We start from the raw sequence: 230,686 nt of genomic DNA, 5'->3' as shown, positions 1-230,686 counted from the left end.
AAAAGCGGCATCGCCATCGCTGGTATCGCGGGGGACCAGCAATCGGCCCTGTTCGGCCAGATGTGCGTGGAACCCGGCCAGGCCAAGAACACGTACGGCACCGGCTGTTTCCTGTTGATGAACACGGGCAAGAAAGCCGTGAAATCCAACCACGGCCTGCTTACCACCATCGGCTGCGGTCCACGTGGCGAAGTGGCGTATGCGCTGGAAGGCGCGGTGTTCAACGGCGGCTCGACGGTGCAGTGGCTGAGGGATGAACTGAAGATCGTCAACGACTCCATGGACACCGAGTACTTCGCGACCAAGGTGAAGAACAGCAACGGCGTGTACCTGGTGCCCGCGTTCACGGGACTTGGCGCACCGTATTGGGACCCTTACGCCCGTGGCGCGCTGTTCGGCCTGACCCGGGGCGTGAAGGTCGATCACATCATCCGGGCCGCGCTGGAATCCATCGCCTACCAGACCCGCGACGTCCTCGACGCCATGCAGCAGGACGCCGCCGAACCGCTCAAGGCCCTCCGCGTGGACGGCGGCGCGGTGGCCAACAACTTCCTGATGCAGTTCCAGGCCGACATTCTGGGCACCCAGGTCGAGCGCCCGAAAATGCGCGAAACCACGGCCTTGGGCGCGGCGTATCTGGCGGGTCTTGCCATCGGCTTCTGGAGCGGGCTGGACGAGTTGAAAGACAAGGCAGTAATCGAACGCAAATTCGAACCGCAATGCGACGAGGCGGAGAAGGAAAAGCTGTACGCGGGCTGGCGCAAGGCGGTGGAGCGCACGCGGGATTGGGAGCCGCACGAAGACGCGGAGTCATAAGCCACAGCGCGATTCAACGGGTCGCCTGGTTTCACTGTAGGAGCGAATTCATTCGCGATGCTGTGGTACATCCGACAGATCTCTATCGAATGTACCGGCCGCTCGCGAATGAATTCGCTCCTACAGGTTTGATCTTTGAGATTCTTTTTCCGGCTGACAGGTAATGGCTGCCTGCGGCATCATGGGCGCTCTTGCCCGAAGGAAGAAAAATGAATCTGCCACCCCGTCAACAGCAGATCCTCGAGCTGGTCCGTGAACGCGGCTACGTCAGCATCGAAGAAATGGCCCAATTGTTCGTCGTGACCCCGCAAACCATTCGGCGCGACATCAACCAACTGGCAGAGATGAACCTTTTGCGTCGCTACCACGGTGGCGCAGCGTATGACTCCAGCATCGAAAACACCGCCTACGCCATGCGCGCGGACCAGATGCGCGACGAGAAACAGCGCATCGCCGAAGCCATCGCGGCGCAGATTCCCGATCACGCCTCGCTGTTCATCAACATCGGCACCACCACCGAATCCATCGCCCGCGCTTTGCTCAACCACAGTCACCTGAAGATCATCACCAACAACCTGCACGTGGCGTCGATCCTCAGCGGCAAGGACGACTTCGAAGTGCTGCTGGCCGGGGGCAATGTGCGCCGTGACGGCGGTGTGGTGGGTCAGGCGAGCGTTGATTTCATCACCCAGTTCAAGGTCGATTTCGCGCTGGTGGGCATCAGCGGCATCGACGAAGACGGCAGCCTGCTGGATTTCGATTATCAGGAAGTCCGCGTCTCCCAGGCGATCATCGCCAATGCGCGTCAAGTCATTCTGGCGGCGGACTCCAGCAAATTCGGCCGCAACGCCATGGTACGCCTGGGCCCGATCACCCTGATCGACTGCCTCGTCACCGACCAGCCCCCCGCGCCTGCACTGGCGCAACTGCTGACGCAGAACAAGATTCGGCTGGAAGTCGTATAAGTTTCTGATAGCCGGCGTATCGCGCTGGCTTTGGCTCCGGCGTTGGCGTTGGCGTTGGCGTTGGCGTTGGCGTTGGCTTTTGATTCTGGCCGCAGGCCGTGGGAGCTGGCTTGCCTGCGATCTGGCGCGAAGCGGCAGCGAAACATGTGATTGCGTCGTACCAGGCGCACCGCGTTTACCGAATTCACTGCCGCTTCGCAGCAGATCGCAGGCAAGCCAGCTCCCACGCCCTGCGGGCAGAATCAAAAAACAAACCGCGTTACCCCGTCCAACATCTTCAACCCAATCAAAAACAAATCGCGCTACTGCAACGGCCTGTCCGAACATGATCATGTTCGCTTTTGTTCCTTTCCCTCCCCTCCCATCAGTATTTTCAATCAATACCGAGTGGTGGCCTCGGTCTTATTGCGTTACTATTTTCGAAAATGAACGTAAATGTTCGAATTCGCCAAAATCGAACGTGACCGAATTCTCGACAGGAGGCCCCGATGGCCCACTCCGCCTTGCCCACCCCACCGCTTTCCGAGGTTTATGACATTGCCGTGATCGGCGGTGGCATCAATGGCGTCGGGATCGCAGCGGATGCATCGGGACGCGGCCTGTCAGTGTTCCTTTGCGAAAAGGATGACCTCGCCAGCCACACCTCGTCGGCCAGTAGCAAGCTGATCCACGGTGGCCTGCGCTACCTCGAACATTACGAATTCCGTCTGGTGCGTGAGGCGTTGGCCGAGCGTGAAGTGCTGCTGGAGAAGGCGCCGCACATCGTCAAGCCCATGCGTTTCGTGCTGCCCCATCGTCCGCACTTGCGTCCTGCATGGATGATCCGTGCAGGTCTGTTCCTCTATGACCACCTCGGCAAACGCGAAAAGCTGCCCGCGTCGAAAAGCCTGCGCTTCGGTGCTGGCAGCCCGCTCAACGCCACTATCACCCGTGGTTTCGAATACTCGGATTGCTGGGTAGATGACGCCCGTCTCGTGGTGCTCAATGCGATGGCGGCACGGGAAAAAGGCGCGCACATTCACACCCAGACCCGCTGCCTCAGTGCTCGACGCAGCAACGGCCTGTGGCACCTGAACATGGAACGCGCCGATGGCAGCCTTTTCTCCATTCGTGCCAGGGCGTTGGTGAACGCGGCCGGCCCATGGGTCGCCAAGTTCATTCGCGAAGATTTGAAGCTGGAGTCGCAATATGGCATTCGCCTGATCCAAGGCAGCCATTTGATCGTGCCGAAACTGTACGAAGGCGAAAACGCGTTCATCCTGCAGAACGAGGATCAGCGCATCGTCTTCGCGATTCCGTATCTGGAGCGGTTCACCATCATTGGCACCACCGATCGCGAATACACCGGTGACCCGGCCAAAGTGGCGATCACCGAAGGCGAGACCGATTACCTGCTGAAGATTGTCAACGAACACTTCAAGAAGCAGCTCAGCCGCGACGACATTATCCGCACCTATTCTGGCGTGCGCCCGCTGTGCAACGACGAATCCGACAACCCCTCAGCGATCACCCGCGACTACACCCTGTCGCTGTCCGGTGGCGCGGGCGAGCCGCCGATCTTGTCGGTGTTCGGTGGGAAACTGACGACCTATCGCAAGCTGGCGGAGTCGGCGATGCAACAGCTGGCGCCGTTCTTCACCCAGATGCGTCCGAGCTGGACCGCCAAGGCGAGCCTGCCGGGTGGAGAAAACATGACCAAGCCAGCGGCCTTGGCAGCTGAGTTGCAACAACGCTGCCCTTGGCTGCCTGCAGACCTTGCCAAGCGTTGGTCGATCACCTACGGCTCACGCAGCTGGCGCATCATCGACGGCGCGCAAGGGTTGGCGGATTTGGGCGAACACCTCGGTGGTGGCCTTTACAGCCGCGAGGTGGATTATCTGTGCAGCCAAGAATGGGCGACGAAAGCTGACGACATCCTGTGGCGTCGGACCAAGCTCGGCCTGTTCACCACGGCGGAAGAACAGCAGAACGTGCAGGCGTACCTCGATAAAGTCGCCCGGAGCAAAGGGGCCATCGAGGCCGCTTGATTTCCCGGCGACACACCGGATCGACTGACACCCCTCGGCCTCTCTGTGGGAGCGAATTCATTCGCGAATGATCCGACAGGCGATGCATCGTCATCGTCAGTAACCTCTTTCGCGAATGAATTCGCTCCCACAGACTGCGAGCGTTTTGCCTGATTCATCCACACAGGCATTCGGTTTTCCGAACACCCCTCTCTCGCCTATTCGGCATTCCGTACGATTCATCCTCCCTCTATCGCAACAATAAAATAAAATCCCTTTAATTTCAGTGAGTTAAAACATGTCACATGCTTGGCATGACTCATGCTCTACACTCAATCACGATTGCTCCGATGTAGCGTGCCGCCTGAATTGGGCCGCCGTTGTAGCGTTCTGAAACCGATAGGGCCGACCCAACACGGACCCATAAGAAAAACAAAGTCGAGGAGAAACAGATGCGTATCGTTCCCCACATTCTGGGCGTTGCCATTGCTGCAGCCGCTTTGATCAGCACCCCAGTGTCCGCCGCCGAGCTGACCGGCACTCTGAAAAAAATCAACGATTCCGGCACCATCACCCTCGGTCACCGCGACTCGTCCATTCCGTTCTCGTACATCGCTGACGCTTCCGGCAAACCTGTCGGTTACTCCCACGACATTCAGCTTGCCATCGTCGAAGCGATCAAAAAAGACCTGAACAAGCCAGATCTGAACGTCAAGTACAACCTGGTCACTTCCCAGACCCGTATCCCGCTGGTTCAGAACGGCACTGTCGACGTTGAGTGTGGTTCGACCACCAACAACGCCGAGCGCGCTCAGCAAGTCGACTTCTCCGTCGGCATTTTCGAAATCGGCACCAAGCTGCTGACCAAGGTCGGTTCGCCGTACAACGACTTCGATGATCTGAAAGGCAAGAACGTCGTGACCACCGCGGGCACCACGTCCGAGCGCATTATCAAAGCGATGAACGCTGACAAGCAGATGGGCATGAACGTCATTTCCGCCAAAGACCACGGTGAGTCCTTCCAGATGCTGGAATCGGGCCGTGCCGTTGCATTCATGATGGATGACGCACTGCTGGCGGGCGAAATGGCCAAGGCCAAGAAGCCAACCGACTGGCACGTGACCGGCACCCCGCAATCCTATGAAATCTACGGTTGCATGGTTCGTAAAGACGACCCAGCGTTCAAGAAAGCCGTGGACGACGCGATTGTCGGCCTCTACAAGTCGGGCGAGATCAACAAGATCTACGACAAGTGGTTCACCCAGCCAATTCCTCCAAAAGGCCTGAACCTGAGCTTCCCGATGAGCGAAGAGCTCAAGAAGCTGATCGCCAACCCGAACGACAAGCCAGCGCCGGACAAGAAGGCTTAAGCCCTTCGCTCCGTTATCACAAAAAGATAAGCCTGATTTCCGGGGACGTAATAAGTCCCCGGAAGCCGCTGCCCTTGGCATGCGCGCATAACGATCGATCAGAGGGGAGACCCTGATGAATTACAACTGGGACTGGAGCGTATTCTTCAAGTCCACTGGCGTCGGCACCGAGACCTATCTGGACTGGTATGTATCCGGTCTGGGCTGGACCATCGGCATCTCCATCGTCGCCTGGATCATCGCGTTAATCCTGGGCTCAGTGCTCGGGGTGATGCGCACGGTGCCCAATCGCATCGTGTCTTCCATCGCCACGGTTTACGTGGAAATTTTCCGTAACGTGCCACTGCTGGTGCAGCTGTTCATCTGGTACTTCCTGGTGCCGGATCTGCTGCCTGAGAACCTGCAGGAGTGGTACAAGCAGGACCTGAACCCGACCACCTCGGCCTTTCTGAGCGTTGTCGTGTGCCTGGGTCTGTTCACCGCCGCACGGGTTTGCGAACAAGTGCGCACCGGTATCCAGGCGTTGCCTCGCGGCCAGGAATCCGCCGCGCGCGCCATGGGTTTCAAACTGCCGCAGATCTACTGGAACGTGCTGCTGCCGCAGGCTTACCGGATCATCATCCCGCCGCTCACCTCCGAATTCCTCAACGTGTTCAAGAACTCGTCGGTGGCCTCGCTGATCGGTCTGATGGAATTGCTGGCCCAGACCAAACAGACCGCCGAGTTTTCCGCGAACCTGTTCGAAGCCTTCACCCTCGCCACCTTGATCTACTTCACGCTGAACATGAGTCTGATGTTGCTCATGCGTCTGGTCGAGAAGAAAGTCGCCGTGCCGGGCCTGATCTCCGTGGGAGGTAAATAATGGACTTCTCTGGAATCATCCCCGCCATTCCAGGCATGTGGAACGGCATGGTCATGACCTTGCAGTTGATGGTCATGGGCGTGGTCGGCGGCATCATCATCGGGACCCTTCTGGCCCTGATGCGCCTGTCGTCGAGCAAACTGTTGTCGCGCATCGCCGGTGCCTACGTCAACTATTTCCGCTCGATCCCGCTGCTGCTGGTCATCACCTGGTTCTACCTGGCGGTGCCGTTCGTGCTGCGCTGGATCACCGGCCAGGACACTCCGGTCGGCGCGTTCACCTCCTGCGTCGTGGCCTTCATGATGTTCGAGGCCGCGTACTTCTGCGAAATCGTCCGTGCCGGTGTGCAGTCGATTTCCCGTGGACAGATGGGTGCCGCGCAAGCGCTGGGCATGACCTACGGCCAGATGATGCGCCTGATTATCCTGCCGCAAGCCTTCCGCAAGATGACCCCGCTGCTGCTGCAGCAGAGCATCATTCTGTTTCAGGACACCTCGCTGGTTTACACGGTCGGTCTGGTGGACTTCCTCAACTCAGCCCGTTCCAGCGGCGACATCATTGGTCGTTCCAATGAATTCCTGATCGTCGCGGGTCTGGTGTACTTCACGATCAGCTTCGTGGCCGCGCGTCTGGTCAAGCTCATGCAAAAAAGGTTAGCCGTATGATTTCCATCAAAAATATCAACAAGTGGTATGGGGACTTCCAGGTGCTGACCGATTGCAGCACTGAGGTCAAGAAAGGCGAAGTGATCGTGGTCTGCGGCCCGTCCGGTTCGGGCAAATCGACCCTGATCAAGTGCGTCAACGCGCTGGAACCGTTCCAGAAAGGCGACATCGTGGTCGATGGCACCTCCATTGCCGACCCGAAGACCAACCTGCCGAAACTGCGTTCCCGCGTGGGTATGGTGTTCCAGCACTTCGAGCTGTTCCCGCACCTGACCATCACTGAAAACCTGACCATTGCGCAGATCAAGGTCTTGGGCCGCAGCAAGGAAGAAGCCACCAAAAAAGGCCTGGCCCTGCTGGAGCGCGTCGGCTTGTCGGCTCACGCTCACAAGCACCCTGGCCAACTGTCCGGCGGCCAGCAGCAGCGCGTGGCGATTGCCCGTGCGCTGGCGATGGACCCGGTGGTCATGCTGTTCGACGAACCGACCTCCGCCCTCGACCCTGAGATGGTCAACGAAGTGCTGGACGTGATGGTACAGCTCGCCCACGAAGGCATGACCATGATGTGCGTGACCCACGAAATGGGCTTCGCCCGAAAAGTGGCCGACCGCGTGATCTTCATGGACAAGGGCCAGATCATCGAAGACTGCGTCAAGGACGAATTCTTCGGCGACGTCAGCGCCCGTTCCGAACGCGCTCAGCACTTCCTGAACAAAATCCTGCAGCACTAACCAGATCTGCCTCACGAGGGCAACGCCCCAAAAGGGCAAAAAACCACTGGCTGTCTGTGTCGCTATCAATGACACGGGCAGCTGGTCGGTCCAGGACGACTGTGATGAAATGCGATCCACCTCTTAGCGCGCCGCCATCACTTGCCGTGAAACCCCGCCTGATACGCCACCTGTTTCTGCCCCCGCTGATCATTCTGCTGATGATCGCGCTCGGCTACGTCACCTATCTGTACAGCGAAAAGAACGCCATCAAGGCCCTCGGCGAAAACGGCGAGCGGCAACTTGAGCTGCACGCCCGCACCGTCGAAAGCGAAATCAACAAATACAACTATCTGCCCAGCGTGCTGGAGCTCGAATCCAATGTCTCCGATTTGCTCAATGACCCTTCGCCGGAGCTGCGAAGCAAGGTCAATGACTACCTCGAAGGCCTGAATCGCCGCAGCCGCAGTCGCGCGATCTACGTGCTCGACACCACCGGCCGCGTGCTGGCCACCAGCAACTGGCGCGACGCCGACAGCTATCTCGGCGAAGACCTGTCGTTCCGCGCCTATTACCAGGACGCGATTCGCGGGTTGCCGGGCCGCTTCTACGGCATCGGCAGCACCACCGGGGAGCCGGGTTACTACCTCGCCCACGGGCTGGAAGAGAAAGGCAAGATCATCGGCGTGGCGGTGATCAAAGTGCGCCTTGAAGCGCTGGAAGAGCGCTGGCAACGGGCGCGTCTGGAAGCCTTCGTCAGCGATGAAAACGGCATCATCATTCTGTCCAGCGACCCGGCGCGACGACTGAAATCGGTTCGCCCGCTGACCCCGCAAATCAAGGAGCGCCTGGCCCGAAGCCTGCAATATTACTGGTGGCCCCTCAACGAGCTGGTGCCGTTGGAGCGCGAGCTGATCGCCGACGGGGTCGAGAAGTTGACCTTTCCGGCCAACGTCAGCGTGGACCACGAACACACGGTCGTCAGCTACCTCGCGCAGACCCGGGACCTGGCCGACACGCCGTGGCACTTGACGCTGCTGACTCCGCTGGAGGATTTACGGCGTGAAGCGGCCAATCAAGGCATGCTGGTGGCCGTGGCCTGCGCGCTGGCGATGTTTCTGCTAATCGCCTGGAACGAGCGGCGCAAGGTGATTTCGACCCGCCTCGCGGCTCGTGAAGCGCTGGAAGAAGCCAACAACGAACTGGAGCGTCGGATTACCGAGCGTACTGCCGACCTGCGCGCCAGCAACGAGCGCCTCAAGGGGCAGATTCGCGAGCGGCGTCAGGCCGAAGAAACCTTGCGTCAGGCCCAGGACGAATTGGTGCAGGCCGGCAAACTCGCGGCCATCGGACAGATGTCCACCAGCATCGCCCACGAACTCAATCAGCCGCTGGCCGCTTTGCGTACGTTGTCCGGCAATACGGTGCGGTTCATCGAACGCGGAGCGCTGGATACGGCGAGCACCAATCTGCGCACGATCAACGACCTGGTCGATCGCATGGGCCGCATCACCGCGAGCCTGCGCGCCTTCGCCCGACGCGGGGAAGACAAGGGCCAGGCCTCGCTGGCCAAAGCGGTGGATGCATCACTGCAGGTGCTCGGCGGACGTCTGGAAAACAGCGCGCTGGAATTGCATCAGGCCTTCGACGACGTCGAACTCGCCATCGACCAGACCCGGCTGGAGCAGATTCTGGTCAACCTGATCGGCAACGCGCTGGACGCCATGCAGGCGCAACCGCTGCCGGTGCTGTGGCTGCAAGGCGACCTGTGCGAAGGCCGCTACCGCCTGCGGGTGCGCGACAACGGCCATGGCATCGACGCCGAAGCGCGCAAGCATTTGTTCGAACCGTTTTTTACCACCAAGCCCGGCGAACAAGGGCTGGGGCTGGGCTTGACCCTCTCCGCCAGCCTCGCAGCGGCCGCCGGGGGCAGTTTGAACGCCGAAGATCCGGCCGAAGGCGGCACGATGTTTGTGTTGGTGTTGCCGTTGGTAGCGGCGTGAATGGCTCGCTTTGAGAGGGAGCCGCGTCTGTTTTTGATTCTGGGCGAAGGCCGTAGGAGCTGGCTTGCCTGCGATCTGCCAGGAACTGGCAGCAAATTCTGAAACCACGTATGACTGATACACCCTAGTTGTTTGATTTCGCTGCCGCTACGCGCCAGTTCGCAGGCAAGCCGGCTCCCACGCCCTCCGGGCAGAAGCGGTATTGAGTCACCACGTCATTGTATTGAGGACACATGCTTCGATGAGGATTTGCACATGAACACTGAACTGACCGTCCTCATCGTCGAAGATGACCCCCACGTCCTGCTCGGCTGCCAGCAGGCACTCGCACTGGAAGACATCCACAGCCAGGGCGTGGGCAGTGCCGAAGAGGCGTTGGCGATGGTCGGCGACAACTTTGCCGGGATCGTCATCAGCGACATTCGTTTGCCAGGCATTGACGGGCTGGAATTGCTCAAGCGCCTGAAAGAACGCGACCGCAGCCTGCCGGTGGTGCTGATCACCGGCCACGGCGATGTGTCGATGGCGGTCGGTGCCATGCGCGACGGTGCCTACGACTTCATGGAAAAACCCTTCTCCCCCGAGCGTCTGGTGGACGTCGCACGCCGCGCCCTGGAACACCGCGGGCTTGCGCGGGAAGTCTCATCGCTGCGTCGGCAACTGGCCGAACGCGACTCGCTGGAAGGCAAGATCATCGGTCGCTCACCGGCCATGCAGAACCTGCGCGCGCTGATCACCAACGTCGCGGACACCTCAGCCAACGTGTTGATCGAAGGTGAAACCGGCACGGGCAAGGAGCTGGTTGCTCGCTGTCTGCACGACTTCAGCCGTCGGCATTCCAATCAGTTCGTCGCGTTGAACTGCGGCGGGCTGCCAGAAAACCTGTTCGAGAGCGAGATTTTCGGCCACGAAGCCAACGCCTTCACCGGCGCAGGCAAGCGCCGCATTGGCAAGATCGAACACGCCCACAACGGCACGCTGTTTCTCGATGAAGTGGAAAGCATGCCGATCAACCTGCAGATCAAATTGCTGCGGGTGTTGCAGGAACGCACGCTGGAGCGCCTCGGTTCGAACCAGAGTGTCGCGGTGGATTGCCGGGTGATCGCGGCGACCAAATCCGACCTCAATGAGCTGAGTAGAGCCAGCCAGTTTCGCAGCGACCTGTATTACCGCCTTAACGTGGTGACCCTGGAATTGCCGCCGTTGCGTGAGCGTCGCGAAGACATCCTGCAACTGTTCGAACACTTTCTGCAGCTCTCGTCCCTGCGCTTCGACCGCGAGCCACCGCAACTGGACCCGCACACCGTTTCCGCTCTGATGAGCCACGACTGGCCGGGCAACGTGCGGGAACTGCGCAACGTCGCCGAGCGTTATGCCTTGGGGCTGCCAGCGTTCAAGAAAACCGGCGTCGCGGCCCTGAGCCAGAGCCTGGGGTTTTCCGAGGCGGTGGAAGCCTTCGAAAAAAACCTGCTCAGCGAGGCCTTGCTGCGCAGCGGCGGCAATCTCAGTCAGGCGAGCCAGGAACTGGGCATGGCCAAGACCACGCTGTTCGACAAGGTGAAGAAATACGGGTTGGGGTGACGCCATCCACGTCACGGCGGTCGGTGCTGCTACCGACCTGCACACGTCGTCTGGCCGTGCGCGGGGCCGGTACATCTGGCACATCACCTTCGCCTGAACCTTTTCGCGAATAAATTCGCTCCTACAGGTTGGCGTGGGTTGCTCAGGTTTTGAGGGCAACGCGGTCTCTCCTGTGGGAGCGAACTCATTCGCGAAGGGCCGGTACATCGGGCACATCACCTTCGCCTGAACCTTTTTCGCGAATAAATTCGCTCCCACAGGTTTACGTGGGTTGCTGATACTTGCGAGCGACGCCCGTACAAGGCATGCGTTTCCTCAGGCCCGTTCAGCCCCTATTCAACCCCTTGGCCCACCCTTTGCACTTCCCTTGAAAGGCCCGCCCGGCCGGTGTTCATGGCCATGAACCCGGTGTCCGGGGCGGCATTTCTGGGGTGAAGGCAACCTTGAACATTCTCGATCTCGATCACAGCCTGACGCAGCAGGCGCCGATCAAGGAGCGGCTGCATGACGGCCGGGCGATACGCCTGGATTTGCTGGCCTTGGGGCCGGTGTTGCGGCTGTGGTCCACGGAAACCCATTACCAACGGCTTGCCGGGCACCTGAGCCATCGTGCGCGACCGCTGGGCAATCGGCCGGAAATCTTCTTCGTCGGCTCCGGTGACTATCACCACCTGACCCCTGCCCTGCTCGCCGACGTCCCTGAGCCGATCACACTGATCCACTTCGACAATCACCCGGACTGGGTGCATTTCGCTCCCCGGCGCCACTGCGGGTCCTGGGTCAACCAGGCGCTGAAGCTGCCCAATGTCAGACGCATCATCACCCTCGGGCCGTGCAGCGACGACCTGGAAAGCCCACAGCTCAAGGGCGGCAACCTAGGAGCATTGAAGCGCGGCGATCTGCAGCTGTTTCCGTGGCGTCATCCCCCCTCGAAAGTCTGGGGCAAGATCGGCGACGGCCCCGGACATCGGCAGATCGACGGGCACTTGCACTGGCACAACCTGGCCGATGTGGACTGGCCGGTTTTCCTCGAACAGTTGGTCGCAAGCCTGCCCACCGACGCCGTGTGGATCACCATCGACAAGGACGTGCTGGCCAGCGAAGACGCTGCGACCAACTGGGATCAGGGCGGCATGCGCCTCACCCATTTGCTCGATGCCATTCGTACCCTGGCCGCGCAGACGCGGGTGTTGGGGATCGATGTCTGCGGCGAGTTCGCCCCGCCCGCGTTCAGCAATCCGCTCAAACGCTGGGAGGCAAAATCCGATCAGCCACCCGCCGAACGTTGGAGCGACGCGGACATTGCGCGTAATGCCAAGACCAATGCGGCGTTGATCGCGCTGTTCGAGGAGCTGTTTCCATGACCCCGATTGTCGTGCTGCTGACGGCGTTCTCGATCCTGCTGGACGTGATCGGCCAACTGGCGTTCAAGATCGGCCTGGATCGTCTGCCCGCGCAGGAAGGCGGGTTTCGCCTGCGCAGTTTCTGGGTGCAGATCGCGGGCGCGCCGATGCTCTGGTTCGGCGTCGGCGCGTACGTGGTCGAATTCATCACTTGGCTGTTCGTGCTGTCCCTGGCGCCGCTCAGCCTGGTGTTTCCGGCGGCGAGCCTGAGTTACGTAGGCGTGGTGCTGGGCGGGCGACTGGTCCTCGGCGAGCGGGTCAGCCGCCGTCGCTGGCTCGGCACGCTGGTCATCACGGCGGGCGTCATGTTGGTGTGCGCCACAGGCGCATGAGGTGGTCATGACACACATTCAATTCATTCCCGAACAAGCCTCTGCGATCACGTTGAGCGACCGCTCGGCGTTGAGCGTCGAGGTCAGTCACAGCATCCACCGGGTCAGCCGCACCGACTGGGCACAGCTCGACAGCGACTCGCTGGAAGGCTACGACTATTACGCGGCCATTGAAGACAGCGGGCTGCCCGGCATCGAGCCGCGCTATTTCATGATTCGCGACGGCCAGCGGTTGATCGCAGTGGCACCCGCCTATCGCGACCGCTTGAAGTTGAGTCACCTGCTGGACGGCGCGCTCGCCAGATTGCTCGGTCGTTTCTCGATACCGATCCTCGCGGTGGGTTCGCCCGTCACCGAGACCTGCTCCATCGCCTGCGCCCCGGACTGGCTGGCGCGCACGCCCGAGATGCTGCAGGTGTTGATCGACGCGCTGCATCGGCAATCACGTCTGGAAGGCGCGTGGCTGTACCTGTTCAAGGACGTGGCCGAAGAGCGCGTGACGCTGCGCAGCGCTCTGGAACATCTGGACTTCGTTCGCGTGGCGGGGATGCCGAGAACCCGGCTCCCATTACCGTTCACAGGGCTGGAAGGCTATCTCGCGAGCCTTGGCCGGGTGATGCGCAAGGGCCTGAAACGCAAGCTCAAGGCGCCGTCGAACCTGCGTATCGAGGCGCGGCAACATCAGGTTGAAGACGTGATCGAGCGCATGCTGGCGCTGTACGCCGACACGGTGGCGCGCAGTGGCGAAGACATCGAACCGCTGAGCGCCGACTATTTCCGCTCCGTACTCGCCAAGCTGGGCGAGCGCGCGACCTGCTACCTGTTCTGGTCCGACAACACGCTGATCGGCTTCAACCTGCTGTTAGGGGATGGCGCGCGACAGATCGACAAGGTCTTCGCCTCCGACGGTGCCGCCGCCCGCGAACATAACCTCTACCACCGCACTTGGCTGGCCCACGTGCAGCGCTGCATAGAGCACGGCATCCCGGCGTTCGAGGCCAGTCAGGCGGCGTATGGCGAGAAGCTGCGGCTAGGCTGCCAACTGCTGAGTAACGATCATTTCGTCCGCCACCGCCGCCTGTGGGTCACCCGCCTGTTGGGGTGGCTGGTGCGCAAGGCCGGCCTGGATCAATCGACTGTGGCAATCAGGAATACCGACGATGAGTGAGCAGACCTTGAATCAAAAACCGGCCTGGCGCTGGCTGGAAGGCCGGGCTGCGACCATCGGCCTGTGGTGCCTGTTGATCGGCACCGAGAGCGCGGCGCAAATCGCCTTGAAACTGGGGGGCGATGGACTGGCGGCGATGCCGTTCGGGCTGGACTGGCTTCGGGCGGCGCTGACCAACGTCGCCGTGCTGGCGGCAGTCGGCTGCTACGTCGGTTCGTTCCTGAGCTGGATGCTGATCCTGCGGCGCAGCAGTTTGTCACTGGCCTTCCCGCTCAGCTCGCTGGTGTTCGTGGTGGTGCTGCTGGGGTCGTGGCTGGGCCTGGGCGAAGACATCAGCGCCCTGCACTGGCTGGGCGTGTGGGTGATCATTGGCGGGATTGCGCTGTTGGCGGAGGGCGAGCAGTAACCCTCTGTAGCAACAGCGACCCCACAAACGCCATCGCCGGCGAGCCGTGCTGCTAGAGGCTTCGGCAGACGCAAATTACGGTACGACTCTGGGCTAGCTTTTGATTCTGGCCGAAGGCCGTAGGAGCTGGCTTGCCTGCGATCTGCCGGGAACCGGCAGCAAAACCTGACGCCTTCAACCTGCCTGACACACCGCACACACCGACCTTACTGCCGCTGCGCGCCAGATCGCAGGCAAGCCAGCTCCTACGGGGTGCGGTGTTTTCGCCGGACTGCTACAAAAGAAATGCATCAGGTCTTGGAATGGTCCACCAAAAACCCCAACCCATGGGACACGGGGATTTCTTTCACGCCCATCATCCGTTGCTGGTCCTTGATCTGCTTGTGGAAGGCCTTGACTTTGGTCCAGTGCATTTTCGGGCGGTAGTGGTGTTCGGCATGGTAGCCGTTGTTCATCCAGATGACGTTGTACAGCGTGCTGTACGAACTCACGCCCCAGGCGATTGGCAGGTCGGGGTTGCCGCCCAGATGCTCGTAATAGCCGTTCAGGGACGACAACGACTGCCCCAGATACCAGAACGGCAGCAACAGCAACACTGCGTGCCAGTCGTAGATCGCCAGCAGCAGGTAGGCCGCGAGGGTCACGTAGATTTCCACTTTGGCCCAGCGTGCGTCGTCAGGGTGTTTGCGCTTCATTTCTTCGTAATAGCTCTTCGGCTCGTCACGAAACGCGCTGAGGAACACATAGCGCCACAGGGGTTCAGGTTCGCCGTTGTGGCCATAGCGGTAGATCGACAGCGGGTCCACGGTGTCGCCTTTTTCGTCGGGGCGATCCGAGTTGCCCCGGTGATGGCGGTTGTGGATGTCGCGGTACATGGTCTGGGAAAACCCGATGGTCACCGACAGCAGCAGGTCGAATGCTCGGTTCATCGGCTTATGGGTGAAGTACGGGTTGTGAATCTGGTTGTGCGAGATGCTGTTGATGCTCCACGACAGGCTGACGGCGTACACCAGCGCCAGCGGCACGATGGCCCACCACGACAGGCCGTGGAAGGCCACGACCAGCCACAACACGAATGCGAAATGCGCCAGCGCCAGGGCAATCGGGACGACGTCCCAGAGTGAATACGCGAGCCAGCGGTAAACGGGACGAGCCATGAAGAACTTCCTCGAAACGGTGAGTGCTTCGGCTCATTGCAAGGGCCAGACCAACCCACCCGCTACTTGAAGTGATACGCCACGGCGACGTCCAGCTCGCCTTGATTCACGCGTCCTTGCTGGCGAACGATGCTGCTGTCGGCGGCCGATCCCACCAGGTGAATCCAGCTTGCACTGGTGATCAGCGACCAACTCGGCGCGATCGGAAACGCCACGCTTTGGGTGAAGGTCAGGTTTTGAAAACCACCGCTGGCGTTGTACGCACGAATGCCCGAGGCCCGGGATTCCGCGTCCGTCACGCCGAAAAAGGTCTGGGCCTGTTCGGCGTTGGCGTAGTGTGCAGCGAGGGTCGTGCTGCCGAAAATGCCGTGGCTCAGCGGATAATCCACCTCACCGCCGACGCGCCCCAGCACGCCGCCCTGCCCGTCGCTGCCGCCAAACGTGCGCCCGACTTCCGCAAACACCCGCCACGCGTCCGAGGGGCTGTATTCGATGAAGCCGCCCGCCTCACCCATGTCCGAGACATCCCGCAGGCCGTGCAGCGCGCCGTTGGCCGTGCGGCCTTCGACGTAGTTGACGAACGGCCCGGCGCTCCAGCCATTCGCCTTCAGCGCATCCCAGGACAAGCCCTCGTCGGAGCTGAGATTGACCCGCCCCCAGGACAGGTCCAGATAGGGAATCGGCCGGGTTTCGTAGCGCGTGCCGGTGCGGTCGTGGGGCTGATACGCAACGCCCACGCCAGCATCACCGCTCAGTGAATCGGCATGGCACACGGGGCTGAAATACGCGGCGCAGAGCAGGCCGACGGTACACAGGCGGCGTTTGAAACAGGTCGGCAGAAGGGTCATCGCAGAAGTCTCGGGGCAGCGAATATGCGCGCATCAATCCCCAGGGGCTGCTGTCAGCGCAAGCACTGATGTTGTTTGTAGCGACCTACAAAAATTGTAGCTTCACACCCCTCGCTTTTTCGTCGACACCCGCCAGCGCCCCTGCCCACCGGGCTTTCAGGCCTTTGGCACAGTCCCTGCTCTTGCCCTGTCACGAGCGACACGGCGACTCCCTCGCCTCGCTCTCTCTTTGGACAAGACAGGCAAACGCAGATGATGCATTGGCATATCGTGTGTGATTTCGACGGGACGATCACGCCGACCGACGTGATCGACAACATTCTCGAACGCTTCGCCGACCCCAGTTGGGCCGACATCGAAGACGAATGGCTCAGCGGTCGCATGGGTTCGCGTGAATGCCTCAGCCGCCAGCTCGCGCTGGTCAAAGCCTACCCCGCGCAACTGCTGGACTACTTCGACAGCGTGACCATCGACCCGGACTTCCCGACCTTCGTCGAACACGTCCTCGGCCTGGGCTTCACCCTGGACATCGTCAGTGACGGCCTCGAACAAGGCATCGCGCGGATTCTGTCCCGTCACCAGATTCCCCTGTTGCCCATCATCGCCAACGGCTTGCGGCAAGTGGACCAGAACAGCTGGCGCATCGTGTTCCCCCACGCCAGCGACGCCTGCCGGGCCGCGTCGGGCAACTGCAAATGCAAGTCCACGCCGAACGACAAACGCGTGCTGGTGATCGGCGATGGCAAGTCCGACATGTGCGTGGCCAGCACCGCTGATTTCGTCTTCGCCAAAGGCCGCCTGGCGGACCACTGCGCGCACAACGGCATCCCCCACGCGCGCTTCGAATCCTTCGCCGAACTCCCCGCGTTGCTGGCCCTGCTGCCGCACAGCCTGCCAGCGCCGGTCGCTCATCTCTCTACCGAATCCCAGGAACGCTTCCACCATGTCTGATATCCGCATCGCCACCGCCGAAGACCAGATCCTTCTGGAAAAAGAAGCCAAGTACTGCTCGTTTGGCGACACCGTTCACTACATCGACCCACCGCGCATTTTCAGCCGCTGCGAAGGTTCGTACGTCTACGACACCAGCGATCAGGCGTACCTTGATTTGCAAATGTGGTATTCGGCGGTGAACTTCGGCTACGCCAACCCGCGCCTGAACAACGCGCTGAAACAGCAGATCGACACCCTGCCGCAGATCGCCAGCCAGTACCTGCACAAGGGCAAGATCGAGCTGTCGGAGCGCATCGCTGTCGATGCCAAGAACAAGTTCGGCCTGGACGGTCGTGTGCATTTCAACGTCGGTGGTTCGCAGTCCATCGAGGACTCGTTGAAAGTCGTGCGCAACGCCAGCAACGGCAAGAGCCTGATGTTCGCCTTCGAAGGCGGCTACCACGGCCGCACCCTCGGCGCGTCGTCGATCACTTCCAGCTACCGCTATCGCCGCCGCTACGGCCACTTCGGCGAGCGTGCGCAGTTCATCCCGTTCCCGTACCACTTCCGCGGCCCGAAAGGCATGACCAAGGAAGAATACGGCAGCTATTGCGTGCAGCAGTTCGCCCGCCTGTTCGAGACCGAATACAACGGCGTGTGGGACCCGAAAGTCGGCCAGAGCGAATACGCCGCGTTTTACGTCGAGCCGATTCAGGGCACCGGCGGCTACGTGATCCCGCCGATGAACTTCTACAGCGAACTCAAGCATGTGCTCGATCAGCACGGCATCCTGATGGTGGTCGATGAAATCCAGATGGGTTTCTATCGCACCGGCAAGCTGTGGTCGATCGAACATTTCGACGTCAAACCCGACGTGATCGTGTTCGGCAAGGCGTTGACCAACGGCCTCAACCCGCTGGGCGGCATCTGGGCCCGCGAAGAATTGATTAACCCGAAAATCTTCCCGCCAGGTTCGACCCACTCCACCTTCGCATCCAACCCGCTGGGCACGGCCGTGGGTCTAGAGATGTTCAAGATGACCTCCGAAGTCGACTACGGCGCGATGGTCATGAACAAGGGCAAATACTTCCTCGAAGGTCTGCGCGACTTGCAAAAACGCTACCCGATCATCGGTGACGTCGACGGCCTGGGCCTGGCTCTGCGTGCGGAAATCTGCAAGCCGGACGGCTTCACCCCGGACAAGGCGACCCTGGATTTCATGGTGGAGGAAGGCATGAAAGGCGACATCGAGATCGACGGCAAACGCCTGGGTCTGGTGCTGGACGTGGGCGGTTACTACAAGAACGTGATCACCCTCGCGCCGTCGCTGGAAATCAGCTACCCGGAAATCGACCTGGGCATCGCCCTGCTCGACCGCCTCCTGCACCGGGCCATGAAACGATGAGCCCGACGCCCTCGCACACCGCGATCGACATGGGCGAAGGCGATGCCGGGTTCATTCTCGGCAACGGCGCCGTGGGGGTGTTGCTCATCCACGGCCTGACCGGCACCCCGACGGAGTTGCGTCGCGTGGCCCAAGGCCTGGCGGACAGGGGCTGCACGGTGTACGTGCCGACCCTGGCCGGGCACTGCGGCAGCAACGACGACCTGCAACGCACGGTCTGGACCGACTGGTATGAAAGCGCCCGACGGACCTTCGTCGGCGTGCGCCAGCGCCACGCTCAGGTGTTTGTCGGCGGGTTGTCGATGGGTGCCGTGATGTCGATGCACATGGCCGCGCAGCACCCCGGTGAAATCGCCGGGCTGCTGCTGTATTCCACGACCTTGCGCTACGACGGCTGGAACATGCCGTTCGTGGCCAAGTTCACCCATTTCTACATGATGCTGCCGTTCGGCGTGCACCTGTGCCGCTTCAACGAAAAGCCGCCCTACGGCATCAAGAATCCGCGACTGCGCGCCATCGTCGAAAAACAGATGAAGGAAGGCGAAAGCAGCAACGCGGGGCTGTTGACCATGTCCGGCATCAGCGTGCGCGAGCTGCATCGGCTGATTGCCGTGGTCAAGCGCGACATGCCCAAGGTGACCACGCCGGCACTGGTGCTGCATTCGCTAGAAGATGACATCACCAGCCGCTGGAACGCCGATTACGTGGAGCGGCGACTGGGCGGGCCGGTGGTCAAGGTGCTGCTCGACAACTGCTATCACATGATCACCGTGGACCTCGAATACCGGCAGGTCATCGACCTGAGCGCGTCGTTCATCGAAACCCGACTGCAAGGCGCTCCCCGCAAGGAAATTCCGGCGCAGGAAGCCCTCGCGAATGACGAAATGATCACCCCCGACGACCATCCACAATTGGCCTGAACCATGATCAGCACCCACGCCTTTTCCAGCATCCGGTCCATTGATCGTGACGAATGGAATGACTGTTTTCCCGGTCAGCTGGAAGACTGGGATTTTTATCTGGCGGTCGAACAGGCGGGCGTCGAGCGCTTTCACTGGCGCTACCTGGCCGTGTTCGACGGGCCGCGCTTGCTGGGTGTCGCTCCGGCGTTTTACACCTGCTACAGCCTCGACACCACGATGCAAGGGGCCAGCAAACGCATGACTGAAAAGCTCAGGCGCCTGTGGCCGGGGGTGTTCGACTTGCAACTGTACGCGGTGGGTTCGCCCGTGGCCGAACGCTGCAATGCCGGGGTCGCGAGCCATGTGCCCGAAGCGCAACGGCAGGACGTGTTCGACCGCTTGCTGCAACGGGCGCGGCACGACGCCGACACTCTGGGCATCGGCCTGCTCGCGGTGAAAGACGCGCCGCAACAGGACCATCTGTGGGCAAACACCTGCCGCAAGGCGGGTCTGCAAGTGATGCCGAGCCTGCCCAGTGCGTTGTTGCCCGTCACCTACCCGTCGCTGGACGCCTACCTCGGCTCGTTGGGCAAATCCACACGCAAGGACCTGCGTCGCACCCTGCGCGGACCGGCGCCGCAGATCGAATGGCGGCGGCAGATCGACGATGTATTGCCAGACATCATGCAGCTCTACGAAGCGACCCTGTCGCGCAGTGATCTACAATTCGAACGACTCGGCCCGGCCTATTTCACCCACATTCTCCAACAGCTCGGCGAGCGAGCGGTCTGCGTGTTGTACTGGGTCGATAACCGGCTGGTGGCGTTCAACCTGATGCTGCTGAACGAGCAACGCCTGATCGACAAGATTTTCGCCCACGACCTTGAACGCACGCGGGACCTGAACCTCTATGCACGCAGCTGGCTGGCGAATGTCGAATACTGCATCCACAATCGCATCCCGGTGTACGAAGCGGGCCAGGCCGGGTACGCGAGCAAGATCCGTTTCGGCTGCCGCTTCGAACCCAACCTGCTGTTTTTCCGCCACCGCAACCGGCTGCTGAACACCGTGCTCAAACTGATCAAGCGCGTGATCAGCCCCGACCGATCCGATCCCGCCCTCGCGGCGGCAATAAGCGACCATTGATGACTGAACTCCCGCCACGCTCCGTCCGCTCACTGTTTTCCCTCTCGCGTTGGAGCGTGCAACGCAAACTGGTCCTGGCGTTCTGGCTGGTGAGCGTGATTCCGACAATGATCGCCGCCGAATTGGCGGCCTCCACGCTGTCGCAGATTTTCGATAGCAACGTGCGCATCTGGTTGCAGGAATCGACCAAGATCGTCATCGACGAAACCACCGAAATCATGCACAACAACGCTCGCGTGGCGCAGCTGTTCCAGGCGTATGCGCGCTCGAACGTCGAGACTGGCAACCAGCGTGACAAGCTGATCGCCGACGTGGCGGACGCCATGGGCATCGACGTCGTGGCGCTGATCCGCAGCGACGATCACAAGGTCATGTTCTCCACGGCCGCCGACGACATCGTCAGCCAGATCAGCCTCGCACCCAAGGCCGTTTTGCAGACCATTCACGAAGGCGGCAGCGCCGTGGGCACCGTGGTCTCGACCTTCCATACCGTCGAGGGCGGCGTGGATTACGAGCTGGTGATCGCGACGTACCTGGACAGTAGTTTTCTCACCAGCGTGGCCGATGTGCACTCGCTGGACCTGCGCCTGTACCTGCGCAACAAGGAAGGGTTCGGCGAGATTTTTGCCACCCAGCGTTTCGAAGATCACCCGCCTCAGGTGCCCCCACAAATCGAGGACATCCTGCGCAGGACCAAGGAAGCCAGCGAGCAATCCACGCCCCGTTACAGCGGTCTGTATTCGCCCATCCTCAACGACAACGGTGAGCTGCAAGGGGTGATTTTCAGCGGCCTGTTGCGGCATTCATCGCTGGTGGGGCTGGTCAATCAGACCAATCTTTTTCTGGCGATTTTCCTGGTAGGGTCGGCGCTGTCCCTGGGCGTCGGCTCGCTGGTCTCACAACACCTCACCCGCCCATTGCGCGGCCTGCGCGAAGGCGTGAGGGCCGTCACCGCCGGGGACTACCATCGTCAGGTCGAAGTCATCGGCGGCGATGAGCTGGCCGAGTTAAGCGTGACTTTCAACCACATGACTGAGCGCCTGCGCGAACTCCAGCATCTGGAAGCGCAACTGCGCAGGCGCGACCGACTGCACACCCTCGGTGAAGTGGCGATGGGGCTGGCCCACGAAATCCGTAATCCGCTGGGCATCATCAAGACCGCCACGCAACTGCTGCACCGCCGCGCGAGCCTGCCGGAAACCGACATGCGCCACTTGGAATACGTGATTTCCGAGGTCACGCGGATCAACGACCTGATCACCGAATTCCTCGACTTCGCCAAACCGAGCGCGCCGATCCGTTCCACCCTCGCTGCCCGTGGGCTGCTGGAAGACGTGTTGGGCTTTTGCGCGCCGGAGCTGACCAACCACAACGTCATCGCGCTGATCGAAGAACAGGCCCCCGGCGCCACGGTCTACGCCGATGCCCGGCAGTTGACCCAGGCCTGTCTCAACCTGATCCTCAACGCCATTGACGCCATGCCCGACGGCGGAGAGTTGACCCTGTCCATCACCCGTGGTCAGGCTGACAGCGAACGGCCCATGACGCGCATCAGCGTGTCCGACACCGGCCAGGGCATCGATGCAGACATCATCGATCGCATCTTCAATCCGTTCGTGACCACCAAGGCGTCAGGTACGGGGCTTGGGCTGGCGAAGGTGTTTTCAATCATGGAGAACCACGATGGCCGTGTAGAGTGCCTGAGCGAACCGGGCGCGGGCGCCACGTTCAATCTGTACTTGCCCGCCGATGAAGGAGAACAGGCATGAGCCATAACGTGCTGGTGGTCGATGACGAACCCAAGCTGTGCGACCTGCTGGCGTCGGCCCTGAGCCAGAACGGCATTCAGGTGTTCACTGCCGGCAACGGCCTGCACGCCCTGACGGTGCTGGAACGCGAAGAGATCGATCTGGTGATCAGCGACTGGCGCATGCCCGGCATGGACGGCCCGCAACTGCTGGCGGAAATCAAACAGCGTTTTCCGCAGCTGCCGGTGATCGTCATGACCGCCTACAGCACGGTCAAGAATGCCGTGCAATCGATGCGTAACGGCGCCTACGACTACATCAGCAAACCCTTCGACATCGACGAGTTGGACATCACCGTTCACAAGGCCTTGCAGTTCCGGGACATCCTGCGGGACAACCAGCGGCTGCGTGCCGAGCTGGACGAACACCAGCAGATCGAGAGTCTGGTGGGCGACAGTCCGTCGTTCCGACGGGTGCTGCAAGCGGTGGACTCGGTGCGTGAAAGCAGCGCAACGATCCTGCTGACCGGCGAAAGCGGCACTGGCAAGGAAATGGTCGCACGGGCCATCCACAAACACGGCAATCGCGCGGACAAACCCTTCGTCGCAGTGAACTGCGCGGCAATCCCCGAAGGACTGCTGGAAAGCGAGATGTTCGGCCACAAAAAAGGCGCGTTCACCGGCGCTGTGTCGGACCGGATCGGACGCTTTCAACAGGCCGACAAGGGCACGCTGTTCCTCGACGAAGTGGGCGACATGCCGCTGGCGTTGCAGGCAAAAATCCTGCGCGCCTTGCAGGAACGGGTCATCGAACCGGTGGGCGATCCTCGGGAGCGCAAGGTCGATGTGCGCGTGATCGCAGCCACCAACAAGGATTTGCTCGACGCGGTGGCGCGCAAGGAGTTTCGCGAGGACTTGTACTACCGCCTCAACGTGTTTCCGATCCCCCTGCCTGCCCTGCGCGAACGGGCCGAGGACATCCCGTCACTGGCCCGGCATTTCGCCCACGTGCTGGGCGCCACGGCAGGTAAACGCATCACCGGTTTCAGCCCCGAAGCCCTGCTGGCCATGGCCAACTACACGTGGCCGGGCAACATCCGCGAACTGCAAAACTGCGTCGAACGCGCGACCATCGTGGCCTCGACGTCCACCATTGAAGAGTCGGATTTGCCGGCTTATCTGTTTGGTGCACGGCAGTCGTCTTCGTCGACCGTGAGCATTCTCAGCGAAGGCCCTGGCATTCCCAAGGACCTCGACGCCGCGCTGGCGGAAGTCGAAAAAGCCTACATCCTCGCCGCCCTCCAAGAAACCAACGGCGTCCAGGCCGCCGCCGCGCAGCTCATCGGCATCTCCGAACGCAGCTTCTGGTATCGGCTGAAGAAACTGGAGATTCATGTGGACAAGATTGTGCGCTAACAGCCTTACCGGGCCGGACACAATGCCTGTGGGAGCGAATTCATTCGCGATGCGGTTGTACGTCCGATGAAGGTGTATCGGCTGTAACGGCCCCTCGCGAGTGAATTCGCTCCCACAGATTTAGCCCTCATCTGCCTTGATCAACGCGTCGACCTCTGCGGCCACAGGCGCGGTCGCCGGCCCCCACCGTGTCACGGCAATCGCCGCTGCCGCGTTGGCCCGCAATGTCGCTTGCTCAGCCGAAAGCCCCGCTGCCAAACCTGCCAGCAACACTCCGGCATGGGCGTCACCCGCGCCGTTGGTGTCGATGGCCGTGACCGGAAAACCGCGCACATGCTGCGCATCATGGCCCTGTCGAAGCCAGCAACCTTGCGGGCCGTCACGCACGACAATCAACGCGTCCTCGTTCAGCCACTGCGCGAGTTTCTCAAGGGCATCGCCGATCCCCTCGCACCCGGTAAACCGCAGCGCCTCTTCGCAGTTGCTGGTCCACAGCGTAATCATCGGCAAGACCGCTTGCATCTCGGCGCCCTCCGGCGAGCTCACCAGCGGGCCCGGATCGAACACCACGTTCGTTCCGTTCGGCAAACCGCCCAGCCACGTCAGCAGCGTCGAGACTTTGCCCTTGTGCAGCAGGCTGTACCCGCTGACGAACACGTAGTCGTCGGGCTGCACGACAACGCTGCTCAAATCCATAGCCGACAACCCGCCCTCGGCGCCCACATAGGAGATGAACGAGCGCTCCGCCGACGGTTCGATCAGGGCGACCGAGAGGCCGGTGTCCTGATCGTCGGACACTGGCGTGGCGGCTTCTATGCCTTCCACCGCCAGCGCCTGGCGCGCCAGATCGCCAAACCGCCCGGCGCCGTGTCGTCCAAGGTAGACCGTCTGCAAGCCATTGCGACCCGCGGCCGCCATGACGTTGAAACCGCCGCCGACCTCGAATTGCGCGGAGCGGGCGAGGACGTCGCCCCCCGAGCGTGGCAATGCGTCGAGCCCCATGACCAGGTCAACAACGACCTGGCCGGTATACAGCAATCTAGCGGGCATGAGCAGCCTCTTCAGTGACAACACGGCGGTCGCGGGAACCGCCGAGGATGGCATACAGACCGCCTGCGACCACGAAGGTCACGATCCAGCCCAAGCCGTTATGGCCGAACCAGGAGTCGGACAGGAAGCCTTTGAACAAGACATTTTCCGGCGTGGTGGCGACGGTGGTGAAGCTGAAACCCAACACGATGGCCAGCGCCCAGGCGCCGACCGCACGCCATTCCACACCGCCGCTGTACCAGTAGGCGCTGCGCGGCGAGACGTCCATCAGGTCTTTCGCGGAGTAGACATGCCGATGAAGGAGATCGACCACGAAGATCCCGACCCACGCGGTGATCGGCACCGCCAGCATCGAGATGAAGGTAATGAACGGACCATAGAAGCTGTCGGCGATCAGCATGAAGTAGATCGACCCGCAGAAGATCGCCACGATGTCGACGATCACCGCGTGCACGCGTTTGATCTTCAGGCCGAGGGTCAGCGTGGTCAGGCCCGCCGAGTACACCGACAGGTTGTTCGACAGCAACAGCCCGCCGAACGCGGTGATCAGGTACGGCACCGCCATCCAGGTCGGCAGCAGCTCGCGAATGGCGATGATCGGGTCGGTGGCCGAGGCCAAGTGATCGTTGCCCACCGACAGCAGACCGCCAAGGGTGATCAGCAGCACCAGCGGAATACCCGCGCCAAACGCGGCGGACGCCACCAGCCGGGTGGCCTTGACGCTGCGATGCTGATAGCGCGACATGTCGGCGCCCGCGTTGGCCCAGCCGATGCCGGTGCCTGCGGCCATGGTGCCGACGCCGATAATCATCGCGCTGACCGGTGCAGGCGTGGCGGCGAACACGGCGTTCCAATCGATGTGCGCAATCAGGAACCCGCCCACCACGATGTTCAGCGCGCCGAAGATGTACGTTGCCCACTTTTGGATAACCAACAGCGTCGCGTGGCCCAGGCCGGAAACGGTGAGGGTCATCAGCACGAAAATCGCAATGAAGATCAGGGTCAGGACGGGCGAGTTTTTCGCTTCGACCGCCGTGCCAAACAGGATCGAACACAGCGACAGGAGCACGAACGCTGCCGTGGTGGTGTTGACCGTTTCCCAACCGAGGCGGGACATCAGCGAAACGATGGTAGGACCGATGTTGCCGCGCATACCGAAGATGGCGCGAGAGAGCGTCAGACTCGGCGCACGGCCTCGGCGACCGGCGATGGAAATCACCCCGACGACGGCAAAGGAGCCCGCAGCGCCGAGGATCGCCACGATGATGGCTTGCCCAATGGAAAGCCCGCGAAAGGCCACCAGGGTCGCGCCGAGCGGCAAACCGAGAATGCTGATGTTGGCCGCGAACCAGACCCAGAACAGTTGCAGCGGATGGCCGTTGCACTCGTTTTCCGGAACCGGCTCGATGCCGCGTGTTTCAAGCTGACCTGCGCCTTGTGCGGCGTTGGATGACGTCATGGGAAATGCTCCTGTTGCCATTTGTTCTGGTTGTGGGCAGTACGCAAAGCAAGTGACGTCCGTGTCGGATGGAGGTTATCGCGCCTTTCGCGAGGCGCAGGAACCCCCGGTCGCCTTAATATTCAAGGCGACATGTGGATCTCTCTTATTCAATTCGGCACGCGGACGTGCCCGCGTCGGTCAAGCCGCGCGCAGGGACAACAAGTGTTCGACCAGCGTGGAAAGCTCAAGCCCGTTCACCATCTGGACCTGCTCGATCAGATCGGCGGGCCAGGCGTGCATGCCGTGACACGCACCCAACATGGCCCCGAGGATCGCCGCGATGGTGTCCGTGTCGCCGCCGAGACTGGCCGCCATGCACAGCGCGTCGAAGGCCGACAGTTGGCCGGACGCAACCTGATGCGCCAACGCGAACGCGGCAATGACCGATTCCTGAGACGCCACCGAGGTGCCGATCACGTCATAAATCAGATCGGGCAGTTGTTCGTTGCTCGCTTGAGCGCAAAGCTGTTTGGCCCAGACGATGCGCGCCGAGATGCGTCCGCCCGCGATCCAGTGACCATGGCGCTCGGCCCGCTCGGCGATCCGCGCGCCGATGTCCAATGCGTCATCGAGGCCGACGCCGTTGATCCCCGCCGAGATGACGGCTGCCACAGCGGCTGCGCTGGAAATGCCAAGGGTGGTGTTGTGCGTGACCTGACAGGCTTGCACCACTGACTCGACGAACTGCTGCTCATCGGCCACGTCCGCTGCGATCCCGACCGGTGTGATGCGCATGGCCGCGCCATTGGTGGTGCCGAAGCGGCCGGCCTCTTCAGGGCTGTGGCCTGCCAGAATCATTTCGATGGCACGTTTGGTCGAAGGGCCAAGCAGGTCTTGCGAGCCCTTCGCCTGCATGACCGCTTCCCAGTCGATGAGGCTCTGGGCCAAGTCAGAAGGGCGGATCAGCCCTCCCCCGGCAATCAACAATTCAGCCACCAACACGGCCTGTTCGGTGTCATCGGTGATCGACCCGGCGACCATGTTCGGTGCGATGGGTTGGTCGGCGTCGGCCGCGGTCAGGGTGGTGATCCGGTAGAAGCGGTGCTTGATCTGCTCGCGACTCAGGGATTGCGTGGGCATGCCCAGCGCGTCTCCCAAAGCCAGGCCATAGAAGGCGGCCAGTGCGCGGTCGCGAGTGTCGATCAATGCCGTCATGTAGTCGATCCAAATGCCAGATGCAGACGAAAATGCACGGGGTCCAGAAGACTCTCGACGTGCTCCATGAAACGCTCGCGGCGGTCGAACGTGGTTCGCGTCGCCTTGAGAAATACGGTGCCCGGTTCACGCAACATCAGCGCTGCGTCATCGTTGCTCAGGGGTTCAGCGCCGATCCATTGATCGCCGCGATCCCCGACGTAACCGTGGGCGGCCATGGTCACGGTCAGCGAATCGTCGATCAGCCCGTGCTGTGGCAGGTTTTCCAGGCCATCGACGGCAGGGATCAACACCCGCTCCAGTGACACCACACTGCCGTCGCCTGCCGTGCGGCGCCGATCCAGCGCGACGAAATCCGCCGTGCCGAATCGTACGGCCAGGTCAGGCCGTTGCACCGTCACCAGCCGCAGAATCTCGGTAGTCACCTTCGCACCGGTGTCGGCCAATGCTTGGGCCCACCCGGCGCGCTGGTCCAGCGAGATTCCGTCGTAGGTCACGATGGAGCCGACGCCGGTCTGCGTCGCGATGTAGTTGCGACGCTTGAGCTCGGACAGCGCTTCACGCAGCGTGCCGCGGCTGACGTTGAACTCCTGGGCCAGCAAGTTTTCACCCGGCAGCAATTCGCCCGATCCCATTTGACCGGTTTCAATCCGGCGCGCCAGCTCATCGACTACGCGTTTTTTCTTGTCAAATCGAACCTGTCTAATCATGTACAAATTGATATCCGAAAAGGGTTGGTAGGAGCAAGCTATTTTTAGTTTGCAATCAGAGATTTGTTACATCTGTTACGTCAAGTTGCGACCGACTTTGCCTCGGCTGGATGCTTTGAAGAACCCTCTGGAACAAGGTCGCTCGCAACGACGTCAATCAGCGTAGTCGATCATTGGGCGCCGTTAACGACACTCGATTGTTCGCTGATGATCTGACGAATGGCACCGACGAAAACGTCGACCGGTTGACCACCGGACACCGCGTATTGGTCGTTGAAGACGATGGTCGGCACCGAACTGACACCACGTGAGACCCACAGCTGTTCAAGCTCCCGCACCTCGGCGGTGTATTCGTCGGACGTAAGAATGGCTTCGGCGCGTGTGCGATCCAGACCCACCTTTTGTGCGACGTCAGCCAGTATCTGGTGGGAAGACACGTTGGCGTGCTGGCTGAAATAGGCCGTGAACAGCGCTTCTTTCAGCGCGTGCTGCTTGCCTTCCCCTTCAGCCCAGTGAATCAGGCGGTGGGCATCGAAGGTGTTGTAAACGCGCCGGTCACCCTGTTTGAACACGAAGCCCAGCTCGGCACCGCGCTGACGAATGTTCTCGGCGTTGGCTTGGTATTGCTCACGGGTGGAGCCGTATTTCTGGGCGATGTGTTCGAAGATGTCCTGGCCTTCAGGCCCCATCTTCGGGTTCAGTTCGAACGGCTGGAAGTGAATCTGCGCCTGGACCTCGTCGCCCAGATGCTCCAGCGCCTGATCCAGCGCCCGCAGACCGACGATGCACCAGGGGCAGGCGACGTCGGAGATGAAATCGATTTTTAGTGGAGTACTCATGGCAGCCTCTTAGCAGCAGTTTCAAGCTACAAGTATCAAGCTTCAAGTTGATCGAAAGTGCCTACGATCCTCTTGCAGCTTGACGCTTGCAACTGCGGCTTGCCTGTCTAGAGCTGGGCGACGTGGGACGCATCCTCGCGATGCTCACGCAGATACGGCAACACCGCCGCAAGTAACGGCGCTTTGAACGCCTCCTGAAAACGGTGCGCCAGGCCAGGAATCAGCTTCAACTGACTGCCCTGAATATGCGCGGCGACATGAATGCCGTGTATCACCGGCAGCAACGGATCGGCTGTGCCATGCACCACCAGCGTCGGAACCCGCAGGCGATTCAACAGTTCGACGCGGCTCGGTTCAGCCAAGATCGCAAGAATCTGCCGCTTCACACCTTCGGGGTTGAACGCTCGGTCGTAGGAAATCGCCGCCTGCTGCAACAGCTTCTGGCGATCGTCTTTGACTTCCGGACTGCCCAGCGCCGCCAGCAAATCCGCCTGTTGCTCCAGCGCCGTTTGACGGTCTGGTGCGCCGCGACGGGCGAGCAATTGCAGCAACGCAGGGCTTGGCATCGGCAAGCCTGGTGCACCGGAGCTGGTCATGATCAGGGTCAGGCTTTCAACCCGTTTCGGCGCCATGTCGGCCAGGTGCTGAGCGATCATCCCGCCCATACTCGCGCCCAACACATGAAACCGCTGAACGTGGATCGTGTCCATCAGCCCCAAAGCGTCCTGCGCCATGTCGGTCAGTGAATACGGCGCCGACACCGGCAGGCCGATCTTGTAACGCAGGACTTCGTAGGTGAGGTTGGCGGTGGCGGGCGCCTGCACCCACGTCGACAGGCCGACGTCACGGTTGTCGTAACGAATCACCCGAAAACCTTGCTGGCACAGCGCGACGACCACCTCGTCCGGCCAGTGGATCAACTGGCCGCCGAGGCCCATGACCAGCAGCAACGCAGGGTCCGAATCGCGACCGACGCTTTGATACGCCAGGTGCACCTCATCGAGCTCGGCCACTTGCGTGGGAACGTTGACGTCGCATCGAGAGGCCGCAAAAGACGGCAAGCTGCACATGAGCGCAGCCAGGAAAAATAGAAACCGCATGAAAAACACCGAAACGCAGAACCCCAGTAGGCCGCGAGTCTGATGAAGTTTTTCAAAGCGCGCTGCCACAGTTGCGTGACATTTTGATGAAGGGGGCTGAACGGCGCTTTTTTGAGCGGCAAGGTGCAAGCTTCAAGCTTCAAGCTTCAAGCAAGAGCGGTGCGCCGTGCCCTTGATGAATCTGGCAGAGCACATAGTGCTGTGGGAGCGAATTTATTCGCGATGGGTTCGCTAGACGACACATGTGCGTCGCCTGGCCGAATTTCGCGAATGAATTCGCTCCCACAGTTAAATCCGCAGCAGCCTCACTTCTCCCGGTGCGCTCGAACCCCTGTGGGAGCGAATTTATTCGCGATGGGTTCGCTAGACGACACATGTGCGTCGCCTGGCCGATTTTTCGCGAATAGATTCGCTCTCACAGGGATTGAACTGTATCCGGAAGAACGGTTGCGGATGCCAGATCGGCGTTTAAGCCGCGTTCTGATCGACGGGGTTAACCAGCAACGCGCCCGTATCCGTGATCCACAGGTTCTCCCCAAACCGCACCTCAGCCTCGCTCAACAGCTCGCGGGCGACGCGCAGATCGCAGCGCCATGCGTCGAGGTCACTGGCCACGCCCAAGGACAGCACCTTATAGGTCGGCAGTCGGTCCAGCAGCGTAGGCAGCTGTTCAGGCGCGCGCACCAGGTCCACATGCAGGCCATTCACCGCCAGGGAAACCGCCAGCCCGAGGTTGGCTTCCAGGCCACCGAAATCGGTCGCGATGAGCTTTTTCAACGGCGAATACTGCAGGGTGTGGTAGGCGCGCTCGAACGCGTTCTTCCAGTCTTGTGGCAGCTCAAGGCTCAGAATCGGCTCGTCGATCTGCACCCATTCAACGCCTTGCCCGGCCAGACGACCGAAGAGGTCGCCGTAGATCGGTAGCAAACGGTCGAGCAATTCGAGCGTGTCGAAATTGTCGGCTTTGGCCTTGCCGAGCCACAGGTAAGTCAGCGGGCCGATGATTACCCGTTTGCCCTGCGTCTGGGCCTCTTCCACTTCATTGAGTGGTGAGTCCGAGTTGAGTTCGAAACGCTGATGCTGAGCGAATTCCGGGACCTGATCGAGGTAGCGGGCATCGCCTTTCCAATAGGCCTCAAAGGCTTTCTTCAATTCAAGACCCGCTTGAAGGGGTGCGAATTCGAGGGTATGGGCCGAGGCCATGATGACGTCTCCTACAAAAGATGGCGCCATTGTCGACACTTCATCCCACATGAGACAAACTCATTGTTTTCGTGTTGATCACAAAATTCATTCATGGAGCGCCACGGTGCTTGAGATACGCCACCTGAAAACCCTGCATGCGCTGCGCGAGGCAGACAGCCTGGTCGATGCCGCTGACCGGCTGCACCTGACGCAGTCAGCCCTTTCCCACCAGTTCAAGGAATTGGAAGAGCGCATGGGCATGCCGCTGTTCGTGCGCAAGACCAAACCGGTGCGGTTCACCAGCGCGGGCCTGCGACTGCTGCAATTGGCCGATTCGGTGCTGCCACAGCTGCGCAATGCCGAACGCGACATTTCGCGTCTGGCAGGTGGCGTAGCAGGTCGTCTGCACATGGCCATCGAATGCCACAGCTGCTTTCAATGGCTGATGCCGACGATCGACCAGTTTCGCGATGCATGGCCGGAGGTCGAACTGGACCTGGCCTCGGGTTTCGCCTTCGCCCCGTTGCCAGCGTTGGCCCGTGGCGATCTGGACTTGGTGGTGACGTCCGATCCGGTGGACCTGCCGGGCATTACCTACGTGCCGCTGTTCACCTACGAAGCCATGCTGGCGGTGGCCAATCAACACGCGCTGGCGAGCAAGCCGTTCGTGGTGCCGGAAGACCTGGCGAGCGAAACCCTGATCACCTACCCGGTGGAACGGGATCGTCTGGACATTTTCACGCGCTTTCTCGAACCGGCCGACATCGAACCGGCGCAAGTGCGCACGTCGGAGCTGACCGTCATGATGATGCAGCTTGTGGCCAGTGGCCGAGGCGTGTGTGGGATGCCGCACTGGGCGCTGCATGAATATAGCTCGCGGGGCTATGTGAAAGCCAAGCGGCTGGGTGAGAAAGGGCTGTTCGCGACGCTGTACGCGGCGATTCGCGCCGACATGCTCGACGCGCCCTACATGCGCGACTTCCTGCTGACCGCAAAAGACACGTCGTTCTCGACGCTGGATGGGGTGAGCGCGGTGAAGTGAGGCCCAGCCACGCACAGCTTTGAACTGCGGGAGCGAATTCATTCGCGAGACGGAGGTACAACCGATAAACATGTGTCGGATGTTCCTTCATTCGCGAATGAATTCGCTCCCACAGGTTTGACCTGCGTTGAGTTCCGGACACATCAGGCGATTTGAAGAGACCGGTACAACGGCAAAATCGAATCCCGGGTCAGCGGCGCGAGTTGCAGGTGATCAACACGCTCTGCATCGACCCAGACGATTTCCTCGATCTCCGCCGCAGGCACAACCGCTTGGTCAACGTCCAGCCGATACAACTGGCAGTTCACTTTAAAGCCCGGCTCATTCGCGGCCACCGCCGAAAACTCGCCCAGAAACTGCGCCTGCTCTGGCTCAACCAACAGGCCCAGCTCTTCGTTCAGTTCTCGCGCCAACGCCACGGCCGCGGTTTCACCCGCGTCGATCTTGCCACCCGGCTGCATGAACGCCTCGGTTCCGCGCTTTCGCACCAGCAACGTTCGCCCGTCCGCGCCAATCAGCAACGCCGCCGCGATGCGGATGACCTTCACAGCACCACCTCGGTTTTCAAGGCGCGGGCCTCATCGGCACGCTCCAGCGCCAGCACAATCAACCGATCAATCAGCTCCGGATAGCCCAGTCCGCTGGCCTGCCAGAGTTTCGGGTACATGCTGATAGAGGTGAAACCGGGCAGCGTGTTGACCTCGTTGATGATGATCTCCCGCGCCTCGGTGACGAAAAAATCCACCCGCGACAATCCCGCGCAGCCCAGCACACGATAGGCCTGCAACGCGACCTCTCGGACTTCATCACTCAGGTCTGACGGGAGATCGGCAGGGATCGCGATACGCGCCTGGCCGTCGTTCAAGTATTTGGTGTCGTAGGCGTAGAACTCGTCGTTGGCGACCACTTCACCGCACACGCTGACTTGCGGTTCGTGGTTGCCCAACACGGCGCATTCCACTTCACGACCGACGATACCCTGCTCGATCAGCACTTTGTTGTCGTAGTCGAAGGCGAGTTTCAACGCCGCGTCGTAGCTGGCTTGATCGGTCACTTTGCTCACGCCCACCGACGAGCCCTGGCTCGCCGGTTTGACGAACAGCGGCAAGCCCAGTTGTGCGGACACGCTGACGAAATCCACGGACTCGCCCCGGTGCAGCACGGCGAACGGCGCCACCGCGATGCCCGCGTCACGCAGCAGACGTTTGGTCACGTCTTTGTCCATGCACACCGCCGAGCCCAGCACATCAGGGCCGACGCACGGGATGTCGAGCAGTCGCAACAGGCCTTGCAGCGCGCCGTCTTCGCCCGTGCTGCCGTGGATCAGGGGGAACACCACGTCAATGCGCGGCACGTCCAGGCCGGTTTCCACCTCAACGAATTGCGGGCCTTTGGTGCCCGGTCTCAGGGACAGCAGACGCCCGGACTCGCTCAGCTTGATGTGCGCAGGGTCGTTGGCATTTTGCAGGTAGTCACGCTCGTCGAAACGCAGCCAGTGGCCCTGTTTGTCGATGCCGATCAGCGTGATGTAGTAGTTGTTGCGATCAATCGCATTGATCACGTTGCGCGCCGATTGCAACGACACTTCATGTTCGGAGGATTGCCCACCGAAAACGATGGCGACTGACTTTTTCAAAGGGGAAACTCCTGGATTTCAGGTCGCAGAGTCAAAAGCAATTTGCGCCGTTAGTCCAGCCCCGAGGGCGTTTGGTTGACGGAATGCAGACATGTAAAGCGCAGGATTGGCGCGATTCACCAGGCATTTTCAATGTGGCCGCGATTAACAGAGCCCACGCGGGTACAATGGCCCCCTTTCTCTTCTGCTGCGGCTTTTCTCATGACTGACCCCATTCGCCTTTCCAAACGCCTTATCGAGCTGGTCGGCTGCTCAAGACGCGAGGCCGAGCTGTTCATCGAAGGCGGCTGGGTGACAGTGGACGGCGTCGTCATCGACGAGCCGCAATTCAAAGTCGAAGGCCAGACCGTGGCCCTCAGCCCCGACGCCAAGGCGGTCACCCCGGAAGCGGTGACGATTCTGTTCAACGTACCCGCAGGCATGAGCCCCGAGCAGGCATTGCCGCTGATCACGCCCGACTCACTGTCGGCCGAGCACAGTTTTGGCAAGCGCCCACTCAAGGGTCACTTCCTGCGCCTGGAAGCGATCTCCACCCTGCAAGGCAACGCCAGCGGCCTGATGGTGTTCAGCCAGGACTGGAAAATCCTGCGCAAGCTCACCGACGACCGCAGCAAGATCGAGCAGGAATACGTGGTCGAAATCGACGGCGAGATGGTCGCTCACGGCCTCAACCGCCTGAACCACGGCCTGATGTACAAAGGCAAAGAGCTGCCGAAAGTCAAAGCCAGCTGGCAGAACGAAACCCGCCTGCGCTTCGCCATGAAAAACCCGCAACCCGGCGTCATCACCCAGTTGTGCGAGGCCGTAGGCCTGAAGGTCGTGTCCATTCGCCGGATTCGCGTCGGCGGCGTGTCCATCGGCAAGGTGCCCGAAGGTCAATGGCGCTACATGACCGAAAAAGAAAAGTTCTAATCCCCCCCTTTTTTGAGCGCCGCGATCCATCGCGCGCTGACACCCGATTGCTCAGGAAACACGCATCATGATGAACAACGACGTACTGCGTAGCATCCGCTACATGCTCGATATCAGCGACGCCAAGGTGGTGGACATCGCCAAGTCGGGCGGCATTGAGGTGACCAAGGCGCAGGTCATCGCCTTCACCAAGAAAGACGAAGAAGAAGGTTTCGAGCCGTGCAGCGATGAAATCATGGCGCACTTCCTCGACGGCCTGGTGTTCTTCAAACGTGGCAAGGACGAGAGCCGCCCACCGCTGCCGGTCGAGCTGCCGATGACCAACAACATCGTGCTGAAAAAGCTGCGCGTCGCCTTCGAACTCAAGGAAGAAGACATGCACGCGATCCTCAAGGCGTCGGACTTTCCGGTGTCCAAGCCGGAGCTGAGCGCGCTGTTCCGCAAGGCCGGTCACAACAACTACCGCGTGTGTGGCGACCAGTTGCTGCGCAACTTCCTGCGCGGCCTGACCCTGCGCGTTCGTGGCTGAGTCTGACGGTCATTCGATGAGCCAGTCTTACAGCGTTTCGCCCATCGGCTACGTCCGTTCCTGCTTCAAGGAAAAATTCGCCATTCCGCGCCAGCCGCAGCTTGCCCCTGCCGCTCGTGGGGTGCTGGAGTTGGTGCCGCCGTTCGATCAAGGCGATGCCGTGCAGGGGTTGGAGCAGGTCAGCCACGTCTGGCTGCTGTTTCTGTTTCACGAGGCGCTTGAAGACAAGCCTCGCTTGAAGGTCCGCCCTCCTCGCCTGGGCGGCAACCAGTCGATGGGCGTGTTCGCCACCCGAGCCACCCATCGCCCCAACGGCATCGGTCAGTCTGTGGTCAAGCTGGAGAAAGTCGAAGCCGGTCGCCTGTGGTTGTCGGGCATCGACCTGCTGGACGGCACGCCGGTGCTGGACGTCAAACCCTACGTGCCTTACGCCGACGTCATCATCGATGCGCGCAACACCATGGCCGCTGCGGCACCGGTATTGATCCCGGTGTCGTGGGACGACGACGCCTTGCTTCAGGCCCGCGAACACGGGCTGCGTCTGGCCGAGCCGTTGATTGAACTGATCGAACAATGTCTGGCCCAAGACCCCCGCCCCGCGTATCAACAGCCCACGCCCGAGAGACGTTACGGTGCGCAATTCTGGGACCTCGACGTACGCTGGCATTACCCCCAGCCGGGGCAGATTCGGGTGCTGGAAGTGGTGCTGTCAGGCAACTGACCTGCTGACAAGCGCCCACAAAAAAACCGCCTGGTCCGTGACCTCCAGGCGGTTTTTTTCAGACGCCCAAATGGCAGGCGCCTGTACTGACTCGGTCGCGGACAAATCCGCTCACACAGTCACTGTGCGAGCGGTTCATCCACGATTGGGTCGATCCTGAACCTGCTCGTTACAGCAGGCTGAAAAAGGCTTACTTCTCGACGAATGCGCGCTCAATCAGGTAATCGCCCGGCTCGCGCATGCGTGGCGAAACGGTCAGGCCGAAGCTGTTCAGCACTTCACTGGTCTCGTCGAGCATGCTCGGACTGCCGCACAGCATGGCGCGGTCATCCTGTGGGTTGATCGGTGGCAGACCGATGTCGCTGAACAGCTTGCCGCTGCGCATCAGGTCAGTCAGGCGGCCTTCGTTTTCGAACGGCTCGCGGGTCACGGTCGGGTAGTAGATCAGCTTGTCGCGCAGCGATTCGCCGAAGAATTCGTTTTGCGGCAGGTGCTCGGTGATGAACTCGCGGTAGGCGACTTCGTTCACGTAACGCACGCCGTGGCACAGGATGACCTTCTCGAAACGCTCGTAGGTTTCAGGGTCTTGAATGACGCTCATGAACGGCGCCAGACCGGTGCCGGTGCTCAGCAGGTACAAGTGTTTGCCAGGCTTGAGGTCGTCCAGCACCAGCGTGCCCGTAGGCTTTTTGCTGATGATGATCTCGTCACCTTCTTTCAGGTGTTGCAGCTGCGAGGTCAGCGGGCCGTCCGGCACTTTGATGCTGAAGAACTCCAGATGCTCTTCCCAGTTCGGGCTGGCGATGGAGTAAGCACGCATGAGCGGGCGCCCGTTTGGCTGCTGCAGACCGATCATGACGAACTGACCGTTCTCGAAGCGCAGACCAGGATCACGGGTGCACTTGAAACTGAAGAGGGTGTCGTTCCAGTGATGAACGCTGAGGACACGCTCGTGATTCATGTTGCTCATGGTACGTGGGAACTCCTGAAATTTGCCTGCGCCGATGAAAGCGCCATTGCGCGATATTCTAGTGGCAGACACAATATCTGTTAACTGGATTATCAAGATATGGGTTATCGGTTATATAGATATGCGATTCACTCTCCGTCAATTGCAAGTGTTCGTCGCCGTGGCCCAGCAGGAAAGCGTTTCCCGCGCGGCCGTGCTGTTGTCGTTATCGCAATCGGCGGCCAGCACCTCGATTACCGAACTCGAGCGGCAGTCCAGCTGCCAGCTGTTCGACCGCGCCGGTAAGCGCCTGAGCCTGAACGCCACCGGCCGACAACTGCTGCCCCAGGCGGTGGCCCTGCTCGATCAGGCCAAGGAAATCGAAGACCTGCTCAACGGCAAGTCCGGCTTCGGCTCGCTGGCCGTCGGCGCCACCCTCACCATCGGCAACTACCTGGCGACCCTGCTGATCGGCAGCTTCATGCAGCGCCATCCGGAAAGCCAGGTGAAGCTGCACGTGCAAAACACCGCCAACATCGTGCAACAGGTGGCGCATTACGAGATTGACCTGGGCCTGATCGAAGGCGATTGCAGCCACCCCGACATCGAGGTCCAGACGTGGGTCGAAGACGAACTGGTGGTGTTTTGCGCGCCACAGCACCCGCTGGCCAAACGCGGCCACGCGACGCTGGCCGAATTGACCCATGAAGCGTGGATTCTGCGGGAACAAGGTTCAGGCACGCGCCTGACCTTCGATCAATCGATGCGCCATCACCTCAACAGCCTCAACGTGCGCCTGGAGCTTGAACACACCGAAGCCATCAAACGGGCCGTGGAGTCAGGTCTGGGGATTGGCTGTATTTCCCGATTGGCGCTGCGCGACGCCTTTCGCCGGGGCAGTCTGGTCGCGGTGGAAACCCCGGAGCTGGACCTTGTGCGTCAGTTTTACTTCATCTGGCACAAGCAGAAGTATCAGACCAACGCGATTCGGGAGTTTCTGGACCTGTGCCGTGCATTCACGGCCGGGGTGCGGCGCAGCGACGAGATCGTGCTCCCGAGCATCGCTTGAAACGACGCTGGGCTCATTGAAGGCAGGCTCACCCCAGCAAAATAAGCCCCCACACCACGGCAATCATGCTCAACGCCACGAACTGCGCCGCACTGCCCATGTCCTTGGCGTTCTTGGACAGCGGGTGGCGGTCCAGAGAGATGCGGTCGATGGCGGCTTCAATGGCCGAGTTCAGCAACTCGACGATCAACGCCAGCAGGCACACGGCAATCAGGATCGCTCGCTCTCCCCGGCTGACATGAAACACGAACGACAGCGGAATCAGAATGACGTTGAGCAACACCAACTGACGGAACGCCGCTTCGCCTTTGAAGGCGGCGGTCAGGCCGTCGAGGGAATAGCCGGAAGCGTTGAGGATACGTTTGAGGCCGGTCTGGCCCTTGAATGGGGACGTCATAAAGGAAACTACTGAGCAATAAAGACGGTGGAGGCTAGTTCAGCGGCGGTCAAAAAAGTGTGAAGAGCCACCGCTGAAGAGCCAGATAAAGCGCCGAAACAGGCTTTTCAATTCGGCGAAATAGATTCCAGTTGTTGCAGCAACAACGCCGCCTGGGTGCGGGTCCGTACGTTCAACTTACGGAAGATGGCAGTCACGTGGGCTTTGATCGTCGCTTCTGACACGCTCAACTCATAGGCAATCTGCTTGTTCAACAACCCTTCGCAGACCATGGTCAGCACCCGGAATTGCTGAGGTGTCAGGCTGGCAAGGCCTTCGCTGGCAGCTTTGGCTTCCGCCGAAACACTGACGCTCTCGTTGACCTGCGCGGGCCACCAGACATCGCCATCCAGCACGGTCCGTACCGCCTGTTGAATCGTTTCGAGCGAGCTGGACTTGGGAATGAAACCGCTGGCGCCGAACTCGCGGGACTTGACCACCACGGCCGCCTCTTCCTGAGCCGAGACCATCACCACCGGCACCTGCGGGTATTGACCGCGCAGCAATACCAGCCCTGAAAAGCCATAGGCGCCCGGCATATTGAGGTCCAGAAGAACGAGGTCCCAATCGGCCTTTTCAGTCAAGCGCGCTTCCAGATCGGCGATGCTTTCGGCTTCGACCAGTCGAGCGTCCGGGCCGAGGCCCAGGGTGAGGGCTTGGTGCAAGGCACTGCGAAACAAAGGGTGGTCATCGGCGATCAGGATTTCGTAGGTCATTTCATGATCCTGTTTATAAGTGAGCGCCGACGGATTCAGCCCTCACGATGGCATCCGCAGATGCCAGCCTTCACGGTGCGTCAATCTGACGCGTGCCATGCCGTCCAAAGCAGACAGATGACGGCGTTCAGACATTCACGCGGCGCCAAGGATGCCCAGCACAGCCGGGGTGGTCAAGCCTGACGGTTTACGGCACAGTTCGCGGCCCTGCCTTGACGAGTGCCATCATGCAAAACCACGCCCTGCGAGCGGATCTGCTCATGCTCCTGACCGCGATGATCTGGGGCAGCGGCTTCGTCGCCCAGACCGCTGGCATGGATCACATCGGTCCCTACCTCTTTTCAGGGCTGCGCTTTGCCCTCGGTTCGCTCTGCCTGCTGCCACTTATAGTGCGCCGCCCCGCAACAGGGCCTCAGCCGGAACCCCTGCTGACCCGAGGCTTGCTGCAAGGCGGTATCGTGATGGGCCTCGCACTGGCGCTGGGCATCAACCTGCAACAGGTCGGCCTGCTGTTTACCAGCGTCACCAACTCGGGCTTCATCACTGGGCTGTATGTGATTGTAGTGCCCATTCTGGGCCTGTTCCTCGGGCATAAGACCGGCATCGGTACCTGGCTGGGCTGCCTGCTCGCCGTGCTGGGGATGTTTCTGCTGAGCGTGGGCGAGAACTTTCACGTCGCGTCCGGCGACTGGCTGCAACTGATTGGCGCCTTCGTCTGGGGCGGGCACGTGATTCTGGTGGGGGTGTTCGCCAGTCGCCACGACCCGGTGCGTCTGGCGTTTTTGCAGTTCGTCACCTGCTCGGTGGTGAGCCTGATCCTCGCGCTGGTTTTCGAGCCCGTCGCGCTTGACGCCATCGTCGCGGCAGCGCCTTCTGTCCTGTACGGCGGCGTGGTCGCGGTGGGGATCGGCTACACCTTGCAAGTCGTCGCGCAAAAACATGCGATTGCCTCTCACGCCGCAATCATCCTGTCGCTGGAAGCGGTATTTGCGGCCATTGCCGGGGCCTGGATTCTGGGCGAGGCCTTGCAGGTACGCGGCTATGTGGGGTGTGGATTGATGCTGGCGGGGATGTTGCTGGCGCAGCTGTGGCCGAGGAAAGCGCACAGCTGACCGCTCACTCTATAAACGCCTTCAAATAGCGGTGCGGGGCATCGTCCGGATCGATCGGCAGTTGAAACTTGGCGCCCAGGTAATGGGCGCTGAACACATCCAGATAGGCGTCCAGCACACTTGCCGCCTGCTGGTCGTCCGCCAGTTCCAGACACAGCGCCGCGACCTCAGCCGTGCAGAAGTGATCATCGCGTTTCGAGCGGCGCAGCCGGTAACGCGACATGTGTTCCGGCGCCAGACTCAACACCGGCAATTGATCCAGGTACGGACTCTTGCGAAACATTTTGCGCGCTTCCGGCCAGGTGGCGTCGAGCAGAATGAACAGCGGGCGCTTGCCGTTTTCCACCTTCACCTCGGTGACCACCCGCTCAGCCGCGACGAACTCGCCGGGGAACACGATGTACGGCTGCCATTGCGGGTCATTCAGCAGCGCGGGCAGCTTCTCGTCGATATCGGTCCGGGACCAACTAAAGGCTTCGGTGTCCTCGATCACATCAGCGATCAGCCAGCCGGTGTTGGTGGGTTTCAGCGGCTCGGTGTCATACATCAACAAACAAACCGCTGACTTGGCCTCGACCGCCGGCTTCCATCCACACAGGCAGTAACTCTCGATCACCCGACACCCGGCACATCGCGGCGCACGAGAACCTCGAGCGATGAAAGGCTTGGTGCTGCGGGCGAGGCGTTCGGCGCGCAGACGCGCAACGGCGTGGGTCATGGGACAAGGCACCCGTGCGAGGGCGTCAGGTAGCGACAAGACAGGAACACGAAGGACATCCGGGATGTAAAAAAGTCGGCGCAGTCTATCAGAGCCACCCGGTTCACTGGTGTCCGCCGAGGCGACTCACCTATACTGCTCGCCCTCGAACGCCCCCAGTCACCAGTGAACGCCCACGGCCGCTGTCGGTCCAACGACGTTCATTGCCCCAGGAGAGTCCAATGCTTCGCCTTATCGCCCCTACCCTCACGCTTTTGCTCGTCGCTCCGCTGTTCGCCAACGCGGCGTCCAAACAGGATTACGAACTGAACAAAGAGCTGGAACAAGTCGCGGCGAAAAGCAACGTCGGCAAGCCCAACGCCATCAGCGAAGACATTCTCGACGAAGGCTACACCGTTGATGGCCGCGTGCTGATCGACCACCTCAGCGTGCAAGCCGGCCAGGCTGCGCAGATGCGTGAAAACCCGGAACTGATGGGTCGCCAACTGGGCACCAGCGTCTGCCGCAACCCTGGCTATCGTCAGTTGATGGCCAAAGGCGCGATCCTGCGTTACGAATTCAAGGAATACAAAACCAACCGCCTGATCACGACCCAGCAGATCACCGCAGCCGACTGCGCCGCCAAGGCGCCCGCCAAGAAGAAATAACGCTTTCAGGACGCCGCGCGCCGTTGTTGATCTTCGGCGCGCAGTTCGGCGACCAGCGCTTGAAGGTAGTAAGAACGCCTGCCGTTTTGACTCAGACGCCTGATGCATTCCTGCTCTACGGTCGAATGGCTTCTACGCGCCGCCTCGCTCAATGACCGATACAGATCCACATCGACTTCCAGCCTGATCTCCATTTCATCCCTCCATGGGGCTGTCCATGCCATACCTTCAGCATGGGCAAACCTCGACGACTTCTCGTCGGTGCGCACTCGAACCGCTGAGCACGAACCGCCGCTATCCAGGTTGCACTGGCATTCACCTTGCCATGCCTATCAGTAAATCAGAGGCCACGCCCGAGACCCGACTGACCGACGAGTGGAAAAACATTCATGTAGTGGCGGAAGGGGGGCATTGCCAGCCTCAGTGTTCGGGCACATCATCAGGCCATCGGTTTTTACGAACAGTCACGGTTTCGTCACGCTGTCGAGGCAAAAGGGGGTTGCCTGCCGCTGTCGTTACGCTCAATGTTTTTTCTTTTCAACCAAGGACATAGACAGAATCAGTGGCGCGACCCTGTCGCCATCCAGCCTGAGCCCTATTATGGAGATGGCCAGCAGCAGCGACGCATGAAGCGTCGTGACCCTGTCTCGATGGACAGGGTCGATGATTCTGCAGAAGGAGAAAGTTTGCATGCCTTACGTACCCAATGACGTGTTGTCCCGCCACTTCCAGGACAACGGGATCGACCTGGCGAAGATCGAAGAACAACTTGACCTGGTCGCCCCCAACAGCCCGAACCTCCCGCTTTACCGCGACATGATGCTGACCGTTCTGCGCATGGCTCAGGACGATCGCAATCGCTGGAACGCCAAAATCACCCTGCAAGCCCTGCGCGAACTGGATAACGCCTTTCGCGTACTCGAACAGTTCCGAGGCCGCCGCAAGGTCACGGTCTTCGGCTCGGCACGAACCCCGGTCGAACATCCCGTCTACGGCTTGGCTCGCGAACTGGGCAAGCAGCTCGCAGCCTCCGACCTGATGGTCATCACCGGCGCCGGTGGCGGGATCATGGCCGCCGCCCACGAAGGCGCGGGGCTGGATTACAGTCTGGGCTTCAATATCACCCTGCCCTTCGAACAGCACGCCAACGCCACAGTCGATGGCACGGGCAACCTGCTGCCTTTCCACTTTTTCTTCACACGTAAGCTGTTCTTCGTCAAGGAAGCCGACGCGCTAGTCCTCTGTCCCGGTGGTTTCGGTACGCTGGACGAAGCGCTGGAAGTGCTGACCCTGATCCAGACCGGGAAAAGCCCGCTGGTGCCGATTGTCCTGCTGGACGCACCGGGGGGCACCTTCTGGGAAGGCGCTCTGAATTTCATCCGCAACGAACTCGAAGCCAACGGCTACATCCTGCCCACCGACATGAACCTGCTCAAGCTCGTGTACAGCGCAGAGGAAGCGGTGGCTGAAATCAACCAGTTCTACAGCAACTTCCATTCAAGCCGCTGGCTGAAGAACACCTTCGTCATCCGCATGCATCACGCGCTGAATGAAAACGCTCTCGATCATCTGCAGAACGCTTTTGCTGACCTGCGACTGAGCGAAGACTTCCAGCAATACGCGCATCAGGACGAACACGACGACGAGCAGTTCAGCCACCTTTCGCGGCTCGCCTTCAAATTCAATGGCCGGAATCATGGACGCTTGCGGGCATTGGTGGACTTCATCAACCTGAGCGAGAACTGGGCGAAGCCGGCACAGGCTCAACTGGCGCGTGGGCGGGAGCCGTTGAAAACCACGTGACCCTTGTTTTTTTTGACCATACGGCTTGCTAGAGTGCGTCGCCAACGAGGCAGTGTTCGCCAGCAAGCCGACTTCTACAGATGCAGGTTCACCAATCGTCGAGGCCTTTACCGCTTAACAGGCGGCCTATGAGCTCCGGCGGAAAGCCTCGATAGCTTAGAAATCGCATTTGCTGTCCCCGCTCACGCGCATCCTTGGGCAACTGCCCGCCGAACTTGCGCTGCCAGGATTCTTCCAGCTTTTCTCGCCAATCGATGCCGCATTCCCGAAGCGCCAGCTCGATGTCGGCGCGCTGCAACCCGCGCTGCCCAAGCTCTTCGCGAATACGCAAAGGACCGTATCCGGAACGGGCACGGTAGGAAACGAAACTTTCGAGATAACGGGATTCGGACAGCAGCCCCTCTTCCGTCAGACGGTCGAGAGCAGCTTCGATCAATTCAGGAGGGGCGCCGCGCTGACGCAATTTACGCGTCAGCTCGACTCGACCGTGCTCGCGACGTGCGAGCAGGTCCATTGCAGTACGCCGTACGGCGACGGGCGTATCAAGCTCTACCGACATGGCTGCTATCAGATGTCAGCGTCTTCGACTTCGGCCACATCATCTGCGGCAACGCGAGACGATTGGGCTTTGACATCCGGCGCTGCGGTCAGCAGTTTTTCACGGATTTGCTTCTCCAGGGTCGCGCCGATTTCCGGGTTGTCCTGCAGGAACTTGGCCGAGTTGGCTTTACCCTGACCAATCTTGTTGCCCTGATAGCTGTACCAGGCACCGGATTTCTCCAGCAGACCGTGCAGCACGCCCAGGTCAATGATTTCGCCGTTACGGTAAATACCCTTGCCGTACAGAATCTGGAATTCAGCCTGACGGAACGGAGGCGCCACCTTGTTCTTCACGACTTTGACGCGGGTTTCGCTACCGACCACCTCGTCGCCGTCTTTCACCGCGCCGGTACGGCGGATGTCCAGACGAACCGAAGCGTAGAACTTCAGCGCGTTACCACCGGTGGTGGTTTCCGGGCTGCCGAACATGACGCCGATCTTCATACGAATCTGGTTGATGAAGATGACGAGGCAGTTGGCGTTCTTGATGTTACCGGTGATCTTACGCAGCGCCTGAGACATCAGACGGGCTTGCAGGCCGACGTGCATGTCGCCCATTTCACCTTCGATTTCAGCCTTCGGCACCAGCGCGGCCACGGAGTCGACGACGATCACGTCGATGGCGTTGGAACGCACCAGCATGTCGGTGATTTCCAGTGCCTGTTCGCCGGTGTCCGGCTGCGAAACCAGCAGGTCGTCAACGTTGACGCCCAGTTTGCCGGCGTACTCGGGGTCGAGGGCGTGTTCGGCGTCGACGAACGCACAGGTGGCGCCCATCTTCTGAGCTTCAGCGATGACCGACAGGGTCATGGTGGTTTTACCGGAAGACTCAGGACCGTAGATTTCAACGATCCGGCCTTTTGGCAGGCCGCCGATACCCAGAGCGATATCGAGACCCAGAGAGCCGGTGGAGATAGCAGGAATAGCCTGGCGGTCGTGGTCGCCCATGCGCATCACGGCGCCTTTGCCGAACTGACGCTCGATCTGACCCAAGGCCGCAGCCAAGGCTTTCTTCTTGTTGTCGTCCATTGAAGTCCTCTCGTAATCGGTTAGGCCTGTCGGCCGATATAACTGTATAAGTGAACAGTATTATTCCACAGGGTTGCGCGCGCGCCTACCCCCGATTTGGTATTTCTCCGCGAGCGAGGCGGATCAGCCCCTCTAGAGCGGCCTTTACCGTTTGTCGGCGCACGGCATCCCGGTCTCCAGCGAACTGAAAACGCTCGGCAATCAGTTGATCGGCTGCCCCCCAACAGATCCAGACGGTGCCGACCGGCTTGTCTGGCGAGCCGCCATCGGGGCCGGCCACACCACTGACCGCCACTGAGAACTTCGCCGCGCTGTTGACTTGAGCGCCCCGCGCCATAGCCTCGACCACGTCCCGACTGACGGCACCGACTCGGCCGAACAATGCTTCAGACACGCCCAACTGCTGGGCCTTCTGACGATTGGAATACGTGACATAACCGGCTTCGAACCAGGCCGAGCTGCCGGGGATACGGGTAATGGCTTCGGCAATGCCGCCTCCGGTGCAGGATTCGGCGGTGCTGACCTGCGCCTTGGCTTCCAACAGGCCCTTACCCAAGGCAGTGGCCAATTGAGTGATTTCGTCCACAACTCTTCTCCCTAACATTCAAGCGATGGGCACACGCTACACGACCGACGTGCAGGTGCAAGGCAGAACGCGGCCTGAGTCGTGACCGCGCCTGCATGAAGCTTTATTTCGGCTCCCGTTTCTCGGAGCAGGGTTTCTTGACCGTTTCGATAACGGTCTCCCGAGGGCGGCGGCGCGCTTCGTCCAGCGTAATGAAGCGCCCGTTGGTTGAATCCCTTCCACGTTTACGTCGCATATAAAAGTCCCTTTCGATAAGCCTGCCCGGAATCGGGCAGTGACCCCGACAGCCTAGACAGCCGTTCCGCGCTTATGTCGATCCGGAAACGCGCCGTGACGAATACGCCGAACCTGCGGCCAACGAACGTGCGTGGTAACCTTGCGCCCATCGCAAAAGCAATCGGATTTGACGTCGGACCACGTAGGTGGTGTTCCCCGCGACCCCTTCCATTTGCCCAAATCTCCTAACGAATTTGCCTAAATAACTGATGAATAAAGCAATTTCCGATCTCTCTTCCCACACCCCCATGATGCAGCAGTACTGGAAGCTGAAAAATCAGCATCCGGATCAGCTGATGTTTTATCGGATGGGCGACTTCTACGAGATTTTCTACGAAGACGCCAAGAAGGCCGCCAAGCTGCTGGACATTACGCTGACCGCGCGCGGTCAGTCAGCGGGCCAGAGCATCCCCATGTGCGGCATTCCTTACCATGCGGCCGAGGGCTATTTGGCGAAGCTGGTAAAACTGGGTGAGTCGGTGGTGATCTGTGAGCAGATCGGCGACCCCGCCACCAGCAAAGGGCCGGTCGAGCGCCAGGTCGTGCGGATCATCACGCCGGGCACGGTGAGTGATGAAGCTTTGCTGGATGAGCGTCGCGATAACCTGATCGCGGCGGTATTAGGCGACGAACGCCTGTTCGGCCTTGCGGTGCTGGACATCACCAGCGGCAACTTCACCGTTCAAGAGATCAAGGGCTGGGAAAACCTGCTGGCCGAGCTCGAGCGCATCAACCCGGTGGAACTGCTGATCCCGGACGATTGGCCACAAGGTTTACCAGCCGAGAAACGCCGAGGCACGCGCCGTCGTGCGCCGTGGGATTTCGAACGGGATTCCGCGCACAAAAGCCTGTGCCAGCAGTTTTCAACCCAGGACCTCAAAGGCTTCGGCTGTGAAACCCTGACCCTGGCCATCGGCGCCGCGGGCTGCCTGTTGGGTTACGCCAAGGAAACCCAGCGCACCGCCCTGCCCCACCTGCGCAGCTTGCGTCACGAGCGCATGGACGACACGGTAATCCTCGACGGTGCCAGCCGCCGCAATCTGGAGCTGGACACCAACCTCGCCGGTGGTCGCGACAACACGTTGCAATCGGTCATGGACCGCTGCCAGACGGCCATGGCAACGCGCTTGCTGACCCGTTGGCTGAACCGGCCTTTGCGCGATCTGAAGGTGCTGCAAGCCCGTCAGGAATCCATCGGCTGTTTCCTGGAGCGCTACCGCTTCGAAAACCTGCAACCGCAGCTCAAGGAAATTGGCGACATCGAGCGGATTCTGGCGCGGATCGGCCTGCGTAACGCTCGCCCTCGCGATCTCGCACGCCTACGTGATGCTCTCGGCGCACTGCCTGAGCTGCAACTGGCGTTGGCCGAACTGGAAGCGCCGCACATTCAAGCGCTGGCGAAAACAGCCAGTACCTACCCGGAGCTGGCTGATCTGCTGCAACGGGCGATCATCGATAACCCGCCTGCGGTGATTCGCGATGGCGGCGTGCTGAAAACCGGCTACGACGGTGAACTGGACGAACTGCTGTCGCTGAGCGAAAACGCCGGACAGTTCCTGATCGATCTGGAAACCCGCGAAAAAGCCCGCACCGGTCTCGCCAACCTCAAGGTCGGCTACAACCGCGTGCACGGCTATTTCATCGAGCTGCCGAGCAAGCAGGCCGAGCAAGCGCCAGCCGATTACATCCGTCGCCAGACGCTCAAGGGCGCCGAGCGTTTCATCACGCCCGAGCTGAAAGAATTCGAAGACAAGGCCTTGTCAGCCAAGAGCCGTGCGCTTGCCCGCGAGAAGATGCTCTACGAGGCGCTGCTGGAAGACCTGATCGGCCATCTCGCGCCGCTTCAGGACACCGCCGCCGCACTGGCTGAGCTGGACGTGTTGAGCAACCTGGCCGAGCGCGCGCTGAACCTGGACCTCAACCGTCCGCGCTTCATCGACGAGCCGTGCATGCGCATCGAGCAAGGTCGTCATCCGGTGGTCGAGCAGGTGCTTTCAACGCCGTTCGTGGCCAACGACCTGGACCTCAACGACAACACCCGCATGCTGGTGATCACCGGTCCTAACATGGGCGGTAAATCCACCTACATGCGCCAGACCGCGCTGATCGTGCTGTTGGCGCACATCGGCAGTTTCGTGCCTGCGGCCAGTTGTGAGCTGTCGCTGGTGGACCGCATCTTCACCCGCATCGGCTCCAGCGATGACCTGGCCGGTGGCCGTTCGACGTTCATGGTGGAAATGAGCGAAACCGCGAACATCCTGCACAACGCCACCGACAAGAGCCTGGTGCTGATGGACGAAGTCGGTCGCGGGACCAGCACCTTTGACGGGCTTTCCCTGGCATGGGCTGCGGCAGAATGTCTCGCCCAGTTGCGGGCGTACACCTTGTTCGCCACGCACTATTTCGAGCTGACGGTGTTACCGGAAAGCGAGCCACTGGTGGCGAACGTGCACCTCAACGCGACCGAGCACAACGAGCGCATCGTGTTCCTGCACCGCGTCCTGCCCGGCCCCGCAAGCCAGAGCTATGGTCTGGCCGTGGCCCAGCTGGCGGGCGTTCCAGGCAACGTTATTACCCGTGCGAAGGAGCACTTGCAGCGTCTGGAAACCACCAGCCTGCCCCACGAGCAGCCCAAGCCAAAACCCGGTAAGGCACCTGCGCCACAGCAGGCGGACATGTTCGCCACCCTGCCGCACCCGGTGCTGGAGGAGTTGTCGAAGCTGAAAATCGATGACATGACACCGCGCCAGGCGCTCGATTTGTTATATGGACTGCAAAACCGGATCTAACGGTATTTGCAACAAGCTGTTAGAATCCCGCGCGGTTTGGGAACGGTACGGCCTTTAGCCTGGCTGTATGAAATCCGAGCCGCGTTCGATCATGGCGAACCAAGCCACGCCCCTCCTGCCCCGCAGGGTGGGCCGGACTGACTGTGTTCTGAATGGCCGGGAACGATCCCAACCGAGCAACCCTGACGTGAAGGGCTCTGCTGCCGCCGCCTGAGGAGAGAATTAGAAATGACCTTCGTCGTCACCGACAACTGCATCAAGTGCAAGTACACCGACTGCGTAGAAGTCTGTCCGGTGGACTGCTTCTACGAAGGCCCGAATTTCCTGGTGATTCACCCGGACGAGTGCATCGACTGTGCCCTCTGCGAGCCCGAATGCCCCGCCACTGCGATTTTCTCTGAAGACGAGATTCCGGCCGGCATGGAGAACTTCATCGAGCTGAACGCCGAGCTGGCAGATGTCTGGCCCAACATCACCGAGCGCAAAGACCCGCTGCCGGACGCTGAAGAGTGGGACGGCAAGCCTGGCAAGATCGCTGACCTGGAGCGCTAAGCCCCGCGCGATCCCCGAAAACGCAAAAGGCCCCTCGGGGCCTTTTTGCTGTGCGACATATGCCTGCCTTTTCGCAGGCAAAAAAAGGGGCGGTTTGACCCGCCCACATTTTTTCCGTAATCCCTTCAATCCTTTTTCATCGTCCTGATGAATCGCATCCTGCGATGTCCTTGAGCAGTCTTCCTTGACCGCCTGTACCAATCCGTCGGTACAGTTCTGATAGTAGTGATTTATTCGAACAGGGCAATACCCCGGAGTTTGCAAAAAGATTCGAGGTGGCATACACCACTAAAAATAAACAGCCGGTAAATCAGTGAGATAAACAATATCGTGCAAATGAAGGCGACTCTCACTGTCAGCTTTAAATGCAATGACTGACAGCTCGCGTAAGAAATGTCTTACAACTAAAGTTAGATATCCCCACATTCTGAAGAAAGATTAAACACGACATACACTGCTGCAAATATAATTGATTATTCATGATCACAACTTCATATCGTCACAATAAAAAAAGCCCCGAATAATCGGGGCTTTTTCGATGCCATCACGCTATTGAAGCAGACAAGACACGGGCCGAATCATTGAAACAACGATTCGCTCGACAGGCCGTTTTTCTCAAGAATCTCCCGCAGACGCTTCAAGCCTTCGACCTGAATCTGCCGTACACGCTCGCGGGTGAGACCAATCTCCAGACCAACGTCTTCCAGTGTGCTGCTCTCATGACCACGCAACCCAAAGCGGCGTACCACCACTTCGCGCTGCTTGTCGGTCAGCTCAGACAGCCACTGATCGATGCTTTGGGACAGGTCGTCGTCCTGCAGTAACTCACAGGGGTCAGTGGGCCGATCGTCCGTCAGCGTGTCGAGCAGGGTTTTGTCCGAGTCAGGCCCGAGCGAAACGTCCACAGAGGAAACCCGCTCATTGAGACCCAGCATGCGCTTGACCTCACCCACTGGCTTCTCCAGCAGGTTGGCGATTTCTTCAGGGGATGGCTCATGGTCAAGCTTCTGTGTCAGCTCACGTGCCGCACGCAAGTAAACGTTAAGCTCTTTGACCACGTGAATCGGCAGGCGGATGGTCCGCGTCTGATTCATGATGGCGCGCTCGATGGTCTGACGAATCCACCAGGTCGCGTATGTGGAGAACCGGAATCCGCGCTCCGGATCAAATTTCTCGACCGCTCGAATCAGGCCGAGGTTGCCCTCTTCGATCAGGTCCAGCAATGACAAGCCACGATTGACGTAGCGTCTGGCGATTTTGACGACCAGGCGCAGATTGCTCTCAATCATGCGTTTGCGTCCGGCCGGGTCCCCCTTCTGCGATAGACGCGCAAAGTGAACCTCTTCTTCCGGAGACAGCAACGGAGAGAAACCGATTTCATTGAGGTACAGCTGCGTGGCATCCAGTGCCCGCGTATAGTCGATGTACTTGTGTTGCTTGAGTGCTGTGGAGTTTTTGGTCTTCGCACGAACAGAAGGTGTAGCTGGCTTCTCATCCGCTGCAGAATCCAGGACGATCCCGTGCTCCATAAGGAGGACCTCGTCGTCTATGTCAAACTCCGGCACTTCTCTGTTGAGAGCCATTGTTATAGTCCTTTGGTGAGTTCGACCTCAAGCTCCAGTGGCGCCTTTTTCCTTGGCATCACGTGAGCCTGTCCCCTCTACGGCAGGAACAGGCTGACAACTGATCAACGACGTGGCAAGAATTCCAGTGGGTCTACCGGTTTACCCTGACGGCGAATCTCAAAGTGGAGTTTCACCCGGTCAGTCCCCGTGGACCCCATCTCGGCAATTGCCTGCCCTGCCTTGACCTGTTGCCCCTCCCGAACCAAAAGCCTACGGTTGTGACCGTAAGCACTGACGTAGGTATCGCTGTGTTTGATGATCACTAATTCGCCGTAGCCCCGTAATCCACTCCCGGCGTATACAACAGAACCATCAGACGCGGCCAAAACAGGCTGTCCCAAATCACCGGCGATATCAATGCCTTTATTCAAACTACCGTTTGAAGAAAATTTGCCAATCAAAACACCACTAGTTGGCCACGCCCAACCGCTCGGAGAACGCGCTCCCGCAATAACGGGCGTGTTCACTGGCGTCGTTACAGGCGTAGTTGCGGGCGCCCCATTACTCCCTGAAGTTGAATCAACAGGACGTGTAATAACGGTGGTCTTGATTGAACCCGAAGGCGAACTTGAATTGGACGTGGTGCTCCCGGACGCTGCGGCCTGAGGTACAACCACCGGCGCCGCCGCTACGACAGGTGCACTCGAATTCGAGCGCCCGTCGAAGCGAATGGTCTGGCCGACGTGGATGGTGTAAGGCTCAGGGAGGTTGTTACGGGCTGCCAATGCCTTCCAGTCCCAACCGTAACGAAAGGCAATGGAAAACAGGGTATCGCCGCGTTTGACGACGTACTGACCGGTCGTGACAGGCTGACGAACCGGCGCAGCGGGCTTGGCAGCGTTGCGGTCGACGACACGCACGCCCCCCGAAGGCGCGCTGGAGCAACCGACCAGAAGGACACTCAAAGCAATGCCAATCACCAGACGTGGAAAACTTGCTGAAAACGTACGCTGCCGAATGACTGTGAGACTCACCCGCCACTCCCTTTACTGGTGACTGAATTAAAGCTGCCTATTGTGTCTTGGTGATGACCGGCAGCCATGGGGAAACTGGTTACGAAAAACTTCACGGCGAGAGACGTCGACGGGCCAGGCCCTCATCGAAAATCGCCAGCCTGTAGACAGGTGGCGCCTCACGGAATTCATTGCAGCTGCAAAACAGCGCTTACGCCAGCGGCCCGTTGAGCAAAGGCACGAAACGGACAGCCCCCAGGACATGCCGGGAGAAGCCGTTGTCCTCACGGATGATCAGCATCAGTTGCTGCACCTCACCCGACCCCACCGGAATCACCAGACGACCGCCGGGTGCCAGTTGGTCCAGCAAGGCCTGCGGCACGTCGGTCGCCACGGCGGTGACGATGATGCCGTTATAAGGCGCGAGCGCCGGCCAGCCTTCCCAGCCATCCCCCCAACGAAACACCATATTGCGCAGATTGAGTTCGAGCAGACGTTCCTTGGCCCGATCCTGCAACACCTTGATCCGCTCGACGGAGAACACCCGCTCGACCAGTTGCGCGAGCACGGCGGTTTGATAACCAGAGCCAGTGCCGATCTCCAGCACTTTATCCAGAGGCCCGGCCGCCAACAGCAGTTCGCTCATGCGCGCCACCATGTAGGGCTGGGAAATCGTCTGGTTGTTCCCGATGGGCAGCGCCGTGTCTTCGTAGGCGCGGTGAGCCAGCGCTTCGTCAACGAACAGATGGCGAGGGGTCTTGCGAATGACATCGAGCACCTGAGTATTACTGATGCCCTCTTCGTACAGGCGCTGAATCAGGCGCTCGCGGGTTCGCTGGGAGGTAAATCCCACCCCACGGCGCAACAGATCATCTTGTTCACGGGACATCAGGCCATTCCCTCCAGCCAAGCGTTCAGGCTGTTGAAACCGTCCTGATAGGTTCGATCCAGCTGCAACGGTGTAATCGACACATACCCTTGCATGACCGCGTGAAAATCAGTGCCTGGCCCACCATCCTCGGCATCGCCGGCAGCCGCAATCCAGTAACCGGCCCGGCCACGGGGATCGACCACCCGCACGGGCGTAGCAGCGCGGGTCCGGTGGCCCAGGCGGGTCAGTTGAATGCCGCGCACATGTTCAAGTGGCAGGTTGGGAATATTCACGTTCAATACGGTACGGGGTGGAAGGTCGAGCTGCTCATGCGCTTCGACCAGAAGCCGGGCGTAGTGCGCGGCCGTTGCCAGGTTATCGACCTGGCGGGATAAAAATGAAAAGGCAAACGACGGGCGCTGCAGGAAACGGCCTTCCAGTGCTGCCGCGACAGTGCCGGAATACAGCACGTCATCGCCCAGATTGGCGCCGAGGTTGATGCCCGATACCACCATGTCCGGTTCATGCTCCAACAGGCCATGGATGCCGAGGTGAACGCAGTCGGTAGGCGTGCCATTGAGACTGATGAAGCCATTGTCCAGGCGATGAGGGTGCAGCGGGCGATCAAGGGTCAGCGAACTGCTGGCCCCACTCTTGTCTTGATCGGGCGCAATGACCGCGCACTCGGCATAGTCCGCCAGCGCTCCGTGGAGCGCAGCGAGTCCGGGTGCCGAGACCCCATCATCATTTGAAATCAGAATACGCATGAGCTGTCCGTCTGTCCTGCGGGCGCCAGATCAACCAGTTCGCGCACCAAAGCGGTGGCGAAGCATCCAGCGGGCAGGACGAATTCCAGTTGCAGAATGTCAGGCTCGGGATAATGCCACGTCAACCGCCCGATGGGCAGTCGCAGGATGCGACGTTCGTGTTCCATTCCCGCTTTTATCAACCAGTTACAAAGCGAGAACTCGCGTTGAGCGACGCTGTTTTCAAGCTCGGCGGTGGCCCCACCTGCAGGAGAATCGCCTGCGCCCCATTGCGGGCCGGTCGGGTGCAGATCGAGGATCGCCAGACGCGGGTCGCTGCACTCGGCCTCGCCCGCCGGAAAGAAACTGCGGCTGTCGGTGAACGCCAACAGGTCGCCCACCTGCGCCCGCTGCCAACTGCCATCGGCGACCCGCGCCGCCAGCACCTGATTAAACAAATAGCTGCGCGCCGTCGACAGCAGCCGCGAACGCACGTTGCGCTGTTCAGGCAGGGCCTGGCGTTCGGCATAGTGACGGGCTTCGCCGACGTTGCCGCCTTCGTAGCCAAAGCGCTGGGCACCGAAATAATTGGGGATACCGTGCTGCTTGATGGCTTCAAGCCGCTGATCAAGCAGGGACTTGTCGGCCTGCAGCTGCGTCAGGCGCAGGGTGAAACCGTTGGCCGCATGGGCCCCGCGCTGCAATTTGCGCTTGTGACGCTTGCTGTCGAGGATTTTCAGGGTGTCGTTCTCGGCCGCCGACATGTCCGGATCGGCCTTGCCCGGCAACTGGATGCTGAACCACTGACGGGTCAGCGCCTGACGGTCTTTCAACCCGGCATACGCCACAGTACGCAACGGCACACCGGCGGCTTTCGCCAATCGCCGTGCAGCCTCTTCGGTGTTCAGCCCGCGTTTTTCCACCCACAGCCACAAGTGTTCGCCATCACCCGACAGCGGGATATCCAGCACCTCATCGACCTGAAAGTCTTCGGCGGTGGCTTTGAGTACCGCAACCCCCAATGTCTCGCCATAAGCCCGAGGGCCCAAGAGTTCGAATTCAGTCATGCGGCGATCAACAGCGCAACGGCGTGAACCGCGATGCCTTCTTCACGGCCGGTGAAGCCGAGCTTTTCGGTGGTGGTCGCCTTGACATTGACCTGATCGAGTTCGACTTGAAGGTCTTCGGCAATCAGCGCGCGCATGGTGTCGATGTGCGGCGCCATTTTCGGGGCCTGAGCGACGATGGTGGCGTCGACGTTGCCGACCTTCCAGCCTTTGGCCTGCACTTGCTTGAGGACGTGACGCAGCAGCACTCGGCTGTCAGCGCCCTTGAATTGCGGGTCGGTATCGGGGAAATGCTTGCCAATGTCGCCCAGCGCTGCAGCACCCAGCAGGGCATCGCTCAACGCGTGCAACAGGACATCGCCGTCGGAATGTGCGAGCAAACCATGCTTGTGCGCAATCCGCACCCCACCCAAGGTAATGAAATCGCCTTCGGCGAAACGGTGCACATCATAGCCGTGGCCAATACGCATAAAAAAACGCCCTGAAAAAGTCAGGGCGTGATTCTACCTACTTTGTCGGACATTAGGGCGTCTGACTGGCTGATACAGAGCTTGTCAGAGACGGCATGTCTGTAGGAGCGAATTTATTCGCGATGCTGTCGTCCAGCCGATAAAGATCTGTCGGATGTACGGTTCAATCGCGAATGAATTCGCTCCCACAGAGGGGCAGCGTTTCAGCCCACCAACGCCACGGCGTGATAACGCAGGTGATCCTCGATGAAGCTGGCGATGAAGTAATAGCTGTGGTCATAACCGGGCTGCATGCGCAGTTCCACCGGGTGACCCACCGTCTTCGCCGCCTGCACCAACGCTTCGGGCTTGAGCTGATTGGCAAGGAAGTCGTCGCGATCGCCCTGATCGATCAGCAGAGGCAAGCGCTCGGCCGCGTCGGCGATCAACACGCTGGCGTCCCATTCGCGCCAGCGCGAACGGTCTTCGCCCAGATAACGAGAGAACGCTTTCTGCCCCCACGGGCAATCCATCGGGTTGGTGATGGGCGAGAACGCCGACACCGATTTGTAACGCCCCGGATTGCGCAAGGCACAGACCAGTGCGCCGTGACCGCCCATCGAATGGCCGCTGATGCTGCGTTTGTCCGAGGCCGGGAAATGCGCTTCGATCAACGTCGGTAGCTCACTGACCACGTAGTCGTACATGCGGTAGTGACGCGCCCACGGTTGCTCCGTGGCATTCAGGTAGAAACCGGCGCCCAGACCGAAGTCGTAAGCGTTGTCCGGATCACCCGGCACGTCGGCGCCGCGGGGGCTGGTGTCAGGCGCGACGATGATGATTCCAAGCTCGGCGGCGATGCGCTGGGCACCGGCCTTTTGCATGAAGTTCTCATCGGTGCAGGTCAGGCCAGACAGCCAATACACCACCGGCAGCTTGCCACCCTGCTCGGCCTGCGGCGGCAGGTAGACGGCAAACACCATGTCGCAACCCAGCACATCGGAATGATGTTTGTAACGCTTATGCCAGCCGCCGAAGCTCTTCTGGCACGAAATATTTTCCAGACCCATCGGTCGTTCCTCCCTCAGCTGCGAGCCGCAAGCCACAAGCTGCAAGTGGGGCAATGGCGCGCCTTCTTGCAGCTTGCAGCTCGAAACTTGAAGCTGCTACTTAGAAATGGATGACGGAGCGGATGCTTTTGCCTTCGTGCATCAGGTCGAACGCTTCGTTGATCTTTTCCAGGCCCATGGTGTGGGTGATGAAGGTGTCCAAGGGGATTTCACCTTTCTGGGCTTTCTCGACGTAGCTTGGCAGTTCGGTACGGCCTTTGACGCCGCCGAAAGCCGAACCGCGCCAGACGCGCCCGGTCACCAGCTGGAATGGGCGAGTGGCGATTTCCTGGCCAGCCGGTGCAACACCGATAATGATCGACTCGCCCCAACCCTTGTGGCAGCACTCCAGCGCGGCGCGCATGAGGTTGACGTTGCCGATGCACTCGAAGCTGTAATCCACGCCGCCATCGGTCAGTTCGACGATGACGTCCTGAATCGGCTTGGTATGGTCTTTCGGGTTCACGAAATCGGTGGCACCCAGTTCACGGGCGACGTCGAATTTTGAAGGGTTGATGTCGATAGCAATGATGCGCGAGGCCTTGGCCATTTTCGCGCCAATGATCGCCGCCAGACCAATGCCGCCGAGACCGAAGATGGCCACGGTTGCGCCCTCTTCCACCTTGGCCGTGTTGAGCACGGCTCCGATGCCCGTGGTCACGCCGCAACCCAGCAGGCAGACCTTTTCCAGCGGAGCTTCTTTAGGAATTTTCGCGAGGGAGACTTCTGCCACGACGGTGTATTCGGAGAACGTCGAGCAGCCCATGTAGTGGTAGACCGGCTCGCCGTTGTAGCTGAAACGGGTGGTGCCATCGGGCATCAGGCCCTTGCCTTGAGTGGCACGGACTTTCTGGCACAGGTTGGTCTTGCCGGATTTGCAGAATTTGCACTCGCGGCATTCGGCGGTGTACAGCGGGATCACATGGTCGCCGATCGCTACCGAGGTCACGCCCTCGCCAACGGCTTCAACGATGCCGCCGCCTTCGTGACCCAGAATGCACGGGAATACGCCTTCGGAGTCCGCGCCAGACAAGGTGTAAGCGTCGGTGTGGCAAACGCCGGAGGCGATGGTCCGGATCAGGACCTCGCCAGCCTTTGGCGCTTCGACGTCCACTTCAACAATTTGCAGCGGTTGATTGGGACCGAACGCAACGGCAGCACGTGACTTGATCATCATCTTCTCCAGCGAAGTAAAAACGAGCCCGGAGTGTAAAACAGTGCCGTTTGATTAATAATCCGTGGAAAAGCAAAACATTAATGCTGTACAGGGATAATTGATGTACACCAATCGTTGGGAAGGGCTGGACGAATTCGTAGCAGTGGCGGAATGCGGGCAGTTCACGGCAGCGGCAGAGCGAATGGGCGTTTCGTCTTCGCACATCAGCCGGCAGATCGCCCGGCTGGAAGAGCGGCTGCAAACCCGTCTTCTATATAGGAGTACCCGCAAGGTCGCGCTAACGGAGGCGGGCCAGACATTTCTGCACCATTGCCAGCGCTTGCAAGATGGCCGCGAGGAAGCGTTACGCGCAGTGGGCGACCTCACCAGCGAGCCCAAAGGCCTCCTGCGCATGACCTGCGCCGTGGCCTACGGCGAGCGGTTCATCGCGCCCTTGGTGACGCGGTTCATGGAGGATTACCCGCAACTGCGCGTGGACATTGAGCTGACCAACAATACGTTGGACCTGGTGCACGAAGGGATGGACCTGGCGATACGCTTGGGTCGGTTGCAAGAATCACGACTGGTCGCCACGCGGCTGGCCCCTCGACGCATGTACCTCTGCGCCTCGCCTTCTTATTTAGAACGGTATGGCCGCCCTCACAGCCTGTCGGAATTGAACCGCCATAACTGCCTTATAGGCAGCTCCGACAGTTGGCTACTGCAACAGAACGGCCGGGAATTTTCCCAGCGGGTGCAGGGAAACTGGCGCTGCAACAGTGGGCAGGCGGTGCTGGATGCGGCGTTGCAAGGGGTAGGTTTGTGTCAGTTACCCGACTATTACGTGCTCGAACACCTGAAAAGCGGCGCACTGATTTCACTGCTCGAAGCCCACCAGCCCCCCAGCACGGCTGTGTGGGGGTTGTATCCTCAGCAACGGCATTTGTCGCCCAAGGTCAGGAAGTTGGTGGATTATTTGAAGACGGGGTTGGCAGCGCGGGATGAGTACCGCCAGTGACGCGGACTGAGCCCCCCCTGTGGGAGCGTGGCGCATCAGATCCGCTTCAGCGGGAAAAATCGCCCCGCCGCTGCCGCAACCATTCCAGGTCTTCCGGGCGCGTCACCTTAATGTTGTCGGCACGGCCTTCGATCAGACGCGGCGATTGCCCCGCCCACTCTATCGCCGAGGCTTCGTCGGTGATCGAGACGTTCGACACCAGGCTGTCCGCCAGCGCCCGATGCAACGCCCCCAGTCGAAACATCTGCGGCGTATACGCCTGCCAGATCAGGCTGCGATCCACGGTTTCGGTCACGCGGCCATTGGCGTCGGCACGCTTGAGGGTGTCTTTGGCCGGGACCGCCAGCAAACCACCCACCGGGTCGTTCGCCAGTTCATTCAGCAGGTTGTCCAGGTCCGAGCGCGCAAGATTAGGCCGCGCGGCGTCATGGACCAGCACCCAGTCGTTGTCATCGGCGCCACTGGCGTGCAGATGCAACAACGCATTGAGGACTGAATCTGCCCGCTCCTTGCCGCCCGCGACCCGCTCAATCCGGGAATCCAGCGCGCAAGGCAAGGTGGGCCAATAGGGGTCGTCCGCAGCCAGACTGATCACCAGCCCCTTGAGCCGGGGGTGATCGAGAAAGCAAAGCAGGCTGTGTTCGAGAATCGTGAGGCGGCCCAGTTGCAGGTATTGCTTGGGACGGTCTGCCGCCATGCGCGCACCAACGCCCGCTGCGGGAATCACTGCCCAAAAGGCAGGAAGGGATTGAGTCATTTACAGAAACGTCACTGTGCCAACTGATAAAGAGTCTCGCCGTCCTTGACCATGCCCAGCTCATGACGGGCACGTTCTTCAACGGTTTCCAGACCCTTCTTCAACTCCAACACCTCGGCATCCAGCACACGGTTGCGCTCAAGCAAGGCATCGTTTTCGGCATGTTGATCGGCGATTTGCTGGGTCAGACTGGCCACCTGCGCGAGGCTGCCGTTACCCACCCATAGGCGGTATTGCAAGCCAGCGAGCAGCAAGAGCAGAACGAGGAACAACCAGTTGGGACTGCGCATTGTGAATATCTGTTACCCGGTGGAGAAAGACAGCAAAACCGACCATTTCAAATGCCCAAGAGCCCGGTGGTCACCGGGCTCGTGGATCAGGACGCCAGGAACACCCACCTTCCGGTGAATTCCCCTACGACGCCTGCTGCCTTTTTACCATCTTGTAATCAGCCGCGAAACTCGCCGCGACCACGGTAGACCGCTTTGGCGCCCAATTGCTCTTCGATACGCAGCAGTTGGTTGTACTTGGCGATACGGTCGGAACGGCTCAGGGAACCGGTCTTGATCTGACCTGCCGAGGTGCCCACCGCCAGATCGGCAATGGTCGAGTCTTCGGTTTCGCCTGAACGGTGCGAGATAACGGCGGTGTAACCAGCGGCCTTGGCCATCTGGATGGCTTCCAGGGTTTCGGTCAGGGTGCCGATCTGGTTGAACTTGATCAGGATCGAGTTACCAATCTTCTTCTCGATGCCTTCTTTCAGGATCTTGGTGTTAGTCACGAACAGGTCGTCGCCCACCAGCTGGATCTTGTCGCCGATCTTGTCGGTCAGGACTTTCCAGCCATCCCAATCAGACTCGTCCAGACCGTCTTCGATGGAGATGATCGGGTGCTTGCTGACCAGGTCCGCCAGGTAGTCGGCAAAACCGGCGGAGTCATACTCGCCTTCTTCGCTCAGGACGTACTTGCCATTCTTGTAGAACTCGCTCGCCGCGCAATCCAGCGCCAGGGTCACGTCGGTGCCCAGTTTGTAGCCCGCGTTTTTCACGGCTTCGGCGATGGCGTCCAAGGCTTCGGCGTTGGAGTTCAGGTTCGGTGCGAAACCGCCTTCGTCACCCACTGCAGTGTTCAGGCCACGGGCCTTCAGAACAGCTTTCAGGTGGTGGAAAATCTCGGTGCCCCAGCGCAGGCCTTCGGAGAAGGTCTTGGCGCCGACCGGCTGAACCATGAATTCCTGGATGTCGATGTTGTTATCAGCATGCTCGCCACCATTGATGATGTTCATCATTGGGACCGGCATCGAGTAGACGCCTGGCGTGCCGTTCAGGTTGGCGATGTGCGCGTACAGCGGTAGGTCCTGATCCTGGGCAGCGGCTTTCGCGGCAGCCAGCGACACAGCGAGGATCGCGTTGGCGCCTAGGCTGGCTTTGTTTTCAGTGCCGTCGAGCTTGATCATCGCGTGATCCAGGGCCTTCTGGTCAACCGGGTCCTTGCCCAGCAGCAGGTCGCGGATCGGGCCATTGATGTTGGCCACTGCTTTCAGAACGCCCTTGCCCATGTAACGGCTCTTGTCGCCATCACGCAGCTCAAGTGCTTCACGCGAGCCGGTGGAAGCACCGGACGGCGCGCAAGCACTGCCGATGATGCCGTTGTCGAGGAGCACATCTGCTTCCACGGTGGGATTGCCACGGGAGTCGAGAACTTCACGACCTTTGATGTCGACGATTTTTGCCATTGTTGTTAACACTCCAAGATTGACGAAAACGACGCAGCTGGGAAAAACGACTGGCGCCCCGGGCACTAGACAGCGGGCAGGCCCGGGATGACAGATTTTCCCGACCCGTTGGTCGGGAAAGAAACGAGCGGCACTCTACCGGAGGGCATCGTGCCGGAGAAGCGGGTTTTACGCCGTTTCAATGGCCGGGAACGCTTTGACCAGATCATCGAGCGCCTTGAGCTGGGTCAGGAACGGCTCCAGCTTATTCAAGCGCAAGGCGCACGGGCCGTCGCACTTGGCGTTGTCCGGGTCCGGATGCGCTTCAAGGAACAGGCCTGCCAGGCCCTGGCTGATACCGGCTTTGGCCAGATCGGTCACCTGAGCACGACGACCACCTGCCGAGTCCGAACGACCGCCCGGCATTTGCAGCGCGTGGGTCACGTCGAAGAACACCGGGTATTCGAACGCTTTCATGATGCCGAAGCCGAGCATGTCCACGACGAGGTTGTTATAGCCGAAGCTCGAACCGCGTTCGCACAGGATCAATTGATCGTTACCGGCTTCTTCGCACTTGGTCAGGATGTGTTTCATCTCCTGGGGCGCGAGGAACTGGGCTTTCTTGATGTTGATCACGGCACCGGTCTTCGCCATCGCCACGACCAGATCGGTCTGGCGCGACAGGAAGGCCGGCAGTTGGATAATGTCGCAGACTTCCGCCACGGTCGCCGCTTGATGCGGCTCGTGGACGTCAGTGATCACCGGCACGCCAAAGGTGCTTTTGATCTCTTCGAAAATGCGCATGCCCGCTTCGAGGCCCGGACCGCGATACGAGGTCACGGAAGACCGGTTGGCTTTGTCGAAGCTGGCCTTGAACACGTAAGGGATGCCCAGTTTCTGGGTGACCCGAACGTATTCTTCGCAGACCTGCATGGCCATGTCCCGCGACTCCAGGACATTCATGCCACCGAACAAGACCATCGGCTTGTCGTTGGCGATGTCGATGCCCTTGTTCAGGCCACCGACACGGATGATTTTCTGTGCCATGTAATGAATTCCCTATCAGGCGTTCTTCTGGTGCTGAGCGAGCGCTGCCTTGACGAAGCCACTGAACAGCGGGTGACCGTCGCGAGGCGTGGAGGTGAATTCAGGGTGGAACTGGCAAGCCACGAACCACGGGTGGTCCTTGGACTCGACCACCTCAACCAGCGCGCCATCACCCGAACGACCGGACACTTTCAGCCCGGCTTCGATCAGTTGCGGCAGCAGCTTGTTGTTCACTTCGTAACGGTGACGATGACGCTCGACGATGGTGTCGTTGGCGTAGCAATCGTGCACCAGGGAACCCGGCTCCAGCAGGCATTCCTGCGCGCCCAGACGCATGGTGCCGCCAAGGTCGGAGCTTTCGGTGCGGGTTTCGACCGCGCCGGTGGAGTCTTCCCACTCGGTGATCAGGCCGACCACAGGGTGCGGACTGGTGCGATCAAACTCCGTAGAGTTGGCGTCTTTCCAGCCCAGCACGTTACGGGCGAACTCGATGACCGCCACTTGCATGCCCAGGCAAATACCCAGGTAAGGCACCTTGTTTTCGCGGGCAAACTGAACGGCGGTGATCTTGCCTTCGACACCGCGCAGACCGAAGCCGCCCGGTACAAGAATGGCGTCCACACCTTCCAGCAGGCCAGTGCCCTGGTTCTCGATGTCTTCGGAGTCGATGTAGCGCAGGTTGACCTTGGTGCGGTTGCTGATACCTGCGTGGCTCATCGCTTCGATCAGCGACTTGTACGCGTCCAGCAGTTCCATGTACTTGCCGACCATCGCGATGGTGACTTCGTGCTCCGGGTTCAGCTTGGCATCGACGACCTTGTCCCACTCGGACAGGTCGGCGCTGTTGCATTGCAGGCCAAAACGCTCAACGACGAAATCGTCCAGACCCTGCGAGTGCAGGATGCCCGGGATCTTGTAGATGGTGTCGGCGTCTTCCAGCGCGATCACAGCGCGCTCTTCGACGTTGGTGAACTGCGCGATCTTGCGACGCGACGAAACGTCGATCGGGTGATCGGAGCGGCACACCAGCACATCAGGCTGCAGGCCAATGGAGCGCAGTTCCTTGACGGAGTGCTGAGTGGGCTTGGTCTTGGTCTCGCCAGCAGTCGCGATGTACGGCACCAGCGTCAGGTGCATCAGCATCGCGCGCTTGGCGCCGACTTCGAAACGCAACTGGCGGATCGCCTCAAGGAACGGTTGCGATTCGATGTCACCCACGGTGCCACCGATCTCGACCATGGCCACGTCGGCATCGCCGGCGCCCTTGATGATGCGACGCTTGATTTCGTCGGTGATGTGCGGGATCACCTGAATGGTCGCGCCCAGATAATCACCACGGCGCTCTTTGCGCAGGACGTGTTCGTACACACGGCCGGTGGTGAAGTTGTTGTTCTGGGTCATGGTGGTGCGAATGAAACGCTCGTAGTGACCCAGGTCCAGGTCGGTCTCGGCGCCGTCGTGGGTGACGAACACTTCACCGTGCTGGAACGGGCTCATGGTGCCCGGGTCGACGTTGATGTAGGGGTCCAGCTTGAGCATGGTGACCTTAAGTCCCCTCGCCTCCAGGATGGCCGCCAATGAAGCCGAGGCAATGCCTTTCCCCAATGAAGAAACAACACCGCCCGTGACGAAGATGTAGCGCGTCATGAAAAACCCTAGAAGTCTGCGTTAAAGCGGTCAGAGCCGCCGGGGAAAGCGAAGGAAGGCCGAAGCCCCCGATGACCTGCGTGTTTCACAGTGCATTCCTGAAATTGCTGCGTTGAAGCGACTGGCCGAAACCGGACCTGTCCATTGCTCGCCACATTTTGAGAATCGCCCAGTAAAGACTGGCTGGTAATCGGCAACTCACGTCGTTCCGAAAGGGTCGACATAAGCTGTATCAAGAAGGGAGCGTAGTCTACCGGAAACGGGCTCTCATCTCAAACTGTGGTCATTCGTCGGTGGTTGCCAGTGCAATCGCCAGTCGCCACGGGGGTCAGCGTCGAGTCCGGGAAGGTTGGCCACCGCCAGCAACTGTTCACCGCGATACAACAGCGGCAATCGGCCGCGCAAAAACACCGGCACGCCTTTTTCATTGAGCAAGCGCTTGAGGTCCCGACGCCCGCGATCCGGCACATCCAGCACTTCACCGCCCTGTCGATAGTGCACGTGCAGCCCGCCGCGAGGGATGTCGCCCAGAATGTGCAACATTCCGTTGCCCGGCAAATGAAGCGGCTGCGAGGCCGTGGACCAGTGCTGCGAACCCGCCACGTCCTTGAGCCAGATGCCCGACAACCACCAGATTCGCCCTTCTGCGCGATGCAATTGTCCGTCGGCCAGACGCCAGATCGGACGGCCATCCGGCCCTGCATCACGCAGGGAATCCCATCCCGCCCAGTGGTCACTGTCTGGAAGACGTGTCAGCGGACTCAGCCAGTAACGTAAGGCGTTTCTCTGACGTGCGGATGACAGTCCCTCAAGCGGCGCCAGCTCCAGGGATGGCACCGCCAGCCATGGCCACGGGCACGGTGTGTCGGCGAGCGCCAGATCCTGCGTCGCCAGTTCATCGAGCAAGCCTTGGGCCTCGGCCAGATGAGCGGCGCTGCGGACCATGCTCGCGGTTGCCTGGGGCCAGCGTGCGGTCAACATCGGCAACACATGATTGCGCAGGTAATTGCGGGAGAAACGGCTGTCTTTGTTGCTCGGGTCTTCGATCCAGCTCAGGCCCTCTTCCTGTGCATAACGCTCAAGCAATGCGCGGGGCTCGTCCAGAAGCGGCCGGAAGACCTGGCCTTTGCCAAGTACCCGATGGGACGGCATTGCCGCCAACCCTTTCACACCCGCTCCCCGCAGCAGACGAAACATCAGGGTTTCCGCCTGATCGTCCCTATGCTGGGCCGTGAGCAACACTTCGCCCGCCAGCAACGTCTGCTCGAACGCGGTGTATCGCGCATCGCGGGCCGCCTGTTCGAGGCTGGCGCCGGATCGGACTTGCACGTCGATGACCTGCAACGGCACGCCCAGAATCTGACACATCTGACGGCAATGTCCCGGCCACGACGCAGCAACAGCCTGCAAACCGTGATGAATGTGGATAGCGGTCAAAGGGGGGAGACGCTGATGGCGAGCAAGCTCGGCCAGCAGGTGCAGCAGGACGGTGGAATCGAGTCCACCCGAGAAGGCGATGCGCCAACCGGCTGCACCGCGCCAGGGTTCAAGGCGCGATAGCAGACGTTGGGAGAGGTCTTTTTTGAATGTGTCCGGCTTGCTCATGCTGGTGGACCCCGCGTTAGCTCACCGGACCTCAAATATGACTCCGATCAGATGCCGTAGCTCATCAGGCGGTCGTAGCGACGCGCCAACAGTTCATCCGCATTGAACTTCTTGAGCATGGCCAACTGGCTGCTCAATGCTTCGCGGATGGAAGCCGAAGCCGCCGCCGGATCACGGTGCGCGCCACCCAGTGGCTCGTTGATGACCTTGTCGACGATGCCCAGGCCTTTGAGGCGCTCAGCGGTGATGCCCATCGCTTCGGCAGCGTCTGGCGCTTTTTCGGCGGTTTTCCACAGAATCGACGCGCAGCCTTCTGGCGAAATCACTGCGTAGGTGGAGTATTGCAGCATGTTCAGCTGATCGCACACGCCAATGGCCAGTGCACCGCCCGAACCGCCCTCACCGATCACAGTCGCGATGATCGGCGTCTTCAGACGCGCCATGACACGCAGGTTCCAGGCAATCGCTTCGCTCTGGTTGCGCTCTTCAGCGTCGATGCCAGGGTAAGCGCCCGGCGTGTCGATGAAGGTCAGAATCGGCATCTTGAAGCGCTCGGCCATTTCCATCAGGCGGCACGCCTTACGGTAGCCTTCAGGACGCGGCATGCCGAAGTTGCGGCGAACTTTTTCGCGGACTTCGCGGCCTTTTTGATGACCGATCACCATGACAGGCTGGTCGTCCAGACGGGCGATGCCGCCCACGATGGCCGCGTCGTCGGAGAAGTGGCGGTCGCCGTGCAGCTCGTCGAACTCGGTGAAGATGTGTTCGATGTAGTCCAGGGTGTACGGACGACGCGGATGACGCGCCATGCGCGCGATCTGCCAACTGGTCAGGTTGCCGAAAATGCTTTCGGTGAGCGTGCTGCTCTTCTCTTGCAGTCGAGAGATTTCATCGCCGATGTTCAGCGAGTTGTCATTGCCTACCAGTCGCAGCTCTTCAATTTTGGCTTGCAGGTCAGCAATCGGCTGTTCGAAATCCAGAAAATTCGGGTTCATAGGCATCCGTCTTGGGTCGACGGCCAAGAGGCCGGCCGGTTGATCCGTAAACGCCATACCTTAAAGGATGTGGCGTGTAGGGGTCGAGGTTAAAGTGTCGAGCTTAAAAAAGTCGGGTATCAGCGTTCATCGATACTGCAGGAAGACGTTCTCTCGTCCGAACTGGTCACGCAGTGCCTGAATCAGGCTGTCTGCGGGATCGATTCGCCACGCTTCGCCGAACTGCAATAGCGCCCGGGCCTCCTGCCCGGTGTAGTCGAGCGTGATCGGACACGCTCCCCGGTGCTTCTTGCACAGGTCGCCCAGCCAGCGTAGACGATCGCCTTTCAGCGCCTCGCTGCGCACGGTCAGGCGCAAACTCTCAGCCAGACCGGTCCGCGCTTCTTCGAGACTCATCACCCGCTTGGCTCGCAAACGCAGGCCGCCGGAGAAGTCATCGGAGCTGACCTCGCCCTCCACCACAACCATCGCGTCGGTCTGCAACAGCGACTGAGCGGCCTGGAACGAGTCCGCGAACAACGACGCTTCGATGCGGCCAGAGCGGTCATCCAGGGTGATAAACCCCATCTTGTCGCCCTTTTTGTTCTTCATCACACGCAAGGCGATAATCAGACCGGCAACGGTCTGGGTGTCACGGGCAGGTTTCAGGTCAACGATTCGCTGGCGGGCGAAGCGACGAATCTCACCTTCATACTCGTCGATCGGGTGACCCGTCAGGTACAGGCCCAGGGTTTCCTTCTCACCGCGCAAACGCTCTTTGAGAGTGACCTCTTTGGCCCCGCGATGGTTCGCATAAACATCGGCATCGGGCTCGACGAACAGACCGCCAAATAGATCGGCATGGCCACTGTCGTGACTGCGCGCGGTCTGTTCGGCCGATTGAATCGCACCTTCCAGCGCGGCGAGCAACACACCGCGATTGCGGTCAATGTTGGCTTGATACTGTTTCGGGTCGTCGTAGAAAAACGGCCCCAGACGGTCCAGCGCACCGCTGCTGATCAGGCCACCCAGCGTGCGTTTGTTGACCCGTTTGAGGTCGATGCGCGCGCAGAAATCGAACAGGTCCTTGAACGGCCCGGCCTGACGCGCTTCGGTAATCGCCTCGACCGGCCCCTCGCCCACGCCTTTGATCGCGCCCAGCCCGTACACGATGCGGCCTTCGTCGTTGACGGTGAATTTGAATTCGGAGTTGTTCACGTCCGGCGCATCGAGGCGCAGTTTCATGGTCCGCACTTCCTCGATCAAGGTCACGACCTTGTCGGTGTTGTGCATGTCCGCCGAGAGCACGGCCGCCATGAACGGCGCCGGGTAATGCTTCTTCAGCCACGCCGTCTGGTACGAGACGAGCCCGTACGCAGCAGAGTGGGATTTGTTAAAACCGTAACCGGCGAATTTTTCCACCAGGTCGAAAATGTTACCGGCCAGATCCGGCTCGATATTGTTGGTCTTGCAGCCATCGATGAAGCCGCCACGCTGCTTGGCCATCTCCTCGGGCTTTTTCTTACCCATGGCCCGACGCAGCATGTCGGCCTCGCCGAGGGTGTAACCCGCCATGACCTGAGCAATCTGCATCACCTGTTCCTGATACAGGATGATGCCGTACGTTGGCAGCAGCACGGGCTTGAGCCCTTCGTACTGGTAATCGACGTGCGGGTAGGAGAGCTCGGCGCGACCGTGCTTGCGGTTGATAAAGTCGTCCACCATGCCCGACTGCAGCGGGCCCGGGCGGAACAGTGCCACCAGTGCGATAAGGTCTTCCAGGCAGTCGGGCTTGAGCTTCTTGATCAGCTCTTTCATGCCTCGGGATTCAAGCTGGAAGACCGCCGTGGTTTCGGCTTTTTGCAGCAGATCGTAGGTTGGGGCGTCATCCAGCGGGATGAAGGCGATGTCGAGCAGGTCCTCGCCGACCTTTGCGCGGTCGCGGTTGATCGTCTTCATCGCCCAGTCGATGATCGTCAGCGTTCGCAGACCCAGGAAGTCGAACTTCACCAGACCCGCGGCCTCGACATCGTCCTTGTCGTACTGGGTGACCAGGCCGCCGCCTTCTTCATCGCAATAGATAGCCGCGAAGTCGGTCAGTTTGGTTGGCGCGATGACCACACCACCGGCGTGCTTGCCGACGTTACGCACAACGCCTTCGAGCTTGCGCGCCATTTCCCAGATTTCAGCCCCTTCCTCGTCGGTCTTGAGGAAGTCGCGCAGGATTTCTTCCTGCTCATAGGCCTTTTCCAGGGTCATGCCGACTTCGAACGGAATCATCTTCGACAGGCGATCTGCGAGCCCGAAGGATTTCCCCTGAGCCCTCGCCACGTCCCGCACCACGGCTTTCGCCGCCATGGAACCGAAGGTGATGATCTGACTGACCGCGTTGCGGCCGTATTTCTCGGCCACGTATTCGATCACCCGGTCGCGACCGTCCATGCAGAAGTCGACGTCGAAGTCCGGCATCGAAACCCGTTCAGGGTTAAGGAACCGTTCGAAAAGCAGGTCATATTCCAGCGGATCGAGGTCGGTAATCTTCTGTACGTAGGCTACCAGCGAGCCGGCACCCGACCCACGGCCCGGACCGACCGGCACGCCGTTGTTCTTGGCCCACTGGATAAAATCCATAACGATCAGGAAGTAACCGGGGAACCCCATCTGGATGATGATATCCAGCTCGAAATTCAACCGGTCGACGTACTCCTGCCGCTTGGCTTCGTAGTTGGGCGTGGTTTCCCTCGGCCACAGCACGGCCAAGCGCTCTTCAAGGCCCTCGAAAGACACCTTGCGGAAATATTCATCGATGGTCAGGCCATCGGGAATCGGGAAGTTGGGCAGGAAGTGCTTGCCCAGGCGCACGTCAATGTTGCAACGCTGGGCGATTTCCACGGTGTTCTGCAGCGCGTCGGGCAGGTCGCTGAAAAGCTCGGCCATTTCTGCAGCGCTTTTGAGGTACTGCTGATCGCTGTAGTTGTGCGAGCGGCGCGGGTCGTCCAGCGCCCGGCCTTCGCCGATACACACGCGGGTTTCGTGGGCCTCGAAATCTTCCTGCTTGATGAAGCGAACATCGTTGGTCGCCACCAGCGGCACACCGTGGCGATCGGCAAGGGCGACGGCAGCGTGCAAATGCTCTTCGTCATTGACGCGGCTGGTCCGTTGAATCTCGATGTAGAAACGATCCTGAAAGACCGACACCCATTCTTTAAGCAACTCGTCGGCCTCGGCCGGGTTGCCGCCGAGCAGCGCCATGCCGATCTCACCTTCCTTGGCCGCCGACAGCGCGATCAGCCCTTCATGGGCCTCAGCGACCCACTCGCGCTCGATGATCACCACGCCGTTGCGCTGACCATGCATGAAACCGCGGGAAATCAGTTCGGTGAGATTCAGGTAGCCCTTGGGGTTCATCACCAACAGGCTCAAGCGGCTGAGGGGGGCATCCTTGTCACGACCTGCCAACCAGATATCGGCGCCGCAGATAGGCTTGATGCCAGCACCCATGGCGGCCTTGTAGAACTTGACCAGCGAGCACAGGTTGTTCTGATCGGTCACTGCCACCGCAGGCATGCTCAAGCCGGTCAACGCCTTGACCAGCGGCTTGACCCGCACCAGCCCGTCGACCAGAGAATATTCGGTGTGCATGCGCAGATGAACGAAAGAAGCCGACATGGTTGATCCTATAGCGCGCAGAAAACAAAGGCCGGATTGTACCGGCCTCTCATGAAAACATCAGCCCGCGATCAGGTGAGCGGCAGCGAGGTGAAGCCGGTGGAGATCATCATCTCCCGCGCTTCATACGCCGCACGTACCGGGGCGAAGGAGCGACGGTGGATCGGCGTCGGCCCTAACCGGGCCAGCGCTTCCAGGTGAACCGGCGTCGGGTAGCCCTTGTGGCCACCGATCCCGTACCCCGGATAGATCAGTTCCATGGCAGCCATCTCCCGGTCGCGGCTGACCTTGGCCAGGATCGACGCCGCAGCGATGGCGGGGACCTGGGCATCACCCTGAATCACCGGCGCACTGGGCACCGAGAGTTGCGGGCAACGGTTACCGTCTATCAGCGCCAGTTTCGGCGTGATCAGCAGGCCCTCGACCGCACGCTTCATGGCCAGCATGGTGGCGTGCAGAATGTTCAGCTCGTCGATTTCTTCGACTTCGGCCCGTGCGATATGCCAGCACAGCGCCTTCTCGCAGATCTCGTCGAACAGCTTTTCGCGCTTGGCTTCGGTGAGCTTTTTCGAGTCGTTAAGACCCAGGATGGGGCGATTGGGGTCAAGAATCACCGCAGCCGTTACCACAGCGCCGCACAGCGGGCCACGGCCCACCTCATCGACACCGGCGACCAGATCCTCGACCAGGTTGAAATCCAGGCCCATTTGCATTGTTCGAGCGCTCATCGTGAAGGCGACGGGCCAATCAGGTTCAGGACCGCTTCGGCGGCTTGATTGGACGCGTCGCGACGCAAGGTGCGGTGAATGGCGTCGAAGCCGGCGGTCTGCTCCGCGCCGTTGTCGAGCAACGGCAGCAGGGTGCTTGCCAGGGCATCGGCGGTCGCCGCGTCCTGCAGAAGCTCTGGAACCAGCAAACGCTGGGCCAACAGATTCGGCAGCGACACGTATGGACTCTTCACCATCCGCTTGAGTATCCAGTAGGTCAGCGGCGCCAGACGATAGGCAACCACCATCGGTCGTTTGTACAGCAGCGCTTCCAGCGTGGCGGTGCCCGATGCGATCAACACGGCATCGCAGGCAGCCAACGCAATATGGGAGCGGCCGTCGAGCAAGGTCAGCGGCAGATCCCGGCCTTGCAACAATTGTTCGATTTGCGCGCGGCGTTGAGGGCTGGCGCAGGGCAGCACGAAACGAATGTTCGGTCGCTGGGCGAGCAGCCGTTCGGCGGTGTCGAAAAACAGCGCGCCCAGTCGGCCCACCTCCCCGCCACGGCTGCCCGGCATCAACGCCACGACAGGCCCGTCACCCAGCCCCAGCTCAGCCCGAGCCGCCTGGCGATCTGCTTCAAGGGGGATGGTATCGGCGAGTGGATGGCCGACGAAACGCACCGGCACGCCCTTTTCTTCGTAAAAACGCGCTTCGAACGGCAACAACGTCAACATCAGGTCGCAGCCTTCGCGGATCTTCAGGACGCGCCTCTGCCGCCACGCCCACACGGACGGGCTGACGTAGTGCACGGTTTTGATCCCGGCCTGACGCAATTTGAGTTCGATATTGAGGGTGAAGTCCGGAGCATCGATCCCGATGAATACATCGGGTTTCTCATCGATCAAGGTCTGGATCAACAGCTTGCGACGGGCCAGCAACTCCTTGAGACGTCCAAGGACTTCCACCAGCCCCATGACCGACAGGCGCTCCATGGGGAAGTAGGACGCCATGCCCTCGGCTTCCATGAGCGGGCCGCCGACGCCGATGAACTGAGCATCAGGATGACGCGCCTTGATGGCACGCATCAGACCCGAACCCAGAATGTCGCCCGAGGCTTCCCCGGCGACCAGCGCGATCCGCAAGGCCCCCATGATTAACGGGTGATGCCGCGGGTCGAGTTCTGGATGGACTCAAGAAACAGCGCGACTTCCGGGAACTGCGCCGCCGGTTCAGCCAGCTCGACCACCGCCTGTTCGACCGTCAGCCCTTGGCGATAGACCGTCTTGTAGGCGCGACGCAGGGCATGGATCGAGTCTTCCGAGAAACCACGACGACGCATGCCTTCGAAGTTCATGCTGCGGGCTTCTGCCGGGTTGCCGAACACGGTGACGAACGCCGGGACATCCTTGCCAATCGCCGTGCCCATGCCGGAAAAGCTGTGGGCGCCGATGTGGCAATACTGATGAACCAAGGTGAAACCGGAGAGGATTGCCCAGTCAGCCACATGCACATGGCCGGCCAGCGCCGTGTTGTTGACCAGGATGCAATGGTTGCCGATGACGCTGTCATGACCGATATGCGCATAGGCCATGATCAGGTTGTTATTGCCAATCGTGGTTTCGGCGCGGTCCTGAATGGTGCCACGGTGAATCGTGACGCCTTCGCGGATCACGTTGTGGTCACCAATGACCAGACGCGTGGCTTCGCCCTTGTACTTGAGGTCAGGCGTGTCCTCACCTACCGAAGAAAACTGGTAGATGTGGTTGTGCTTACCGATGATGGTCGGACCACGCAGAATCACGTGCGGACCAATCACCGTGCCCTCGCCAATTTCCACACCGGGTCCGACGATCGACCACGGGCCGACCTCCACATTGTCGGCCAGCACGGCCGTCGGATCGATGATTGCGCGAGGGTCAATCAAACTCATAGTTTACGTTCCGCACAGATGATTTCTGCGGAGCATACCGGCTTGCCGTCTACCGACGCCTGGCATTCGAACTTCCAGATCTGGCGCTTGCAGCTCAGGAACTTGGCTTCAAGAATCAGTTGGTCGCCCGGCAGCACCGGCTGGCGGAAGCGCAGCTTGTCGGAGCCCACGAAGTAATACAGGGTGCCGTCAGCAGGCTTCACGTCAAGCATCTTGAAACCCAGGATGCCCGCGGCCTGAGCCATCGCTTCGATGATCAGCACGCCCGGCATGATTGGATGCGCAGGAAAGTGCCCATTGAAGAAGGGCTCGTTGATGCTGACATTCTTATAGGCACGAATGAGTTTATTCTCAACATCCAGCTTCACCACACGATCCACCAGCAGGAACGGGTAACGGTGGGGCAGATATTCGCGAATTTCGTTGATGTCCATCATTTCGAGAGGAAGCCTGTAGTAAAGATTGGGAGTGCGCGACGAATGCGCGGCACTCCTCTAGCAAATCAAGGAGGCAGTTTATCGGCTTTGCACACTTGATAAGAAAAAAGTATCAGCCATCAGATGACGCATTACCGCCTGAGGTCACTGCCTCGACAATCTTTTCTAGCTGCTGCAGCCGGCGGGACATGTCGTCGAGCTGGCGAATACGTGCCGCACTCTTGCGCCACTCGGCAGCGGGCTGCATCGCGGTCCCCGAAGAATAGGAACCCGGCTCGGTGATCGAACGGGTGACCATGGTCATGCCCGTGATGAAAACGCCGTCGCAAATTTCAATGTGCCCGACCAGTCCGACACCGCCGGCGAGCATACAGTGTTTGCCGATCTTCGCACTGCCGGAAATGCCAACGCAGGCCGCCATTGCCGTGTGATCGCCCACTTGAACGTTGTGCGCGATCTGAATCTGGTTATCCAGCTTCACACCGTTGCCGATGCGCGTGTCGTCCATGGCGCCGCGGTCAATGGCGGTATTCACGCCAATCTCCACGTCGTCGCCGATGGTCACGCCACCAATCTGGGCGATCTTCTGCCACACGCCTTTCTCGTTGGCGAAGCCGAAGCCCTCTCCACCCAGTACGGCACCGGACTGGATCACCACGCGCTGGCCGATCCGCACATCGTGATACAGCGTCACCCGCGGTGCCAGCCAGCCGCCTTCGCCGATGACACTGCGGGCACCGATGTAGCAATGAGCACCGAGGGTCACACCGGCAGCGATGCGTGCACCGCTTTCGATGACGACATAAGCGCCCACGCTGGCGTTCGGATCGACCACTGCGTCAGCAGCGACGATAGCGGTTGGATGAATACCGGCAGCGGCCTTCGGCTTGGGATCGAACAGGTGGGAGATTCGTGCGTACGCCAGGTAGGGGTCGGCGATCAGCAGTGCATCTCCCGCGTAACCTTCGGCATCAGCGGGCTTGAGTAGCACGGCTGCGGCGTGGGAGGTTGCGAGGAATTTTCGATACTGAGGATTGGCCAGAAAGCTGACCTGACCGGGCCCGGCCTCCTGCAAGGTGGCCAGTCCGGTGATTTGCTTGTCCGCCGGGCCACGTAGCGTGGCACCGAGGAACTCGGCCAGATGGCCGAGCGTGATAGTCACGGTCATGAATTTACTTCAGCTGGTTCATGCGCTCGATGACCTGGCGAGTGACGTCGTACTGTGGCTTGACGTCAATCACGGCACCGCGCTCGAACACCAGGTCGTAACCGCCTTTCTTGATCACTTCTTCAACAGCCGAGTCCAGCTTTGGCTTCAGTTGCTTGAGCATGTCACGGTCAGCGACGGCTTTGGCTTCGTTCAGCTCCTTGGACTGGAACTGGAAGTCACGGGCTTTCTGCTTGAAGTCCAGTTCCAGCTTCTCGCGCTCAGGCTGGGCCATCTTGTCGCCACCGGCGACCAGACGGTCCTGGATGCCTTTAGCGCTGCTTTCCAGGGCTTTGAGCTTGGTCAGTTGCGGGCCGAATTTCTTTTCAGCGTCGACTGCATACTTCTTGGCAGCATCCGACTCAAGCAGCGCCATCTGATAGTTCAGAACAGCGATCTTCATGTCTGCGAATGCCGGGCCGGCGACCAGTACGGTTGCCAGCAGTGCCAATTGGGTCAACTTACGCACGTTGTAACTCCTACAGAATCCGTTGTCGTGATCAGTGATCAGACCCTTAGAAGGTCTGACCGAGAGAGAATTGGAAGACCTGGGTTTCGGTGTTGTCGTCTGGCTTCTTGATCGGCATCGCCAGCGCGAAGCTCAATGGGCCCAGGGCGGTAACCCAGGTCACGCCGACACCGACCGAACTGGCCAGACCGGAAAGATCAGGGCCGTTACATTCAATTTTTTCCCCGCTAAGGGTGGTCTTGGCATTGTCGCAGTTCGTGTTGAACACGTTACCCACATCCCAGAAAAGCGAAGTGCGAAGCGAACGTTGATCTTTGATGAACGGCAGTGGGAACAGAATCTCGGCGCCACCGGTAATCAAGACGTTACCACCGAACGGTAGCGGATCTTGGTCCGGATCTGCCAGCGTGCCCGGTTTACCACCGTTGACTGCGCCCCGACTCGGCGTACTACGAGGACCCAAGGTGCTGTCCTTGAAGCCACGAACCGAGTTGAAACCACCCGCGTAGTAGTTCTCGTAGAACGGCAGACCGGAAGTCGAACCGTAGCCGTCACCGTAACCCAGCTCCGAGTGCAGACGCAGCGTGGTGTTGGTAGTGATCGGGTGGAACAACTGGCCACGGTAATCAAGCTTGTAGAACGACAGGTCGCTGCCCGGAATCGTGGTTTCCAGGGTCAGGCTCTGGGAATGACCACGGGTCGGCAGTGTGCCTTTGTTCAGGGTCGATTCGGACCAGCCCACGGAAGCCTTAAAGTTGGTGAAGTTGTCACCTTCTTTTTCCAGGAAGTCGAAAATCTCGTCAACGGTGTAGGTACCGGTGTTGATCTCGTCACGCTGGACCGTCAGGCCGAAGTTCAGACGCGAGGTTTCGCTGATCGGGTAGCCCATGTTGATACCGGCACCCAGGCTGTCCACCGAGTAGCTCGCCACGTCGACATCGAGGTCGTCGTAGTTGGTCTTGCGGTAGAACGCGCTGTAACCCAGGCTCACACCGTCTGGCGTGAAATACGGGTCGACGTAGCTGAAGTTGTAGCGGGTCTGGTATTCACTTTTGGTCAGGCCAATGCTGACCTTGTTACCGGTACCCAGGAAGTTGTTCTGGCTGATCGAACCACCCAGAATCAGACCCGCGCTCTGCGCGAAGCCCACACTGGCGGTGATCGAACCCGACGCCTGCTCTTCCACGGCGTAGTTCACGTCAACCTGATCGTCAGTGCCCGGCACTGCAGGGGTCTCGACGTTAACCTCTTTGAAGAAGCCCAAGCGGTCCAGACGGGTCTTGGACTGGTCGATCAGGTAAGTGGAAGCCCAACCGCCTTCCATCTGACGCATTTCACGACGCAGTACATCGTCCGCTGTCTTCGTGTTGCCACGGAAGTTGATGCGGTTCACGTAAGCCCGTTTGCCTGGATCGACGGCGAACGTGATGTCCACGGTGTGGTCTTCATCATTCGGGGTAGGCACGCCGTTAACGTTGGCGAAGGTATAGCCCTCGTTACCCAGACGACGGGTGATCAGCTCGGACGTAGTGGTCATCACCTTGCGGGAGAACACCTGACCTGGTTTGACCAGCAGCAGCGACTTCACCTGATCTTCAGGCACTTTGAGGTCACCGTTCAGCTTGACCGACTTGACGCTGTACTTCTCGCCTTCATGAATGTTGACGGTGATGTACACGCTTTTCTTGTCAGGGGTGATCGACACCTGAGTCGAGGCGATATCCATGTTGATATAGCCGCGGTCGAGGTAGTAGGAACGCAGACGCTCCAGGTCACCGGACAGCTTTTCACGGGCGTACTTGTCGTCGTTCTTGAAGAAGGACAGCCAGTTGGTGGTCTTCAGCTCGAACAGGTCGGTCAGGTCTTCTTCTTTGAAAACGGAGTTGCCGACGACGTTGATATGCTGGATCGCGGCAACGGCGCCTTCATTGATATTGATCTTCAGGCCGACGCGGTTGCGCGGCTGGGAAACGACTTCAGTGGCAACTTCTGCCGAGTAACGGCCTTGAGCCACGTACTGACGCTGCAGTTCGTTACGAACACCTTCGAGGGTCGCACGCTGGAAGATTTCGCCTTCGGCCAGACCCGATTGCTTGAGGCCTTTCATCAAGTCTTCAGTGGTGATCGCCTTGTTGCCTTCGATCTCGATGCTCGCGACCGACGGGCGCTCAACCACGGAGATGACCAGAACGTTACCGTCGCGGCCCAACTGGATGTCCTGGAAGAACCCGGTTTTGAACAACGCACGCGTGGCGTCGACCAGACGCGCGTCATCGGCCTGTTCACCCACGTTCAACGGCAACGCGCCAAAGACACTGCCAGCGGACACCCGCTGCAGGCCGTTGACACGGATATCGGAGATAGTGAAGGACTCGGCGTGAACTTCGGCGATCATCAGTACGGCAAGAACCGCAGTTAGCAGCAGACGTTTCATGAAGTCCTTTCTTATTCCAACTGGCAATAAACAAACTGCCGCAAAATGCGGCAGATTCACAATTCGGCGTAGCTTTACAGTCGTCCCAGATCGTTGACCAGTGCGAGCAACATGACTCCAACCACCAGACTTATCCCGATCTGAACCCCCCAACCCTGCACCTTTTCCGACAGTGGGCGACCACGCGCCCACTCGATCAGATAAAACAGCAAGTGCCCCCCGTCCAACACTGGAATGGGTAGCAAATTGAGAACCCCCAGGCTTATGCTCAGATAAGCAAGGAAATTCAAGAAGTCACCTACACCTGACTGGGCCGAAGCGCCCGCCACTTTAGCAATGGTTATCGGTCCGCTCAAGTTTTTTACCGAGAGCTCGCCGAACAACATTTTCCTCAGCGAATCGAGCGTCAATACGCTCATGGTCCACGTGCGCCGCGCCCCCTCTGCGACGGCGGCCACAGGCCCGTAGCTCACCTCGCGCAGCATTTCCGGTGGCCAATCAATGCCTTTTACCCCGGCGCCGAGGTAACCCGTCGCTGTCTTGCTCTCGCCACGGGCGACCAATGTGACCGGGACGTCGATTCTCGCATTGTCTCGCTCGACACTCAGCAAAATCCGGGTATCAGGACGGACACGAACCCAGTCCACAACTTGCTGCCACTCGTTGACGGGCTGGCCGTCCAGCGCCAACAGGCGGTCACCGGCTTTCAGACCAGCGGCCTGGGCCGGACCGGCAGGATCGAGCTCAGCCAGCACTGGCGGCAATGCCGGGCGCCATGGACGAATACCCAGCGAACGAATCGGGTCTGGCTCGTCAGCACCCTTGAGCCAGTTATCCAGCGCCAGCGTACGCGGAGTCTCGACGTCAGAACCCTGGTCACGGACCTTCAGGGCAATGGTCCCGCTTTCGCCAAGACGACGGACCAGCTGAAGATTCACAGCTGACCAACCGGTCGTGGCTTCGCCATCAACGGATACAATTTCCTGCCCGGAGACCAATCCGGCCTTCTCCGCGATACTACCCGCTTCGACGCCGCCGATGACCGGACGCACTTGCTGGCTACCCAGCATCGCCAGCACCCAGAAAAAGACGATGGCCAGTAAAAAGTTGGCGACCGGACCCGCGATGACAATAGCGATCCGCTGATAAACGGTCTTGCGGTTGAACGATTGGTCGACCAGCTCCGGAGGCACTTCGCCCTCCCGCTCGTCGAGCATCTTCACGTAGCCGCCCAACGGAATGGCGGCAACAACGTATTCGGTGCCCTTGCGGTCATGCCAACGCAAGAGCGGCATGCCGAAGCCGACAGAAAACCGCAGCACCTTGACACCACAACGCCGCGCCACCCAGAAGTGGCCAAATTCGTGAAAAGTCACCAGCACGCCCAGGGCAACCAGGGTGCCGACAATCATATAAAGCGCACTCATCGCTGTTCTCCGGATACCGGTTTGGCGTTGCAGGCGGGCATCAGGGGACAGCCCACCCACGTCGATGAACCCGTGTCACTTGGCCAATATGGCTTATCGGTCATTACGTTTCAGCCACTGCCCGGCCAGCGCTCGCGCCTTGGCATCGATGTCAAACACAGTTTCAAGCTCGCTCACCGCAATCACCGGTTCGAGGTTCAAGACCTCGTCGATCATACTCGCGATTTCCGGAAAGCGAATGCGCTGGTCAAGAAACGCCGCGACGGCCACTTCGTTCACCGCGTTCAGGACCGCAGGGGCGCTGTCGCCGACTTCCGCAGCTTGCCGTGCGAGACGCAAGCAAGGGAAGCGCACTTCGTCCGGCGCCTGGAAGTCCAGTCGCCCTATGCTGAAGAGATCAAGCGGTGCAACGCCCGAATCGATACGCTCCGGCCACGCCAGTGCATGAGCAATCGGCGTACGCATGTCTGGGTTGCCCAGTTGAGCCAGTACCGAGCCGTCCACGTAATCCACCATCGAATGGATCACGCTTTGAGGGTGAATCACCACTTCGATACGAGCCGGTGCAGTGTCGAACAACCAGCAGGCCTCGATCAGTTCGAGCCCTTTGTTCATCATGCTGGCGGAATCAACGGAAATTTTGCGCCCCATCGACCAGTTCGGGTGCGCGCAGGCCTGCTCGGGTGACACATGCTCCAGCTCCTGCAGCGGCGTTTCGCGAAAAGGTCCACCCGAAGCCGTCAACAAGATCCGACGCACGCCGACCGAATCCAGACCGTTGCCATAATGGCCTGGCAAACACTGAAAAATCGCGTTGTGCTCACTGTCGAGAGGCAGCAAGACGGTGCCGCTGCGCCGAACCGCCTGCATGAACAAGGCACCCGACATGACCAGCGCCTCTTTGTTGGCCAGCAGCACTTTCTTGCCCGCCTCGACCGCCGCCAATGTCGGACGCAAGCCAGCGGCACCGACAATGGCGGCCAGCACCGTGTCCACCTCGGGGTGAGCCGACACTTCGCACAGCCCCCCCTCTCCTACCAACACGCGCGTGTCGAGACCGGCAGCACGCAGATCGTCCTGCAATTGTCGCGCTGCCGCGACTGTCGGCACCACCGCGAACTGCGGGACATGACGGACGCACAGTGCAAGCAACTCCGCGAGACGGCTGAACCCGGTCAGGGCAAAGACCTTGTAGCGCGTCGGGTGTCGTGCGATGACATCGAGGGTGCTAAGCCCCACCGAGCCAGTCGCCCCGAGAACCGTGATGTGTTGGAGCCGGCTCACATCAGACCCCAGTCTTTGGCGGCCCAGAGCAACAGGGCGAACACCGGAATCGCGGCGGTCAGGCTGTCAATTCTGTCCAGCACTCCGCCATGCCCCGGCAAGAGATTACTGCTGTCCTTGACCCCGGATTTACGCTTGAACATGCTCTCGGTCAGGTCGCCCACGACGGATACCAGCACGATAATTGCGGCGCACACCAGCGAAAAAACAATCTCGGACACCTGCCAACCGCGGTTCACACCGACAATCAACGTCATCAGCAAACAGGCTGCCAGGCCGCCATACAAACCTTCCCAGCTTTTGCCCGGACTGACCTTCGGCGCCAGCTTGCGCTTGCCGAATGCCTTGCCCGAAAAATAGGCACCGATGTCGGCGCCCCACACCAGCACCATGACCGAGAGAATCAGCCAATTGCCCATCGGGGCGAGCTTGATGAGGATGAGACCTTGCCATGCCGGCAGGAGAATCAGCAGACCAATGACCAGCTTGTACGCCACGCTGGACCAGTGCTCGCTGGACTCGGGGTACGTCAGCACCAGCCACGTCGCGACCAGCCACCAGATCAATGCTGCGACCAGCACCCACGGCGCCAATCCAGGTAACAGGTACAAGAGAAACAACAGCACCGCGACCACGGCGGCATAGCCCACCCGAATCGACTGAGTTTCAAAACCCGCGAGACGGGCCCACTCCCAGGCGCCCAGTACGACCACCGCGCCGATGAACAGCGCGAAACTGCCACCTTCCAGAAGGAAAAAGCCGCACAGCGCCAAGGGCGCAAGAATCAGCGCTGTAATGATTCGTTGTTTGAGCATTAAGCACGGGCTCCAGCTTCTACCTGCTCGCTGGTTTTCCCGAAGCGGCGTTGGCGCGAAGCGAAATCGGCCAGCGCATCGCGCATGGCTTCGTGTTTGAAGTCCGGCCAGAACAGGTCGGAGAAGTACAGCTCGGCGTACGCCAGCTGCCAAAGCAAGAAATTACTGATGCGGTGTTCGCCACCGGTACGGATGCACAGGTCCGGCAATGGCAAGTCACCGGTGGCCAGGCACGTCTGCAAGAGTTCGGGCGTAATGTCGTCCGGGCGTAAATGCCCGGCCTGCACTTCACGGGCCAGACGTTGCGCCGCCTGGGCGATGTCCCACTGGCCGCCATAGTTGGCGGCGATTTGCAGGACAAAGCGAGTGTTGCCAGCGGTTTTCGCTTCTGCCTCGCGAATCGCAGCTTGAAGCTCAGGATGGAAACGTGCACGGTCACCAATGATGCGCAGACTGATACCGTTCTCGTTCAGGCGCTTGGTCTCACGACGCAACGCCGTGAAGAACAACTCCATCAGCGCGCCGACCTCCTCGGCCGGACGCTGCCAGTTTTCACTGGAGAACGCGAACAGCGTCAGCACCTCGACCTTGGCCTCGGCACACACTTCGATCACCGCACGGACAGCGTCCACGCCAGCCTTGTGACCCGCCACACCCGGCAACAGACGCTTTTTAGCCCAGCGATTGTTCCCATCCATGATGATCGCGACATGACGCGGCACCGATGACGGCACAGCCAGCTTTGTCTTTTCCATGAAAGCTTCCTGACCCTTATACGGCCATCAGGTCTTTTTCTTTCTCTTCAGTGGCTTTTGTGATCTGAGCCTCGAAGTCCTTGATCAGCTTGTCGATCTCAGCCGTGCCACGACGCTCTTCGTCTTCGCTGATTTCCTTGTCCTTGACCAGCTTTTTCAGATCGCCCAACGCGTCGCGGCGAATGTTACGCACAGCAACACGAGCATCTTCGGCCGCACTGCGCGCCTGCTTGGTGAAGCCTTTCCGTGTTTCTTCCGTCAGGGCAGGCATGGAGATCAGCAGCAGCTCACCGAGGTTGGTCGGGTTGAGGTTCAAGCCTGCACTCTGAATCGCCTTATCGACCGCCGCGAGCATGTTGCGCTCAAACGCCACGACCTGGAGGGTACGGGAATCCTTGACCGTGACGTTGGCAACACCACTCAACGGGGTATCGGTGCCGTAGTACGGAACCATCACGTTACCCAGGATGCTTGGGTGTGCCTTGCCGGTACGAATCTGGCCAAACGCATGGTTCAGGGATTCGATGGATTTCTGCATGCGCTCTTGAGCGTCTTTTTTGATTTCGTTGATCATTGTTCGCCTTCCTCGATCAAAGTTCCTTCCGCGCCGCCATGCACGATATTCAGCAGGGCGCCGGGTTTGTTCATATTAAAGACACGCAACGGCATCTTGTGGTCACGGCACAGGCAGATGGCCGTCAGGTCCATTACCCCCAGCTTGCGATCCAGCACTTCATCGTAAGTCAGATGATCGAACTTCTCGGCATGCGGGTCTTTGAATGGATCGGCAGTGTACACACCATCGACCTTGGTTGCCTTCAACACCACATCGGCGTCAATTTCAATCGCGCGCAGGCACGCTGCCGAATCGGTGGTGAAGAACGGGTTGCCAGTGCCCGCGGCGAAGATCACCACTTCTTTGGCGTTGAGGTGACGCATTGCTTTGCGGCGATCGTAGTGATCGGTCACACCCACCATGGAGATGGCCGACATCACGATGGCGGAAATATTGGCGCGCTCCAGTGCATCACGCATGGCCAAGGCGTTCATCACAGTGGCCAGCATGCCCATGTGATCACCCGTGACCCGATCCATGCCGGCCGCGCTAAGCGCCGCACCACGGAACAGGTTGCCACCACCGATGACCAGACCGACCTGAACACCGATTCCTACCAGCTGACCCACTTCAAGCGCCATGCGATCCAGCACTTTGGGGTCGATACCGAACTCTTCGGACCCCATCAGGGCCTCGCCGCTAAGCTTGAGTAGAATGCGTTTATAGCGAGCTTGATAACCACTGCCCTGCTGAGCCATTGCGAATCTCTCCTGCGGCGTTTAAAAAAAATCTGCGGCCATTTTCAGCCTGCGGTAACTCTAGGCTACTTCGTCAGGAATTCGCAGCCTCATGAGCCACGCACCCTGGAAAAATAAATTCCTTCTGCCGTTTTGACAAAGAGGCTGCGCGCGTGAGCGGGCAGCCTCTTTGGTCGACAGTTGGAGAACCGTCTTATTGCTTGCTGGCAGCTACTTGAGCAGCGACTTCTTCAGCGAAGTTGTCGACTGGCTTCTCGATGCCTTCGCCCACTTTGAAGTAGGTGAACGAAACGATTTCAGCGCCGGCTTTCTTGGCCAGTTCACCGACCTTGACTTCCGGGTTCTTGACGAACGCTTGCTCAACCAGACTGGCTTCAGCCAGGAACTTGGTGATGCGGCCCTGAACCATTTTGTCAGCGATCTCGGCAGGCTTGCCTTTGATCTTGTCTTCGTTCAGTTGCAGGAAGACGCTCTTCTCGCGCTCGATCGCTTCGGCCGAAACGTCGGAAGGCAGCAGGAACTCAGGGTTGCTGGCAGCAACGTGCATCGCGATGTCTTTGGCCAGCTCGGCGTCGCCGCCTTTCAGCGCTACAACCACACCGATTTTGTTGCCGTGCAGGTACGAGCCCAGTACATCACCTTCAACACGCGCCAGACGACGGATGTTGACGTTTTCGCCGACTTTGGCAACCAGAGCGGTACGCTCGGTTTCCTGAGCTTCGATCAGTTGCTCAACGGTCAGTTCTGGCTGGTCGAAAGCCTTGTTGACACTGACGGCGACGAAGTTTTTGAAGTCGTCTTGCAGCGCCAGGAAGTCGGTCTGCGAGTTCACTTCGATCAGGACAGCGCGCTTGCCGTTGTCCTTGATTGCGATAGCGCCTTCAGCAGCGACGTTACCTGCTTTCTTGGCTGCCTTGATTGCGCCCGAAGCACGCATATCGTCGATGGCTTTTTCGATGTCGCCGCCAGCCTTGGTCAAGGCTTTTTTGCAGTCCATCATGCCTTCGCCAGTGCGCTCGCGCAGTTCTTTGACCAACGCTGCAGTAATCTCTGCCATTTCAAAATCCTCTTGGATAGGTCTTCAACCATTCCACCCGCCATGCGGGCGTCAAATTCTTGAAAAGCCATGGTGACAGCTGCGCATGACAACTAAGTCGGTGGCAACGCCAGATGGTTTTCGAGGTGGCAAAAAGGGGGCCGAGCCCCCTTTTTGCGTACCGAGTAGACGCTAAGCGTCAGTTACTCGGCAGCAGTTGCCGCTTCTTCAGCGTAAACTTCGGTGCCGCCAGAAACATTGTTGCGACCACGGATGACAGCGTCAGCCATCGAACCCATGTACAGCTGAATGGCGCGAATGGCGTCATCGTTACCTGGGATGATGTAGTCAACGCCTTCCGGGCTGCTGTTGGTATCGACAACGCCGATGACCGGGATACCCAGCTTGTTGGCTTCGGTGATCGCGATGCGCTCGTGATCAACGTCGATCACGAACAGTGCGTCAGGCAAACCGCCCATGTCCTTGATACCACCCAGGCTGCGGTCCAGCTTTTCCAGATCGCGAGTGCGCATCAGCGCCTCTTTCTTGGTCAGCTTGGCGAAAGTACCGTCTTCAGCCTGAACTTCCAGCTCGCGCAGACGCTTGATGGAGGCACGGATGGTTTTGAAGTTGGTCAGCATGCCGCCCAACCAGCGATGGTCGACGAACGGCGAACCGCAACGTGCTGCTTCTTCAGCAACGATCTTGCCAGCGGAACGCTTGGTGCCGACGAACAGAATCTTGTTTTTGCCCTGTGCCAGACGCTCTACGAAGGTCAGTGCCTCGTTGAACATAGGCAGGGTTTTTTCAAGGTTGATGATGTGAATCTTGTTGCGCGCGCCGAAAATGTACTTACCCATTTTCGGGTTCCAGTAACGGGTTTGGTGACCGAAGTGCACACCGGCCTTCAGCATATCGCGCATGTTGACTTGGGACATGATAGTTCCTTGATAAGTCGGGTTAGGCCTCCACGTATCCCAATGACCAACCAACGGCATGTACCGAGGGCACCCAGGTCATCGTGTCGACACGTGTGTGGGTTTGGGCTTTCGGGGCGGACCCCGTAAAGCGGCGCATTTTATATCACAAAAGTCTGCATAACGGAACCCGGAATAAGATCCTGTTTTCTCGACGCTTTTGCCCGGACAGCACTGCCGTCTACCGGCCCTGCCAGCCTCTATATAAGGAAGCGATGATAACCCGCTTGGCATCGGTCTGGTAGAATCGCGTTTTTTCCGTGTTTTGCTGCGGCCCCGCCGCGCCGAGAGAGCCTTGTATGACCGTTACCATCAAAACCCCCGAAGACATCGAAAAGATGCGCGTCGCCGGTCGTCTGGCGGCAGACGTTCTGGAAATGATCGGGGCCTACGTCAAGCCCGGCGTCACCACTGACGAGCTGGACCGCATCTGCCACGACTACATCGTCAACGAGCAAAAAGCGATCCCTGCACCGCTGAACTACAAGGGTTTCCCCAAATCCATCTGCACCTCGATCAACCATGTCGTCTGCCACGGCATTCCGAACGAGAAGCCGCTGAAGGAAGGCGACGTGTTGAACATCGACGTGACCGTGATCAAAGACGGTTACCACGGCGACACCAGCAAGATGTTCCACGTTGGCAAAGTGCCAGAGTGGGCCGAGCGCCTGTCGAAGATCACCCAGGAATGCATGTATAAAGGCATCGAGCTGGTCAAACCGGGCGCGCACTTGGGCGACATCGGTGAAGTGATCCAGAAACACGCTGAAAAGAACGGTTTCTCCGTCGTAAAGGAATATTGCGGCCATGGCATCGGCAAGGTGTTTCATGAAGAACCGCAAGTGCTGCACTACGGCAAGGCGGGCACTGGCATGGAACTCAAGGAAGGCATGACCTTCACCATTGAGCCAATGATCAATCAGGGCAAGGCTGACACCCGTTTGCTGGGCGACGGCTGGACCGCCATCACCAAGGACCGCAAGCTGTCGGCGCAGTGGGAACACACCATTCTGGTCACCGCGACCGGGTATGAAATCTTCACGTTGCGCAGCGACGACACCATCGCCCGCACCTCCGCCTGATCACCCCGTGCGATATAGATAGAAGGAAAGCAGTTCGATGCCGCAGGTGGACCCAGATTTGTTCGATCGTGGCCAGTTTCAGGCCGAACTGGCGTTGAAAGCGAGCCCCATCGCCGCCTTCAAAAAGGCTATCCGTCAGGCCCGTGAGGTACTGGACGAACGCTTCAAGTCGGGCCGGGAAATCCGTCGGCTCATCGAGGACCGGGCCTGGTTCGTCGACAACATCCTGCAGCAAGCCTGGGAACAGTTCGACTGGAGCGAGGACGCCGACATTGCACTCCTCGCCGTGGGTGGCTATGGGCGCGGCGAACTGCATCCTTATTCGGACATCGACCTGCTGATCCTGCTGGACAGCGCCGATCACGAAGTCTTCCGCGATTCCATCGAGCGCTTTCTGACGCTGCTGTGGGACATTGGTCTTGAGGTTGGCCAGAGCGTGCGCTCGGTCGATGAGTGCGCCACCGAGGCCCTCGCGGACCTGACGGTGATCACCAACCTGATGGAAAGCCGCACCATTGCAGGCCCGGAGCATTTGCGCCAGCGCATGCTGGAAGTCACCAGTACGAGCGAAATGTGGCCAAGCAAAGAGTTCTTCCTGGCCAAGCGCGCCGAGCAGAAAGCCCGTCATCACAAATACTTCGACACCGAATACAACCTGGAGCCGAACGTCAAAGGTTCCCCGGGTGGCCTACGCGACATCCAGACCATTCTGTGGGTAGCCCGTCGTCAATATGGCACGCTGAATCTTCACGCCCTGGCAGACCAGGGCTTCCTGCTGGAAAGCGAACACGCGTTGCTCGCTGCCTCCCAGGAGTTTCTGTGGAAGGTACGCTACGCGTTGCACATGCTGGCGGGCCGTTCCGAAGATCGCTTGCTGTTCGATTACCAGACCAGCATCGCCCGTTTGCTGGGCTATCAGGACAATGACGCGAAACTGGCCATCGAACGCTTCATGCAGAAGTATTACCGCGTGGTCATGAGCATTGCTCAGTTGAGTGACCTGATCATTCAGCACTTCGAGGAAGTGATCCTGTCGGACGACGCCAATACCGTCACTGAGTCGATCAACTCGCGCTTCCAGTTGCATGATGGCTACATCGAAGCCACGAACCCGAATGTCTTCAAGCGCACGCCGTTCGCGATTCTGGAAATCTTCGTGTTGATGGCCCAGCGCCCGGAAATCAAGGGCGTGCGTGCCGACACCATTCGCCTGCTGCGTGAACACCGGCACCTGATCAACGACGACTTCCGCAACGATATCCGCAACACCAGCCTGTTCATCGAGCTGTTCAAATGCGAGATCGGCATCCACCGCAACCTGCGCCGGATGAACCGCTACGGCATTCTCGGTCTGTACCTGCCGGAGTTCGGCCACATCGTCGGTCAGATGCAACATGACCTGTTCCACATCTACACCGTTGATGCGCACACCCTGAACCTGATCAAGCATCTGCGTAAGCTCCAATACACGCAGGTGTCGGAGAAATTCCCGCTCGCCAGCAAGCTCATGGCCAAGTTGCCGAAACCCGAGCTGATCTACCTCGCAGGCTTGTACCACGACATCGGCAAGGGGCGCGGCGGCGACCACTCCGAGCTGGGGGCGGTGGATGCCGAAGCATTCGGCATCCGTCACCACTTGCCGAACTGGGACACCCAACTGATCGTCTGGCTGGTGCAGAACCATCTCGTGATGTCGACCACAGCCCAGCGCAAGGACCTCTCCGACCCGCAAGTCATTCACGACTTTGCGCAGTTCGTCGGCGACGAAGTGCATCTGGATTACCTCTATGTGCTGACCATCGCTGACATCAACGCCACCAACCCGACGCTCTGGAACTCGTGGCGCGCCAGTCTGTTGCGCCAGCTTTATACCGAAACCAAGCGCGCCCTCAAGCGCGGGCTGGAGAATCCGGTGGATCGCGAAGAGCAGATCCGACGTACCCAAAGCGCGGCGCTGGACATTCTCGTGCGCAACGGCACCGATCCGGACGACGTCGAGCAGCTGTGGTCGCAACTGGGCGATGACTACTTCCTGCGCCACACCGCGGGCGACGTGGCCTGGCACAGCGATGCGATTCTGCAACAACCGGCCGACGGCGGCCCGTTGGTGCTGATCAAGGAAACTACCCAGCGCGAATTCGAAGGCGGCACCCAGATATTCATTTATGCACCGGATCAACACGACTTCTTCGCGGTAACCGTGGCGGCGATGGACCAGCTGAACCTGAACATTCACGACGCCCGCGTCATCACGTCGACCAGTCAGTTCACCCTCGACACCTATATCGTGCTCGACAGCGACGGCGGCTCGATCGGTGAAAACCCTGAACGCATCAAAGCGATTCGTGAAGGTTTGACCGAGGCCCTGCGCAACCCGGACGACTATCCGACGATCATCAAACGTCGCGTGCCACGCCAGCTCAAGCATTTCGCATTCGCGCCCGTGGTGACTATTTCCAACGATGCGCAGCGACCGGTGACCGTGCTGGAGCTCAGCGCGCCAGACCGTCCGGGGTTGCTGGCACGGCTGGGCAAGATCTTTCTGGAGTTCGACCTGTCGCTGCAAAACGCCAAGATTGCAACCTTGGGCGAGCGAGTGGAGGACGTGTTCTTCCTCACCGACGAGAACAACCAGCCGCTGTCTGACCCGCAACTGTGCAGCCGTTTGCAAGATGCCATCGTCACGCAACTCAGCGTCAATCCCGAACCCACCAGCGGGTTGCGCATCAGCATCTGAATCGACACCTTTTTCTGGCTATTCAACGGCGCCCGCCCCCCAACGGACCGGCGCCCCGCTTCCTGAGACCGATTGCCCATGAACAACGCTTTGCAACAGCTCCAGCCTTACCCGTTCGAAAAGCTCCGCGCGCTGCTGGGCACCGTGACGCCGAACCCGGACAAGCGGCCAATCGCTCTGTCCATCGGCGAGCCGAAGCACACTTCGCCTGCGTTCGTTGCCAAGGCACTGGCCGACAACCTCGACCAGATGGCCGTTTACCCGACGACGGCGGGCATACCAGCCCTGCGCGAAGCCATCGCTCACTGGTGCGAACGCCGTTTCAGCGTTCCGCAGGGCTGGCTGGATGCGGGCAAGCACGTGCTACCGGTCAACGGCACCCGTGAGGCACTGTTCGCTTTCACCCAAACCGTGGTCAATCGCAGCGATGACGGGCTGGTCATCAGCCCAAACCCGTTCTATCAGATTTACGAAGGTGCTGCGTTCCTGGCCGGGGCCAAGCCGCATTACCTGCCGTGCCTGGTCGAACACGGCTTCAACCCCGACTTTGACGCCGTGCCCGCGAACATCTGGAAACGCTGCCAGATCCTGTTCCTGTGCTCGCCGGGCAACCCGACCGGTGCGCTGATTCCGGTGGACATCCTGAAAAAGCTGATCGCGCTGGCCGACGAGCACGATTTCGTGATCGCTGCCGACGAATGCTACAGCGAGCTGTATTTCGATGAAGACACCCCGCCGCCGGGCCTGCTGACCGCCTGCGCCGAACTCGGCCGCCAGGACTTCAAGCGCTGCGTCGTGTTCCACAGCCTGTCCAAGCGGTCGAACCTACCGGGCCTGCGCTCGGGCTTCGTCGCCGGTGACGCCGACATCCTCAAGGGCTTTCTGCTCTACCGCACTTACCACGGCTGCGCCATGCCGGTTCAGACCCAGCTCGCCAGCATCGCGGCCTGGAATGATGAAGAACACGTCAGGGCCAACCGCGACCTGTACCGCGAGAAGTACGATGCGGTGCTGGATATCCTCTCCCCGGTGATGGATGTGCAGCGCCCGGACGGCAGTTTCTACCTATGGCCAAACGTGGGGGGCGACGACGCGCAATTCTGCCGTGACCTGTTCGAAGCCGAACACGTGACGGTGGTGCCCGGTTCGTACCTGTCACGCGATGTGGACGGCTTCAACCCCGGCGCAGGCCGTGTGCGCATGGCGCTGGTCGCGCCCTTGGCCGAGTGCGTCGAGGCAGCCGAACGGATTCGCGAGTTCGTGACGCGCCGCTGATCGCCGAGCTGCAACGCCCTATCAAGGTCACCGGTTTCCAGGTGACCTTTTTTTTGCCTGAATTTCAGCCTCTATACATATATATATCAACTGGGGTCGGCGTATCCGGGACAATGCATGCGGGCCAGAAGCACGCTGGCTTTCACCATACTCACAAGCAAGGAGGCTTGAAATGGACTGTTTATTCAAATGCCAGCGGATAACCCGAGCAGGCACACATCACACGCCCACTGCAGCACCTCAGCGCAAAAGACGTTCGATAGGCGCGCTTTCGTCATTCTGGCCAAACGGCAGCACGCTGCGAATTGCCTTCATTGATGACGACCTGGCACCGGATCACCAACAAAAGCTGATCGATGCGATCAACGAATGGCAACCCTATGTGAACCTTCAGTTCGAGTTCATCGACGGGCGTGAAGGCCAGCCGGATCATGGCAAAGGTGATATCCGCATCACCACTGACTCAAGCATGAATTATTCGCTGATCGGCACCGCTGCGAAGGCCAATGACCCATGGGATCCGACCATGGTATTGGGCATCCAGCCTTCAGACCCCAAATTCGCCAGTACCGTCATGCATGAGTTTGGGCACGCATTGGGTGCGGAGCATGAGCATCAATATCCCGAGGCGGATATCCCGTGGGATGTACCGAAGGTGTACGCCTTCTATGAATCCAAGGGGCACTCCAAGGAAGTGGTCGACGAAAGCGTACTGGGAAAGCTGTCGGCAGAGGCGACCCTGATGCTGCCTTACGACAGGGATTCAATCATGCATTACCCGGTCGATAACGCCCTCACGCTGGGAGATTGGGAGGTGGGAAACAATGCCATCCTGAGCGAGAAGGACAAGGCGTTCATGCAGGCGGCGTATCCGAAGTGAGTGCCGCATCAGGCCTGACCAATGCCTGACCACGACAAAACCGAGTGCACAGCATCGTCGTCTGTTCCAGGGCGACGATGTCACGGAGAGGCATAGCGTCGAAGTGCCATACTCCTGGTTTACCCTGATGCCGCCAATCAAGGCATGACGTGTGTTCGCACAAAAATACCCGTCGAAACACACAAAGCCTCGCCAAGCCGCGCCCAACCGGTGTGTACGTGGCATAATCCGTCACCGTTTTTTCCAATCGTCCCAAAGAGGGGGCAAGCTCATGGCTGACAAACAGTTGCACCTGTACGGGATCAAGGCCTGCGACACCATGAAAAAGGCGCGCACCTGGCTCGATGAAAAATCGGTGAACTACGATTTCCACGACTACAAGACGCAGGGCATCGACCGTGAACACCTGACTCAGTGGTGCAACGAGCACGGCTGGCAGACGGTGTTGAATCGCGCCGGCACGACCTTTCGCAAACTGGACGACTCGCAAAAAGCGGACATCGACCAGGACAAGGCGATCGAACTGATGCTCGCTCAACCGTCGATGATCAAACGCCCGGTGCTTGATCTTGGCGACAAGACCCTGATTGGCTTCAAACCCGAACTGTACGCAGCGGCTATCGCCTGATTGAGATAGCCCCAAATTAGAGGTATCCCCATGTCCACTTCCCTGTTCAGCCTGGCCTTCGGCGTCGGCACTCAAAATCGTCAAGGCACCTGGCTGGAAGTTTTCTACGCCCTGCCTCTGCTCAACCCGTCGGCTGAAATCGTTGCCGCCGTGGCGCCAATCCTGGGTTACACCGGTGGCAATCAGGCCATCGCTTTCAACACCGATCTGGCCTCCAAGCTGGCGGATGCGCTGAAATCGGTTGACGCCGCTCAAGCTGCGCTGCTGACCCGTCTGGCCGAGAGCCACAAGCCGCTGGTCGCCACCGTGCTGGCCGAAGACGCCGCACTGACTTCCACGCCTGAGGCCTACCTCAAGCTGCACCTGCTGTCCCATCGTCTGGTCAAGCCACACGGCCTGAGCCTGGCAGGTGTGTTCCCGCTGCTGCCGAACGTGGCATGGACCAGCCAGGGCGCCATCGACCTGGGCGAATTGCCCCAGCGTCAACTGGAAGCCCGTCTGAAAGGCGAGCTGCTGGAAGTGTTCTCCGTCGACAAATTCCCTAAAATGACCGACTACGTCGTGCCGGCCGGCGTGCGCATCGCTGACACCGCACGCGTGCGTCTGGGCGCGTACATCGGCGAGGGCACCACCGTGATGCACGAAGGCTTCGTCAACTTCAACGGCGGAACCGAAGGCCCGGGCATGATCGAAGGCCGTGTGTCGGCTGGCGTATTCGTGGGCAAAGGCTCGGACCTGGGCGGCGGTTGCTCGACCATGGGCACCCTGTCGGGCGGCGGCAACATCATCATCAAGGTCGGCGAAGGCTGCCTGATCGGCGCCAACGCCGGTATCGGCATTCCGCTGGGCGACCGCAACACTGTTGAAGCCGGTCTTTACATCACCGCGGGCACCAAGGTCGCGTTGCTGGATGAGAAAAACGAGCTGGTCAAGGTCCTCAAGGCCCGTGATCTGGCCGGTCAGCCTGACCTGCTGTTCCGTCGCAACTCGCAAACCGGCGCGGTGGAATGCAAATCCCACAAGTCGGCCATCGAGCTGAACGAAGCGCTGCACGCTCACAACTGATCCACTGCCGGCGCGCCTTCATTCGTGATCCGATATGTCAGACGACACTACGCTGTCGTCTGACATACCCTTTTGCGAATGAATTCGCTCCCACAGGACAGAGAGTCAATCCCCATGTCCCTCATTTCTCCATGGCGCGCTGACTTCCCCGCTCTCGACGCCCTCGAACGGCAAGGCCAGACATACCTGGACAGCGCCGCCACCGCACAAAAGCCCCAAGCACTGATCGATGCGCTGACCCATTACTACGCCAATGGCGCGGCCAATGTGCACCGTGCCCAGCACCTCCCGGGCGCGATGGCGACTCAGGCATTCGAGGACACCCGCCGCAAGGCTGCCGAATGGCTGAACGTCGGTTCCTCTGGGCAAATCGTGTTCACCCATGGCGCCACTTCAGCATTCAACCTGTTGGCGTATGGGCTTGAGCATCTGTTTCAGCCGGGCGATGAAGTCGTCATCAGCGCGCTGGAACACCACGCCAATCTCTTGCCGTGGCAGCGGTTGGCGAAACGTCGAGACCTGAAACTGATCGTGCTGCCACTAACCGCTCAGGGCGTGATCGACCTCGACGCCGCAGCCTCGTTGATCAACAACCGTACGCGATTACTCGCCGTCAGCCAGCTCTCCAATGTGCTGGGAACCTGGCAGCCTGTGGCCGAACTGGTCGCACTGGCCAAGGCGCAGGGTGCGCTGACGGTCATCGACGGCGCTCAAGGGGTCGTGCACGGTCGTCACGATGTTGAGGCGCTGGACTGTGATTTCTACATATTTTCCAGCCACAAGCTGTACGGCCCCGACGGCGTGGGGGTGTTGTTTGGTCGCCATCACGCATTGGCGCAATTGCGACATTGGCAGTTTGGCGGCGAGATGGTGCTGCAAGCGGGCTATCAGGATGCGACGTTCCGCCCGGCACCGTTGGGGTTTGAAGCGGGTACGCCACCGATTTCCGGCATCATCGGCTTGGGCGCCACCCTCGATTATTTGAACGATGTCAATCAGGTGGCCGCGGCTGAACACGAAGCCCGTCTGCACGAACTGCTGCGCGCCGGACTGATGTTGCGCGAAGGTGTTCGGCTGGTGGGCGATCCACACGTGGCGTTGGTCAGCTTCGTGGTCGAGGGTGTGCACAACGCCGACCTCGCGCATCTGCTGACCGAGCAAGGCATCGCGGTGCGTGCAGGCCATCATTGTGCGATCCCGCTGATCAGCAGCCTTGGCCTGTCAGGCGCGATTCGCGTGTCGCTGGCGCTGTACAACGACTCCGAGGACTTGGAACGCTTCTTCAACGCACTGGATCAGGCGCTGGAGTTGTTGCGATGAACCTGCCCGAAGACGCGCAAACGGCACTGAACACCTTCAATGCCTCATTGAGTTGGGAGCAACGCGCTCGCCTGCTGATGCAATGGGGTGAGCGTCTGCCCCTACTGGCTGACGACGAGAAAACCGACGAACGCCTGGTTGATGGTTGCGAGAGCAAGGTCTGGCTGCTGGGCGAGGTGATCGACGGTCACTGGCAGTTTCGTGCGGCGAGCGATGCCCGGTTGATTCGCGGGTTGGTGGCATTGCTGCTGGCTCGGGTGAATGGGTTGTCGGCGGCCGAACTGCAGCACGTCGATTTGAACGACTGGTTCAATCAGCTGGGCTTGAGCCGCCAGCTCTCTGCTTCGCGCAGCAATGGGCTGAATGCCGTGTTGCAGAAGATGCGCCAGTTGGCGGCCTGAATACGACGCCGCCCCTATGGAAGCGAATCCATTCGCGAGAAGCGGGTTCAGGCGACAGATATCTATCGTCAGAAATGGCCTTTCGCGAATGAATTCGCTCCCACAGGGGCGGCGGCGTTGCAACAAACAGATGCCATGGGCAATCAGGACTGCGCCGCTTCCTTCGCCTTGGCCCGCTCCGATGGGCGACGCATGCCCGCCACGATTTTCTCCACTGCCTTAGTGGCCGCAACCATGCCAAACGTCGCGGTGACCATCATCACTGCGCCGAACCCGCCTGCGCAGTCGAGTTTCACGCCATCGCCCACAAAGCTCTTCTGCAAACAGATGCTACCATCGGGTTTCGGGTAGCGCAGTTGCTCGGTGGAGAACACGCACGGCACGCTGTAATGACGGGTCACGGTGCGGGAAAAGCCGTAGTCGCGGCGCAGGGTCGAACGCACTTTCGAGGCGAGCGGGTCGTTGTAGGTGCGGTTGAGGTCGCAGACCTGGATCAATGTCGGGTCGATCTGCCCGCCAGCACCGCCGGTGGTGATGATCTGAATCTTGCGACGCTTGCACCAGGCAATCAGCGCGGCCTTGGCGTTGACGCTGTCGATGCAGTCGAGCACACAGTCGATGTCGGGCGTGATGTATTCGGCCATGGTCTCGCGGGTGACGAAGTCGGCCACGGCATGGACTACGCAATCAGGGTTGATCTCGCGAATGCGGTCGGCCATGACATCGACCTTGGAACGACCAATGGTGCTGCTCAGGGCGTGGAGCTGACGATTGCTGTTGCTGACGCAGACGTCGTCCAGGTCGAACAGTGAGATCTCGCCCACGCCACAGCGGGCCATGGCTTCCGCCGCCCAGGAACCCACGCCGCCAATGCCGACCACCGCCACATGGGCCGCGCGCAAGCGCTCCAGGCCTTCAATGCCGTAAAGACGGGCGACGCCAGCAAACCGCGGATCTTCTGTGCTCATGACCAATACCCCAAAAAACCGGCGCGCATTATAGGCCGTGCGTGAAATTGGGACAGCTGTTTGGTGGGGTTGTTTGGTCTGAAAAGCGGCAATGGCCCCCTGAGTGCAACGCAATCCCGAGGGTTGAACATCAACCTGTGGGAGCGAATTCATTCGCGAAAGGTTGTGCGGACGATGCATCTCTATCGACTGCACCGACGTCTCGCGAATGAATTCGGTCCCACGGGGGCTTTCCCCACATATGACGACGAAACGCCCTACATTTTTTTCAGAATAGAACTTCAACCCTCGTCAGCTGCCAAAGCTCTCGCTGGCTGACGTCTCAGCCTCCCCCTGTTCCCCCTTTGGAACCTGAAGTCGCTATGCCATCCCGCAAATTTGGACTCAACCTGGTAGTCGTCGTGGCGATCGCCGCGCTGTTCACGGGTTTCTGGGCACTGATCAACCGCCCTGTGACCACACCCAACTGGCCTGAACACATCTCCGGATTCTCTTATTCCCCTTTCCGCCTGGGACAAAACCCACAGAAGGGCGTGTACCCGTCCGACGAAGAGATGCGTCAGGACCTAGAGTTGATGAGCAAATGGACCGACAGCATCCGCATCTATTCGGTGGACGGCCCTCAGCAGGACATTCCCAAGCTGGCCGAGGAATTTGGCCTGCGCGTGACACTGGGCATCTGGATCAGCCCCGATCTTGAACGCAACGAGCGGGAAATCAATACCGCTATTCAACTAGCCAACACCAATCGCAGTGTGGTTCGGGTCGTGGTCGGCAACGAAGCGCTGTATCGCGAGGAGATCAAACCGAAAGACCTGATGGCGATCCTCGACCGCGTGCGTGCTGCCGTGAAAGTGCCGGTGACCACCTCCGAGCAGTGGCACATCTGGGAGAAATACCCGGAGCTGGCCAAACACGTGGACCTGATCGCTGCGCACATCCTGCCGTACTGGGAATACATCCCGGTGGACAAGGCCGGGCAGTACGTTCTGGATCGCGCCCGAGAACTCAAACACATGTTCCCGAAAAAGCCACTGCTGCTGTCTGAAGTGGGCTGGCCCAGCAATGGCCACATGCGCGGCGGTGCAGACGCGAATCAGGCGGACCAGGCGATTTACCTGCGCACGCTGGTCAACAAACTGAACCGTCAGGGCTTCAAATATTTCGTCATCGAAGCGTTTGACCAGCCGTGGAAAGCCAGCGATGAAGGCTCGGTCGGTGCTTATTGGGGCGTGTACAACGCCGACCGCCAGCAGAAATTCAACTTCGAAGGCCCCGTCGTCGCGATCCCGCAATGGCGAGTGCTGGCCGTGGGCTCGGCCGTACTGGCCATGCTGGCACTGGCGCTGCTGCTGATCGACGGCTCGGCCCTGCGCCAGCGCGGTCGCACTTTCCTGACGTTCATCGCTTTCCTGTGCGGTTCGGTGCTGGTGTGGATCGGTTACGACTACAGCCAGCAATACAGCACCTGGTTCAGCCTGCTCGTAGGATTTCTCCTGGCATTGGGTGCATTCGGGGTGTTCATCGTGCTGCTGACCGAGGCCCACGAACTGGCCGAAGCGGTCTGGACCCACAAGCGCCGTCGTGAATTCCTGCCCGTCCATGCGGACAAAGCCTACAGACCGAAAGTCTCGGTGCACGTGCCCTGCTACAACGAACCGCCGGAGATGGTCAAACAGACGCTGAACGCGCTGGCCGCGCTGGACTACCCGGACTTCGAAGTGCTGTTGATCGACAACAACACCAAGGACCCGGCCGTCTGGGAGCCGGTGAAAGCTCACTGCGAAATGCTTGGCGAGCGCTTCAAGTTCTTCCACGTCGCGCCGCTGGCGGGCTTCAAGGGTGGCGCGCTGAATTACCTGATTCCTCACACCGCAAAAGACGCTGAAGTCATCGCCGTGATCGACTCGGACTACTGCGTTGACCGCAACTGGCTCAAGCACATGGTCCCGCACTTCGCCGACCCGAAAATCGCCGTGGTGCAGTCGCCTCAGGACTATCGCGACCAATACGAAAGCGCGTTCAAGAAGCTCTGCTACTCGGAATACAAAGGCTTCTTCCACATCGGCATGGTGACCCGCAACGACCGCGACGCGATCATCCAGCACGGCACCATGACCATGACTCGCCGCTCCGTGCTCGAAGAACTGGGCTGGGCCGACTGGTGCATCTGTGAAGACGCCGAACTGGGCCTGCGGGTGTTCGAAAAAGGCTATTCCGCCGCGTACGCCCACCACAGCTACGGGCAAGGCCTGATGCCGGACACGTTCATCGACTTCAAAAAGCAGCGTTTCCGCTGGGCATACGGCGCGATCCAGATCATCAAACGCCACGCCGCCAGCCTGCTGCGCGGCAAGGACACCGAATTGACCCGTGGCCAGCGCTACCACTTCCTCGCGGGCTGGTTGCCGTGGGTGGCCGACGGCATGAACATCTTCTTCACCGTCGGCGCGCTGCTGTGGTCGGCGGCAATGATCATCGTGCCGAACCGGGTCGATCCGCCCCTGCTGATCTTCGCGATCCCGCCGCTGGCCCTGTTCTTCTTCAAGGTCGGCAAGATCATCTTCCTCTACCGCCGCGCCGTAGGCGTGAACCTCAAGGATGCGTTCTACGCCGCCCTGGCGGGGCTGGCGCTGTCGCACACCATCGCCAAAGCGGTGCTCTATGGCTTCTTCACCACCAGTATTCCGTTCTTCCGCACCCCGAAAAACGCCGACAGCCATGGCCTGCTGGTGGCAATTTCCGAGGCCCGTGAAGAGCTGTTCATCATGTTGCTGCTGTGGGGCGCAGCGCTGGGCATCTGCTTGGTGCAGGGCCTTCCGAGCTATGACGTGCGCTTCTGGGTGATGATGCTGCTGGTGCAATCGCTGCCCTATCTGGCGGCGCTGATCATGGCGTTTCTGTCGTCGCTGCCCAAACCCAAGGCCCGGACGGAACCGGCCACGGCCTGAAACAATGGAGTGCTGTACTAAACGGCGGCCTTCGGGTCGCCGTTTTGCTTTAAGATACCTGCCGTTTTATCGCCCTACCTCAACTGCGCGGACCTTTCATGACAGCCCCAGCCGATCTCTCGCCCACTCTGCAACTCGCCTGCGACCTGATCCGTCGCCCATCGGTCACGCCGCTCGACGCCGATTGCCAGGCTGTGATGATGAAACGCCTGGGCGATGCCGGTTTCATGCTGGAGCCGATGCGCATCGAAGACGTCGATAACTTCTGGGCGACCCATGGCACGCAAGAGGGCCCGGTGCTGTGTTTCGCCGGCCACACCGACGTGGTGCCGACCGGTCCTGTGAAAGCGTGGCAGAACGACCCGTTCGACGCGTTGATCGATGAACACGGCATGCTTTGCGGCCGTGGCGCGGCGGACATGAAAGGCAGCCTGGCGTCGATGATCATCGCCACCGAACGTTTCGTCGCCGACCACCCCAACCACAAGGGCAAGGTTGCGTACCTGATCACCAGCGACGAAGAAGGCCCGGCGCACCACGGCACCAAAGCGGTCGTCGAACGTCTGGCGGCGCGCAAGGAGCGTCTGGACTGGTGCATTGTCGGGGAGCCGTCGAGCACTACCCTGGTGGGCGACGTAGTCAAGAATGGCCGTCGCGGCTCTCTCGGCGCCACGCTGACCGTCAAGGGCGTTCAAGGCCACGTGGCCTACCCGCATCTGGCGAAAAACCCGATTCATCTGGCCGCTCCGGCGCTGGCTGAACTGGCCGCCGAGCATTGGGACGAAGGCAATGAATTCTTCCCGCCCACCAGTTTCCAGATCTCCAACCTGAATTCGGGCACCGGCGCGACCAACGTGATTCCAGGCGACCTGACGGCGGGGTTCAACTTCCGTTTCTCCACTGAATCCACGGTCGAAGGATTGCAGAAACGCGTGGCCGACATTCTCGACAAACACGGGCTGGACTGGCACGTGGAATGGGCGCTGTCGGGCCTGCCGTTCCTCACCGAGCCGGGTGCGTTGCTCGATGCCGTTTCGTCCAGCATCAAGAGCGTCACCGGCCGTGAGACCAAGGCGTCCACCAGCGGCGGCACGTCGGACGGTCGCTTCATCGCCACCCTCGGCACGCAAGTGGTCGAACTCGGCCCGGTGAACGCCACGATCCATCAGGTCAACGAACGCATTCTGGCCAGCGATCTCGACGTGTTGACCGAGATTTACTACCAGACCCTGGTCAAGTTGCTCGCGTGATGCTGACCTGCCCGATCTGCTCTGCCCCGCTCGATGCAGCGGACAACGGTGTGGTGTGCCCGGTCGGCCATCGCTTCGACCGCGCGCGTCAGGGTTACCTGAACCTGCTGCCGGTGCAGCACAAGAACAGCCGCGACCCTGGCGACAATCAGGCGATGGTCGAGGCGCGCCGGGATTTTCTCAACGCCGGGCATTACGCTCCGGTGGCGAAGCGTCTCGCTGAGCTGGCCGCCGAACGCGCCCCCGCGCACTGGCTCGACATCGGTTGCGGCGAGGGCTATTACACCGCCCAGATCGCCACAGCCCTGCCCCATGCCGATGGTTATGCGCTGGACATCTCTCGCGAAGCGGTCAAACGCGCCTGCAAACGCGACCCGAACCTGACCTGGTTGATCGCCAGCATGGCTCGCGTGCCGTTGCCAGACGCCAGTGTTCAGTTCATCGCCAGCGTGTTCAGCCCGCTCGATTGGGACGAGGCCAAGCGTCTGCTGTCGCCCGGCGGCGGCTTGATGCGTGTAGGACCGACCAACGAACACCTGATGGAATTGCGCCAGCGGCTGTACGACGAAGTTCGCGATTACGCCGATGACAAGCACTTGGCGCTGGTGCCGGAAGGCATGGTCTTGAAACACAGTGAAACCTTGCGTTTCAAACTGACGCTGGTGGACGGTCAGGCCCGGGCTAATCTGCTGGCGATGACGCCCCACGGTTGGCGCGCCAGTGCTGAACGCCGGGCCAATGTCATCGATCAGGCCGAGCCGTTCGAGGTGACCGTGTCGATGCGCTACGATTATTTCGTTTTGCAGTGACCGGCTGACTCAATACCAGACCCGAAACACTGAACACGAAACACCGAATGAATCCGCGAATGGATTTTCCAGAACAACCCAGAGGTATCCATGCGCCAACCCGATATCGAGATTTACCTGAAAGACGCTGACGTCGATCACAAGGCCATCACCACCTGGCTGACCGCCGACATCGGCCCGTGCAGCGAATGGGTGCAGAAAGGCCAGACCTGGAAATGCACCGCCGGTGACATCCCGGTGACCTGGATCCCCAAGGCTGTAGGAAAGTGGAACAGCCTGTGTCTGGACAGCGATAAAACCCCGTGGGACGACGACATCGCCTGCGCCCGCGCCGCTTTCAAAGCCTTGAACGTCGAAGTGCGCTGCGCACCGGGCACGTGGGTCGAGGAAGAAAGCGACGAAGACGCCGACCGCTGGATTCGCATCAGTGCGGACGGTGAGGAAGAGATTACCTGGCGGACGTCGTAAGACGCCGCAAACCAGGGTCGGATGCGCCATGCGTCGTTTTGACGTGCACCTATAAACCTGTGGGAGCGAATTCATTCGCGATTGGCCGGTACATCCGCCAGATGCGTACCGGCTTCACCATCGCATCGCGAATGAATTCGCTCCCACAGGGGATTTACCCGCCCCTTCCCGCCGCCGCTTTGCCCATCCCCGCCATATCCGGCAAACTGACTGCTTCGTGGGCTTTGCCCCTCAGCGCAGAATTCGTATGACCCGCTCCCCGTTTCGCCGTCTCGTGTTCGGCACCTTGCGTCGCCTGCTGTATGTGTGGGTGCGTTCGGAGACGATCAATCAGTCGTCTTTCACCCTCAATCTGGACCGCAGCCGACCGGTGTTTTACGCGCTGCAAAACCCGTCGATGACCGATCTGGCCGTGCTCGACACCGAGTGCCGCAAGGCCGGTTTGCCGCGCCCGGTGCTGCCGGTGGCGGTCGGCGATCTGACCGAGGCCGCTGCGTTCTTTTACCTCACGCCTGAGCCCGACTGGCTGGGTCGTCAAGACAAACGCGGCGCCCCGCCGACGCTGGAGCGATTGGTCGGTGCCGTCACGCAAAACGCCACCGAAGACGCACAGATCATCCCGGTCAGCGTGTTTTGGGGGCAGTCGCCAGACAAGGAAGACAGCCCGTGGAAATTGCTGTTTGCCGACAGCTGGGCCGTGACCGGACGGTTGCGCAAGTTCATCACCATCCTGATTCTGGGCCGCAAGACCCGCGTGCAATTCTCCGCACCGATCCACGTGCGCGACCTCGTCGACGAAAACAAGGGCTACGAGCGCACCGTGCGCATGGCCCAACGTCTGTTGCGGGTGCATTTCCGCAACCTGAAAGCAGCGGTCATCGGCCCCGACATCTCTCACCGACGCAACCTGGTGAAAGGCCTGATCAACGATCCGCTGGTCAAACAGGCGATTCTCGACGAAGCCGCCCGCGAGAAAATTCCGGAAGCCAAGGCCCGGGAAAAAGCCCTGCACTACGGCAACGAAATTGCTTCGGATTACACCTACACCGCCATCCGTTTTCTGGAAGTGGTGCTGAGCTGGTTCTGGAACAAGATCTACGACGGCATCAAAGTCAGCCACATCGAAGGCGTGCAGAACGTTGCGCAGGGCAACGAGATCATTTATGTGCCCTGCCACCGCAGCCACATCGACTACCTGCTGCTGTCGTACCTGCTGTTCCGCAACGGCCTGACGCCCCCGCACATCGCAGCGGGCATCAACCTCAACATGCCGGTCATTGGCGGCCTGCTGCGACGGGGCGGGGCGTTTTTCATGCGCCGCACCTTCAAGGGTAATCCGCTGTACACCGCCGTGTTCAACGAATACCTGCACACCCTGTTCACCAAAGGCTTCCCGGTCGAATACTTCGTCGAGGGCGGCCGCTCGCGCACCGGGCGCATGCTGCAACCCAAGACCGGCATGCTCGCGATCACCCTGCGCAGCTACCTGCGCAATTCCCGTACGCCCATCGTCTTCGTGCCGGTCTACATCGGTTACGAGCGCGTGCTGGAAGGCCGCACGTACCTCGGCGAACTGCGCGGGGCAACGAAGAAAAAAGAGTCGATTTTCGACATCTTCAAAGTCATCGGGGCGCTCAAGCAGAAGTTCGGTCAGGTGTCGGTGAACTTCGGCGAGCCGATCAAGCTGGAAGAGTTCCTCAACCACGAACAGCCCGACTGGCGCACCCAGGACCTGGGGCCGGTGTTCAAGCCCGCGTGGCTGAACGCAACGACCCATTGCCTCGGTGAACGGGTCGCACGTCATCTGAACGAAGCTGCGGCGGTCAATCCGGTTAATCTGGTGGCGCTGGCCCTGCTGTCGACCAACAAGCACGCGCTGGACGACCGCGCGCTGTCCCGAGTGCTCGACCTGTACCTGACCTTGCTGCGCAGCGTGCCGTATTCGCCCCACACCACCTTGCCGGAAGGCGACGGCGCGGCATTGATCGCGCACGTCAAAGGCATGGACCTGCTGTCGGAGCAGAGCGACAGGCTCGGCAAAATCCTTTATCTGGACGAGCAAAATGCTGTCCTGATGACCTATTACCGCAACAACGTGCTGCACATCTTCGCGCTGCCCGCGCTGCTGGCGAGCTTCTTCCAGAGTTCGTCGCGCATGACCCGCGAGCAAGTGTTGCGCTACACCCGAGCGCTGTATCCGTACCTGCAATCGGAGTTGTTCATCCGTTGGTCGCTGGACGATCTGGATGACGTCATCGATCAGTGGCTGGCCGCGTTCGTCGAGCAAGGGCTGCTGCGCTTCGAGAACGACGTCTATTTGCGTCCGGCCCCTAGCTCGCGAAGTTTTGTGCTGCTGACGTTGCTGTCCCGTGCCATCGCCCAGACGCTGCAACGTTTCTACATGGCCATCGCGCTGTTGCTGAACAACGGGCAGCACACGCTGACGGCCGAAGAGCTGGAAGACCTGTGCACGATCATGGCTCAGCGCCTGTCGATCCTGCATGGCCTGAACGCCCCGGAATTCTTCGACAAGAGCCTGTTCCGCCATTTCATCCAGAGTTTGTTGGACGAGGATGTGCTGCGCAAGGACGACACCGGCAAACTGGGCTATCACGAGCTGTTGGGCGAACTGGCCGAGGGTGCCGCCAAGCGGGTTTTGCCGGCGGAAATTCGATTGTCGATTCGCCAAGTGGCACTGCACCGCGATGAAGAGGTCTTAGACGCAGGCCCGAGTGTCTGAGCCATCGCGCTCAACGTACGGCATCTGCGGGCACGCCCCCTTTGTGACATGGAGATTCACCCGATGAAACACCTGATTCTGGCCCTGGCCACCACCGTTCTGGCCGCTTGCGCCGGTCACGCACCGGACAATTTGAAAGGCACCCTCGATGGCGAGGTGTTCTACCTGCAACGCATGGCCCTGCCGCCGACCGCTACCCTGAAAGTCACGTTGCAAGACGTTTCGCTGGCTGACGCACCGGCTCAGACGCTGGCCAGCGAAAGCGGCCCGATCAAGGGACAGGTTCCTTTGCCCTTCCATCTGACCTACGATCAGCAACAGGTCAAGCCGGGCCACACCTATGCCGTGAGCGCGCGCATCGAGGTCGATGGCAAGCTGCTGCTGATCAGCACCGAACGCTATACGGTGGACCTGACGCTGGAAGAGAAACCGCGGGTCAAGATCCGTGTAAACCCGGCCAGCTAAAGGGCCTTTGCCCGATTTTCTTCACCTCCGAAAAGGACGTTACCCATGCTGCTTCGCTCCCTCTCGTTCACTGGCCTGTTCGCCGGGCTGTTGCTCTCGGCCAATGCCTTCGCGCTGTCGCTGGGTGACCTCTCGCAGTCGGACGCCACCGGTGGTCTCAAGGACGCGCTGACCCAAGGTGCGCAGATTGCCGTCAAGCAATTGGGCGTGCCGGGCGGATTCAGCAACAACAAGGACGTGCGCATCGAGCTGCCGGGCAAGCTGGGCAAAGTGGCGAGCAAGATGAAGCTGCTGGGCATGGGCAATCAGGTGGATCAGTTGGAAACCAGCATGAACCAGGCAGCCGAAGCCGCTGTGCCACAGGCCCAGGCGATTCTGGTAGATGCCGTGAAGAAAATGAGCGTGTCTGACGCCAAGGGCGTGCTGACCGGCGGCAAAGATTCGGCCACTCAGTACCTGAACAAATCCAGCCGCGATCAGATCCGCGCCAAGTTCCTGCCCATCGTCAAGCAAGCCACCGACAAAGTGGGCCTGGCGCAGCAATACAACAGCTTCGCTGGGAAGGCCGCGAGCCTCGGCGTGGTCGACGCGAAAGACTCGAACATCGAAGGCTACGTGACCGAAAAAGCCCTCGACGGCCTGTTCGACATGATCGCCAAACAGGAAGAAGGCATCCGCGCCAACCCGGCCGGTGCCGCCACCAGTCTGGCGAAGAAAGTGTTCGGCGCGCTTTAACGGGCACCCTTTCGCGAGCAACAAAAAGCCCCGACACTGCGAAGTGCCGGGGCTTTTTCATGAGCCGCGTTCAGAGATGCAGCCAAGCCATCACGCCGAGCAAGACACTGACGCCCCCTGCGCCGTACGAGACTTTCTGCAGCCACTCCTTGCGGGTCAGCAAGGTGATCGCCGCGAGGGAAATGGCCATCTGAATCGCCATCATCGCCTGCGCCCAGCGGTGGTGAGAATGCAGCACATGCTCGGATTTCTCGTCCCACTCTCGCGCCTGCTCCTCAAGGGCTTCGGCCTTGATCTTGGCCGCCTCTTTATCAGCCTTGTAACGCTGGACCTCCGCGACGTAATGCGCGGTGTCCAGACCGGGCATGTGGCTCGCCAGGTCCGCGAGGTTTTCACGGCTCGACTTGGCCTGGTAGTAATTCCACTGATTCGACGCCTCGGTCTTCTTGATCGCGGCGTTGTTCTTGTCCATCGCCGCTTCGCTTTCAGTGGAACCGGCCTGATAGCTCAACAACGCGCCGACCGTCGCCATGATCGCCGTCATGACCGCGATCTTCCCGGCAAACCGATCCCCGGTGGTGTGCGCATGCTCGACATGATGTTCATGAGGGCTGGGAACTTCGAAGGATTCGGACATGGACTTCTATCGCCTGACACGACGTTGACTCGGAGGTGCTTGAGCAGCCAGAGGCTGGCGGCGCGAATATAGGTGATATTCGTGGAGTCGAGAAGCGGAAGTGACGTTTCGTTCAGGCTGTAGAAAGGCGACGACTTATCCGCCGTCGAACCTCTCCCGAAGCGCCGCTCGATTGCGCAGCGTGAACACCCATTCGCGCCCTACTTTGGTTTTCTCGAACGCGCCGAGAATGGCCAGACCATTCAACGCGGTGGACGCGGTGTTGTACGAGCATTGGAGGTTTTCTTTGACGTTGACCGCCGTAAATTCCTTATCGATGCCGTTGAGCGCTACCTGAAGAACGGCCTTTTGTTTATCGCTGAGTTTGTCGAATAACGAGGACTGCTCAAGCCAATGATCGAAACGCAGGGCGTCGGTCAACGTTTGCCTGTAAAGGGTCAAGAACTCACCCAACGCTCGTGTGATCACGGAGCACTGGTAGTCGATGAAATACGTCAGGTCCATCTCATCGGTTTCGGTGTACAGGTAGGACTTGCCGTATTTGACCGGCGCATTGCGCAGCAGGACGCTAATCGCGATATAGCGAAACGCCGAAAAGTCGTGACGAAACAGATACCAATAGAACAAGGCTCGCGCGACACGGCCGTTGCCATCGCGAAACGGGTGTTCGTAGCCGATCGCAAAGTGCAAGGCGATGGCCTTGATCATCGGGTGCAGATACCCGACCCCATCCCTCTCGTGATGCGTAAGGTTGACCCACTGCGCCAATCGCTCCAGTCGGGCGGCCAGAGCTTGAGCAGGCGGCGGCACATGAACGGTATTGCCGTCGCCGTCTTGAACCACGACATCATCGTTCAACCGAAACTGGCCGGGCGAATAGCTGGCGTCGTCGATGCCTGATACGCCCACTTCGTGTAGGCGAGTGATCAGCGCAAGACTCAACGGCTCGCTGCGCTGTTCCCAGGCGAACTGCATCAGCTCGAAATTGCCGATGATCATCCGCTCATCCGGCGTACGGGGCTGACGGTTGCGCTTTAGCATGTCCTTGGCGACCGCCGTCGTGGTTGCGGCGCCTTCAAGCTGGCTGCTGCTGATGGCCTCGTCTTCGATCAGGTCGTTAAGCAGATAATGAAAATGCGCGTTCTCGCCGATGTGGCCGGTCATGTGCTCAAGCGCTGCCATGGTTGCATGGCGATCAACAAGGGAGACCGCCTTCTGTGCCAGAGGCGTCAGTACATAACCGGCGCTGGCGTGTAGACCGTCTTGTGCAAGGATGGGCATTTGTTGGGAAAGACGAGCCGACTTGACCATGCTCCAGCAGATGCGCGGATCAAGCCCGGCTCGCCAGCGGTGCCGCAATTGATCGAAATGAAGGTAGCGACCCTGATCGTCCAGAGGTTTATGCAGCGCCAGATATTCTGCCGGGTTTTGCCAAAAGCGATTTTCGGCCGTCTGGGCGAACAACTGTTCATGAGAAATCAGGGGAGGCGGAGACTTGAGCATTGATATCTCAATCCATTGAATTGCTGAGACAGCAGTACAGCAGCAAAGCAATCATGTCTCAACCGTTCGAAAAATTGAGACATGATTGAACGACCTCTAAACGGCCTCCCCCTTCTTCACCCTGAACCACGCCGCATACAGGGCTGGCAAGAACAGCAATGTCAGCGCGGTCGCGACGATCAACCCGCCCATGATCGCCACGGCCATCGGGCCAAAAAACACGCTGCGGGACAGGGGGATCATGGCCAGGACTGCGGCCAGTGCGGTCAGGACAATCGGGCGGAAGCGGCGGACGGTGGCTTCGATGATGGCTTGCCAACGGTCGAGCCCGGCGGCGATGTCCTGTTCGATCTGGTCCACAAGGATGACCGAGTTGCGCATGATCATTCCGGACAGCGCGATGGTGCCGAGCATGGCGACGAAGCCGAAGGGCTGGCGGAAGATCAGCAGGAACAGCGTCACACCGATCAGGCCCAGCGGGGCTGTCAGAAACACCATGAACATGCGTGAGAAACTTCTCAGCTGGATCATCAGCAAGGTCAGCACGACCACGATAAATAGCGGCACGCCCGCGTTCACCGAGTTCTGCCCTCGCGTAGAGTCTTCAACGGTGCCGCCGACGTCCAGCAAATAGCCATCCGGCAACTGGGCGCGCACGTCATCAAGCGTCGGCAGGATCTGATTGACCAGTGTGGCGGGCTGTTCCTTGCCATAGATGTCGGCGCGGATGGTCACGTTCGGCAGCCGGTTGCGGTGCCAAATCACCCCTTCCTCGAAGCCGTATTCCAGCGTAGCGACTTGCGACAAGGCGATGCTGCTGCCGTTGGCGGTGGGCACCGAGAGACTTGCCAGCCCGCCCAGATCATGACGTTCCTGTTCGGTGCCACGGAGCAGGATTTCGATCAGCTTGTCGTCCTCGCGGTACTGACTCACGCTGGAGCCGGTCAGCTGGCTTTGCAGGAAGCTCGACAGGTCGGCCGTGGTCACGCCCAACGCTCTTGCGCGGTCCTGATCGACGTTGAGGTACACGACCTTGCTCGGTTCTTCCCAATCCAGGTGCACGTTGACCACGTGAGGGTTCTCGCGCACCTTCGCGGCGACCTTACGCGCCAGCGCCCGCACTTCATCGATGTGCTCGCCGGTCACGCGGAATTGCACGGGATAGCCCACGGGCGGACCGTTTTCCAGGCGCGTGACCCGAGGACGCAACATCGGGAATTGCTCATCCAGCGTCTGAATCAGCCAGGCGCGCAGCGCTTCGCGGTCTTCGATGGTTTTGGCCAGTACGACGAACTGCGCGAAGCTGGCGGCAGGCAGTTGCTGGTCGAGCGGCAGGTAGAAACGAGGCGAGCCGGTGCCGACATACGCTACGTAATTCTCGACCCCGGCATGGGATTTGAGCATCGCTTCCAGGCGCTTGACCTGTTCAGTGGTGTTGCTCAGCGATGCCCCTTCGGCCAGTTTCAGATCGACCATCAGCTCCAGCCTTCCCGAGGCGGGAAAAAACTGCTGCGGCACGAAACGGAAGCTGAAAATCGACAGCGCGAACAAGGCAATGGTCAGCACGATGACCGTCTTGCGCCGCCGTACGCACCAACCCACCAGACCGCGTACACGCGTGTAGAACGGGGTGCCGTAGGGGTCCGGTGCGTCGGGGCCGGAGCCGTGTTTGGCCGCGTGAATTTTCGCCAGATCGGGCAACAGACGTTCGCCCAGGTACGGCACGAACACCACCGCCGCGACCCACGACGCCAACAGCGCGATAGTCACCACCTGAAAGATCGAACGGGTGTATTCACCAGTGCTCGACTGCGCTGTGGCGATTGGCAGGAAACCCGCGGCGGTGATCAGCGTACCGGTGAGCATCGGGAACGCGGTGCTGGTCCAGGCGAAACTCGCGGCCTTGAGCCGGTCGTAACCCTGCTCCATTTTGATCGCCATCATTTCCACGGCGATGATCGCGTCGTCCACCAGCAAGCCCAACGCCAGCACCAGTGCGCCGAGGGAAATCTTGTGCAGGCCGATGCCGAGGTAATACATCGTGGCGAAGGTCATCGCCAGCACCACCGGAATCGCCAGCGCCACCACCATGCCGGTGCGCACGCCAAGGGAAAAGAAGCTCACCAGCAACACGATGCCCAAAGCTTCGGCGAGGACCTGCACGAATTCGCCAACGCTGGTTTTCACGGCAGCGGGCTGATCGGACACCTTGCTCAACGCCATGCCCGCCGGGAGGTTGTTCTGCAAGCGAGCGAACTCGGTTTCCAGCGCGCGTCCCAGAACGAGGATGTCACCGCCGTCCTTCATGGCCACTGCGAGGCCAATCGCGTTCTGCCCCATAAAGCGCATTTCGGGCGCGGGCGGATCATTGAAGCCACGGCGCACGTCGGCCAGATCGTTGATGCGGAACGTGCGATCACCGACGCGAATCGGAAAGTTGCGGATTTCATCGACGGTCTGGAAACGCCCGGTCACGCGCAACTGAATGCGCTCGCTCGGCGTCTCGAAAAAGCTCGCGGCCACGACTGCGTTCTGGGCTTCCAGCGCCTGTTGCACGGCTTGCAGCGGCAGGCCGAGGGTGGCGAGTTTGACGTTGGACAGCTCGATCCAGATCTTCTCGTCCTGCAAGCCGATCAGCTCGACCTTGCCCACATCCTTGACCCGTTGCAGCTGAATCTGAATGCGGTCGGCGTAGTCCTTGAGCACGGCGTAGTCGAAACCTTCCCCGGTCAGCGCGTAAATGTTGCCGAAGGTGGTGCCGAATTCATCGTTGAAGAACGGGCCTTGGGTGCCCGGCGGCAGCGTGGCGCGGATGTCGCCGATCTTCTTACGGATCTGATACCACAGCTCCGGGAGCTTGGCCGAGACGAGGGAATCCCGCGCCATGAACGTGACTTGGGACTCGCCGGGCCGCGAGAACGAGACGATGCGCTCATAGTCGCCAGTTTCCATCAGTTTCTTTTCGATGCGGTCGGTGACCTGGCGCGCCACTTCCTCAGCACTGGCGCCGGGCCACAGCGTGCGAATGACCATGGCCTTGAAGGTGAACGGAGGGTCTTCGCTTTGTCCCAGTTTGGTGTAGGACAACGCACCGACGACAGCCAGAAGAATCATGAGGTATAGGACCATCTGCCGATTGCGCAGGGCCCATTCGGAAAGGTTGAAACGCATCCGTGCTTACTCCTTCGCCGCCAGTTTCACCGCACGGTTGCTGCGATCGACCGGGCGAACCTGTTCGCCGTCGTGCAGCACATGAACGCCCGCCGCCACCACCCAGTCGCTGGCTTCGAGGCCGCCGAGTACCGGGACCGACTCCTGACCGTAGGCGCCGACCTGCACCGGGGTTCGTTTGAGGGTGTTGTCGCTTTGCAGACGCCAGACGTAGGTTTGCCCCTGCTCGGCAGTCAGCGCCGACAACGGCACGGACAGCGGCACGTTGTGTTCGGACGCAATGAACACTCGGGCGCTTTGCCCCAGTTCAGCCGGGACCTTGCCACCGGCGAAGGCGATGCGCGCCGCGAAGGTACGGGATTTCGGATCAGCCGCCGGCGACAGCTCGCGAATACGACCGGGGAAACGCTGTTCCCGTTGCGTCCACAGCTCGACCGATACCGGGTCGCCAATCTTGAACCGGCCGTAGTTCTGCTCCGGCAGGCTGATCGAGACTTCCCGCTCGCCATCGGCAGCAAGGGTGAACACGGTTTGCCCGGCGGCCACCACCTGACCGACTTCCACCAGTCGTTTGGCGACGACGCCGTCCTGAGACGCACGAAGCACGGCGTAGCTGGTCTGATTGTCGGCAACCGTAAATTCGGCCTTGAGCTGTCGGAGGCGAGCATCACCGGCGCGGTACAGGTTTTCGGCGTTGTCGAATTGGGACTTGCTGACCATCTGCCGGTCCATCAATGTCTTGTAACGGTCACGTTCCGAGCGGACCATCTGCACGTTCGCCTCGGCGGCAGCGACTTGTGCCCGCGTGGCATCCAGTTGCAGGCGCACGTCCTGAGCATCAAGTTCAGCGAGGGGCTGATTGGCCTTGACCCGCTCACCCTCTTCCACGAGGCGCTTACTGACTTTGCCGGGGATACGGAAAGCCAGATCGGGCTCGAAACGGGCGCGGACTTCGCCGGGATAGCTGTCCATGGATTGGGACGAGGGCTGCGGTTGCACTACCATGGCGGGACGCACGGTGGCAGTAACGGAGACTTCCCGACCGCAGCCCGCGAGGAGCGACACCAGACTGATGGGCACAGCAAGGAACAAGGCATCGCGAAACATGGTGTGGCACCTTGGCAAGAGGGAGCTTTGAATAATTGTACTGGCGAGTATATTAAGAATTACCGAACTGAACAGTCCACTAATCAAACGAATATGCCTGAAAACTATTTAAGCGATTCCCCTTCGACCGCCGGTCCCGGCCGTCCAAAAGACCTGGTCAAACGCAAGGCGATCCTTGATGCGGCCAAGGACCTGTTCGTGCGCAACGGTTATGCGAGTACCAGCATGGACGCCGTCGCGGCGGAGGCCGGGGTTTCCAAGCTGACGGTCTACAGCCATTTCACCGACAAAGAGACGCTGTTTTCGGCAGCGGTGGTGGCCCGCTGCGAGGAACAGTTGCCTGAACTGTTCGTGGATGTCGCACAAAATGCGCCGGTGGAGAAAGTGTTGCTGGGTATTGCGAGAGGCTTTCACACCCTCATCAACAGCCCGGAATCCATCGAACTGCACCGTTTGATGATCGCCCTCGGCACGCAGGATACGACGCTATCAGCGGTGTTTTTCGAAGCCGGTCCGCAACGAATCCTTCAGGAAATGGAGCGTTTTCTGACGCGGGTTAATGACACCGACGGCTTGCATTTCGATTCGCCTGCGAGCGCGGCAGGGCACTTTTTGAGTTTGATCAAGGGCGTGTGCAATTTCCGGTTGCTGATCGGGAACGGCGGCGTGCCGGATGAGCAGACGAGCGAGCAGCATGTGCAGGAAGTGGTGGCGTTGTTTTTGAGGGCGTACAGAGCCTGAGTATTCAGTCACACCACCGAAGGCAGGCCTTGCGTGGATATCTGTGGGAGCGAATTCATTCGCGAATGGTCCGTCCGGTCGATAGAGATCCATCGCCTGAACAACCGCTTCGCGGATGAATTCGCTCCCACAGGTTCGAGGGCGAATTCACGTTCAGCAGCGCCCCTCGCCCATCAGGGCTTCAGCGCCTTCTTCGGATAAACGTCATACCGGCTGGATTTGCCATCCAGGGCATACCCCGGCTTGGCGCCTTCGATGCACGGGGCTTTGCGCGGGCGTTTGACCACCACGCGGTGGGTCGCCAAGGCCAGCGCCGCTTCAAGCAGGGCCGGGGCGTCCATGTCGTCGCCCACCAACGGGCGGAACAGGCGCATTTCTTTCTTCACCAATGCCGTTTTTTCGCGATGGGGAAACATCGGGTCGAGGTAGATCACCTGCGGCGGTTCACCTTCCCAATGGCGCATCAGCTCGATCGAATTGCCCGTCAGCAAACGCATCTGGCCAATGATCGCGCCCACGTCGAGGTCCTGAGCGCCCCGCGCCAAACCATCCTCCAGCAGCGCGGCAATGATCGGTTGGCGCTCAATCAGGCTCATTTCACAACCCAGGCTGGCCAGCACGAACGCGTCCTTGCCTAACCCCGCCGTGGCGTCCAGCACCCGAGGACGGACACCCGGCTGAACGCCGACGGCCTTGGCGATCATCTGCCCGCTGCCGCCACCGAACAGGCGCCGGTGGGCCGCTTTGCCCTCAACAAAATCCACTCGCACAGGCCCCGGCGCATCGTCGCCCAGCTGTTGCAATTGCAGGCCGTCATCGTTCAATTGCAGGGCAAAATCCGCTTGGGTGTCCTCCAGCGGCAGGCCCAGACGCGTGGCCCATTGTTGCGCTTTTTCCCGGGCTTCGGCCGTCATGGCTTCAACGCGAATGCGGCTGCCCGCTTGCTGCTCAGTCATCTCTTCAACACGCTCAAATTTTCTTAATGATTGGCAACATCTGCCGATAACGAAAGTATCCGGCATTTTGCCAGACCCACGGCATGTACTGAGCGCTTATGTCAGACATTCAGCAAACATCCTCGATAGGTTATTTGACGTACGCAGGCGACTACAGCGTACGCAATACCGAAACCCTGAGCGGCGTCACGCAGCTCTGGCAGGATGCCTTTGCCCGTGCGATGGCGCAGCAGGTCGATGACAACGCCGCCGCGCCTTCCGAGTACCCCGCCGTTGCTGCTGCGACGGACAGCATGACCGGCGAACCTGTTGCGGGCGCCAGAACGTTGGGCAAAATCGTCGAGCAGCGCGAATGCCCAGTCGTAGACACAGAAATTGCCCCGCCTGAGCCGCTGTTTCTGCCAATCGCCGAATTCGAATGGGACCTTGCCAAACGACCAGTGCCGTTCAGCGCCAGCGAAATGATCGAACAGCAGCGCAATCTGGAAATCGACAGCAACTGGGTTCGCCCGACGGTGCTGAATCCTTACGACGACAGCGTCGAGCCGGGGCCTGGTCCTCAGCCGCGCCCTCTGTTCCTGCCGATCGCCGAGTTCGAATGGGATCTGGCCGACAAGCCTGCCACGCCGTACAGCGCCGAAGAGATGACCGAACAGCAGCGTAACCTGGAATTCGATAACGGCTGGGCCCGTCCGATCGTGCTGCAGAATCTGCGGATTGCTGCATAACAAGCGCGCTCCTACACACCATGCGTCATCCTCCTACCGACACACCCGCCACCGTCCCATGTCCACGTGAAAATGATTCTGGTGGGCCGCGTTGTAATCCGGTCCCAGCACGGTGTTGAACTGCTGACAGGCATTGTCCCTGACCAGCCTCAGAAATCTCCCGTTATCGCCCTCGCCTTTCCAGTCCTTGAGCACGGAAATCCGCCTGCCGTCTGCCAGACGAAACCCTGCGATGTCCAGCGCATTGGCCGACGCGTGCTGACTCAGGCGCCCCTCGCTGCGGTTGTAGACGTTGCGGCAGGCGAAGCTGCCGAGGTGATCGATCTGCGTGACCTTTTGTCCGAACACCGCTTGGGCAGCGGGCTGCAGGCGATGGATGTCGAACAGCGCGTAGGCGACGGCCAACGGGCAGCTCGAAAGAAAACTGCTGCTCAACGCCACGTCTCCGCCTTGAATGCGCAAGGTATTGCTCAGCGGGCATTTAGCGTCGGCGGCGCTGTCTGCCTGATGGGCATAGCGCAGGGTGGAGGTTTGCAAAGCCTGATCGCACAGGGCCGGGTCATCCTGCAAACGCCAGAGTTTGAAGGGGGTGAGCAGGTTCGGTTGTTCCCGCACGTCCAGCGGCGCCCACGGGTTCCAGCGCCCAGGGACAGGCAACCAACCGCGCCACACCGAGAGCCCGATGCCGAGGCACATCAGGAGGGATAACAGGAAAAGGGTCGAGCCGCGCATGGGCGAGGTTTCCGCAGTGAGGACAATGGCATCCCCCTAACTGACCTCACAGCAAGCCGAGTTGCTGCACCTCTGGCCCACGCTCCAGCGTTGGCAATTCAGGCAGGCCTGGCAGCAATGTCAGCAATTGCTCATGGAAACGTCTGGCAAGGTCGGGCGCCTGGATGTTATCTGGCGTGTGCAAAAAGACGTAAGGCGTACGCCCTTCCTCAATCCAGGCCGCGACTTTCAGCGCCCACTGCTCGACAAAAGGCTCGTTCGCTTCCAGTTCTGGACGCCCGATGAAACGTACTTGGGGGAATAACGTGAGTGCAGCCGGGCGTACGGGCACCTTGGGTTTCTTCGACTGCGCATGCAGCACGGCCGGGTCTTGGGACACGCAACTGAACAACGGTCGCGAGTCCAGACAGATGCGCTCGACGCCCCGGTCGAGCAACAGACGATTGAGCATGCGCTCACCTTCACCCTTGTCGAAGAACCCTATGTTGCGCACTTCCACTGCCAAGGCGCGGCCTTCCAAGGCGTCGATAAACGTCGCCAGCTCGCCGAGGCGATGGGGTGAAAAGGTCGCAGGGAGCTGCAGCCACAGGGGTTGGACGCGTTCACCCAGCGGGGCCATTAGCTTCAGGAAGTCTTGCGCGGCAGTCAGGTGTTCGCGCAGGTCGCCCGCGTGGCTGATGTCACCGGGAAACTTGGCAGTGAATCGAAAATGCTCAGGCAAGACCTGCGCCCAGCGTTCGACAGTGGTGTCTTTGGGACGGGCGTAAAACGTGGTGTTGCCTTCGACGGCATTAAAGACCTGAGCGTAGAGTTCAAGCAGATCGGAGGTGCGGGCATCTTGCGGGTACAACGACTGACGCCAGGCGCTTTCGCTCCAGGACGGGCAACCGATGAAATAAGGGGGCGTGGCGACGTTCAAACGTGCAGATCGAGGCCCGAGACTTCGAGGTCCCAATCGACGAACGTTGAAGTCGTCAGGTAGCTGCTCAGGGCACTGGCCACCCGGCGACTCATGGCGCGCGGGAAGATGATGTCCTGTTGGCGTGCCGGCACATTGGCCGTGCCGCCGGTTTGACGGCGAGCGGTCTGCGGAACGACTTCTTCAACGTCGTCGATGATCACCTCTTCGGAGGCGTTATCGATCGTCGCAGCGCCTTTGCGGGGCTTGCGCTTTATGGGGTACGAACGTTGTGAAGGACCGTTAATCCGCATCGATGCTTACTCGGCGTCTTGTAGTGGCAATTTAATCTCACGAACGCGCTTAAGCAAACTCGCGAACGATAACTAGACCACAGTTATTGCCGAATGTTTAAAACCGCCGGGCAGAAATGATCGCTTTGTCGCCGAACGGTAGTGAATGCTGTGACTTGGGTCTCAATTGTGGCGTGTTGATATCGATTGATCACGCCTGTAATAGCGCGGCTTGCTGGCGATGGAGCCGTAGCGGCTGTACCTCCGTCTCGCGAATGAATTCGCTCCTACAGGGTTCAGATGGATCAACGCGCCTTGGGGGTGGCCACTTTGTCCCGCAGGTAAACGGGCTGTGCGTCGTCCGCGACAATGGCTTCGCCACGATGCCAGGCGAAGGTGCCAAGGGTCAGCAGGTCTTGGGCGTGGGGCAGTAAAGTGGCGTCCTGATCGGAGAGGTTGACAGCGATGCGCTCGGCGTAGCCCCACCCGGTGCCCGCTCCGAACCACTCCCCCGAAGCGTCGATGGGCAATGCGGCACGCTCAGGAGGCATCACCGCTTCCTCACCCAGCAGACGCATTTCCCCGGCCGTTTCGCGGTAGCAGCCCCAATACACTTCATCCATCCGCGCATCGATGGCCGCTGCCACCTGAGTCACCCCGCGCTCACGAAAGGCGCGTTGCGCCAAGGTGGCGAGGTTGGAAACCGGCAACACCGGGCGCTCCAGGCCGAACGCCAATCCTTGTACCACGCCAATGGCGATGCGCACGCCAGTGAACGCGCCGGGACCACGACCGAACGCAATGGCGTCCAGTGCGGACAGGCCAATGCCCGCCTCGGCCAGCAGGTCCTTGATCATGGGCAGGAGTTTCTGCGCATGCAGGCGCGGGATCACCTCGTAGTGAGTCAGCACTTTGCCGTTATGCAGCAAAGCGACTGAGCAGGCTTCAGTGGCGGTGTCCAGGGCCAGCAAGGTCGTCATCGGGGTGTCCGTGGTTGAGCGAATGAAGGGGTGCACAAAGCGTTACAAAAAATGAGGCAGCATTATAAACAACAACGGCCCGCAAGCGGGCCGTTGTTCACTGCGCTAATGAAGGATCAGCCCAGCGCTGCGTTCACCTTGCCAGTGATGTCTTCCACGGAGCCGACGCCCGCGATGCTGCTGAACTTCGGCGTGCCATCTTTGGCTTCGAGTTGCTTGTAGAACTCGACCAGAGGCTCGGTCTGCGCGTGATAGACCGACAGGCGATGGCGAACGGTCTCTTCGACGTCGTCTTTGCGCTGAACGAGGTCTTCGCCAGTTTCGTTGTCCTTGCCTTCAACCTTTGGCGGATTGAATACGGTGTGGTACACGCGGCCCGAACCTTCGTGCACACGACGGCCGGAAATGCGTTTGACGATCTCTTCGTCATCGACCTTGATCTCTACCACGTGGTCAATCGCCAGGCCCGCATTCTTCAGGGCTTCGGCCTGAGGAATGGTGCGTGGGAAACCGTCGAACAGGCAGCCATTGGCGCAGTCAGGCTGCGACAGGCGATCCTTGATCAGGCCAATGATCAGGTCATCGGAAACCAGACCGCCACTGTCCATGACGCTTTTGGCTTTCAGGCCCAGCTCGGTGCCCGCCTTGACCGCTGCCCGCAGCATGTCGCCAGTGGAGATTTGCGGAATGCCGAATTTCTTGGTGATGAACGTAGCCTGAGTACCTTTACCGGCCCCGGGAGCTCCCAGCAGAATCACGCGCATTGTTGTGCTCCTCAATTTTTATAGAGATTTCGTCGGATTCGCCTAAATGGGGCCAATCACTTTAAAAATTTAACTGACCCAACGGCCAAAGGCTGATCAAGATACACAGCCGGTTCATGCCGCACAAGACGCCAAAAGTCGCAGCAACCCGCGAAAAACCAGTAGCTTGCCAACGATCAATACTTTGGTACGACCCGGTGTAACTTCAGGGGTGTGCATCCTTGTCGACCAGCCAGGCGCCGCGAGATGAAGGCCTGCGCCCTCACCCGCGTCGCAAGTGCCGCGTCAGCCGGTGTTACGCAAACCAGCGGCAATGCCTGCGACAGACACCAGCAGCGCCTGTACCAAAGGACTGTCCAGACTGGCGTCCTGTTTGCGCGAGCGCGCCAGCAATTCGGCCTGTAATAGATGAAGCGGGTCGAGATAGGTGTTGCGCAGGCTGATGAACTCAAGCGTCTCGGGGCTATGGGCCAACAGTTGCGATTGGCCGGTCAGTCCCAGCACCACGTCACACGCCTGCGACAATAGGTCGCGCAAATGTGCACCCAAATGCAGCAGCCCCGGCTCCACCAGACGTTCGTCGTAGAGCTGCGCGATGTCGCTGTCTGCCTTGGCCAGCACCATTTCCAGCATGTCGATGCGCGTGCGGAAGAATGGCCACTGTTCGCGCATCTGTCCTAGCAGGTCGCCCTGCCCTCGCTCCAGCGCCTTGCTCAGCGCGTCTTCCCAGCCGAGCCATGCAGGCAGCATCAGGCGCGTCTGGGTCCAGGCGAAAATCCAGGGGATCGCGCGCAGGCTTTCGACGCCCCCTGCGCGGCGCTTGGCCGGACGGCTGCCCAACGGCAGGCGGCCCAGTTCCTGCTCAGGCGTGGCCTGGCTGAAGTATTCGACGAACTCGGGATTCTCCCGCACAACAGCGCGGTAGGCCTTCACGCCATCTGCCGCCAGCTCGTCCATCATCTGCCGCCACGCAGGCTCCGGCAGCGGCGGTGGCTGGAGCGTCGCTTCGAGCACAGCGGCCAGGTACAGGTTGAGGTTCTGTTCGGCGATATCAGGCAACCCAAACTTGAAGCGGATCATCTCGCCCTGTTCGGTTGTGCGGAAACGCCCGGCCACCGACCCCGGTGGCTGCGAGAGAATCGCCGCGTGGGCAGGACCGCCGCCACGCCCCACCGTGCCGCCGCGGCCATGGAACAGCAGCAGTTCGACTTGCTGGGCGCGGCAGATCTCCACCAGCTTTTCCTGCGCACGATACTGCGCCCAGGCCGCCGCCGTGGTGCCCGCGTCCTTGGCCGAGTCGGAATATCCAATCATGACTTCCTGTGGACCGTGCAAACGCAGGCGATAGCCCGGCAGGCTGAGCAGATGCTCGATCACCGGCCCGGCGTTATCGAGGTCCGCGAGGGTCTCGAACAGCGGCACGACGCGCATCGGTCGTTGTAATCCGGCCTCTTTGAGCAGCAACTGCACGGCGAGCACATCGGAAGCAGCACCGGCCATGGAAATCACGTAAGAGCCCAACGACGCCGCAGGGGCAGCAGCCACTTCGCGACAGGTGGCCAGTACTTCGGCGGTGTCAGCAGCCGGTTTGAAATGCGCGGGCAACAGCGGGCGTTTGCTGCTCAGCTCTTGCAGCAGGAACTCGATGCGCGCCTCTTCGCTCCACTCGTTGTAGCGCCCCAACCCAAGGTAATCGGTGATCTCGGTCATGGCCGCGCTGTGGCGCGTGGAGTCCTGTCGGACGTCGAGTTTGACCAGGAACAATCCGAAGGTGACGGCCCGACGCAGGCAGTCCAGCAGCGGACCGTCGGCGATGACGCCCATGCCGCATTCGTGCAACGACTGGAAACACAACTGCAGAGGTTCCAGCAATTCCCGGTTACTGTTCAGCACGTCTTCCGGTGCAGGCTGAGTGACTTTCAACGAAGCATGGGCCCAGTTACGGGTAGCACGAAGACGCTCACGCAGCTTTTTCAGCACGGCACGATAGGGTTCGACGCTGTCACCCGCTTCGGCCTGCAAAGCAGGACTGGCCTGTTGCATCGACAACTCGGCCGCCAGTTGATCGACGTCACGCAGGTACAGATCCGCCGCCATCCAGCGCGCCAGCAACAGCACTTCACGGGTCACGGCAGCGGTGACGTTCGGATTGCCGTCGCGATCCCCACCCATCCAGGAAGCAAAGCGAATCGGTGCGGCTTCCAGTGGCAAATGCAGGCCGGTGGCAGCTTGCAGCGCCTGATCGGCTTTGCGCAGGTAATTGGGAACGGCCTGCCACAGCGAGTTTTCGATGACGGCAAAGCCCCATTTCGCTTCATCCACCGGGGTGGGTCGCACACGACGGATTTCTTCGGTGTGCCACGCTTCAGCGATCAGGCGTTGCAGACGCTCGGTGATCTGCGCACGCTCCTGGCGGTTCAAGTCGCGATGGTCAAGGGCAGCCAGTTGTGCGGCGATGGCGTCGTATTTCTGGATCAGGGTGCGGCGCGCCACTTCAGTCGGATGCGCAGTCAGCACCAGCTCAATCTCCAGCTTGCCGAGTTGGCGAGCCAAGGCTTCAGGTGACTGCCCGGATTCCTTCAACCGCTCCAGCAACTCGGGAAGCACGCGGGATTCGAACGGCTGCGGCTTGCTGTCATCCCGTCGATGAATCAGTTGGTACTGCTCAGCGATGTTGGCCAGGTTAAGGAATTGATTGAACGCCCGCGCCACGGGCAGCAACTCGTCCTCGCCCAGGCTTTCCAGATTGGAACTCAGTTGCTCGGTGCTCTGGGTCGCGCTGCGGCGTCCGGCTTTGGCACTTTTGCGAATACGCTCGATTTTTTCGAGAAAATCAGCCCCGTGCTGATCACGAATCGTATTGCCCAATAGCTCACCCAGCAGGTGAACGTCCTCACGCAATCGTGCATCGATATCAGCCATCCAGCCTTCTCCTTCAGCGTTTTTTTGTTCTGTCCTGAGTCAGTTCGGTCACCCGAAACTGAACGCCCTCGTAAGTTTTGCCTCTATCAATGTGTATAGAGCGACAAATTCATGCAGGTACGCAACCCTTTGCCTTACATCTGCCGGGAGCAAGCTAGTCTCAACACGGGCCACGTCACGCAACGGACGACGGCTCGACAATTCGCCAGAACCCGCCCACGCGCGGGTCGTTGAAGAGGTCTCTATGAAAATCCGTGAGCTCGCAAAACACTGGGAAGATTCCGCGAAAGGTCGCCTGACCAAAACCGGCTACGCGGTTCACCTGGATGTAGAAGCCGCGGCCCGCCTGGCCGCCATCGCCGAGATGTACCCCAAGCGGTCCGCCGAAGAACTGCTGGGCGAGCTGATCGGTGCTGCGCTGGAAGATTTGGAAGCCAGCTTTCCCTACATCAAAGGCCAGCATGTGGTCGCCACCGACGAAGAAGGCGACCCATTGTATGAGGACGTCGGCCCTACGCCGCGATTCCTCGCACTGTCTCGTCGTTATCTGCAGGATTTGTCCGAGCAGCAGGACAACGCTCAACACTGATCACGACGCCGCTTTCAGATCACAAGAAGTACGCGTGCCCGCCCCGGAAATCGGGGTCGGCGCGTCTTTTTTTGCGCCAATTTAAAAACGCCAATTTTACAGCGCGTAACAAAACGCCCGCGGGTAAGAGCGAAAACGTCTGAACTATTCAAAAAACGTGAAGGTCCGACCCATTAGCCATTACAGAAAAAGCCGACAGGTGGCAGCGGAAATCGACCTTGGTCATGTCCCCGCCCTGGCCAGCGCTGAAATGGAAAATCTAGCTTTCAGGAGTTTCAAAATGGAGTTGACCACCATGAATACCCGCACCGCCACTCACACCTTCAAAACCCCGCACGGGCTGAAACTGGCCGCGTTGGTCGTGGGCACCAGCCTCCTGCTCGCCGGTTGCGCGGGCAAACCTCCAAGCGAGCAATACGCGGTGACGCAATCTGCCGTGAACGCTGCTGTCAGCGCAGGCGGCACCGAGTACGCCGCAGTCGAGATGAAGTCGGCGCAGGACAAGTTCAAGCAAGCTGAACTGGCCATGCAGGAAAAGAAATACGACGAAGCTCGCAAGTACGCCGAACAAGCTGAATGGGACGCTCGTGTAGCCGAACGCAAGGCACAAGCGGCAAAAGCACAGAAAGCGGTGCAGGACGCGCGTCAGGGCGTCAACGAACTGCGTGAAGAAGGTCTGCGTCAGGCTCAGCCGACCGCTCAATAACCTCTCGCACTTCAAGCATTGCCACTGGATTTAAAGGACGAAAATATTATGCGCAAACAAGTACTGATCCCTGCCCTGCTGGCCCTGAGCGTTGGTCTGGCTGCCTGCTCCTCGCAACCGAACGTGAACCTGGAACAGGCTCGCACCAATTACTCGGCGCTGCAAAGCAACCCGAAATCCACCGAACTCGCTGCCCTTGAAACCAAGGACGCCAGCGACTGGCTGAACAAGGCTGACGCCGCCTATCGCGGCAATGAAGATCAGAAGAAGGTCGATCAACTGGCCTATCTGACCAATCAGCGCGTTGAGCTGGCGAAGCAGACCATTAACCTGAAGACCGCTGAAAACGACCTGAAGAACGCTGCAGCCCAACGTGCACAAGCGCGTCTGGATGCTCGCGATGCGCAGATCAAAGCCCTGCAGAACAGCCTGAACGCCAAGCAGACCGAGCGCGGCACGCTGGTGACCTTCGGCGACGTGCTGTTCGATCTGAACAAATCTGATCTGAAATCCGCAGGTCTGGTCAACGTCAACAAGCTGGCCCAGTTCCTTCAGGAAAACCCGGATCGCAAAGTGATCGTCGAGGGTTACACCGACAGCACCGGCTCCGACAGCTACAACCAGTCGCTCTCTGACCGCCGCGCCAACTCCGTGCGCATGGCGCTGGTGAAGATGGGCGTGAGCATGGACCGTGTTGTGTCCCAGGGCTATGGCAAGGAATACCCGGTCGCTGACAACGCCAGCGCTTCGGGCCGCGCCATGAACCGTCGCGTGGAAGTCACCATTTCCAACGATAACCAGCCGGTCGCACCGCGTTCGTCGATGCAATAAATCGTTGCAGCGATAAACAAAAGCCCCGCCTGTTGACGAACAGGCGGGGCTTTTTTGTGGATGACGGAGCGACGTCTACTGCACCCTCTGCGGCGTTTCCTGCCCCATGCAACGCACGGCCTGTTTGCGGTCGTTGACCAGCACACCGGTCAGGCCTTTCTGCTCGCTGTCGAACAGCACCATCACCCCTTCCACGCAGTGCGCGACCTGCGGCGCAGGTTCCAGCGCGACTTTGTAGTCCTCCCCCGGAACGGTCTTGAGCATCGTGAACTGGCTCAATTCCAATGCGTCTTCGGGCTTGGCGAAGTGCAGGTAGCCGTAGTACCACAGCACGCCCACGGTGCCGAAAATGCAGCCGATGCCGGTGAGGATTTGCGGGATGAGGTTACGCTCTTCGGTCATTGCGGCTTCTCTTCAGGCTTACTGTCCGACGGCGTAGAAGCCTTCTTCTGGCTCGGATCAGGATCGGGATAGTTGGGGACTTCGGCCAACCGACGCAGGCCGCTGAAATGCGCCGGATCATCCAGATAACGCACCATCACTTCCTGCCACGTCGGATCGGCGAACGTCTGGACGTGGGGGCCACGGGTCAATTGCAGCACCCGGGGTGGCGGCGCGTTCTGGTACAGGCTGATGCCGTTGTGAAGCGGGACTTGCGAATCGTCGAGGCTCTGGAACATCAGCATCGGCGTGCCTTTCAATTGAGCGATGCCGTTGATGGCACTGTCGCTGTCAGGAATCACCCACGACAGCGGGCGCTTGAAGGGCCAGGTCAGCCAGGACGTGCCGAGGGTATAACGGGCGACCTCGCGGTAACTGGCGGGCACGCCGTCGAGCACCAGTGCCTTGATGCGCGAACGCTGTTGAGGGTGTTCGGCCAGGTAATGCACGGCCAACGCGCCACCGATGCTTTGCCCGAGCACCACCAGCGGTTTGCCCTGTACGTCCGGGGCTTTGCTCAGCCAGTCGAACGCCGCGTCAATGTCCTGATAAATCGCGGGCAGGCTGGGCTCGCCTTCCGATTTGCCATAGCCGCGGTAGTCGAGCAGCAGCACTTGATAGCCCTGCTCGGGCAGCCACCAGCTCCCACCCAAATGCCAGGCCATGTTGCCGCCGTTGCCGTGCAAGTGCAGCACCGTGCCCTTGACCGGGACGCCTTCCTTCGCAGGCAGGAACCATGCGTTGAGCCGCGTGCCGTCTGCTGCCGTGAGGGTTACGTCGCGCCAGGCGATGTGGGCCTTTTCCGGGGTCAACGGCACTTCGCGTTCGGGGTAGAACAGGAGTTGGCTGCAGCCGGTGAGCGAAATGAGCAGCAGCAACGTCAGAAGAGGCTTCAAGCGATGTCCTTGTCGTTCGCGTAACTGTAGGAAACCATCACAGGATATTCGAGTAATCCGCCTCGATCCGGTCCAGGCTCAAATGGTTGAGGAAGTTGGAGAAGCACATCCACGCCGACAGCGCGTTCATGTCACGGAACTGGTCGGGCAGGTACTTCGGTGGCACGACCAGTCCCTCATCCACCAGTTGCCGCAAGGTGCGCATGTCTTCCAGCGTGGTCTTGCCGCAGAACAGCAATGGCACCTGCTCCAGCTTGCCCTTTCTCACGGCCAACTGGATGTAGTTGTAAACCATGATGAAGCCTTTGAGGTAGGACAAGTCCTTGGTGAACGGCAGACCGTTCGGCACCGAGCCTCGGAACACGCGACTGGCATTGCCATAGCTTTCCGGCATACCAAAGCCTTGCTCGCGGTAGAACTCGAACACTTGCAGGAAGTCCGCCCCTTCTTCCGCCATGTGAATGGCGCGGGTGCGGTTGGTGAGCTTGCGCAGACGGCTTGGATAAGAGGCGAAGCCGATCACTTCCATCAGAATCGCCAGGCCTTCCTGTGTCACGGTTGACGAGGGCGGGCCTTTGGCGAGGAAGGTGCAGATCGGCTGGTTCTGGCCATTGAGCGTCGTGCCCACGTGCACCAACCCTTCGTGAACCTCCAATGCACGCACGTCACGTTCGTTGAACATCGCGTCGCTGCGGATCTTGATGTAATCCGCACCCGCCGCCGCGTCGGCCACGATGCCGTCGGACTCGAACACCCGAATGGTTTCTTCCGCTTCGCCAAACGTGCGATTCAAGCGGCTTTGCAGCATCGCCACCGCGTCTTTCGCGTTGAGGGTTTTCGGCTCGTCCTTGAGGTCGCCACGTCCGGCGATGTTGTTCAAGTAATCAGAGAGCATCATGCCGAGGTCGGCCAGCGTCGGGTCTCCAGCGTGGAAGGCATCGGACGCAGCGCCGTATAGCTCTTGGGAAATCAGACCAAAATCCGGCGTGCCCCGCGCTTCGAGCATGCGCACGACCATCCGGTATTCCTTGCACATGCGGCGCATGATCTGCCCGACCGGGTTGAACTGCCCCAGTTGCCGGGTGATGTCACGTTCGATGTTCTGGAATTCGAGCTTCACGGCCCCGGAGTCGAACCCGAGCGGGCGGTTTTCGTAATAGGCCCGATCCACTTCGGGCATTTGCTTGCCCTTGGCCGCGAGGAAATTCTTGCGAATGCTCTCGTCCCACTTCACCGCGTCGAGCACGCGAATCGGCGTCTGCGCCAGCACGATGCGGTCGGACAGCGCGCGAATGGTCTGCTGGTATTCGTCCACCCAGTACCCCTTTGATTAACCCGTGGCGCTATTTGGCCATGCGCTGATATTGAGCCGCCTTGAGAAAGACGTCGGAATTGGCGGTGTCGTCCAGGTAGGCGAACACCTTGTCCATGGAAGTGGAGATCAGCACGCCGTCGCCCTTTTCGGTTTCGGTGGGCTGGCCTTCGAAGGTCTTCTGATCGACCAATTGCTGCATGCGTTCGACGTCCAGGTCGTAGATGACGAGTTCGTCGGCGGCGCTGTCGTTATCGATCAGGTCGAAACCGGCGATCACGTAATTGGCGCCGTACTTCTCGGGCAATGCCGCCGAGACGTACCAACGGCTGCCGTGCCGGGAAACGGTGAAGGTGTATTCGTCGCGGTTTTTGCGGTCGCCCTTGCGGTAGCTGACGGCCTTGTACTGATTGGCGCCCGCGCGGCTGATTTCCAGCTCCAGTGGCTCGCCCCAGGCATTTTTGCTGGTCCAGGTGCCGAGCAGCTTGGGCGGCGCAGTGTCGCTGGCGGGAATCGGGTCCTTGAAAGTCACCAGGCATCCGCTCAACAACGCGAACGACAAGGCGAGCAAGACGCTCCAGACTTTCATCGCTTCTCCTGAATTCAAGCGTTCTCAGCCAATCACTGGCTTGGCAGTACCCAACACCAGATGCATCTGGCGCGTAAGAATAGCGAGCATTTCCTCGTCTGCTTCGGGACGCGGCCCTGCGAGCAGCCCCTGATATTCCATCCGCCCGATAATCCCCGTCAACACTTGTGCATCCACTTGCGGTTGGGTCGAGCCCATCACCTCCAGAAACTGGGCGCTTCCCTGCAAGAGAATTTGCTGATGGGCCGCCACCAGCGGCGCCAGGCGAGGGTTGATCAGGGCTTCCAGGCAGAACGCATGTTCAGCGATCAACTGGTCGCGCCGGGTCAGCAATTGATGGCGCACGTAGTCCAGGGTCATGCGAGCGATTTCATCGGCCAACCGGCCACGGGCTTCGGCGCTGCCGTCGTTGCGGGCGACCATCTCGCGCAGTAGGTCTTCGGTGTTGGTCCACAGCTTGGCCATGTAGGCGGCGCTCCGCTCGACGTATTGGGCGAAGGCATCGGTGAGCAGGTCGTCGATGTCCTTGAAGTAGTAGGTGGTGGCGGACAGCGGCACTTGCGCTTCGGCGGCCACGGCCCGGTGGCGCACGGCACGCACGCCGTCACGAATGAGGATGCGCATGGCAGCATCGAGAATCTGCTGGCGGCGTTGCTCGCTGCCCTGTCGGCTGGCCTTGCGGCCCTGATACTGAACACTCTGCGCGACGGCGGTGGCCAGGCCGGCGGCTCCCTTTTGAGCGATCGTACGATTCACGACGAGGTTTTCCTTTCTCTGATGCGCTTGAAGTTACGGGTTCGAAGCCATTGTCCGGGCAATCGCGGAACGCCCTGTAGGAGCGAATTCATTCTGGGCGGCATTCCGACGATGCGGGCTTACGAACGATACATCTTCATGGCCTGACACATCTTTCGCGAATGAATTCGCTCCTACAGGGTTCTCCGCGCTCATCAAACAGGCAAAAAAAAGCCGCCCATGCTGAGGCGGCTTTTAGGGTGACGCTTACGCCTGAGGCCGCATGTGCGGGAACAGGATGACGTCGCGGATCGACGGCGAGTTGGTCAGCAGCATGACCAGACGGTCGATACCGATGCCCTCGCCTGCCGTTGGCGGCATGCCGTATTCCAGCGCACGCACGAAGTCGGCGTCGTAATGCATGGCTTCGTCGTCGCCCGCGTCCTTGTCGGCCACTTGCGCCATGAAACGCTCGGCCTGGTCTTCTGCGTCGTTCAACTCGGAATAGGCGTTGGCAATTTCACGGCCGCCGATGAACAGCTCGAAACGGTCGGTAACGTTCGGGTTTTCGTCGTTGCGGCGTGCCAGCGGCGACACTTCGAACGGGTACTGGGTGATGAAGTGCGGCTGCTCCAGCTTGTGCTCGACCAACTCTTCGAAAATCATCACCTGCAATTTGCCCAGACCTTCGAAACCCAGCACCTTGGCGCCCGCTTTCTTGGCGATGGCGCGGGCCTTGTCGATGTCGTTCAGGTCGTCAGCGGTCAGGTCCGGGTTGTATTTAAGGATCGAATCGAACACTGACAGACGCGCGAACGGCTCGCCGAAGTGGAACACTTTGTCGCCGTACGGCACGTCGGTGCTGCCCAGGACCAGCTGAGCCAATTCACGGAACAGCTCTTCGGTCAGGTCCATGTTGTCTTCATAGTCGGCGTACGCCTGGTAGAACTCCAACATGGTGAATTCAGGGTTGTGACGGGTCGAGACGCCTTCGTTACGGAAGTTGCGGTTGATCTCGAACACCTTTTCAAACCCGCCGACCACCAGACGCTTGAGGTACAGCTCAGGCGCGATCCGCAGGAACATTTCCAGGTCCAGCGCGTTGTGGTGGGTTTCAAACGGTTTGGCTGCCGCGCCGCCCGGAATGGTTTGCAGCATCGGCGTTTCGACTTCGAGGAAGTCGCGCTTCATCAGGAAGCTGCGGATGTGGGCGATGACTTGCGAGCGCACGCGGAAGGTTTCGCGCACGTCTTCGTTGACGATCAGGTCGACGTAACGCTGGCGATAGCGCTGTTCGGTGTCGGTCAGGCCGTGGTGTTTGTCCGGCAGCGGACGCAGGGACTTGGTCAACAGACGCACGCTGGTCATTTCGACGTACAGGTCGCCTTTGCCGGAACGGGCCAGGGTGCCTTCCGCCGCGATGATGTCGCCCATGTCCCAGGTTTTCACCGAGGCCAGGGTTTCTTCCGACAGGGTCTTGCGGTTGACGTAGACCTGAATGCGACCGGTCATGTCCTGAATCACCATGAACGAGCCACGGTTAAGCATGATGCGACCAGCAACCTTGACCGGAATCGCCGCTTCAGCCAGTTCTTCCTTGGTCTTATCCACGTACTGTTTCTGCAGGTCGTTGCAGTAGTTTTCGCGGCGGAAGTCGTTCGGGAAGGCGTTACCCTTGGCGCGCTCGGCAGCAAGCTTTTCCTTGCGCAGTGCGATCAGGGTGTTTTCTTCCTGTTGCTGGGCTTGCGGGTCGAGTTGTTGGTCGCTCATGTCTTTAGATTTTCCATCACAGGTTCGTTGCTCTTGCCGTCGGCAAGGGATCGCGGGCCGGTCGCTGCATCGCATGCACCGTGCCCGCAACACGTGGGGTCGCGATTACAGCCCTTGCTTGAGACTGGCTTCCAGGTAACCGTCAAGGTCACCGTCCAGCACCTTGTTGCAGTCGCTGCGCTCGACGCCGGTCCGCAGGTCCTTGATGCGCGAGTCATCGAGGACGTACGAGCGGATCTGGTGGCCCCAGCCGATGTCCGACTTGGTGTCTTCCAGCGCCTGGGACGCGGCGTTGCGCTTCTGCATTTCCAGCTCGTACAACTTGGCCCGCAGCATTTTCATGGCGGTGTCCTTGTTCGCGTGCTGGGAACGTTCGTTCTGGCAACTGACGACGGTGTTGGTCGGTACGTGGGTGATACGGACCGCCGAGTCGGTGGTGTTAACGTGCTGACCACCGGCACCGGATGAACGATAGGTGTCGATGCGCAAGTCCGACGGGTTGATGTCGATCTCGATGCGGTCGTCGATCTCGGGGGAAACGAACACCGCCGAGAACGAGGTGTGGCGACGTGCGCCGGAGTCGAACGGGCTCTTGCGGACCAGACGGTGCACGCCGATTTCGGTACGCAGCCAGCCAAAGGCGTATTCGCCCTTAATGTGCACGGTGGCGCCCTTGATGCCGGCGACTTCGCCTTCGGACAGCTCCATGATGGTGGCGTCGAAGCCACGCTTGTCGGCCCAGCGCAGGTACATGCGCAGCAGGATGTTGGCCCAGTCCTGCGCTTCGGTGCCGCCGGAGCCGGCCTGGATGTCCAGGTAGGCGTTGTTCGGGTCCATCTCGCCGCTGAACATGCGACGGAATTCCAGCTTGGCGAGGGATGCTTCCAGGCCTTCCAGCAGCTCGACGACATCGGCGACAGCGCCTTCGTCGTCTTCTTCGACGGCCATGTCCAGCAGCTCCTTGCCATCTGCCAGGCCGGAACTCATTTCGTCGAGGGTTTCAACGATCTGGGCCAGCGCCGAACGCTCGCGGCCGAGGGCCTGGGCATACTCGGGCTTGTTCCAGACGTTGGGGTCTTCCAGCTCGCGGTTGACTTCGGTCAGACGATCATGTTTTTGATCGTAGTCAAAGATACCCCCGAATGGATTCGGAGCGTTCGGTCAGGTCCTTGATGGTGTTCAGGATCGGGTTGATTTCCATGGTCGTCAGGACTCGCAGGCGAATTTCACAAAGCCCGCGAGTATACCCGAGCTGACGCCGGGATGGCAGCCCGTTGGGCAGGGGTGGTTAGCGTCTACGGATGATCAAGCCGAATGCAAAACCTGTGGGAGCGAATTTATTCGCGAGAGGGCATTTCAGCCTCGACGGATAGAGGGACATTAACGCCCTTCGCGAATGAATTCGCTCCCACAGTTACGAGCCGACTACGACCCGACCACGACCTGATTGCGCCCATTGTGCTTCGCGGCATACAGCCCCTGATCCGCGCTCTGGATCAACTGGCGGCTGTGGCTGCCGACCGGAGGCACGAGGGTCGCCAGACCAATGCTCACGGTCAGGCTGGAGCCTTCCTTCGGCGCGATGTGCGGGATGTTCATGCTGGCGACGCTCTGGCGAAGTTTCTCGGCCAGCAAACGTGCGCCGCCCGGCGAGGTGTTCGGCAGCACCAGCGCGAACTCTTCGCCGCCGTAACGTGCAGGCAGGTCGGAAGGACGGCTGCAGCTGGAACGGATGGCCTTGGCCACCTGACGCAGCGCTTCGTCGCCTTCGAGGTGGCCGAAGTTGTCGTTATAGGCTTTGAAATAGTCGACATCGATCATCATCAGCGACAGCTGGGTCTGCTCGCGGGTCGCCCGGCGCCACTCCAGTTCGAGGTATTCGTCGAAGTGGCGACGGTTCGACAGCCCGGTCAGGCCATCGGAGTTCATCAGGCGTTGCAGCACCAGGTTGGTGTCCAGCAGCTGCTGCTGACTGACTCGCAAAGCACGGTAGGCTTCGTCGCGTTGCAACAGGGTCATGTAGGAGCGGGAGTGGTAGCGGATGCGCGCCACCAGCTCGATGTTGTCCGGCAGTTTGACCAGATAATCGTTGGCCCCCGCCGCGAACGCCGCGCTCTTGATGAGCGGGTCTTCCTTGGTCGAGAGCACGATGATCGGGATGTCCCGGGTCATCGGATTGTTGCGGTACTCGCGCACCAGCGTCAGACCGTCAAGGCCTGGCATCACCAGGTCCTGCAGAATCACCGTCGGCTTGATTTCGATCGCTTGAGCGATGGCCTGATGAGGGTCGGCGCAGAAGTGGAAATCGATGTTTTCCTCATTCGCCAGCCCACGCCGGACTGCCTCGCCGATCATTGCCTGATCGTCGACCAGCAACACCATGGCAGCGTTTTCATCCGTGGTGTTTACTTCGTCCAGCTGCAAGTCATGCATTCAGGGTCTCCTGGTCACAGGCGGGCTGTGAAATCACCTGGAAAATCATTGTATAAATGCCTCTTTCAAGCGAGGCGCGATCGTGTCCAGCGGGCGAATCTCCATGGCGGCGTCGATGGCGGCTGCCGCTTTGGGCATGCCATACACCGCGCAGCTTTGCTGGTCCTGGGCGATGGTGAGGAAGCCCCGCTGACGCATCAGCTTGAGTCCCTGGGCACCATCTCGGCCCATACCTGTCAACAGAACGCCCACTGCGTCACCGTTCCAATAGCTGGCCACACTTTCGAAAAACACGTCGATAGAGGGCCTATATATCTCATTCACCGGCTCGGCGGTATAGGCCAGCGTCCCGTTCTTCAACAAGCGGATATGGTGATTGGTGCCCGCCAGCAACACGGCCCCGCACTCCGGCGGTTCCCCGTCGCGCGCCAGCCGCACCTCCAGCCCAGACGAGCTGCTCAACCATTGCGCCATCCCGGCCGCGAACACCTGGTCCACATGCTGAACCAGCACAATGGCTGCCGGGAACGCCTTCGGCAATCCTTTGAGCAGCACTTCCAGCGCTGCCGGGCCGCCTGCGGACGAACCGATGGCGACCAACCCCTTTCTTTGTGCCGCCACGCCCAACGGCGCTGGCGTCGGACGGACGCGGCTGTCACGTTGACCGATCAGCCACCCAATGTTGAGGATCTTGCGCAGCAAGGGCGCCGCTGCCTCTTTCGGGTCGCCCGCGCCGATGGCGGGCGTGTCGACCACGTCCAGGGCACCATGGCCCATTGCCTCGAACACACGGTGGACGTTCTGTTCCCGGTCAACAGTCACAATCACGATGGCACACGGCGTGGCGGCCATGATACGTCGGGTCGCCTCGACGCCGTCCATGACCGGCATGATGAGGTCCATCAGGATCAGATCCGGCGTCAGTTCGGCGCATCGCTGCACCGCGTCAGCGCCGTTGCTCGCCACCCACACCACCTGATGCGCAGGCTCGAACGCCAGCGCACGGCGCAGTGCTTCGACCGCCATGGGCATGTCGTTGACGATGGCGATTTTCATCCTTGCGCATCTCCTATCAGCTCGACCACCGCGTCGAGCAACGCATCATCATGGAAACTGGCCTTGGCCAGATAATAGTCGGCCCCGGCATCCAGCCCCCGACGACGATCCTCTTCGCGATCCTTGTACGACACCACCATCACGGGCAACGACTGCAAACGACTGTCGCGGCGCAACAGCGTCACCAGTTCGATACCGTCCATGCGCGGCATGTCGATGTCGGTGATCAGCAAATCGAAGTCTTCGGCACGCAGGGCGTTCCAGCCGTCCATCCCGTCCACGGCCACCGCGACTTCATAACCGCGGCTCAACAGCAATTTGCGCTCCAGCTCGCGCACGGTCAATGAGTCGTCCACCACCAGCACACGCTTGCGCACTTGAACGTCGACCTGACGATTGCGCCGATCAATGCGCTCCAGTCGCCCGGTGTTAAGCAATTTTTCCACCGAGCGCAGCATGTCTTCGACGTCGATGATCAGCACAGCCGAGCCATCGTCCAGCAGCGCGCCTGCAGAAATGTCCTGGACCTTGCCCAGACGCGGGTCCAGCGGCAGCACCACCAGCGTGCGTTCGCCGATGAAACGCTCGACCGCCACGCCATACACGGCGTCTCGTTCACGAATCACCACGACCTTGAGCGCGTCGGCGTTATTCTGGCTGGCAGGACGATTGAGCAATTGGCTGGCGGCGACGAGGCCGACGTGGCGCTCTTCGTGCCAGAAGTGCTGACGGCCTTCCAGTTGCACGATTTCATCCACCTGCACGTCGCGCATCCGCTCGATGTGTGCCAGCGGGAAGGCATAAGCTTCGCCGCCCACTTCCACCACCAGACTGCGCACGACGGACAGCGTCAGCGGCACTTCGATGTTGAAACGACTGCCCTGCCCTGCCTGTTGATGCAGTTCAACCCCGCCGCGCAGCTGGCGGACCATGTGCTGCACCGCGTCCAGCCCCACGCCGCGCCCGGAGACTTCGGTGACTTTGTCGCGCATGCTGAAACCCGGCAGGAACAGGAAGCTCAACAGCTCTTCCTCGCTCAGCTGCATCGCGGTTTCTTCGGGCGACAGTTTACGGTCGATGATGCTGCGGCGCAGACGCTCAAGGTCCACGCCACCGCCATCGTCGATCAGTTCGACGACCAGCAAACCGGCCTGGTGGGACGCCTTGAGTTGAATCAGTCCCTCCGCCGGTTTGCCAAGGGCCAAGCGTTGTTCGGGAAACTCGATGCCGTGGTCCACGGCGTTGCGCAACAGGTGTGTCAGCGGTGCTTCAAGCTTTTCCAGCACGTCGCGGTCGACCTGGGTTTTATCGCCGTCGATTTCCAGCCGCACCTGTTTGCCCAGCGAACGGCCAAGGTCACGCACCATGCGCGCCTGCCCGGCCAGCACGTCGGCGAACGGACGCATGCGACAGGCCAGCGCGGTGTCGTACAGCAACTGCGCGCGCTGACTGGCTTGCCAGCCGAACTCGTCGAGGTCGGAGGTCTGTTGGATCAACAGGTGCTGCGCCTCGCTCAACAGACGCCGCGCTTCTTCCAGCGCCTTTTGCGCGTCCGGATCGACGTTGGCGTCGAGCAAGGCTTCGAGATTGTCCAACGCGCGACTGGCGCCGCTTTGGGAGCGTTTGACCCGCTGCATCGCGGTCAGATAAGGCTTCAGGCGCTGGGTCTCGACCAGCGATTTGCTCGACAGGTCCAGCAGGTTATTCAGGCGCTCGGCCGTCACCCGCAAGACGCGCTCGCCGCCCTCGTTGACCCGACGCTCGACGCGGCGGCCGATTTTCGGCTGGGCCTCTTCTTCGGCTTCGGGCGCAGGGGCCGGTTGTGCGGGGATAGCGAGTGCGGTCAGAGCGGGTGTTTCAGGTTCAGTGGGTTCAGTCAGCGGCGCATGGGCCGATTGCACCGATTCCACCAACGACTGCGCGTTGGCCAGCAGCAGATCGTCCATCGACGGCGCAAGGATCGGCGCAGCGGTGGCAGGACGCGCACCCGGTTTGATCAGGTCGTTCATCAATGCGACGTAGCCGTCCACGTCGCCTTGGGCCACGCTGTTCGGCCCCGGCGTGGCGATGCGCATGAGCATGTCGGTGCCCATCAACAGCGCGTCGATGTGCTCGGGCTTGAGGTGCAGCCGGCCCTCCTGGGCTTCGACGAGGCAGTCTTCCATCACGTGAGAAACGCTGACCCCGGCGTTGACCCCGACGATCCTCGCCGCGCCCTTGAGCGAATGGGCGGCGCGCATGCAGGCTTCCAGTTGATCGGCCTGGGTCGGGTTACGCTCCAGCGCCAGCAGGCCCGCGCTCAAGACTTGGGTCTGGGCTTCGGCTTCCAGCGTGAACAGTTCGAACAACGAGGCGTCGCGCATTTGATCGGGCGTCATGTCAGGCTCCGGTTCACGGCGGACAGCAATTGTTCTTCGTCCAGCAACCGCAAGCTGCGGTCTTTCCACTGCACCACGCCTCGGGTGAAGCGTGCGTTGGTGTTTTGCGCAGGGGCCGATGCGCTGTCCAGCAAACGCGCCTCGATGGCATGAATCCCGTCGACTTCATCGACCGGCACCACCACGGGCCCGCCCTCGGCGGCCACGATCAGCATGCGCGGCATGATGCGCGAGGCATTGGCGGGGGCCGACCCACTGTCCAATCCCAGCAGTTCGACGAACGACAGGCACGCCACCAGCGCGCCACGCACATTCGCCACGCCGAGCAAGGCCCGAGAGCGTTGGTGCGGGAGCGAGTGAATCGTCTGCACCGGCGACACTTCGACCAGACAGCGGGTCGGCAAGCCGAGCCATTCTTCGCCCAGGCGGAACACCACAAGGGAGCGGGTTTTTATGTCGGTGGCCAGCTCTTCGCTGTGAATCGACACGCGCTCCTCTTGCGCCAGCGCGTAGCGGTCCAGCAAACGGGTCGCCGCCGCCGAATACACCGAGCAGTTGCGGCAATGGATGTGTTCCACCAGGAGCGGGCACGAGCGATCGCCGTGGATGCCGATCCGGTTCCAGCAGTCGTCGATGGCCTGGGCATCGTTGCTGACCAGTTCACTGTGTACGCCGGTCATCGATTACGTCCTTCTTTATTCACGCCACGGGCTGCGCGTTCTTGCAGACGGCGGGCACCGGCGCTGTCGCCCTGGGCCGCGAGAATGGCCGCCAATTGGGCAAGCGCTTCGGGATGCTGCGGCTCCAGGTACAACGCCTTGCGATAAAAACCCTGGGCGCCGATCACGTCGCCGCCCACTTCGCTCAGCAGCCCGAGCCAATAGAACACCGGGGCCACCGGTTCATAACGTTTGAGGTACTGCTCGCACGCGAGTTTGGCGTCGGCGCTTTTGCCTTCGTTGGCGAGCTTTTTGATGCTGTCGAGCAAGGCTGCGGCCTCCCCCGTCGCAGGCAATGCGGGAGCGGCGCTGCGCGTTGCAGGCTGAGAAGTTGGGAGAAATCGCACTCCGCCGGGACTTCGTGCAGGCGGTACAGGTGCAGGCTTTTTGCTGGCTGGCGGCGGCTCGACCGGCAATGGCGCCGCGGCGGGTGATGCCGCGATCACCGTCAGCGGCTCGGTGTCCGCCTCGCCTTGATGCCGGAACGCGAACGACTGCGCAATGCCGATGGAGGTCATGCCCATTCGCCCCAACAAACTGCCCTCGGCAGGGCCGATGAACAGCACGCCGTCGTTGTGGGTCATGCGCTTGAGCACTTCGAACCCACGGCGCTGGGTATCGACGTCGAAATAGATCAGCAGGTTGCGGCAGAACACAAAGTCATAGGCCGACTGCGCCACCGGCAGGGTCGGGTCCAGCATGTTCCCGGCCTGAAAGCTGACGCGCTCGCGCACCCGGTCTTCGACGCGATAGCCGTCTTCGACCGGGATGAAATAACGCTCGCGAAAGCTCAACTGATCGCCGCGAAACGAGTTCTTGCCGTAAACGCCACGGCGCGCTCGCTGCAAGGACAGCGGGCTGATGTCCACGGCTTCGATCTTGAACTGTTGCGCCTGCAGCCCGGCATCGAACAACGCCATGGCAATCGAATACGGCTCTTCGCCGGTGGAGCATGGCAGGCTGAGAATGCGCAGCGGGCGAGCACCGTTGAGATGCGTCAGACGCGCCGTCGCCAGTTTGCCAAGGGTGGCGAAGGATTCGGGATAACGAAAAAACCAGGTCTCGGGCACGATGACCGCTTCGATCAATGCCTGCTGTTCTTCCGCCGAACGTTGCAACAACTGCCAGTAGTCAGCGTGGTCGATGGCTTTGACGACCATGCGCCGCTGACGCAACGCGCGTTCGATGATCGCTTCGCCCACCGACGCCACGTCGAGGCCGATACGGTCCTTGAGGAAGGCGAAGAAACGCGAGTCTTCGGTCATGGAGTGGCCTCGAAGGGTTCGAGGCTCAAGGGTTGCGCCGGGAACAACAGCGCACGGACCGAGTCGTCCAGCAGGTCCTGCACGCGAATCCATTGCAGCAAGCCCAATGCGTCTTCGCGCACCGGTCCGAGGTAAGGCGCCTGGCAATTGTCCAGGCCGTATTCCTTGAACTCGTCAGCGGCGCAACGCAGGGTGTCGGTGGCCTGTTCGAGAATCAGCCCCAGCCATTGCGGGTTGCGCTCGGCATCAGGCCGGTAATGCACCAGCACCAGACGCGTACTGGTGCGCGAGGGAGCCGGTTCGCCGAAGGTCAACGCGCTCATGTCGATGACCGGCACCACCACGCCTCGATGGGCGAACACACCGGCCACCCAATGGGGCGTCTGCGCGATGGGCTTGAGCACCAGCCGAGGCAGCACTTCGGCGACCTCGGTCGCTTCCAGCGCATAGCGTTCCGACCCGATGCGAAACAGCAGGAACAGTTTGTTTTTCGGCACCACCCCGGCGCTGCGTTTGGCTGAATGCTCGATCATGGGCCGGTCTCAGACCTTGAAACGCGAAACGCCGCCGCGCAGCCCCACCGCCACCTGGCTTAACTCGTCGATGGCAAAGCTGGCCTGGCGCAGGGATTCCACGGTCTGACTGCTGGCATCGCCCAACTGCACCAGTGCCTGATTGATCTGTTCGGCGCCGGTGGCCTGGGCCTGCATACCCTCGTTGACCATCAACACCCGCGGCGCCAGCGCCTGAACCTGATGGATGATCTGCGAAAGCTGCTCGCCGACCTGGGTCACTTCGAACATGCCGCGACGCACTTCTTCGGAGAATTTGTCCATGCCCATGACACCCGCCGACACCGCCGACTGAATCTCGCGGACCATCTGTTCGATGTCGTAGGTCGCCACGGCGGTCTGATCCGCCAGACGTCGCACTTCGGTCGCGACCACGGCAAACCCACGGCCATACTCACCGGCTTTTTCGGCCTCGATGGCGGCGTTCAGCGACAGCAGGTTGGTCTGGTCGGCGACCTTGACGATGGTCACGACCACTTGGTTGATGTTCCCGGCCTTCTCGTTGAGGATCGCCAGCTTGGAGTTCACCAGGTCCGCTGCGCCCATCACCGAATGCATGGTCTCTTCCATGCGCGCCAGGCCTTGTTGGCCGGAACCGGCGAGAATGGACGCCTGATCCGCGGCGGACGTGACTTCGGTCATGGTGCGCACTAGGTCGCGAGAAGTCGCTGCGATTTCTCGGGACGTCGCGCCGATTTCGGTGGTGGTGGCGGCGGTCTCGGTAGCGGTGGCCTGTTGCTGTTTGGAAGTGGCCGCGATCTCGGTCACCGAGGTCGTGACTTGCACGGAGGAACGCTGCGCCTGAGACACCAGTGCGGCCAGCTCGGTGACCATGTCGTTGAACCCGGTCTGCACCGAGCCGAATTCGTCGTTACGGTCGAGGGTCAGGCGGCTGCTCAGGTCGCCCGTGCGCATGGTTTCGAGAATCCGCACGATGCGGTTCATCGGCGCCAGAATCGTGCGCATCAACAGCAGGCCGCACGCGGCTGCGGCCAGAACGGCAACGATCAGCGAGATGCCCATGCTGATCTTCGCGGTCAGCACGGCAGAAGAAATGTTCGCGGTCGCCTGATCGGCCACGGCCTTGTTGGCCACGATCAGGTCGTTGAGTTGCTTGCGGCCTTGCAGCCAGACCGGGTTGACTTGGCCGTAGAACACCGTGCGCGCAGCGGCGTAATCGCCCGCTTGATAGGTTTTGATCACTTCGCTCAACAGCCGGCCATACACCTCACGCTGTTTTTCGAAGGCGTTGAAGTTGGCACGATCGGTGTCGTCGTAGATGGTCTTCTTGTAGCTGTCCATCTGGTTTTGCAGACGGGTGTCGAAGTCGATGTACTGATCCTGTTCGGAACGGGTCAGCTCACGGGCCTTGCCCTCGCCGATCAACTCCAGCGTGCGGATGTAGCTCTCGCCCCAGGCACTGCGCACCAGGGTGCTGAAGTAGACGCCCGGCAACGCGTCATCACTGACCGCTTCTTCGCTGTGCTGGATCGACAGCAGTCGGGTGTACGACACGACAACCATCAACAGCATGATGGCGATGATTACAGCGAAGCTCGCCAAGATACGTTGGCGCAACGTCCAATTCTTCACAGTCAGCCCTCAAGAGTTCAACACCGACAACGCCGGGTTCAAGAAGCGGACCGACAGACGGCCCAACGCGAGCCGAGTATAGCCCAGTGCCTTACGAATTAACCCGGCTGTTTCCGACATAGATAATGCGATAACGCACAGATATATCGGAAATATCTGACAGGGTATCGGCTCGGCAGAGAAATGCTTGATAAGGAGGAACGACCCTTGTGAATGATGTTGAGCACCCGTTTTATCTTGCACACATCCGCATATATGGGCTTCAACTCTGTGCTCGTCCTCTCCTGTGGGAGCGAATTTATTCGCGAAGGGCCGGCATGGCTGACACGTCTCTGCCGGACGCACCACCGTCTCGCGAATGAATTCGCTCCTACAGGGACGGCGGTGTTGTTGAGGGAGGGTCATGACAGTTATTGCTGCGCCTGGCGCACTTGGCTCTCCAGCTCGGCCTTGAGCCCCGGCGCCAGTTTCAGTTGTTTCGCCAGCTCATCGAGATACGCGCGTTCCATGAAGTGCTCTTCGTCGACCATCATCACGCTTGCCAGGTACATCTCCGCGGCGATTTCAGGCGTGTGGGCGGAGCGGGCGACGTCGGCGGGGTCGAGGGGTTTGTTCAGTTCGGCGTGCAGCCAGTGCTGCAATTCCTGGTCGCCGGTCAGACGGGTGAATTCGCCTTCGATCAATTGGCGCTCGTGGTCATCGACGTGCCCATCGGCCTTGGCCGCAGCGACCAGCGCGCGCAGGACGGCTTCGCTGTGCTGCTCGACCTGGGCGGGGGGCACACGGTCCACCGTCTGCGGCTGACTCGGTCCCGCGCCCGGCTGGTTCGCCTGCCAGTTGCCATACGCCTTGTAGGCCAGCACACCCAATGCGGCCAGGCCGCCGTAGGTCAGCGCCTTGCCGCCGATCTTGCGGGCGCTTTTATTGCCCAGCAGCAGGCCCATCGCCCCCGCGGCCAACGCCCCGCCTCCGGCCCCCGACAGAAATCCGCCCAGGTTGCCGCCGCCGACTTTGCCCAGTAAATCGTTAAGCCCGCCTTGAGCGCCTTTGCCCTGAGAGCCGGGGTTGGCCGCGCCGCCAGCCTTGTTCTGCAACAGGTCCTGACCGGATTTCAACAGTTGATCGAGCAAGCCACGGGTGTTCATAACAGACCTCCTGATTCGGGATAGACGATTCGACTCGCAGGGTATGTCGAAGTCGCCGAAAGCCGTTTTCAGGTGTGCTTCTGGATGTTGCAGCGTTCGAACGCTACTCTCAAGCGCATCTAAAAAAACGATACACACGCCTGACATTCCAAAAAACACAGGGGCCGGTTCCGCATGATGACGCTCCGTCAGATCCGCCATTTCATCGCCGTGGCCGAAACCGGCTCGATTTCCGCCGCCGCTCAGGCAGTGTTCATTTCCCAATCGACCCTGACGCTCGCCATCCAGCAACTGGAGGAAGACATCGGCGTCAGCCTGTTCAGTCGGCACGCCAAGGGCATGACGCTAACCCACCAAGGGCATCAGTTCTTGCGCCAGGCGCACTTGATCCTCGCGACGGTGGAAAACGCCAAGCGCAGTTTGCAACAAGGCGCAGATCAGGTCGCCGGGCAACTGGTGGTCGGCGTGACGAGCCTGGTGGCGGGCTATTACCTCGCCGACCTGCTGACCCGCTTTCAGCGCGCTTACCCCAACGTCGACATTCGGGTGATGGAGGATGAACGGCCCTACATCGAGCACCTGCTGGTCAGCGGCGAGATTGACGTCGGGGTGCTGATTCTCTCCAACCTCGAAGACCGTCATGCGTTGCAAACCGAAGTGCTGACCCACTCGCCGCACCGCCTGTGGCTCCCCGCCCAGCACCCGTTGCTGGACCACGACAACATTCATCTGGCGGACGTGGCGTGCGAGCCGCTGATTCAGTTGAACGTCGACGAAATGGGGGTGAACGCCCAGCGCATCTGGTCCCGCGCCGGTTTGCAGCCCAAGGTGACGTTGCGCACCGCATCGACCGAAGCGGTGCGCAGTCTGGTGGCGGCGGGACTGGGTGTGTCGATACAGCCGGACATGACCTATCGCCCGTGGTCGCTGGAAGGCGACATTATCGAAGCCCGACCCATTGCCGACTTGACCCAGACGCTGGACATCGGCCTGGCGTGGCGGCGGGGTACGGCGCGGCCTTCGCTGGTCGATCCGTTCCTGAGCGTGGCCCGTGAGCAACCGCATCCGGGACGCAGGCCATCTATTTAATCGAACGCTGCTTTCAGAATTTAGAATTTGTCGACCGCTGGATGTGGCACTAGGCTCAGGGGCTTGGAAGGCGGAGTGTTTCAGCGTTTTTCGGAACAGTTTTCTTCCACAAGCTGCTCTGCGCTGCATATAAATCGACACAAGGAAGCTTCGAACGATGGCTGGCGACGTGACCTCACATTTTGCAACCGCGCTGCTGATCGACGGCGAACAGGTCACGGGGCAGGGTTTTGTCGAGCCGATCCTCAACCCCGCCACCGGTGAAGTGCTGACCCGCATTGCCGAGGCCAGCACCGATCAGGTCGAGACGGCGATTCTGGCCGCCCACCGCGCTTTCAATGAATGGTCGCGCACCACACCGCAACAGCGCTCGAACATCCTCTTGAGCATCGCCGATGCCATCGAAAAGAACGCCGACCACCTCGCCCGCCTGGAAGCCCTCAACTGGGGCAAGCCCTTGCACCTGGCGCGACAGGATGACCTGACCGCGACCGTCGACGTGTTCCGTTTCTTCGCCGGGGCCGTGCGTTGCCAGACCGGCCAGCTCTCTGGCGAATACGTGCCGGGTTACACCAGCATGGTACGGCGCGACCCAATTGGCGTCGTCGCCTCCATCGCGCCGTGGAATTACCCGATCATGATGGCCGCGTGGAAAATCGCCCCCGCCCTCGCCGCCGGCAACACCCTCGTTTTCAAACCCTCCGAACACACGCCGCTCTCGATCCTCGCGCTCGCACCGGTGTTCGCCGAACTGCTGCCCGAGGGCGTGATCAACATCGTCTGCGGGGGCGGCGAAGGGGTCGGCAGCCATTTGGTCAGCCATCCAAAAGTGCGCATGGTCTCGCTGACTGGCGACATCGTCACCGGTCAAAAAATTCTTCAGGCCGCGTCGAAAACCCTGAAACGCACCCATCTCGAACTGGGCGGCAAGGCGCCGGTGATTGTCTGCAACGACGCCGACATTGCCGCCGTGGTCGAGGGCGTGCGCACCTATGGCTATTACAACGCCGGTCAGGATTGCACCGCCGCCTGCCGGATCTACGCGCAAGCAGGCATCCACGATCGACTCGTCGCCGAACTCGGGGCAGCCGTCAGCAGTCTACGTTTTGCGGGCAAGCGCGATGCCGACAATGAACTCGGCCCGCTGATCAGCACCCGCCAGCGCGACCGCGTGGCCAGCTTCGTCGAACGTGCGCTGAGTCAGCCGCATATCGAGCGCATCACCGGCGCGGCCGTGCATTCCGGGCCCGGTTTCTTCTACCAGCCGACCTTGCTCGCGGGCTGCAAACAGAGCGATGAAATCGTCCAGCGCGAGGTGTTCGGCCCGGTGGTGACCGTGACCCGCTTCGACGAACTCTCCCAGGCCGTGGACTGGGCCAACGATTCCGAATACGGCCTGGCGTCGTCGATCTGGACCCAGAATCTGGACAAGGCGATGCAGGTCGCGGCCCGTCTGCAATACGGCTGCACCTGGATCAACAGCCATTTCATGCTGGTCAGCGAAATGCCCCACGGGGGCTTGAAACGCTCGGGGTACGGGAAGGACTTGTCCAGCGACTCGCTTCAGGACTACAGCGTGGTACGCCACGTCATGGCCCGCAGCAGCTACGAGCTTTGAGCTGCAAGCTTCAAGTAAAAGCAATAAGAACGGCTACACCCTGCAATTTTGTTCTGCCGAAAAAAACATCAATAACGAGGGGAACCCTATGTCATTTCAAAAAACCGCGCTCCTGAGCGCAGTGGTCACCGCCGTATTGACGAGCGGCGCCGTGCAGGCGGCGGAAACGCTCAAGGCTGTCGGCGACGGCGAGGGGCAGCTGGATATCGTGGCGTGGCCGGGTTACATCGAGCGGGGCGAGAGCGATAAGGCCTATGACTGGGTTACCGGTTTCGAGCAGGAAACCGGGTGCAAGGTCAGCGTCAAAACCGCGGCGACGTCCGACGAGATGGTCAGCCTGATGACCAAGGGCGGCTATGACCTGGTGACCGCGTCGGGCGACGCTTCGTTGCGTCTGGTGGCGGGCAAGCGGGTGCAGCCGATCAACACTGACCTGATCCCCAATTGGAAAACCCTCGACCCGCGCCTGAAAGACGGCCCGTGGTACACCGTCAACAAGCAGACCTACGGCACGCCTTATCAGTGGGGGCCGAACGTGCTGATGTACAACACCAACGTGTTCAAGACCCCGCCGGTGAGCTGGAGTGTGGTGTTCGAGCCGCAGGACCTGCCGGATGGCAAGCCGAACAAAGGCCGCGTTCAGGCCTATGACGGGCCGATCTACATCGCCGACGCCGCGCTGTATTTGAAGACCGCCAAGCCGGAGCTGAAGATCGAAGACCCGTATCAACTGACCGAAACCCAGTACAAGGCCGTGCTTGATCTGTTGCGCGCCCAACACCCGCTGGTGCACCGCTACTGGCACGACGCGACCGTGCAGATGAGCGACGTGAAAAACGAAGGCGTGGCGGCGTCGAGTTCGTGGGGTTACATGGTCAACGGGTTGGTGGCTGACAAACAGCCGGTCGCCTCGACTATCCCGCAGGAAGGCGCCACCGGTTGGGCCGATACCACCATGTTGCACGCCGAGGCCAAGCACCCGAACTGCGCGTACAAGTGGATGAACTGGTCGCTGCAACCGAAGGTTCAGGGCGACGTCGCGGCCTGGTTCGGTTCGCTGCCGGTAGTGCCTGCGGCGTGCAAGGGCAATGAGCTTCTGGGGGCCGAGGGTTGCGCCACCAACGGCTTCGACTTGTTCGACAAGATCGCCTTCTGGAAAACCCCGCAGGCCGAGGGCGGTAAGTACGTGCCGTACAGCCGCTGGACGCAGGACTACATCGCAATCATGGGTGGGCGGTAGTTCCCCAGTCTGCCGGTGATGATCGTTCCCAGGCAGGACTCAGGAACGATCATCACAATTTGCTGGGTGAGCGCGGTTCCCCTGTAGGAGCGAATTCATTCGCGAGAGGCCTGTTCGGTCGATGCATCGTTATCGCCTGACCAATTCTTCGCGAATGAACTCGCTCCCACAGGAGACCCTGTGCACCCGCCTCTCCCGCCTCACGCATTTACGCTACACCCGGCGAACCCGCTGCGACGGCGTTCGCTTCCACTTGAGGTTTCACTCATGACCCTTGCAGTCCAGTTCACCCACGTTTCCCGTCAGTTCGGCGAAGTGAAGGCCGTTGACCGGGTTTCCATCGACATCAAGGACGGCGAGTTCTTTTCCATGCTCGGCCCCTCGGGTTCGGGCAAGACCACCTGCCTGCGCCTGATCGCAGGCTTCGAACAGCCCAGCGCAGGTTCGATCCGTATTCATGGTGAGGAGGCCGCGGGTCTTCCGCCTTATCAGCGCGATGTCAACACGGTCTTCCAGGACTACGCCCTTTTCCCGCACATGAACGTGCGCGACAACGTCGCCTACGGCCTGAAGGTGAAGGGCGTGGGCAAGAGCGAACGCCTGACCCGCGCCGAAGAAGCCTTGAACATGGTCGCCCTCGGCGGCTACGGCGACCGCAAGCCAGTGCAACTGTCGGGCGGTCAGCGCCAACGCGTCGCACTGGCTCGCGCACTGGTCAATCGTCCTCGCGTGTTGTTGCTCGACGAACCCCTCGGCGCCCTGGATTTGAAGCTGCGCGAACAGATGCAAAGCGAGCTGAAGAAGCTGCAACGCCAGCTTGGCATCACCTTCATTTTCGTCACACACGACCAGACCGAAGCGCTGTCGATGTCGGACCGCGTGGCCGTGTTCAATAAGGGCCGCATCGAGCAGGTCGACACCCCGCGCAACCTGTACATGAAACCTGCGACCACGTTCGTCGCCGAATTCGTCGGCACGTCCAACGTGCTGCGCGGCGATATGGCGCAACAGCTGAGCGGCCACCCCAACGCGTTCTCCATTCGCCCCGAGCACATCCGTTTCGCCGATGGCCCGATGGGCAGTCACGAAATCGAAGTCAGCGGGTTGCTGCACGACATTCAGTACCAAGGCAGCGCCACGCGTTATGAGCTGAAGCTCGACAACGGCCAGACTCTCAGCGTCAGCCAGGCCAACACCCAATGGCTGGACACCAGCGCGCAGCACCAGCCCGGTCAGCGCATGACCGCGCGCTGGGCCCGCGAGGCGATGATTCCGCTGCATGACGCCGCCTCTGATCACACGGCGGAGGCCCGCTGAGATGAGCCAGACACTCGCCCATTCAGCGCCAATGCCAGGGCAATCGCCCCTGCGGCGTTTTTCCAATCTGCTGTATCGACGGCCGAATCTTTACCTGTCACTGCTGCTGATCCCGCCGCTGTTGTGGTTCGGCGCGATCTACCTCGGCTCCTTGCTGGGCCTGCTGTGGCAAGGGTTCTACACCTTCGACGACTTCAGCATGTCGGTCACGCCGGATCTGACCCTGGCCAACTTCGCGGCGCTGCTCAACCCGGCCAACTTCGACGTGATCCAGCGCACGCTGACCATGGCTATTGCCGTGTCCATCGCCAGCGCCATCGTCGCGTTCCCCATCGCCTACTACATGGCGCGTTACACCACTGGCAAGACCAAGGCGTTTTTCTACATCGCCGTGATGATGCCCATGTGGGCCAGTTACATCGTCAAGGCCTACGCGTGGACGCTGCTGCTGGCCAAGGGGGGCGTGGCGCAGTGGTTCGTGCAGCACCTGGGCCTGGAGCCGGTGTTGCAACTGATTCTGGGGATACCCGGTGTCGGCGGCAGCACCTTGTCCACCTCGCACCTGGGACGGTTTCTGGTGTTCGTCTACATCTGGCTGCCGTTCATGATTTTGCCCATTCAGGCCTCCCTCGAACGCCTGCCGCCGTCGCTACTGCAAGCCTCGGCGGACTTGGGCGCCAAACCTCGGCAGACCTTCCTGCAGGTGATTCTGCCGCTGTCGGTGCCCGGCATTGCGGCGGGTTCGATCTTCACGTTTTCGCTGACGCTGGGCGACTTCATCGTCCCGCAACTGATCGGCCCGCCCGGCTATTTCATCGGCAGCATGGTCTACGCCCAGCAAGGCGCCATCGGCAACATGCCCATGGCCGCCGCGTTCACGCTGGTGCCCATCGTGCTGATCGCCATTTACCTGTCCATCGTCAAACGACTGGGGGCTTTCGATGCGCTCTAAGCCTGTGATCAAACAAGGCGATCAAGCCTCATGGGGCCTGAAGATTGCCGCATGGGGCGGGTTGGTGTTCCTGCACTTCCCGATCCTGATCATCTTCGTCTACGCCTTCAACACTCAAGACGCCGCGTTCAGTTTTCCGCCTCAGGGCTTCACCCTGAAGTGGTTCAGCGTGGCCTTCTCGCGGCCTGATGTGTTGGAGTCGATCAAGCTGTCGTTGCAGATCGCCTGCGTCGCGACGTTGATTGCGCTGGTGCTCGGCACCTTGGCGTCGGCCGCGCTGTATCGCAGGGATTTTTTTGGCAAGGACGGCATTTCGCTGATGCTGATCCTGCCCATCGCCCTGCCCGGCATCATCACCGGCCTGGCATTGCTGTCGGCGTTCAAAACGCTGGGGATCGAGCCGGGGATGTTCACCATCATTGTCGGCCACGCGACCTTTTGCGTGGTGATCGTCTACAACAACGTCATCGCGCGCCTGCGTCGCACGTCCCACAGTTTGATCGAGGCGTCGATGGATTTGGGGGCCGACGGCTGGCAGACCTTTCGTTACATCATCCTGCCGAACCTCGGCTCTGCATTGCTCGCGGGCGGAATGCTGGCGTTCGCGTTGTCGTTCGATGAAATCATCGTCACCACGTTTACCGCGGGTCACGAACGCACCTTGCCGATCTGGCTGCTCAACCAACTCAGCCGCCCCCGCGACGTGCCGGTGACCAACGTCGTCGCGATGCTGGTGATGATGGTCACGATGCTGCCGATTCTCGGCGCGTACTACCTGACCCGTGGCGGTGAAAGCGTGGCGGGGAGCGGCGGTAAATAATCACCAGGATACCGGGCGCCATTACAAATCATCTGTCGGAGCGAATTCATTCGCGAGAGGGCGGCACATCCGATGGAGATGCATCGCCTGCAAACCCATTCGCGAATGAATTCGCTCCCACAGAGGGCACATGTTGAATCAAAGAAATATCGGCAGGCCGACAGGCCGCACGAACCATCCAACGGATCGAACAAGAGGACAAACCCCATGCAAACCAAACTGCTGATCAATGGCCATCTGGTCGCCGGTGAAGGTCCCGCGCAGCCCGTGTTCAACCCCGCGCTGGGCCGGGTGTTGGTGGAGATCAACGAAGCCACCGAGGGCCAGGTCGACACCGCCGTACGCGCCGCCGATGCCGCGTTTGAAAGCTGGTCGCAAACCGCGCCGAAGGATCGCTCGTTGCTGCTGCTGAAACTGGCGGACGCCATCGACGCCCACGCCGAAGAACTCGCCAAGCTCGAATCGGACAACTGCGGCAAGCCTTATCAAGCGGCGTTGAACGACGAGCTGCCAGCGATTGCCGACGTGTTCCGCTTCTTCGCTGGCGCCAGCCGCTGCATGAGCGGCTCGGCGGCGGGCGAATACCTGCCGGGGCACACCTCGATGATCCGTCGCGACCCGGTAGGCGTTGTCGCCTCCATCGCGCCGTGGAACTACCCGCTGATGATGGTCGCCTGGAAAATCGCCCCGGCGCTGGCGGCGGGCAATACCGTGGTGCTCAAACCTTCCGAGCAAACCCCTTTGACCGCGCTGCGTCTGGTCGAGTTGGCCAATGACATCTTCCCGGCAGGCGTGCTGAATCTGGTGTTCGGTCGCGGCCAGACCGTCGGCAATCCGCTGGTCACCCACCCGAAAGTCCGCATGGTGTCGCTGACTGGCTCGGTGGCCACCGGCTCGCACATCATTTCCAGCACCGCCGAGAGCGTCAAACGCACCCACATGGAACTGGGCGGCAAGGCCCCGGTGATCATCTTCGACGACGCCGACATCGACGCCGCCGTCGAAGGCATTCGCACTTTCGGCTTCTATAACGCAGGTCAGGATTGCACCGCCGCCTGCCGCATCTACGCGCAAAAAGGCATCTACGAGCAATTCGTGCAGAAGCTCGGGGAGGCCGTCAGCACGATCAAAGTCGGTCAGCAGGATGACCCGGACACCGAACTCGGCCCGCTGATCACCGCTCAGCATCGCGACCGCGTCACCGGCTTCGTCGAGCGTGCGGTCGCCCAATCCCACACGCGCCTGATCACCGGCGGCAAGGCCATCGAAGGCAACGGTTTCTTCTTCCAGCCAACGGTGATCGCCGACGCCCAACAAGACGACGAAATCGTCCGCCGCGAGGTGTTCGGCCCGGTGGTGTCGGTAACGCCATTCGACGATGAAGCCCAAGTGCTGGGTTGGGCCAACGATTCCGATTACGGCCTGGCGTCGTCGGTCTGGACCCGGGACGTCGGCCGCGCCCACCGCCTGTCCGCCCGTCTGCAATACGGCTGCACCTGGGTGAACACCCATTTCATGCTCATCAGCGAAATGCCCCACGGCGGCCAGAAATTGTCCGGCTACGGCAAAGACCTGTCGATGTACGGACTGGAGGACTACACCACCGTGCGCCATGTGATGTTCAAGCACTGATGCTTTATCTGTAGCGGTCCGGCTCGCCGGCGGCAGCGATCCCACTGACGCCACCGCTGGCAAGCTTTGCTGCTACGAAGGTTGCATCCACGTAAAAGCACGATTCAGACAGATACGCCCTATCCCGTCGCTCTTTCCTAAGATGGACCTCTTGGTCATAATCACGCGGTATCATAAATTGATACCATGAATAACCGACAATCCATTACCCTTAAAACCGTCTTTTCCAAACCCGTGCCCAGCACACTCGAATGGAACAGGCTCGAATCGCTCTTCAACGCGCTAGGCGCCCGAACAATCGAAGGAAACAGTTCTCGAGTTCGCTTCGAACTCAACGGCGTAGTGGCGACATTCCATCGTCCACACCCGGACAAGGAAGCCAAGCCGTATCAGGTACGCGATGCCCGGTCATTCCTTGAGCAAGCAGGAGTTACCCCTTGAACATCATGAATTACAAAGGCTATGCAGCCCGCATCAACTACAGCGACGAAGATGAGCTGTTCGTTGGGCATGTGGCCGGAATCCGCGATGTTATCGGTTTCCACGGCGAATCTGTGCGTGAGCTTCGTACAGCATTTGAAGAGGCAGTGGACGATTATCTGGACACGTGTGTCCGACTGGGTCGTGAGCCTCAAAAAACCTATTCCGGCAAACTCAGTTTGCGACTGGATCCCGCTTTACATGCGAGTGTTGCCTGTAAAGCCGAGCTGGCTCACATGAGCATCAACCAGTGGGTCAGCGATCTGCTCTTCCACGCCATCCAAACTGATTAGAATTTGACATCACCACGCAACCCCTGCGCTCATTCACGGTCAACACAACAGACGCTGCTTTGAGTCGCGGGGGGTTGTTTTGGTATTCGTTCGAATACCGATAAAGCTCAACCACACTCAATCACCCTTCAAGCGGATGTGAAAGGTGAGGATTTTTCCGGTCCGGCTTCGTACACTGTTTCCCCCTGACTGGAGCTTGCCTCGTTGACACGATATCCCCGCTTTCCCGCAGGCGACAGTGAGGCAGGTCGCACCATCAAGGACATGGATTGGGCCGCAACACCCCTTGGCCCCATCGAACAATGGCCGGCTGCACTGAAGATTCACCTCAATCTGATCCTCAATTCCCCCGAGTCGATGTACCTGCTTTGGGGCCCGGAGTTGCTGTTTTTCCACAACGATGCCTGTGCCCCGACTCTCGGCCCTCGACGGGACGCGGCGATGGGTGCTCGCATGCCGGAGTTGTGGTCGGATGTGTGGGATCAAGTGCAGCCTTTTGCCGAGCAAGCGTTGAACGGGCAGCCGTATCACTGCGAAGACATGCCTCTGACCATGGCGCGTTATGGCGCAATCGAGCGCACGTGGTGGTCGTTTTCGTTCTCACCGATGATTGACGAACACAACCAGGTGGTCGGCCTGTTCTGCGTGACCAACGAAACCACACGCCGCGTGCTGGATCAGCGAGCACTGAGGGCCAGCGAACAGCGGCGGCTCGACCTGATTGCCGACCTTGAGCGGCAAGTGGTCGAGCGAGCCCACGAACGTGGCCTGACTTGGCAAGTCAGCCCCGATCTGCTCTCGATCATGACCTCCGATCTGCATTTCGAAACCACCAACCCGGCCTGGCGATTGACTTTGGGCTGGACGGACGAAGCGTTGTCGCGGTTCGCATTCTCTGACCTGATTCACCCCGAAGACGCCGCGCGCAGTCAGGAAGCCTTTGGCGCGCTGGGGCGCAATCATCCGGTGCTGAATCTGGAAAACCGTTACCGACGCAAGGATGGCAGCTACCGCTGGCTGTCGTGGGTCGCGGTGCCGGAAGGCGGCAAGTTGTATTGCAGCGCCCGGGACATTACCGCAGAAAAGCAACAGGCCGAAGCGCTACGACTCGCAGAAGATGCGTTGCGTCACTCCCAGAAAATGGAGGCTGTCGGCCAACTCACTGGGGGCCTCGCCCACGACTTCAACAACCTGCTGATGGGTGTCAGCGGCAATATCGAACTCTTGAAAAACCGTGTCGCCAAAGGCCGCACCGACAATCTCGGGCGCTACATCAATGCGGCGCTGGAAGGCTCTCGCCGAGCCGCCGCGCTGACCCACCGGCTGCTGGCATTTTCTCGGCGACAGACCCTCGACCCTAGACCTACTGATGTGGATCATCTGGTTGAGGGAATGGCCGAACTCATTCGCCGCACGGTCGGCCCCGCCATTGCCATGGACGTGATCGGCACGCCCGGCCTGTGGGCAACGCTGGTGGACGCCCACCAACTGGAAAACGCCCTGCTCAACCTGTGCCTTAACGCGCGCGATGCCATGCCTGACGGCGGCCAACTGCTGATCGAAACCGGCAACAAAACCCTCGACGACATCGAAGCCCGAGAGCTGGAAATGCCCGAAGGTCGGTACGTGGCGCTGTGCGTCAGCGACAACGGCAGCGGGATGAGCGCCGATGTCGTCAAACGCGCCTTCGATCCCTTCTTCACCACCAAACCCATCGGCATGGGCACGGGGCTTGGGCTGTCTATGATCTACGGTTTTGCCCGCCAGTCGGGGGGCGGGGTCCAGATTCGCTCCACAGCAGGAAAAGGCACGCAGGTGTGCATTTACCTGCCTGTACAAGGCGAGGCCATTGCGTTTTCCCCGGACACGCCGTTGCAGGAACAACCTCCCGGACCGGTGGCGGGCGGCGAAACCGTGCTGGTGGTGGACGACGAGCCGACGGTCAGAACCTTGGTGGCCGAAGTGCTGACCGACCTCGGCTACCGGGTACTGGAAGCCGAAAACGGCGGCGTGGCACTGGAAATTTTGCAAACACGACAAACCATCGACCTGCTCGTCTCGGACGTCGGCCTGCCCGGGGGCATGAACGGACGCCAACTCGCCGACGCCGCCCGCTCACTGCGACCGGGTTTGAAGGTGCTGTTCGTGACCGGTTACGCTGAAAATGCAGCCTTGGGCAAAGGCCGGCTGGAACCGGGGATGCATGTGCTGACCAAACCGTTTTCGATACCGGCGCTCAGCGAACGGGTGAAGGGGTTGTTGGCAACGTGAGCGAAGTGTTCCGGGCTCATCAAGAGGGGTCAGGCTGAATGAAAGACTGTAGGAGCAGGCTTGCTGGCGAATCGGTCTTTTCAGCCACCCGATAAGTCTCTGGCCCACCGCATTCGCCAGCAAGCCGGCTCCCACCATGTTGCGTCTGGTCATCAAGCCCCAAGCGTCCGCGATCGATCAATCCCGCAAATCAGACTCGTGAATCGGCTGATCGCGATGCGTCGCACGTTGATACTGCGCAGGCCAGGTCGCCTGACGCCCGTTCAGGTCATCATCGGCATGCAGCGGCCAGTACGGGTCGCGCAACAGCTCACGGGCGAGCAGGATCAGGTCCGCCTGACCGGTGCGCAGAATATGCTCGGCCTGAGCGGGCTCAGTGATCATCCCCACCGTTCCAGTGGCGATCCAGGACTCGTTCTTGACCCGCTCGGCAAACCGCGTCTGATACCCCGGCCCTACCGGGATTTCAGCATTGGCGGCGGTGCCTCCCGAGGACACGTCGACCAGATCCGCCCCTAGCGTTTTCAAACGCTTGGCCAGCTCGACCGTTTCATCCGGGTTCCAGCCATCTTCCACCCAATCGGTCGCCGAGACGCGCACGAACAGCGGCAGCTCTTGCGGCCAGACATCACGCACGGCTTGAGTGACTTCCAGCGTCAGACGAATACGGTTTTCGAAAGAACCACCGTATTCATCCTGCCGCTGATTGCTCACTGGCGACAGGAACTGGTGCAGCAAGTAACCATGGGCGGCGTGAATTTCCACGACGCTAAAGCCTGCGGTCAGCGCGCGCTTGGCGGCGGCGACGAAATCCTGAACCACCTGCTGGATCTGTTTCACGTCCAGCGGCGTCGGCGGCGTATGTTTCGGGTCGAAAGCGATTTTCGATGGCCCCCAGGGTGTCCAGCCACCCTGATCAGCAGGAATGCTGCCCTGCTTGCCCAGCCAAGGGCGCCAGGTGCTCGCCTTGCGTCCGGCATGGGCCAATTGAATACCGGCCACGGCGCCCTGAGCGGTGATGAATCGGGTAATGCGTTGCAACGGCGCGATCTGCTCGTCGTTCCACAGCCCGAGGTCTTCCGGGGTAATACGGCCGTCTTCGGTGACAGCGGCCGCTTCGGTGAAGATCAGTCCGGCACCGCCCACGGCGCGGCTGCCGAGGTGCACGAGGTGCCAGTCGTTGGCCAGACCGTCCTGGGCGGAGTATTGGCACATCGGCGAGACCACGATGCGATTGCGTAAGGTGAGTTCGCGAAGGGTGAAGGATTCAAGCAGCAGGCTCATGAGTATCTCTCGAAGTCGCGGAGGAAAGCTCCTTTGTACTGAATCAAGAGCCTAGTCCACAAGCTGAAAGAAGGTGCAGTGCCTGCTGCGGTGCGTGATATCACCGGGGTGAAATGTGCGCCACCATGAGCTGAACCGTCTCGTTGCCCCGGAACTCGTTGAGGTCGAGTTTGTAGGCCAACTCAACCCAGCGGACCGTGGGATTGGGCCACACGTCGCGATCAACGCTGAACGCAATGCCGTCGAGCTTCACCGTGCCGCATTCGGTCTTGAGCACCATCTTCAAATGCCGCTCGCCTACGACGCGTTGCTCCACCAGCTGAAACACCCCGTGAAACAACGGCTCGGGGAAGTGCTGGCCCCAAGGCCCGGCATTGCGCAGCGCGCGGGCCAGCTCCAGATGAAATTCTTCAACCGCCAACGTGCCATCGGACAACAGACGGCCGGTCAGGTCTTCTTCCGTCAGTTGACGACGAACTTCGGCATCGAAGGCTTCGGCGAAGGCCGGGAAATTTTCCGCAGGCAGCGACAAACCGGCTGCCATCGCGTGGCCACCAAACTTGCTGATCAACTCAGGGTGTTTCGCCGCAACGGCGTCCAGCGCGTCCCTGATGTGGAATCCCGGCACCGAACGCGCCGAGCCTTTCAGCACCCCCTCCCCTGCGCTGGCGAAGGCGATAGTGGGCCGGTGATAACGCTCTTTCAGGCGCGACGCGAGAATCCCGATCACGCCCTGGTGCCATTCGGCTTCGTACAGGCAGAGCCCGAACGGCATCGACTCGACAGGCAAATCCTTGAGTTGGGCCAGCGCTTCCCGCTGCATGCCCTGTTCGATGGACTTGCGGTCCTGATTCAGCTCGTCCAGTTGCACGGCCATCTCCCGCGCCAGCGTTTCGTCTTCGCACAGCAGGCACTCGATACCCAGGCTCATATCGTCAAGACGCCCCGCCGCGTTCAAACGCGGGCCGAGGATGAAGCCGAGGTCGGTGGAGGTGATGCGCGAAGGCTCGCGGCGAGCCACTTCGAGAATGGCGCGCAAGCCCGGACGGGCGCGACCGGCGCGAATCCTCATCAAGCCCTGATGCACCAGAATCCGGTTGTTCGCGTCCAGCGGCACCACGTCGGCCACACTGCCAAGCGCGACCAAGTCCAACAACTCGCCGAGGTTTGGCTGAGCGCGACCGTTGGCCTCAAACCATCCGATTTCCCGCAAACGCGCGCGCAGGGCCATCAAGACGTAAAACATCACGCCGACACCCGCCAACGCCTTGCTCGGGAAGGTACACCCCGGCTGGTTCGGGTTGACGATGGCGTCAGCGGCCGGCAGCTCACGGCCCGGCAGGTGGTGATCGGTCACCAGCACGTGCAGCCCGGCAGCCTTGGCGGCCGCGACACCCTCAACGCTGGAGATGCCGTTATCCACGGTCATCAACAGCTCCGGCTGACGCTCAAGCGCGACCTTGACGATTTCCGGGGTCAGCCCGTAGCCGTATTCGAAGCGGTTCGGCACCAGGTAATCGACATGCGCCGCGCCGAGCAGCCGCAGTCCCAAAACCCCGACCGTGCTGGCCGTCGCGCCGTCGGCATCGAAGTCACCGACGATCAGGATGCGCTGACGCTGTTGCAGCGCCGTCACCAGCAAATCCACCGCCGCGTCGATGCCTTTGAGTTGCTGATACGGAATCAGCCGCGCCAGACCCTTGTCCAGTTCGTCCTGCGACAGCACGCCCCGCGAGGCATACAGACGGGTCAACAAAGGCGGCAGATCGCCCAGAAAAGGCAAGGTGTCGGGCAACTGTCGTGATTCGATGCGCATGCGGGTTCCGCTGATGTGTTCGGTTGGAGCTGATTCAGTGATGCGGGCAAACGTCGGCGGTCAGCCGCGCTCGCCGGCCAGCCACTGCAATTGCACTTCGTGCTGGCCACGGTCGTCGGTGACGAAAATCGTGCCTTCGCTGATCATCACGTCCCACTTGATAACGCGGGGCATGTCCTTGGCAAGGGTCTCCAGCACTTCCTGAGGCACGGCGGCGATGTTAACGTTTTTCAACGTCTTGACGGCCGGGACGATCTTGCCCTCCCACACGCGCAGACTGCCGTACGCCAAGAGGCTGGTGCGCTCGGTACGGCGGGAGCACCACGTCAGCCGGTCAGCATCGGGTTGGCCGACTTCGATCCAGTGCAGCACGCGGTCATCCAGGCTTTTTTCCCACAAGGCAGGTTCGTCGACGTCCGACAGACCACGCCCAAACGACAGGTGCTCGCTGTACCAAAACGCGTAGGCCAACAGACGCACGGCCATGCGCTCTTCGGTTTCCGACGGGTGGCGGGCGATGGTCTGTTTGACGTTTTCGTACACCCCACGGTCGAGGTCGGTGAGGTTCAGTTCGAATTTGTAGGTCGTGGACGGCTGGGCCATGAACGGGCTTCTAAGGACGGGAAAGGCGCCAAGTCTAACCGATGCACGTCCCGTTGAACGACCAGACTCGATGATTGATCGTCAGGGTGACGCGAAAATCGGCGTGCGCGCATTTGTCAGGCTGCTTTACTCAACCCAGGGTGACGAGTGTTAAACAAATGATCCACAACGCCGATACGTTGATGCGAGACCCTCTAGCATGAAGTTCACAGCGTGGGCCGTTGCGAAATCAGACCCGTCGGATCGGGGTGATCGCGGCTTAAACCTCAGTCAGTATTTTCAGGATTTACCTCGACGGATGGTCAATCGTTACGCACACATTCGCCAGTCCGGTGTTTTCGCCCTGCTGATCGCTTCGGCACTGTGTGCGACACCCGGAACCGCAGACGCGAAGGAAACGCTGACCTGGCTGCTTCGGGATTTCCCTCCCCTGACCATTTTCGCCGGCCCGCAAGCAGGCCAGGGTGCCATCGACAAGCTGATGCCTGAATTGATTGCGCAGATGCCGGAATACAACCACCAGATCATGCACGTGAACCGTGCGCGGGGCACGCAGATGCTCCGGGACCCGGACGTCTTCGCCTGTGACCCGACGCTGTTGTGGACGGCAGAACGTGCGAAGACCATTCTGTTCTCGATCCCGACCTACGCCACGCCTGGCAACGGGGTGACGATCGAACGGCGAAATCACACGATGTTCGCGCCATTTCTCGATGCCGATGGGCATCTTGATCTGGCGGCACTGCTGAACGCCAACAGGGTCAAGACCGGTATTGTGGCCGAGCGCAGCTACGGTCCGACCATCGATAAGATTCTCAAGGCGACCACGCAATCCGACAGCCTGATTCTGCATTACGGCAACGCGGCGGTGGGCAGCATGTTGCAGATGGAACGCCTGGACCGTTTCCAGGCCATTATCAGCTACTGGCCCGAAGCGCGGTATCACGCCCAGCAGCAGGGCATTCCGCTGGAAGAACTGGAATTTTTCCCGATCAAGGATGCGCCGAAGTACCAGTTCGCGCACATCGGCTGCTCGAAGACCGACAAGGGCCGCCAAGCCATCGAGATCATCAATCGCGAGATGCGCACGTTGCGGACCACCAAGCTGATCTCGTTCTACGCCGAATGGATGGTCGACAAACGCCAATACCTGCAGGACGCGCAGACGTTTTTCGACGACGCGGAAAACTGAAAAACGCCAGGCAAAAAGAAACCCCGAGCAGCGGGGAGACTACTCGGGGTCAACCGTGGTCCATCTTGGACCCGTACGGCAGGCAACATAAACACCGGAGCACAATGCCTGCGCCTGCCGTAATGGATAGGAGCCTATGTAATGGATAAGGTTCCCCGTCCCTCAGACAAAACCCTAACGGGCGGCAAAATTGTTGACCTGTGTCGCATTTCGCATCGCGGCGATGACGCAAGGCTCGATACGGCCCTCGGCGACCATCAAATCACGATGAAGCCCGTCGACCACGTCGGTCAGCTGGCGCTTGTCACACAACTGGGCAGCGGAATAGACGCGTTCGATCACGATCGCACCGGCTGCATTTTTCAGCGTCACCAGATGCTCGCCATTTACACCGGCAGCGCCCAGGCTGGCCTCATAAGGTGCCAGTGCTTCGCTTAACAACAAGCTGATATTTTCCATCTGGATCACCACTCAACAGTTTGAATGCAAAGGTGCTTATCAATGACCATCGGCAGAAGCGGAAAGTTCTTTTCCGCTTCGTGGGTTTACCGTGAGCGGGTTGATCGTCATCCCTTTGTCACTGGAGCATGCCTGCCCAATGTGACAGGCAGAATTCAGTCTTTTGACGTCCGCGTCGCGCTCGGCGTCAGGCGCTTGGCCTCGGAGATATCGAGCCAGCCTCCCAGCAAGCCCTGCAACTGTCCGCCTGCGTCATAGAACGGCACCGCCCACTGAGACGCCTCAATGGCGCGACCGGACAGCGTGACACTGCGCTCGGTCAACAGCGGTTGCTGCGTCGTCAATAGATTCATGTAACTCGCGTGCATCGCCTCGGCAGCGTCTCGTGGGATCAGATCGACATCGATCAGGCGCCGACCATTCATCTGTTCATAGCTGAGACCGAAACTGTCCTCATAACTACGGTTGCAGAACACGAGACGACCCTGGAGATCCCGGACATACATCGGCTCAGGAATACCGTCCATCAACGCACGCTTGAACGCCAGTTGATCGTTGAGCTGCGCTTCTGCGATCAGCCGTTGCCGTATCTGGTCCTTCAACCGAATTTTCCAATAGAGCGTAACCAATACGCATGATGACACCACTGCCAGCAGCCAAAACATCCAAGCCGGAATCTGCTCCAACAGTGGGGACTGATCCATGATTCCCCCCAGCCATTTCGTGCGAATCGCCCGCATCTCGGCCACAGGGAATTCATCCAGTGCCTTGTTCAGAATGCTCAAAAGCTCAGGTTCGGAATTGATGACAGCAAACCGGTCCGGCGACCATATGTCCTCCACACTGCCTGCCACCTTCAGCCCGCGCATCGACGAGGTCCAGGCCGCCGCTTCATTCTGAATGGTCGCCGTTGCCCCTCCGCTCTCCACCAACCGCCGGGCCTCCAGGTAGGAGGGCACAATCGTCAGTTGGACGTCTGGGTAGCGGACGCGAATGAATTCCAGAAGAGCGTGACGGGCCGGCATCGCCAGTACCTTTCCAGACATGTTGGCCAGACTGACGGGACCCTCGTTATCCTTTTGGATCACGTACACCCAACTGTTCCCGCCATAGGCGTAACTGAACGACAGCGTCGCCCGGCGTTCGGCGGTTTCCGCCACCGTGGTATTCATGTCAACGGCCCCGGACGACAACGCTTCCAGTGCCGCATGGAGGTTCGGCATCTCATGGTGGACAAAGTTGAGGCCGGTCATGCGCGAGATTCGGTCAAGAATATCGATATTCAGCCCCACCCAGTGACCGTCGGCGTCCTTATAGACATAGGGCGCATGTTGTGTCGAACCGATCCGGACTTGCGAGTGTTTGCGAACCCACTGGCGTTCGGCGGCAGTGAGTCGAATACGCCGTCCGGGCTCGACCTCGACATCCTCGTCAAGAATCCAGCGGCGTTGAATGTTGCGGTCCACTGCCTCATCCAGATCATTGAGTGAGCGGTTCAACAGCGCCAACAGCGTCGTATCCTCTGCCCGTGTCGCGAACCCGAAGCCCGCCAAGGGCAACAAGCTCTCGAATCTGGTTTGCAAACCGAGGTAGGGACGTAGCGACTTGAAGGCATTCATGACTATTTCATTGCCGACCAATGCGTCGGCATCACCTTGGGTCAGCGCCTCTACAGCGCTGAACAACGTCGGTGCAAGAACTATATCGCTGTCAGGATACAATCGCTGCAGTTGGTCGGGATCGGCGTAGCAGTCCAGCGCGATAATGCGCTTGCCACTTAAGGCAGTGGACAATGTGAAATCTCCCCGGCGCCCTACCACCACAGCCCTGTCCGTCAGGTAATTGCGGGTGACGGCAAGGTCCGACATCCCGCGTTCGAACCCACTGGCGCTGGTCAACAGGTCGACTTTGCCTGCCTTCAACGCCTCGACGGCCTGTTCGCGCTTGGCGAAGCCCGTAACGTGCATGGATACGCCCAGCTTGGCAGCGATCAGGCTCAGATAATCGGCACTGATGCCTTGATAGCGGTTGCCGTCGCTGGTGATGTCAACAGGTTCGTAGTCGTCAATGGGGATACCGACACGAAGCACTTGTCGCTGGTCCAGCCACTGACGCTCGGCAGCCTCGAGCGGCATCGGCTGCACGCTGAGGAAGGGTTCGCCCAAAATGAAGGGAAGCTTTTCGGCTCCGTGCCCTGCCCGGCTCCCGATACACACCAGTAGCATCAATGCGCACAGCAAGTATCGAAAGATTCGGTTCTGGACGGGCACTCCTTGTCTGTCCATGTTCATGTTTTATACCGCCACTTGTTTGTTCACGAAAATCAGAAATTCCGCGCAAGTGTGGCACGCATGAACAAGAAGGCCCGCCGAGGGGCGGGCCTTAGTTGTTACACGACGATACCGTTAAAGCGGCTTGCCGCGATTGCCGTGCTGGCTGACGAACGCCTGCATGGCTTTCAGGTCATTCGGCAGCACGGTGCAGCGTTCATCGCGCTCAAACAAATCAGACAAATGTGCAGGCAACTCAAGTGCTTTTCCTACACCGGCCTTTTGCACGGCTTCCGGGAATTTGACCGGGTGCGCTGTCCCCAGAATCACCATCGGCGTGTCGAGACTACGACGGCAGTCACGGGCGGCTTTCACGCCGATCGCGGTGTGCGGGTCGAGGACTTCACCGGTGCTGGCAAAGACTTCAGCGATGGTTTCACAGGTCTGTTCGTCGCTCACGGCCAGCGAATCAAAGAGCTTGCGGGTTTCGGTCCAGCGGTCGTCTTCAACGCTGAAACCGCCACCTTGCTTGAAGCTCGCCATTAGGTCGGCAATTGCGGCGCCGTTGCGACCGTGCATGTCGAACAGCAGACGTTCGAAGTTCGACGACACCATGATGTCCATCGACGGCGACAGCGTGGCGTGCAGCGTTTCCTTGACGTACTGATTGCCGCTCATGAAGCGGTGCAGGATGTCGTTGCGGTTGGTGGCCACGATCAGTTGGCTGATTGGCAGGCCCATGTTGCGCGCCAGGTAACCGGCAAAAATGTCGCCGAAGTTACCCGTCGGCACCGAGAACGCGACCGAACGCGCAGGGCCGCCCAATTGCAGGGCCGCGTGGAAGTAATAAACGATCTGGGCCATGATGCGCGCCCAGTTGATCGAGTTCACGGCCACCAGGCGGGTGCCTTTCAGGAAGCTCTGATCAGCAAAGCTGTTCTTGACCATTTCCTGGCAGTCATCGAAGTTGCCTTCGATGGCGATGTTGTGGATGTTCTCGCCGAAGATCGTGGTCATCTGGCGGCGCTGAACGTCCGACACACGCTTGTTCGGGTGCAGGATGAAGATGTCGACGTTGTCGCAACGACGGCAGCCTTCGATGGCAGCAGAACCGGTGTCACCGGAAGTCGCGCCGATAATCACCACGCGCTCGCCGCGTTTTTCCAACACATAATCCAGCAAGCGACCCAGCAGTTGCAGGGCGAAATCCTTGAACGCCAGGGTCGGGCCGTGGAACAGTTCCATCACCCACTCGTTGCTGTTCAGTTGACGCAGAGGCGCAACCGAACTGTGGGCGAATACGCCGTACGTTTCTTCGAGGATCTTCTTGAAATCAGCGTCTGGAATGCTGCCAGTGACGAACGGGCGCATCACCCGGAACGCCAGCTCGTGATACGGCAAACCGGCCCAAGACGCGATTTCTTCCTGGGTGAAGCGTGGCAGGTTCTCGGGAACGTACAGACCGCCATCGGTGGCAAGACCGGCGAGCAGCACATCTTCAAAATTCAGGGCCGGCGCCTGGCCGCGAGTACTGATATAGCGCATTTCTTCAAACCTTCGGTTCGAGCGGCGAGCTTCGAGCTGCAAGCGACAAGTAAAAGCGAATCCGTTTTTACCTTCAGTCTGCGTAGAGAAGCTCGCCGCGATGTGATTTTGATCTTGCTTGAAGCTTGCGGCTCATAGCTCGCCGCTGTTCTTTTCAGTTCAAGTGTTCGACACGAATACGAACGACCGGGCCCGCCACGCCTTCCAGCGCTTCCAGTGCCTGAATGGCATCGTTGATGCGCTGCTCGACCACGCGATGGGTCAGCAGAATCATCGGCACCAGACCATCTTGCTCTTCGGCTTCTTTCTGCATGATCGATTCGATGTTGATGCCGCGCTCGGACAGGATGCTGGCAACCTGAGCCAGAACACCCGGATGGTCCTTCGCCTGAATGCGCAGGTAGTAGGCGCTCTCACACTTCTCGATCGGCAGGATCGGGTGAGCCGACAACGAATCTGGCTGGAAGGCCAAGTGCGGCACGCGGTTTTCAGGGTCGGTGGTCAGGGCACGCACCACATCCACCAAGTCAGCAACGACGGACGAAGCGGTCGGTTCCATGCCCGCGCCTGCGCCGTAGAACAGGGTCGAACCGGCTGCGTCGCCGTTGACCATCACCGCGTTCATCACGCCGTTGACGTTGGCGATCAGGCGGTCGGCCGGGATCAGGGTCGGGTGTACGCGCAGTTCGATACCGGCCGGGGTGCTACGAGCCACGCCCAAGTGCTTGATGCGGTAGCCCAAGGCTTCGGCGTAGTTCACGTCAGCGGTGGTCAGCTTGGTGATGCCTTCGGTATAAGCCTTGTCGAATTGCAGCGGGATACCGAATGCGATAGACGCCAGGATGGTCAGCTTGTGCGCGGCGTCGATGCCTTCGACGTCGAACGTCGGGTCGGCTTCGGCATAACCCAGCGCTTGGGCTTCGGCCAGCACGTCCGGGAAGGTACGGCCCTTCTCACGCATCTCGGTCAGGATGAAGTTGCCGGTGCCATTGATGATTCCCGCGACCCAGTTGATACGGTTGGCCGCCAGGCCTTCACGAATGGCCTTGATCACAGGGATGCCGCCAGCGACTGCGGCTTCGAAGGCCACGATGACGCCCTTTTCGCGAGCCTTGGCGAAGATTTCGTTGCCGTGAACGGCGATCAGCGCCTTGTTGGCAGTGACCACGTGCTTGCCGTTCTCGATGGCCTTGAGCACCAGCTCGCGGGCCACGGTGTAACCGCCGATCAACTCGATGACGATGTCGATTTCAGGGTTGCTGGCCACGTCGAACACATCGGTCGTGGTCGGGGTACCGGTAATCTGGCAATTGGGGTTTGGCGTACGCACGGCAATTTGCGCGACTTCGATTCCACGCCCGGCACGGCGGGCAATCTCCTCGGCGTTACGCTTTAGCACATTGAAGGTACCGCCACCGACAGTACCCAGCCCACAGATGCCTACTTTGACCGGTTTCACTATGAACTCCCCGTAAAACGACCGGCGCTGGACCGACCGTGGAAACAGCCGCATGACAGTGCGGCTCGCTGTTGAACTGGTTTATTGGACTACTTGACGGCGCTCAGCGCCAGTTTCGCCACTTGTGGAGCAGGCTGATAACCCGGAATCACCTGACCGTCGGCCAGCACGATGGCCGGCGTGCCGTTCACACCGATCGCCTGACCGATCTCGAATTGGCGAGTCACAGGGTTATCGCATTTCGGCGCCTTGATGTTTTTGCCATCGACCATGCGGTCCATGGCGTCGCGGCGATCCTTGGAGCACCAGACGGCTTGCAGTTGTTCGTCACCTGGAGAGCCCAGACCCTGACGCGGGAACGCCACGTAACGCACTTCGATGCCGCGCTTGTTCAGCTCAGGCACTTCGCCGTGCAGTTTGTGACAGTAGGGGCAGGTGGTGTCGGTGAAAACGGTGATGTGCGATTTGGTCTCGCCAATGGCCGGGTAAACCACCATCTCACCGGTCGGGATGCCATTGATGGTCTTGGAAATCGCCAGGCGCTCGACCTTCTCGGTCAGGTTGACCGGTTTGCCGCCCTGAATCTGGTAGAGGTTGCCCTGCATCACGAACTGACCGTCGGCGCTGGCGTAGAGTACGCGACCGCCTTTGAGGTTGACCTCGTACAAGCCGTTTAGCGGGCTGCTGGAGATGCTCTCAACCGGGATTTCCAGGTTCAGCGATTCCAGGGTCTTGCGGATGGCCTTGTCGGACGCATCATCGGCGTGGGCGAACAGGCTAAACGTACTGGCGAGCGCTACGGCGGCTGCACCGATAAAACGAGTCACGCGCATGAAAACTCCTCGAGCGGTGGGCAGACGGGCGGGTTTGAAAACGGGAACCGCGGGCATGCCGGGCAGGTTTTCAGGCTCCAATCTGCGAAACCGGCAAAGCCTATCACATAAGGCCCGCGAGGCCGACGCCGACTGATGTAAGACGCGTCGTAAATTCCGACCGCAAAGTTACCCGCGAGGGTGGTGTTTTGCATGCAGCTCTTGTAGGCGGGCGCGAGCGATGTGGGTGTAGATCTGCGTGGTGGACAAATCGCTGTGCCCCAGCAGCATCTGCACAACGCGAAGATCAGCCCCATGATTGAGCAAATGCGTGGCGAAAGCATGGCGCAAGGTGTGTGGCGACAGCGACTTGCCAATGCCAGCGACTTTGGCCTGCAGTTTGATTCGGTGCCAGAACGTCTGTCGGGTCATTTGTTCGCCGCGTTGACTGGGAAACAGCACGTCACTAGGGCGGCCATTGAGCAGTTCCTGTCGGCCGTCGCGCAGGTAGCGCTCGACCCAGACAATCGCCTCCTCCCCCATCGGCACCAGACGCTCTTTGCTGCCTTTGCCCATGATGCGCAACACCCCCTGACGCAAGTTGACCTGTTCGAGGGTCAGGCTCACCAGTTCCGTGACGCGCAATCCGCAGGCGTATAGCACTTCGAGCATCGCCCGGTCGCGCTGGCCGATGGCTTCGCTTAGATCCGGCGCGGCCAACAGGGATTCGACGTCCGCCTCGGACAACGATTTGGGCAGCGGCTTGCCCAGCTGTGGCATGTCGACCTGCAAAGTGGGATCAACGGCAATCAGCTTTTCTCGCAACAAGTACCGATAAAAGCCACGCACGCCGGAGAGAAAACGCGCGGACGAACGCGCCTTGTAGCCATTGTCCACACGCCAGGCCAAGTGATCGAAGATCACGCCACGTCCAACGCTCATCAGGTCGATGCCGCGTTCCTGCAACCAGCCGTTGAACAGCGCCAGATCGCTGCGATAGGAATCGCGAGTGTTGTCGGACAGCCCCTTTTCCAGCCACAGGGCGTCCAGGAAGCGGTCGATCATGGGGTGGTCTAAAGCGGGCATGGGGTCAGACTTGAGCGAGAGAAAACGGGAGGAAGTCTTTCACATCTCTCAAGGCGATACAAAACTCTCATGCCTGCGAAAGACCCGTACCGCCTGGGTGTTTTCGTCAGGCATAAAAAAAAGCAGCCCGTAGGCTGCTTCTTTTTGCATCGAAAGACTGGGATTAAACCAGTTTTTCTTTGATGCGAGCTGCTTTACCGGACAGGTCACGCAGGTAGTACAGTTTGGCCTTGCGAACGTCGCCGCGACGTTTCACAGCCATGCTGTCGATTTGCGGGCTGTAGGTCTGGAAAGTACGCTCAACGCCAACACCGTTGGAGATTTTACGAACAGTGAAAGCACTGTTCACACCACGGTTACGCTTGGCAATTACAACGCCTTCGAACGCTTGCAGACGCGAACGGTCGCCTTCCTTCACTTTCACCTGAACGACAATGGTGTCGCCCGGGGCAAAGGGAGGGATCTCTTTGGTCATCTGCTCTGCTTCGAGTGCAAGAATGATTTTGTTAGTCATGCTGTGCTCCTAAGGTAAATCAGTCGAATTTACCATCGATACGTTAACTATCGTCCCGCTCACGGAGGTATTCCGCCAGCAGCTTCTTCTCTTCTCCAGAAAGCGAGCGGCTTTCCAGAAGATCGGCGCGTCGTTCATAGGTCCGCCCAAGGGACTGCTGTAAACGCCAACGCCGGATGTGTGCGTGATTGCCACTTAGCAACACGTCGGGAACACGCTGATCCGCATACACCTCCGGTCGGGTGTAGTGCGGGCAATCCAGCAGACCATCCGTGAAGGAATCTTCCTCCGCGGAATCCACATGCCCTAAAGCTCCAGGCAGCAGTCGCGTAACCGCATCTATCAGGACCATGGCCGGCAGCTCGCCGCCAGACAACACATAGTCTCCAATCGACCACTCTTCATCGACATGAGCCTCAATAAAGCGCTCGTCAATGCCTTCATAACGACCGGCAATCAGGATGAGTGCTTCTTCCTGTGCCAACTCGCGTACCGCAGACTGATCCAGCTTGCGGCCTTGTGGCGACAGGTAAATCACCTTCGCCGCCTCCCCTGCTGCTTGCCTGGCCTGAACCAGTGCATCTTCCAGAGGCTTGATCTTCATCACCATGCCAGGGCCACCGCCAAACGGGCGATCGTCCACAGTGTGATGCCGATCCGTGGTGTAGTCCCGCGGATTCCAACAGGTCAGCTGCAACAGCCCCTGTTTCACCGCACGGCTGGTAATGCCGTATTCGCTGATGGCGGAAAACATCTCGGGAAACAAACTGATGACTTCAATGCGCAGGCTCGCCATTGCTTAGAAATCCGCGTCCCAATCCACCTTCATCTCGCCTGCAACCAGATCGATGGCCAACACGCATTGCTCTGTGTAGGGCAACAAGCGTTCGCGATCATCCAGACTGCCTGCGCAGGGCTTGACCACCATTACATCGTTCGAGCCGGTTTCCAGAAGATGATCGATTTTCCCGAGCAATTGCCCAAGGTGGTCGATAACCTTCAAACCCACGAGCTGGTACCAGTAGTACTCGCCGTCGGTCAGATCAGGAAGCATGCTGCGTTGCACGCAGATCTCATAACCGGCCAGAAGACGAGCTTCTTCACGATCATCGAGACCCTTGAGCTTCGCGACCAGGAACTTGTCGCTCCCGCGCCCGCTGACCAGCTCAACCTGCTTCACACTCCCTTCGCGCTTGAGCGTCCAGGTCTTGTACTGCAACAGGTTTTCAGTCGGATCAGTAAAGGAATACACCTTCACTTCGCCGCGAACGCCATGTACCGAATAAATCTTGCCGATGACGATGAGATCGTCGGCAGAAGCTGGCGTCGCGTTCATATTGCTCAGGCCGCAGCCTTAGCAGATTCCTTCAACAGCGAAGCAACACGCTCAGAAGGTTGTGCACCAACGCTGAGCCAGTAGTTCAGACGCTCTTGGTTCACGGACAGACGGATTTCCTGACCACGGGCAACCGGGTTGAAGAAACCGATTTGTTCCTTGTGCGAACCGTCGCGTGGGTTACGGCTGTCGGTCACAGTCAGGTGGTAGAACGGGCGCTTTTTGGAGCCGCCAAGGGCAAGACGGATTGTTAGCATTGAACAAAGTTCCTGTAGTCGGTGCTGCAAATCTAAGATGCACAGCGGGCATGGGTGCCCGAAAGGCCGCATATTCTAAGGAATATCCGGACTTTTGCAAATGACTTTTTCCGGCGCGAACCGCAAGGCCATCAAGATCTGCCGTGGAGCCGCCTGCGTCGACGGCCATTAAGCGCCTGCCGAAGCAGGCCAGTGGGAAGGTTTTCCCAAAGAAGGACGCGCGAAGCCGTGCTCCGCGCGGTGTGAATCACATCTTGGGCATGCCGCCGCCGGGCAGCATGCCGCCCATGCCGCGCATCATTTTGGCCATGCCGCCTTTGGTCGAGAATTTCTTCATCATCTTCTGCATCTGCTTGTGCTGCTTGATCAGACGCCCGATGTCCTGCACCTGAGTGCCGGAACCCATGGCAATGCGGCGTTTGCGCGAACCGCTGATCAGCTCAGGGTCACGGCGCTCGGCCGGGGTCATGGAATTGATGATGGCTTCCATTTGCTTGAACTGCTTCTCGGCCACGTTCTGTGCGTTGCCCATCTGTGACAGGTTCATGCCACCGATACTGGGCAGTTTGTCCATGAGGCCGCCGAGGCCGCCCATGTTCTTCATCTGTTGCAGCTGATCGCGGAAGTCCTCAAGGTCGAAGCCCTTCCCTTTCTTCAGCTTCTTGGCCAGTTTGTCGGCCTTTTCCTTGTCGAGGGTCTGCTCGGCCTGTTCGATCAGGCTGAGCACGTCACCCATGCCGAGGATGCGCGAAGCGATACGGTCAGGGTGGAACGGCTCCAGCGCCTCGCTCTTCTCGCCCATACCGATGAACTTGATCGGCTTGCCGGTGATGGCACGAACGGACAGCGCGGCACCGCCACGGGCGTCGCCGTCGACTTTGGTCAGGATCACACCGGTCAGCGGCAGCGCGTCACCAAAGGCCTTGGCGGTGTTGGCGGCGTCCTGACCGGTCATGGCGTCAACCACGAACAGCGTCTCGGCCGGTTTAACCGCCGCGTGCAACGCCTGGATCTCGCCCATCATCTCGGCGTCGATGTGCAGACGGCCGGCGGTGTCGAGGATCACGACGTCGATGAATTTCAGCCTGGCTTCTTTGATGGCCGCTTCAGCGATCGCTACTGGCTTCTGGCTGATGTCGGACGGGAAGAACGTCACGCCGATGTCGTTGGCCAGGGTCTCCAGTTGCTTGATCGCCGCCGGACGGTAAACGTCCGCCGAGACCACCATGACGGTTTTCTTTTTGCGTTCCTTGAGGAATTTCGCCAGCTTGCCTGCGGTGGTGGTTTTACCCGCACCTTGCAGACCCGCCATCAGGATGACCGCCGGTGGCGCGACGTTGAGGCTCAGCTCTTCGTTGGCCGCCCCCATCATCTCTTCCAGTTCGGCCTGGACAATCTTCACGAACGCCTGGCCCGGCGTCAGGCTGCGCGACACCTCGGTGCCGACCGCGCGTTCCTTGATGCGGTTGACGAAATCCTTGACCACTGGCAAGGCGACGTCGGCTTCGAGCAGCGCCATCCGCACTTCACGCAGAGTGTCCTTGATGTTGTCCTCGGTCAGCTTGGCCTTGCCGGTGACTTGGCGCAGCGTCTGTGAGAGACGATCTGTCAGATTTTCAAACATGCGTGATCCTTTGAGTTCGTGCGAACCCCAGTGAGTGCGGCGCTGTGCCTTTCATGGCTCCATACATGGCGTTCGAATCCGACACCTATATAGAAGAAACAGCGCTCGGCGAGCCTGTGGCTTGAGCAGGTCGCGGATTATAGCGAAGACTCCCGCGCTCGGACACCATGACGTCTGCTTCTGTGGTCTTTCGTGCACGGTTGGTTCTATGCCAAACTCAGCGGCTTTCGGGCACGCCCATCAGGATCTATGTTCCCCTTGTCACCGAGTTTGCTATTCAGCCTCGTCGCCGCCGTGCTCTACGCCGCTGCGACCCTCTATCAAGGTATTCGCCTGCGTCAGGGCAAGAAGGCCGACAAATGGCTGTTGTGCCTGATCGGCACCCTTGCCGTCGCCTGTCAGGCCAGCGCGCTTTTCGGTCAATTGGTGCGCCCTATCGGCCTCGGTCTGGACTTTTTCAGCGCTGCCAGCCTGATCGCCGTCGCCGTGATCATCGTGACCATGCTGGCGTGCATTCGCATCCCGGTTGAAATCCTGCTGATCCTGCTCTTCCCCCTCGGCCTGTTGACGACCCTGATGGCGCAATTCGCCCCCAGCGGCACCCTGCAGCCGATCCTCGGTGAACAGGGGCTGATCGGGCATATCCTGCTGTCGATCCTGGCTTACGGCATGTTCACCATCGCCGTGTTTCAGGCGCTGTTGCTGCTGTTGCAGAACCGGCAGCTCAAGAACAAGCACCCATCCGGGCTGATCAAGAATTTCCCGCCACTGCAAACCATGGAAAGCCTGTTGTTCGGCTTCCTCTGGGCCGGCTGGACGCTGCTGTCGATGTCGCTGATTTCCGGCTGGCTGTTCGTTGAGAACCTCTTCGCCCAACACCTGGTGCACAAGACCCTGCTGTCGATCCTCGCGTGGATTGTGTTCAGCGTCCTGCTCTGGGGCCGCACCCGTCTGGGCTGGCGCGGACACAAGGCGATTCGCTGGACGCTGGGCGGTTTCCTGCTGCTGATGCTGGCCTATTTCGGCAGCAAACTCGTACGCGAATACATCCTGCACATCTGACAGGCGCCGACCATGGAAAACCTGCCCAACGGCACGATGCTCGCGCTCCTTGTCCTGCTCACGCTGTGGTCCGCGCTGTTCACGGCGGTCGAAGCGGCGCACTACAACTTGCGCGCGGTGCGCATCAATCCGCGCTCGACCGAGCCCGCCAAGCCAGTGCTGGCGTTCAACCTGAACAGTCTGATTCTCGGCAACACGCTGCTCAAGGTCCTGATCACGGTGCTCGCCACCCTGCTGGCGATCAGTCGCTGGTACGACCACGGCCCCCTGATCGCCTGGGTGGGCGTCGCCAGTCTGCTGGTGATCGTCACTGAATTCATTCCGCGCAAACTCGCCGCCCGCCGCCCCGAAGCCATTTTGTTGCTGGGCAATAACGTGCTGCGCATCCCGATGCGCCTGCTGCGGCCGCTCACATGGCTCTACAAGAACATCGCCAAAGTGCTGCTGCGCCCGTTTCTGTCCAAGCGTCGCCCGGACACCGCTGCCGATGACGACGATATGGGGCCTACGGTTTATCAAGATAACGAGAGCCAGTTCGGCCGCTCCCGCGTGATTTCCGGGATACACGCGCTGGACAGCATGACGGTCAACGACATCCTCGTTCCGCGCAGCGAAGTGGATGGCATCAACCTCGATGACACGATTGAAGAGATCGTCGACAAGCTGATCATCTCCCGCCACACCCGCCTGCCGGTCTATCACAACGACATCAATCAGGTCGAAGGCGTGCTCAACACACGCATGATCAGCCACCTGCTGCCACGCGGTCAGTTGACCAAGGAAGCGCTGAAAGCCGCCTGCTACGAGCCCTATTTCGTTCCCGAAAGCACGCCGTTGCAGATGCAGTTGCTGAACTTTCACAAGCAGCAGCGGCGCATGGGCGTGGTGGTGGACGAGTACGGCGAAGTGTTGGGCATCGTCAGCCTGGAAGACATCCTCGAAGAGATCGTCGGAGAATTCGAAAGCGAGCAATCCCTCGACAACCCGCACATTCATCCGCAGCCGGACGGCCGTCTGGTGGTGGAAGGCGCGGCCTCGATCCGCGACCTGAACAAGAGCCTGGGCTGGCACCTGCCGGCGGACGGCCCCAAGACCCTCAACGGTCTGATCACCGAAGCGCTGGAAACCATTCCCGACAGCTCGGTGTGCCTGAAGATCGGGCCGTACCGCCTCGAAACGCTGGAAACCGAGGACAACCGGGTCACCCGCGTCCTGATGTGGCAAAACACCCGGACCAAAGACGTGACCTGACGCGCGCAACACGTCTGAAACACTTGTTTCCGCGCTGCTGCCCTTCCTATAATCGAGCCGCTTACCCAGCCCCGCCGACCCGCGTGCTACCCGCACGATGCGAGAGTCGGCCAGTCACTCAGCCTGACGTCTTTACACCGCTCACATCCCGAGCACCGTCACCTCCCCACCATTCGGGGCTAGTCTGTTCAGCGCTGTACCCAAAAACAATTAACGATTGCCCCAGCGCCCCGGACGTTTTGTCCCCCGCTGACAGGCAAGATGACTGCCAGGGATACCCGCATGACCAGCACGTCCACCTTTCCGCCAAGCGGCGAAAGCGCGGCACCGCCCGCCAATTCCGCCGCCCGCGTGGCCACTGCCAGCTTCATCGGCACGGCCATCGAGTTCTACGACTTCTACGTCTACGCCACAGCCGCCGCCCTGGTGATCGGGCCGGTGTTCTTCCCGCAGACCTCCAGTACCGCACAGATGCTGTCGGCGTTTCTGACGTTCGGCATCGCCTTTCTCGCTCGCCCGTTGGGCTCGTTGCTGTTCGGTCACTTCGGCGACCGCATTGGCCGTAAATCCACGCTGGTCGCTTCGTTATTGCTGATGGGCATCTGCACCACGCTGATCGGCGTTTTACCGGGCTATGAAGCCATCGGTTCCTGGGCGCCGATTCTGCTGTGCGTGCTGCGCTTCGGCCAAGGACTTGGGCTGGGCGGCGAATGGGGCGGCGCAGCGTTGCTGGCCACCGAAAACGCCCCCAAAGGCAAGCGGGCTTGGTTCGGGATGTTTCCGCAACTCGGTCCATCGATTGGGTTTCTGGTTGCCAACGGTCTGTTCCTTACCCTGGCCGTCACGCTGAGCGACGAACAGTTCCGCTCCTGGGGCTGGCGCATTCCGTTCCTGCTCAGCGCCGTGCTGGTGGTGATCGGCCTCTATGTGCGCTTGAAGCTGGAAGAAACGCCGGTCTTCGCCAAGGCCATCGCTAATCACGAGCGCCTCAAAATGCCGATTGCCGAGCTGTTTTCGCAATACTGGGCGCCGATGCTGTTGGGGGCCGCGTCGATGGTGGTGTGCTACGCGCTGTTCTACATCTCGACGGTGTTTTCCCTGAGCTACGGGGTGAAATCCTTGGGCTACAGCCGCGAATCCTTCCTTGCCATGCTGTGCTTTGCGGTGTTGTTCATGGCTTTGGCCACCCCGCTGTCGGCCTGGGCGAGTGACCGTTTCGGCCGCAAACCGGTGTTGATCATCGGCGGCGTGCTGGCGATTCTGTCGGGTTTTCTGATGCAGCCGTTGCTGACTCACGGCACCACGTGGGCGGTGACGTTGTTTCTGTCCATCGAGCTGTTCCTGATGGGCGTGACCTTCGCCCCGATGGGCGCGATGTTGCCTGAACTGTTCCCGACCCGCGTGCGCTACACCGGCGCGTCGGCGGCCTACAACATTGGCGGGATCGTCGGCGCCTCGGTGGCGCCGTTCTTCGCCCAACAATTGGTGGAGATGGGTGGTTTGAGCTGGGTCGGCGGGTACGTCTCGGCGGCGGCGTTGTTGAGTCTGATTGCTGTGCTGTGCCTGAAAGAAACACGGCATGCGGATCTGGATACGATCAAATAACGACACCATTGCAGGGGTTGGCGATCCTGAAGACGACCCCTGACAACACACCCTGTGGGAGCGAATTTATTCGCGAAGGTGTATCAAGCGATGCATATGTGTCGGCTAAACATACGTCTCGCGAATACATTCGCTCCCACAGGTGGTAATGGGCTGGACACAGCACTTCGTAATTCCCAACAAAAACGGCGCCTCTGAGGGCGCCGTTTTTATGTGCGGGAAGATGTTACAGCTGCACTTTCACCGCTATCGACGACCGGGTTGCCTTGCGGCGAGCGGCTTCGATCGATTCGTCACGAGCCAGGGCCACGCCCATGCGGCGCTGACCGTTGACTTCCGGCTTGCCGAACAGACGCAGCGCGGTGTCGGGCTCGCTCAGGGCCTGCTCCAGATTGGCAAACGCGGTCTGGGTCGATTGACCTTCCACCAGAATCACCGCCGATGCCGATGGGCCGAACTGACGAATCAACGGGATCGGCAGACCGAGAATGGCGCGGGCGTGCAACGCGAACTGCGACAGGTCCTGGGAAATCAGCGTCACCAGGCCGGTGTCGTGCGGGCGTGGCGAGACTTCGCTGAACCACACCTGATCGCCCTTGATGAACAGCTCAACGCCGAACAGGCCCCGGCCGCCCAACGCTTCGGTCACGGCCTTGGCCACACGCTCGGATTCCGCCAGCGCCGCCGGGCTCATGGCCTGTGGCTGCCAGGATTCCTGATAGTCGCCCTTCTCCTGACGATGGCCTACCGGCGCGCAAAAGGTGGTGCCGCCGACGTGACGCACGGTGAGCAGGGTGATTTCGTAATCGAAGTCGATGAAGCCTTCGATGATCACGCGACCTTTGCCCGCACGGCCGCCTTCTTGGGCGTAATCCCAGGCTTTCTGAACGTCAGCCTCGGTTTTCAGCAGGCTCTGGCCTTTGCCCGACGAGCTCATGACCGGTTTGACGACGCACGGGAAACCCAGGTCTTCGACGGCCTTCTTGTAGTCTTCGAAGGTGTCGGCGAAGTGATACGGCGAGGTCGGCAGGTCCAGCTCTTCGGCGGCCAGACGGCGAATACCTTCGCGGTTCATGGTCAGCTGCGTGGCGCGCGCGGTCGGGATGACGGTGAAGCCTTCGGCCTCAAGTTCGACCAGCGTCGCGGTGGCGATGGCTTCGATTTCCGGGACGATGTAATGCGGTTTCTCCGCTTCGATCACAGCCCGCAGTGCAGCGCCGTCGAGCATGTTGATCACATGGCTGCGGTGCGCGACCTGCATGGCCGGAGCGTTGGCGTAACGGTCGACGGCAATCACTTCAACGCCCAGGCGTTGCAGTTCGATCACCACTTCCTTGCCAAGCTCGCCGCAACCGCAGAGCAAAACGCGGGTCGCGGTCGGCGACAGTGGAGTTCCGATTTGAGTCATCTCAGGTCCTCGTGGAGCAGATATCGAGGGCAACCCGCCACAGGCGAGCAACCCCAGGTCATAAAGGCGCGCAATTTACCATGAAGGCCGGGGGATGGGGTGTGGCGGCTGACGGATGATCCGATGATTGCCGCAGCTTTTTGCAACACCGCTACACCTGTGGGAGACGTCGGAGGTTACGACGGCAGCGAGCGCGGTGGGTCAGGCTGCTCAGCGGTGTTTGACACACCGCATTCGCCACTGTCGTAACCTCCAGAAGCGCCCACAGGTCCGGCGCAGTGCTCAGCCTATCGCCCTGGCACCGAAAACATCGCCCCACTCGCCCGCGCACGCTCGTCGCACAGCACCAATACCGCGCGGCGTTCGTCGTTGCTCATGCGGCTCCAGGCGGTGATTTCCGTGACCGTGCGCTGGCAGCCGACGCACATGTCGGCGTCATCCAGCGCACAGATGCTCACGCACGGTGAGCGCACGGGCTTTTCATGAACAGGTTGATCGGCGGCCATCAGTCTTCCTGCGGCGCCAGGTCGCGGGCGTAACGCTGCGCGTTGTGAACATAGTGGGCGGCGCTGGCTTCGAGCATTTTCTTCTGTGCGTCGGTCAGTTCCCGCACGATCTTGCCCGGCGACCCCATGACCAGCGATCCGTCCGGAATCACCTTGCCTTCGCCGATCAGCGAATTGGCGCCGATGATGCAGTGTTTGCCGATCTTCGCCCCGTTGAGGATCACCGAGTTGATGCCAATCAGCGTGTTGTCGTCGACCGTGCAGCCGTGCAGCATGACGTTGTGGCCGATGGTCACGTTCTTGCCGATGGTCAGCGGCGAGCCCATGTCGGTGTGCATCACGGTGCCATCCTGTACGTTGCTGTTCTCGCCGATGTCGATCAGCTCGTTGTCGCCTCGCAAGACGGCGCCAAACCAGACGCTGGCGTTGGCCTGCAAACGGACCTTGCCGATCAGGGTGGCGGTGGGGGCGATCCAGCTCTGCGGGTGGACTTCGACGCGGGCGTCGCCCAGGCGGTATTTCATGGTGTCTTCCTCATGACTCGGCTCTGCGGCCGTGGGTCGAGCGCGGGGCTCACGGTTGGGCGAAACGAACGATTCAGGACTTCAGCGTCAAAACGGACGAACGCTGGGGTGGATGATGCAGGTTGATCTTGCTGTCGAACAGCACGTTCATCAGCTCCACGATCATGATCGCGCTCAAGCCCCAGATCTTGTACTCGCCAAACCGGTAGCTCGGCACGTACCAACTGCGCCCCTGATAATCGATGCGGTGCGTATGTTCGCGGGCGTCTTCGCGGAAGAATTCCAGCGGCACGCTGAAAACAGCAGCGATCTCCCCATCATTGGGTTTGTATTCGACGTAATCGGGGATGATGCCGACATAGGGCGTGACCTTCAGGCCGTGCTTGGAAATCAGCGGACTCAATGGGCCGACGATTTCGACGAGGCCCGGCGGCAGACCGATTTCCTCTTCAGCCTCGCGTAAGGCGGTGAACACCAGATTAGGGTCCTCAGGGTCTCTTCGTCCGCCCGGAAACGCCACTTCGCCGCCGTGGGTCGACAACCCACTGGCACGCAGGGTCAGCACCAGTTCCGGCTCGTCGCTGCGGGTGATGGGCATGAGCACCGCGGCCTCGGAGAAACCTGCATCCCTCTCCAGAGGTTGCGGCGTGTGGCTGCTCATACGGCGAAGTAGCTCGTCCAGCATGGGAATTCTCGGTCGATTGCCTGACCCGCATCATGCACCAAAGCGCCGACACGCCCAACCCCAGGGGCGACAGCCAGCGTGTCGGAAACAACACATCGCTTGCCGACCACCCGCGCCACACGCCAAGATAGCCGCTGACTTCAGGAACCCGATTCGATCATGAAATTCTGCAGCCACTGCGGCGAACAGGTCAGCCAGCGCATCCCCGAAGGCGATACGCGTCTGCGTTATGTGTGCGACCACTGTCACACTATTCATTACCAGAATCCGAACATCGTGGCGGGGGTGCTCCCGACGTGGGAAGGCAAGGTGCTGCTGTGTCGTCGCGCCATCGAGCCACGCCTGGGTTACTGGACTCTGCCAGCCGGTTTCATGGAGAACGGTGAAAGCGTCGACCAGGCCGCGCGCCGGGAGACCGTCGAAGAAGCCTGCGCCGTGCTGGAAGACTTGCACCTCTATGCCATGATCGACGTGCCGCACATCAGTCAGGTGCACATCTTCTACCGCGCCAACATGGCCAGCGCGGAGTTTGCCGCAGGGGTCGAGAGCCTTGAGGTGAAGCTGTTCGACGAGGCGGACATTCCGTGGTCGGAACTGGCGTTCAACACCGTGCGACGTACGCTGGAGTATTTTTTTGCAGACCGGCGGCGTCAAGAATTCCCGGTGCATACCGATTGCCTGACTGTCGTGCCCCCTCTCAAAACCACTTGACCAGATGACCCGCGCCGCTGAGCGCAGGGTTCAGGGATACCGTTGAAAATGCGTTGGTTGCTCGCCGTTCTATGCCTGCTGGTCGTTCCGCTGTCCCAGGCCGCCTTCACTCAGACCATCGTGCCCAAGGGCAGCGAGCAGAAATTCGTCGACGGCAAGGTGGTGGACACTCAGGACATCAGCGCCCGCGCCATCGACAAGGTGCTGGTACTCAAATCAGCACATCAGTTGCAATTGATGAGCAAGGGCGAGGCACTGAAAACCTATCGCATCTCGCTGGGCAAGGCGCCGAAAGGGCCCAAGCTGCAAGAGGGTGACCAACGCACGCCGGAAGGCTTTTATTGGCTGGACTGGCGCAAGACCAGCGACGCGTTCAACCTGTCGATGCACATTTCCTACCCCAACATCGCTGACTCCGCCCGCGCCCGCCGCGAAGGTGTGAACCCGGGCAGCATGATCATGATCCACGGCACGCCAATCAACGAAGACTACCCCGAGTGGTATTTCCACACGCTGGACTGGACCAACGGCTGCATCGCCATGAAGAACAGCGACATTCGTGAGGTGTGGGATCTGGTCAAGGACGGCACGATGATCGAGATTCGGCCGTAGCGCCAGTTAGATACCATTTGACCGAAGACTTAAGGGGCGCGACGACAACGATCTAGCTTCTGCCGAAGGCGTAGGAGTTGGCTTGCCTACGATCTGCCGGGAACCGGCAGCAAACCCTGCAACCTCGATCCGCCTGACACGCCCATGCGCCTGGTTTTACTACCGCTGCGCGCCAGATCGCAGGCAAGCCAGCTCCTACGGCCTTCGGCCAGAATCAAGAGCTATTTGCGTGTTGCCAGACACTCACCGCACCGCCTCTGGCCGAAGGCTGTGGGAGTTGGCTTGCCTACGATCTGGCGCGAAGCGGCAGCAAACCCGGCGACCTAGGCTTGCCTGACTCTCCCCCATCGCCCCTCCAAACGTCACCAGTCTGTGACCAAAAACCCTCCCGCCTAATACCAATCCCGTTGACGTGGTATGCAAGTGGTATTACTTTCGGACGCACTCTCCGAACATAATTCCAATCCGCCTCGGCCCGCCTTCCATGAATTCGATCCTCTCCCTGCGCCCCGACGACAGCCAGCCCACACCGCTTTATTTGCAGCTGGCGCGCAATCTGGAAGCGGCGATCCATGCCGGTCAGTGGAAGGCCGAGCAGGCGTTGCCCTCGGAACGCAGCCTCAGCGAGAGCCTGAACATTTCCCGGGTCACGGCGCGCAAGGCACTGGAAATTCTGCTGGAACAAGGCCTGATCCGCCGCAGCCAGGGTTCGGGCACGTTCATCACGCCGCGCCTCGAACAGCCGCTGTCCCGTCTCTCCAGCTTCAGCGAGATGCTGCGGCTCAAGGGTTTCACGCCCAGTTCCCAGTGGCTGGAGCGCGACATCACGTTGCCCACTCACGAAGAGCTGATCCGCCTGAGCCTGTCGCCCACCGAAAAAGTCGCCCGGCTCAAACGTCTGCGCAAGGCCGATGGCATCGTCATGGCGGTCGAACTGAGCGCGCTGCCCGCGGCCCTGTTGCCAGAACCCGAGGCCATCGGCGATTCGCTGTACGCGCATCTGGACTCCATCGGACGTCCGGTGGTACGCGCCCTGCAACACATCCGCGCGGTCAACGCCTCGGCGGAAATGGCCGCGCTGGTCGGCCTCGAAACCGGCACCGCCATGCTGCTGATGACCCGGATCGGCTACCTCGCCGACAACACGCCCATCGAACTGACCGACACCTATTGCCGCGACGATTACTACGATTTCGTCGCCGAGTTGCGCCGTTAACCAGCCGCGCAGATAAACCCGAACGGAGCCTGTATGTCCGAGTTCAACATCCTCACCCCCGACGGCTGGATTCGCGGTCAGTTGCAGCACCGCGACGGCCGGGTGACGCGCATTGATGGCACGCCCTGCGACCCGCAGGACAACGATCTGCCTTACGTTCTGCCGGGATTCGTTGACTTGCACGTCCACGGTGGCGGGGGCAGCGACATCATGGAAGGCAACGAAGGGTTCGCCACCATCGCCCGCACGCATCTGCGTTTCGGCACCACGTCGATGCTGGCCACGACTATGACCGCCCCCGCCGCCGAGATCGGTCAGATCCTGGAGCAGTTGGGCGGGTATTGTCAGCATCGGGCGCCAGAAACGGCCCGGGTGTTAGGCGTGCATCTGGAAGGCCCCTACATCAATCCGGGAAAACTCGGCGCACAACCCAACCACGCCCATGCCGCGCTGTTGAGCGAAGTCGAGCACTATCTGAGTCTGGCGCCGATCAAGGTCATCACCATCGCGCCGGAAATCGCCGGGCATGTCGAGCTGATCAAAGCTCTGGCGTCCCAAGGGGTGCGCCTGCAGATCGGCCACACGCTGGGCAGCTACGAAGAAGGGGTCAAGGCCCTTGAAGCCGGCGCGACCAGCTTCACCCACCTCTATAACGCCATGAGCCCGCTGCATCATCGCGAACCCGGCATCGTCGGTGCAGCGCTGGCCCATACGCGTTACGCCGAGCTGATCCCCGATTTGCTGCACGTGCACCCCGGCGCCATTCGCGTCGCGTTGCGCTCGATCCCCTGCCTGTATTGCGTCACCGATTCCACCGCTGCCACCGGCATGCCGGACGGCGAATACAAGCTCGGCAGTCATACCGTCACCAAATGCCTCGGCGGCGTGCGCCTGCCCGACGGGACCCTCGCGGGCAGTACGCTGACTATGGATCAGGCGCTGCGCAATCTGGTGAAGATCGGCCTGCCGTTGGCCGAAGCCTCACAACGCCTGTCGCAATTTCCTGCGGACTACCTGGGCATCGAAGAGCGCGGCCGCCTGCAACTCGGCAGTTGGGCAGACGCCGTATACCTGGACCGCCATCTGAAAATCACCGCCGTGATGGTCGAAGGAGAGACCCTTGAACTCGAAAATGCTTGATGAGGCCCTTGCCTCTGCGGACGCGGTGCAGCGTCAGTTGACGGTGCTCGACCCCCATCTGATCGACCTCGCGCAGCGCCTGCGTCAGTGCGCGCCCCACGTCGTGCTGTCGGTGGCTCGGGGCAGTTCCGATCACGCCGCCAGCTACTTCGCCTACCTGACCATGCAGTACGTGGGCGTGCCGGTGGCGTCGCTGCCGATGTCGGTGGTGACCTTGCACGACTCGCCCATGCGCGTTGAACACCAGCCGGTCATCGGCTTCTCGCAGTCGGGTCAAAGCCCGGATCTGGTGAACAGCCTGCGCGCGTTGCGTGAACGCGGCGCCTTGAGCATTGCGATGGTCAACGCCGAGGGCTCACCCCTCGAACAAGCCTGTCAATACGTGCTGCCGCTGAGTGCGGGGCCTGAGCTAAGCGTGGCAGCGACCAAAAGCTTCATCGCTACCCTGAGCGCCAGTGCACGCCTCGTCGCCCATTGGCGGCAGGACGCCCAGCTGTTGAAGGCGAGTAAAACGCTGCCGGAACGCTTGCACGAGGCGGCGCGTCAGGACTGGTCCGCCGCTATCGATGCGCTGCGCGATTGCGAGCGCCTCATGGTCATCGGTCGCGGCACCGGTTTCGCCATCGCTCAAGAAGCAGCGCTCAAGTTTAAGGAGACCTCGGGGATTCAGGCCGAAGCCTTCAGCAGCGCCGAAGTGCGGCATGGTCCGATGGCGTTGGTGGGCGATCACTATCCGCTGCTGATCTTTGCCACCCGAGGCGCCGAACAGGCCAGCCTGCTTGCCTTGGCCGCCGACATGCGCGAGCGCGGTGCAAAGGTGTTGCTGGCCGCACCCGACGACGTGGCGGAACGCGACCTCACCCTGACCTGCGCCGACCACCCGGCCCTTGACCCGATTCTCGCCATTCAGAGTTTTTACGTGATGGCGGCGGGCCTGGCCGAAGCCCGAGGCCTCGATCCCGATCAGCCACGCCACCTGAGCAAAGTCACCAAAACCCACTGATTCCGCGCCGCCTCGACCGACGCCAGCAAGGACGATGTCATGCATAACAATAAACAAATGACGTTCAGCGCCCCGTTCAGCGGAGCGGTACTGGAACTGAGCCATGTGCCCGACCCGGTGTTCGCCGGGGGCACCATGGGCGTCGGCATTGCCATCGATCCTCTGGATGCGGTGCTGCATGCGCCGTTCGCGGGCGTAGTCATCAACGTCGCTCGCACCCGCCATGCCGTGAATCTGCGAGCGGACAACGGCAGCGAATGGCTGCTGCACGTGGGCATCGACACTGTCGGGCTGAATGGCGAGGGGTTCGAAGCGCTGGTCAAAGACGGCGAGCGGGTGAAGGAGGGTCAGCCGCTGCTGCGCTTCGATCTGGACAAGGTGGCCCGCGAAAGCCGCAGCCTGGTCAGCCCGCTGATTCTGCTCAATGGTGATCGGTACAGCCTGACGCCTGCCCGGCCTGCTGGCCCGGTGAACGTGGGAGAACCCTTGTTGATCGTCGAGGGTGTGGCCCACGAAACGCAAATATCCCCAAACTCAGACATTCGGGCCAAGCACGCCCGAGGCATGATCCGCGTTGCCCACAACGGCGGGCTGCACGCTCGCCCTGCTGCTCTGGTACGGCAGACGGCCCGCCAGTTCGCCAGTCACGCCGAGCTGCATTTCGCCGGGGCCAGCGCGTCGACCGACAGCGTTACCGGCCTGATGGGGCTGGGGATTGCCGAGCAGGATGAGGTGGAAGTGGTGTGTCTGGGGCATGACAGCGAAGTCGCGCTTCAGGCGTTGCTCAAGGCACTGTCCACGCCCTCTCCGGACGAAAAACCTCAGGCGCCAGTGTCCCGGATCACGCCCGTCGGCAACGATGAGGTAGACCTCGAAAACGGCATACTGCGGGGGGTGACGGCGTCCCCCGGCCTGGCCAGCGGCCCGTTGTTCCGGCTCGACACGATTGAGCTGGAAGAAGACCGCGGCGGCCATCGCCCTGAAGAGCAACGCCAGATCCTCAGCGAAGGGCTGGCGCAAGTTCGCGCCGACGTCAGCACCTCTCTCGATCATCAACACCACGAACAGAGCGCGATTTTCGCCACGCACCTGGCGATGCTCGAAGACCCGGCCCTGCTCGACGCGGCCTATGACGCCATCGATCAAGGCCAGAGCGCAGCCCACGCCTGGAGCCAGGCTGTGCTGGCCCAATGCGCGGTACTGGAAAATCTCGGCAATCCCCTCCTCGCCGAGCGCGCCAACGACCTGCGCGACCTGCGCCAGCGCGTGCTGCTCACACTGCTCGGTGACGCCCGCGATGTGGCCGTGCCCTCAGGCGCCATTGTCATCGCCCGCGAACTGACGCCCTCCGATTTGTTGATGCTGGTGCAACGCGGCGTCGGCGGGATTTGCATGGCGGAAGGCGGCGCCACGTCCCACGTCGCCATCCTCGCCCGTAGCAAAGGCGTGCCGTGTCTGGTCGCACTGGGGTCGGCGCTGCTCGACGTCGCAATCGATAAAGACGTGGCGCTGGATGCCGACAACGGGCGGCTGGAACTCAAGCCCGACGCCGCTCGCCTACAGGACATTCAGACCCTTCGCACACAGCGCTTCGAACAACGCCAGCGCCAGCAGCAACAGGCGCACCTTCCTGCCCAAACGCAGGATGGCGTCGGCATTGAGGTTGCCGCCAACGTCGCATCCCGTGCCGACGCTGAAAACGCGCAGCTCAATGGCGCCGATGGCGTGGGCCTGTTGCGCACCGAGTTTCTGTTTGTGGATCGCAGCACTGCGCCCACTGAGGACGAACAGTTGTCGGCCTATCAATCGGTACTCGATGCCATGCCCGAGAAACCGGTGATCATCCGCACCATCGACGTTGGCGGTGACAAGCAACTGGAATATTTGCCCCTCCCCGCCGAGGCCAACCCCGTACTCGGCTTGCGCGGGATTCGTCTAGGTCAGGCGCGCCCTGAACTGCTGGATCAACAGTTACGCGCCTTGCTGCGGATCAAACCGTTGGCGCGCTGCCGCATTCTGCTACCGATGATCAGCGAAGTTGGCGAGCTGCGGGCGGTTCGTGCGCGCATCGACGCGCTGGCTTCGGAGGCCGGTATCAGCGAGCGCCCTGAGTTGGGGGTGATGATTGAGGTGCCGTCCGCTGCATTGCTCGCCGGGCAACTGGCCGAACACGCGGACTTTCTGTCCATCGGCACCAACGATTTGTCCCAATACACGTTGGCCATGGACCGTGATCACGCGGGGCTGGCCGCTCGCGTCGATGCGCTGCACCCCGCCCTCCTTCGCTTGATCGCCATGACCTGCGCCGCTGCCCAAGACAAAGGCCGCTGGGTGGGCGTGTGTGGCGCGCTGGCGTCCGACCCTCTGGCGACAGCGGCGTTGATCGGGCTGGGAGTGCGCGAATTGTCGGTGAGCCCTCCGCAGGTCCCGGAAATCAAGGCACAGATTCGCGAGCTGGACGTCCGCCAATGCGAAGCGCTGGCTCAGCACTTGATGAACCTGACCAGCGCCGAGGACGTGCGGGACGCCTGCCGCACGTTTCAAACGCAAGTCCTGAAGCCACAAGCCATCGCCTGAATAACAAGAACGATCACCTCAAGGAGAGACGTCATGTACCAACACTTCATTGAAGGATTGCAGCGACTGGGGCGCGCGTTGATGCTGCCTATCGCGATTCTGCCGATTGCCGGGCTGTTGCTGCGCCTGGGCGACACCGACCTGCTGGACATCGCGATCATTCACTCGGCGGGCAACGCGATTTTCAGCAACCTGGCGCTGATCTTCGCCATCGGCATTGCCGTGGGCTTTGCCCGTGACAACAACGGCACGGCGGGTCTGGCGGGTGCGATTGGCTATCTGGTCATGACCTCGACGCTCAAGGTGCTCGACCCCCACATCGACATGGGCATGCTCGCCGGGATCATCGCGGGCCTGCTCGGCGGCGCGATGTACAACCGCTTCAAAGAGATTCACCTGCCCGAGTATTTGGCCTTTTTTGGCGGACGCCGGTTCGTGCCGATCGTCACGGGGTTGTCGGCAGTGGTGCTGGGGTTAGTGTTCGGTCTGATCTGGCCACCGGTGCAACAGGGCATCAACACCCTCGGCCAGTTAATGCTGGAAAGCGGCAGCATCGGGGCGTTTTTCTTCGGCGTGATGAACCGGATTTTGATCGTCACCGGCCTGCATCACATCCTGAACAACTTGGTGTGGTTCGTGTTCGGCAGCTTCACCGACCCGGAAACCGGGCGCGCCGTGACCGGCGATCTGGCGCGCTATTTCGCAGGCGATCCCCATGCGGGCCAGTTCATGACCGGTATGTTCCCGATGATGATCTTCGGTCTGCCAGCGGCCTGCCTGGCGATGTACCGCAATGCGCTGCCGGAAAACCGCAAGCTGATCGGCGGGATTCTGCTGTCGATGGCGCTGACGTCGGCCTTGACCGGCGTGACCGAGCCGATCGAATTCGCCTTCATGTTCCTCGCGCCGATGCTGTACGTGCTGCACGCGTTGCTGACCGGTTTGTCGATGGCGCTGGCGAACATGCTCAACATTCACTTGGGCTTCACTTTCTCCGGTGGCGCCATCGACATGGCCCTCGGCTGGGGCAAGTCCACCAACGGCTGGTTGGTGTTCCCCCTGGGGTTGGCGTACGCGCTGATCTATTACGTGGTGTTCGATCAGTGCATCAAGCGCTTCAACCTCAAAACGCCTGGGCGTGAACAGGTCGTCGCCAATACTGCTCAAGTGGCGCAAAGCGACCGGGCCGGTGCGTACATCAACGCATTGGGCGGTGCGGACAATCTGCTTGGGATCGATGCCTGCACCACGCGCCTGCGCCTGCAACTGGTGGATCGCAGCAAAGCGCAGGATAGCGAGTTGAAAGCGCTGGGCGCGATGGCGGTGGTGCGGCCGGGGAATGCGGGGAGTCTGCAAGTGGTGGTCGGGCCAATGGCCGATGGCTTGGCGGACGAGCTGCGCAACGCCCTCCCCCATGCAGCCAAGATGCCGGTGGCTGGGGAGCCGGTTGTCGCCGTAGCTCGTCAAACGGTTGATGTCACGCAGGCGGCACAATGGTTCAAGGCGCTGGGCGGCAAAGGCATCGCGGACGTGGAATGTGTAGCGCTCACTCGGCTGCGGGTGCAATTAAAGGAAGGCCAGTCGTTGGCAGCGGGCCAACTGGAAGCGTTGGGCTCGCAAGGGGTGCGAAACCTGGGGAACGGCGTGTGGCATGTGTTGGTGGGGGATGGTGCGCAGGGGTTGAGCGACGCGGTGCGGGGGATGGTGAAATCTGGTTGAAACGCAAAGTCCGCTTTTGATTCTGCCCGGAGGGCGTGGGAGCCCTGCGCGCAGAATCAGACCCCATGATGTCTCAGAAATCCGCCAGCTTCCACACATCATAGGCCGGGGTTTCGTAGGGGTGGCTGTTTTTGAGAGCAGCCACCGCCCGCTGAATCAACTCATCAGCGACGACAAGCTCGACCTTCCACTCTTCCACCCGCTCGATCTCGCCGGTTTGCCCGATGAACGGCTGACTGCCGTCCAACGGGCGAAACTGGCCTTGACCCAGCACCTGCCATGAGCAGCTGTCATAAGCGCCAATTCGCCCCGCGCCGGCGGCGAACAACGCACTCTTGACCTCTTCCACATGGCTCGGCGGTACGAAGAAGGCGAGCTTGTACATCCCTTATCAATTCACCCAGACGCGAGCGTTGCGGAACATACGCATCCACGCACCGTCTTCGGTCCACTCATCCGGACGCCACGAGTTCGTCACGGCGCGGAACACGCGCTCCGGGTGCGGCATCATGATGGTGACGCGACCGTCGCGGGTGGTCAGGCCGGTGATCCCGCGCGGCGAGCCGTTCGGGTTGGCCGGGTAGGTTTCGGTGACTTTGCCGTGGTTGTCGACGAAGCGCATCGCCACGGTGCCGGAGACGTCGGTTTCGAGCAGCGCGTCAGCCGATTTGAATTCCGCATGGCCTTCGCCGTGGGCAATGGCGATCGGCATGCGCGAACCGGCCATGCCTTGCAGGAAGATCGACGCTGATTTCTGAACTTCGACCATCGCCACACGCCCTTCGAATTGCTCGGAGCGGTTGCGCACGAAATGCGGCCAGAACTCGCTGCCCGGAATCAGTTCGCTCAGGTTGGACATCATCTGGCAGCCGTTGCAGACGCCCAGCGCGAAGCTGTCGTTACGTTCGAAGAAGCCCTGGAACGCGTCACGTGCACGGCTGTTGAACAGCGCGGACTTGGCCCAGCCTTCACCGGCGCCGAGGACGTCGCCGTAAGAGAAGCCGCCGCACGCCACCAGACCTTTGAACTCATTCAGGTCAACGCGGCCCGCGAGAATGTCGCTCATGTGCACGTCGACCGAGGCGAAACCGGCGCGGTCGAACGCGGCGGCCATTTCCACCTGGCCGTTCACGCCCTGCTCACGCAGGACCGCCACTTGTGGGCGCACGCCTTTCTTGATGTAAGGCGCAGCGATGTCGTCGTTGACGTCGTAGCCCAGCTTGACGCTCAGGCCCGGGTTGTCTTCTTCCAGCAGCGCGTCGAATTCCTGATCGGCGCAGTCGGCGTTGTCGCGCAGGCGCTGGATCTGGTAGCTGGTTTCGCTCCACTGACGTTGCAGCAGACGGCGATCGCCCTTGAACAGCTCTTCGCCGTTGAGGCTGATGGCCACTTCGCTGTTGTTGACCGGCTTGCCGATCACCGCGACGCAGTCTTCGCCCAGGCCTGCAGCGCTGAACTGTGCCAGCACGACCGGGGTCGCGTCCTGACGCACCTGAATGACCGCACCCAGCTCTTCGTTGAAGAGGATGGCCGCGATTTTTTCACGCTTGCTGGTGAGGGTGTCGAGTTCCAGGTTCAGACCACAGTGGCCGGCAAATGCCATTTCCAGCGCGGTGGTCATCAGGCCACCGTCCGAGCGGTCGTGGTAGGCCAGCAGGTGGCCGTCGGCGTTGAGGCCCTGAATCACGGCGAAAAACGCCTTGAGGTCTTCAGCGTCATCGACATCCGGTGCGGCGCTGCCCAGCTTGCCGTGGGTCTGCGCGAGAATCGACGCACCCATGCGGTTCTGGCCACGGCCCAGGTCGATCAGGATCAGGTCCGTTTCACCCTTGTCCATGCGCAGTTGCGGTGTCAGGGTCTTGCGAATATCCGTGACCGGCGCGAAACCGGTGACGATCAGCGACAGCGGTGAAGTGACGGTTTTTTCCGTGCCTTCGTCGCTCCAGCGGGTCTTCATGGACATCGAGTCCTTGCCCACCGGAATGGTGATGCCCAGCTCAGGGCACAGCTCCATGCCGACCGCTTTTACGGTGTCGTACAAACGGGCGTCTTCACCGGGGTGACCGGCTGCGGACATCCAGTTGGCCGACAGTTTGATGTCGGAAATTTTCGCGATGCTGGAAGCCGCGATGTTGGTCAGGGTTTCGCCAATCGCCATGCGACCGGACGCCGGGGCGTCCAGCAGTGCCAGCGGCGTGCGCTCGCCCATGGCCATCGATTCGCCGGTGTAGACGTCGAAGCTGGTGGCAGTCACGGCCACATCAGCCACAGGCACCTGCCACGGGCCGACCATCTGATCGCGGTTGACCATGCCGGTGATGCTGCGGTCGCCGATGGTGATCAGGAAGTTCTTGCTCGCCACGGCCGGGTGATGCAGCACGCGCTGCACGCTTTCTTCGAGATCGAGGGTGCTCGGGTCGAAATCATCGCCCAGCTCTTCTTCGCGGCTGGCCGAACGGTGCATGCGCGGGGCCTTGCCCAGCAGCACTTCCAGCGGCATGTCCACCGGGCTGTTGCCGAAGTGGCTGTCGGTGACGGTCAGTTGTGGCTCTTCGGTGGCTTCACCGACGACCGCAAACGGGCAACGCTCACGTTCACAGATCGCTTTGAAACGTTCGAAATCCGGTGCGCTGACGGCCAGGACGTAACGTTCCTGGGACTCGTTGCTCCAGATTTCCAGCGGGGCCATGCCCGGCTCGTCGTTCGGCACGTTGCGCAGTTCGAAGCGACCGCCACGGCCACCGTCGTTGACCAGCTCAGGGAAGGCGTTGGACAGACCGCCCGCGCCGACGTCATGGATGAAGGCGATCGGGTTCTGGTCGCCCAGCTGCCAGCAACGGTCGATGACTTCCTGGCAACGACGCTCCATTTCAGGGTTTTCACGCTGAACCGAGGCAAAGTCCAGGTCCGCCGAGCTGGTGCCGGTGGCCATGGAGGACGCAGCACCGCCGCCCAGACCGATCAGCATGGCCGGGCCGCCCAGCACGATCAGCTTGGCGCCGACCGTGATTTCGCCCTTCTGCACGTGGTCTTCACGGATGTTGCCCATGCCACCCGCCAACATGATCGGCTTGTGGTAGCCACGGACTTCTTCGCCGTGCGGGGTATTGATGGACTGCTCGAAGGTACGGAAGTAGCCGGTCAGAGCCGGACGGCCGAATTCGTTGTTGAACGCCGCGCCGCCCAGCGGGCCTTCAATCATGATGTCCAGAGGGGTGACGATGCGCTCAGGCTTGCCGTACGGCTTTTCCCACGGCTGCTCGAAACCCGGAATATTCAGGTTGGACACGGTGAAGCCGGTCAGGCCTGCCTTTGGCTTGGCGCCACGGCCGGTCGCACCTTCGTCGCGAATCTCGCCACCGGAACCGGTGGACGCGCCCGGGAACGGGGCAATCGCAGTCGGGTGGTTGTGGGTCTCGACCTTCATCAGAATGTGCACCGGCTCCTGCACCGCGCCGTATTGGCGGGTTTCAGGGTTCGGGAAGAAGCGGCCGGCCACCGAGCCGACGATCACCGAGGCGTTGTCCTTATAAGCGGACAGAACGCCTTCGTTGTGCATCTGGTAGGTGTTCTTGATCATGCCGAACAGGCTTTTTTCCTGACTCTGGCCGTCGATGTCCCAACTGGCGTTGAAGATCTTGTGGCGGCAGTGCTCGGAGTTCGCCTGGGCGAACATCATCAGTTCGATGTCGTGCGGGTTGCGCTTGAGGCCCACGAACGCGTTGACCAGGTAATCGATTTCGTCTTCCGCGAGGGCCAGGCCCAGCTCGACGTTGGCCTTTTCCAGCGCGGCGCGACCGCCACCCAAGACGTCAACAGCGGTCAGCGGCTTCGGCTCGGCGTGGCTGAACAGCCCGGCGGCTTCTTCCAGACCACCCAACACCAACTGGGTCATACGGTCGTGAAGCGCGTCGGCGATGAGCTGTGCATCGGCGTCGCTGAACTGGCCTTCTACATAAAAGGCAGTACCGCGCTCGATGCGCTGGATCTTGGTCAGGCTGCAATTGCGGGCAATGTCGGTGGCCTTGCTCGACCACGGCGAAATGGTGCCGAAACGCGGCAACACCAGAAACAGGCGACCGCGAGGCTCTTGAACCGGCACGCTCGGGCCGTATTTCAACAGTCGCGCGAGGACGTGTTGCTCTTCCTCGGTCAGAACGCCGGCAACCTCAGCGAAGTGGGCGAATTCAGCGTACAGGCCACTGACAGCCGGAACTTTATCGTTCAGCTGCTCAAGTAATTTCTTGTGGCGGAAGGCGGAAAGGGCGGGAGCACCACGCAAGATCAACATCGTCGGGACAGCCTCGGGGAAGGGGGTGTGCTTTGAGGCCGTGCATTCTAGCCTAAACACGACCTTTCGGCACCCGAAACGAAGGGTTACAGCTGCCCGAATGTCGGTGCGAGACGGTTTCTTACACCAATAGCGGAAAAAACCTTTGCTCTATCAGACGCCGCTCTCGCTGTCGAGATATGGCGGTCAGCGCGCTTTGCGTATACTGCACCGATGTTTTCCCCATCAGATCTCCGCCCACGCTGTGCCAAGTGGCTCATCGCAACCGGAATCTTCCTGCTGCTCGGCGCGTGTGTTGAGAAACCCAACACACTGGAACGAGTCAAGGAGGATGGCGTCCTGCGCGTCGTCACCCGCAACAGCCCCGCGACGTATTTCCAGGATCGCAACGGTGAAACCGGTTTCGAGTACGAACTGGTCAAGCGTTTCGCCGACGATCTGGGGGTCGAACTGAAGATCGAAACGGCCGACAACCTTGACGACCTGTTCGACCAAATGAATAAACCCGGTGGGCCTGTGTTGGCGGCAGCCGGTCTGGTCAGCACCGAAAATCGCGCCAAACAGGTGCGCTTCTCCCATTCGTACCTCGAAGTCACCCCTCAAGTCATTTACCGCAACGGCCAGAACCGTCCGACCGATCCCGGCGATCTGGTGGGCAAGAAAATCCTCGTGCTGAAGGGCAGCAGCCACGCCGAGCAACTCGCCGCACTGAAAATCAAATATCCGGGCATCAATTACGAAGAGTCCGATCAAGTCGAGGTCGTCGACCTGCTGCGCATGGTGGATGAGGGTCAGATCGACCTGACCCTCGTGGATTCCAACGAACTGGCGATGAATCAGGTGTATTTCCCGAACGTGCGCGTGGCGTTTGACCTCGGCGATGGCCGCGACCAGCGTTGGGCCGTGGCGTTGGGCGATGACAACAGCCTGCTGAACGAGATCAACACCTTCCTCGACAAAATGCAGAAGAACGGCATGCTCCAGCGGCTCAAAGACCGCTATTACGGGCATGTGGACGTTCTCGGCTACGTGGGCGCCTACACCTTCGCCCAGCATTTGCAGGAACGCTTGCCCAAGTACGAGAAACACTTCCAGTCCGCCGCGAAAGCGGAGCAGGTGGATTGGCGTCTGCTGGCGGCCATTGGTTATCAGGAATCCCTGTGGCAACCGGCCGTGACGTCCAAGACCGGCGTGCGTGGGCTGATGATGCTGACGCAAAGCACGGCGCAGGCGATGGGGGTTTCCAATCGGCTGGACGCGAAGCAGAGCATTCAGGGCGGCGCCAAGTATTTTGCCTACGTGAAAGAACAACTGGATGACACGATTCAGGAGCCGGATCGTACGTGGCTGGCGCTGGCCTCCTACAACATCGGCACCGGACACCTCGACGATGCGCGCAAGCTGGCAGAAAACGAGGGGCTGAACCCGAACAAGTGGCTGGATGTGAAGAAGATGCTGCCGCGTCTGTCGCAGAAAAAGTGGTACAGCAAGACGCGTTATGGCTATGCCCGAGGGGGCGAGCCGGTGAGTTTCGTGGCCAACATCCGTCGGTATTACGACATTTTGACCTGGGTGACGCAGCCTCAGCTGGAAGGCAGTCAGGTCGCCGAAGGTGCATTGCATGTGCCGGGCGTGGACAAGACCAAGCCGCCGGAAGACAAAGCACCGCTTTAGCGTTTTTTCGTTTGGTATCGATTTCGAGATACAGGTTTAGATCCAGACGTCGCGCAGATGCATTTTGCTCTGGCTAACGCCAGATCTGTTTCGACTTCGTCGAGTTACTTGAAAGCACCAAGTAACCAAGTGCCTACGCTCCCTTCCCGGCCCGACTTCGTCGGGTTCCCTGCGCACAGGTTCCGTTCCGTGGGCCCGCCGCAAACGGGCCATCCATGGCCCGATGCGGCTCTCGCGGCATCCATGCCGCTCGACCCACTCCACGAAACCCGTGCTCCGGCCGGGAAAAGTCGCAATTTGTGGCGTCTGCACGATTTGCGTTCAAGAACACCACACCTTTACGTAGCAGTCCGGCTTGCCGGCGGTGGGGCCCGTGAGATCGCTGCCGCCGGCAAGCCGGACTGCTACAGAGTCGGTATCGTGCTTTTGATCTGTTTTTGATCTTGATGCGCAATGGCACAGACGCCGCCAGTCGCGACTTGGGTGCAGGCCGAACGCAGGCGATGTGGAGTGGGTCGAGCCGCATGGATGCGGCGAGAGGCGTGTGGGCCATGGATGGCCCGTTCACGCCGGGCCCACGGAGCATCGCCGGAGTGAGGGAAGTCTGACGAAGTCAGACCCCAACCAGGAGCAAGCACCCTTGGTTACTTGGGGTGTTTTTCCAAGTAACTCGACGAAGTCGAAACGCTTCTGCCGTTAGGCAGAACTCCCGACGACACCGCAAAAAGTGAACTGGGGCTCGATCATAATCTGACTCAGCCCTTAAGCCGCCTCATCCTGAAAAACTCACTCAGCATCGTCCCGCACTCCTCCGCCAGCAACCCGCCTTCGAACAGCACCCGGTGGTTGAGGAACGGCTGGGTGAAGAACTGTCCCTGGCTCTGCACCACCCCAGCTTTCGGCTCGGTCGCGCCGTAGACCACGCGGGTGATGCGCGAGTGCACGATCAAACCCGCGCACATACTGCACGGCTCAAGCGTGACGTACAGCGTGCTACCGGGCAGGCGATAGTTACTCTGCGCTTGGGCGGCTGCGCGAATGGCGACCATTTCGGCGTGAGCGCTGGGGTCGCTGCCGCTGATCGGGCAGTTGAAGCCTCGGCCAATGATGACGCCATCGTGAACCACCACCGCGCCCACCGGCACCTCGCCCAGCATCGCCCCTTCAGCGGCCAGCGCCAGTGCTTCGCGCATGAAATGCTGATCGCGGCTGCGATCAATGATTTGCGGCTGCCGCATTACGAAACCTCGATAGCTGCCATAAGACCGGTTTCCATGTGATCGATCACATGGCAGTGGAACATCCACACGCCGGGATTATCCGCTACCAGCGCGACCCGTGCGCGCTCGTTTCGGCCTAACAGATAGGTGTCGGTGAAATACGGGATCACTTCCTTGCGATTGGAGGCGATGACCTTGAAGCTCATGCCGTGCAAATGAATGGGGTGCTGGTACTGGGTCATGTTCTTCAACTCGAAGATGTAGCTCTTGCCCTTTTCCAACTTGGCGATGGGGCGATCGGCGCAGGTCTTGTCGGTGATGTCCCAGGCCTGGCCGTTGATCTGCCACAGGCTCGGCGGCTTACCGTTCTCGACGTTGACCGACACGGCGCCCGCCCATTCGAAATTGAAGTTGAGCTTCTCCGCGTTCGCCAGGTCCGGTTCCGTCACCGGGTTGGCAGGCAGTTCCGGCGGCCAACTGCCCGGCGCATCGTTATTTGCCACAGAACGGAACGTCCCCAGACGAACCGGCCCATTGCGCAATGATAGCTCCTCGCCAGCAGCAGGCGCCTTGATCCCCAGACAAATCCGCATGCCCGGCCCCAGCCAGTAATCCTTGCCCAGCGGGCGCGGTTTGACCGGATTGCCGTCCAGCGCGTAGATCATCGCGTCGGCGTCCGGCAGGTTCAGGCGGTAGGTCACGGTGTTGTCGAGATTAAGAATGCGCACGCGGGTGATCTGCCCGGCAGGCAGTTCGATCACACCCTGAGGCACCCCATTGATCGTCGACAGCCGCCCGGCCGTGCCTTCCCGCGCGGCTTCGCGGGTCACGCTGAATTCCGTGAAAGCCCCCTGCTCGTCCACGTGCCAGCTTTTCAGACTGACCGTGCGCTCATGCAGAAAACCGGTCGGCTCACGCTCCTCGACGATCAGTGGTCCCACCAGACCGCGCCCCAATTCTTCGCTGCTGCTGACGTGGGGGTGATACCAATAGCTGCCCGCGTCCGGGACTCGGAATTCATAGTCGAAGTATTCGCCCGGTTTGACTGGAAGTTGCGAGACGTACGGCACACCGTCCATTTCGAGCGGCAGACGAATCCCGTGCCAATGAATGGTCGTCTCGACCGGCAACTGATTGATGAAGCGCACCCGCAGCCACTCGCCCTGACGAACCCGCAGTTCGGTGCCCGGGGCCGAGCCGCCGAAAGCCCATGCTGGAGTCTGATGCCCGGCCACCAACTCCACATCCAGCGGTGCCGCGATCAGCTCAAAGTCGTGACCTTCTCCCGGCCCGCGCTTACCGAGCCAGTACCGCGAAGCCCCACCCGCGCCCAGCCCCACCACGGCCAGACCGGCGAGACCTCCAAGAATTTGTCGACGAGTGAAAGACATCAGCACGAAACCTCTTGAAACGAGAAACAGAACAACGCCGCGAACGCGGGCCTATGCGAGGGGCGAATACGATACACATGCATTTACACGAAGATAAGCGAGCAGTGGCTGCGGTACATATTTAGTGCCAATTGAGCGAAGCGAATCGGGAAGCTCAAGACTCATTCATCAAGGACGACGACCATGCTTCCCGTTACCTCCCCCTCCGCTGCTATCGATACCGACAGACAGAAGCTCCATGCCATCGGCCAGAAAGTGGTCGATGGCTGCCCTGACATGCGCGAAATGGCGCGCAACGCCGCCGCTGACATTCTGCGCGCACATGGCCTCAGCGACCTCGAACCGGATACCGTCTATTGGCACCGCTTCAACCGCACCGAAAGCAGCCCGCTCACGTTCAATGGCTGGGAACACCTCGATACACCCGTGGAATCCCTGACGCTGCCGCAACTGGTCATGCGCCGTTTCAACGCCAACGATCAGGACAACGCCGACGACCTGCAAGCCATGAGCGGTTTCTACACCGACGGGCCGAAAGAGCAGGCGTATGACGAAGCCAATGAAGTGCGTTTGTTACCCCAAGATGTGATGGAAGCGTTCTGGACGCTGGATTTCAAGACGCGCTTCAACACGCAGTTGACCGCCTTCTGGCAGCACTGCGCGGACGACTTCAGAACCCTGTCCAAGGCCAACTTCATCGCCAAGGCCGTTGAGGATCACGGCAGTGCGGTCCTCGACAGCGAGCAATTCACTTCGCTGCTGGAAGCCGTGGGCATCGACCTGAAGCAACCTGTCACCCTTGCGACCCTGCAAGCGGAGAGCAGAAGCAGCCGCCACATACGGATCGCCAAACTGGACATTGCCGGGTACGAAGCCACCGACATTCTGCGCTTCGTTGAACCCGGCGGGCGCCAGTTCGTTTATGTGCCCGGTGAAGTGGACGCCTTCCAGGTCTTCGACACGCCCGATGACCTGCAATGGTGGCTGATGACGCACACCAACGAGATCGCTAATCGTGCGCGTTTCATGTCGCACTTCCCCCTCGTCATGCACGCCGAAAAAGACCACGCCACCGGCCTCAATCATGCGCTGGACATGATGTTCAGCAACTGGGGCCCTGGCACGCTCAAGGTCATCAACCTTAACGACCAGACCGTGGCAGGCGATCCGTTCTCCCACGTGCGCGATTGCACCCGAAGCCGCATGCAGGCGGATGCCGACCACGCGCTTCATTCGAATGGCGAGCTGCGCAAGCAGATGTGGATGGGGTACCTGAGAGCGTTCGGCCAGACATTCGGTGCACTGGCGGCGCTGGACTGGCCCATTGCGCTCGCTGCTGTGGGCGCAGGGCTGGCGGATGTCGGCTTGAACATCGATCAGGCGATCCACGGACACACCACGGCCGAACGCAAACGTGGCGTGACCGGGGCCATTCTTGGCAGCATCGATGTGCTCTTCAACAGTGTCTTTCTGCTGCAAGCGGCTGCGCCTGAAGTGAGTGAGATACCCTCCGAACCCGAGTCCGTTTCCGAATCGGAGCCCACCCCCGAAGACCTTCCGGCAGTCACCTCGCCCCCCGCACTGGATGCGAATGCTACTCGCCCGACACACACCACTTCCCTTCCCGTAGCCGACGGCGAGTTGCTGTCGTTCAGAACCAACGAGCTGCTCGACACTTTGACCCCGCCTCCCACCGAAGGCCGAATGCAAGGCGTCTATCTCAAGAGCACCGGCGAGACCTTCATCAGCGTCAATGACGAGGCCTACCGCGTGCGTTTCGTGAATGAGTTGAACACTTGGGTAATCATCGATCCGCAAGCCCCCTTCTCGTTTCAGCGCAACCTTCCCGTCAGGTTGAACGCCAGCGGCACATGGCAACCGATCAAGAACCCCGGACTGCTGGGCGGTGGCAAAACGTTGAGTACCTTGAGGAGTGGACAGGCGTCGGTGTTCCCCTCCCCCCCGCCACCCTCCACGCCCTATGACATGCCGGTAACCCTGCGACAAGGCATGCGCACGCGCGTCGAAAGCCCCAGCAACAAACCCTTCGAGGGCTACTACGCGACGCTGGATGCCAACGATCCGATTGAGCGTTTCTTCGTCATCCGGGATCAATTGGCGAGCGACGCCGACGCCTTTTATGCAAGGCTGGAACTCCCCCCACGCCCGTCCATTCCAGAGATTCCTCAGGACGCCCTGCCCAAGACGGCAATCCGTCAACTCTACGAAAACCATCAAGGACTGGTCATCGGTGAAAGCCACAGCAGCGTGGCGAGCAAGCAGTTCCTGATGGACAACATGCCACGGCTCGCCAAGCAGAATGTGCGGACGTTGTATCTGGAGCATGTCCTGACGGACTTGCACCAAGTCGAACTCGACACCTTCGCCAGAACCGGTCGCATGCCGAAAACCCTGCAAACCTATCTAGAAGATCTGGACTGGGGGCATTTCACCGATTCGACCGGCACGTACACCTTCCAGAACCTCGTGCGCACAGCCATCAAATACCGCATCCGCATCCGGGCCATCGACTGCATGGCCAGTTACCGCGTTGCCGGTCTGCCCGACCCGGGACGCACCGTGCGATTGAAGCTGATGAACTATTTCGCCCACACCGTCATCGCTGCGGATGAGTCCGCGCGGGCAGGCAGCAAATGGATTGCCCTGGTGGGGAACGCTCATGCCAATACGTTCAAAGGCGTGCCGGGCGTCGCGGAAATCGAGCGGGTCGTGGGCTTGCGCGTGCGCGACGTGCCCACGGGTGGCATGACGGGATTTGGCATTGACCCGGGTGAAGACGTGCTGACGGCGATGGGTCAACCGGCTGGCCGGGTCAAAAGCGACCTTCGGTTGCAGATGGCGACCACCGGGGTCAGAACCCACTTCCTGCGCACCCCGACCTCGCTGGGCTACCGCCTGCGACGCCCCGGTAATTTTGCCATCCAGCGCTCGGGGGATTCGCCCCAGTTGATCTACAAGAACCAGGACGGGGAAATCACCTACGTGCCCATTCGTGTCACCGACGAGCACCTGTCCATCAGCAGCCCCGACTGGCCGCTGATCAGCGGACGCCGGTATGCCAGCTTCGAGGAGTTGGCCTTCGCGCTAAAGCTGGCAGGGCTGACGTAAGCGGGCGGACGGAGGCGATTTACAGGCTTCATCGGCTTTCAGCGGCGCCCCTGCTCACAAACCAGAAGTGAGGGGGCGCTGCGATATTTATTTACCACCCCTGCAACCCGGCAAATCAGCAAGCTCAAGGCTCATTCATCACGGACGACGATCATGCCTTCCATTACCCGCGACACCCCCGCCATCAGCGCAGACCAACAAGCGCTCAACGACATCAGCCTTAACGTGGTCGAGAGTTGCCCGGACCTGCGTGAGATGGCACGCGAGGCGGCCACGGACATCCTGCGCAAACACGGCCTCGGCGCACTTGAGCCGGACACCGTGTACTGGCACCGCTTCGACCGTACCGCGAGCAGTCCGCGGACCTTCAACGGTTGGGAGCATCTTGATCCGCCGGTCGAATCCCTCACCTTGCCGCAGCTGGTGATGCGCCGGTTCAACGCCAACGATCAGGACAGTGCCGACACCCTGCAAACCATGAGCGGCTTTTACACCGCTGGCCCGGACGCCAAGACGTTCAACGAAACCAATGAGGTGCGCTTGCTGCCGGGCGATGTCATGGGCGACTTTTGGGCGCTGGATTTCAAAGCCCGTTTCACCGACAGGATGAACACGTTCTGGCGGGATCACGCGGAGGATTTCAGAACGCTCGCCAAAGCCAACTTCATCGCCAAAGCAGTCGAAGACCGGCAAAGCAACACGCTGACCTCGGAACAGCTCAATGCCCTTATGAGCGCGGTCGGTGTGGACATGGCTCGACCGATCACCCTGGCGATGCTGCAGTCGCAAACCCCGCTTGCCACCGGCGTGCGGGTCGCGAGACTGGACATCGCAGGCTACGCGGCCAGCGACATTCTGCGCATCGTCGAAAGCAGTGGTCGGCAGTTTCTCTATGTGCCGGGAGAAGTGGATGCCTTCCACGTCTTCGACACGCCGGACGATCTGCAATGGTGGTTGATGACGCACACCAACGAGGTCGAAAACCGCGCGCGCTTCATGTCGCATTTCGCCCTGTCCACCCACGCCGAAACCGATCACCAGACCGGGCTGCACCACGCGATCGATCTGATGTTCAGCCACTGGGGTCCGGGCACGCAGTCCGTGATCAATTGCGACGACCACACCCTCACGGAAGATCCGTTCTCGCATCTGCGCGACGCCACGCAAACCCGCATGGCGGACGATGCCGCGTTTGCGCTGCACTCCAACGGCGAACTGCGTGAGCTGATGTGGATGGGCTACCTCAAGGCGTTCGCCAAGACCTTCGGTTCACTGGCAGCGCTGGACTGGCCGATTGCACTGGCCGCCGTGGGCGCGGGGCTGGCGGATATAGGCCTGAACATCGATCAAGCGATACATGGGCACACCACGGCCGAACGCAAAAACGGTGTGCTGGGGGCCATCTTCGGCAGCATCGACGTTCTGTTCAACGGCCTGTTCGTGGTGCAAGGCGGCGCTGTCGAGCTGCCCGAAACGGCAGTGGCCGAGGAAACTGCCACCCTTCCGGAGACGGCAGGTGCGTCAGCAGTGCCGGTCCCCGAACTGGAAATACCGAGCGCCAATCCGCTGGAACCTGCCGCCCCTTCAAATCCTCTAGCGCCTTTCGAAACCAACGAGGTGCTGGACAGCTATGCCCCACCGGCAACCGAAGGCCGGATGCGGGGGATCTATGTGTCAGGCACCGGCCAGACTTACGTTTCCGTCGACGACTTTGCCTATCAGGTGCGCTACGTCAACGAGATGCAGCATTGGGTCATCATCGATCCCGAGAACCCGTTTTCCTTCGCCCGCAACCTGCCGGTACGCCTGAACGAGGCAGGTCAATGGGAAATCAGGGCAAGCCAAGGCCTGCGCGGCGGTGGCGGCGCGCTGGGTAAGTTGCCGTCCTCTGGGGCGTGGGTTGCACCCTCGACATCGGCCCTGCCGACGCCCTACGACATGCCGGTGGAGCTGAGGGAAGGCATGCGGTACCGAGTCGAAGCCCCCGACGACAAGCCCTTCACCGGGCAATACTTTTCCATGCGAGAAAACGACCCTATCGACCGTTTCTTCGAGATTCGCAAACGCCTGGTGAGCGACGTCAACGCGTTCTATGCCGACTTGCACCTGCCCGAACGCCCGGCGATACCGACCATTGCCGCTGAAGCCTCGCCCAAGGTCGCGCTCAAACAGCTGTACAAAGACGCTCAGGGGCTGGTGATCGGTGAGAGCCACAGCAGTGTCGGCAGTAAGCAGTTTCTGATCGATAACATGGGGCAATTCGCCAAGCAGAACGTCAGGACGCTGTACCTGGAACACGTGATGACCGACCTGCATCAGGCCGATCTCAACCTCTTCGCCCAGACCGGAAAAATGCCGGAAAACCTGGAGTCGTACCTGAATGACCTCGACTGGGGCCACTTCACCGACAAATCGGGGCGCTACACCTTCCTGAACCTTGTCAAAACCGCTCAACGTCACCGCATCCGGATTCGCGCCATCGACTGCATGGCCAGCTACCGCACGGCGGGGGTGCCTGACCCGGCGGACAACATGCGTCTGAAAATGATGAATTTCTTCGCCGACACCGTCATTCACGCGGATCGGGCCGCGCTGGGCGGCGGTAAATGGATCGCGCTGGTGGGCAACGCCCATGTCAGCACCATGAAAGGCGCCGCAGGTCTGTCCGAACTGGAAGGCGTGATCGGATTGCGCATTCAGGACGTCAGTGTGGGCGAGGCCACCGGCTACGATATCGACCCTGGAGAAGAGGCCACGGATGACATGGGGCAACCTGCTGGCACCGTCAAAGGCGACATCCGCCTGCGCATGGCGGTGCCCGGCCGCCGCGCCGTCTCGCTGACGCCCCCGCCCTCCCTCGAATCCCGGCTGCCGAATCCCGGCAATTTCGCCATCCAGCGAGCCGACCATGCTCCCGAACTCATCCACCGCAGCCGTACCGGCGCACTGGTGCACACGCCGATCATCGTCGAGGGAACGGACGTGTACATCCAGCGCGTCGAATGGCCGTTGATCAGTGGACGCCGCTTCCAGAGCTTCGATGAATTGGCAAAAGCGTTGAAGCTGATGGGCTTGAAAGAGGTCGCCTGAATAACGACAAAGCCGGATGCGTTCAGGTGAAACGGCATCCGGCTTCACCGCTCAGGCTTTCTCGGATTGCCCGTCCGTGGCTTGAGCATCCCAGACGTGCATGAGTCGATCGATGGCGCCTTCGATCACCCCAAGTGCAATGCCGTCCCGGGCCATCGTCGAGATACCGAGCAGGAAGCTTTCAAAGACAGCGGCCATCTCTATCACCTCGGTTTCGGGTGGCAACCCGCCCTCGAAAACAGCGCGTTCGATGCACGCGCGCAATCCTGCCCGGTTGCGCGCACGGGCCACATCCAGAGGCTCTCGAACGCCGGCGCTGGCCGGTGCGCAAGCGCCCATCGTTCCCAGAGCGACCATGCAACCTTTTGGATGATCGTCCGCGCACTGCATCCGTGCAGACGATTTCAAGGCCGTCACAATCGCGTCTCTGGGCGTGAGATGGCGGTCGAACACTGGGTCCATGACTCGCCCATGCGTATCCAGATACCTCGCGACGACCTCGTTGAACAGCCCTTCTTTGGAGCCGAACGCGGCGTAAAAACTTGGCGCGGTGATACCGCCGCCAATGCCTGCCTTCAGTTGGCTGAGCGACGTGGAATCGTAACCATGCTCCCAGAACAGCAGCATCGCCTCATCAATTGCACGGGCTCGGTCGAATGTCCGTGGGCGCCCCATCTGAGCCATCGTTGGCCTCCTAGAGTTCATGACTTAAATACTGCTCGATACAGAAGTTGTTGACCCCGTTCGAGAAGCCCGATTAGATTAATACCAATCGATACATAAATCACGGGGTTCTGAAACTATGCACGATGATCGAAAGAGACTACCGGTGGGCGCTTTGCTGGCGCTGGCGATGACCGGCTTCATCTGCATCATGACTGAGACCTTGCCAGCAGGACTGTTACCGGCGATCAGCAGTGGCCTGGACATCTCACCCTCTCTTGCCGGGCAGATGGTGACCGCGTACGCGCTGGGCTCAGTGATCGCAGCAATTCCTCTCACGTTGGCCACGCAAGGCTGGCGTCGCCGCCGGGTGCTGCTCAGCACCGTATTCGGCTTCCTGTTGTTCAACTCGATTACGGCGTTGTCGACGAATTTTCCCCTGACCTTGGTGGCAAGGTTTTTTGCGGGCGCCGCCGCCGGATTGGCCTGGAGTCTGCTCGCAGGTTATGCGCGCAGGATGGTAGCCCCCGTCGATCAGGGCCGCGCGCTCGCCATGGCGATGGTCGGCACGCCCATCGCACTGTCACTGGGTGTGCCGCTGGGGACCTGGATGGGCAATCTGCTGAGCTGGCGCTGGTCCTTCGCCGTCATGTCGTTGATGACGGTCGGGCTGATCGTGTGGATCCTCGTCAAAGTGCCGGACTACCCCGGCCAGATCGCCAGCAAGCGCGAACCGATTCTGGCCGTGCTGCGCAAACCCGGCATTCGTCCGGTGCTCGCGGTCGTCCTCACATGGATGCTTGCGCACAACATTCTCTACACCTACATCGCACCATTCGCGGCCCGGTTCGGACTTGAAGAGAGCGTCGATTTGATTCTGCTGGTCTTCGGCGCTGCGTCGCTAATGGGTATCTGGATCACCGGCCGCCTGGTCGATCACCACCTGCGCCGCGCCGTGTTGATCAGCCTGGGCAGCTTTGCCCTGATTTCCCTGCTGCTGGCGCTGTTCCAGTTTTCAGCCGCTGGTCTGTACGCCGCCGTGTTCATCTGGGGGTTGTCATTCGGTGGCGCCGCGACCCTGTTACAGACCGCCCTGGCGGATGCTGCAGGCGATTCAGCCGATGCCGCGCTGTCGATGAACGTCGTGGTCTGGAACTGCGCCATCGCAGGCGCCGGAGTTCTCGGCGGACTTCTGCTCGACAGCCTCGGAGTCACCTCATTTCCATGGGCGTTACTGGGACTTTTGCTGATCGCATTCCTCACCGCCTCGACTGCTCGCCGAAAGGGGTTCCCGGCAGGAAGTCGTCAGAGCTCGACGAGTGTCATTGCCCACTGATGACGCAACCGAATCCCGGCTTTGTTCAAGCCCGAACCACTCGCACATTTGATTCAGGAGCATTTCATGAACATTGCATTCATCGGCGTCGGCAGCATGGCCCGCGCCATCATCCCCAACCTGATTCGCGCAGGCTTCCACGTCAGCGCCTGGAACCGTAGCCGCCAAGCGGTCGCCGATCTTGATCAAGTTCGCGTTCTGGACGATGTCAGCCAGGCCTTCGAGCAGGAGATCGTGATCACCCTGCTCAGCCACGACGCCGCCGTACGGGAAACCCTCATCGCGACCAAAGCCTGGCAAGCCGCCAAACCCGGCACCGTGCATATCCTCATGTCCACGCTGTCGCCGACGCTTGTGGATGAACTCGAAGCGCTTCATCGTGAGGCCGGTATTGGCTTCGTCGCGGCGCCGGTCTTCGGCATTCCTGCCGTCGCCGCCCAGGGTCAGCTGAATATCCTCGCCGCCGGTGCTCCCGATGCATTGGAGCGCGTCCGTCCCGTGTTCGAGGTGATGGGCAAAAAGACCTGGCGCCTCGGCGATAAACCCAGCCAAGCCAGCATCGCCAAACTGGCCGGCAACCTGATGATCACTCAGGCGATCCAGTCACTGGCCGAAGGTGCCGCATTGGTAAAAAGCCACGGCCTCGCCCCCGGCGCCTTTTTCGAAATCGTCACCCAAACCCTGTTTGCCTGCCCCAGCTACCAACGCTACGGCGCGAAAATCGCCCAGGCAGAATTCGAACCGGGTTTCACGCTGACACTGGGTTTGAAGGACGTGAACCTGGCGCTGGATGCTGCCCAGGAAAAGGGTTGTCACTTACCGGCTGCGCAGGAGGTGAAGAAGACCATGGAGCAGGCTATCGCGGAGGGATGGGGGGAGAAGGACTGGTCGGCGATGGCGGTGGGGATTGGGTCGACGGGGCGGTAGCCGGAGCAACACGACAGGGGTCGTGGCGTTGGGAAGTGTGGCGGTGAATGACTGGGGACACCGCCGATGACGCTGCCCCATGAAAAGCCTTCATCCGATCTCGTGCTTACTTGAGCATTCGGTCCGAACTGGTGGCTTCGTGCGCCATTTGTAGATCTGCACCCTTGAGCCATTGGCGATAGTGATCCTTTAGCTCTCCTTCCCAGCTTGCGACCTCCTGAAGCAGATCCTCGGCGTGCTCACGCTCAAGCGCGAAGTGCCTGTGATGGCTGAGTAAGTTGGAGCGGCTCACTTGGAAGCCCTCACTTCCAACCGCCATGGCTAACGTCTTCGCTGGACCTTCCTCCAGAACCGGCAGCACGTCATACATGGGTGAAAGCCGCCACTGGCCCTGGATCAAAATGACTGCATGGTTACGCGGGTGATCATCGCTATTACCAGCCAGCGCGTTGTAGCACATGCGCCTGAACAACTCATGCAGGTCCGCATCGGGAACACCGCGTCGGCGCATCTCATCGGCCATGCCCGCGTACAGCCAGTCACGATGGTACGGCTCGTTCCAGTCAGCATTCAACAACGTTAATCCGCTGAGCATCGGGATACGTTTCGCACCGTCGGCAATCGGAGTCCGGTCAAAACGGTCGATCAGCAGGGTAGTCGGGGACTCGGCGTGAAGGGCCGTCTTCGCGACGTTCAATCCCTTCGATGCTGCGAACGTCATGCACGCATACTCGATTGATGGAAAGTCGTAGTTATCGAACCGGTCTCGTGGCTTGGCCAGGATCAACATACCGTTGTCCTGCAGGGTTCGCTTAGGCCGCGCACCTCCGAGTGCCGACCGCTGCTGACGAATGTTGAGCGTGACGATCGCTTCGTCTTCAAGCTGACCGTCGTAAACGGCTTCACAGGCTTCAACAAACTTTGCCAATCCCCGTAACGTCGGAACTGATTCCCCACCCAAGCCCCCCGCCGGTACTGCCGCGAGCCCAGCCATCAAGTTCCCGATCCGATCGCTGTTTGGCGACTTGAGCAAAAAGTCGAGTGGACCTAGGTCTCTTCCATAGGCGCGATGGAGCAGCCTCTCGCCCCAACCGTCGGGCATAGCGTCATTGATGAAGCCGGGAATGCCACGGTTCTTCGTAATTCCGGTGTGCGGCTCAGCGCGTAATGGATAGTTGATGGGATCAGGTACCCACCCCCCACGCTTCACCAATTCGGGCGCATAGAGAAACTCACCGACGCTCCCTTTCAAGGACAACCGTCCGAGGGTCAGAAGCTCCCCGGTTTCGGGATGCTCCATGTAAACGTAAGCACGCGACATCAAAAATCCTCGGGCTTGGGTTTAGGCAGACGCACGCGCTTCGTAGCAATGTTGTGGTGTGTTTCACCTTCGTTGGTAAAGCGGGTGATTTCGGACGTCTTTTCCATTCCGTCCAGGGAAGCGAAAACCGTTTCCGTGATTCCCAACCTCCACAGCACTAGCATGAACGATCGAAGATCCACTCGCTCAGACCCAGTCTCAATCTTACGTAGCGTGTGCTCTGACACACCCAGCGTGACCTTGAGATCAGATTGGCGCACGCCTAACGCAAGGCGCCTGGCTTTGACGAGAAGCCCGATTTTGCTGAGCTTATCAGCGCAAGCAACAGGAAAAAACTGCCTCATAAAACTCACCAATTTGAGTATTAAATAACTTAAGGCTCACAATACCATCTATTAAACTGCCTAAATATAAAATTAAAACGCATTTTCATGAGCTTTAAGATATATAAAGTCAACAATAATGAACATTAATCTCCGGCCTCATGCCTTCCGAACGCAAAAAATGAGCAATGATTCCCGCTATACGGCGCCAACAGCGCTGGGCGATCGGCCCCTCCCCGAATGATCATCGGCGAGCGTGAGCGACATCTATCAAAGGTACTCGTCGTACTGAGTCGCAAAAATGCGAGGATTGAGCGGATCGACGGGCGAGAAAAATCTACAGGGGGGCTTGGACAATGCTGAAGGATGTTCGCAGCAAACGGTTCCCCTTTCGGGCGCCAACAGTTTGCAGCGTGTGCGCTATGAGCAGGGGAAAGCGGCTGTCGCCGAATTAAAACAGACGCCAGCGGAAATACCCTCTGAACGGAGGGTGTAAGCCCCTCGATACCATGTCGACTTCAAACGACCGAACATGGCATCAATGGAGCTATGAGATGACGCCTGCACTGCGCATCATGCGCCGACGCCTTAATGACTGAGAAAATCTCCAATCAAAACGTTACGACGACTCTTTACTCCCACTCAATCGTCGCAGGCGGCTTGCTCGACACGTCGTAGGTCACGCGGGAGATGCCTTCGATTTCGTTGATGATGCGGCCGCTGACGGTTTCCAGCAGTTCGTAAGGCAGGTGCGCCCAACGTGCGGTCATGAAGTCGATGGTTTCCACGGCGCGCAGGGCGACGACCCAGGCGTAGCGACGGCCATCGCCGACCACGCCCACGGATTTCACCGGCTGGAAAACGACGAATGCCTGGCTGACTTTGTGGTACCAGTCGGCCTTGCGCAGTTCTTCGATGAAGATGTGGTCGGCGCGACGCAGGAGGTCAGCGTATTCCTTTTTCACTTCACCGAGGATGCGTACGCCCAAGCCTGGGCCCGGGAACGGGTGACGGTAGACCATGTCGTACGGCAGGCCCAGTTCCAGACCGAGACGACGGACTTCGTCCTTGAACAGTTCGCGCAGTGGCTCGACCAGTTTCAGGTTCATCTCTTCCGGCAGGCCGCCCACGTTGTGGTGCGACTTGATGACGTGTGCCTTGCCGCTCTTGGCGCCAGCGGACTCGATCACGTCAGGGTAGATGGTGCCCTGAGCCAGGTATTTGATGTTGTGTAACTTGTTGGACTCGGCATCGAACACGTCGATGAAGGTACGGCCAATGATCTTGCGCTTTTTCTCCGGGTCGCTTTCGCCAGCCAGGTTGTTGAGGAACTGGTCCTCGGCGTTGGCGCGGATCACCTTGACGCCCATGTTCTCAGCGAACATGGCCATCACTTGCTCGCCTTCGTGCAGGCGCAGCAGTCCGTTGTCAACGAACACGCAGGTCAGTTGATCACCGATAGCCTTGTGCAGCAGGGCCGCGACCACCGAGGAATCGACACCGCCGGACAGGCCCAGCAGCACGTTGTCGGTACCGACTTGGGCACGAACTTGTGCAATGGCGTCTTCCGCGATCTTCGACGGGGTCCACAGGGCTTCACAGCCGCAGATGTCGAGGATAAAACGCGACAGGATGCGGCCGCCCTGTTTGGTGTGGGTCACTTCCGGGTGGAACTGCACGCCGTAGTAGCCACGGGTGTCATCCGCCATACCGGCAATCGGGCAGCTCGGGGTGCTGGCCAGAATGTGGAATTCGGACGGCAGCTTGGTGACCTTGTCACCGTGGCTCATCCATACGTCGAGACCCAGCAGGCCGTCAGCGTCGACGTGGTCTTCGATGCCGTCGAGCAGACGGCTCTTGCCGACCACGTCGACACGGGCGTAACCGAATTCACGCAGTTCGGAACCTTCGACCTTGCCGCCGAGCTGCTCGGCCATGGTCTGCATGCCGTAACAGATGCCGAACACCGGAACGCCCAGGTCGAACACGGCTTGCGGGCAGCGCGGGCTGTTGGCTTCGTGCACGGACTCGGGGCCACCGGCGAGGATGACGCCTTTCGGTGCGAATTCGCGAATCGCTTCGTCGTCCATGTCGAACGGGTGCAGTTCGCAATACACGCCGATCTCACGTACGCGACGGGCGATCAGCTGGGTGTACTGGGAACCGAAGTCCAGGATCAGGATGCGGTGGGCGTGAATGTCGAGGGCCATTGGGAGACTCTTCTAGAGCAGCTTCGAGCCTCAAGCTTCAAGCTGCAAGTGGCGCAGCTGCAAGCTTCAGGTCCAAGCCGCAAGATGTAGGGAGACTGCAAGCCGTATGTGGTGCCTGGCCTTGAAAGCGCTGGCACTACGATCAGCTTGCAGCTTGTAGCTTATAACTTGCCGCTGGGAGGCTAGCCGACCCGATAGTTCGGCGCTTCCTTGGTGATCTGCACGTCGTGGACGTGAGACTCGGCCATGCCCGCGCCGGTGATGCGAACGAATTCGGGCTTGGTGCGCATTTCCTGAATGTCGGCGCTGCCGGTGTAACCCATGGAAGAACGCAAGCCACCCATTAGTTGATGGATGATCGCGGACAGCGAACCTTTATAGGCGACGCGGCCTTCGATGCCTTCCGGCACCAGTTTCTCGGCGCCTTCGGAGGAGTCCTGGAAGTAACGGTCCGAAGAACCTTGTGCCTGGGACATGGCGCCCAACGACCCCATGCCGCGATACGCCTTGTATGAACGGCCCTGGAACAGTTCGATTTCACCCGGTGCTTCTTCAGTACCGGCGAACATCGAACCCATCATCACGCTGTAGGCACCGGCCACGATGGCTTTGGACAAGTCACCGGAGAAACGGATGCCGCCGTCGGCGATCAGGGGAACGTCAGTGCCTTCAAGGGCAGCAGCCACGTTGGCAACCGCGCTGATTTGCGGAACGCCCACGCCTGCGACAATACGGGTGGTGCAGATGGAGCCAGGGCCGATACCGACCTTGACGCCGTCAGCGCCAGCTTCGACCAATGCACGAGCGGCAGCGCCGGTGGCGATGTTGCCGCCGATGACCTGCACGTCAGGGAAGTTCTGCTTGACCCAGCGAACGCGGTCGATCACGCCTTTGGAGTGACCGTGAGCGGTGTCGACGACGATGACGTCAACGCCTGCTGCGACCAGCGCGGTGACGCGCTCGCCGGTGTCCTTGCCGGTACCGACCGCAGCGCCGACGCGCAGACGACCTTGATCGTCCTTGCTGGCCAGCGGATAGGCTTTGGATTTCTCGATGTCCTTGACGGTCATCATGCCCTTGAGCGCGAACTTGTCGTCGACGATCAGGACTTTTTCCAGACGGTGCTTGTGCAGCAGCTCGCGGACTTCGTACTTGTCGGCGCCTTCGTGCACGGTGACCAGACGCTCTTTAGGCGTCATCACTTCGCGGACAGGCACATCCAGACGGTTTTCGAAGCGCACGTCACGGGATGTCACGATGCCGACGAGCTCGCCGTCGTGCAGGACTGGAACGCCGGAGATGTTGTGCTGACGAGTCAGTTCGAACAGGTCACGAACGGTGGCATCTGCCTCGATGGTGATCGGGTCCTTGACCACACCCGCTTCGAACTTCTTGACCTTGCGCACTTCGGCAGCCTGCTGCTCGACGGTCATGTTCTTGTGGATGATGCCGATGCCGCCTTCCTGAGCCATGGCGATTGCCAAACGGGCTTCAGTGACGGTGTCCATAGCGGCGGAAACGAGGGGGATGTTCAGTTCGATGCCACGGGTCAATCGGGTTTTCAGACTGACTTCGTTGGGAAGCACCTCGGAATAACCGGGCACAAGGAGAATGTCGTCGAATGTAAGGGCTTCTTGGCTGATACGCAGCATCGCTGGGCTCCCGAGCGGGAAAATGGAAGCGCGCCATTATACCCAGACACCTGCCCTTGCTCAATGTAAAGATCAGCCTATTTGATAATCAGCGTGATCGTCCTGCTCTATCACACGTTTCTGATGTTATAGCCGGACTTTGACGAAAGACACCGGACGATCCAGACGTTCGGCGAACTCTTCCAGGAAGCTGGTCTTGAACCCTGCGTCCAGCCAGTTGTTGAAGATGAACCCGAGATTGGAAAAGCCGCACGGGTCGAGAAACAGGAAGCCATTGATGTCGTCTTCGTGGCGGCATTCCGGGCACATGAAGTTGTCGGTGTGGCCCGGCATCCACTCTTCCAGGCTGTCGAACAATGCCTCGCCGATTTCGCGCCGACACTCGGGGCATCCGGCTTCCTCTTTAAAGCCGACCTGAGGGGTATAAATGCAGCGTTTGAGCACGATCTCCAGGCCGTTGATTGCCTGGCCATAAGGCAGCGCATCGGGGTTTTCGACGAAGCGCCGCGCACCGGGCGCGATGGCGTAGGCCATGCGGTTGAAACTGCGCCCACAGGTGGTCAGCGATTCCTCGACCACGCCAAGCTTCACCAGCCAACGCAGGATCGCCCGCGCCTTGGCTTCATGGGCCGGGAAGCTGGAGATTTGCGGGACGATGATGCTTTGGGTGTTCATGACGGGCCTGTCTGAAGCGTGATCGGGGGGCGGCAGCTTAATACCACCGCCGACGACGTCAAGTATGGCTTTCAGCCCGCAAGGTAGCGACCGATCAACGTGATGCCGCTGATCAGCACCATCCACGTCACCAGCCGCACGAACATTTCCCGCGACAGACGCATGACCAGCCGCCGGCCGATCCAGGAGCCGACGATCATCGCAGGCAACAGGCAAACGGCCAGCACCAGCAGCGAAATCTGCGTGTACACCCCGGTGATCACAAACAGGCTCAGGCGCACGATGGTGCTGCAACTGATCAGCGCGTTTTGCGTGGCGCGGGCCTGGAATTTGTCGGTCAGGCGGCCATTGAGATAGATCGCGTATAAAAAGCCGCCACTCCCAAACAGGGCCCCGAACAGACCACCCATCGTGCCCATCGGAATCGACCACGCGGCAGATAGCTGCGTTGGCCTGACTTTCACCGCAAGGCTGTAGATCGAATAACCGATCAGAAACAGTCCCATCATTAATAGAAGGACGTCGGATTTCAGGTTGAGCAGAAAGAGAACGCCCAACGTACAGCCGACCGCCATGCACGGCACCATGCGAAACAGCTCGGAACGTACCACCGATTGCCGCGAGGGCAGCAAATGGCTGAACGCGGCGAGGAAATCCAGCATCACCAAGAGGGGGATGATCCGCGAGAGCGGCATGAAATGGATGAGGACGGGGCCGGCGACCAGGGCCGTGCCGAAACCGGCGATGGCGAAGACCAGATAGGCGGCAATCACTCCACCTTCGATGAACAACCAGTCGGTTGGGGTGAGCCCCAGTGAATCGACGACGCCCGACAATTCGGCGAGGGTGGTGAGCATTGCGTCCTCCGTGGATAAGCGGCGGCGCACAGCATATCCTGAGACTGCCGCTTCACCGGAAGAAAAAACGCCCCCTGGGCGAGCGAATTCATTCGCGATTGGCCATTCGCCCGGCACATCTGTTTCGGTCATGCCGACGTCTCGCGAATAAATTCGCTCCCACAGAGGGCGGCGTACAGGTCTATTAATGTGGTGACCCACGCCCCAATGCCTTTATCATGCCCGCCATGATCAAAGACCCCTTCGCAAGACTCGGCCTTGACCGGGAAGTCCTCACTGTCAGCCAGCTCAACGGCCGTGCGCGCGTGCTGCTGGAAGATGTGTTCTCGAACATCTGGGTCGAGGGGGAGATTTCCAACCTGTCGCGCCCGGCATCGGGTCACGTCTATTTCACCCTGAAAGACAGTGGCGCCCAGGTCCGTTGCGCGCTGTTTCGCAGCAACGCCGCCCGGGTTCGTCAGGCGTTGAAAGACGGTTTGGCCGTCAAAGTGCGTGGCAAGGTCTCGCTCTTCGAAGGTCGCGGCGACTATCAGTTGATCCTCGACACGGTCGAGCCTGCTGGCGATGGCGCCCTGCGTCTGGCCTTCGATGCGCTGAAAGAAAAGCTCAATGCTGAAGGCCTCTTCAGCGCCGAGCGTAAGGTCGCCCTGCCCTTGCACCCGCAGCGCATCGGCATCGTCAGTTCGCCGACGGGCGCGGTGATTCGCGACATCATCAGCGTGTTCCGCCGTCGCGCCCCGCAAGTTGAACTGACACTGATCCCCACCGCAGTGCAAGGCCGCGAAGCGATCAACCAGATCGTCCGCGCTTTGAAACTCGCGGACTCCCGAGGCTTCGATGCGCTGATCCTGGCCCGAGGCGGTGGCTCGCTGGAGGACCTGTGGTGCTTCAACGAAGAAGCCGTCGCCCGCGCCATCGATGCCTGCGTGACGCCCATCGTCAGCGCCGTTGGCCATGAGACCGATGTGTCGATCAGTGACTTCGTAGCCGACGTTCGCGCCCCCACGCCATCCGCGGCCGCCGAGCTGCTGGCTCCAGATTCCAGCGACCTGCACCGCCGGGTCGACAACCTGCAGCGTCGGCTCGTCACGCGGATGCGCGATCGGCTGATGCGCGAACAACTGCGTCTGGACGGCATTTCCCGCCGGTTGCGTCATCCGGGCGAGCGCTTGCGTCAACGTGCCCAACGGCTGGACGATCTGGACATGCGCCTGCGTCGCGCCTTTGAACAGCACATGCACAAACGCCACGTGCGCATGAGCCATCTTGAAAGCCGATTGGCGGCCCAACACCCCGGCCGCACCCTCGCGTTTCTGCGTCAACGCCTGGACGTGCTGGCCGAGCGCTTGCCTCGGGCAATCAGGGAAAACCTCAAGACCCGCCGTTTGCAGCTGCAAAATCAGGTGCAGACGCTGAACGTGGTCAGCCCCCTCGCCACCCTCGGACGCGGTTACAGCATTTTGCTCGACGAGCGCGGTAGGGCGATTCGTGCTGCTGAACAGACCCACACCGGCCAACGCCTCACCGCGAAGCTGGCCGAGGGCGAACTGCAAGTCCGTGTTGAGGACAATCACCTGACGCCTGTCACCCTTTCTCTTCTGGATTGATCGATGCTGCCTTTTATCTCCCGCTCTCTGGCAGGCGCCGCGTTTGCCTTGTGTCTCGCCCTTCCGGCCCACGCTGACAGCTACCTCTCGCGGCTGCTGAACAAGCCGGTGCCAGGCGGCGTTGCCGTGGTTGACCTCGGCGCTGCGGCTCAGGCGCCCAAGGCCACGTGGCAAGGCAAACCGGTGCTGGTGGTCAAGGATTCCGATGCGCGCTGGCAGGCCATCGTCGGCATTCCGCTGACCGTCAAACCGGGCACGTCGCAACAGGTGAGCAGCGGTGGTCGCACGCTGGCCTTCACCGTCGGCAGCAAGAAATACCCGGAACAGCACATCACCCTGAAGAATCAGCGGCAGGTCAATCCGAACCCGGATGATCTGAAACGCATCGAGCAGGAGCTGGACGTGCAGGTCCGCGCCTATCGCACGTTTAGCCCGGTGACGCCGAGCAATCTGCTGCTGGATAAGCCTGTCGATGGCCCGCTGTCGAGCAAGTTCGGCGTGCGTCGCTTCTTCAACGGTGAAGAACGCAACCCTCACGCAGGCCTGGATTTCGCGGTACCTGCGGGCACCCCGATCAAATCGCCTGCGGCGGGTAAGGTCATTCTGATCGGCGATTACTTCTTCAACGGCAACACAGTGTTCGTCGATCACGGCCAGGGCTTCATCAGCATGTTCTGCCACATGTCGAAGATCGACGTGAAAGTCGGCGACGCCGTACCCCGTGGCGGCGTGGTGGGTCGCGTTGGCTCGACCGGGCGTGCCACCGGGCCGCATATGCACTGGAACGTGAGCCTGAACGATGCACGGGTCGATCCGGCGATTTTCATTAACGCGTTTCAGCCCTGAGCGGTGACGCCTGAATCTGAAGCAGAGCGGCTTGCCAGCGGTGGCGATATCATGGACGCTGCCGCCGGCTAGCCAGACGGCTACAGGATCGCGTTGCGCAGACCAAAATGACTGAGCAATTAAATCGCTTAAACACTTCATAAGTCGCTACAAAATCTTCCCAATCCGACTTTTTCGAGTTCCCCTCCCAATTTTTCCCAACTGCTTGCCAGCTTTCACCTCATTGGTTACGGTTGGACACATGAAAACCTCTCAAACCCTCATTCTGTTGCGTCAACATCGCTGCCTCAGCCTCGTCAGTGCACGACTGCCAGGCTGAAATCGCGGTGCCTCGACCCTTCATCTGCGTTTCTCGTTAATCGGCTGGCCGCCTTCTTTCGGCCTTGAGTCCACAAAGGATTATTCTCATGACCATGCTCAAAGATCCCTCGAAGAAGTACCGCGCGTTTCCTGTCATCGACCTGCCCGATCGCACCTGGCCTTCCAAGACCATTACCGAAGTGCCGATCTGGTGCAGCTCTGACTTGCGCGACGGTAACCAATCGCTGATCGAGCCAATGGATTCGGTCAAAAAGCTGCGCTTCTGGAAAACCCTCGTTCAAGTGGGCGTGAAAGAAATCGAAGCTTCGTTCCCGGCGGCTTCGCAAACCGACTTCGACTTCGTGCGCACCCTGATCGAAGACGGCCACATCCCGGACGACACCACCATTCAGGTGCTGACACAGGGCCGTGAAGACCTGATCGCTCGCACTTTTGAATCCCTGCGCGGCGCGAAGAAAGCCATCGTCCACCTGTACAACGCGACCTCGCCGTCCTTCCGCCGCATCGTGTTCAATCAGGACAAGGACGGCATCAAGGCCATCGCGGTCAACGCTGCCAAGCTGTTCGTCAAATACGCTGCTCAGCAGCCGGAAACCCAGTGGCAGTTCGAATACTCGCCGGAAACCTTCAGCGCCACCGAACTGGATTTCGCCAAGGAAGTCTGTGACGCCGTGATCGAAGTGTGGAACGCCACGCCGCAGAACAAGGTGATCCTCAACCTGCCGGCCACTGTCGAAGTCGCCACGCCGAATATCTACGCCGACCAGATCGAGTGGTTCTGCCGCAACATCACCCGCCGCGACAGCGTGATCATCAGCCTGCACACCCACAACGACCGTGGCACTGGCGTGGCCGCTACCGAACTGGGCCTGATGGCGGGCGCTGATCGTGTCGAAGGCTGCCTGTTCGGCAACGGCGAGCGCACCGGTAACGTCGATCTGGTGACCGTTGCCCTCAACATGTACACCCAGGGTCTGAACCCGCAACTGGACTTCTCCGACATCGACGGCGTTCGTAAAGTCGTCGAAGAGTGCAACCAGATCCCGGTTCACCCTCGTCACCCGTACGTCGGCGACCTCGTGCACACCGCGTTCTCCGGTTCGCACCAGGACGCGATTCGCAAGGGCTTCACCCAGCAGAAAGAAGACGCACTGTGGGAAGTTCCGTACCTGCCGATCGACCCGGCGGACATTGGCCGCAGCTACGAAGCGGTCATTCGGGTGAACAGCCAGTCCGGCAAAGGCGGCATTACTTACCTGCTGGAACAGGAATACGGCATCTCGCTGCCACGTCGCATGCAGATCGAGTTCAGCCAGGTGGTTCAGGGCGAGACCGACCGTCTTGGCCTGGAGATGACCGCGCAGCAGATCTACTCGCTGTTCAAAACTGAATACCTGCAAGCCAACAAGCCCTACGCGCTGGTCAGCCATCGTCTCCAGGAAGAAAACGGTCACAGCGCCGTTGAAGTCGAAGTCACGGGCAAAGGTGACGGCGAAAGCAACCTGCACTGGAAGGGCCGCGGTAACGGCGCGCTGGAGGCACTGGTGGCCGGTCTGCCCGTCAAAGCCGAGATTATGGACTACAACGAACACGCCATCGGCGCGGGCACCACGGCCAAGGCCGCTGCCTACATCGAACTGCGCGTGAACGGCGAACGTGCGGTCCACGGCGTGGGTATCGATGAAAACATCACCACCGCCAGCTTCAAGGCCCTGTTCAGCGCACTGAACAGGGCACTGATTCAGGCTGAGGTCGCGGCACAGGCTGCTTGATGCCCGAGGATCGGTGATGACAGACCTGTAGGCGCGAATTCATTCGCGATGCGAGGGCGCCAGACGATGCATCTGTGTCGCCCGTTACATCTTTCGCGAATAAATTCGCTCCGACACATGATGTGTTTTAAACCATAAAAAGGCCCTGAAGCTCACGCTCCAGGGCCTTTTTTATGTGTGCCGTGTGGGTCAGGCCTTGGTGCTGACGGAGCCTTTCATCAATTCCAGCAATGACGCCTGAAGAGCGGTGAGTTGCGCCATGGTTCCAGCGATCTGCTGCTGGATAGCCATGACTTGCGCGGCTTTCTCCTGCTCGGGAGCCTTGCTGTTCAACGCGGCGGCGAGCTGTTGCTGCTGTTGCTCAAGCACCTTTTGCGTCTCTTTGATCTGATCTTGAAGTTGCTTGATCATCTGCTCGCGTGGCGACTGGGGCGCCTCCGCTTCTCCCGCTTTCTTACCGGGCTCGGTGTACGCCGTGCCGCGCAGGTTCACGCTGGCAGTCACCACATCGCTCTTGGTGGCCTGATCGTTTTTGAGCGCGACCGTAAAAGGATTGGCGTAAGGACTCAACGTGCTTGTATTGATCGTCGTCATGATGAACTCCTGTTCTGTGCACTTTGTATCGGCCAAGGTACAAAGAACTGAAGCCGATTCTTTACGTACACGAAAACGCCCCATGACCTTCGTCACGGAGCGCTTTTACGGGGGAAATGTCAGGCGGTGGTGTTGATGCTGCCAGACTTTTGCAACTGAGCCAGCGCGGCCTGCTGGGTCGCCAGCGTAGAAGTGGTCGTGGAAATCTGGCCCTGGATCGCCATGGCGCGCTGAGCTTTCTCTTCATCAGAGCCGCTGCTGGCGTTGGCTGCTGCCAATTGCTGCTCTTGCTGCTGCAACTGCTTTTGGGTTTCCTTGATCTGCTCTTCAAGCTTCTCGATGGCCTGCTCGCTCTCGCTGGAAGAACTGGAGCTGCCGCCCGCTGCCCCTGCGCCACCCGCAGCCCCGGCTCCGCCTGCCTGCGCGGTGGTAGAGCCCGCCGCAGCGGTAGTGGTGGAGGCGTCGCTGTCAGTCGAGGTCGTCGAGGTGTCTTTCTTGACGGCAACCGAGAAACTGCTGGTGTAGGAAGCGAGTGAAGAAGTGCTGATGGTGGTCATACCGATCTCCTGTTTGGGTACAACGCTATCGACCGCCACCCCCTCCAACTCTATGACGTTAGTGTATCTCGAATGTATCGGCGTCGAGATATGCCGGGAATTTCTGGCGATAGGCATCCAGGCTTTCAGCGGACAGGCTGACATGAAAAACCCCGTCAGCCCCACCAATATTCAGCAGGCTTTCACCCTGAAAATCCAGCACCTGACTGTCGCCGGTGTAGGCGAAGCCTTTGCCGTCGATGCCCACACGGTTCACCGCCGCGACGTAACACAGGTTCTCGATGGCCCGAGCCGGCAACAGGCGATTCCAGTGCTGACGCCGGGCCCCCGGCCAGTTGGCGGTGTACAGCAGCAGATCGGTGTCTTGAGCACCCCGGCTCCACACTGGAAACCGGAGGTCGTAGCAGATCAGCGGTCGAATTCGCCAGCCCTTGAGCTCGAACTGCACCTGACGCTCGCCTGCGCTGTAGTGCTCGTGCTCGCCTGCCATGCGAAACAGATGGCGTTTGTCGTAGTGCAACAGCTCGCCGTCCGGAAGGGCCCACAGCAAGCGGTTGCGATGGCTGCCGTCTTCCGCCCGAATGATGACGCTGCCGGTCACGACCGCGTTGAGGCGCTTGGCCTGATCGAGCAACCAGCGCGACGTGATGCCGTTTACAGGCTCAGCCAATGCTTCGGACTCCATCGAAAATCCGGTGGTGAACATTTCCGGCAGGATCACCAGATCAGCACCTTGGGCTTGTGACAGCAGCTCCTCGAAGTGCGCGTGGTTGGCCTGAGAGTCGTGCCAGACGAGGGTGGTCTGCACCAACGCCAGATTGAGGTTTGGCAATGAACTCAAATCGCGCATAGTTTTTCCGCTGCCAGACGCAACGTCTCCTCTCGCTTGGGAAAGCACAGGCGAATCAGGCGCTGGCCTTCGGGCGGATTCTGATAGAACACGGACGGGGGAATACTCGCCACTCCATGCTCGCGGGTCATCCACAGCGACATGTCCACGTCGTTCAGATCAGGACGAATCTGTGAGTAATCGACCAGTTGGAAATACGTCCCGGCGGCGCGGGTGAAAGTAAAACGCGAGCCTTCGAGGCGGTCGCAGAAATAATCGCGTTTAGCCTGATAGAACGCTGGCAGCTCCTCGACGTGCTCTGGACAGGCGGCCATGAAATCGGCCAACGCCCACTGCAACGGGGTCACGCCGCAGAAGCCGACGAACTGGTGAACCTTGCGCATCTCGGCGGTCAGCGCGGGCGGCGCTACCAGATAGCCGGTTTTCCAGCCGGTGACGTGGTACGTCTTGCCGAATGAACTCACGACGAATGCACGCGCATACAGTTCATCATGGGCCAGCACGCTGGCGTGTTTCACGCCGTCGAACACCAAGTGCTCGTACACCTCGTCGCTGACCAGGTAAATGTCACGGTCACGAATGAGCGCCGCCAACTGGTCGAGTTCGGCGCGGCTGATCAACGCACCGCTCGGGTTGTGCGGGGTGTTGATGATGATCATGCGGGTCTTCGGGCTCAACGCGGCGGTAAGCTGTTCCCAATCGATGGAGAAGTCACCCGCCTTGAGTTGCACATGCACGCAACGGCCACCGGCCAGTTCCACGGAAGGCTCGTAGCTGTCGTAACTGGGGTCGAACACGATGACTTCGTCGCCCGCCCGAACCACGGTCTGAATGGCGCAAAAGATGGCATGGGTCGCGCCGGGGGTGATGGTTACCTCGGTGTCGACGTTGACGTCACGGCCGTATGCACGCGCGATCTTGGCAGCCACTTGCTGACGTAGCGCGGGCAGGCCCGCCATCGGAGCGTATTGGTTGAAGCCGTCCATGGTGCGGCGACAAAGGGCTTCGCGCAGTGCGTCAGGCCCGTCGAAATCGGGAAAACCCTGGGAAAGATTGATCGCCCCGGTATCGGCTGCAAGCTGGGACATCACGGTAAAAATGGTGGTGCCAACGTTCGGCAATTTGCTGGTGATCATCGGGTTTTCCTGCTCCACACCCGGCTCCAGAACGGCACGGGGACCCGCAGAATAGCCCATCCTCGACGCATAAAAAAAGGCGCCATTGGCGCCTTTTCGAAGAAAGTCCGTTACCGAATCAACGCTTGTCCTTGCGCTTCTTCTCGGCTTTCTTGTGGTGCGACATCAAGCGACGCTTCTTGTTGACCTGACGATCGGTCAGCGTGTTCTTGTTGCCTTCGTACGGGTTGTCCCCACCTTTGAACTCGATACGGATCGGCGTACCGACCAGCTTGAGCACGCGGCGGTAGGTGTTTTCCAGATAGCGTACGTACGACTTGGGTACGCGCTCGACCTGGTTACCGTGGATCACGATGATCGGCGGGTTCGCGCCACCCAAGTGAGCATAACGCAGCTTGATCCGACGGCTGTTGACCATCGGCGGCTGGTGCTCGGTGACCGCGTCTTCGAGGATCTGGGTCAGGCGGCTGGTCGGCCAGCGCGTGACCGCCGACTTGAACGAGTTCTGCACCGATTGGTACAGGTTGCCAACGCCCGTGCCGTGCAGCGCGGAGATGAAGTGGATGTCCGCGAAGTCGACGAAGAACAACCGGCGCTCCAGTTCGGTCTTCACGTAGTCGCGCTCGCTCGGCACCATGCCATCCCACTTGTTCAGGGCGATGACCAGTGCGCGACCGGCTTCCAGCGCGAAGCCCAGCAGGTTCAGGTCGTGATCGACCACGCCTTCGCGAGCGTCCATGACGAAGATCACCACGTTGGCGTCTTTGATCGCCTGCAGGGTTTTCACCACCGAGAACTTTTCGACTTCTTCGTGGATCTTGCCGCGCTTGCGCACACCGGCGGTGTCGATCAGCGTGTACTTCTCGTCGTTGCGTTCGAACGGGATGTAGATACTGTCCCGGGTGGTGCCGGGCTGATCGTAAACGATGACGCGGTCTTCGCCGAGCATGCGGTTGACCAGCGTCGACTTGCCAACGTTCGGACGACCGATGATCGCGATCTTGATGCCGTCCTTCTCGCTAGGGCCAGGAATACGCTTGGCTTCCTCGCCTTCAGCGACGTCTTCCTCTTCGCCCTCTTCCACTTCATCAGCGTCTTTCGGGAATTCGCGCAGGGCGATGTCCAGCATCTGCGTGATGCCGCGACCGTGGGCGCCAGCGATCGGGATCGCGTCGCCCATGCCCAGTGGCGCGAACTCGGCACGTGCCATGTCAGGGTCGATGTTGTCGACCTTGTTGGCGATCACGTACGAGGTCTTGTTGCGCTTGCGCAAGTGCTCGCCAATCATTTGGTCGGCAGCGGTGAAGCCGGCCTTGGCGTCCACCAGGAACAGCACGACATCGGCTTCTTCGATGGCCAGCAGCGACTGCTCGGCCATCTTTTCGTCCATGCCGTGTTCATCACCGGAAATACCGCCGGTGTCGATCACAATGTAGGTGCGCCCTTGCCACTTGGCCTCGCCGTACTGGCGATCGCGGGTCAGACCGGACAAGTCGCCGACGATGGCGTCGCGACTACGGGTCAGGCGGTTGAACAAGGTGGACTTGCCGACGTTCGGTCGACCCACCAGGGCGATTACGGGAACCATGCGGCTCTCCACTTCGTTATTTCAGAAAATACAAAAGCCGCTGCAAGGCAGCGGCCGGAGTTCGGAGCGGCATTCAACACGCCGCAAGCCCCGTCAACGCGGGGCCGCCAGAGGAAAGCCGCCGAGCGGCCTCCTCTAGCATAGACAGCCACTACTTGATCGTCAGGGCTTCCAGCTTGCCGCTGTTGCCAAAGACGTAAATAGTGTTGCCGGAGACCAGCGGACGTGCACGCAGGCCGTCGCTGTCGATCTTTTCACGCCCGACAAAGTGACCGTCGACCTGGCTGAGCAGATGCAGATAACCCTCGAAGTCACCAACGGCCACGTAGCTGGAGAACACTTCCGGAGAGCCCAGTTGACGACGGGCCAGCGAGTCGTTGCTCCACAGCGCCGTGGAAGAACGCTCATCGACGCCTTCAACGGTGCCGTTGGCCAGCGAAACGTAGACGCTGCCGAAGCCTTGTGCCACGCCCGAATAGCTCGACGCATCACGCTGCCACAGCACGCGGCCGCTTTGCAGCTCCAGACCGGCTACACGACCCTGGTAGGTCGCCACGTACAAGGTGCTGCCGGACAACAGCAGGCCGCCGTCGATATCGACCACGCGATCCAGCTCCGAGCGACCTTGAGGAATCGCAACGCGCTGCTCCCAGACCGGTACACCGTTGGTGGTGTCGAGGGCCACGACCTTGCCGGTCGAGAGGCCAGCGACTGCCAACTGACTGGTCACGATCGGGGCGCCGGTGCCACGCAGGGTCAACACCGCAGGACTGCTTTCGTAAATCCAGCGCTGGTTACCTGTGGCGGCATCGTAACCGATAACCTTGTCGTCCTGAGTCTGAGCGACAACCACATCACCGTTGGTGGCCGGAGCGGACAGCACTTCGCTGGTCGCCTTGGCTTTCCACTTCTGCTCGCCGGTGGATTCGTCGAGGACGATCACTTCGCCACGCAGAGTACCGACCATGACCAGACCGGAACCTACGCCGACCGCGCCGGAAACAGGTTGCTCCAGCTCTTTCTTCCAGACCACGTCGCCATTGCTGCGGTTGATCGCCATGATCAGACCTTTAGCGTCGGCAGCGTAGATGTTGTCGCCATCGATGGCTGGAACGAGCATGTTGTAGATGTCGCCCTGGCCGTCACCGACCGAGCGGCTCCACAACTTCTGCAGGATCACTTCTTCCTTGAAGCTGGTGAGCTCGGCCGGAGGCAATTCCTTTTTGCTGTTGCTGCTGCAACCCGCGGCCAGAACGGCCAGAGCCAGCAATGCTGCATGTTTCCAACGAATCACGTCACGCATCCCCTTTCGCCAGATCGTCGAGCTTCATTTGCAGGCCACCCACTGCCGATTGCTCGGACAGCGCAGCCTTGGCTTTCTTGTATGCAGCGTACGCGTCATCGGTACGACCCAACTGAACCAGCAGGTCGCCACGCAGCTCTTCACGGCTGGCTTCGAAAGACTTGTCGACCTGACCGTCGAGCAGCTTCAACGCATCTTCCGCCTTGTTCTGGGCCGCAAGCACGCGAGCCAGACGTTGACGGGCGATTTCGCCCAAGGTCGGGTTGACCGGTTTGTCGTTGACGGCTTTCAGTTCACTGACCGCATCGTCCAGCTTCCCAGTGTCGACCGCCACCTTGGCCACGAACAGGCTGCCGTACTGAGCGTAGGCCGTGCCACCGAAATCGCTTTTCAGCTTGCCAGCGATGGCCGCCACTTGACCGGCATCCGCCTGGCCACTTGGCGTCAGGGCCGTTTCCAGCAATTGCTGGTACAACGCCGAAGCACCTTGTGCCTGGTTGTTCTGATAGCGATGCCAGGCCTGCCAGCCCAACACCACGATCACCGCGAGCAGACCGCCGGTGACCAAAGGCTTGCCGTTACGCTGCCACCAGTCCTTTACCGCCGCCAGCTGTTCATCATCGGTACTCGACACGCCACTACTCCTATCCAATCCGGCTATTTATTCGCTTCAGCCCTGCACGATGCAGGTGGCCAGGTGCTCGGAAAGAGCATCCCATGCAACAGTTTGTTGTTCGCCTTGACCGCGCAGCGGCTTGACGCCCACTTCCTTGCCCGCCAGTTCTTCGTCTCCCAGGATCAGCGCAAACAATGCGCCGCTCTTGTCAGCCTTCTTGAACTGGCTCTTGAAGCTGCCCGCCCCGGCGTTGACCTGCAGACGCAGGTTCGGCGCCTGATCGCGCAGACGCTCGGACAAGGCCAGTGCCGCCAGTTCAGCCGCTTCACCGAACGCGCAGACGTAGACGTCAACGGTACGAGAGATTTCTTCCGGGACTTTGTCCAGAGTTTCCAGCAGCAGGACCAGGCGCTCGATCCCCATGGCGAAACCGACGCCCGTGGTGGGCTTGCCGCCCATTTGCTCGACCAGACCGTCGTACCGGCCACCCGCGCAGACGGTGCCCTGAGCCCCGAGCTGATCGGTGACCCATTCGAAAACGGTCTTGCTGTAGTAATCCAGACCACGGACCAGCTTCGGGTTGATCACGTAAGGAATGCCAACAGCATCCAGGCGCGCCTTCAGGCCTTCAAAGTGAATCCGCGATTCTTCATCCAGATAATCCGCCAGCTTCGGCGCATCCACCAGAACGGCCTGGGTCTCAGGGTTCTTGGTATCCAGCACGCGCAGCGGGTTGGTTTTCAGACGGCGTTGGCTGTCTTCGTCCAGTTGGTCGTGACGCGCCGACAGGTACTCGACCAGCGCCTCGCGGTAACGCCCACGGGCTTCACTGGTGCCCAGACTGTTGAGTTCAAGCTTCACCGCACTGCGAATGCCCAACAATTCCCACAGACGCCAGGTCAGCACGATCAGCTCGGCGTCGATGTCCGGACCGTCGAGGTTGAACACTTCCAGACCGATCTGGTGGAACTGGCGATAACGGCCTTTTTGTGGACGCTCGTGGCGGAACATCGGGCCGATGTACCAGAGCTTCTGCACTTGGCCGCCGCCGGTGATCCCGTGCTCAAGTACCGCGCGCACGCAGGCCGCTGTGCCTTCAGGGCGCAGGGTCAGCGAATCGCCGTTGCGGTCTTCGAAGGTGTACATCTCTTTTTCGACGATGTCGGTGACTTCGCCAATAGAGCGTTTGAACAGATCGGTGAACTCGACGATCGGCATGCGGATCTGGCGATAACCGTAGTTATCCAGCAAACGCGATACGGTGCCTTCGAAGTAGCGCCACAGCGGGGTCTGGTCCGGCAGGATGTCGTTCATGCCACGAATGGCTTGCAGAGACTTACTCACAAAAATTCCTTGGAAAACTGGGTTAGCCGCGAACGATCAGCGCTGCGTCGGCCTCGACCTTTTCGGCCGCTTTCTGGCGGATCAGGCGTTCAAGCTCGTCCACCAGATTGTCATTGGTCAGCTTTTGCGATGGCTTGCCATCGATGTAGATCAGGTTCGGCGTGCCGCCCGTCAGGCCGACATGAGCCTCCTTGGCTTCGCCCGGACCGTTCACCACACAACCGATCACCGCCACATCCAGCGGGACCAGCAGGTCTTCAAGTCGCCCTTCCAGTTCGTTCATGGTCTTGACCACATCGAAATTCTGCCGCGAGCAGCTCGGGCAGGCGATGAAGTTGATGCCACGGGAACGCAGGTGCAGCGACTTGAGGATGTCGTAGCCGACTTTCACTTCTTCAACAGGATCGGCGGCCAGCGAGATACGGATGGTATCGCCAATTCCTTCGGCCAGCAGCATACCTAGGCCGACGGCCGATTTCACTGTGCCTGAACGCAAACCACCCGCTTCGGTGATCCCGAGGTGCAGCGGCTGGATGATTTGCTTGGCCAGCAGGCGATAGGCTTCGACGGCCATGAACACGTCCGACGCCTTGACGCTGACCTTGAAGTCCTGGAAATCCAGGCGATCGAGGTGTTCAACGTGGCGCAACGCCGACTCCACCAGCGCGGCCGGGGTCGGTTCGCCATACTTTTTCTGCAGGTCTTTTTCCAACGAACCGGCGTTCACGCCAATACGGATCGGAATGCCCCGGTCGCGTGCCGCATCGACCACCGCGCGCACGCGGTCCTCACGACCGATGTTGCCCGGGTTGATGCGCAGGCAATCGACGCCCAGTTCGGCCACGCGCAAGGCAATCTTGTAGTCGAAGTGGATGTCGGCCACCAGCGGCACTTTGACCAGCTGTTTGATACGTCCGAACGCCTCGGCGGCGTCCATGTCGGGGACGGACACACGAACGATGTCCACGCCCGCCGCTTCCAGACGATTGATCTGGGCAACGGTGGCGGCGACGTCGTTGGTGTCGCTGTTGGTCATGCTCTGTACCGCAATCGGCGCATCGCCGCCGACCGGCACGGAGCCGACCCAGATTTTACGAGATTCGCGACGTTTGATCGGAGATTCGCCGTGCATGACTTATTGCCCCAGCTTCATGCGAGCCGTCTGGCCCGATGTGAAAGGTGTGACGTCCACCGGCTGGCCGTTGTAGCTGACCTGTGCGGCTCGGGCCACACCCAGACGAACCGACAAAGGCGGCTTGCCGCTGACGCTGACATTGTCGCCCGAATGCTTGAGGCCGGTGCTGAGCACCTTGCCGTTGGCGTCGGTGATCTGAAACCAGCAATCGGCGGTGAACTGCAACTGGACCTGACCAAAACCGGCGGGCGTCGGTGCGGCGTCAGCCAAGGTTGGCGCAGGCGCGGGTGCGGGAACGGCTGCCGTGGATGGTGCGGTCGTTGCACCTGGCATCGGAACGGTGTGCACAGGCACAGTCGGCGTCGCAGCAGTGCCGTGAGTCGGAGCGACTGGCGCAGTGGTCGCTGGCGCAGTCGTGGTCGGCGCAGCGGAGGTCGTCGGTGCGGTGGTGGACGAGTCGGTGTTGTTGAGCGGCAGTGGCGCTGTGTTGTTCTGCCCTTCTGCGACCGCTTGATCTTCAGGCTCGTCCAGCGGGTGAATCTGGGTAGTGCCGTCGGCGCTTTCGACTTCGACGTGCTCCATGCCCAGACTGGTCGGCTCCTTGCCACGCAAAGTCGCCTGATCCTGCCACCACACAAAACCGCCACCAATCAACGCAACCAGCAATAACAGGCTGACAATGCGCAGAATATTGTGGGAAAGACGCACAGGCTCTTCGATACGACCCAAGGCGTGAACGTTGCTGCCCTGTCCGTCGGTGCCGGTGTATTGATCGAACTGAGCGACCAGCGCGGTCTGATCCAGGCCCATCAGTTTCGCGTAGGCACGGATGTAGCCCCGGGCAAACGTGTGGCCCGGAAGCTTCTCAAAATCGCCCGACTCCACATAACCCAGGGAAGTCGCGGTGAGGTTCAACCTCAAAGCCACATCTGGCAGCGACCAGTTTTTACTCTCGCGAGCCTGGCGCAAGGTTTCACCAGGGTTCGTACGAGTGGCTGCTACAACTTCGGGATGCGCCGCTTTCATCATTGCTCCGACAGGTATTGCTGATATTCCGGCGTGCCGGGATAGAGTCTTTTTAGTTGCAGGCCATAACTGGCCGCCTTGTTGCGATCGTCATAGATCTTCGCCAGGCGCGTCCCCAGCAACAGGCTACGTGCATTCTGCTCGCTCAGTTGGCTGAAACGGTCATAGTAATCACGCGCCGGCACATAATGCCTGTCTTCGTAAGACAACTCAGCCATTTCCAGCAACGCACGTGGCTGTTGGGCGTCGAGCCTGAGGGCCTTGGTGAACTCGTCGAGCGCCTGATCCCTATTGCCCAGCATCACGGAGGTCATGCCGAGGTTCTCGAACACCCGGGCACGCTCGGCATACAGGTTGTCATCCGCAGCCTGCTGGAAGCGCTCGTAAGCGTCTTTGTAGCGTTTTTGCTGGTAGAGAAAGCTGCCGTAATTGTTGAGGATGCGAGCATCCTTGGGGCGAGAGGACAACGCTTTCTTGTAATACTGATCTGCAAGCTCAGGCTCGGCCTCGGCCTGAAACACCAGGCCCAGTGCAGCATTGGCGTCGGGGTCTGAACTGTCCAGTTCCAGGGCCTTTTTCAACGGTGCCTTCGCACGCTCCATCTGCCCCTGCTGCAGATAGCCGATCCCCAACTGCACATAAGCCTGACGAGCATCTTCACGTCCCTTGCCGGTACTCATCGGATCAACGTTGCCGGTGGAAACACAGCCAGCCAGCAACGTGACAAAACACAGCAGCAGCGCAGCGCGCAGGGACATAGAGATCCTCTCAGTCAATTTCGCAGTCAGGTGCGAGCCGCAGCGACCTGAGCCCCTTCGGTCTCGGCACTGAGCTCGCGCACAGCAATGTAGCGTTCGCTGCGGCGAGTGCGGTCCATTACCTGCCCGACCAGTTGGCCACAGGCAGCATCGATGTCCTCACCGCGCGTGGTGCGCACAGTGACGTTGAATCCAGCGTGGTGCAGCAGATCCTGAAAACGACGGATCGCGTTATTGCTCGGACGCTCATAACCCGAATGCGGGAACGGGTTGAATGGAATCAGGTTGATCTTGCACGGCGTGTCCTTGAGCAGCTCAATCATCTCCACGGCATGCTCAGGCTTGTCGTTGACGTCCTTGAGCAGGGTGTATTCGATGGTCAGGACGCGCTTCTCACCCAATGCCGACATGTAGTTGCGGCAGGATTCGAGCAGCATTTTCAACGGGTATTTCTTGTTGATCGGCACCAACTGGTTGCGCAACGCGTCATTTGGCGCGTGCAGCGAAAGCGCCAGCGAAACGTCAATGTGCTGTGCCAGCACGTCGATCATCGGTACCACGCCGGAGGTGGACAGCGTCACCCGACGTTTGGAGATGCCATAGCCGAAGTCGTCCATCATCAGACGCATGGCGGCAATGACATTGTCGAAGTTCAGCAGTGGCTCGCCCATGCCCATCATCACCACGTTGGTGATGGCACGGTCGACGGTCGCCGGGACACTGCCGAAAGATTTGTTGGCAATCCACACCTGACCGATGACTTCGGCGGCGGTGAGGTTGCTGTTGAAGCCTTGCTTGCCGGTGGAGCAGAAACTGCAATCCAGCGCGCAGCCCGCTTGGGAAGAGACACACAAGGTGCCACGTTTGCCCTGGGGGATGTAAACAGTCTCGACGCAGCTGCCGGACGCCACGCGCACGACCCACTTACGGGTGCCGTCGGTGGAGATGTCCTCGCTGACGACTTCGGGACCCCGAATTTCGGCACGACGCTCAAGCTTTTCGCGCAGCGCCTTGCCGACGTTCGTCATGGCTTCGAAATTATCGACGCCATAGTGGTGAATCCACTTCATGACCTGACCGGCACGGAAGCGTTTCTCCCCGATGGACTCGAAGAATTTTTCCATTTCCTGGAGGGTCAGACCCAACAGGTTGATTTTGCCAGTCGTATCAGTCATGGATTCACCCTCACTCGCAGCAGCAGCTTAGCGAGTGGTTACCTCGGTAGCAGCGAAGAAGTAAGCGATTTCGCGAGCAGCAGCAGCTTCGGAGTCCGAACCGTGAACGGCGTTGGCGTCGATGGACTCGGCGAAGTCAGCACGGATGGTGCCGGCAGCAGCTTCTTTAGGGTTGGTAGCGCCCATCAGCTCACGGTTTGCCAGGATGGCGTTTTCGCCTTCCAGCACCTGAACGACAACCGGACCGGAAGTCATGAAATCAACCAGGTCGCCGAAGAAACCACGGGCGCTGTGCTCAGCGTAGAAACCTTCTGCTTCGGCCTTGGACAGTTGCTTCAGTTTCGAAGCGACGACGCGCAGACCGGCTTTTTCGAAGCGGGTGGTGATCTCGCCGATTACGTTTTTAGCAACAGCATCAGGCTTGATGATCGAGAAAGTACGTTGAACAGCCATGGTGTAACTCCAGAAACGGTGATTATTGCGAAAAATTAAACCCGCGAATTATACGCGGGTTCTGGTGTATTGCCTAACGTGCAGAGATGATCAGTCTATTTCATCGGCCCAAAGGGTCTGAACCGCTTCCAGTACCTTCTCGCCGACCCGACCCGACGTGTCGTCGAAATCAGGCAATTGCTGGATCATCTGTTGCAGTTTGACGAAGCCTACCGAGTAAGGATCGAGCCCCGGATGGGTCTCGGCCAACTCTTCGGCAATGCGTTGTACGTCATTCCAACCGTAGCTCATGACAATCCCTCAGTCAGTGCGGCGCTTCGGCGGCATGGTTAAGCGAATATTTCGGAATCTCGACGGTCAGGTCTTCGGTACCGACCTTGGCCTGACATGCCAGGCGGGAAGTCGCTTCCAGGCCCCACGCACGATCAAGATAGTCTTCTTCCAGCTCGTCGGCCTCTTCCAGCGAATTGAAACCCTCGCGGATGATGCAATGGCACGTGGTGCACGCACACACACCGCCACACGCGCTTTCCATCTCGATATGGTGCTCATGAGCCAGTTCGAGGATGGATGTGCCTGGCGCAGCCTCGACCACCAACCCGTCCGGGCAAAACTCCTTGTGGGGGAGAAAAATCACCTGCGGCATCAATTATTCCTCAATCTCATTCAGGTTGCGTCCTGACAGGGCGGCTTTCACCGTCGAGTCCAGGCGGCGGGCGGCGAACGCATCGGTCACCTGCGACAGACGCTTGGTCTGCTGCTCGATGGCCGCACCGTCGGTGCCCTTGATCAATTCACGAAGTTCGTCGACCTGCATCTCGATGACCATGCGTTCCTCGGCGTCGAGCAAACGCTCGCCATCAGCCTGCAACGCGCCTTCGACGGCCTCGACCAGGCGTTGGGCGTCGACCTGCTGCTCGCGCAGCACACGCGCGACCTTGTCGTCACCGGCGTACTGGAACGAATCCTTGAGCATGCGGGTGATTTCACCGTCGGTCAGGCCATAGGAAGGCTTGACCTGAATGCTCGATTCCACGCCCGACGCCAACTCGCGAGCGGAAACGCTCAGCAGACCATCGGCATCGACCTGGAAGGTGACACGAATTTTCGCCGCACCCGCGACCATCGCGGGAATGCCTCGCAGGTCAAAGCGCGCCAGCGAACGGCAGTCGCTGATCAGTTCACGCTCACCTTGCAAGACGTGAATCATCATGGCCGACTGCCCGTCTTTATAGGTGGTGAACTCTTGGGCGCGGGCCACCGGAATCGTGGTGTTGCGCGGGATCACCTTCTCCATCAACCCGCCCATGGTCTCAAGACCAAGGGACAGCGGAATCACGTCCAGCAGCAGCAACTCGCCACCATCACGCTTATTGCCTGCCAGTGTATCGGCCTGAATGGCCGCGCCGATGGCAACCACTTGATCCGGGTCGATTTCAGTCAACGGCTGACGACCGAACAGCTCAGCGACCGCTTCACGCACACGCGGCACGCGAGTGGAACCGCCGACCATGACCACCGCTTCCACTTCGTCCAGCTCGATGCCGCAATCGCGTACTGCACGACGACAGGCCTTGAGGCTGCGGGCAATCATCGGCTCGGCAAGGGCGTCGAACGCGGCGCGGGTCAGCACGCCAGTCCAGGCGCCGTGAACGACGTCCACGGAATCGGTATCGGTGAGGGCTTCTTTGGCTGCGCAAGCCGTCTGCATCAGACGGCGCTGGGCCGAAGGGTCGAGATCGTCGGACAGACCGGCCTCGGCAATGATCCAGCTGGCAATCGCATGGTCGAAATCGTCGCCGCCCAGCGCGCTGTCGCCACCGGTGGCCATGACTTCGAAAACGCCGCCGGTCAGGCGCAGAATCGAGATATCGAAGGTGCCGCCGCCGAGGTCGTAAATGGCGACAACGCCTTCGGCGTTTTGGTCCAGGCCGTAAGCCACTGCCGCCGCCGTGGGCTCATTGAGCAGGCGCAACACGGTCAGACCCGCCAGCTTGGCGGCGTCTTTGGTGGCTTGACGCTGTGCGTCATCGAAATACGCTGGCACGGTGATCACCGCGCCCACCAGTTCGCCACCCAACGTCGCTTCGGCGCGCTGACGCAGCACCTTGAGGATGTCAGCGGAGACTTCAACCGGGCTTTTCGCGCCCTGAACGGTCTCAATGAATGGCATGTGCGACTCACCGCCAATGAAGCGGTAAGGCAGCTGCTCACCCAAATGCTTCACGTCGGAGATACCGCGCCCCATCAGACGCTTGACCGAGATAATGGTGTTCAGCGGGTCAGAGGCGGCGGCGTCCTTGGCGGACTGGCCGACTTCGACACGATCAGCGTGATAACGCACCGCCGACGGCAGGATGACCTGCCCGTTCTGATCGGGAAGAGGCTGACTGATGCCACTGCGCAGGGCAGCGACCAGCGAGTTGGTGGTGCCGAGATCGATCCCGACGGCCAGACGACGCTGATGAGGTTTTGGACTTTGGCCGGGTTCGGCGATCTGCAGTAGAGCCATTGCTTTTCTGATATCACTGGCGCGCCGCCCAAAAGGCGGCGCGGGGTTAATCGTCGAGGCGCTCTTCCAGCTGGCGCACTTCGTAGGAAAGCTTGTCGAGGAACTGCATGCGACGCATCAGGCGTTCGGCCTGTTCGCGCTGTGCAGCATCGTCCCAACAGGCTGCGAAGCTATCATTCAGTTCTTCCTGCGCCACCTTGAGCCGACGCTTGAAGGTCGCGACACCGTCCAGATCCGCCTCGTCTTGCAGGTCTTCGAGCTCTTCGCGCCATTGCATCTGCTGCATCAGGAACTCGGGGTCGTGAACCGTGACCTCCAGCGGCACCTCACCTTTGAGCGCCAACAGATAACGCGCCCGTTTAGGCGCACTCTTGAGCGTCTGGTAGGCATCGTTCAAGCTCGCCGAGCGCTCCAGCGCAACGCGCTGCTCACGCTCGGAAGCGTCAGCGAAGCGGTCGGGGTGCACGCCACGGGCAAGCTCGCGATAACGCGTAGCCAACAGGTCAAGATCCAGACGGAAACCCGGTTGCAGATCGAATAGAGCGAAATGACAAGGAGTACCCACGACAAGCCTCAGACGTTAAAGCTTTCGCCGCAGCCACATTCACCGCGCGAGTTGGGGTTGTTGAACTTGAAGCCTTCGTTCAACCCTTCCTTGACGAAATCGAGTTCGGTGCCGTCGAGGTAAACCAGGCTCTTGGGATCGATGATCACCTTGACGCCGTGGTACTCGAAAACGGTGTCTTCGCTTTCCGGTTCGTCGACGAATTCAAGTACGTACGCCAGGCCGGAACAGCCTGTGGTGCGAACGCCCAGACGAATGCCATCACCTTTGCCGCGCCCATCAAGGGAACGACGTACGTGATTGGCGGCCGCTTCGGTCATGCTGATAGCCATCGTGACTCCTTACTTGCAAGCGGGGTGAAGACTGCTCAGAGCAGGCCTTTCTTCTGCTTGTAATCGCGAACGGCGGCCTTGATGGCGTCTTCGGCGAGTACGGAGCAGTGAATTTTCACCGGCGGCAGGGCCAGTTCTTCAGCCAGTTGAGTGTTCTTGATGGTCTCTGCTTCGTCCAGAGTCTTACCTTTCATCCACTCGGTCGCCAGGGAGCTGGAGGCGATGGCCGAACCGCAGCCGTAGGTCTTGAACTTGGCGTCTTCGATGATGCCTTGCTCATTGACCTTGATTTGCAGGCGCATGACGTCGCCGCACGCCGGAGCGCCGACCATGCCAGTGCCGACATCAGGGTCTTCCGCGTTCATCTTGCCGACGTTGCGCGGGTTCTCGTAGTGGTCGATGACCTTTTCGCTGTAAGCCATGGTGCAATCCTCATCAGTTTGTCGCTCTGGCGACACTTCAAAAACCCGGTTTTCAAAGCGCCGCATTCATGTGGCGACTTGAAATTAGTGTGCGGCCCACTCGATCTTCGAGATGTCGACGCCGTCTTTGAACATGTCCCACAGCGGCGACAGAGCGCGCAGCTTGGTGACGGCCTCACAGACTTTCTGCGCAGCCCAGTCGATCTCTTCTTCGGTGGTGAAGCGGCCGAAGGTGAAACGGATCGAACTGTGTGCCAGTTCGTCGTTGCGACCCAGGGCACGCAGAACGTAGGAAGGCTCCAGGGAAGCCGAGGTGCACGCAGAACCGGACGACACCGCCAGATCCTTGAGCGCCATGATCAGCGACTCGCCTTCAACGTAGTTGAAGCTCAGATTCAGGTTGTGCGGCACGCGGGCTGTCAGGCTGCCGTTGACGTACAGCTCTTCGAGATGCTCGACCTGCTTGTAGAAGCGGTCACTGAGCGCCTTGAGGCGAACGTTTTCAGCAGCCATCTCTTCTTTCGCGATACGGAATGCTTCGCCCATGCCGACGATCTGGTGAGTGGCCAGGGTGCCGGAACGCATGCCGCGCTCGTGACCGCCACCGTGCATGGTCGCTTCGATACGGACGCGAGGCTTGCGGCTGACGTACAGCGCGCCGATGCCTTTAGGACCGTAAGTCTTGTGCGCCGAGAAGGACATCATGTCGACTTTCAGCTTGGACAGGTCGATCTCGACCTTGCCAGTGGACTGAGCAGCGTCAACATGAAACAGCACGCCGCGCGAACGGGTCAGTTCGCCAATCGCAGCGATGTCGTTGACGGTGCCGATTTCGTTATTGACGTGCATGATCGAGACCAGAATGGTGTCGTCACGCAGCACAGCTTCGATCATGGACGGCGTAATCAGACCGTCTTCGGTCGGGTCCAGGTAGGTGACTTCGAAACCCTCACGCTCCAGTTGGCGCATGGTGTCGAGGACAGCCTTGTGTTCGATCTTGCTGGTGATCAGGTGTTTGCCCTTGGTCGCGTAGAAATGCGCGGCGCCCTTGATGGCCAGGTTGTCAGACTCGGTGGCACCGGAGGTCCATACGATTTCACGCGGGTCAGCATGAACCAGATCAGCGACCTGACGACGAGCGTTCTCAACCGCCTCCTCGGCTTTCCAGCCGAAGACGTGGGAGCGCGACGCCGGGTTACCGAAGTTGCCATCCACCAGCAAGCAATCGCTCATTTTCTGCGCAACCCGCGGATCGACCGGGGTCGTCGCGGAATAATCGAGGTAAATCGGCAATCTCATTGAATATCTCCTATCGGGCAGGCGCGCCGCGCGTTCATCTGCGTTCACTCAACGGCGGATGTTTCAATCTTGTCCAGAAACTGCGTCTTGGTATTGCAACGACGCAGGTCCTGACGTTGGGCGACTTCCTGCACTTCACGGCGAGTGACGAGGTCGGCCAGGCTGATACCGCTTAGAAATTCATGAATCTGCTGGCTGAGGTCGCACCACAGATGGTGGGTGAGACAGGTATCGCCAGCATGGCAATCACCGAGCCCCTGACAGCGCGTCGCATCAACCGATTCGTTGACTGCATCGATCACTTGCGCCACCTGGATACCCTGCATGTCGCGGGACAACTGGTAGCCGCCACCGGGACCACGCACGCTGGACACAAGATTGCTGCGACGCAGCTTGGCGAACAGTTGTTCGAGGTAGGAAAGGGAAATCCCTTGCCGCTCGGAGATATCGGCCAGAGACACTGGCCCATGCTGCGCGTGCAACGCCAGATCAAGCATGGCAGTGACGGCGTATCGGCCCTTTGTAGTCAGTCGCATGACGTGTACCGCGGAGGTTCGGAATGAGGGCGAGTATGCTATTCCCGAGTATTTAAGTCAACTATAAGACCTAGCAAAGCAGTAGGGATTACCCGCAAAGAGCGGGCGGCATAATAGCAAGATCAGAGGTCAAATGGCATGTTCCAACGACCCTTTTAGAGTCGTTTGCGTCAAATGCCTTGACCCACTTTGGTCGCGTTGCGCTCTTCGATGCAGTCGAACACGTCTTTTCGCAGCTCCGGCAGCTCCTG

Annotated in this window: 206 protein-coding genes and 1 pseudogene (2 of these 207 only partly in view); 79 read left to right on the top strand and 128 right to left on the bottom strand. The window is 60.3% G+C overall.

The features are described 5' to 3' along the window. From glpK to ACIQAL_RS01680, 13 genes are all read left to right on the top strand, one after another. Positions 1 to 816, top strand: the 3' portion of a protein-coding gene (gene glpK / locus ACIQAL_RS01740; RefSeq protein ID WP_401141746.1) for a glycerol kinase GlpK. 693 nt of this gene lie to the left of the window's left edge; the window shows 816 of its 1,509 coding nt (coding positions 694-1,509); its start codon lies beyond the left edge, outside the window; the stop codon is at positions 814 to 816. Between the two features lie 209 nt (positions 817 to 1,025). Beyond that, positions 1,026 to 1,781, top strand: a complete 756-nt coding sequence (locus ACIQAL_RS01735; protein WP_401141743.1) for a DeoR/GlpR family transcriptional regulator — start codon at positions 1,026 to 1,028, stop codon at positions 1,779 to 1,781. A gap of 488 nt (positions 1,782 to 2,269) precedes the next feature. After that, positions 2,270 to 3,808 carry a glycerol-3-phosphate dehydrogenase gene (gene glpD, locus ACIQAL_RS01730; RefSeq protein ID WP_401141740.1) on the top strand — a complete coding sequence of 513 codons (1,539 nt, stop codon included), beginning with the start codon at positions 2,270 to 2,272 and terminating at the stop codon, positions 3,806 to 3,808. Positions 3,809 to 4,239: 431 nt separating this feature from the next. Beyond that, complete coding sequence (locus ACIQAL_RS01725; RefSeq protein WP_341959564.1) at positions 4,240 to 5,157, top strand: glutamate/aspartate ABC transporter substrate-binding protein; 918 nt, start codon at positions 4,240 to 4,242, stop codon at positions 5,155 to 5,157. Positions 5,158 to 5,272: 115 nt separating this feature from the next. Next, positions 5,273 to 6,019: an amino acid ABC transporter permease gene (locus ACIQAL_RS01720; RefSeq protein WP_166593477.1), complete on the top strand. Its 747-nt coding sequence runs from the start codon at positions 5,273 to 5,275 to the stop codon at positions 6,017 to 6,019. Further along, positions 6,016 to 6,684 carry an ABC transporter permease subunit gene (locus ACIQAL_RS01715; protein WP_178115696.1) on the top strand — a complete coding sequence of 223 codons (669 nt, stop codon included), beginning with the start codon at positions 6,016 to 6,018 and terminating at the stop codon, positions 6,682 to 6,684. Before ACIQAL_RS01720 ends, ACIQAL_RS01715 begins: the two co-directional genes overlap by 4 nt. Continuing rightward, entirely contained in the window at positions 6,681 to 7,415 is a 735-nt protein-coding gene (locus tag ACIQAL_RS01710) for an amino acid ABC transporter ATP-binding protein (RefSeq protein ID WP_341959565.1), read from the top strand. The genes ACIQAL_RS01715 and ACIQAL_RS01710 overlap by 4 nt, the downstream gene beginning before the upstream one ends. A 104-nt stretch (positions 7,416 to 7,519) precedes the next feature. After that, positions 7,520 to 9,397 (top strand): ATP-binding protein, encoded by a 1,878-nt coding sequence (locus ACIQAL_RS01705; protein WP_401141734.1) that lies wholly within the window; start codon positions 7,520 to 7,522, stop codon positions 9,395 to 9,397. 255 nt (positions 9,398 to 9,652) lie between these two features. Continuing rightward, positions 9,653 to 10,978 carry a sigma-54-dependent transcriptional regulator gene (locus ACIQAL_RS01700; protein ID WP_401141732.1) on the top strand — a complete coding sequence of 442 codons (1,326 nt, stop codon included), beginning with the start codon at positions 9,653 to 9,655 and terminating at the stop codon, positions 10,976 to 10,978. A gap of 443 nt (positions 10,979 to 11,421) precedes the next feature. After that, the gene (locus ACIQAL_RS01695) at positions 11,422 to 12,342 is read left to right on the top strand and encodes an arginase (protein WP_401141730.1); all 921 of its coding nucleotides are present in this window, start codon (positions 11,422 to 11,424) and stop codon (positions 12,340 to 12,342) included. Then, complete coding sequence (locus ACIQAL_RS01690; RefSeq protein WP_166593484.1) at positions 12,339 to 12,713, top strand: transporter; 375 nt, start codon at positions 12,339 to 12,341, stop codon at positions 12,711 to 12,713. Before ACIQAL_RS01695 ends, ACIQAL_RS01690 begins: the two co-directional genes overlap by 4 nt. 7 nt (positions 12,714 to 12,720) lie before the next feature. Then, the gene (locus ACIQAL_RS01685; RefSeq protein WP_401141726.1) at positions 12,721 to 13,881 is read left to right on the top strand and encodes a peptidogalycan biosysnthesis protein; all 1,161 of its coding nucleotides are present in this window, start codon (positions 12,721 to 12,723) and stop codon (positions 13,879 to 13,881) included. Next, positions 13,874 to 14,287, top strand: coding sequence for an EamA family transporter (locus ACIQAL_RS01680; RefSeq protein WP_401141724.1), 414 nt, complete (start codon positions 13,874 to 13,876; stop codon positions 14,285 to 14,287). Before ACIQAL_RS01685 ends, ACIQAL_RS01680 begins: the two co-directional genes overlap by 8 nt. 290 nt (positions 14,288 to 14,577) lie before the next feature. Here the strand turns inward: ACIQAL_RS01680 and ACIQAL_RS01675 are convergent, their stop codons facing one another. Both ACIQAL_RS01675 and ACIQAL_RS01670 read right to left on the bottom strand, forming a co-directional pair. Beyond that, on the bottom strand, positions 14,578 to 15,444 hold the full coding sequence (locus ACIQAL_RS01675) for a fatty acid desaturase family protein (protein ID WP_401141721.1): 867 nt from the start codon (positions 15,442 to 15,444) through the stop codon (positions 14,578 to 14,580). A 62-nt stretch (positions 15,445 to 15,506) separates the two neighbouring features. Next, positions 15,507 to 16,292 carry a MipA/OmpV family protein gene (locus tag ACIQAL_RS01670; RefSeq protein ID WP_401141719.1) on the bottom strand — a complete coding sequence of 262 codons (786 nt, stop codon included), beginning with the start codon at positions 16,290 to 16,292 and terminating at the stop codon, positions 15,507 to 15,509. Positions 16,293 to 16,544: 252 nt separating this feature from the next. Between ACIQAL_RS01670 and ACIQAL_RS01665 the strand changes: the two genes are divergently transcribed. Genes ACIQAL_RS01665 through ACIQAL_RS01640 form a run of 6 tightly spaced genes read left to right on the top strand, consistent with a single transcriptional unit; the run spans position 16,545 to position 23,841 of the window. Next, positions 16,545 to 17,243: an MtnX-like HAD-IB family phosphatase gene (locus ACIQAL_RS01665; RefSeq protein WP_401141716.1), complete on the top strand. Its 699-nt coding sequence runs from the start codon at positions 16,545 to 16,547 to the stop codon at positions 17,241 to 17,243. Then, entirely contained in the window at positions 17,236 to 18,630 is a 1,395-nt protein-coding gene (locus tag ACIQAL_RS01660; protein ID WP_401141713.1) for an aspartate aminotransferase family protein, read from the top strand. The genes ACIQAL_RS01665 and ACIQAL_RS01660 overlap by 8 nt, the downstream gene beginning before the upstream one ends. Further along, positions 18,627 to 19,550, top strand: a complete 924-nt coding sequence (locus ACIQAL_RS01655; RefSeq protein ID WP_401141712.1) for an alpha/beta hydrolase — start codon at positions 18,627 to 18,629, stop codon at positions 19,548 to 19,550. Before ACIQAL_RS01660 ends, ACIQAL_RS01655 begins: the two co-directional genes overlap by 4 nt. Positions 19,551 to 19,553: 3 nt before the next feature. Next, positions 19,554 to 20,678 (top strand): GNAT family N-acetyltransferase, encoded by a 1,125-nt coding sequence (locus ACIQAL_RS01650; protein ID WP_401141710.1) that lies wholly within the window; start codon positions 19,554 to 19,556, stop codon positions 20,676 to 20,678. Then, positions 20,678 to 22,447: an ATP-binding protein gene (locus ACIQAL_RS01645; RefSeq protein WP_401141708.1), complete on the top strand. Its 1,770-nt coding sequence runs from the start codon at positions 20,678 to 20,680 to the stop codon at positions 22,445 to 22,447. Before ACIQAL_RS01650 ends, ACIQAL_RS01645 begins: the two co-directional genes overlap by 1 nt. Further along, positions 22,444 to 23,841: a sigma-54-dependent transcriptional regulator gene (locus ACIQAL_RS01640; RefSeq protein ID WP_401141705.1), complete on the top strand. Its 1,398-nt coding sequence runs from the start codon at positions 22,444 to 22,446 to the stop codon at positions 23,839 to 23,841. The genes ACIQAL_RS01645 and ACIQAL_RS01640 overlap by 4 nt, the downstream gene beginning before the upstream one ends. Before the next feature lie 120 nt (positions 23,842 to 23,961). On the opposite strand, the gene ACIQAL_RS01635 is transcribed toward ACIQAL_RS01640, so the two are convergent. The 7 genes and pseudogenes from ACIQAL_RS01635 to ACIQAL_RS01605 form a co-directional block, all read right to left on the bottom strand. Next, positions 23,962 to 24,891: a PfkB family carbohydrate kinase gene (locus ACIQAL_RS01635; protein ID WP_401141702.1), complete on the bottom strand. Its 930-nt coding sequence runs from the start codon at positions 24,889 to 24,891 to the stop codon at positions 23,962 to 23,964. Further along, the gene (locus tag ACIQAL_RS01630) at positions 24,881 to 26,350 is read right to left on the bottom strand and encodes a cytosine permease (protein WP_341959579.1); all 1,470 of its coding nucleotides are present in this window, start codon (positions 26,348 to 26,350) and stop codon (positions 24,881 to 24,883) included. The genes ACIQAL_RS01635 and ACIQAL_RS01630 overlap by 11 nt, the downstream gene beginning before the upstream one ends. Positions 26,351 to 26,530: 180 nt before the next feature. Beyond that, positions 26,531 to 27,547, bottom strand: a complete 1,017-nt coding sequence (locus ACIQAL_RS01625) for an ADP-ribosylglycohydrolase family protein (RefSeq protein ID WP_401141699.1) — start codon at positions 27,545 to 27,547, stop codon at positions 26,531 to 26,533. Continuing rightward, positions 27,544 to 28,257: a GntR family transcriptional regulator gene (locus ACIQAL_RS01620; protein WP_401141696.1), complete on the bottom strand. Its 714-nt coding sequence runs from the start codon at positions 28,255 to 28,257 to the stop codon at positions 27,544 to 27,546. The genes ACIQAL_RS01625 and ACIQAL_RS01620 overlap by 4 nt, the downstream gene beginning before the upstream one ends. 170 nt (positions 28,258 to 28,427) lie before the next feature. Continuing rightward, positions 28,428 to 29,096 carry a DsbA family oxidoreductase gene (locus tag ACIQAL_RS01615; RefSeq protein ID WP_401141693.1) on the bottom strand — a complete coding sequence of 223 codons (669 nt, stop codon included), beginning with the start codon at positions 29,094 to 29,096 and terminating at the stop codon, positions 28,428 to 28,430. 107 nt (positions 29,097 to 29,203) lie between these two features. Continuing rightward, the gene (locus ACIQAL_RS01610; RefSeq protein ID WP_401141692.1) at positions 29,204 to 30,196 is read right to left on the bottom strand and encodes an alpha/beta fold hydrolase; all 993 of its coding nucleotides are present in this window, start codon (positions 30,194 to 30,196) and stop codon (positions 29,204 to 29,206) included. Between the two features lie 483 nt (positions 30,197 to 30,679). Further along, positions 30,680 to 31,315: pseudogene (locus ACIQAL_RS01605) on the bottom strand (5-methyltetrahydropteroyltriglutamate--homocysteine S-methyltransferase); the annotation flags it as partial. 190 nt (positions 31,316 to 31,505) lie between these two features. Here ACIQAL_RS01605 and metR point away from each other — a divergent pair. Continuing rightward, a complete protein-coding gene (gene metR / locus ACIQAL_RS01600; protein WP_401141689.1) occupies positions 31,506 to 32,423 on the top strand; it encodes a transcriptional regulator MetR in 918 nt (305 codons plus the stop codon). A gap of 143 nt (positions 32,424 to 32,566) precedes the next feature. Here the strand turns inward: metR and ACIQAL_RS01595 are convergent, their stop codons facing one another. Both ACIQAL_RS01595 and ddlA read right to left on the bottom strand, forming a co-directional pair. After that, positions 32,567 to 32,971, bottom strand: a complete 405-nt coding sequence (locus ACIQAL_RS01595; RefSeq protein ID WP_401141686.1) for an NUDIX domain-containing protein — start codon at positions 32,969 to 32,971, stop codon at positions 32,567 to 32,569. Beyond that, on the bottom strand, positions 32,968 to 34,059 hold the full coding sequence (gene ddlA / locus ACIQAL_RS01590; protein ID WP_401141684.1) for a D-alanine--D-alanine ligase: 1,092 nt from the start codon (positions 34,057 to 34,059) through the stop codon (positions 32,968 to 32,970). The genes ACIQAL_RS01595 and ddlA overlap by 4 nt, the downstream gene beginning before the upstream one ends. Before the next feature lie 201 nt (positions 34,060 to 34,260). On the opposite strand from ddlA, the gene ACIQAL_RS01585 reads away from it, so the two are divergent. From ACIQAL_RS01585 to tsaA, 3 genes are all read left to right on the top strand, one after another. Further along, entirely contained in the window at positions 34,261 to 34,971 is a 711-nt protein-coding gene (locus tag ACIQAL_RS01585) for an rRNA pseudouridine synthase (protein ID WP_401141681.1), read from the top strand. A 67-nt stretch (positions 34,972 to 35,038) separates the two neighbouring features. Beyond that, complete coding sequence (locus ACIQAL_RS01580) at positions 35,039 to 35,500, top strand: DUF1456 family protein (RefSeq protein WP_401141679.1); 462 nt, start codon at positions 35,039 to 35,041, stop codon at positions 35,498 to 35,500. 16 nt (positions 35,501 to 35,516) lie between these two features. Then, positions 35,517 to 36,221 (top strand): tRNA (N6-threonylcarbamoyladenosine(37)-N6)-methyltransferase TrmO, encoded by a 705-nt coding sequence (gene tsaA, locus ACIQAL_RS01575; RefSeq protein ID WP_401141677.1) that lies wholly within the window; start codon positions 35,517 to 35,519, stop codon positions 36,219 to 36,221. Between the two features lie 190 nt (positions 36,222 to 36,411). On the opposite strand, the gene fpr is transcribed toward tsaA, so the two are convergent. Continuing rightward, positions 36,412 to 37,191, bottom strand: a complete 780-nt coding sequence (gene fpr, locus ACIQAL_RS01570) for a ferredoxin-NADP reductase (RefSeq protein WP_005616041.1) — start codon at positions 37,189 to 37,191, stop codon at positions 36,412 to 36,414. A gap of 121 nt (positions 37,192 to 37,312) precedes the next feature. On the opposite strand from fpr, the gene ACIQAL_RS01565 reads away from it, so the two are divergent. Next, on the top strand, positions 37,313 to 38,239 hold the full coding sequence (locus tag ACIQAL_RS01565) for a LysR family transcriptional regulator (protein WP_166593505.1): 927 nt from the start codon (positions 37,313 to 37,315) through the stop codon (positions 38,237 to 38,239). A 28-nt stretch (positions 38,240 to 38,267) separates the two neighbouring features. On the opposite strand, the gene ACIQAL_RS01560 is transcribed toward ACIQAL_RS01565, so the two are convergent. Then, positions 38,268 to 38,636, bottom strand: a complete 369-nt coding sequence (locus ACIQAL_RS01560; RefSeq protein ID WP_172611002.1) for a diacylglycerol kinase — start codon at positions 38,634 to 38,636, stop codon at positions 38,268 to 38,270. 107 nt (positions 38,637 to 38,743) lie between these two features. Next, positions 38,744 to 39,391, bottom strand: a complete 648-nt coding sequence (gene erdR, locus ACIQAL_RS01555) for a response regulator transcription factor ErdR (RefSeq protein ID WP_166593507.1) — start codon at positions 39,389 to 39,391, stop codon at positions 38,744 to 38,746. 227 nt (positions 39,392 to 39,618) lie between these two features. Here erdR and ACIQAL_RS01550 point away from each other — a divergent pair, with 227 nt between their 5' ends. Next, complete coding sequence (locus ACIQAL_RS01550) at positions 39,619 to 40,503, top strand: DMT family transporter (protein WP_401141669.1); 885 nt, start codon at positions 39,619 to 39,621, stop codon at positions 40,501 to 40,503. Positions 40,504 to 40,507: 4 nt separating this feature from the next. On the opposite strand, the gene ACIQAL_RS01545 is transcribed toward ACIQAL_RS01550, so the two are convergent. After that, positions 40,508 to 41,221: a tRNA-uridine aminocarboxypropyltransferase gene (locus ACIQAL_RS01545; RefSeq protein ID WP_401141667.1), complete on the bottom strand. Its 714-nt coding sequence runs from the start codon at positions 41,219 to 41,221 to the stop codon at positions 40,508 to 40,510. 221 nt (positions 41,222 to 41,442) lie between these two features. Between ACIQAL_RS01545 and ACIQAL_RS01540 the strand changes: the two genes are divergently transcribed. Further along, a complete protein-coding gene (locus ACIQAL_RS01540; RefSeq protein WP_166593510.1) occupies positions 41,443 to 41,868 on the top strand; it encodes a PA3611 family quorum-sensing-regulated virulence factor in 426 nt (141 codons plus the stop codon). A gap of 5 nt (positions 41,869 to 41,873) precedes the next feature. On the opposite strand, the gene ACIQAL_RS01535 is transcribed toward ACIQAL_RS01540, so the two are convergent. Further along, positions 41,874 to 42,062: a hypothetical protein gene (locus ACIQAL_RS01535; protein WP_166593511.1), complete on the bottom strand. Its 189-nt coding sequence runs from the start codon at positions 42,060 to 42,062 to the stop codon at positions 41,874 to 41,876. A gap of 496 nt (positions 42,063 to 42,558) precedes the next feature. On the opposite strand from ACIQAL_RS01535, the gene ACIQAL_RS01530 reads away from it, so the two are divergent. After that, complete coding sequence (locus tag ACIQAL_RS01530; protein WP_401141663.1) at positions 42,559 to 43,671, top strand: LOG family protein; 1,113 nt, start codon at positions 42,559 to 42,561, stop codon at positions 43,669 to 43,671. A gap of 88 nt (positions 43,672 to 43,759) precedes the next feature. Here the strand turns inward: ACIQAL_RS01530 and recX are convergent, their stop codons facing one another. The 3 genes from recX to ACIQAL_RS01515 all read right to left on the bottom strand — a co-directional run bounded on the left by recX (position 43,760) and on the right by ACIQAL_RS01515 (position 45,904). Further along, positions 43,760 to 44,230: a recombination regulator RecX gene (gene recX / locus ACIQAL_RS01525; RefSeq protein WP_401141660.1), complete on the bottom strand. Its 471-nt coding sequence runs from the start codon at positions 44,228 to 44,230 to the stop codon at positions 43,760 to 43,762. 8 nt (positions 44,231 to 44,238) lie between these two features. Next, positions 44,239 to 45,300 (bottom strand): recombinase RecA, encoded by a 1,062-nt coding sequence (gene recA / locus ACIQAL_RS01520; RefSeq protein WP_166593514.1) that lies wholly within the window; start codon positions 45,298 to 45,300, stop codon positions 44,239 to 44,241. An 85-nt stretch (positions 45,301 to 45,385) separates the two neighbouring features. Next, positions 45,386 to 45,904: a CinA family protein gene (locus tag ACIQAL_RS01515; RefSeq protein ID WP_401141658.1), complete on the bottom strand. Its 519-nt coding sequence runs from the start codon at positions 45,902 to 45,904 to the stop codon at positions 45,386 to 45,388. 479 nt (positions 45,905 to 46,383) lie between these two features. Here ACIQAL_RS01515 and mutS point away from each other — a divergent pair, with 479 nt between their 5' ends. After that, a complete protein-coding gene (mutS, locus tag ACIQAL_RS01510; RefSeq protein ID WP_401142384.1) occupies positions 46,384 to 48,951 on the top strand; it encodes a DNA mismatch repair protein MutS in 2,568 nt (855 codons plus the stop codon). Positions 48,952 to 49,179: 228 nt separating this feature from the next. Then, on the top strand, positions 49,180 to 49,503 hold the full coding sequence (gene fdxA / locus ACIQAL_RS01505) for a ferredoxin FdxA (RefSeq protein ID WP_401141656.1): 324 nt from the start codon (positions 49,180 to 49,182) through the stop codon (positions 49,501 to 49,503). A 578-nt stretch (positions 49,504 to 50,081) separates the two neighbouring features. On the opposite strand, the gene rpoS is transcribed toward fdxA, so the two are convergent. From rpoS to ACIQAL_RS01465, 8 genes are all read right to left on the bottom strand, one after another. Next, complete coding sequence (rpoS, locus tag ACIQAL_RS01500; RefSeq protein ID WP_401141653.1) at positions 50,082 to 51,086, bottom strand: RNA polymerase sigma factor RpoS; 1,005 nt, start codon at positions 51,084 to 51,086, stop codon at positions 50,082 to 50,084. A gap of 104 nt (positions 51,087 to 51,190) precedes the next feature. Next, entirely contained in the window at positions 51,191 to 52,102 is a 912-nt protein-coding gene (locus ACIQAL_RS01495) for a peptidoglycan DD-metalloendopeptidase family protein (RefSeq protein WP_401141650.1), read from the bottom strand. A gap of 190 nt (positions 52,103 to 52,292) precedes the next feature. Beyond that, positions 52,293 to 52,970: a protein-L-isoaspartate(D-aspartate) O-methyltransferase gene (locus tag ACIQAL_RS01490; RefSeq protein WP_166593519.1), complete on the bottom strand. Its 678-nt coding sequence runs from the start codon at positions 52,968 to 52,970 to the stop codon at positions 52,293 to 52,295. Continuing rightward, complete coding sequence (gene surE / locus ACIQAL_RS01485; protein ID WP_401141647.1) at positions 52,970 to 53,719, bottom strand: 5'/3'-nucleotidase SurE; 750 nt, start codon at positions 53,717 to 53,719, stop codon at positions 52,970 to 52,972. Before surE ends, ACIQAL_RS01490 begins: the two co-directional genes overlap by 1 nt. Then, a complete protein-coding gene (truD, locus tag ACIQAL_RS01480; RefSeq protein ID WP_401141645.1) occupies positions 53,707 to 54,765 on the bottom strand; it encodes a tRNA pseudouridine(13) synthase TruD in 1,059 nt (352 codons plus the stop codon). Before truD ends, surE begins: the two co-directional genes overlap by 13 nt. Further along, complete coding sequence (ispF, locus tag ACIQAL_RS01475; RefSeq protein WP_166593522.1) at positions 54,762 to 55,235, bottom strand: 2-C-methyl-D-erythritol 2,4-cyclodiphosphate synthase; 474 nt, start codon at positions 55,233 to 55,235, stop codon at positions 54,762 to 54,764. Before ispF ends, truD begins: the two co-directional genes overlap by 4 nt. Before the next feature lie 203 nt (positions 55,236 to 55,438). Further along, entirely contained in the window at positions 55,439 to 56,284 is an 846-nt protein-coding gene (gene fghA, locus ACIQAL_RS01470) for an S-formylglutathione hydrolase (protein WP_401141642.1), read from the bottom strand. 100 nt (positions 56,285 to 56,384) lie between these two features. Then, positions 56,385 to 57,497: an S-(hydroxymethyl)glutathione dehydrogenase/class III alcohol dehydrogenase gene (locus tag ACIQAL_RS01465; protein WP_401141639.1), complete on the bottom strand. Its 1,113-nt coding sequence runs from the start codon at positions 57,495 to 57,497 to the stop codon at positions 56,385 to 56,387. Between the two features lie 103 nt (positions 57,498 to 57,600). Here ACIQAL_RS01465 and ACIQAL_RS01460 point away from each other — a divergent pair, with 103 nt between their 5' ends. After that, positions 57,601 to 58,497: a LysR substrate-binding domain-containing protein gene (locus ACIQAL_RS01460; RefSeq protein ID WP_401141638.1), complete on the top strand. Its 897-nt coding sequence runs from the start codon at positions 57,601 to 57,603 to the stop codon at positions 58,495 to 58,497. Between the two features lie 46 nt (positions 58,498 to 58,543). Here ACIQAL_RS01460 and ispD read toward each other — a convergent pair whose 3' ends face one another. The 23 genes from ispD to rpsB form a co-directional block, all read right to left on the bottom strand. Continuing rightward, positions 58,544 to 59,254: a 2-C-methyl-D-erythritol 4-phosphate cytidylyltransferase gene (gene ispD / locus ACIQAL_RS01455; protein WP_401141635.1), complete on the bottom strand. Its 711-nt coding sequence runs from the start codon at positions 59,252 to 59,254 to the stop codon at positions 58,544 to 58,546. 11 nt (positions 59,255 to 59,265) lie between these two features. Then, entirely contained in the window at positions 59,266 to 59,544 is a 279-nt protein-coding gene (ftsB, locus tag ACIQAL_RS01450; RefSeq protein ID WP_074752716.1) for a cell division protein FtsB, read from the bottom strand. Positions 59,545 to 59,702: 158 nt separating this feature from the next. Further along, a complete protein-coding gene (eno, locus tag ACIQAL_RS01445) occupies positions 59,703 to 60,989 on the bottom strand; it encodes a phosphopyruvate hydratase (protein ID WP_166593527.1) in 1,287 nt (428 codons plus the stop codon). A gap of 168 nt (positions 60,990 to 61,157) precedes the next feature. Continuing rightward, complete coding sequence (gene kdsA / locus ACIQAL_RS01440; protein WP_341959599.1) at positions 61,158 to 62,015, bottom strand: 3-deoxy-8-phosphooctulonate synthase; 858 nt, start codon at positions 62,013 to 62,015, stop codon at positions 61,158 to 61,160. A gap of 15 nt (positions 62,016 to 62,030) precedes the next feature. Further along, positions 62,031 to 63,662 carry a CTP synthase gene (locus ACIQAL_RS01435; protein ID WP_401141631.1) on the bottom strand — a complete coding sequence of 544 codons (1,632 nt, stop codon included), beginning with the start codon at positions 63,660 to 63,662 and terminating at the stop codon, positions 62,031 to 62,033. Positions 63,663 to 63,929: 267 nt separating this feature from the next. Further along, positions 63,930 to 65,267: a tRNA lysidine(34) synthetase TilS gene (gene tilS / locus ACIQAL_RS01430; RefSeq protein ID WP_401141629.1), complete on the bottom strand. Its 1,338-nt coding sequence runs from the start codon at positions 65,265 to 65,267 to the stop codon at positions 63,930 to 63,932. 47 nt (positions 65,268 to 65,314) lie between these two features. Next, positions 65,315 to 66,262, bottom strand: a complete 948-nt coding sequence (locus ACIQAL_RS01425; RefSeq protein WP_166593531.1) for an acetyl-CoA carboxylase carboxyltransferase subunit alpha — start codon at positions 66,260 to 66,262, stop codon at positions 65,315 to 65,317. A gap of 126 nt (positions 66,263 to 66,388) precedes the next feature. Continuing rightward, on the bottom strand, positions 66,389 to 69,910 hold the full coding sequence (gene dnaE, locus ACIQAL_RS01420) for a DNA polymerase III subunit alpha (RefSeq protein ID WP_401141626.1): 3,522 nt from the start codon (positions 69,908 to 69,910) through the stop codon (positions 66,389 to 66,391). A gap of 71 nt (positions 69,911 to 69,981) precedes the next feature. Next, positions 69,982 to 70,623: a ribonuclease HII gene (gene rnhB, locus ACIQAL_RS01415; RefSeq protein WP_401142381.1), complete on the bottom strand. Its 642-nt coding sequence runs from the start codon at positions 70,621 to 70,623 to the stop codon at positions 69,982 to 69,984. Positions 70,624 to 70,634: 11 nt separating this feature from the next. Beyond that, the gene (lpxB, locus tag ACIQAL_RS01410; protein ID WP_401141625.1) at positions 70,635 to 71,771 is read right to left on the bottom strand and encodes a lipid-A-disaccharide synthase; all 1,137 of its coding nucleotides are present in this window, start codon (positions 71,769 to 71,771) and stop codon (positions 70,635 to 70,637) included. 2 nt (positions 71,772 to 71,773) lie between these two features. Further along, on the bottom strand, positions 71,774 to 72,550 hold the full coding sequence (gene lpxA / locus ACIQAL_RS01405; protein WP_401141622.1) for an acyl-ACP--UDP-N-acetylglucosamine O-acyltransferase: 777 nt from the start codon (positions 72,548 to 72,550) through the stop codon (positions 71,774 to 71,776). Further along, positions 72,547 to 72,987: a 3-hydroxyacyl-ACP dehydratase FabZ gene (fabZ, locus tag ACIQAL_RS01400; RefSeq protein ID WP_166593534.1), complete on the bottom strand. Its 441-nt coding sequence runs from the start codon at positions 72,985 to 72,987 to the stop codon at positions 72,547 to 72,549. The genes lpxA and fabZ overlap by 4 nt, the downstream gene beginning before the upstream one ends. Before the next feature lie 112 nt (positions 72,988 to 73,099). Then, a complete protein-coding gene (gene lpxD, locus ACIQAL_RS01395; protein ID WP_401141619.1) occupies positions 73,100 to 74,155 on the bottom strand; it encodes a UDP-3-O-(3-hydroxymyristoyl)glucosamine N-acyltransferase in 1,056 nt (351 codons plus the stop codon). Between the two features lie 4 nt (positions 74,156 to 74,159). Next, complete coding sequence (locus ACIQAL_RS01390) at positions 74,160 to 74,663, bottom strand: OmpH family outer membrane protein (RefSeq protein ID WP_166593536.1); 504 nt, start codon at positions 74,661 to 74,663, stop codon at positions 74,160 to 74,162. A 46-nt stretch (positions 74,664 to 74,709) separates the two neighbouring features. After that, positions 74,710 to 77,097 carry an outer membrane protein assembly factor BamA gene (gene bamA / locus ACIQAL_RS01385; RefSeq protein ID WP_166593537.1) on the bottom strand — a complete coding sequence of 796 codons (2,388 nt, stop codon included), beginning with the start codon at positions 77,095 to 77,097 and terminating at the stop codon, positions 74,710 to 74,712. A gap of 74 nt (positions 77,098 to 77,171) precedes the next feature. Beyond that, a complete protein-coding gene (rseP, locus tag ACIQAL_RS01380) occupies positions 77,172 to 78,524 on the bottom strand; it encodes a sigma E protease regulator RseP (RefSeq protein WP_401142379.1) in 1,353 nt (450 codons plus the stop codon). Positions 78,525 to 78,617: 93 nt separating this feature from the next. Next, positions 78,618 to 79,808, bottom strand: coding sequence for a 1-deoxy-D-xylulose-5-phosphate reductoisomerase (gene ispC, locus ACIQAL_RS01375; RefSeq protein WP_401141615.1), 1,191 nt, complete (start codon positions 79,806 to 79,808; stop codon positions 78,618 to 78,620). Beyond that, complete coding sequence (locus ACIQAL_RS01370) at positions 79,805 to 80,623, bottom strand: phosphatidate cytidylyltransferase (RefSeq protein ID WP_401141613.1); 819 nt, start codon at positions 80,621 to 80,623, stop codon at positions 79,805 to 79,807. The genes ispC and ACIQAL_RS01370 overlap by 4 nt, the downstream gene beginning before the upstream one ends. After that, the gene (gene uppS / locus ACIQAL_RS01365; protein ID WP_166593541.1) at positions 80,623 to 81,378 is read right to left on the bottom strand and encodes a polyprenyl diphosphate synthase; all 756 of its coding nucleotides are present in this window, start codon (positions 81,376 to 81,378) and stop codon (positions 80,623 to 80,625) included. Before uppS ends, ACIQAL_RS01370 begins: the two co-directional genes overlap by 1 nt. A 16-nt stretch (positions 81,379 to 81,394) precedes the next feature. Further along, entirely contained in the window at positions 81,395 to 81,952 is a 558-nt protein-coding gene (frr, locus tag ACIQAL_RS01360) for a ribosome recycling factor (RefSeq protein ID WP_166593542.1), read from the bottom strand. Beyond that, positions 81,949 to 82,692: a UMP kinase gene (gene pyrH, locus ACIQAL_RS01355; RefSeq protein WP_019692086.1), complete on the bottom strand. Its 744-nt coding sequence runs from the start codon at positions 82,690 to 82,692 to the stop codon at positions 81,949 to 81,951. The genes frr and pyrH overlap by 4 nt, the downstream gene beginning before the upstream one ends. 193 nt (positions 82,693 to 82,885) lie before the next feature. Further along, positions 82,886 to 83,749: a translation elongation factor Ts gene (tsf, locus tag ACIQAL_RS01350; RefSeq protein WP_166593543.1), complete on the bottom strand. Its 864-nt coding sequence runs from the start codon at positions 83,747 to 83,749 to the stop codon at positions 82,886 to 82,888. A 182-nt stretch (positions 83,750 to 83,931) separates the two neighbouring features. Continuing rightward, a complete protein-coding gene (gene rpsB / locus ACIQAL_RS01345; RefSeq protein WP_166593544.1) occupies positions 83,932 to 84,666 on the bottom strand; it encodes a 30S ribosomal protein S2 in 735 nt (244 codons plus the stop codon). Between the two features lie 338 nt (positions 84,667 to 85,004). On the opposite strand from rpsB, the gene map reads away from it, so the two are divergent. The 8 genes from map to ACIQAL_RS01305 all read left to right on the top strand — a co-directional run bounded on the left by map (position 85,005) and on the right by ACIQAL_RS01305 (position 94,093). Continuing rightward, positions 85,005 to 85,787, top strand: coding sequence for a type I methionyl aminopeptidase (gene map, locus ACIQAL_RS01340; RefSeq protein ID WP_166593545.1), 783 nt, complete (start codon positions 85,005 to 85,007; stop codon positions 85,785 to 85,787). Between the two features lie 37 nt (positions 85,788 to 85,824). Beyond that, positions 85,825 to 88,524, top strand: a complete 2,700-nt coding sequence (locus tag ACIQAL_RS01335) for a [protein-PII] uridylyltransferase (protein ID WP_401141609.1) — start codon at positions 85,825 to 85,827, stop codon at positions 88,522 to 88,524. A 78-nt stretch (positions 88,525 to 88,602) separates the two neighbouring features. Continuing rightward, positions 88,603 to 89,799 (top strand): succinyldiaminopimelate transaminase, encoded by a 1,197-nt coding sequence (gene dapC / locus ACIQAL_RS01330; RefSeq protein WP_401141606.1) that lies wholly within the window; start codon positions 88,603 to 88,605, stop codon positions 89,797 to 89,799. Positions 89,800 to 89,971: 172 nt separating this feature from the next. Further along, positions 89,972 to 90,679, top strand: a complete 708-nt coding sequence (locus ACIQAL_RS01325; RefSeq protein WP_401141603.1) for a M12 family metallopeptidase — start codon at positions 89,972 to 89,974, stop codon at positions 90,677 to 90,679. Between the two features lie 271 nt (positions 90,680 to 90,950). Then, entirely contained in the window at positions 90,951 to 91,307 is a 357-nt protein-coding gene (locus ACIQAL_RS01320) for an ArsC family reductase (protein ID WP_401141601.1), read from the top strand. A gap of 30 nt (positions 91,308 to 91,337) precedes the next feature. After that, complete coding sequence (gene dapD / locus ACIQAL_RS01315) at positions 91,338 to 92,372, top strand: 2,3,4,5-tetrahydropyridine-2,6-dicarboxylate N-succinyltransferase (protein ID WP_166593549.1); 1,035 nt, start codon at positions 91,338 to 91,340, stop codon at positions 92,370 to 92,372. Positions 92,373 to 92,486: 114 nt separating this feature from the next. Beyond that, positions 92,487 to 93,692, top strand: coding sequence for an aminotransferase class V-fold PLP-dependent enzyme (locus tag ACIQAL_RS01310; RefSeq protein ID WP_401141598.1), 1,206 nt, complete (start codon positions 92,487 to 92,489; stop codon positions 93,690 to 93,692). Beyond that, on the top strand, positions 93,689 to 94,093 hold the full coding sequence (locus ACIQAL_RS01305) for a SufE family protein (RefSeq protein WP_401141595.1): 405 nt from the start codon (positions 93,689 to 93,691) through the stop codon (positions 94,091 to 94,093). The genes ACIQAL_RS01310 and ACIQAL_RS01305 overlap by 4 nt, the downstream gene beginning before the upstream one ends. A 143-nt stretch (positions 94,094 to 94,236) precedes the next feature. On the opposite strand, the gene tcdA is transcribed toward ACIQAL_RS01305, so the two are convergent. Further along, complete coding sequence (gene tcdA, locus ACIQAL_RS01300) at positions 94,237 to 95,061, bottom strand: tRNA cyclic N6-threonylcarbamoyladenosine(37) synthase TcdA (RefSeq protein WP_166593552.1); 825 nt, start codon at positions 95,059 to 95,061, stop codon at positions 94,237 to 94,239. Between the two features lie 362 nt (positions 95,062 to 95,423). On the opposite strand from tcdA, the gene ACIQAL_RS01295 reads away from it, so the two are divergent. The 7 genes from ACIQAL_RS01295 (at position 95,424) to ACIQAL_RS01265 (ending at position 104,479) form a co-directional block, all read left to right on the top strand. Next, positions 95,424 to 98,012, top strand: coding sequence for a glycosyltransferase (locus ACIQAL_RS01295; protein WP_401141592.1), 2,589 nt, complete (start codon positions 95,424 to 95,426; stop codon positions 98,010 to 98,012). A 98-nt stretch (positions 98,013 to 98,110) separates the two neighbouring features. Further along, positions 98,111 to 99,262, top strand: coding sequence for a succinyl-diaminopimelate desuccinylase (dapE, locus tag ACIQAL_RS01290; protein WP_401141588.1), 1,152 nt, complete (start codon positions 98,111 to 98,113; stop codon positions 99,260 to 99,262). Then, entirely contained in the window at positions 99,262 to 100,071 is an 810-nt protein-coding gene (locus ACIQAL_RS01285) for a putative RNA methyltransferase (RefSeq protein WP_401142377.1), read from the top strand. Before dapE ends, ACIQAL_RS01285 begins: the two co-directional genes overlap by 1 nt. 90 nt (positions 100,072 to 100,161) lie before the next feature. After that, positions 100,162 to 100,539: a hypothetical protein gene (locus ACIQAL_RS01280; protein WP_341959618.1), complete on the top strand. Its 378-nt coding sequence runs from the start codon at positions 100,162 to 100,164 to the stop codon at positions 100,537 to 100,539. Positions 100,540 to 100,786: 247 nt separating this feature from the next. Continuing rightward, complete coding sequence (gene plsB / locus ACIQAL_RS01275) at positions 100,787 to 103,279, top strand: glycerol-3-phosphate 1-O-acyltransferase PlsB (protein WP_401141585.1); 2,493 nt, start codon at positions 100,787 to 100,789, stop codon at positions 103,277 to 103,279. 63 nt (positions 103,280 to 103,342) lie between these two features. Next, complete coding sequence (locus ACIQAL_RS01270) at positions 103,343 to 103,744, top strand: YbaY family lipoprotein (RefSeq protein ID WP_166593557.1); 402 nt, start codon at positions 103,343 to 103,345, stop codon at positions 103,742 to 103,744. A 45-nt stretch (positions 103,745 to 103,789) separates the two neighbouring features. Continuing rightward, positions 103,790 to 104,479, top strand: a complete 690-nt coding sequence (locus ACIQAL_RS01265; protein ID WP_401141581.1) for a DUF4197 domain-containing protein — start codon at positions 103,790 to 103,792, stop codon at positions 104,477 to 104,479. Positions 104,480 to 104,549: 70 nt separating this feature from the next. Here ACIQAL_RS01265 and ACIQAL_RS01260 read toward each other — a convergent pair whose 3' ends face one another. The 4 genes from ACIQAL_RS01260 to ACIQAL_RS01245 form a co-directional block, all read right to left on the bottom strand. Beyond that, the gene (locus tag ACIQAL_RS01260) at positions 104,550 to 105,116 is read right to left on the bottom strand and encodes a DUF4337 domain-containing protein (protein WP_401141579.1); all 567 of its coding nucleotides are present in this window, start codon (positions 105,114 to 105,116) and stop codon (positions 104,550 to 104,552) included. A gap of 135 nt (positions 105,117 to 105,251) precedes the next feature. Further along, entirely contained in the window at positions 105,252 to 106,619 is a 1,368-nt protein-coding gene (locus tag ACIQAL_RS01255) for a Fic family protein (protein ID WP_401141576.1), read from the bottom strand. 96 nt (positions 106,620 to 106,715) lie between these two features. After that, positions 106,716 to 109,790, bottom strand: coding sequence for an efflux RND transporter permease subunit (locus ACIQAL_RS01250; RefSeq protein WP_401141575.1), 3,075 nt, complete (start codon positions 109,788 to 109,790; stop codon positions 106,716 to 106,718). Between the two features lie 6 nt (positions 109,791 to 109,796). Then, positions 109,797 to 110,897 carry an efflux RND transporter periplasmic adaptor subunit gene (locus tag ACIQAL_RS01245; RefSeq protein ID WP_401141572.1) on the bottom strand — a complete coding sequence of 367 codons (1,101 nt, stop codon included), beginning with the start codon at positions 110,895 to 110,897 and terminating at the stop codon, positions 109,797 to 109,799. 93 nt (positions 110,898 to 110,990) lie between these two features. Here ACIQAL_RS01245 and ACIQAL_RS01240 point away from each other — a divergent pair, with 93 nt between their 5' ends. Next, complete coding sequence (locus ACIQAL_RS01240) at positions 110,991 to 111,638, top strand: TetR/AcrR family transcriptional regulator (protein WP_166593806.1); 648 nt, start codon at positions 110,991 to 110,993, stop codon at positions 111,636 to 111,638. A 173-nt stretch (positions 111,639 to 111,811) separates the two neighbouring features. On the opposite strand, the gene ACIQAL_RS01235 is transcribed toward ACIQAL_RS01240, so the two are convergent. After that, complete coding sequence (locus tag ACIQAL_RS01235) at positions 111,812 to 112,594, bottom strand: class I SAM-dependent methyltransferase (RefSeq protein ID WP_401141570.1); 783 nt, start codon at positions 112,592 to 112,594, stop codon at positions 111,812 to 111,814. 98 nt (positions 112,595 to 112,692) lie between these two features. Here ACIQAL_RS01235 and ACIQAL_RS01230 point away from each other — a divergent pair, with 98 nt between their 5' ends. Further along, a complete protein-coding gene (locus ACIQAL_RS01230; RefSeq protein WP_401141569.1) occupies positions 112,693 to 113,322 on the top strand; it encodes an energy transducer TonB in 630 nt (209 codons plus the stop codon). A 33-nt stretch (positions 113,323 to 113,355) separates the two neighbouring features. Here ACIQAL_RS01230 and ACIQAL_RS01225 read toward each other — a convergent pair whose 3' ends face one another. From ACIQAL_RS01225 to ppc, 6 genes are all read right to left on the bottom strand, one after another. Beyond that, positions 113,356 to 114,054, bottom strand: a complete 699-nt coding sequence (locus ACIQAL_RS01225; RefSeq protein WP_401141567.1) for an extensin family protein — start codon at positions 114,052 to 114,054, stop codon at positions 113,356 to 113,358. 46 nt (positions 114,055 to 114,100) lie between these two features. Continuing rightward, positions 114,101 to 114,973: a DUF72 domain-containing protein gene (locus ACIQAL_RS01220; RefSeq protein WP_401141564.1), complete on the bottom strand. Its 873-nt coding sequence runs from the start codon at positions 114,971 to 114,973 to the stop codon at positions 114,101 to 114,103. Further along, positions 114,970 to 115,266 (bottom strand): hypothetical protein, encoded by a 297-nt coding sequence (locus ACIQAL_RS01215; RefSeq protein ID WP_166593566.1) that lies wholly within the window; start codon positions 115,264 to 115,266, stop codon positions 114,970 to 114,972. Before ACIQAL_RS01215 ends, ACIQAL_RS01220 begins: the two co-directional genes overlap by 4 nt. Before the next feature lie 284 nt (positions 115,267 to 115,550). After that, positions 115,551 to 116,225 carry a tRNA (adenosine(37)-N6)-threonylcarbamoyltransferase complex dimerization subunit type 1 TsaB gene (tsaB, locus tag ACIQAL_RS01210; protein WP_401141561.1) on the bottom strand — a complete coding sequence of 225 codons (675 nt, stop codon included), beginning with the start codon at positions 116,223 to 116,225 and terminating at the stop codon, positions 115,551 to 115,553. A 116-nt stretch (positions 116,226 to 116,341) separates the two neighbouring features. Continuing rightward, positions 116,342 to 116,989, bottom strand: coding sequence for an adenylate kinase (adk, locus tag ACIQAL_RS01205; protein ID WP_341959629.1), 648 nt, complete (start codon positions 116,987 to 116,989; stop codon positions 116,342 to 116,344). A gap of 285 nt (positions 116,990 to 117,274) precedes the next feature. Next, entirely contained in the window at positions 117,275 to 119,911 is a 2,637-nt protein-coding gene (ppc, locus tag ACIQAL_RS01200) for a phosphoenolpyruvate carboxylase (RefSeq protein ID WP_401141559.1), read from the bottom strand. 244 nt (positions 119,912 to 120,155) lie between these two features. Here ppc and ACIQAL_RS01195 point away from each other — a divergent pair, with 244 nt between their 5' ends. From ACIQAL_RS01195 to ACIQAL_RS01185, 3 genes are all read left to right on the top strand, one after another. Further along, entirely contained in the window at positions 120,156 to 120,500 is a 345-nt protein-coding gene (locus ACIQAL_RS01195) for a pilin assembly protein (RefSeq protein WP_166593570.1), read from the top strand. Between the two features lie 280 nt (positions 120,501 to 120,780). Then, a complete protein-coding gene (locus tag ACIQAL_RS01190; RefSeq protein WP_401141558.1) occupies positions 120,781 to 121,206 on the top strand; it encodes a DUF4398 domain-containing protein in 426 nt (141 codons plus the stop codon). Between the two features lie 48 nt (positions 121,207 to 121,254). Then, entirely contained in the window at positions 121,255 to 122,037 is a 783-nt protein-coding gene (locus ACIQAL_RS01185) for an OmpA family protein (protein WP_401141555.1), read from the top strand. A 75-nt stretch (positions 122,038 to 122,112) separates the two neighbouring features. Here ACIQAL_RS01185 and ACIQAL_RS01180 read toward each other — a convergent pair whose 3' ends face one another. From ACIQAL_RS01180 to ACIQAL_RS01110, 15 genes are all read right to left on the bottom strand, one after another. Next, positions 122,113 to 122,439, bottom strand: coding sequence for a hypothetical protein (locus ACIQAL_RS01180; protein ID WP_401141552.1), 327 nt, complete (start codon positions 122,437 to 122,439; stop codon positions 122,113 to 122,115). Next, the gene (locus tag ACIQAL_RS01175) at positions 122,436 to 123,374 is read right to left on the bottom strand and encodes an alpha/beta hydrolase (protein WP_401141549.1); all 939 of its coding nucleotides are present in this window, start codon (positions 123,372 to 123,374) and stop codon (positions 122,436 to 122,438) included. The genes ACIQAL_RS01180 and ACIQAL_RS01175 overlap by 4 nt, the downstream gene beginning before the upstream one ends. A gap of 37 nt (positions 123,375 to 123,411) precedes the next feature. Beyond that, positions 123,412 to 124,689 carry a flavohemoglobin expression-modulating QEGLA motif protein gene (locus ACIQAL_RS01170; protein WP_166593575.1) on the bottom strand — a complete coding sequence of 426 codons (1,278 nt, stop codon included), beginning with the start codon at positions 124,687 to 124,689 and terminating at the stop codon, positions 123,412 to 123,414. Positions 124,690 to 124,717: 28 nt separating this feature from the next. Next, positions 124,718 to 125,275 carry a hypothetical protein gene (locus tag ACIQAL_RS01165; protein ID WP_401141547.1) on the bottom strand — a complete coding sequence of 186 codons (558 nt, stop codon included), beginning with the start codon at positions 125,273 to 125,275 and terminating at the stop codon, positions 124,718 to 124,720. A gap of 24 nt (positions 125,276 to 125,299) precedes the next feature. Then, the gene (locus ACIQAL_RS01160; RefSeq protein ID WP_166593577.1) at positions 125,300 to 126,031 is read right to left on the bottom strand and encodes a TetR family transcriptional regulator; all 732 of its coding nucleotides are present in this window, start codon (positions 126,029 to 126,031) and stop codon (positions 125,300 to 125,302) included. Between the two features lie 246 nt (positions 126,032 to 126,277). Continuing rightward, on the bottom strand, positions 126,278 to 127,780 hold the full coding sequence (lysS, locus tag ACIQAL_RS01155; protein ID WP_401141545.1) for a lysine--tRNA ligase: 1,503 nt from the start codon (positions 127,778 to 127,780) through the stop codon (positions 126,278 to 126,280). Positions 127,781 to 127,885: 105 nt separating this feature from the next. Next, positions 127,886 to 128,981, bottom strand: a protein-coding gene (prfB, locus tag ACIQAL_RS01150; RefSeq protein WP_401141542.1) for a peptide chain release factor 2 whose coding sequence is annotated in 2 segments (ribosomal slippage) — positions 127,886 to 128,908 and positions 128,910 to 128,981 — 1,095 coding nt in all. Because the reading frame shifts where the segments join, the coding sequence is not laid out codon by codon here. A gap of 224 nt (positions 128,982 to 129,205) precedes the next feature. Continuing rightward, the gene (locus ACIQAL_RS01145; protein ID WP_166593580.1) at positions 129,206 to 130,213 is read right to left on the bottom strand and encodes a PleD family two-component system response regulator; all 1,008 of its coding nucleotides are present in this window, start codon (positions 130,211 to 130,213) and stop codon (positions 129,206 to 129,208) included. 45 nt (positions 130,214 to 130,258) lie between these two features. Continuing rightward, positions 130,259 to 131,269 carry a chemotaxis response regulator protein-glutamate methylesterase gene (locus ACIQAL_RS01140; RefSeq protein WP_401141539.1) on the bottom strand — a complete coding sequence of 337 codons (1,011 nt, stop codon included), beginning with the start codon at positions 131,267 to 131,269 and terminating at the stop codon, positions 130,259 to 130,261. Continuing rightward, positions 131,266 to 133,647 (bottom strand): hybrid sensor histidine kinase/response regulator, encoded by a 2,382-nt coding sequence (locus ACIQAL_RS01135; protein WP_401141536.1) that lies wholly within the window; start codon positions 133,645 to 133,647, stop codon positions 131,266 to 131,268. The genes ACIQAL_RS01140 and ACIQAL_RS01135 overlap by 4 nt, the downstream gene beginning before the upstream one ends. Further along, positions 133,644 to 134,327 carry a chemotaxis protein CheW gene (locus ACIQAL_RS01130; protein WP_401141533.1) on the bottom strand — a complete coding sequence of 228 codons (684 nt, stop codon included), beginning with the start codon at positions 134,325 to 134,327 and terminating at the stop codon, positions 133,644 to 133,646. Before ACIQAL_RS01130 ends, ACIQAL_RS01135 begins: the two co-directional genes overlap by 4 nt. After that, the gene (locus tag ACIQAL_RS01125) at positions 134,324 to 135,631 is read right to left on the bottom strand and encodes a CheR family methyltransferase (protein WP_401141530.1); all 1,308 of its coding nucleotides are present in this window, start codon (positions 135,629 to 135,631) and stop codon (positions 134,324 to 134,326) included. Before ACIQAL_RS01125 ends, ACIQAL_RS01130 begins: the two co-directional genes overlap by 4 nt. Next, a complete protein-coding gene (locus ACIQAL_RS01120) occupies positions 135,628 to 136,164 on the bottom strand; it encodes a chemotaxis protein CheW (RefSeq protein ID WP_401141526.1) in 537 nt (178 codons plus the stop codon). Before ACIQAL_RS01120 ends, ACIQAL_RS01125 begins: the two co-directional genes overlap by 4 nt. A gap of 9 nt (positions 136,165 to 136,173) precedes the next feature. Further along, positions 136,174 to 137,796 carry a methyl-accepting chemotaxis protein gene (locus tag ACIQAL_RS01115; RefSeq protein WP_401141523.1) on the bottom strand — a complete coding sequence of 541 codons (1,623 nt, stop codon included), beginning with the start codon at positions 137,794 to 137,796 and terminating at the stop codon, positions 136,174 to 136,176. A 410-nt stretch (positions 137,797 to 138,206) separates the two neighbouring features. After that, complete coding sequence (locus ACIQAL_RS01110; protein WP_401141520.1) at positions 138,207 to 138,941, bottom strand: tellurite resistance TerB family protein; 735 nt, start codon at positions 138,939 to 138,941, stop codon at positions 138,207 to 138,209. A gap of 174 nt (positions 138,942 to 139,115) precedes the next feature. Here ACIQAL_RS01110 and ACIQAL_RS01105 point away from each other — a divergent pair, with 174 nt between their 5' ends. The 10 genes from ACIQAL_RS01105 to ACIQAL_RS01060 all read left to right on the top strand — a co-directional run bounded on the left by ACIQAL_RS01105 (position 139,116) and on the right by ACIQAL_RS01060 (position 150,653). Beyond that, positions 139,116 to 140,030 carry a LysR family transcriptional regulator gene (locus ACIQAL_RS01105; RefSeq protein ID WP_166593588.1) on the top strand — a complete coding sequence of 305 codons (915 nt, stop codon included), beginning with the start codon at positions 139,116 to 139,118 and terminating at the stop codon, positions 140,028 to 140,030. Between the two features lie 157 nt (positions 140,031 to 140,187). Then, complete coding sequence (locus tag ACIQAL_RS01100) at positions 140,188 to 141,648, top strand: gamma-aminobutyraldehyde dehydrogenase (RefSeq protein ID WP_401141517.1); 1,461 nt, start codon at positions 140,188 to 140,190, stop codon at positions 141,646 to 141,648. Positions 141,649 to 141,736: 88 nt separating this feature from the next. Next, positions 141,737 to 142,888, top strand: a complete 1,152-nt coding sequence (gene ydcS / locus ACIQAL_RS01095; protein WP_401141514.1) for a putative ABC transporter substrate-binding protein YdcS — start codon at positions 141,737 to 141,739, stop codon at positions 142,886 to 142,888. A 267-nt stretch (positions 142,889 to 143,155) separates the two neighbouring features. Further along, positions 143,156 to 144,205: an ABC transporter ATP-binding protein gene (locus ACIQAL_RS01090; RefSeq protein WP_401141511.1), complete on the top strand. Its 1,050-nt coding sequence runs from the start codon at positions 143,156 to 143,158 to the stop codon at positions 144,203 to 144,205. Positions 144,206 to 144,236: 31 nt separating this feature from the next. Next, positions 144,237 to 145,157, top strand: a complete 921-nt coding sequence (locus tag ACIQAL_RS01085; RefSeq protein ID WP_401142374.1) for an ABC transporter permease — start codon at positions 144,237 to 144,239, stop codon at positions 145,155 to 145,157. Then, complete coding sequence (locus tag ACIQAL_RS01080) at positions 145,147 to 145,977, top strand: ABC transporter permease (protein ID WP_341959649.1); 831 nt, start codon at positions 145,147 to 145,149, stop codon at positions 145,975 to 145,977. Before ACIQAL_RS01085 ends, ACIQAL_RS01080 begins: the two co-directional genes overlap by 11 nt. A 207-nt stretch (positions 145,978 to 146,184) precedes the next feature. Beyond that, positions 146,185 to 147,609, top strand: coding sequence for a gamma-aminobutyraldehyde dehydrogenase (locus ACIQAL_RS01075; RefSeq protein ID WP_401141508.1), 1,425 nt, complete (start codon positions 146,185 to 146,187; stop codon positions 147,607 to 147,609). Positions 147,610 to 147,795: 186 nt separating this feature from the next. Next, entirely contained in the window at positions 147,796 to 148,050 is a 255-nt protein-coding gene (locus ACIQAL_RS01070) for a type II toxin-antitoxin system HicA family toxin (RefSeq protein ID WP_401141505.1), read from the top strand. Continuing rightward, complete coding sequence (locus tag ACIQAL_RS01065; protein ID WP_401141502.1) at positions 148,047 to 148,382, top strand: type II toxin-antitoxin system HicB family antitoxin; 336 nt, start codon at positions 148,047 to 148,049, stop codon at positions 148,380 to 148,382. Before ACIQAL_RS01070 ends, ACIQAL_RS01065 begins: the two co-directional genes overlap by 4 nt. Positions 148,383 to 148,646: 264 nt before the next feature. Continuing rightward, positions 148,647 to 150,653: a response regulator gene (locus ACIQAL_RS01060; RefSeq protein ID WP_401142371.1), complete on the top strand. Its 2,007-nt coding sequence runs from the start codon at positions 148,647 to 148,649 to the stop codon at positions 150,651 to 150,653. Positions 150,654 to 150,830: 177 nt separating this feature from the next. Here ACIQAL_RS01060 and ACIQAL_RS01055 read toward each other — a convergent pair whose 3' ends face one another. The 3 genes from ACIQAL_RS01055 to ACIQAL_RS01045 all read right to left on the bottom strand — a co-directional run bounded on the left by ACIQAL_RS01055 (position 150,831) and on the right by ACIQAL_RS01045 (position 154,356). Further along, positions 150,831 to 151,937, bottom strand: coding sequence for an NADH:flavin oxidoreductase/NADH oxidase (locus ACIQAL_RS01055; protein WP_401141499.1), 1,107 nt, complete (start codon positions 151,935 to 151,937; stop codon positions 150,831 to 150,833). Positions 151,938 to 152,037: 100 nt separating this feature from the next. Continuing rightward, complete coding sequence (gene recJ / locus ACIQAL_RS01050; protein ID WP_401141497.1) at positions 152,038 to 153,753, bottom strand: single-stranded-DNA-specific exonuclease RecJ; 1,716 nt, start codon at positions 153,751 to 153,753, stop codon at positions 152,038 to 152,040. Between the two features lie 60 nt (positions 153,754 to 153,813). Then, positions 153,814 to 154,356 (bottom strand): YaeQ family protein, encoded by a 543-nt coding sequence (locus ACIQAL_RS01045; RefSeq protein WP_166593598.1) that lies wholly within the window; start codon positions 154,354 to 154,356, stop codon positions 153,814 to 153,816. A gap of 346 nt (positions 154,357 to 154,702) precedes the next feature. Between ACIQAL_RS01045 and ACIQAL_RS01040 the strand changes: the two genes are divergently transcribed. After that, positions 154,703 to 155,548 (top strand): TIGR02285 family protein, encoded by an 846-nt coding sequence (locus ACIQAL_RS01040; protein ID WP_401142368.1) that lies wholly within the window; start codon positions 154,703 to 154,705, stop codon positions 155,546 to 155,548. Between the two features lie 174 nt (positions 155,549 to 155,722). Here the strand turns inward: ACIQAL_RS01040 and ACIQAL_RS01035 are convergent, their stop codons facing one another. The 11 genes from ACIQAL_RS01035 to ffh form a co-directional block, all read right to left on the bottom strand. Next, a complete protein-coding gene (locus ACIQAL_RS01035) occupies positions 155,723 to 156,007 on the bottom strand; it encodes a DUF3509 domain-containing protein (protein WP_401141494.1) in 285 nt (94 codons plus the stop codon). 155 nt (positions 156,008 to 156,162) lie between these two features. Continuing rightward, on the bottom strand, positions 156,163 to 158,298 hold the full coding sequence (locus ACIQAL_RS01030; protein WP_401141491.1) for a transporter substrate-binding domain-containing protein: 2,136 nt from the start codon (positions 158,296 to 158,298) through the stop codon (positions 156,163 to 156,165). A 114-nt stretch (positions 158,299 to 158,412) separates the two neighbouring features. Beyond that, positions 158,413 to 159,822: a threonine synthase gene (thrC, locus tag ACIQAL_RS01025; protein ID WP_401141488.1), complete on the bottom strand. Its 1,410-nt coding sequence runs from the start codon at positions 159,820 to 159,822 to the stop codon at positions 158,413 to 158,415. A 154-nt stretch (positions 159,823 to 159,976) separates the two neighbouring features. After that, positions 159,977 to 161,281, bottom strand: coding sequence for a homoserine dehydrogenase (locus ACIQAL_RS01020; RefSeq protein ID WP_341959655.1), 1,305 nt, complete (start codon positions 161,279 to 161,281; stop codon positions 159,977 to 159,979). Between the two features lie 89 nt (positions 161,282 to 161,370). Next, on the bottom strand, positions 161,371 to 162,114 hold the full coding sequence (dsbC, locus tag ACIQAL_RS01015) for a bifunctional protein-disulfide isomerase/oxidoreductase DsbC (RefSeq protein ID WP_401141484.1): 744 nt from the start codon (positions 162,112 to 162,114) through the stop codon (positions 161,371 to 161,373). A 168-nt stretch (positions 162,115 to 162,282) separates the two neighbouring features. Then, positions 162,283 to 163,179 carry a site-specific tyrosine recombinase XerD gene (xerD, locus tag ACIQAL_RS01010; RefSeq protein WP_341959657.1) on the bottom strand — a complete coding sequence of 299 codons (897 nt, stop codon included), beginning with the start codon at positions 163,177 to 163,179 and terminating at the stop codon, positions 162,283 to 162,285. A 163-nt stretch (positions 163,180 to 163,342) separates the two neighbouring features. After that, entirely contained in the window at positions 163,343 to 163,693 is a 351-nt protein-coding gene (gene rplS, locus ACIQAL_RS01005) for a 50S ribosomal protein L19 (protein WP_008018567.1), read from the bottom strand. A gap of 43 nt (positions 163,694 to 163,736) precedes the next feature. Further along, on the bottom strand, positions 163,737 to 164,489 hold the full coding sequence (trmD, locus tag ACIQAL_RS01000) for a tRNA (guanosine(37)-N1)-methyltransferase TrmD (protein WP_093463137.1): 753 nt from the start codon (positions 164,487 to 164,489) through the stop codon (positions 163,737 to 163,739). Positions 164,490 to 164,492: 3 nt separating this feature from the next. After that, a complete protein-coding gene (rimM, locus tag ACIQAL_RS00995) occupies positions 164,493 to 165,029 on the bottom strand; it encodes a ribosome maturation factor RimM (protein WP_166593604.1) in 537 nt (178 codons plus the stop codon). Positions 165,030 to 165,034: 5 nt separating this feature from the next. Next, complete coding sequence (gene rpsP, locus ACIQAL_RS00990; protein ID WP_166593605.1) at positions 165,035 to 165,286, bottom strand: 30S ribosomal protein S16; 252 nt, start codon at positions 165,284 to 165,286, stop codon at positions 165,035 to 165,037. Between the two features lie 247 nt (positions 165,287 to 165,533). Beyond that, the gene (gene ffh / locus ACIQAL_RS00985) at positions 165,534 to 166,910 is read right to left on the bottom strand and encodes a signal recognition particle protein (RefSeq protein WP_401141480.1); all 1,377 of its coding nucleotides are present in this window, start codon (positions 166,908 to 166,910) and stop codon (positions 165,534 to 165,536) included. Between the two features lie 249 nt (positions 166,911 to 167,159). Here ffh and ACIQAL_RS00980 point away from each other — a divergent pair, with 249 nt between their 5' ends. From ACIQAL_RS00980 to ACIQAL_RS00970, 3 genes are all read left to right on the top strand, one after another. Further along, positions 167,160 to 167,972, top strand: coding sequence for an inner membrane protein YpjD (locus tag ACIQAL_RS00980; protein WP_166593607.1), 813 nt, complete (start codon positions 167,160 to 167,162; stop codon positions 167,970 to 167,972). A gap of 12 nt (positions 167,973 to 167,984) precedes the next feature. Further along, positions 167,985 to 169,223, top strand: a complete 1,239-nt coding sequence (locus ACIQAL_RS00975) for a CNNM domain-containing protein (RefSeq protein ID WP_341959660.1) — start codon at positions 167,985 to 167,987, stop codon at positions 169,221 to 169,223. A gap of 282 nt (positions 169,224 to 169,505) precedes the next feature. Continuing rightward, complete coding sequence (locus ACIQAL_RS00970; RefSeq protein WP_401141476.1) at positions 169,506 to 170,828, top strand: MFS transporter; 1,323 nt, start codon at positions 169,506 to 169,508, stop codon at positions 170,826 to 170,828. Positions 170,829 to 171,054: 226 nt separating this feature from the next. On the opposite strand, the gene purT is transcribed toward ACIQAL_RS00970, so the two are convergent. The 4 genes from purT to ACIQAL_RS00950 all read right to left on the bottom strand — a co-directional run bounded on the left by purT (position 171,055) and on the right by ACIQAL_RS00950 (position 173,951). Continuing rightward, a complete protein-coding gene (gene purT / locus ACIQAL_RS00965) occupies positions 171,055 to 172,236 on the bottom strand; it encodes a formate-dependent phosphoribosylglycinamide formyltransferase (RefSeq protein ID WP_401141474.1) in 1,182 nt (393 codons plus the stop codon). A gap of 287 nt (positions 172,237 to 172,523) precedes the next feature. Beyond that, on the bottom strand, positions 172,524 to 172,742 hold the full coding sequence (locus ACIQAL_RS00960) for a DUF1289 domain-containing protein (protein WP_401141471.1): 219 nt from the start codon (positions 172,740 to 172,742) through the stop codon (positions 172,524 to 172,526). Beyond that, positions 172,742 to 173,266 carry a gamma carbonic anhydrase family protein gene (locus tag ACIQAL_RS00955; RefSeq protein ID WP_401141468.1) on the bottom strand — a complete coding sequence of 175 codons (525 nt, stop codon included), beginning with the start codon at positions 173,264 to 173,266 and terminating at the stop codon, positions 172,742 to 172,744. The genes ACIQAL_RS00960 and ACIQAL_RS00955 overlap by 1 nt, the downstream gene beginning before the upstream one ends. 73 nt (positions 173,267 to 173,339) lie before the next feature. Next, complete coding sequence (locus ACIQAL_RS00950; protein ID WP_401141466.1) at positions 173,340 to 173,951, bottom strand: CoA pyrophosphatase; 612 nt, start codon at positions 173,949 to 173,951, stop codon at positions 173,340 to 173,342. A 159-nt stretch (positions 173,952 to 174,110) separates the two neighbouring features. Here ACIQAL_RS00950 and ACIQAL_RS00945 point away from each other — a divergent pair, with 159 nt between their 5' ends. From ACIQAL_RS00945 to nagE, 7 genes are all read left to right on the top strand, one after another. Beyond that, positions 174,111 to 174,662, top strand: coding sequence for an NUDIX hydrolase (locus ACIQAL_RS00945; RefSeq protein ID WP_401141463.1), 552 nt, complete (start codon positions 174,111 to 174,113; stop codon positions 174,660 to 174,662). A gap of 48 nt (positions 174,663 to 174,710) precedes the next feature. After that, a complete protein-coding gene (locus ACIQAL_RS00940; RefSeq protein WP_166593615.1) occupies positions 174,711 to 175,274 on the top strand; it encodes a murein L,D-transpeptidase family protein in 564 nt (187 codons plus the stop codon). A gap of 484 nt (positions 175,275 to 175,758) precedes the next feature. Next, positions 175,759 to 176,490: a GntR family transcriptional regulator gene (locus ACIQAL_RS00935; protein WP_401141460.1), complete on the top strand. Its 732-nt coding sequence runs from the start codon at positions 175,759 to 175,761 to the stop codon at positions 176,488 to 176,490. A 33-nt stretch (positions 176,491 to 176,523) separates the two neighbouring features. After that, complete coding sequence (nagA, locus tag ACIQAL_RS00930; RefSeq protein WP_401141458.1) at positions 176,524 to 177,630, top strand: N-acetylglucosamine-6-phosphate deacetylase; 1,107 nt, start codon at positions 176,524 to 176,526, stop codon at positions 177,628 to 177,630. Continuing rightward, positions 177,623 to 178,633 (top strand): SIS domain-containing protein, encoded by a 1,011-nt coding sequence (locus ACIQAL_RS00925; protein WP_401142366.1) that lies wholly within the window; start codon positions 177,623 to 177,625, stop codon positions 178,631 to 178,633. The genes nagA and ACIQAL_RS00925 overlap by 8 nt, the downstream gene beginning before the upstream one ends. 39 nt (positions 178,634 to 178,672) lie before the next feature. Next, positions 178,673 to 181,210: a phosphoenolpyruvate--protein phosphotransferase gene (ptsP, locus tag ACIQAL_RS00920; RefSeq protein ID WP_401141455.1), complete on the top strand. Its 2,538-nt coding sequence runs from the start codon at positions 178,673 to 178,675 to the stop codon at positions 181,208 to 181,210. A gap of 33 nt (positions 181,211 to 181,243) precedes the next feature. Then, positions 181,244 to 182,929, top strand: a complete 1,686-nt coding sequence (gene nagE, locus ACIQAL_RS00915) for an N-acetylglucosamine-specific PTS transporter subunit IIBC (RefSeq protein ID WP_401141453.1) — start codon at positions 181,244 to 181,246, stop codon at positions 182,927 to 182,929. 73 nt (positions 182,930 to 183,002) lie between these two features. Here nagE and ACIQAL_RS00910 read toward each other — a convergent pair whose 3' ends face one another. After that, a complete protein-coding gene (locus tag ACIQAL_RS00910; RefSeq protein WP_401141450.1) occupies positions 183,003 to 183,314 on the bottom strand; it encodes an NGG1p interacting factor NIF3 in 312 nt (103 codons plus the stop codon). Between the two features lie 6 nt (positions 183,315 to 183,320). Further along, complete coding sequence (purL, locus tag ACIQAL_RS00905; RefSeq protein ID WP_401141448.1) at positions 183,321 to 187,220, bottom strand: phosphoribosylformylglycinamidine synthase; 3,900 nt, start codon at positions 187,218 to 187,220, stop codon at positions 183,321 to 183,323. A 213-nt stretch (positions 187,221 to 187,433) separates the two neighbouring features. On the opposite strand from purL, the gene mltF reads away from it, so the two are divergent. Further along, complete coding sequence (gene mltF / locus ACIQAL_RS00900) at positions 187,434 to 188,894, top strand: membrane-bound lytic murein transglycosylase MltF (RefSeq protein WP_401141446.1); 1,461 nt, start codon at positions 187,434 to 187,436, stop codon at positions 188,892 to 188,894. A gap of 755 nt (positions 188,895 to 189,649) precedes the next feature. On the opposite strand, the gene tadA is transcribed toward mltF, so the two are convergent. Both tadA and ACIQAL_RS00890 read right to left on the bottom strand, forming a co-directional pair. Continuing rightward, positions 189,650 to 190,132, bottom strand: a complete 483-nt coding sequence (gene tadA / locus ACIQAL_RS00895) for a tRNA adenosine(34) deaminase TadA (protein ID WP_401141443.1) — start codon at positions 190,130 to 190,132, stop codon at positions 189,650 to 189,652. Next, a complete protein-coding gene (locus ACIQAL_RS00890) occupies positions 190,132 to 191,505 on the bottom strand; it encodes a multicopper oxidase family protein (protein ID WP_401141441.1) in 1,374 nt (457 codons plus the stop codon). Before ACIQAL_RS00890 ends, tadA begins: the two co-directional genes overlap by 1 nt. 183 nt (positions 191,506 to 191,688) lie before the next feature. Here ACIQAL_RS00890 and ACIQAL_RS00885 point away from each other — a divergent pair, with 183 nt between their 5' ends. Then, the gene (locus tag ACIQAL_RS00885; RefSeq protein ID WP_401141438.1) at positions 191,689 to 194,634 is read left to right on the top strand and encodes a membrane-targeted effector domain-containing toxin; all 2,946 of its coding nucleotides are present in this window, start codon (positions 191,689 to 191,691) and stop codon (positions 194,632 to 194,634) included. Positions 194,635 to 194,787: 153 nt separating this feature from the next. Further along, positions 194,788 to 197,724 carry a dermonecrotic toxin domain-containing protein gene (locus ACIQAL_RS00880; protein ID WP_401141436.1) on the top strand — a complete coding sequence of 979 codons (2,937 nt, stop codon included), beginning with the start codon at positions 194,788 to 194,790 and terminating at the stop codon, positions 197,722 to 197,724. A 51-nt stretch (positions 197,725 to 197,775) separates the two neighbouring features. On the opposite strand, the gene ACIQAL_RS00875 is transcribed toward ACIQAL_RS00880, so the two are convergent. Then, positions 197,776 to 198,408, bottom strand: a complete 633-nt coding sequence (locus ACIQAL_RS00875; protein WP_401141435.1) for a TetR/AcrR family transcriptional regulator — start codon at positions 198,406 to 198,408, stop codon at positions 197,776 to 197,778. Positions 198,409 to 198,526: 118 nt separating this feature from the next. Here ACIQAL_RS00875 and ACIQAL_RS00870 point away from each other — a divergent pair, with 118 nt between their 5' ends. Then, the gene (locus ACIQAL_RS00870; protein WP_401141432.1) at positions 198,527 to 199,723 is read left to right on the top strand and encodes an MFS transporter; all 1,197 of its coding nucleotides are present in this window, start codon (positions 198,527 to 198,529) and stop codon (positions 199,721 to 199,723) included. A 66-nt stretch (positions 199,724 to 199,789) separates the two neighbouring features. After that, complete coding sequence (locus ACIQAL_RS00865) at positions 199,790 to 200,650, top strand: NAD(P)-dependent oxidoreductase (RefSeq protein WP_401141430.1); 861 nt, start codon at positions 199,790 to 199,792, stop codon at positions 200,648 to 200,650. Between the two features lie 106 nt (positions 200,651 to 200,756). Here the strand turns inward: ACIQAL_RS00865 and ACIQAL_RS00860 are convergent, their stop codons facing one another. The 6 genes from ACIQAL_RS00860 to ACIQAL_RS00835 all read right to left on the bottom strand — a co-directional run bounded on the left by ACIQAL_RS00860 (position 200,757) and on the right by ACIQAL_RS00835 (position 207,688). Continuing rightward, complete coding sequence (locus ACIQAL_RS00860) at positions 200,757 to 201,971, bottom strand: type II toxin-antitoxin system HipA family toxin (protein WP_401141428.1); 1,215 nt, start codon at positions 201,969 to 201,971, stop codon at positions 200,757 to 200,759. Beyond that, positions 201,971 to 202,315 (bottom strand): transcriptional regulator, encoded by a 345-nt coding sequence (locus ACIQAL_RS00855; protein WP_401141426.1) that lies wholly within the window; start codon positions 202,313 to 202,315, stop codon positions 201,971 to 201,973. The genes ACIQAL_RS00860 and ACIQAL_RS00855 overlap by 1 nt, the downstream gene beginning before the upstream one ends. A gap of 611 nt (positions 202,316 to 202,926) precedes the next feature. Next, the gene (gene guaA / locus ACIQAL_RS00850) at positions 202,927 to 204,504 is read right to left on the bottom strand and encodes a glutamine-hydrolyzing GMP synthase (RefSeq protein ID WP_341959682.1); all 1,578 of its coding nucleotides are present in this window, start codon (positions 204,502 to 204,504) and stop codon (positions 202,927 to 202,929) included. Positions 204,505 to 204,686: 182 nt separating this feature from the next. Then, positions 204,687 to 206,156, bottom strand: a complete 1,470-nt coding sequence (guaB, locus tag ACIQAL_RS00845) for an IMP dehydrogenase (RefSeq protein WP_166593639.1) — start codon at positions 206,154 to 206,156, stop codon at positions 204,687 to 204,689. 126 nt (positions 206,157 to 206,282) lie between these two features. Further along, a complete protein-coding gene (locus ACIQAL_RS00840; RefSeq protein WP_401141423.1) occupies positions 206,283 to 206,831 on the bottom strand; it encodes a sugar ABC transporter ATPase in 549 nt (182 codons plus the stop codon). Positions 206,832 to 206,902: 71 nt separating this feature from the next. Continuing rightward, a complete protein-coding gene (locus ACIQAL_RS00835; RefSeq protein WP_401141420.1) occupies positions 206,903 to 207,688 on the bottom strand; it encodes a sulfite exporter TauE/SafE family protein in 786 nt (261 codons plus the stop codon). A gap of 227 nt (positions 207,689 to 207,915) precedes the next feature. Between ACIQAL_RS00835 and xseA the strand changes: the two genes are divergently transcribed. From xseA to leuA, 3 genes are all read left to right on the top strand, one after another. Continuing rightward, positions 207,916 to 209,295, top strand: coding sequence for an exodeoxyribonuclease VII large subunit (xseA, locus tag ACIQAL_RS00830; RefSeq protein WP_401142364.1), 1,380 nt, complete (start codon positions 207,916 to 207,918; stop codon positions 209,293 to 209,295). Positions 209,296 to 209,298: 3 nt separating this feature from the next. Then, a complete protein-coding gene (locus ACIQAL_RS00825; protein WP_401141418.1) occupies positions 209,299 to 210,141 on the top strand; it encodes a peptidoglycan DD-metalloendopeptidase family protein in 843 nt (280 codons plus the stop codon). A gap of 407 nt (positions 210,142 to 210,548) precedes the next feature. Continuing rightward, complete coding sequence (gene leuA / locus ACIQAL_RS00820; protein WP_166593643.1) at positions 210,549 to 212,234, top strand: 2-isopropylmalate synthase; 1,686 nt, start codon at positions 210,549 to 210,551, stop codon at positions 212,232 to 212,234. Between the two features lie 189 nt (positions 212,235 to 212,423). Here the strand turns inward: leuA and ACIQAL_RS00815 are convergent, their stop codons facing one another. The 22 genes from ACIQAL_RS00815 to cysE all read right to left on the bottom strand — a co-directional run. Further along, positions 212,424 to 212,828: a hypothetical protein gene (locus tag ACIQAL_RS00815; RefSeq protein WP_166593644.1), complete on the bottom strand. Its 405-nt coding sequence runs from the start codon at positions 212,826 to 212,828 to the stop codon at positions 212,424 to 212,426. A 119-nt stretch (positions 212,829 to 212,947) separates the two neighbouring features. Next, entirely contained in the window at positions 212,948 to 213,385 is a 438-nt protein-coding gene (locus ACIQAL_RS00810; RefSeq protein ID WP_401141414.1) for a hypothetical protein, read from the bottom strand. Positions 213,386 to 213,443: 58 nt separating this feature from the next. Continuing rightward, a complete protein-coding gene (locus ACIQAL_RS00805; protein ID WP_401141412.1) occupies positions 213,444 to 214,235 on the bottom strand; it encodes an amidohydrolase in 792 nt (263 codons plus the stop codon). Then, positions 214,223 to 215,371, bottom strand: a complete 1,149-nt coding sequence (locus ACIQAL_RS00800; protein ID WP_401141411.1) for a pyridoxal phosphate-dependent aminotransferase — start codon at positions 215,369 to 215,371, stop codon at positions 214,223 to 214,225. The genes ACIQAL_RS00805 and ACIQAL_RS00800 overlap by 13 nt, the downstream gene beginning before the upstream one ends. Positions 215,372 to 215,489: 118 nt before the next feature. Next, on the bottom strand, positions 215,490 to 216,959 hold the full coding sequence (gene der, locus ACIQAL_RS00795) for a ribosome biogenesis GTPase Der (RefSeq protein WP_166593648.1): 1,470 nt from the start codon (positions 216,957 to 216,959) through the stop codon (positions 215,490 to 215,492). A 151-nt stretch (positions 216,960 to 217,110) separates the two neighbouring features. Beyond that, on the bottom strand, positions 217,111 to 218,262 hold the full coding sequence (gene bamB / locus ACIQAL_RS00790; protein ID WP_166593649.1) for an outer membrane protein assembly factor BamB: 1,152 nt from the start codon (positions 218,260 to 218,262) through the stop codon (positions 217,111 to 217,113). After that, entirely contained in the window at positions 218,255 to 218,896 is a 642-nt protein-coding gene (locus tag ACIQAL_RS00785; protein ID WP_166593650.1) for a YfgM family protein, read from the bottom strand. The genes bamB and ACIQAL_RS00785 overlap by 8 nt, the downstream gene beginning before the upstream one ends. Positions 218,897 to 218,932: 36 nt before the next feature. After that, on the bottom strand, positions 218,933 to 220,222 hold the full coding sequence (gene hisS / locus ACIQAL_RS00780) for a histidine--tRNA ligase (protein ID WP_401141407.1): 1,290 nt from the start codon (positions 220,220 to 220,222) through the stop codon (positions 218,933 to 218,935). Between the two features lie 22 nt (positions 220,223 to 220,244). Continuing rightward, entirely contained in the window at positions 220,245 to 221,354 is a 1,110-nt protein-coding gene (ispG, locus tag ACIQAL_RS00775; RefSeq protein ID WP_341959694.1) for a flavodoxin-dependent (E)-4-hydroxy-3-methylbut-2-enyl-diphosphate synthase, read from the bottom strand. Between the two features lie 3 nt (positions 221,355 to 221,357). Then, complete coding sequence (locus ACIQAL_RS00770) at positions 221,358 to 222,383, bottom strand: RodZ domain-containing protein (RefSeq protein WP_401141405.1); 1,026 nt, start codon at positions 222,381 to 222,383, stop codon at positions 221,358 to 221,360. Further along, entirely contained in the window at positions 222,383 to 223,141 is a 759-nt protein-coding gene (gene pilW, locus ACIQAL_RS00765; RefSeq protein ID WP_401141402.1) for a type IV pilus biogenesis/stability protein PilW, read from the bottom strand. Before pilW ends, ACIQAL_RS00770 begins: the two co-directional genes overlap by 1 nt. Positions 223,142 to 223,167: 26 nt before the next feature. Next, positions 223,168 to 224,316, bottom strand: coding sequence for a 23S rRNA (adenine(2503)-C(2))-methyltransferase RlmN (gene rlmN / locus ACIQAL_RS00760; protein ID WP_341959699.1), 1,149 nt, complete (start codon positions 224,314 to 224,316; stop codon positions 223,168 to 223,170). Positions 224,317 to 224,343: 27 nt separating this feature from the next. Continuing rightward, positions 224,344 to 224,769, bottom strand: a complete 426-nt coding sequence (gene ndk, locus ACIQAL_RS00755) for a nucleoside-diphosphate kinase (protein WP_401141400.1) — start codon at positions 224,767 to 224,769, stop codon at positions 224,344 to 224,346. Positions 224,770 to 224,859: 90 nt separating this feature from the next. After that, entirely contained in the window at positions 224,860 to 225,060 is a 201-nt protein-coding gene (gene iscX / locus ACIQAL_RS00750; protein ID WP_401141397.1) for a Fe-S cluster assembly protein IscX, read from the bottom strand. A gap of 13 nt (positions 225,061 to 225,073) precedes the next feature. After that, the gene (gene fdx / locus ACIQAL_RS00745; protein ID WP_166593657.1) at positions 225,074 to 225,415 is read right to left on the bottom strand and encodes an ISC system 2Fe-2S type ferredoxin; all 342 of its coding nucleotides are present in this window, start codon (positions 225,413 to 225,415) and stop codon (positions 225,074 to 225,076) included. A gap of 3 nt (positions 225,416 to 225,418) precedes the next feature. Next, complete coding sequence (gene hscA, locus ACIQAL_RS00740) at positions 225,419 to 227,281, bottom strand: Fe-S protein assembly chaperone HscA (RefSeq protein ID WP_401141394.1); 1,863 nt, start codon at positions 227,279 to 227,281, stop codon at positions 225,419 to 225,421. Positions 227,282 to 227,327: 46 nt separating this feature from the next. Further along, positions 227,328 to 227,846 carry a co-chaperone HscB gene (gene hscB, locus ACIQAL_RS00735; protein ID WP_166593659.1) on the bottom strand — a complete coding sequence of 173 codons (519 nt, stop codon included), beginning with the start codon at positions 227,844 to 227,846 and terminating at the stop codon, positions 227,328 to 227,330. Between the two features lie 8 nt (positions 227,847 to 227,854). After that, positions 227,855 to 228,178, bottom strand: coding sequence for an iron-sulfur cluster assembly protein IscA (gene iscA / locus ACIQAL_RS00730; RefSeq protein WP_065990022.1), 324 nt, complete (start codon positions 228,176 to 228,178; stop codon positions 227,855 to 227,857). A 35-nt stretch (positions 228,179 to 228,213) separates the two neighbouring features. Then, complete coding sequence (gene iscU, locus ACIQAL_RS00725) at positions 228,214 to 228,600, bottom strand: Fe-S cluster assembly scaffold IscU (protein WP_062383507.1); 387 nt, start codon at positions 228,598 to 228,600, stop codon at positions 228,214 to 228,216. Positions 228,601 to 228,684: 84 nt separating this feature from the next. Beyond that, a complete protein-coding gene (locus ACIQAL_RS00720) occupies positions 228,685 to 229,899 on the bottom strand; it encodes an IscS subfamily cysteine desulfurase (RefSeq protein ID WP_341959706.1) in 1,215 nt (404 codons plus the stop codon). A 44-nt stretch (positions 229,900 to 229,943) separates the two neighbouring features. After that, the gene (gene iscR, locus ACIQAL_RS00715) at positions 229,944 to 230,435 is read right to left on the bottom strand and encodes a Fe-S cluster assembly transcriptional regulator IscR (protein WP_166593661.1); all 492 of its coding nucleotides are present in this window, start codon (positions 230,433 to 230,435) and stop codon (positions 229,944 to 229,946) included. A gap of 170 nt (positions 230,436 to 230,605) precedes the next feature. Then, positions 230,606 to 230,686, bottom strand: partial view of a serine O-acetyltransferase gene (gene cysE / locus ACIQAL_RS00710; protein WP_401141390.1) — the end only. It continues 708 nt past the right edge of the window; the window shows 81 of its 789 coding nt (coding positions 709-789); its start codon lies off the right edge, out of view; its stop codon occupies positions 230,606 to 230,608.

Source organism: Pseudomonas sp. NPDC088368 (assembly GCF_044753445.1).
GTDB classification, from domain to species: domain Bacteria; phylum Pseudomonadota; class Gammaproteobacteria; order Pseudomonadales; family Pseudomonadaceae; genus Aquipseudomonas; species Aquipseudomonas bambusae.
The sequence above is the reverse complement of the archived record's forward strand: the minus strand, read 5'-3'. Positions and strand labels throughout refer to the sequence as shown.

Coding starts and splice junctions, on each gene's coding strand:
- ACIQAL_RS01735 (WP_401141743.1), top strand. CDS start 1,026: ATGAATCTGCCACCCCGTCAACAGCAGATCCTCGAGCTGGTCCGTGAA.
- glpD (WP_401141740.1), top strand. CDS start 2,270: ATGGCCCACTCCGCCTTGCCCACCCCACCGCTTTCCGAGGTTTATGAC.
- ACIQAL_RS01725 (WP_341959564.1), top strand. CDS start 4,240: ATGCGTATCGTTCCCCACATTCTGGGCGTTGCCATTGCTGCAGCCGCT.
- ACIQAL_RS01720 (WP_166593477.1), top strand. CDS start 5,273: ATGAATTACAACTGGGACTGGAGCGTATTCTTCAAGTCCACTGGCGTC.
- ACIQAL_RS01710 (WP_341959565.1), top strand. CDS start 6,681: ATGATTTCCATCAAAAATATCAACAAGTGGTATGGGGACTTCCAGGTG.
- ACIQAL_RS01705 (WP_401141734.1), top strand. CDS start 7,520: ATGAAATGCGATCCACCTCTTAGCGCGCCGCCATCACTTGCCGTGAAA.
- ACIQAL_RS01700 (WP_401141732.1), top strand. CDS start 9,653: ATGAACACTGAACTGACCGTCCTCATCGTCGAAGATGACCCCCACGTC.
- ACIQAL_RS01690 (WP_166593484.1), top strand. CDS start 12,339: ATGACCCCGATTGTCGTGCTGCTGACGGCGTTCTCGATCCTGCTGGAC.
- ACIQAL_RS01685 (WP_401141726.1), top strand. CDS start 12,721: ATGACACACATTCAATTCATTCCCGAACAAGCCTCTGCGATCACGTTG.
- ACIQAL_RS01680 (WP_401141724.1), top strand. CDS start 13,874: ATGAGTGAGCAGACCTTGAATCAAAAACCGGCCTGGCGCTGGCTGGAA.
- ACIQAL_RS01675 (WP_401141721.1), bottom strand. CDS start 15,444: ATGGCTCGTCCCGTTTACCGCTGGCTCGCGTATTCACTCTGGGACGTC.
- ACIQAL_RS01670 (WP_401141719.1), bottom strand. CDS start 16,292: ATGACCCTTCTGCCGACCTGTTTCAAACGCCGCCTGTGTACCGTCGGC.
- ACIQAL_RS01665 (WP_401141716.1), top strand. CDS start 16,545: ATGATGCATTGGCATATCGTGTGTGATTTCGACGGGACGATCACGCCG.
- ACIQAL_RS01660 (WP_401141713.1), top strand. CDS start 17,236: ATGTCTGATATCCGCATCGCCACCGCCGAAGACCAGATCCTTCTGGAA.
- ACIQAL_RS01655 (WP_401141712.1), top strand. CDS start 18,627: ATGAGCCCGACGCCCTCGCACACCGCGATCGACATGGGCGAAGGCGAT.
- ACIQAL_RS01650 (WP_401141710.1), top strand. CDS start 19,554: ATGATCAGCACCCACGCCTTTTCCAGCATCCGGTCCATTGATCGTGAC.
- ACIQAL_RS01645 (WP_401141708.1), top strand. CDS start 20,678: ATGACTGAACTCCCGCCACGCTCCGTCCGCTCACTGTTTTCCCTCTCG.
- ACIQAL_RS01640 (WP_401141705.1), top strand. CDS start 22,444: ATGAGCCATAACGTGCTGGTGGTCGATGACGAACCCAAGCTGTGCGAC.
- ACIQAL_RS01635 (WP_401141702.1), bottom strand. CDS start 24,891: ATGCCCGCTAGATTGCTGTATACCGGCCAGGTCGTTGTTGACCTGGTC.
- ACIQAL_RS01630 (WP_341959579.1), bottom strand. CDS start 26,350: ATGACGTCATCCAACGCCGCACAAGGCGCAGGTCAGCTTGAAACACGC.
- ACIQAL_RS01625 (WP_401141699.1), bottom strand. CDS start 27,547: ATGACGGCATTGATCGACACTCGCGACCGCGCACTGGCCGCCTTCTAT.
- ACIQAL_RS01620 (WP_401141696.1), bottom strand. CDS start 28,257: ATGATTAGACAGGTTCGATTTGACAAGAAAAAACGCGTAGTCGATGAG.
- ACIQAL_RS01615 (WP_401141693.1), bottom strand. CDS start 29,096: ATGAGTACTCCACTAAAAATCGATTTCATCTCCGACGTCGCCTGCCCC.
- ACIQAL_RS01610 (WP_401141692.1), bottom strand. CDS start 30,196: ATGCGGTTTCTATTTTTCCTGGCTGCGCTCATGTGCAGCTTGCCGTCT.
- ACIQAL_RS01585 (WP_401141681.1), top strand. CDS start 34,261: ATGACTGACCCCATTCGCCTTTCCAAACGCCTTATCGAGCTGGTCGGC.
- ACIQAL_RS01580 (WP_401141679.1), top strand. CDS start 35,039: ATGATGAACAACGACGTACTGCGTAGCATCCGCTACATGCTCGATATC.
- tsaA (WP_401141677.1), top strand. CDS start 35,517: ATGAGCCAGTCTTACAGCGTTTCGCCCATCGGCTACGTCCGTTCCTGC.
- fpr (WP_005616041.1), bottom strand. CDS start 37,191: ATGAGCAACATGAATCACGAGCGTGTCCTCAGCGTTCATCACTGGAAC.
- ACIQAL_RS01565 (WP_166593505.1), top strand. CDS start 37,313: ATGCGATTCACTCTCCGTCAATTGCAAGTGTTCGTCGCCGTGGCCCAG.
- ACIQAL_RS01560 (WP_172611002.1), bottom strand. CDS start 38,636: ATGACGTCCCCATTCAAGGGCCAGACCGGCCTCAAACGTATCCTCAAC.
- erdR (WP_166593507.1), bottom strand. CDS start 39,391: ATGACCTACGAAATCCTGATCGCCGATGACCACCCTTTGTTTCGCAGT.
- ACIQAL_RS01550 (WP_401141669.1), top strand. CDS start 39,619: ATGCAAAACCACGCCCTGCGAGCGGATCTGCTCATGCTCCTGACCGCG.
- ACIQAL_RS01545 (WP_401141667.1), bottom strand. CDS start 41,221: ATGACCCACGCCGTTGCGCGTCTGCGCGCCGAACGCCTCGCCCGCAGC.
- ACIQAL_RS01540 (WP_166593510.1), top strand. CDS start 41,443: ATGCTTCGCCTTATCGCCCCTACCCTCACGCTTTTGCTCGTCGCTCCG.
- ACIQAL_RS01535 (WP_166593511.1), bottom strand. CDS start 42,062: ATGGAGATCAGGCTGGAAGTCGATGTGGATCTGTATCGGTCATTGAGC.
- ACIQAL_RS01530 (WP_401141663.1), top strand. CDS start 42,559: ATGCCTTACGTACCCAATGACGTGTTGTCCCGCCACTTCCAGGACAAC.
- recX (WP_401141660.1), bottom strand. CDS start 44,230: ATGTCGGTAGAGCTTGATACGCCCGTCGCCGTACGGCGTACTGCAATG.
- recA (WP_166593514.1), bottom strand. CDS start 45,300: ATGGACGACAACAAGAAGAAAGCCTTGGCTGCGGCCTTGGGTCAGATC.
- ACIQAL_RS01515 (WP_401141658.1), bottom strand. CDS start 45,904: ATGTTAGGGAGAAGAGTTGTGGACGAAATCACTCAATTGGCCACTGCC.
- fdxA (WP_401141656.1), top strand. CDS start 49,180: ATGACCTTCGTCGTCACCGACAACTGCATCAAGTGCAAGTACACCGAC.
- rpoS (WP_401141653.1), bottom strand. CDS start 51,086: ATGGCTCTCAACAGAGAAGTGCCGGAGTTTGACATAGACGACGAGGTC.
- ACIQAL_RS01490 (WP_166593519.1), bottom strand. CDS start 52,970: ATGTCCCGTGAACAAGATGATCTGTTGCGCCGTGGGGTGGGATTTACC.
- surE (WP_401141647.1), bottom strand. CDS start 53,719: ATGCGTATTCTGATTTCAAATGATGATGGGGTCTCGGCACCCGGACTC.
- truD (WP_401141645.1), bottom strand. CDS start 54,765: ATGACTGAATTCGAACTCTTGGGCCCTCGGGCTTATGGCGAGACATTG.
- ispF (WP_166593522.1), bottom strand. CDS start 55,235: ATGCGTATTGGCCACGGCTATGATGTGCACCGTTTCGCCGAAGGCGAT.
- fghA (WP_401141642.1), bottom strand. CDS start 56,284: ATGGGTCTGGAAAATATTTCGTGCCAGAAGAGCTTCGGCGGCTGGCAT.
- ACIQAL_RS01465 (WP_401141639.1), bottom strand. CDS start 57,497: ATGATCAAGTCACGTGCTGCCGTTGCGTTCGGTCCCAATCAACCGCTG.
- ACIQAL_RS01460 (WP_401141638.1), top strand. CDS start 57,601: ATGTACACCAATCGTTGGGAAGGGCTGGACGAATTCGTAGCAGTGGCG.
- ispD (WP_401141635.1), bottom strand. CDS start 59,254: ATGACTCAATCCCTTCCTGCCTTTTGGGCAGTGATTCCCGCAGCGGGC.
- ftsB (WP_074752716.1), bottom strand. CDS start 59,544: ATGCGCAGTCCCAACTGGTTGTTCCTCGTTCTGCTCTTGCTGCTCGCT.
- eno (WP_166593527.1), bottom strand. CDS start 60,989: ATGGCAAAAATCGTCGACATCAAAGGTCGTGAAGTTCTCGACTCCCGT.
- kdsA (WP_341959599.1), bottom strand. CDS start 62,015: ATGGCACAGAAAATCATCCGTGTCGGTGGCCTGAACAAGGGCATCGAC.
- ACIQAL_RS01435 (WP_401141631.1), bottom strand. CDS start 63,662: ATGACGCGCTACATCTTCGTCACGGGCGGTGTTGTTTCTTCATTGGGG.
- tilS (WP_401141629.1), bottom strand. CDS start 65,267: ATGAGCAAGCCGGACACATTCAAAAAAGACCTCTCCCAACGTCTGCTA.
- ACIQAL_RS01425 (WP_166593531.1), bottom strand. CDS start 66,262: ATGAACCCGAATTTTCTGGATTTCGAACAGCCGATTGCTGACCTGCAA.
- dnaE (WP_401141626.1), bottom strand. CDS start 69,910: ATGTCGGCTTCTTTCGTTCATCTGCGCATGCACACCGAATATTCTCTG.
- rnhB (WP_401142381.1), bottom strand. CDS start 70,623: ATGCAAATGGGCCTGGATTTCAACCTGGTCGAGGATCTGGTCGCCGGT.
- lpxB (WP_401141625.1), bottom strand. CDS start 71,771: ATGGGGGCCTTGCGGATCGCGCTGGTCGCCGGGGAAGCCTCGGGCGAC.
- lpxA (WP_401141622.1), bottom strand. CDS start 72,550: ATGAGTTTGATTGACCCTCGCGCAATCATCGATCCGACGGCCGTGCTG.
- fabZ (WP_166593534.1), bottom strand. CDS start 72,987: ATGATGGACATCAACGAAATTCGCGAATATCTGCCCCACCGTTACCCG.
- lpxD (WP_401141619.1), bottom strand. CDS start 74,155: ATGACCGTGACTATCACGCTCGGCCATCTGGCCGAGTTCCTCGGTGCC.
- bamA (WP_166593537.1), bottom strand. CDS start 77,097: ATGAAACGTCTGCTGCTAACTGCGGTTCTTGCCGTACTGATGATCGCC.
- rseP (WP_401142379.1), bottom strand. CDS start 78,524: ATGAGTGCGCTTTATATGATTGTCGGCACCCTGGTTGCCCTGGGCGTG.
- ACIQAL_RS01370 (WP_401141613.1), bottom strand. CDS start 80,623: ATGCTCAAACAACGAATCATTACAGCGCTGATTCTTGCGCCCTTGGCG.
- uppS (WP_166593541.1), bottom strand. CDS start 81,378: ATGGAAAAGACAAAGCTGGCTGTGCCGTCATCGGTGCCGCGTCATGTC.
- frr (WP_166593542.1), bottom strand. CDS start 81,952: ATGATCAACGAAATCAAAAAAGACGCTCAAGAGCGCATGCAGAAATCC.
- pyrH (WP_019692086.1), bottom strand. CDS start 82,692: ATGGCTCAGCAGGGCAGTGGTTATCAAGCTCGCTATAAACGCATTCTA.
- tsf (WP_166593543.1), bottom strand. CDS start 83,749: ATGGCAGAGATTACTGCAGCGTTGGTCAAAGAACTGCGCGAGCGCACT.
- rpsB (WP_166593544.1), bottom strand. CDS start 84,666: ATGTCCCAAGTCAACATGCGCGATATGCTGAAGGCCGGTGTGCACTTC.
- map (WP_166593545.1), top strand. CDS start 85,005: ATGACCGTTACCATCAAAACCCCCGAAGACATCGAAAAGATGCGCGTC.
- ACIQAL_RS01335 (WP_401141609.1), top strand. CDS start 85,825: ATGCCGCAGGTGGACCCAGATTTGTTCGATCGTGGCCAGTTTCAGGCC.
- dapC (WP_401141606.1), top strand. CDS start 88,603: ATGAACAACGCTTTGCAACAGCTCCAGCCTTACCCGTTCGAAAAGCTC.
- ACIQAL_RS01325 (WP_401141603.1), top strand. CDS start 89,972: ATGGACTGTTTATTCAAATGCCAGCGGATAACCCGAGCAGGCACACAT.
- ACIQAL_RS01320 (WP_401141601.1), top strand. CDS start 90,951: ATGGCTGACAAACAGTTGCACCTGTACGGGATCAAGGCCTGCGACACC.
- dapD (WP_166593549.1), top strand. CDS start 91,338: ATGTCCACTTCCCTGTTCAGCCTGGCCTTCGGCGTCGGCACTCAAAAT.
- ACIQAL_RS01310 (WP_401141598.1), top strand. CDS start 92,487: ATGTCCCTCATTTCTCCATGGCGCGCTGACTTCCCCGCTCTCGACGCC.
- ACIQAL_RS01305 (WP_401141595.1), top strand. CDS start 93,689: ATGAACCTGCCCGAAGACGCGCAAACGGCACTGAACACCTTCAATGCC.
- tcdA (WP_166593552.1), bottom strand. CDS start 95,061: ATGAGCACAGAAGATCCGCGGTTTGCTGGCGTCGCCCGTCTTTACGGC.
- ACIQAL_RS01295 (WP_401141592.1), top strand. CDS start 95,424: ATGCCATCCCGCAAATTTGGACTCAACCTGGTAGTCGTCGTGGCGATC.
- dapE (WP_401141588.1), top strand. CDS start 98,111: ATGACAGCCCCAGCCGATCTCTCGCCCACTCTGCAACTCGCCTGCGAC.
- ACIQAL_RS01285 (WP_401142377.1), top strand. CDS start 99,262: ATGCTGACCTGCCCGATCTGCTCTGCCCCGCTCGATGCAGCGGACAAC.
- ACIQAL_RS01280 (WP_341959618.1), top strand. CDS start 100,162: ATGCGCCAACCCGATATCGAGATTTACCTGAAAGACGCTGACGTCGAT.
- plsB (WP_401141585.1), top strand. CDS start 100,787: ATGACCCGCTCCCCGTTTCGCCGTCTCGTGTTCGGCACCTTGCGTCGC.
- ACIQAL_RS01270 (WP_166593557.1), top strand. CDS start 103,343: ATGAAACACCTGATTCTGGCCCTGGCCACCACCGTTCTGGCCGCTTGC.
- ACIQAL_RS01265 (WP_401141581.1), top strand. CDS start 103,790: ATGCTGCTTCGCTCCCTCTCGTTCACTGGCCTGTTCGCCGGGCTGTTG.
- ACIQAL_RS01260 (WP_401141579.1), bottom strand. CDS start 105,116: ATGTCCGAATCCTTCGAAGTTCCCAGCCCTCATGAACATCATGTCGAG.
- ACIQAL_RS01255 (WP_401141576.1), bottom strand. CDS start 106,619: ATGCTCAAGTCTCCGCCTCCCCTGATTTCTCATGAACAGTTGTTCGCC.
- ACIQAL_RS01250 (WP_401141575.1), bottom strand. CDS start 109,790: ATGCGTTTCAACCTTTCCGAATGGGCCCTGCGCAATCGGCAGATGGTC.
- ACIQAL_RS01245 (WP_401141572.1), bottom strand. CDS start 110,897: ATGTTTCGCGATGCCTTGTTCCTTGCTGTGCCCATCAGTCTGGTGTCG.
- ACIQAL_RS01240 (WP_166593806.1), top strand. CDS start 110,991: ATGCCTGAAAACTATTTAAGCGATTCCCCTTCGACCGCCGGTCCCGGC.
- ACIQAL_RS01235 (WP_401141570.1), bottom strand. CDS start 112,594: ATGACTGAGCAGCAAGCGGGCAGCCGCATTCGCGTTGAAGCCATGACG.
- ACIQAL_RS01230 (WP_401141569.1), top strand. CDS start 112,693: ATGTCAGACATTCAGCAAACATCCTCGATAGGTTATTTGACGTACGCA.
- ACIQAL_RS01225 (WP_401141567.1), bottom strand. CDS start 114,054: ATGCGCGGCTCGACCCTTTTCCTGTTATCCCTCCTGATGTGCCTCGGC.
- ACIQAL_RS01215 (WP_166593566.1), bottom strand. CDS start 115,266: ATGCGGATTAACGGTCCTTCACAACGTTCGTACCCCATAAAGCGCAAG.
- tsaB (WP_401141561.1), bottom strand. CDS start 116,225: ATGACGACCTTGCTGGCCCTGGACACCGCCACTGAAGCCTGCTCAGTC.
- adk (WP_341959629.1), bottom strand. CDS start 116,989: ATGCGCGTGATTCTGCTGGGAGCTCCCGGGGCCGGTAAAGGTACTCAG.
- ppc (WP_401141559.1), bottom strand. CDS start 119,911: ATGGCTGATATCGATGCACGATTGCGTGAGGACGTTCACCTGCTGGGT.
- ACIQAL_RS01195 (WP_166593570.1), top strand. CDS start 120,156: ATGAAAATCCGTGAGCTCGCAAAACACTGGGAAGATTCCGCGAAAGGT.
- ACIQAL_RS01190 (WP_401141558.1), top strand. CDS start 120,781: ATGGAGTTGACCACCATGAATACCCGCACCGCCACTCACACCTTCAAA.
- ACIQAL_RS01185 (WP_401141555.1), top strand. CDS start 121,255: ATGCGCAAACAAGTACTGATCCCTGCCCTGCTGGCCCTGAGCGTTGGT.
- ACIQAL_RS01180 (WP_401141552.1), bottom strand. CDS start 122,439: ATGACCGAAGAGCGTAACCTCATCCCGCAAATCCTCACCGGCATCGGC.
- ACIQAL_RS01165 (WP_401141547.1), bottom strand. CDS start 125,275: ATGAAAGTCTGGAGCGTCTTGCTCGCCTTGTCGTTCGCGTTGTTGAGC.
- lysS (WP_401141545.1), bottom strand. CDS start 127,780: ATGAGCGACCAACAACTCGACCCGCAAGCCCAGCAACAGGAAGAAAAC.
- ACIQAL_RS01145 (WP_166593580.1), bottom strand. CDS start 130,213: ATGCATGACTTGCAGCTGGACGAAGTAAACACCACGGATGAAAACGCT.
- ACIQAL_RS01140 (WP_401141539.1), bottom strand. CDS start 131,269: ATGAAAATCGCCATCGTCAACGACATGCCCATGGCGGTCGAAGCACTG.
- ACIQAL_RS01135 (WP_401141536.1), bottom strand. CDS start 133,647: ATGACGCCCGATCAAATGCGCGACGCCTCGTTGTTCGAACTGTTCACG.
- ACIQAL_RS01130 (WP_401141533.1), bottom strand. CDS start 134,327: ATGACCGGCGTACACAGTGAACTGGTCAGCAACGATGCCCAGGCCATC.
- ACIQAL_RS01125 (WP_401141530.1), bottom strand. CDS start 135,631: ATGACCGAAGACTCGCGTTTCTTCGCCTTCCTCAAGGACCGTATCGGC.
- ACIQAL_RS01120 (WP_401141526.1), bottom strand. CDS start 136,164: ATGATCGAGCATTCAGCCAAACGCAGCGCCGGGGTGGTGCCGAAAAAC.
- ACIQAL_RS01110 (WP_401141520.1), bottom strand. CDS start 138,941: ATGAACACCCGTGGCTTGCTCGATCAACTGTTGAAATCCGGTCAGGAC.
- ACIQAL_RS01105 (WP_166593588.1), top strand. CDS start 139,116: ATGATGACGCTCCGTCAGATCCGCCATTTCATCGCCGTGGCCGAAACC.
- ACIQAL_RS01100 (WP_401141517.1), top strand. CDS start 140,188: ATGGCTGGCGACGTGACCTCACATTTTGCAACCGCGCTGCTGATCGAC.
- ydcS (WP_401141514.1), top strand. CDS start 141,737: ATGTCATTTCAAAAAACCGCGCTCCTGAGCGCAGTGGTCACCGCCGTA.
- ACIQAL_RS01090 (WP_401141511.1), top strand. CDS start 143,156: ATGACCCTTGCAGTCCAGTTCACCCACGTTTCCCGTCAGTTCGGCGAA.
- ACIQAL_RS01085 (WP_401142374.1), top strand. CDS start 144,237: ATGCCAGGGCAATCGCCCCTGCGGCGTTTTTCCAATCTGCTGTATCGA.
- ACIQAL_RS01080 (WP_341959649.1), top strand. CDS start 145,147: ATGCGCTCTAAGCCTGTGATCAAACAAGGCGATCAAGCCTCATGGGGC.
- ACIQAL_RS01075 (WP_401141508.1), top strand. CDS start 146,185: ATGCAAACCAAACTGCTGATCAATGGCCATCTGGTCGCCGGTGAAGGT.
- ACIQAL_RS01070 (WP_401141505.1), top strand. CDS start 147,796: ATGAATAACCGACAATCCATTACCCTTAAAACCGTCTTTTCCAAACCC.
- ACIQAL_RS01060 (WP_401142371.1), top strand. CDS start 148,647: ATGGATTGGGCCGCAACACCCCTTGGCCCCATCGAACAATGGCCGGCT.
- ACIQAL_RS01055 (WP_401141499.1), bottom strand. CDS start 151,937: ATGAGCCTGCTGCTTGAATCCTTCACCCTTCGCGAACTCACCTTACGC.
- recJ (WP_401141497.1), bottom strand. CDS start 153,753: ATGCGCATCGAATCACGACAGTTGCCCGACACCTTGCCTTTTCTGGGC.
- ACIQAL_RS01045 (WP_166593598.1), bottom strand. CDS start 154,356: ATGGCCCAGCCGTCCACGACCTACAAATTCGAACTGAACCTCACCGAC.
- ACIQAL_RS01035 (WP_401141494.1), bottom strand. CDS start 156,007: ATGGAAAATATCAGCTTGTTGTTAAGCGAAGCACTGGCACCTTATGAG.
- ACIQAL_RS01030 (WP_401141491.1), bottom strand. CDS start 158,298: ATGAACATGGACAGACAAGGAGTGCCCGTCCAGAACCGAATCTTTCGA.
- thrC (WP_401141488.1), bottom strand. CDS start 159,822: ATGCGCTATATCAGTACTCGCGGCCAGGCGCCGGCCCTGAATTTTGAA.
- dsbC (WP_401141484.1), bottom strand. CDS start 162,114: ATGCGCGTGACTCGTTTTATCGGTGCAGCCGCCGTAGCGCTCGCCAGT.
- xerD (WP_341959657.1), bottom strand. CDS start 163,179: ATGCCCGCTTTAGACCACCCCATGATCGACCGCTTCCTGGACGCCCTG.
- rplS (WP_008018567.1), bottom strand. CDS start 163,693: ATGACTAACAAAATCATTCTTGCACTCGAAGCAGAGCAGATGACCAAA.
- trmD (WP_093463137.1), bottom strand. CDS start 164,489: ATGGCGAGCCTGCGCATTGAAGTCATCAGTTTGTTTCCCGAGATGTTT.
- rimM (WP_166593604.1), bottom strand. CDS start 165,029: ATGAACGCGACGCCAGCTTCTGCCGACGATCTCATCGTCATCGGCAAG.
- rpsP (WP_166593605.1), bottom strand. CDS start 165,286: ATGCTAACAATCCGTCTTGCCCTTGGCGGCTCCAAAAAGCGCCCGTTC.
- ffh (WP_401141480.1), bottom strand. CDS start 166,910: ATGTTTGAAAATCTGACAGATCGTCTCTCACAGACGCTGCGCCAAGTC.
- ACIQAL_RS00980 (WP_166593607.1), top strand. CDS start 167,160: ATGTTCCCCTTGTCACCGAGTTTGCTATTCAGCCTCGTCGCCGCCGTG.
- ACIQAL_RS00975 (WP_341959660.1), top strand. CDS start 167,985: ATGGAAAACCTGCCCAACGGCACGATGCTCGCGCTCCTTGTCCTGCTC.
- ACIQAL_RS00970 (WP_401141476.1), top strand. CDS start 169,506: ATGACCAGCACGTCCACCTTTCCGCCAAGCGGCGAAAGCGCGGCACCG.
- purT (WP_401141474.1), bottom strand. CDS start 172,236: ATGACTCAAATCGGAACTCCACTGTCGCCGACCGCGACCCGCGTTTTG.
- ACIQAL_RS00960 (WP_401141471.1), bottom strand. CDS start 172,742: ATGGCCGCCGATCAACCTGTTCATGAAAAGCCCGTGCGCTCACCGTGC.
- ACIQAL_RS00955 (WP_401141468.1), bottom strand. CDS start 173,266: ATGAAATACCGCCTGGGCGACGCCCGCGTCGAAGTCCACCCGCAGAGC.
- ACIQAL_RS00950 (WP_401141466.1), bottom strand. CDS start 173,951: ATGCTGGACGAGCTACTTCGCCGTATGAGCAGCCACACGCCGCAACCT.
- ACIQAL_RS00945 (WP_401141463.1), top strand. CDS start 174,111: ATGAAATTCTGCAGCCACTGCGGCGAACAGGTCAGCCAGCGCATCCCC.
- ACIQAL_RS00940 (WP_166593615.1), top strand. CDS start 174,711: ATGCGTTGGTTGCTCGCCGTTCTATGCCTGCTGGTCGTTCCGCTGTCC.
- ACIQAL_RS00935 (WP_401141460.1), top strand. CDS start 175,759: ATGAATTCGATCCTCTCCCTGCGCCCCGACGACAGCCAGCCCACACCG.
- nagA (WP_401141458.1), top strand. CDS start 176,524: ATGTCCGAGTTCAACATCCTCACCCCCGACGGCTGGATTCGCGGTCAG.
- ACIQAL_RS00925 (WP_401142366.1), top strand. CDS start 177,623: ATGCTTGATGAGGCCCTTGCCTCTGCGGACGCGGTGCAGCGTCAGTTG.
- ptsP (WP_401141455.1), top strand. CDS start 178,673: ATGCATAACAATAAACAAATGACGTTCAGCGCCCCGTTCAGCGGAGCG.
- nagE (WP_401141453.1), top strand. CDS start 181,244: ATGTACCAACACTTCATTGAAGGATTGCAGCGACTGGGGCGCGCGTTG.
- ACIQAL_RS00910 (WP_401141450.1), bottom strand. CDS start 183,314: ATGTACAAGCTCGCCTTCTTCGTACCGCCGAGCCATGTGGAAGAGGTC.
- purL (WP_401141448.1), bottom strand. CDS start 187,220: ATGTTGATCTTGCGTGGTGCTCCCGCCCTTTCCGCCTTCCGCCACAAG.
- mltF (WP_401141446.1), top strand. CDS start 187,434: ATGTTTTCCCCATCAGATCTCCGCCCACGCTGTGCCAAGTGGCTCATC.
- tadA (WP_401141443.1), bottom strand. CDS start 190,132: ATGCGGCAGCCGCAAATCATTGATCGCAGCCGCGATCAGCATTTCATG.
- ACIQAL_RS00890 (WP_401141441.1), bottom strand. CDS start 191,505: ATGTCTTTCACTCGTCGACAAATTCTTGGAGGTCTCGCCGGTCTGGCC.
- ACIQAL_RS00885 (WP_401141438.1), top strand. CDS start 191,689: ATGCTTCCCGTTACCTCCCCCTCCGCTGCTATCGATACCGACAGACAG.
- ACIQAL_RS00880 (WP_401141436.1), top strand. CDS start 194,788: ATGCCTTCCATTACCCGCGACACCCCCGCCATCAGCGCAGACCAACAA.
- ACIQAL_RS00875 (WP_401141435.1), bottom strand. CDS start 198,408: ATGGCTCAGATGGGGCGCCCACGGACATTCGACCGAGCCCGTGCAATT.
- ACIQAL_RS00870 (WP_401141432.1), top strand. CDS start 198,527: ATGCACGATGATCGAAAGAGACTACCGGTGGGCGCTTTGCTGGCGCTG.
- ACIQAL_RS00865 (WP_401141430.1), top strand. CDS start 199,790: ATGAACATTGCATTCATCGGCGTCGGCAGCATGGCCCGCGCCATCATC.
- ACIQAL_RS00860 (WP_401141428.1), bottom strand. CDS start 201,971: ATGTCGCGTGCTTACGTTTACATGGAGCATCCCGAAACCGGGGAGCTT.
- ACIQAL_RS00855 (WP_401141426.1), bottom strand. CDS start 202,315: ATGAGGCAGTTTTTTCCTGTTGCTTGCGCTGATAAGCTCAGCAAAATC.
- guaA (WP_341959682.1), bottom strand. CDS start 204,504: ATGGCCCTCGACATTCACGCCCACCGCATCCTGATCCTGGACTTCGGT.
- guaB (WP_166593639.1), bottom strand. CDS start 206,156: ATGCTGCGTATCAGCCAAGAAGCCCTTACATTCGACGACATTCTCCTT.
- ACIQAL_RS00840 (WP_401141423.1), bottom strand. CDS start 206,831: ATGAACACCCAAAGCATCATCGTCCCGCAAATCTCCAGCTTCCCGGCC.
- ACIQAL_RS00835 (WP_401141420.1), bottom strand. CDS start 207,688: ATGCTCACCACCCTCGCCGAATTGTCGGGCGTCGTCGATTCACTGGGG.
- xseA (WP_401142364.1), top strand. CDS start 207,916: ATGATCAAAGACCCCTTCGCAAGACTCGGCCTTGACCGGGAAGTCCTC.
- ACIQAL_RS00825 (WP_401141418.1), top strand. CDS start 209,299: ATGCTGCCTTTTATCTCCCGCTCTCTGGCAGGCGCCGCGTTTGCCTTG.
- leuA (WP_166593643.1), top strand. CDS start 210,549: ATGACCATGCTCAAAGATCCCTCGAAGAAGTACCGCGCGTTTCCTGTC.
- ACIQAL_RS00815 (WP_166593644.1), bottom strand. CDS start 212,828: ATGACGACGATCAATACAAGCACGTTGAGTCCTTACGCCAATCCTTTT.
- ACIQAL_RS00810 (WP_401141414.1), bottom strand. CDS start 213,385: ATGACCACCATCAGCACTTCTTCACTCGCTTCCTACACCAGCAGTTTC.
- ACIQAL_RS00805 (WP_401141412.1), bottom strand. CDS start 214,235: ATGCGCGATTTGAGTTCATTGCCAAACCTCAATCTGGCGTTGGTGCAG.
- ACIQAL_RS00800 (WP_401141411.1), bottom strand. CDS start 215,371: ATGATCACCAGCAAATTGCCGAACGTTGGCACCACCATTTTTACCGTG.
- der (WP_166593648.1), bottom strand. CDS start 216,959: ATGGTTCCCGTAATCGCCCTGGTGGGTCGACCGAACGTCGGCAAGTCC.
- bamB (WP_166593649.1), bottom strand. CDS start 218,262: ATGCGTGACGTGATTCGTTGGAAACATGCAGCATTGCTGGCTCTGGCC.
- ispG (WP_341959694.1), bottom strand. CDS start 221,354: ATGCACGGCGAATCTCCGATCAAACGTCGCGAATCTCGTAAAATCTGG.
- ACIQAL_RS00770 (WP_401141405.1), bottom strand. CDS start 222,383: ATGAAAGCGGCGCATCCCGAAGTTGTAGCAGCCACTCGTACGAACCCT.
- pilW (WP_401141402.1), bottom strand. CDS start 223,141: ATGTCCCTGCGCGCTGCGCTGCTGCTGTGTTTTGTCACGTTGCTGGCT.
- rlmN (WP_341959699.1), bottom strand. CDS start 224,316: ATGACTGATACGACTGGCAAAATCAACCTGTTGGGTCTGACCCTCCAG.
- ndk (WP_401141400.1), bottom strand. CDS start 224,769: ATGGCTGTTCAACGTACTTTCTCGATCATCAAGCCTGATGCTGTTGCT.
- iscX (WP_401141397.1), bottom strand. CDS start 225,060: ATGAGCTACGGTTGGAATGACGTACAACGCATTGCCGAAGAGTTGGCC.
- fdx (WP_166593657.1), bottom strand. CDS start 225,415: ATGCCGCAGGTGATTTTTCTCCCCCACAAGGAGTTTTGCCCGGACGGG.
- hscA (WP_401141394.1), bottom strand. CDS start 227,281: ATGGCTCTACTGCAGATCGCCGAACCCGGCCAAAGTCCAAAACCTCAT.
- iscA (WP_065990022.1), bottom strand. CDS start 228,178: ATGGCTATCAGCATGACCGAAGCGGCCGCCAATCACGTACGTCGTTCC.
- iscU (WP_062383507.1), bottom strand. CDS start 228,600: ATGGCTTACAGCGAAAAGGTCATCGACCACTACGAGAACCCGCGCAAC.
- ACIQAL_RS00720 (WP_341959706.1), bottom strand. CDS start 229,899: ATGAGATTGCCGATTTACCTCGATTATTCCGCGACGACCCCGGTCGAT.
- iscR (WP_166593661.1), bottom strand. CDS start 230,435: ATGCGACTGACTACAAAGGGCCGATACGCCGTCACTGCCATGCTTGAT.